This is a genomic window from Pseudofrankia sp. DC12, from assembly GCF_000966285.1.
GTDB lineage: Bacteria > Actinomycetota > Actinomycetes > Frankiales > Frankiaceae > Pseudofrankia.
The window spans coordinates 4261691-4492376 of record NZ_KQ031391.1 but is presented as its reverse complement, the minus strand read 5'-3'; the positions used below and the strand labels follow the sequence as shown (position 1 = coordinate 4492376).

The 230686-nt window shown below is 71.6% G+C and carries 190 protein-coding genes, 4 tRNA genes and 1 pseudogene (2 of these 195 cut by a window edge); 61 read left to right on the top strand and 134 right to left on the bottom strand.

Features of this window, described 5'->3' with window-relative positions:
* From FRADC12_RS18090 to ltrA, 3 genes are all read right to left on the bottom strand, one after another.
* Window positions 1-670, bottom strand: partial view of an NAD(P)-dependent oxidoreductase gene (locus FRADC12_RS18090; RefSeq protein ID WP_045877542.1) — the 5' portion only. 251 nt of this gene lie to the left of the window's left edge; 670 of the gene's 921 nt are visible here — the first part of the coding sequence; it begins with the start codon at window positions 668-670; its stop codon lies off the left edge, out of view.
* Window positions 671-856: 186 nt separating this feature from the next.
* Window positions 857-2587 carry a hypothetical protein gene (locus tag FRADC12_RS18085; RefSeq protein WP_232303872.1) on the bottom strand — a complete coding sequence of 577 codons (1731 nt, stop codon included), beginning with the start codon at window positions 2585-2587 and terminating at the stop codon, window positions 857-859.
* Window positions 2588-2882: 295 nt separating this feature from the next.
* Complete coding sequence (gene ltrA, locus FRADC12_RS18080) at window positions 2883-4151, bottom strand: group II intron reverse transcriptase/maturase (RefSeq protein WP_232303511.1); 1269 nt, start codon at window positions 4149-4151, stop codon at window positions 2883-2885.
* Window positions 4152-4943: 792 nt separating this feature from the next.
* On the opposite strand from ltrA, the gene FRADC12_RS18075 reads away from it, so the two are divergent.
* The 3 genes from FRADC12_RS18075 (at window position 4944) to FRADC12_RS18065 (ending at window position 9235) form a co-directional block, all read left to right on the top strand.
* Window positions 4944-6638 (top strand): MDR family MFS transporter, encoded by a 1695-nt coding sequence (locus tag FRADC12_RS18075; RefSeq protein WP_045877540.1) that lies wholly within the window; start codon window positions 4944-4946, stop codon window positions 6636-6638.
* A gap of 202 nt (window positions 6639-6840) precedes the next feature.
* Entirely contained in the window at window positions 6841-7494 is a 654-nt protein-coding gene (locus FRADC12_RS18070; protein ID WP_232303871.1) for a TetR/AcrR family transcriptional regulator, read from the top strand.
* A gap of 34 nt (window positions 7495-7528) precedes the next feature.
* Window positions 7529-9235: an MDR family MFS transporter gene (locus tag FRADC12_RS18065; RefSeq protein WP_045877538.1), complete on the top strand. Its 1707-nt coding sequence runs from the start codon at window positions 7529-7531 to the stop codon at window positions 9233-9235.
* An 810-nt stretch (window positions 9236-10045) separates the two neighbouring features.
* Here the strand turns inward: FRADC12_RS18065 and metG are convergent.
* Window positions 10046-11761, bottom strand: a complete 1716-nt coding sequence (gene metG, locus FRADC12_RS18060; protein ID WP_084011372.1) for a methionine--tRNA ligase — start codon at window positions 11759-11761, stop codon at window positions 10046-10048.
* Between the two features lie 78 nt (window positions 11762-11839).
* The gene (gene rfbD, locus FRADC12_RS18055) at window positions 11840-12718 is read right to left on the bottom strand and encodes a dTDP-4-dehydrorhamnose reductase (RefSeq protein WP_045879784.1); all 879 of its coding nucleotides are present in this window, start codon (window positions 12716-12718) and stop codon (window positions 11840-11842) included.
* Between the two features lie 184 nt (window positions 12719-12902).
* Here rfbD and FRADC12_RS18050 point away from each other — a divergent pair, with 184 nt between their 5' ends.
* Window positions 12903-15134 (top strand): DUF2142 domain-containing protein, encoded by a 2232-nt coding sequence (locus FRADC12_RS18050; RefSeq protein WP_232303870.1) that lies wholly within the window; start codon window positions 12903-12905, stop codon window positions 15132-15134.
* A gap of 412 nt (window positions 15135-15546) precedes the next feature.
* Entirely contained in the window at window positions 15547-16956 is a 1410-nt protein-coding gene (locus FRADC12_RS18045; protein WP_349305882.1) for an LCP family protein, read from the top strand.
* Between the two features lie 234 nt (window positions 16957-17190).
* On the opposite strand, the gene FRADC12_RS18040 is transcribed toward FRADC12_RS18045, so the two are convergent.
* Window positions 17191-18744, bottom strand: a complete 1554-nt coding sequence (locus FRADC12_RS18040; protein ID WP_045877536.1) for an LCP family protein — start codon at window positions 18742-18744, stop codon at window positions 17191-17193.
* Between the two features lie 669 nt (window positions 18745-19413).
* On the opposite strand from FRADC12_RS18040, the gene FRADC12_RS18035 reads away from it, so the two are divergent.
* The 7 genes from FRADC12_RS18035 (at window position 19414) to FRADC12_RS18005 (ending at window position 28159) form a co-directional block, all read left to right on the top strand.
* Window positions 19414-20934 (top strand): LCP family protein, encoded by a 1521-nt coding sequence (locus FRADC12_RS18035; protein ID WP_045877535.1) that lies wholly within the window; start codon window positions 19414-19416, stop codon window positions 20932-20934.
* Window positions 20931-21848 carry a TIGR03089 family protein gene (locus tag FRADC12_RS18030; RefSeq protein WP_045879782.1) on the top strand — a complete coding sequence of 306 codons (918 nt, stop codon included), beginning with the start codon at window positions 20931-20933 and terminating at the stop codon, window positions 21846-21848. The genes FRADC12_RS18035 and FRADC12_RS18030 overlap by 4 nt, the downstream gene beginning before the upstream one ends.
* Window positions 21849-22231: 383 nt before the next feature.
* A complete protein-coding gene (locus FRADC12_RS18025; RefSeq protein WP_045877534.1) occupies window positions 22232-23626 on the top strand; it encodes a UDP-glucose dehydrogenase family protein in 1395 nt (464 codons plus the stop codon).
* 433 nt (window positions 23627-24059) lie between these two features.
* Entirely contained in the window at window positions 24060-24560 is a 501-nt protein-coding gene (locus FRADC12_RS18020) for a GtrA family protein (RefSeq protein ID WP_045877533.1), read from the top strand.
* Between the two features lie 327 nt (window positions 24561-24887).
* On the top strand, window positions 24888-26039 hold the full coding sequence (locus FRADC12_RS18015; protein WP_052710987.1) for a hypothetical protein: 1152 nt from the start codon (window positions 24888-24890) through the stop codon (window positions 26037-26039).
* Window positions 26040-26716: 677 nt separating this feature from the next.
* Window positions 26717-27358, top strand: coding sequence for a hypothetical protein (locus FRADC12_RS18010; protein ID WP_157488913.1), 642 nt, complete (start codon window positions 26717-26719; stop codon window positions 27356-27358).
* A 150-nt stretch (window positions 27359-27508) separates the two neighbouring features.
* A complete protein-coding gene (locus FRADC12_RS18005) occupies window positions 27509-28159 on the top strand; it encodes a hypothetical protein (RefSeq protein ID WP_045877532.1) in 651 nt (216 codons plus the stop codon).
* A gap of 17 nt (window positions 28160-28176) precedes the next feature.
* Here FRADC12_RS18005 and FRADC12_RS18000 read toward each other — a convergent pair whose 3' ends face one another.
* Entirely contained in the window at window positions 28177-28680 is a 504-nt protein-coding gene (locus FRADC12_RS18000; RefSeq protein ID WP_045877531.1) for a PH domain-containing protein, read from the bottom strand.
* 78 nt (window positions 28681-28758) lie between these two features.
* Entirely contained in the window at window positions 28759-29625 is an 867-nt protein-coding gene (locus FRADC12_RS17995) for a biotin--[acetyl-CoA-carboxylase] ligase (RefSeq protein ID WP_232303869.1), read from the bottom strand.
* A gap of 350 nt (window positions 29626-29975) precedes the next feature.
* Between FRADC12_RS17995 and FRADC12_RS17990 the strand changes: the two genes are divergently transcribed.
* From FRADC12_RS17990 to FRADC12_RS17975, 4 genes are all read left to right on the top strand, one after another.
* Complete coding sequence (locus FRADC12_RS17990; protein ID WP_045877530.1) at window positions 29976-31571, top strand: acyl-CoA carboxylase subunit beta; 1596 nt, start codon at window positions 29976-29978, stop codon at window positions 31569-31571.
* 37 nt (window positions 31572-31608) lie between these two features.
* Window positions 31609-31857 carry an acyl-CoA carboxylase epsilon subunit gene (locus FRADC12_RS17985; protein ID WP_045879778.1) on the top strand — a complete coding sequence of 83 codons (249 nt, stop codon included), beginning with the start codon at window positions 31609-31611 and terminating at the stop codon, window positions 31855-31857.
* A 171-nt stretch (window positions 31858-32028) separates the two neighbouring features.
* A complete protein-coding gene (locus FRADC12_RS17980) occupies window positions 32029-33798 on the top strand; it encodes an acetyl/propionyl/methylcrotonyl-CoA carboxylase subunit alpha (RefSeq protein WP_045877529.1) in 1770 nt (589 codons plus the stop codon).
* 309 nt (window positions 33799-34107) lie between these two features.
* Complete coding sequence (locus FRADC12_RS17975; protein ID WP_052710984.1) at window positions 34108-34701, top strand: DUF5313 family protein; 594 nt, start codon at window positions 34108-34110, stop codon at window positions 34699-34701.
* Window positions 34702-34704: 3 nt separating this feature from the next.
* On the opposite strand, the gene FRADC12_RS17970 is transcribed toward FRADC12_RS17975, so the two are convergent.
* Window positions 34705-35145, bottom strand: coding sequence for a gamma-glutamylcyclotransferase family protein (locus FRADC12_RS17970; protein ID WP_045877528.1), 441 nt, complete (start codon window positions 35143-35145; stop codon window positions 34705-34707).
* Between the two features lie 647 nt (window positions 35146-35792).
* Here FRADC12_RS17970 and FRADC12_RS17965 point away from each other — a divergent pair.
* From FRADC12_RS17965 to FRADC12_RS17950, 4 genes are all read left to right on the top strand, one after another.
* Window positions 35793-37241: an NAD(P)H-quinone dehydrogenase gene (locus FRADC12_RS17965; RefSeq protein WP_045877527.1), complete on the top strand. Its 1449-nt coding sequence runs from the start codon at window positions 35793-35795 to the stop codon at window positions 37239-37241.
* A gap of 274 nt (window positions 37242-37515) precedes the next feature.
* A complete protein-coding gene (locus FRADC12_RS17960) occupies window positions 37516-38616 on the top strand; it encodes a DUF262 domain-containing protein (protein WP_045877526.1) in 1101 nt (366 codons plus the stop codon).
* 3 nt (window positions 38617-38619) lie between these two features.
* Complete coding sequence (locus FRADC12_RS17955; RefSeq protein WP_045877525.1) at window positions 38620-39291, top strand: MAE_28990/MAE_18760 family HEPN-like nuclease; 672 nt, start codon at window positions 38620-38622, stop codon at window positions 39289-39291.
* A gap of 127 nt (window positions 39292-39418) precedes the next feature.
* Entirely contained in the window at window positions 39419-39811 is a 393-nt protein-coding gene (locus FRADC12_RS17950) for a hypothetical protein (RefSeq protein ID WP_045877524.1), read from the top strand.
* A 6-nt stretch (window positions 39812-39817) separates the two neighbouring features.
* Here FRADC12_RS17950 and FRADC12_RS17945 read toward each other — a convergent pair whose 3' ends face one another.
* Window positions 39818-41182, bottom strand: a complete 1365-nt coding sequence (locus FRADC12_RS17945; protein WP_045879776.1) for an amidohydrolase — start codon at window positions 41180-41182, stop codon at window positions 39818-39820.
* Window positions 41183-41304: 122 nt separating this feature from the next.
* Complete coding sequence (locus FRADC12_RS17940) at window positions 41305-42453, bottom strand: glutamate--cysteine ligase (RefSeq protein WP_045877523.1); 1149 nt, start codon at window positions 42451-42453, stop codon at window positions 41305-41307.
* Between the two features lie 386 nt (window positions 42454-42839).
* Between FRADC12_RS17940 and FRADC12_RS31480 the strand changes: the two genes are divergently transcribed.
* Entirely contained in the window at window positions 42840-43058 is a 219-nt protein-coding gene (locus tag FRADC12_RS31480; protein WP_157488911.1) for a hypothetical protein, read from the top strand.
* Between the two features lie 130 nt (window positions 43059-43188).
* Here FRADC12_RS31480 and aspS read toward each other — a convergent pair whose 3' ends face one another.
* A complete protein-coding gene (gene aspS / locus FRADC12_RS17930) occupies window positions 43189-44982 on the bottom strand; it encodes an aspartate--tRNA ligase (RefSeq protein WP_045877522.1) in 1794 nt (597 codons plus the stop codon).
* Window positions 44983-45507: 525 nt separating this feature from the next.
* Window positions 45508-45912 (bottom strand): hypothetical protein, encoded by a 405-nt coding sequence (locus FRADC12_RS17925; RefSeq protein ID WP_045877521.1) that lies wholly within the window; start codon window positions 45910-45912, stop codon window positions 45508-45510.
* Window positions 45913-46116: 204 nt separating this feature from the next.
* On the opposite strand from FRADC12_RS17925, the gene FRADC12_RS17920 reads away from it, so the two are divergent.
* The 3 genes from FRADC12_RS17920 (at window position 46117) to FRADC12_RS17910 (ending at window position 49346) form a co-directional block, all read left to right on the top strand.
* Entirely contained in the window at window positions 46117-46926 is an 810-nt protein-coding gene (locus tag FRADC12_RS17920) for a purine-nucleoside phosphorylase (protein ID WP_045877520.1), read from the top strand.
* A gap of 73 nt (window positions 46927-46999) precedes the next feature.
* On the top strand, window positions 47000-47575 hold the full coding sequence (locus FRADC12_RS17915; protein WP_045877519.1) for an IS607 family transposase: 576 nt from the start codon (window positions 47000-47002) through the stop codon (window positions 47573-47575).
* Between the two features lie 31 nt (window positions 47576-47606).
* Window positions 47607-49346, top strand: a complete 1740-nt coding sequence (locus FRADC12_RS17910) for a phospho-sugar mutase (protein WP_045877518.1) — start codon at window positions 47607-47609, stop codon at window positions 49344-49346.
* Window positions 49347-49381: 35 nt separating this feature from the next.
* Here FRADC12_RS17910 and upp read toward each other — a convergent pair whose 3' ends face one another.
* Complete coding sequence (upp, locus tag FRADC12_RS17905; RefSeq protein ID WP_045879775.1) at window positions 49382-50005, bottom strand: uracil phosphoribosyltransferase; 624 nt, start codon at window positions 50003-50005, stop codon at window positions 49382-49384.
* 151 nt (window positions 50006-50156) lie between these two features.
* Here upp and deoC point away from each other — a divergent pair, with 151 nt between their 5' ends.
* Window positions 50157-51029, top strand: coding sequence for a deoxyribose-phosphate aldolase (deoC, locus tag FRADC12_RS17900; RefSeq protein ID WP_045877517.1), 873 nt, complete (start codon window positions 50157-50159; stop codon window positions 51027-51029).
* A gap of 25 nt (window positions 51030-51054) precedes the next feature.
* Here the strand turns inward: deoC and FRADC12_RS17895 are convergent, their stop codons facing one another.
* The gene (locus FRADC12_RS17895; protein ID WP_045877516.1) at window positions 51055-51684 is read right to left on the bottom strand and encodes a DNA-3-methyladenine glycosylase I; all 630 of its coding nucleotides are present in this window, start codon (window positions 51682-51684) and stop codon (window positions 51055-51057) included.
* A 287-nt stretch (window positions 51685-51971) separates the two neighbouring features.
* Window positions 51972-53096, bottom strand: coding sequence for an adenosine deaminase (locus FRADC12_RS17890; protein ID WP_045879774.1), 1125 nt, complete (start codon window positions 53094-53096; stop codon window positions 51972-51974).
* A gap of 306 nt (window positions 53097-53402) precedes the next feature.
* Here FRADC12_RS17890 and FRADC12_RS17885 point away from each other — a divergent pair, with 306 nt between their 5' ends.
* Window positions 53403-55733 carry a serine/threonine-protein kinase gene (locus FRADC12_RS17885; RefSeq protein WP_045877515.1) on the top strand — a complete coding sequence of 777 codons (2331 nt, stop codon included), beginning with the start codon at window positions 53403-53405 and terminating at the stop codon, window positions 55731-55733.
* Between the two features lie 144 nt (window positions 55734-55877).
* On the top strand, window positions 55878-57428 hold the full coding sequence (locus FRADC12_RS17880; RefSeq protein ID WP_045877514.1) for a serine/threonine-protein kinase: 1551 nt from the start codon (window positions 55878-55880) through the stop codon (window positions 57426-57428).
* Window positions 57429-57599: 171 nt separating this feature from the next.
* Here the strand turns inward: FRADC12_RS17880 and FRADC12_RS17875 are convergent, their stop codons facing one another.
* From FRADC12_RS17875 to FRADC12_RS17840, 8 genes are all read right to left on the bottom strand, one after another.
* A complete protein-coding gene (locus FRADC12_RS17875; protein WP_232303868.1) occupies window positions 57600-57881 on the bottom strand; it encodes a hypothetical protein in 282 nt (93 codons plus the stop codon).
* A gap of 579 nt (window positions 57882-58460) precedes the next feature.
* On the bottom strand, window positions 58461-58955 hold the full coding sequence (locus FRADC12_RS17870) for a GNAT family N-acetyltransferase (RefSeq protein WP_045877512.1): 495 nt from the start codon (window positions 58953-58955) through the stop codon (window positions 58461-58463).
* A gap of 123 nt (window positions 58956-59078) precedes the next feature.
* Complete coding sequence (locus FRADC12_RS17865) at window positions 59079-61490, bottom strand: RecQ family ATP-dependent DNA helicase (protein WP_045879773.1); 2412 nt, start codon at window positions 61488-61490, stop codon at window positions 59079-59081.
* 206 nt (window positions 61491-61696) lie between these two features.
* Window positions 61697-61981: an SCO4848 family membrane protein gene (locus FRADC12_RS17860; RefSeq protein ID WP_045877511.1), complete on the bottom strand. Its 285-nt coding sequence runs from the start codon at window positions 61979-61981 to the stop codon at window positions 61697-61699.
* 94 nt (window positions 61982-62075) lie between these two features.
* Window positions 62076-63341, bottom strand: coding sequence for a D-alanyl-D-alanine carboxypeptidase family protein (locus tag FRADC12_RS17855; RefSeq protein WP_232303867.1), 1266 nt, complete (start codon window positions 63339-63341; stop codon window positions 62076-62078).
* A gap of 189 nt (window positions 63342-63530) precedes the next feature.
* Window positions 63531-64352 (bottom strand): DUF1003 domain-containing protein, encoded by an 822-nt coding sequence (locus FRADC12_RS17850; RefSeq protein WP_045877509.1) that lies wholly within the window; start codon window positions 64350-64352, stop codon window positions 63531-63533.
* Window positions 64353-64853: 501 nt separating this feature from the next.
* Window positions 64854-65579: a GNAT family N-acetyltransferase gene (locus FRADC12_RS28535; protein ID WP_052710982.1), complete on the bottom strand. Its 726-nt coding sequence runs from the start codon at window positions 65577-65579 to the stop codon at window positions 64854-64856.
* A 271-nt stretch (window positions 65580-65850) separates the two neighbouring features.
* Window positions 65851-67125, bottom strand: coding sequence for an NAD(P)/FAD-dependent oxidoreductase (locus FRADC12_RS17840; protein ID WP_045877508.1), 1275 nt, complete (start codon window positions 67123-67125; stop codon window positions 65851-65853).
* A gap of 252 nt (window positions 67126-67377) precedes the next feature.
* On the opposite strand from FRADC12_RS17840, the gene FRADC12_RS17835 reads away from it, so the two are divergent.
* Both FRADC12_RS17835 and FRADC12_RS17830 read left to right on the top strand, forming a co-directional pair.
* Window positions 67378-68214: a serine hydrolase domain-containing protein gene (locus tag FRADC12_RS17835; protein ID WP_045877507.1), complete on the top strand. Its 837-nt coding sequence runs from the start codon at window positions 67378-67380 to the stop codon at window positions 68212-68214.
* A gap of 72 nt (window positions 68215-68286) precedes the next feature.
* Window positions 68287-69627: a YhjD/YihY/BrkB family envelope integrity protein gene (locus tag FRADC12_RS17830; protein WP_232303866.1), complete on the top strand. Its 1341-nt coding sequence runs from the start codon at window positions 68287-68289 to the stop codon at window positions 69625-69627.
* Window positions 69628-69831: 204 nt separating this feature from the next.
* Here the strand turns inward: FRADC12_RS17830 and FRADC12_RS17825 are convergent, their stop codons facing one another.
* The gene (locus tag FRADC12_RS17825) at window positions 69832-72057 is read right to left on the bottom strand and encodes an NADP-dependent isocitrate dehydrogenase (protein ID WP_045877506.1); all 2226 of its coding nucleotides are present in this window, start codon (window positions 72055-72057) and stop codon (window positions 69832-69834) included.
* Window positions 72058-72410: 353 nt separating this feature from the next.
* Window positions 72411-72932 carry a DUF3017 domain-containing protein gene (locus FRADC12_RS33265; RefSeq protein ID WP_232303865.1) on the bottom strand — a complete coding sequence of 174 codons (522 nt, stop codon included), beginning with the start codon at window positions 72930-72932 and terminating at the stop codon, window positions 72411-72413.
* Between the two features lie 366 nt (window positions 72933-73298).
* Here FRADC12_RS33265 and FRADC12_RS17815 point away from each other — a divergent pair, with 366 nt between their 5' ends.
* Window positions 73299-73646: a hypothetical protein gene (locus tag FRADC12_RS17815; RefSeq protein ID WP_045877505.1), complete on the top strand. Its 348-nt coding sequence runs from the start codon at window positions 73299-73301 to the stop codon at window positions 73644-73646.
* Between the two features lie 382 nt (window positions 73647-74028).
* Here the strand turns inward: FRADC12_RS17815 and purH are convergent, their stop codons facing one another.
* The 5 genes from purH to FRADC12_RS17785 all read right to left on the bottom strand — a co-directional run bounded on the left by purH (window position 74029) and on the right by FRADC12_RS17785 (window position 79769).
* Complete coding sequence (gene purH / locus FRADC12_RS17805) at window positions 74029-75690, bottom strand: bifunctional phosphoribosylaminoimidazolecarboxamide formyltransferase/IMP cyclohydrolase (protein ID WP_232303864.1); 1662 nt, start codon at window positions 75688-75690, stop codon at window positions 74029-74031.
* A 147-nt stretch (window positions 75691-75837) separates the two neighbouring features.
* Window positions 75838-76443, bottom strand: a complete 606-nt coding sequence (gene purN, locus FRADC12_RS17800) for a phosphoribosylglycinamide formyltransferase (protein WP_052710980.1) — start codon at window positions 76441-76443, stop codon at window positions 75838-75840.
* A gap of 159 nt (window positions 76444-76602) precedes the next feature.
* Window positions 76603-77337: a helix-turn-helix domain-containing protein gene (locus FRADC12_RS17795; RefSeq protein ID WP_084011370.1), complete on the bottom strand. Its 735-nt coding sequence runs from the start codon at window positions 77335-77337 to the stop codon at window positions 76603-76605.
* A gap of 151 nt (window positions 77338-77488) precedes the next feature.
* Window positions 77489-78835, bottom strand: coding sequence for a cell division protein PerM (locus FRADC12_RS17790; RefSeq protein ID WP_045877503.1), 1347 nt, complete (start codon window positions 78833-78835; stop codon window positions 77489-77491).
* 115 nt (window positions 78836-78950) lie between these two features.
* A complete protein-coding gene (locus tag FRADC12_RS17785) occupies window positions 78951-79769 on the bottom strand; it encodes a hypothetical protein (RefSeq protein ID WP_045877502.1) in 819 nt (272 codons plus the stop codon).
* On the opposite strand from FRADC12_RS17785, the gene FRADC12_RS34985 reads away from it, so the two are divergent.
* Window positions 79696-80022, top strand: coding sequence for a pentapeptide repeat-containing protein (locus tag FRADC12_RS34985; RefSeq protein WP_084010933.1), 327 nt, complete (start codon window positions 79696-79698; stop codon window positions 80020-80022). The genes FRADC12_RS17785 and FRADC12_RS34985 overlap by 74 nt on opposite strands.
* A 116-nt stretch (window positions 80023-80138) precedes the next feature.
* On the opposite strand, the gene sucD is transcribed toward FRADC12_RS34985, so the two are convergent.
* The 3 genes from sucD to FRADC12_RS17770 all read right to left on the bottom strand — a co-directional run bounded on the left by sucD (window position 80139) and on the right by FRADC12_RS17770 (window position 84690).
* The gene (gene sucD, locus FRADC12_RS17780; protein WP_045877501.1) at window positions 80139-81011 is read right to left on the bottom strand and encodes a succinate--CoA ligase subunit alpha; all 873 of its coding nucleotides are present in this window, start codon (window positions 81009-81011) and stop codon (window positions 80139-80141) included.
* A 23-nt stretch (window positions 81012-81034) separates the two neighbouring features.
* Window positions 81035-82201 carry an ADP-forming succinate--CoA ligase subunit beta gene (sucC, locus tag FRADC12_RS17775; protein WP_045877500.1) on the bottom strand — a complete coding sequence of 389 codons (1167 nt, stop codon included), beginning with the start codon at window positions 82199-82201 and terminating at the stop codon, window positions 81035-81037.
* Between the two features lie 413 nt (window positions 82202-82614).
* Window positions 82615-84690 (bottom strand): protein kinase domain-containing protein, encoded by a 2076-nt coding sequence (locus tag FRADC12_RS17770; protein WP_045877499.1) that lies wholly within the window; start codon window positions 84688-84690, stop codon window positions 82615-82617.
* A 413-nt stretch (window positions 84691-85103) separates the two neighbouring features.
* On the opposite strand from FRADC12_RS17770, the gene FRADC12_RS17765 reads away from it, so the two are divergent.
* From FRADC12_RS17765 to groL, 4 genes are all read left to right on the top strand, one after another.
* Complete coding sequence (locus FRADC12_RS17765; protein WP_084010931.1) at window positions 85104-86603, top strand: carboxyl transferase domain-containing protein; 1500 nt, start codon at window positions 85104-85106, stop codon at window positions 86601-86603.
* A 197-nt stretch (window positions 86604-86800) separates the two neighbouring features.
* The gene (locus FRADC12_RS17760) at window positions 86801-87724 is read left to right on the top strand and encodes a lipase family alpha/beta hydrolase (RefSeq protein WP_232303862.1); all 924 of its coding nucleotides are present in this window, start codon (window positions 86801-86803) and stop codon (window positions 87722-87724) included.
* Between the two features lie 310 nt (window positions 87725-88034).
* Complete coding sequence (groES, locus tag FRADC12_RS17755; protein WP_013427267.1) at window positions 88035-88340, top strand: co-chaperone GroES; 306 nt, start codon at window positions 88035-88037, stop codon at window positions 88338-88340.
* Between the two features lie 225 nt (window positions 88341-88565).
* Window positions 88566-90209 (top strand): chaperonin GroEL, encoded by a 1644-nt coding sequence (gene groL, locus FRADC12_RS17750; protein WP_045877498.1) that lies wholly within the window; start codon window positions 88566-88568, stop codon window positions 90207-90209.
* A 325-nt stretch (window positions 90210-90534) separates the two neighbouring features.
* Here groL and FRADC12_RS17745 read toward each other — a convergent pair whose 3' ends face one another.
* On the bottom strand, window positions 90535-90912 hold the full coding sequence (locus FRADC12_RS17745) for a WhiB family transcriptional regulator (RefSeq protein ID WP_045877497.1): 378 nt from the start codon (window positions 90910-90912) through the stop codon (window positions 90535-90537).
* A 430-nt stretch (window positions 90913-91342) separates the two neighbouring features.
* Here FRADC12_RS17745 and FRADC12_RS17740 point away from each other — a divergent pair, with 430 nt between their 5' ends.
* The 6 genes from FRADC12_RS17740 (at window position 91343) to FRADC12_RS17715 (ending at window position 101908) form a co-directional block, all read left to right on the top strand.
* Window positions 91343-91744: a DUF5319 family protein gene (locus FRADC12_RS17740; protein WP_157488910.1), complete on the top strand. Its 402-nt coding sequence runs from the start codon at window positions 91343-91345 to the stop codon at window positions 91742-91744.
* A gap of 250 nt (window positions 91745-91994) precedes the next feature.
* Window positions 91995-93629 carry an IMP dehydrogenase gene (gene guaB / locus FRADC12_RS17735; RefSeq protein ID WP_045877495.1) on the top strand — a complete coding sequence of 545 codons (1635 nt, stop codon included), beginning with the start codon at window positions 91995-91997 and terminating at the stop codon, window positions 93627-93629.
* A 244-nt stretch (window positions 93630-93873) separates the two neighbouring features.
* Window positions 93874-95007, top strand: coding sequence for a GuaB3 family IMP dehydrogenase-related protein (locus FRADC12_RS17730; RefSeq protein ID WP_045877494.1), 1134 nt, complete (start codon window positions 93874-93876; stop codon window positions 95005-95007).
* A gap of 224 nt (window positions 95008-95231) precedes the next feature.
* Window positions 95232-96857, top strand: a complete 1626-nt coding sequence (locus tag FRADC12_RS17725) for a YML083C domain-containing protein (protein ID WP_045877493.1) — start codon at window positions 95232-95234, stop codon at window positions 96855-96857.
* Window positions 96858-97067: 210 nt separating this feature from the next.
* Window positions 97068-100175 carry a hypothetical protein gene (locus FRADC12_RS17720; protein WP_045877492.1) on the top strand — a complete coding sequence of 1036 codons (3108 nt, stop codon included), beginning with the start codon at window positions 97068-97070 and terminating at the stop codon, window positions 100173-100175.
* A gap of 167 nt (window positions 100176-100342) precedes the next feature.
* Window positions 100343-101908 (top strand): ABC transporter substrate-binding protein, encoded by a 1566-nt coding sequence (locus tag FRADC12_RS17715; protein ID WP_045877491.1) that lies wholly within the window; start codon window positions 100343-100345, stop codon window positions 101906-101908.
* 286 nt (window positions 101909-102194) lie between these two features.
* On the opposite strand, the gene FRADC12_RS17710 is transcribed toward FRADC12_RS17715, so the two are convergent.
* The 4 genes from FRADC12_RS17710 to FRADC12_RS17695 all read right to left on the bottom strand — a co-directional run bounded on the left by FRADC12_RS17710 (window position 102195) and on the right by FRADC12_RS17695 (window position 107478).
* The gene (locus FRADC12_RS17710; RefSeq protein ID WP_045877490.1) at window positions 102195-102791 is read right to left on the bottom strand and encodes a GTP-binding protein; all 597 of its coding nucleotides are present in this window, start codon (window positions 102789-102791) and stop codon (window positions 102195-102197) included.
* Complete coding sequence (locus FRADC12_RS17705; RefSeq protein WP_052711287.1) at window positions 102772-103080, bottom strand: DUF742 domain-containing protein; 309 nt, start codon at window positions 103078-103080, stop codon at window positions 102772-102774. The genes FRADC12_RS17710 and FRADC12_RS17705 overlap by 20 nt, the downstream gene beginning before the upstream one ends.
* Window positions 103081-103180: 100 nt before the next feature.
* Window positions 103181-103606 carry a roadblock/LC7 domain-containing protein gene (locus FRADC12_RS17700; protein WP_255355203.1) on the bottom strand — a complete coding sequence of 142 codons (426 nt, stop codon included), beginning with the start codon at window positions 103604-103606 and terminating at the stop codon, window positions 103181-103183.
* Complete coding sequence (locus tag FRADC12_RS17695; protein ID WP_045877488.1) at window positions 103603-107478, bottom strand: sensor histidine kinase; 3876 nt, start codon at window positions 107476-107478, stop codon at window positions 103603-103605. The genes FRADC12_RS17700 and FRADC12_RS17695 overlap by 4 nt, the downstream gene beginning before the upstream one ends.
* Window positions 107479-108037: 559 nt before the next feature.
* Between FRADC12_RS17695 and guaA the strand changes: the two genes are divergently transcribed.
* On the top strand, window positions 108038-109720 hold the full coding sequence (gene guaA / locus FRADC12_RS17690) for a glutamine-hydrolyzing GMP synthase (protein ID WP_232304172.1): 1683 nt from the start codon (window positions 108038-108040) through the stop codon (window positions 109718-109720).
* Between the two features lie 294 nt (window positions 109721-110014).
* On the opposite strand, the gene FRADC12_RS34980 is transcribed toward guaA, so the two are convergent.
* Window positions 110015-110458 (bottom strand): group II intron maturase-specific domain-containing protein, encoded by a 444-nt coding sequence (locus FRADC12_RS34980; RefSeq protein ID WP_502685267.1) that lies wholly within the window; start codon window positions 110456-110458, stop codon window positions 110015-110017.
* 130 nt (window positions 110459-110588) lie between these two features.
* A complete protein-coding gene (locus FRADC12_RS17685; protein ID WP_157488909.1) occupies window positions 110589-112028 on the bottom strand; it encodes a hypothetical protein in 1440 nt (479 codons plus the stop codon).
* Window positions 112029-112731: 703 nt separating this feature from the next.
* Between FRADC12_RS17685 and pcrA the strand changes: the two genes are divergently transcribed.
* On the top strand, window positions 112732-115224 hold the full coding sequence (pcrA, locus tag FRADC12_RS17680) for a DNA helicase PcrA (protein ID WP_045877485.1): 2493 nt from the start codon (window positions 112732-112734) through the stop codon (window positions 115222-115224).
* 60 nt (window positions 115225-115284) lie between these two features.
* On the opposite strand, the gene FRADC12_RS17675 is transcribed toward pcrA, so the two are convergent.
* From FRADC12_RS17675 to FRADC12_RS17640, 8 genes are all read right to left on the bottom strand, one after another.
* A complete protein-coding gene (locus FRADC12_RS17675) occupies window positions 115285-116679 on the bottom strand; it encodes an alpha/beta fold hydrolase (protein ID WP_045877484.1) in 1395 nt (464 codons plus the stop codon).
* 144 nt (window positions 116680-116823) lie between these two features.
* Window positions 116824-118470 (bottom strand): NAD(P)H-hydrate dehydratase, encoded by a 1647-nt coding sequence (locus FRADC12_RS17670; protein WP_045877483.1) that lies wholly within the window; start codon window positions 118468-118470, stop codon window positions 116824-116826.
* A gap of 71 nt (window positions 118471-118541) precedes the next feature.
* Window positions 118542-119690 (bottom strand): threonine ammonia-lyase, encoded by a 1149-nt coding sequence (locus tag FRADC12_RS17665; protein ID WP_045877482.1) that lies wholly within the window; start codon window positions 119688-119690, stop codon window positions 118542-118544.
* Window positions 119691-119952: 262 nt separating this feature from the next.
* On the bottom strand, window positions 119953-120987 hold the full coding sequence (gene tsaD / locus FRADC12_RS17660; RefSeq protein ID WP_045877481.1) for a tRNA (adenosine(37)-N6)-threonylcarbamoyltransferase complex transferase subunit TsaD: 1035 nt from the start codon (window positions 120985-120987) through the stop codon (window positions 119953-119955).
* Window positions 120984-121682 carry a ribosomal protein S18-alanine N-acetyltransferase gene (gene rimI / locus FRADC12_RS17655; protein WP_052710978.1) on the bottom strand — a complete coding sequence of 233 codons (699 nt, stop codon included), beginning with the start codon at window positions 121680-121682 and terminating at the stop codon, window positions 120984-120986. Before rimI ends, tsaD begins: the two co-directional genes overlap by 4 nt.
* A complete protein-coding gene (tsaB, locus tag FRADC12_RS17650) occupies window positions 121679-122506 on the bottom strand; it encodes a tRNA (adenosine(37)-N6)-threonylcarbamoyltransferase complex dimerization subunit type 1 TsaB (protein WP_084011368.1) in 828 nt (275 codons plus the stop codon). The genes rimI and tsaB overlap by 4 nt, the downstream gene beginning before the upstream one ends.
* Window positions 122507-122649: 143 nt before the next feature.
* Complete coding sequence (gene tsaE, locus FRADC12_RS17645; protein ID WP_045879761.1) at window positions 122650-123102, bottom strand: tRNA (adenosine(37)-N6)-threonylcarbamoyltransferase complex ATPase subunit type 1 TsaE; 453 nt, start codon at window positions 123100-123102, stop codon at window positions 122650-122652.
* A 177-nt stretch (window positions 123103-123279) separates the two neighbouring features.
* The gene (locus FRADC12_RS17640) at window positions 123280-123582 is read right to left on the bottom strand and encodes a hypothetical protein (RefSeq protein ID WP_045877480.1); all 303 of its coding nucleotides are present in this window, start codon (window positions 123580-123582) and stop codon (window positions 123280-123282) included.
* A 260-nt stretch (window positions 123583-123842) separates the two neighbouring features.
* Here FRADC12_RS17640 and FRADC12_RS31475 point away from each other — a divergent pair, with 260 nt between their 5' ends.
* Window positions 123843-124364, top strand: a complete 522-nt coding sequence (locus FRADC12_RS31475; RefSeq protein ID WP_045877479.1) for a hypothetical protein — start codon at window positions 123843-123845, stop codon at window positions 124362-124364.
* On the opposite strand, the gene alr is transcribed toward FRADC12_RS31475, so the two are convergent.
* Complete coding sequence (gene alr, locus FRADC12_RS17630) at window positions 124307-125464, bottom strand: alanine racemase (protein ID WP_045877478.1); 1158 nt, start codon at window positions 125462-125464, stop codon at window positions 124307-124309. The two genes, FRADC12_RS31475 and alr, sit on opposite strands and share 58 nt — an antisense overlap.
* A gap of 183 nt (window positions 125465-125647) precedes the next feature.
* Between alr and FRADC12_RS17625 the strand changes: the two genes are divergently transcribed.
* Window positions 125648-126169, top strand: coding sequence for an SWIM zinc finger family protein (locus tag FRADC12_RS17625; protein ID WP_045877477.1), 522 nt, complete (start codon window positions 125648-125650; stop codon window positions 126167-126169).
* Window positions 126170-126435: 266 nt separating this feature from the next.
* On the opposite strand, the gene glmS is transcribed toward FRADC12_RS17625, so the two are convergent.
* From glmS to rplM, 4 genes are all read right to left on the bottom strand, one after another.
* The gene (gene glmS / locus FRADC12_RS17620; protein WP_045877476.1) at window positions 126436-128358 is read right to left on the bottom strand and encodes a glutamine--fructose-6-phosphate transaminase (isomerizing); all 1923 of its coding nucleotides are present in this window, start codon (window positions 128356-128358) and stop codon (window positions 126436-126438) included.
* 275 nt (window positions 128359-128633) lie between these two features.
* On the bottom strand, window positions 128634-130016 hold the full coding sequence (glmM, locus tag FRADC12_RS17615) for a phosphoglucosamine mutase (RefSeq protein ID WP_045877475.1): 1383 nt from the start codon (window positions 130014-130016) through the stop codon (window positions 128634-128636).
* Between the two features lie 408 nt (window positions 130017-130424).
* Window positions 130425-130832 carry a 30S ribosomal protein S9 gene (rpsI, locus tag FRADC12_RS17610; protein ID WP_045877474.1) on the bottom strand — a complete coding sequence of 136 codons (408 nt, stop codon included), beginning with the start codon at window positions 130830-130832 and terminating at the stop codon, window positions 130425-130427.
* A gap of 402 nt (window positions 130833-131234) precedes the next feature.
* Window positions 131235-131678, bottom strand: a complete 444-nt coding sequence (gene rplM / locus FRADC12_RS17605) for a 50S ribosomal protein L13 (RefSeq protein ID WP_045877473.1) — start codon at window positions 131676-131678, stop codon at window positions 131235-131237.
* 353 nt (window positions 131679-132031) lie between these two features.
* Between rplM and FRADC12_RS28530 the strand changes: the two genes are divergently transcribed.
* Window positions 132032-133444 carry a hypothetical protein gene (locus FRADC12_RS28530; protein ID WP_052710977.1) on the top strand — a complete coding sequence of 471 codons (1413 nt, stop codon included), beginning with the start codon at window positions 132032-132034 and terminating at the stop codon, window positions 133442-133444.
* A 93-nt stretch (window positions 133445-133537) separates the two neighbouring features.
* Here the strand turns inward: FRADC12_RS28530 and truA are convergent, their stop codons facing one another.
* The 36 genes from truA to rpsL all read right to left on the bottom strand — a co-directional run bounded on the left by truA (window position 133538) and on the right by rpsL (window position 157749).
* Entirely contained in the window at window positions 133538-134374 is an 837-nt protein-coding gene (truA, locus tag FRADC12_RS17595; protein WP_045877472.1) for a tRNA pseudouridine(38-40) synthase TruA, read from the bottom strand.
* Window positions 134375-134666: 292 nt separating this feature from the next.
* The gene (gene rplQ / locus FRADC12_RS17590) at window positions 134667-135248 is read right to left on the bottom strand and encodes a 50S ribosomal protein L17 (RefSeq protein WP_045877471.1); all 582 of its coding nucleotides are present in this window, start codon (window positions 135246-135248) and stop codon (window positions 134667-134669) included.
* A 483-nt stretch (window positions 135249-135731) separates the two neighbouring features.
* The gene (locus FRADC12_RS17585) at window positions 135732-136784 is read right to left on the bottom strand and encodes a DNA-directed RNA polymerase subunit alpha (protein ID WP_045877470.1); all 1053 of its coding nucleotides are present in this window, start codon (window positions 136782-136784) and stop codon (window positions 135732-135734) included.
* Window positions 136785-137200: 416 nt separating this feature from the next.
* Entirely contained in the window at window positions 137201-137827 is a 627-nt protein-coding gene (rpsD, locus tag FRADC12_RS17580) for a 30S ribosomal protein S4 (RefSeq protein WP_045877469.1), read from the bottom strand.
* Between the two features lie 31 nt (window positions 137828-137858).
* The gene (gene rpsK / locus FRADC12_RS17575; protein WP_045877468.1) at window positions 137859-138269 is read right to left on the bottom strand and encodes a 30S ribosomal protein S11; all 411 of its coding nucleotides are present in this window, start codon (window positions 138267-138269) and stop codon (window positions 137859-137861) included.
* Window positions 138270-138360: 91 nt separating this feature from the next.
* On the bottom strand, window positions 138361-138741 hold the full coding sequence (gene rpsM / locus FRADC12_RS17570) for a 30S ribosomal protein S13 (protein WP_045877467.1): 381 nt from the start codon (window positions 138739-138741) through the stop codon (window positions 138361-138363).
* Window positions 138742-139154: 413 nt separating this feature from the next.
* On the bottom strand, window positions 139155-139268 hold the full coding sequence (rpmJ, locus tag FRADC12_RS17565) for a 50S ribosomal protein L36 (RefSeq protein WP_003956441.1): 114 nt from the start codon (window positions 139266-139268) through the stop codon (window positions 139155-139157).
* Between the two features lie 279 nt (window positions 139269-139547).
* Window positions 139548-139769 (bottom strand): translation initiation factor IF-1, encoded by a 222-nt coding sequence (infA, locus tag FRADC12_RS17560; protein WP_006541558.1) that lies wholly within the window; start codon window positions 139767-139769, stop codon window positions 139548-139550.
* Window positions 139770-140151: 382 nt separating this feature from the next.
* Window positions 140152-140988: a type I methionyl aminopeptidase gene (gene map / locus FRADC12_RS17555; RefSeq protein ID WP_045877466.1), complete on the bottom strand. Its 837-nt coding sequence runs from the start codon at window positions 140986-140988 to the stop codon at window positions 140152-140154.
* 199 nt (window positions 140989-141187) lie between these two features.
* Window positions 141188-141841 (bottom strand): adenylate kinase, encoded by a 654-nt coding sequence (locus FRADC12_RS17550; protein WP_045877465.1) that lies wholly within the window; start codon window positions 141839-141841, stop codon window positions 141188-141190.
* On the bottom strand, window positions 141841-143133 hold the full coding sequence (secY, locus tag FRADC12_RS17545; protein WP_045877464.1) for a preprotein translocase subunit SecY: 1293 nt from the start codon (window positions 143131-143133) through the stop codon (window positions 141841-141843). Before secY ends, FRADC12_RS17550 begins: the two co-directional genes overlap by 1 nt.
* A 259-nt stretch (window positions 143134-143392) precedes the next feature.
* Window positions 143393-143896, bottom strand: coding sequence for a 50S ribosomal protein L15 (gene rplO / locus FRADC12_RS17540; RefSeq protein ID WP_045877463.1), 504 nt, complete (start codon window positions 143894-143896; stop codon window positions 143393-143395).
* A gap of 1 nt (window position 143897) precedes the next feature.
* Entirely contained in the window at window positions 143898-144080 is a 183-nt protein-coding gene (gene rpmD / locus FRADC12_RS17535) for a 50S ribosomal protein L30 (RefSeq protein ID WP_045877462.1), read from the bottom strand.
* Window positions 144080-144691: a 30S ribosomal protein S5 gene (gene rpsE / locus FRADC12_RS17530; RefSeq protein ID WP_045877461.1), complete on the bottom strand. Its 612-nt coding sequence runs from the start codon at window positions 144689-144691 to the stop codon at window positions 144080-144082. The genes rpmD and rpsE overlap by 1 nt, the downstream gene beginning before the upstream one ends.
* Before the next feature lie 26 nt (window positions 144692-144717).
* The gene (gene rplR / locus FRADC12_RS17525) at window positions 144718-145092 is read right to left on the bottom strand and encodes a 50S ribosomal protein L18 (protein WP_045877460.1); all 375 of its coding nucleotides are present in this window, start codon (window positions 145090-145092) and stop codon (window positions 144718-144720) included.
* A gap of 10 nt (window positions 145093-145102) precedes the next feature.
* Window positions 145103-145639, bottom strand: a complete 537-nt coding sequence (gene rplF, locus FRADC12_RS17520) for a 50S ribosomal protein L6 (RefSeq protein WP_045877459.1) — start codon at window positions 145637-145639, stop codon at window positions 145103-145105.
* An 11-nt stretch (window positions 145640-145650) separates the two neighbouring features.
* Window positions 145651-146055 (bottom strand): 30S ribosomal protein S8, encoded by a 405-nt coding sequence (gene rpsH / locus FRADC12_RS17515; RefSeq protein ID WP_045877458.1) that lies wholly within the window; start codon window positions 146053-146055, stop codon window positions 145651-145653.
* Between the two features lie 75 nt (window positions 146056-146130).
* Window positions 146131-146316 carry a type Z 30S ribosomal protein S14 gene (locus tag FRADC12_RS17510; protein ID WP_013427314.1) on the bottom strand — a complete coding sequence of 62 codons (186 nt, stop codon included), beginning with the start codon at window positions 146314-146316 and terminating at the stop codon, window positions 146131-146133.
* A 4-nt stretch (window positions 146317-146320) separates the two neighbouring features.
* Window positions 146321-146890 (bottom strand): 50S ribosomal protein L5, encoded by a 570-nt coding sequence (gene rplE, locus FRADC12_RS17505; protein ID WP_045877457.1) that lies wholly within the window; start codon window positions 146888-146890, stop codon window positions 146321-146323.
* A gap of 14 nt (window positions 146891-146904) precedes the next feature.
* Window positions 146905-147231: a 50S ribosomal protein L24 gene (gene rplX, locus FRADC12_RS17500; protein WP_157488907.1), complete on the bottom strand. Its 327-nt coding sequence runs from the start codon at window positions 147229-147231 to the stop codon at window positions 146905-146907.
* A 3-nt stretch (window positions 147232-147234) separates the two neighbouring features.
* Window positions 147235-147603, bottom strand: coding sequence for a 50S ribosomal protein L14 (rplN, locus tag FRADC12_RS17495; RefSeq protein ID WP_013427317.1), 369 nt, complete (start codon window positions 147601-147603; stop codon window positions 147235-147237).
* Between the two features lie 123 nt (window positions 147604-147726).
* Entirely contained in the window at window positions 147727-148014 is a 288-nt protein-coding gene (gene rpsQ, locus FRADC12_RS17490) for a 30S ribosomal protein S17 (RefSeq protein ID WP_045877456.1), read from the bottom strand.
* A 2-nt stretch (window positions 148015-148016) separates the two neighbouring features.
* Window positions 148017-148265: a 50S ribosomal protein L29 gene (rpmC, locus tag FRADC12_RS17485; RefSeq protein ID WP_045877455.1), complete on the bottom strand. Its 249-nt coding sequence runs from the start codon at window positions 148263-148265 to the stop codon at window positions 148017-148019.
* Window positions 148265-148681, bottom strand: coding sequence for a 50S ribosomal protein L16 (gene rplP, locus FRADC12_RS17480; RefSeq protein WP_013427320.1), 417 nt, complete (start codon window positions 148679-148681; stop codon window positions 148265-148267). Before rplP ends, rpmC begins: the two co-directional genes overlap by 1 nt.
* Window positions 148682-148685: 4 nt before the next feature.
* Window positions 148686-149636, bottom strand: coding sequence for a 30S ribosomal protein S3 (gene rpsC / locus FRADC12_RS17475; RefSeq protein ID WP_045877454.1), 951 nt, complete (start codon window positions 149634-149636; stop codon window positions 148686-148688).
* A complete protein-coding gene (gene rplV, locus FRADC12_RS17470; RefSeq protein WP_045877453.1) occupies window positions 149636-150052 on the bottom strand; it encodes a 50S ribosomal protein L22 in 417 nt (138 codons plus the stop codon). The genes rpsC and rplV overlap by 1 nt, the downstream gene beginning before the upstream one ends.
* Entirely contained in the window at window positions 150045-150326 is a 282-nt protein-coding gene (gene rpsS, locus FRADC12_RS17465) for a 30S ribosomal protein S19 (protein ID WP_013427323.1), read from the bottom strand. The genes rplV and rpsS overlap by 8 nt, the downstream gene beginning before the upstream one ends.
* 93 nt (window positions 150327-150419) lie before the next feature.
* A complete protein-coding gene (rplB, locus tag FRADC12_RS17460) occupies window positions 150420-151253 on the bottom strand; it encodes a 50S ribosomal protein L2 (protein WP_013427324.1) in 834 nt (277 codons plus the stop codon).
* Window positions 151254-151271: 18 nt separating this feature from the next.
* Complete coding sequence (rplW, locus tag FRADC12_RS17455) at window positions 151272-151568, bottom strand: 50S ribosomal protein L23 (RefSeq protein ID WP_045877452.1); 297 nt, start codon at window positions 151566-151568, stop codon at window positions 151272-151274.
* Entirely contained in the window at window positions 151565-152263 is a 699-nt protein-coding gene (rplD, locus tag FRADC12_RS17450) for a 50S ribosomal protein L4 (RefSeq protein WP_045879758.1), read from the bottom strand. The genes rplW and rplD overlap by 4 nt, the downstream gene beginning before the upstream one ends.
* Before the next feature lie 5 nt (window positions 152264-152268).
* Entirely contained in the window at window positions 152269-152967 is a 699-nt protein-coding gene (gene rplC, locus FRADC12_RS17445) for a 50S ribosomal protein L3 (RefSeq protein WP_045877451.1), read from the bottom strand.
* 18 nt (window positions 152968-152985) lie between these two features.
* Window positions 152986-153294 carry a 30S ribosomal protein S10 gene (rpsJ, locus tag FRADC12_RS17440; protein ID WP_007514815.1) on the bottom strand — a complete coding sequence of 103 codons (309 nt, stop codon included), beginning with the start codon at window positions 153292-153294 and terminating at the stop codon, window positions 152986-152988.
* Window positions 153295-153504: 210 nt separating this feature from the next.
* Window positions 153505-154698 carry an elongation factor Tu gene (tuf, locus tag FRADC12_RS17435; protein WP_045877450.1) on the bottom strand — a complete coding sequence of 398 codons (1194 nt, stop codon included), beginning with the start codon at window positions 154696-154698 and terminating at the stop codon, window positions 153505-153507.
* A gap of 106 nt (window positions 154699-154804) precedes the next feature.
* Window positions 154805-156898, bottom strand: coding sequence for an elongation factor G (gene fusA / locus FRADC12_RS17430; RefSeq protein ID WP_045877449.1), 2094 nt, complete (start codon window positions 156896-156898; stop codon window positions 154805-154807).
* Between the two features lie 6 nt (window positions 156899-156904).
* On the bottom strand, window positions 156905-157375 hold the full coding sequence (gene rpsG, locus FRADC12_RS17425; protein WP_007514811.1) for a 30S ribosomal protein S7: 471 nt from the start codon (window positions 157373-157375) through the stop codon (window positions 156905-156907).
* A complete protein-coding gene (gene rpsL / locus FRADC12_RS17420; RefSeq protein WP_007514810.1) occupies window positions 157375-157749 on the bottom strand; it encodes a 30S ribosomal protein S12 in 375 nt (124 codons plus the stop codon). The genes rpsG and rpsL overlap by 1 nt, the downstream gene beginning before the upstream one ends.
* Before the next feature lie 930 nt (window positions 157750-158679).
* Between rpsL and mug the strand changes: the two genes are divergently transcribed.
* Entirely contained in the window at window positions 158680-159312 is a 633-nt protein-coding gene (gene mug / locus FRADC12_RS17415) for a G/U mismatch-specific DNA glycosylase (protein ID WP_045877448.1), read from the top strand.
* Between the two features lie 430 nt (window positions 159313-159742).
* On the opposite strand, the gene FRADC12_RS17410 is transcribed toward mug, so the two are convergent.
* The 11 genes from FRADC12_RS17410 to FRADC12_RS17365 form a co-directional block, all read right to left on the bottom strand.
* Entirely contained in the window at window positions 159743-163636 is a 3894-nt protein-coding gene (locus FRADC12_RS17410) for a DNA-directed RNA polymerase subunit beta' (RefSeq protein ID WP_045877447.1), read from the bottom strand.
* 96 nt (window positions 163637-163732) lie between these two features.
* Window positions 163733-167155 (bottom strand): DNA-directed RNA polymerase subunit beta, encoded by a 3423-nt coding sequence (rpoB, locus tag FRADC12_RS17405; protein ID WP_045877446.1) that lies wholly within the window; start codon window positions 167153-167155, stop codon window positions 163733-163735.
* Window positions 167156-168760: 1605 nt separating this feature from the next.
* Window positions 168761-169231 (bottom strand): hypothetical protein, encoded by a 471-nt coding sequence (locus tag FRADC12_RS32390; RefSeq protein WP_198152952.1) that lies wholly within the window; start codon window positions 169229-169231, stop codon window positions 168761-168763.
* Complete coding sequence (locus FRADC12_RS32385; protein WP_232303860.1) at window positions 169192-169707, bottom strand: reverse transcriptase domain-containing protein; 516 nt, start codon at window positions 169705-169707, stop codon at window positions 169192-169194. Before FRADC12_RS32385 ends, FRADC12_RS32390 begins: the two co-directional genes overlap by 40 nt.
* A gap of 941 nt (window positions 169708-170648) precedes the next feature.
* Window positions 170649-171038 carry a 50S ribosomal protein L7/L12 gene (gene rplL, locus FRADC12_RS17395; RefSeq protein ID WP_045877445.1) on the bottom strand — a complete coding sequence of 130 codons (390 nt, stop codon included), beginning with the start codon at window positions 171036-171038 and terminating at the stop codon, window positions 170649-170651.
* A gap of 114 nt (window positions 171039-171152) precedes the next feature.
* Entirely contained in the window at window positions 171153-171719 is a 567-nt protein-coding gene (rplJ, locus tag FRADC12_RS17390) for a 50S ribosomal protein L10 (RefSeq protein WP_045877444.1), read from the bottom strand.
* A 663-nt stretch (window positions 171720-172382) separates the two neighbouring features.
* The gene (gene rplA, locus FRADC12_RS17385; protein WP_045877443.1) at window positions 172383-173096 is read right to left on the bottom strand and encodes a 50S ribosomal protein L1; all 714 of its coding nucleotides are present in this window, start codon (window positions 173094-173096) and stop codon (window positions 172383-172385) included.
* Window positions 173097-173246: 150 nt separating this feature from the next.
* Window positions 173247-173681, bottom strand: coding sequence for a 50S ribosomal protein L11 (rplK, locus tag FRADC12_RS17380; RefSeq protein ID WP_045877442.1), 435 nt, complete (start codon window positions 173679-173681; stop codon window positions 173247-173249).
* A gap of 139 nt (window positions 173682-173820) precedes the next feature.
* Window positions 173821-174594 carry a transcription termination/antitermination protein NusG gene (gene nusG, locus FRADC12_RS17375; protein ID WP_045877441.1) on the bottom strand — a complete coding sequence of 258 codons (774 nt, stop codon included), beginning with the start codon at window positions 174592-174594 and terminating at the stop codon, window positions 173821-173823.
* A gap of 289 nt (window positions 174595-174883) precedes the next feature.
* On the bottom strand, window positions 174884-175063 hold the full coding sequence (secE, locus tag FRADC12_RS17370) for a preprotein translocase subunit SecE (protein WP_198152950.1): 180 nt from the start codon (window positions 175061-175063) through the stop codon (window positions 174884-174886).
* A 100-nt stretch (window positions 175064-175163) separates the two neighbouring features.
* Window positions 175164-175236, bottom strand: a tRNA-Trp gene (locus tag FRADC12_RS17365).
* A 265-nt stretch (window positions 175237-175501) separates the two neighbouring features.
* Between FRADC12_RS17365 and FRADC12_RS17360 the strand changes: the two genes are divergently transcribed.
* On the top strand, window positions 175502-176701 hold the full coding sequence (locus tag FRADC12_RS17360) for a pyridoxal phosphate-dependent aminotransferase (RefSeq protein ID WP_045877439.1): 1200 nt from the start codon (window positions 175502-175504) through the stop codon (window positions 176699-176701).
* Window positions 176702-176869: 168 nt separating this feature from the next.
* Here the strand turns inward: FRADC12_RS17360 and FRADC12_RS33260 are convergent, their stop codons facing one another.
* The 5 genes and pseudogenes from FRADC12_RS33260 to FRADC12_RS17340 all read right to left on the bottom strand — a co-directional run bounded on the left by FRADC12_RS33260 (window position 176870) and on the right by FRADC12_RS17340 (window position 179044).
* Window positions 176870-177286 (bottom strand): MaoC family dehydratase, encoded by a 417-nt coding sequence (locus tag FRADC12_RS33260; RefSeq protein WP_283215140.1) that lies wholly within the window; start codon window positions 177284-177286, stop codon window positions 176870-176872.
* An 81-nt stretch (window positions 177287-177367) separates the two neighbouring features.
* Window positions 177368-177817, bottom strand: a pseudogene (locus tag FRADC12_RS33255) (FAS1-like dehydratase domain-containing protein); the annotation flags it as partial.
* Between the two features lie 383 nt (window positions 177818-178200).
* Window positions 178201-178365: a 50S ribosomal protein L33 gene (gene rpmG / locus FRADC12_RS17350; RefSeq protein WP_013427341.1), complete on the bottom strand. Its 165-nt coding sequence runs from the start codon at window positions 178363-178365 to the stop codon at window positions 178201-178203.
* 412 nt (window positions 178366-178777) lie between these two features.
* Window positions 178778-178851: transfer RNA gene (locus tag FRADC12_RS17345), tRNA-Met, on the bottom strand.
* 120 nt (window positions 178852-178971) lie between these two features.
* A tRNA-Thr gene (locus tag FRADC12_RS17340) sits at window positions 178972-179044 on the bottom strand.
* 1515 nt (window positions 179045-180559) lie between these two features.
* Between FRADC12_RS17340 and FRADC12_RS17335 the strand changes: the two genes are divergently transcribed.
* The 5 genes from FRADC12_RS17335 (at window position 180560) to FRADC12_RS31470 (ending at window position 185952) form a co-directional block, all read left to right on the top strand.
* Window positions 180560-181789 (top strand): GH25 family lysozyme, encoded by a 1230-nt coding sequence (locus FRADC12_RS17335; protein ID WP_045877437.1) that lies wholly within the window; start codon window positions 180560-180562, stop codon window positions 181787-181789.
* A gap of 198 nt (window positions 181790-181987) precedes the next feature.
* The gene (locus FRADC12_RS17330) at window positions 181988-182779 is read left to right on the top strand and encodes a TIGR01458 family HAD-type hydrolase (RefSeq protein WP_045877436.1); all 792 of its coding nucleotides are present in this window, start codon (window positions 181988-181990) and stop codon (window positions 182777-182779) included.
* On the top strand, window positions 182776-183240 hold the full coding sequence (locus FRADC12_RS17325) for a gamma-glutamylcyclotransferase family protein (protein ID WP_045877435.1): 465 nt from the start codon (window positions 182776-182778) through the stop codon (window positions 183238-183240). The genes FRADC12_RS17330 and FRADC12_RS17325 overlap by 4 nt, the downstream gene beginning before the upstream one ends.
* Window positions 183241-183339: 99 nt before the next feature.
* The gene (gene pyrE, locus FRADC12_RS17320; RefSeq protein ID WP_045877434.1) at window positions 183340-183876 is read left to right on the top strand and encodes an orotate phosphoribosyltransferase; all 537 of its coding nucleotides are present in this window, start codon (window positions 183340-183342) and stop codon (window positions 183874-183876) included.
* A gap of 1653 nt (window positions 183877-185529) precedes the next feature.
* A complete protein-coding gene (locus tag FRADC12_RS31470; protein ID WP_157488906.1) occupies window positions 185530-185952 on the top strand; it encodes a site-specific integrase in 423 nt (140 codons plus the stop codon).
* An 85-nt stretch (window positions 185953-186037) separates the two neighbouring features.
* Here the strand turns inward: FRADC12_RS31470 and FRADC12_RS17305 are convergent.
* Window positions 186038-186122, bottom strand: a tRNA-Tyr gene (locus FRADC12_RS17305).
* Window positions 186123-186249: 127 nt separating this feature from the next.
* On the opposite strand from FRADC12_RS17305, the gene FRADC12_RS17300 reads away from it, so the two are divergent.
* Entirely contained in the window at window positions 186250-186738 is a 489-nt protein-coding gene (locus FRADC12_RS17300) for a YajQ family cyclic di-GMP-binding protein (RefSeq protein WP_045877432.1), read from the top strand.
* Between the two features lie 314 nt (window positions 186739-187052).
* Here FRADC12_RS17300 and htpX read toward each other — a convergent pair whose 3' ends face one another.
* Both htpX and FRADC12_RS17290 read right to left on the bottom strand, forming a co-directional pair.
* Complete coding sequence (gene htpX / locus FRADC12_RS17295) at window positions 187053-187916, bottom strand: zinc metalloprotease HtpX (protein ID WP_045877431.1); 864 nt, start codon at window positions 187914-187916, stop codon at window positions 187053-187055.
* Between the two features lie 303 nt (window positions 187917-188219).
* Window positions 188220-189119, bottom strand: coding sequence for a Rossmann-like and DUF2520 domain-containing protein (locus FRADC12_RS17290; protein WP_232303859.1), 900 nt, complete (start codon window positions 189117-189119; stop codon window positions 188220-188222).
* A 567-nt stretch (window positions 189120-189686) separates the two neighbouring features.
* On the opposite strand from FRADC12_RS17290, the gene FRADC12_RS17285 reads away from it, so the two are divergent.
* From FRADC12_RS17285 to FRADC12_RS17270, 4 genes are all read left to right on the top strand, one after another.
* On the top strand, window positions 189687-191585 hold the full coding sequence (locus FRADC12_RS17285; RefSeq protein WP_045877430.1) for a 2-oxoacid:acceptor oxidoreductase subunit alpha: 1899 nt from the start codon (window positions 189687-189689) through the stop codon (window positions 191583-191585).
* Complete coding sequence (locus FRADC12_RS17280; protein ID WP_045877429.1) at window positions 191582-192652, top strand: 2-oxoacid:ferredoxin oxidoreductase subunit beta; 1071 nt, start codon at window positions 191582-191584, stop codon at window positions 192650-192652. The genes FRADC12_RS17285 and FRADC12_RS17280 overlap by 4 nt, the downstream gene beginning before the upstream one ends.
* Before the next feature lie 322 nt (window positions 192653-192974).
* Window positions 192975-194600 (top strand): hypothetical protein, encoded by a 1626-nt coding sequence (locus FRADC12_RS17275; protein WP_045877428.1) that lies wholly within the window; start codon window positions 192975-192977, stop codon window positions 194598-194600.
* A 263-nt stretch (window positions 194601-194863) separates the two neighbouring features.
* Entirely contained in the window at window positions 194864-196357 is a 1494-nt protein-coding gene (locus FRADC12_RS17270) for a hypothetical protein (RefSeq protein WP_157488905.1), read from the top strand.
* A gap of 147 nt (window positions 196358-196504) precedes the next feature.
* On the opposite strand, the gene FRADC12_RS17265 is transcribed toward FRADC12_RS17270, so the two are convergent.
* From FRADC12_RS17265 to FRADC12_RS17170, 20 genes are all read right to left on the bottom strand, one after another.
* Window positions 196505-197506 (bottom strand): polyprenyl synthetase family protein, encoded by a 1002-nt coding sequence (locus FRADC12_RS17265; protein ID WP_045877426.1) that lies wholly within the window; start codon window positions 197504-197506, stop codon window positions 196505-196507.
* A 7-nt stretch (window positions 197507-197513) separates the two neighbouring features.
* On the bottom strand, window positions 197514-199055 hold the full coding sequence (gene nuoN, locus FRADC12_RS17260) for an NADH-quinone oxidoreductase subunit NuoN (RefSeq protein ID WP_157489145.1): 1542 nt from the start codon (window positions 199053-199055) through the stop codon (window positions 197514-197516).
* Between the two features lie 38 nt (window positions 199056-199093).
* Window positions 199094-200653 carry an NADH-quinone oxidoreductase subunit M gene (locus FRADC12_RS17255; protein ID WP_045877424.1) on the bottom strand — a complete coding sequence of 520 codons (1560 nt, stop codon included), beginning with the start codon at window positions 200651-200653 and terminating at the stop codon, window positions 199094-199096.
* Between the two features lies 1 nt (window position 200654).
* On the bottom strand, window positions 200655-202616 hold the full coding sequence (gene nuoL / locus FRADC12_RS17250) for an NADH-quinone oxidoreductase subunit L (protein WP_045877423.1): 1962 nt from the start codon (window positions 202614-202616) through the stop codon (window positions 200655-200657).
* A gap of 221 nt (window positions 202617-202837) precedes the next feature.
* Complete coding sequence (nuoK, locus tag FRADC12_RS17245; protein ID WP_045877422.1) at window positions 202838-203137, bottom strand: NADH-quinone oxidoreductase subunit NuoK; 300 nt, start codon at window positions 203135-203137, stop codon at window positions 202838-202840.
* A complete protein-coding gene (locus FRADC12_RS17240) occupies window positions 203134-204009 on the bottom strand; it encodes an NADH-quinone oxidoreductase subunit J (protein WP_045877421.1) in 876 nt (291 codons plus the stop codon). Before FRADC12_RS17240 ends, nuoK begins: the two co-directional genes overlap by 4 nt.
* A complete protein-coding gene (gene nuoI, locus FRADC12_RS17235) occupies window positions 204009-204566 on the bottom strand; it encodes an NADH-quinone oxidoreductase subunit NuoI (RefSeq protein WP_045877420.1) in 558 nt (185 codons plus the stop codon). The genes FRADC12_RS17240 and nuoI overlap by 1 nt, the downstream gene beginning before the upstream one ends.
* Before the next feature lie 2 nt (window positions 204567-204568).
* Complete coding sequence (gene nuoH, locus FRADC12_RS17230) at window positions 204569-205897, bottom strand: NADH-quinone oxidoreductase subunit NuoH (protein WP_045877419.1); 1329 nt, start codon at window positions 205895-205897, stop codon at window positions 204569-204571.
* Window positions 205894-208434 carry an NADH-quinone oxidoreductase subunit G gene (locus FRADC12_RS17225; RefSeq protein ID WP_045877418.1) on the bottom strand — a complete coding sequence of 847 codons (2541 nt, stop codon included), beginning with the start codon at window positions 208432-208434 and terminating at the stop codon, window positions 205894-205896. Before FRADC12_RS17225 ends, nuoH begins: the two co-directional genes overlap by 4 nt.
* Before the next feature lie 49 nt (window positions 208435-208483).
* Complete coding sequence (gene nuoF / locus FRADC12_RS17220; protein ID WP_045879755.1) at window positions 208484-209794, bottom strand: NADH-quinone oxidoreductase subunit NuoF; 1311 nt, start codon at window positions 209792-209794, stop codon at window positions 208484-208486.
* Window positions 209795-209796: 2 nt separating this feature from the next.
* Complete coding sequence (gene nuoE, locus FRADC12_RS17215; protein ID WP_045877417.1) at window positions 209797-210528, bottom strand: NADH-quinone oxidoreductase subunit NuoE; 732 nt, start codon at window positions 210526-210528, stop codon at window positions 209797-209799.
* A gap of 125 nt (window positions 210529-210653) precedes the next feature.
* Window positions 210654-212012, bottom strand: coding sequence for an NADH-quinone oxidoreductase subunit D (locus FRADC12_RS17210; RefSeq protein WP_045877416.1), 1359 nt, complete (start codon window positions 212010-212012; stop codon window positions 210654-210656).
* Complete coding sequence (locus FRADC12_RS17205; RefSeq protein WP_045877415.1) at window positions 212009-212698, bottom strand: NADH-quinone oxidoreductase subunit C; 690 nt, start codon at window positions 212696-212698, stop codon at window positions 212009-212011. Before FRADC12_RS17205 ends, FRADC12_RS17210 begins: the two co-directional genes overlap by 4 nt.
* The gene (locus tag FRADC12_RS34420) at window positions 212698-213528 is read right to left on the bottom strand and encodes an NADH-quinone oxidoreductase subunit NuoB (protein ID WP_045877414.1); all 831 of its coding nucleotides are present in this window, start codon (window positions 213526-213528) and stop codon (window positions 212698-212700) included. Before FRADC12_RS34420 ends, FRADC12_RS17205 begins: the two co-directional genes overlap by 1 nt.
* Window positions 213519-213881: an NADH-quinone oxidoreductase subunit A gene (locus FRADC12_RS17195; RefSeq protein WP_045877413.1), complete on the bottom strand. Its 363-nt coding sequence runs from the start codon at window positions 213879-213881 to the stop codon at window positions 213519-213521. Before FRADC12_RS17195 ends, FRADC12_RS34420 begins: the two co-directional genes overlap by 10 nt.
* Before the next feature lie 306 nt (window positions 213882-214187).
* Window positions 214188-215531 carry a geranylgeranyl reductase family protein gene (locus FRADC12_RS17190; RefSeq protein WP_232303858.1) on the bottom strand — a complete coding sequence of 448 codons (1344 nt, stop codon included), beginning with the start codon at window positions 215529-215531 and terminating at the stop codon, window positions 214188-214190.
* 808 nt (window positions 215532-216339) lie between these two features.
* Window positions 216340-217104 carry a demethylmenaquinone methyltransferase gene (locus FRADC12_RS17185; protein WP_157489144.1) on the bottom strand — a complete coding sequence of 255 codons (765 nt, stop codon included), beginning with the start codon at window positions 217102-217104 and terminating at the stop codon, window positions 216340-216342.
* A gap of 47 nt (window positions 217105-217151) precedes the next feature.
* A complete protein-coding gene (gene mqnC / locus FRADC12_RS17180; protein WP_045877411.1) occupies window positions 217152-218306 on the bottom strand; it encodes a cyclic dehypoxanthinyl futalosine synthase in 1155 nt (384 codons plus the stop codon).
* Between the two features lie 332 nt (window positions 218307-218638).
* Window positions 218639-218842, bottom strand: coding sequence for a hypothetical protein (locus tag FRADC12_RS17175; RefSeq protein WP_045877410.1), 204 nt, complete (start codon window positions 218840-218842; stop codon window positions 218639-218641).
* An 84-nt stretch (window positions 218843-218926) separates the two neighbouring features.
* The gene (locus FRADC12_RS17170) at window positions 218927-220705 is read right to left on the bottom strand and encodes a serine/threonine-protein kinase (RefSeq protein WP_349305876.1); all 1779 of its coding nucleotides are present in this window, start codon (window positions 220703-220705) and stop codon (window positions 218927-218929) included.
* A gap of 508 nt (window positions 220706-221213) precedes the next feature.
* Here FRADC12_RS17170 and FRADC12_RS17160 point away from each other — a divergent pair.
* The 3 genes from FRADC12_RS17160 to FRADC12_RS17150 all read left to right on the top strand — a co-directional run bounded on the left by FRADC12_RS17160 (window position 221214) and on the right by FRADC12_RS17150 (window position 225054).
* Window positions 221214-222215: an NAD(P)/FAD-dependent oxidoreductase gene (locus FRADC12_RS17160; RefSeq protein WP_045877407.1), complete on the top strand. Its 1002-nt coding sequence runs from the start codon at window positions 221214-221216 to the stop codon at window positions 222213-222215.
* 150 nt (window positions 222216-222365) lie between these two features.
* Window positions 222366-222947, top strand: coding sequence for a sirohydrochlorin chelatase (locus tag FRADC12_RS33245; RefSeq protein ID WP_045877406.1), 582 nt, complete (start codon window positions 222366-222368; stop codon window positions 222945-222947).
* A 724-nt stretch (window positions 222948-223671) separates the two neighbouring features.
* Entirely contained in the window at window positions 223672-225054 is a 1383-nt protein-coding gene (locus FRADC12_RS17150; RefSeq protein ID WP_502685266.1) for an HNH endonuclease signature motif containing protein, read from the top strand.
* 114 nt (window positions 225055-225168) lie between these two features.
* On the opposite strand, the gene cobA is transcribed toward FRADC12_RS17150, so the two are convergent.
* From cobA to FRADC12_RS28515, 5 genes are all read right to left on the bottom strand, one after another.
* Entirely contained in the window at window positions 225169-226731 is a 1563-nt protein-coding gene (gene cobA / locus FRADC12_RS17145) for a uroporphyrinogen-III C-methyltransferase (protein WP_232303857.1), read from the bottom strand.
* 389 nt (window positions 226732-227120) lie between these two features.
* Entirely contained in the window at window positions 227121-227792 is a 672-nt protein-coding gene (locus FRADC12_RS17140; RefSeq protein WP_045877404.1) for a phosphoadenylyl-sulfate reductase, read from the bottom strand.
* 416 nt (window positions 227793-228208) lie between these two features.
* Window positions 228209-229915: a nitrite/sulfite reductase gene (locus FRADC12_RS17130; RefSeq protein WP_045877402.1), complete on the bottom strand. Its 1707-nt coding sequence runs from the start codon at window positions 229913-229915 to the stop codon at window positions 228209-228211.
* A 204-nt stretch (window positions 229916-230119) separates the two neighbouring features.
* A complete protein-coding gene (locus tag FRADC12_RS34415; protein ID WP_349305875.1) occupies window positions 230120-230251 on the bottom strand; it encodes a putative leader peptide in 132 nt (43 codons plus the stop codon).
* A gap of 181 nt (window positions 230252-230432) precedes the next feature.
* A protein-coding gene (locus tag FRADC12_RS28515) for a response regulator transcription factor (RefSeq protein WP_232303856.1) crosses the window boundary here: on the bottom strand, window positions 230433-230686 show its 3' end. The gene runs 265 nt beyond the window's last position; the window shows 254 of its 519 coding nt (coding positions 266-519); its start codon lies off the right edge, out of view; its stop codon occupies window positions 230433-230435.

Genomic DNA, 230686 nt, shown 5'->3' with positions numbered 1-230686 from the left:
CACCGGACTCGATCATCGCCCGCTTGTAGCCGAGGACCCCGCCCAGGAACCCACCGGCCAGCTCGTCGACGACCAGATCCCGGTCGAGGCCCAGGTCGGCGCCCATGGCCAGCGTCTCGGCGATGCTGGCCATGGCCTCGGCGAGGCTCAGGTTGACCACCAGCTTCAGCGCGCTGCCGGCGCCGACCTCGCCCACATGGACGATCTTGCCCGGGTCGCCGAACAGCTCGAGCACGGGCCGGGCCGCCACGAGATCGGCCGGGCTCGCGCCAACCAGAATCTTCAGCGTGCCGTCCCGGGCCGGGCCGAGCGTCCCGGCGACCGGGGCGTCGACGTAGCGCAGCCCCGCGGTGTTCGCGGCCCGGCCAAGCTCGCGGGCCGACTCCGGACCGACCGTCGTCGCGTTGATGACCAGCAGGCCGCTCGGGGCGGCCACGTGAACGGACTCCATCACCTCGCCGGCCGACTCCGGGCCGAACAGCATCAGCACCGCGACGTCGGCGTCGGCGACGGCGTCCGCCACCGAGCCGGCCTCGCGGGCGCCGGCCGCGACCAGCTCGGGTGCCCGCTCCGGGGTCCGGTTCCAGATCGTGAGCTCGTGCCCGCCGGTGAGCACGTGGGCCGCCATCAGCCGGCCCATCTTCCCCATTCCGAGAAACGCCACCCGCACGTCAGGCCTCCCATCGTCGTCAAGCCGAGCCGCAGCCCCCGCTACCGACCGCGCCGTGGTTCCCGCCGCCAACCGGGCGACGGCTCCTGTGGCAACGAACAACGCGGCTGCCCCGAACTATTGCCTACCCGGCGCCACCGGCCTCGTGCATCGACTGACCCAGCTCCACACCGGCCCGCGACCGGGTCACGGAGTGGCCACCGTCTCGGCGGACCATTCCGGCGACCCGGCCGGGGCGACCAGGGTCGACGTGGCGGCCGGGTCCGGGGACGGAAGCACGTCGGCACGGCCAACCCCGGTGCGCGCGACGTCGCGGCGCAGGGCGCGGGCGAGGCTGGCGGCGCCGAGGACCGCGCCGGCCCCGAGGATCCCGATCACCGAGGCCAGGTACCGGTAGTCGAACCCGGCGGTGGCCGCGCTGAGCACCAGGACGGACAGGCCACCGCCGCCGAGCAGCCAGAACGCCGGTGGCGGGCCGGGCCGGCGCCGCAGCCGCGCGATCGGCACGGCCACCAGCCCCGCGGCCAGCCCGGCTCCCACCAGCGGCATCGGGGCGTAGGCCAGCCGCGCGTAGGCGGCCAGCGGCCCGGCCAGTCCATGGTCGAGCCTGGTCGTGACAAAGTAGCCGTCGGCCGAGCGCGGGTCGCCGTCCTGCGCCGCGTTGGTCAGCCGGTCGGGCAGCTCCCAGGTGTCGGGTCGGGAGGTCGTCGACGTCTCGTGCCGGGTTGGCGCGAAGTAGCCCGCGAGGTAGCCGGCCGAGGTCCGCAGCAACATGCCGGGCTGGGCCCGGATGACCGCGCTCGCGAACTCGCCGGCCAGCTGCTCGCGGCCCTTCGGGATGCGGGTGTGGCCCTGGCGCAGCGGCGAGTTGGCCAGCCAGAGGTAGCTGTCGGGCTGGCCGCGGTCGGCGACGGGCCTCGGGTCACACAGTGTGCGCAGCTGCGGCCTGTCCACGGGCAACACCGAGCAGTCGGCGAACGGCGCGACCCGGCCGTAGAGGAAGTACCCGGAGTGCGCGGAGACCGAGAACCCAGTGCCGCCGGCCGCGCTCCATCCGCTGTAGGCGCAGATCGGCGCCGCCGCGGCCAGCCCGAACGACAGCAGCAACGCCGCGGCCCGGGACGTCGCGCGAAGCCGGCTCGCGCCGCCCGACCGCCGCAGCCGTATGGCCGCGGTGGCCGCGGTGACGGCCAGGACGGCGAAGCCGACCGCGAGCGGCCCGTATCCCACCGTCCGCACCGGCAGGCTGGCACCGAGCAGCAGCCCGGCCAGCGCGACGGCCCACGGCCGGCGCCGGCCCGGCAGCGCGAGCAACAGCAGGCCGAACCCGGTCAGCACGCTGAACAGCGTCTCCGCGAGCACGAACTGGCCGAGGTCGAGCACCCACGGCGACAGCAGCACCGGCGCCGCGCAGAGCGCGGCGAGCCACGGACGACGGGTCACCCGGACGGCGACGGCGTAGCCGACGACGCCGATGAGGAACGTCATCGACTGCTGGACCAGGACCAGCCGGGTGAGGTGCTCCTCCCCGCGCACGAGGCGCAGGAAGATCGGGTAGCCGCTGGGCCGCCAGTCCCCCGGCCAGAGGCCGTGCCAGGCCTGGTCCAGATAGGCGCCCGAGTCACCGAGGTACATCAGCGCCGGCTGGTAGGCCGCGGCCACGACCCCCCGCGCCGCCAGGGCGAGCGCCGCGACCAGCCCGAACAGCGCGTGGCGCCGCAGCAGCCGCCCGAGGCGCCGGCCACGGCGGGACCTGGCCGGAGCATCCGCGTCAGCCGGGATGATCGCCTCGTCGCCGGCTGGGGCGAAGCCCGTCTCCGCGGCCACGGCCTCGGGGGCGGGGGCGGGGGCGGATCTGGGCTCGAAGGGTCCCAGGCTGGCCGTGGGTGACTGGGCCACGACCGTCGGGGCGGTCATGGCCGGCTCGTCGGTCGGCGTCGCCATCCCCTCCAGTGTCCCAGCCGTCCCAACTGCACCGGCCCCTGGGGCGATCGGCCCGTTTCGTCCGGGTGGCGCGGCACCGGCCGGTGCCGCGCCACCCGGACGGCCGACCGGCGTCAGCGCTGGATCCGCCCCGCGAACCACCCAAGATCACCAACTTGGCCCTCTAGCGGTCGTGAACAAGCCCGAAAGACAACCACCCCAGGGCGCCGGGTAGCCGGCGGGAGTCTCACCCGCCGGCCCCCACAGATCCGGACGTGAGCCTCTCGACTCATCCGGCTCGTGCTGTCCTACCGACCGCCAGCGGTTGCTGCCAGTGCGCGAACAGTCCCGGGTCGCGGCGACGTACCTCCGCGAGGAACCGTAGCGACCGGCGCCACCGCCGTCGGAACCGCCTGTATTTGCGTTGCAGCCATCGCGCCAGGTAGGCGTCGATCAGGCGGAGGGTCGGAGCCAACCGAGACGGTGTAAACGCACCGTAGTAGTTGATCCAACCCCTGATCAGCGGATTGATTCTCGCTGCCAGGTCCTGGAGAGTCCCGGCCGTGCGCCGATGCAACCTCCACCGGCGTATCTGGCGGCGTAGCCGTTTGGCATTCCTGTCGCTGATCGCGGGAGTGAAACCGACGAACAGTGCCCCGTCCCGGCGGCGAACCGTCCGGGCATGGAACGTGTACCCAAGGAAGTCGAAGCCCGTCGGCCCGTCCCAGGGTTTCCTCCGTCCGTCGTCCGCGCAGTAAACGACCTGGGTCTTGGACTCGTTCAGTTCCAAGCCACATTCCGCCAGCCGGCCGCGTATATCCGCCAGCACCCTGCGAGCCTGCTGCTCGCTGGTGCAGTGCACGACCACATCGTCACTGAACCGCTCGAACAGGACACCCGGAAATTCCCGGATCATCCAGGTGTCGAACGCATAGTGAAGATAGATGTTAGCCAGCAATGGTGACACAGGCGACCCCTGCGGGCATCCCCGTGTCCGTTCTTCCCGGGTCCCGTCCGCTCGGACCAGGGGAGCCCTCAGCCAGCGCTCCACATACAGCCCGACCCATCGGGTATCCCAGTCGAGGTGCCGGTGCACCGCCGCCATCAGCTTATCCCACGGCACGCTGTCGAAGAACGCCCGAATATCCAGGTCGATGACCCAGTCGTTCTTCCAGCACCGCGTACGTGCGGCCGCGACCGCGTCCAGCGGCGAGCGCCCTGGCCGGTACCCGTAGGAGTCCCGATGGAACATCGGCTCCACTCGCGGGTCCAGGACCAGCACGGCCACCGTCTGCGCGACCCGATCCGCCACGGTCGGCACCGCCAACACGCGCGAGCCACCCTCCGGCTTCGGTATCACCACCTCACGCAACGGCGACGGGAAGTAGGTACCCGACGACATCCGATTCCACGTCTTGTACAGGTTGTCTTTAAGCCTGCTCTCGAACGTGGCGATCGACGTCCCGTCGACTCCCGCCGCACCCTTGTTGGCCCGGACTCTCCCAAAAGCCTCCACGAACAGCCGCTTGTCAATGTCAAACGGTTTCGGCTGTGACACGCCGACCGGCTCCTCCCGCATCCAACGGTTGACCGACACATTGTCACCGGACAGCCCGCCCCCTTCGCTCCACCCCCATTACAGGAGTCTCCGCGCTACTACGAGGCGGTCCGCCCCTTCCGTTTCCACCTTCGGTACTCTGTCCTCACGGATTCCGCCGCTTGGAGTTCTCCCTCACCCACGCCATACTCGACGCGAGACGTGGCATACGGAAAGTTCCCACGTTCCACACGGAAGCCCGGACCGGGCTCGCGCCACCTGCATGCCGGACGCCGTCTGGGCAGTAGACGGGTAACCCCCAGACTCATCCCGAAGCCGTTTCACTGCCCCGGTTCTGACGCCATCCACATCTTTTCGACACTTCAACGGTGGTTCGCTCGCGCTCGCCTTCCCGGCCCACACCTGACACGATCACCGCCGCGCCTTTTCCGTCACGCTCACGACCCCAGCTGTTCGGCTGACGCCGCTGACGGCGGTTTGTGACCACCACCCGCATGGCGATCACGGAGGGCCAACCTCCATCTCCCGTGCAGCACCCCTCCAAAAGATCACCGTCTACCTCAGATCGGCGTCTCCCTTCGAGTTCGTGGCGCAATGAAACGGCGATCACCCGACAGCCGGAGACAGGCCGCGACGATCGAGCCGCTGTCGGGACCGGCGGCGGCGCGGGCCTGCGCTCGCGCCCGGTGACCCAGATCTCTGCAGTCAGGGAATTTTTGCGTTGACTGCAAACTTGTAGGAGAGGCAAACTTGTAGTTGATGCACGATCGAGCACCGGAGGAGACAGCAAACATGTCCTCACCACGTGGCGCCGGCCGGACCGACGGCGCGCGAGCCGACGCCGGCGGAGGCGTTACGCGGCCGGCGGACAGTTCCGCGCACGCGGGCGGTCGCCGGATCTGGCTGATCGTCGCGGCGCTCGGCACCGGCCTCCTGCTCGCGTCGCTCGACCAGACGATCGTCGCCACCGCGCTGCCGACGATCGTCGGAGACCTGGGCGGCGCGACGCACCTGTCCTGGGTGGTCACCGCCTACCTGCTCGCCTCGACCGTGTCGACCCCGATCTGGGGCAAGCTCGGCGACCTCTACGGCCGCAAGCGGTTCTTCCAGGCCTCGATCATCATCTTCGTCGCGGCCTCCGCGCTCGCCGGCCTCAGCCAGTCGATGACGCAGGTCATCGCGTTCCGCGCCCTGCAGGGCCTGGGCGGCGGCGGACTCGTCGTCGGCGCGATGACGATTATCAGCGACGTGGTCTCGCCCCGGGAGCGAGGCCGCTACCAGGGCGTCTTCTCGGCCCTGTTCGCCACGTCCTCGGTGCTCGGCCCGCTGCTGGGCGGCCTGTTCGTCGACCACCTGTCGTGGCACTGGATCTTCTACGTCAACGTCCCGGTCGGCGCGGCCGCGCTGGCCGTCGCCACCTCGGTGCTGCCGTCGATCCGGTCCACCGCCAAGCGGTCGATCGACTACCTCGGCACCACGCTGCTCGCGGCCGGCGCCACCTGCCTGGTTCTGTTCACCAGCCTCGGCGGCTCGTCGCTCGCCTGGGGCTCGGCGCCCAGCGTGGGCCTCGCCGCCGGCGGTGTCGCGCTGCTGGTCGTGTTCGGCCTGGTCGAGCGCAGGGCCACCGAGGCCGTGCTGCCGCCGCGGCTGTTCAAGATCAAGCTCTTCCGGGTCTCCAGCCTGATGAGCTTCGTCGTCGGCTTCGCGATGTTCGGCGCGATCACCTTCCTGCCGCTGTTCCTGCAGATCGTCAAGGGCATCGACCCGACCGTGTCGGGGCTGCAGATGCTGCCGATGAGCCTCGGGCTGATGCTGGCTTCGATGACCACCGGCCGGCTGATCTCCAGCTGGGGCCGCTACAAGGCCTTCCCGATCGTCGGTACGGGTCTCATGACGGTCGGCCTGGCGCTGTTCTCTCTGCTCACCCCGGACGTGTCGACGCTGCGGCTCAGCCTGTCGATGTTCGTGTTCGGCGTCGGCATGGGCCTGGTGATGCCGGTACTGACCCTGTCGGTGCAGAACGCCGTCGACCCGCGCGACCTCGGGGCGGCCACTTCCGGCGCGACGTTCTTCCGCTCGATCGGCGGCTCGTTCGGCACGGCGGTGTTCGGCACGATCTTCGCGAACGTGCTGAGCGGCAAGCTGTCGCACCTGATGGGCGGTCAGGCTCTGCCGGCGGGCGTCTCCGGGTCGGACGTGAGCCCCAGGCTGATCGCGGCCCTGCCCGCCGCCCTGCGCACCGGGTTCATCCAGACCTACACCGACTCGCTGCAGGTCGTCTTCCTGGTGGCGGTGCCGATCGCATTCCTCGGCTTCCTGGCCGCCTGGCTGCTGCCGGAGCTGCGGATGCGCCGCACCAGCGGCCTCGACGCCCGCGAGCAGACCGCCGCGGACCAGGCCGCCGGGGACCTCGTCGAGGTGACGGTCCCCGACACGGTTCCGGCCGGCCTGGCCGTGGTGGGCCGGACGACGGCCACCGCGACCTGATCACGTCCCGCCGACACACCCGCCCGACGGCCGCGCGCAAACCGCCCGGCCGTCGGGCGCTTCCGCGGGTTCGGTCGTCCGGCCAGATTTATTCAGAGACTGCAAAGTTGTACGATCGGCAAAGTTGTAGCACGCGCACGATTCGGCGACCTGAAGCAACCGAGCCTGGAGCGACCGACGCGGCGCGGAGGAGGCCCTCATGATGAGTGATCTCGCGGACGCCGCGGTGGTAGCCGTGCCGATCGAGCTCGGCCTGCGGGAGCGCAAGAAGCGCCAGACCCGGCAGGCGATCCGGGACGCGGCTGTCCGCCTCGTCGCCGACCGCGGACTGGAGCGGGTGACGGTCGACGAGATCGCCGCCGCGGCCAACGTCTCTCCGCGCACGTTCTTCAACTACTTCCGGTCCAAGGAGGATGCCCTCGGCGGCATCGACAACGACGAGGTCGACGACGCCTGCGCGGCCTTGCGAGCCCGGCCGGCGGACGAACCGCCGCTGACCGCGATCGCGAACGTCCTCATCGCCCGGATGGAGCGCAAGGTTCAGGAGCCGTCGCTGCACCGGGCGCGGGCGCAGATGCACCACGCCAACCCGCAGTTGTTCGGCGCCCAGGCCGCGACCCTGCGGAACTTCGAGCGCAGGCTCGCCGAGGTGATCGGAGAGCGGGCCGGACTCGGCGTCGACGAGCATCCCTACCCGATGACGGTCGTGGTCATCGCGATGGCCCTCATCCGGGCGACGATCGGCCATTGGCAGCGAAGCGACGACCTGTCGGCACCGCAACTTTCCGACGCTCTACGGGCCGGCTTCGCCAACCTCGCCCAAGGCCTGCCCGTACCCCCCAGGTCCTCCTCGTGACCCTGTCCGCCGCCGAGACGCTCCGGGAGAGCCGATGACCTCCGCAAGCACAGCGAGCAGGGCCGCCGAGCCGCCGGCCGACGGCTCGGCGCCGGCCGACGGTCCCGCCACGTCCGGGGGCCGCCGGGTCGGCCTGATCCTGATCGCGCTCGGCATCGGCATGCTGCTGGCCGCGCTCGACCAGACGATCGTCGCGACCGCCCTGCCGACGATCGTCGGCGACCTCGGCGATGCCCAGCACCTTTCCTGGATCGTCACCGCCTACCTGCTGGCCTCGACCGTGTCGACGCCGCTGTGGGGCAAGCTCGGCGACCTTTACGGCCGCAAGATCTTCTTTCAGGCCGCGATCGTCATCTTCCTCGTCGCGTCGGCGGTCGCCGGGCTCAGCCAGTCGATGGGCGAGCTGATCGCGTTCCGCGCGCTGCAGGGCCTCGGTGGCGGCGGCCTCATCATCGGCGCCCAGACGATCATCGGTGACGTGCTGTCGCCCCGGGAGCGAGGCCGCTACCAGGGCGTCTTCAGCGGGCTGTTCGGCTTCGCCAGCGTCGTCGGGCCCCTGCTCGGCGGCCTGTTCGTCGACCACCTGAACTGGCGCTGGGTCTTCTACGTCAACCTGCCGCTCGGCGCGATCGCGCTGCTCATCGTCGCGTCCATCCTCCCGTCGACCCGCAGCCGGGTGAAGCGGACCATCGACTACGTCGGCACGGCCCTGCTCGCCGGCGCGACCACCTGCCTGGTGCTGTTCACCAGCTTCGGCGGCACGATGCTGGCCTGGGACTCGGCGGCGAGCATCGGCTTGGTCGTCGGCGGGCTCGTGCTGCTGGCGGCGTTCGCCTTCGTCGAGCGGCGCGTCCCGGAGCCTGTGCTGCCGCCGCGGCTGTTCGCGAACCGGGTCTTCAACATCTCCAACCTGATGGGCTTCGTCAGCGGCTTCGCCATGTTCGGCGCGATCACCTTCGTGCCACTGTTCCTGCAGGTCGTGAAGGGTGTCGAGCCGACCATGTCCGGCCTGCGGCTGGTGCCGGTGATGGGCGGCATGCTGGTCTCGGCGACCCTGACGGGCCGCCTGGTCAGCCGGACCGGCCGCTATCGGGTCTACCCGATCGTCGGTTCCGTGCTGGTGACGGTGGCACTGCTCATGCTCGCCTGGCGGCTCACCCCGGAGATCGGCACCGGCGAGATGATCGTCTACCTCGCCCTGCTGGGCTTCGGCCTGGGCGGCGTCATGCCGGTGCTGGTGGTGTCAGTGCAGAACGCCGTCGAGTTCCGCGATCTCGGGGCGGCGACCTCCGGCTCGGCCTTCTTCCGCTCCATCGGCGGCTCGTTCGGCACGGCCATCCTCGGTGCGATCTTCGCGAACCACCTGACCGCGAAGCTGCCCCAGGCTCTGGGCGGGATGTCGCTGCCGGCGGGATTCTCGCCGTCCTCGGTCAGCCCGAAGCTGGTGGCGGGCCTCGCGCCCGCGCTGCGGCACGGCTTCGAGAGCGCCTACACCGACTCGCTGCGGGTGGCCTTCTGGGTCGCCGGACCCGTCGCCGCGCTGTCCTTCGTCCTCAGCCTCTTCCTGCCACAGCTCAACATGCGCTCGACCGTCCACGTGGACGCCGACGGGAAGCTGCCGCAGGTGGAGAACCCGGACGAGCCGGTCGCGGTCGGCGCAGTAGCCGAACCAAGGCCACCGCAGGAGCCCGCAGTTCCCGCATCGACAGGGGCACAGGCCAGCGCGGAACGCTCGGGCTAGCGCCGGCCACGACAGCCGGCCCGCCGCGGCCTGATCGTCGGGCCGGGCCCGACCTCCGCACCGCGCGGAACGCAAAGATCCCCAGACCACCCAGCGTGATCGTCGGGCCGGACCAGACCTCCGCACCAGGCAGCCTGACCCCGTGGTCGGGCACCATGGCCTCCGGACCGAGCCTTCTCACCTCCGGACCGGGCAGCCTGACCCCGTGGTCGGGCACCATGGCCTCCGGACCGAGCCTTCTCACCTCCGGACCGGGCAGCCTGACCCCGTGGTCGCGCGGCCTGATCCCCCGGCCGAGCGGCCTGATATCTAGGCCGCCAGCTCTCTGCGCCCGCGCGGCCCGATACCTGGCCTTCCTCGGCGGCCGGTCGCGGCGCCGTGCCCCCCGAGTCGACGCGCTTGCGACCTGCGCCAACGCAGGTTTCCCTGCCCGACCGGTGATCACTGGCAGCCACTCCCGCACGCGGGCGGCCTTGATCGCGAGCTGAGCAGGCAAATCGTCGTTCCGCACCCCTGTTTGCGCCCTAATCCCTGCGCAACTAGTGATCACGGCCGGTCAGGCGCCCGAGATCGAGCGAAGATCGCCAGTTGGGTAGGAAATCCGGCAGATGTGCTCGGAATGAAGATCCACATCGGGTGGCCCGGCCTCGCCGGGAACGGGTCGCGCGCGCCGAGGGCGCGCAAGCGCCCGAGGAGCGTCCCGCGGAACAGTCGATCTCCACGTCCCGCGGAACAGTCGATCTCCACGTCCCGCGGAACAGTCGATCTCCACGTCCCGCGGAACAGTGCGGGGCACCGACCTGGATCGAGCTAGGCGCTGGTCTCCGCCCGGTCCAGCGCCTTGGGGTCGAGCTTGACGAACAGGCCGCCGGCGGACCAGTCGAGACGGCGGCCGGCGGGGACCTCCTGGCGGTGCCAGACGGTCAGGTCGACGCCGAGCACGTCCTGGAGCCGCTCGGTCGAGAACGGCAGGAACGGAGCGAGCGCGACGGCGATACCCGCGATGGCCTGGATGGAGGTGGCCAGGCTGCGGGCGGCGGCGTCGCGGTCGACCTTTACGGCCTTCCACGGCTCCTCGCGGTAGAGGTACTGGTTGACCTCGGCCGAGGCCTCCATCGCGGCCCGCAGCGCAGCCCGCAGCTCCACCTTCTCCAGCAGCTCAGCGGTCCTGGCGAGGCCCTCGTCGACCTTGGCCAGCAGGTCAGCGTGGGTGCCGCCCAGCTCCGCGGGCGACGGGACGTCGGGCAGGACACCGTCGAAGAACTTGTTGATCTGGGCCATCACCCGGTTGACGAGGTTGCCCCAGTTGGCGATCAGCTCGTCGTTGACCCGGCGGATGATGTCGGCGTCGGAGATCTCGGTGTCGTTCTGCTCGGGCAGCACCGTGGCCAGCGCGTAGCGCAGCGCGTCCGGTTGCAGCACCTCCAGGTACTCCGGAACCGAGCGCCCGATCCCGGCCGACTTGGAGGCCTTGGCGCCGCCGAACGTCACGTACTGGTTGGCCGGCACGTCGGTCGGCAGGTCGAGGCCGCCGTAGCCGAGCAGCATCGCCGGCCAGATCACGGTGTGGAACGGGATGTTGTCCTTGCCCACGAAGTAGTAGGCCGCGGCGTCGGGGTTCTCCCACCAGTCACGCCAGGCTTCCGGGGCGCCGGCGATCGTCGCCGCCCACTCCTTGCTGGCCGACAGGTAGCCGATCACGGCCTCGAACCACACGTAGATCCGCTTGCCGGGGCCGAGCTCGTCGGTGGGCAGCGGGACGCCCCAGTCGAGGTCCCGGGTGATCGCCCGGTCGTGCAGGCCGTCCTTGACGAACTGGAGCGACCAGTTGATCACATGCCGGCGCCAGCCCTTGCGGGTCTCCAGCCAGGCCAGCAGCGGTTCCTCGAGCTTGGAGAGGTCCAGGAAGAAGTGCGACGTCCGCCGCTGCTCGGGAACGGCGCCCGTCATCTTGCTGCGCGGCTCGATCAGCTGGTCGGGGTCGAGGGTGCGCCCGCAGTTCTCGCACTGGTCGCCGCGCGCGCTCGGGTACGCGCAGTGCGGGCAGGTCCCCACGACGTAGCGGTCCGGCAGGAACCGTCCGGCCTGCGGGTCGTAGAACTGCGTCGTCTCCTGGACGGAGATGTAGCCGGCCGCGCGCAGCCTGGTGAACACGTCCTGCGTGACGGCGGTGTGGTTGTCCGTCCGGGTCGACGTGAACAGGTCGAACGAGATCCCGAGCCGCTCCCAGATGTCCAGGAAGATCGGGTGATACCGGTCGACGACCTCCTGAGGGGTGATCCCCTCTTCTTCGGCGCGGACCGTGATGGGCGTGCCGTGGGCGTCCGAACCGGACACCATCAGCACACGGTTTCCGGCCATCCGCTGGTACCGCGCGAAGATGTCGGCCGGCAGGTAGGCGCCGGCGATGTGTCCGAGATGCGGGGCGCCATTGGCGTAGGGCCAGGCGACCGCCACCAGGGTCGGGCGTCCCCCGGGCACGTCGCCGGCCCCCGGCGAGCTGGACGAGTTGATCTGCGCGGTCACGTGCTTCACGTTACCCGGCAGGAGCAAACCGGTTTCCCACCGCGACGGCGGCTCAGCCGCGGGCCGATCGTCCTCGCCCTATCCCCGCAGTTCGGCCGGGTAGGCGGCGAAGGCGGCGCTCAGCGCGTCCCGCCATGGGCGCGGGGCGGTGAGGCCCGCGTCGAGCCAGCTGCGGTGCGACAGCACCGAGTAGGCGGGCCGGGGCGCGGGACGCGGGAAGGCGTCCGTCGTCGTCGGCAGCACCTTCGCCGGGTCGACGCGAATCTCCTCCATGATCGCCCGGGCGAAGTCGTACCAGGTCGTGTCGCCGGCGTTGGTGAAGTGGTAGGGGCCGAACGAGGGACCCGCGAGGAGCAGCTCGATCAGGCCCGCGGCGAGGTCCGCCGACCAGGTCGGTGAGCCGTGCTGGTCGTTGACGACGGTCAGAGTGTCGCGCTCACGCGCGAGCCGCGCCATCGTCTTGACGAAGTTCTTCCCGACCGCGCCGTACACCCAGGCGGTGCGCACGACGTACGACGCCGGGCACAGCGCGAGCACGGCCTGCTCGCCAGCCAGCTTCGTGTGCCCGTAGGCGGAGGTCGGGGCGGTCTGGTCGTCGACCTCGTACGGCTTGCCGGCCAGACCGTCGAAGACGTAGTCGGTCGAGAGATGGATCAGGGTCGCGCCGGCCTCCGCGCAGGCGGCGGCCAGATGCGCGGGACCGGTGGCGTTGACCGCGTAGGCGCCGGCCTCGTCCGTCTCGGCGCCGTCGACGTCGGTCCAGGCGGCCGTGTTGATGACGGTCAGCCCACCCTGGACCTTGGCCGGCCGGGCCTGGTCGCGGATCACTGCGCGAACCCTGGCCGGGTCGGTGATGTCGCATTCCGCCCTGGTCAGCCCAGCGGTCGCCGGCAGTCGCGGGTCGAGGGCCAGCAGCCGGCACAGGTCGGAGCCGACCTGACCAGCGGAACCGATCACGAGTACGCGCACAGCTCGCAGTCTGGCAGACTGTGAGGACCTGACACCTACGTCAGGTCCTCGGGCAGCGGGGCGGCCACCACCAGAGCCGGTGGAAATCCACAGGTCAGACACAGGTAAGTGTGGTTGCGTTGCGCCGGGCCCCGGCCATCGGGGCCAGGGCGACCGCCGACGAGGCCGGGCGTTGCACAGGCCCGGCACCGGGCGCGTCACGGTGCGCCCGCACGGAACTCCACGGACCACGGAGCCGACGATCAGCGAGCGCACGGACACAGCGACCCCGGCGGGCGACGTCACAGACGCGGCCCTCGCCACCACGAAGCCGCACGACGACGACGGGACCGCGGCGTTCGACGCCAGGGGCGACGCGGTCGCCGCCGCCACCCTGCCCGCCTACCCGGGCGACCGGCCACTCGCGGACCTCGCCGACGACGGGGCCGGACCGGCCGAGGACAGACCAGGCCAACGGCTTGCCCGCCCGCTGCGGGCGACCTGGCGGCGGGCCCGGCTCGTGCCGACGGTTGTGCTGGTGATCACCGCGCTGCACCTGGCCCTGCTCGCCACGTACTCGGTGGTGTACCCGACCTGGACCGGCTACGACGAGGCCCAGCACGTGGACATGGTCTACGGGCTGCTGCACGGTGACGGCTGGCCAGCCCCCGGCCAGAAAATGATCTCCCAGGGGGTCGCCGCCACGTCGGACGACTTCGACCGGGGCGCCTACGCCGACATGTTCCAGTCCGGAGGTAAGAAGCGCCGGTCGCCCTCGTTCGCCGAGATCACCCCGACGCCACGGGCCGACCGCGGCTCGTTCGACGCGCTCGGGGGGCCAGCCCCGGTGACCGACGGCCGGTTGTCCAACCAGATGGTGCAGCACCCGCCGATGGTCTACGCGGTCGGCGCGGCGGTGCTCGGGGCGCTGCCGGCGACGAACTGGGCCTATGACGAGCAGGTCTACGTCCTGCGGCTGCTGAACATCCTGCTGGTCGCGCCGCTGCCACTGCTGGCGTGGGCGACGGCCCGACGGCTGCGGCTGTCCGAGGCGGTGGCCCGGGGCGCGGCGGTGCTGCCACTCGCGGTCCCCGGGTTCGACCGGGTCGGGGCGACATTCAACAACGACGGTGTGCTGATCCTCACCACGGGTGTGCTGACGTTCGTGCTGGCCGGCGTGCTGCGCGGTGACCGGCGGATGCGCACCGCGGTCTGGGCCGGGGTGTGGCTCGCGCTCACCTTCCTGTCGAAGGGTTTGGCGCTGCTGCTTCCGCTGATGGTCGTCGCGGCGTACCTGGTGGGCTGGTGGAACACCAGGTCGGCGCAAGCGGCCGACGTCGAGGCCCGGCCGGGTCGGCGGGTGCGGGCGCTGGTCGGCTCGCTGCCGTGGTGGCCCGCGATCGCGGCAATCGCCATCGGCCTCGGGCTCGGCGGCTGGTGGTGGGTCCGCAACTACGTCCTCTACGGCGCGGTCCAGCCGAACGGCTGGGACGCCGATCCGCCACGCCGCGAGTCGCTGTTGTTGCCGGACTCGTTCTGGACCTGGCTGTGGTACTTCATCCGGACGATGATCAGCCGGTTCTGGGGCGGCCTTGGGATGTTCGAGCCGCCGCAGCTCACGCCGGTGGCGATCGTGACGGCGACGGTGGTCGTCGGGATCGTCGCGGTCACGTGCCTGGTCAGCGGTCTCGGCCAGGCGGCCCGACGGGCCGTCGCGATCCCGGCCCAGCCGGACGGCGGCCGCGCACAGGACCAGGACGAACAGGCCCAGGACGAACAGGACCAGGACGAACAGGCCCAGGACGGTGCGATTCGTAGCGGGACCGACCGCCCGACCGGACGGCGGCTGCTGGACCGGCGGGCGTGGCGGGACCGGCTGGCCCGAGCGGCCACCCCGGCCGTGCTGCTGCTGCCAGTCGCCCTCGCCTACGTGACGGTCGCCCAGCGCAGCTGGGCCGAGTACGAGCTGTACACCCGCGGCATCGCCGTCCAGGGGCGGTACCTCTATCTCGGCCTCGTCGGCGCCGGCGTGGTCATCGCTGCCGGGCTCGCCCGGTTGCTCGGCCGCCGGGACCGGTGGACGCCGGTCGTGATGCTCGTCGGAGCGCTGCTCATGCAGGCCTTCGCGCTGCTGGCGATCTGCAGCTACTACTGGCTGGGCCGTGGGGTGCGTTTCAGCCCGGCGCGGGTGCCCAGCGTGGCGGCCGCGATCGCGCGCTGGGCGCCGTTCCCGTCCGGGGTGACGTTCGCGATCCTCGCCCTGACGGCGGCGCTCGCCCTCGTCACGCTGGCCTGTGTCGCGCGCTCGGTGCTGCGGGACCGGCCGTCGTCGCCACCGCCGACCGCCGGCGGCGGCCGTCGTACGTCGCCCCCGTCCTCGGGCGCCACCGGGCCGCATCCAGACCGGGCACCGCTCGCCGCCTAGCCCCGTTTTCCGCACATGCCGCATCGCTGCTGGTCAGAGCGTTGCAGCTATCGCGACTGTCGATGATCGCCACAGGTCGGCGCGGGTGATGTGCGGAGGACAGGCCTAGCGGCTGTTGCGTCCCGCCGGCCCGCCACGGGCCTCACAGCAGGCTCACAGGGCAAGAACACCTGCGCACGGGTGTCGGGTACGCGCGGCTACGAGCGGGTACCTTGAGTGTCAACATGGGTTCGGAGGGCAACAATCCTGCCGGTCAATCATCCGTTCAGGAGCGGGAGGTGCTCAGACGGTGACAGAAGCACCGCCAAAGCCTCTGGTGTCCACCCTGGCGTTGCCCGCGGAGCTCGACCCCCACGGTCCACCGCCCGGTCGCGGTCGCGGCAGCACCAGGGGCACAGCGAGCCGCGCGTTGATGATTATCGCCGCGACGCTGTCCGCCCTCGTCTTCGTCGTCTCCATCGGCGGCTACACCGTGTACCGGTACTTCGACGGCCAGATCGCCCGGATCAAGCTGAACCTGGGTACTGACCGGCCGGCTCCCGGCGCTGGCGGGGCCGTCAACTTCCTCATCGTCGGCTCCGACAGCAGGGCCGGCACCGGCACGGAGTTCGAGAGCGGGGGCGCCGTCGACGGCGAGCGCTCGGACACGACGATCGTCGCCCACCTCGCGCCGGACGGGACGACGACGCTGGTCTCCTTCCCACGAGACACGCTGGTGGCGATCCCGGGCCACGGCAAGGGGAAGCTGAACTCGGCGATCACCACCGGCGGCCCGTCGCTGCTGATCAGGACCATCGAACGGCTGACCCAGCTCCGGATCGACCACTACGTCCAGGTCGATCTTGCCGGCTTCCGCCAGATCACCGACGCGATCGGCGGGGTGACGGTCTGCGTGCGCGCGCTGCCCGACGGCAGCACCTCGAACCTGCTCGACCCGTGGTCGCAGTGGAACGGGGTCGTCGGGGCCAACCACCTCGACGGCGAGCGGGCGCTGGCGTTCGTCCGTGAGCGCCATGGCCTGCCGGACGGCGACTTCGACCGGATCCGCCGTCAGCAGCAGTTCATCAGCGCGGTGTTCACGAAAGCGACCAGCACCGGCGTCCTGGCCAACCCGGTCAAGCTGGAGTCGCTGCTGCAGGCCGCGTTCCGCTCCCTGACGGTCGACGACTCGACGACGATCGACGACCTGCAGAAGCTGGCGACGCGGATGCACGGGCTGCGGCCCAACCAGCTGCGGTTCGAGACGATTCCGGTCCGGCCGCCGACGCCCGAGGAAGGGGCCAACGCGCTCGGCGAGCTCCCCGTCTACGGCTCGGTCCAGCTCTACGACCAGCGGACCCTGAACGCCTTCCTCGCTCCACTGCGCGGCATCCCCAGCCCGGCCAGCTCCCAGGCCGCGGCGCCGACCGGCCAGGGCATCAGCGCCGGCTCGGTCTCGCCGCGGTCGGACTTCAAGGTGGACGTCTACAACGCGACCGGCCTCGAAGGGACCGCGGGCAGGACGGCCAGCTCGCTGGCGACCGCCGGCTTCGTCGTCGGGACCGCGCAGACCTGGTCCGGCAAGGCGCCCGCGACGACCCAGGTCCGCTACCCGCCTGGTCAGGAGGACGACGCCCGGGCGCTGGCGACCGTGGTGCCCGGGGCGAGCTTCTCGGTGGACCCGACCCTCACGACCGGCACCGTGTCGCTGGTCCTGGGCGACGGTTTCACCGGCCTCACCACCTCGGCCGCGTCAACCAGCCAGCCCACGGCCCAGGCCACCCCGGCCCGCCCAGCCCCGGCCACCACCGCCGCCCAACTGACCGGCGGCTGCACCTACTAACCGACTGGGCCGAAACGCAACCCAGATCCCGACCCTGGACAAGCGCCCACCCACCGTAGTTCTCCCTGTCCCCGGCTCACGTTGGTAACGGGCGCTCAGCGCCCGGCCCAGGCAGAAGCCGGGGTCCCTGCCGGATCGGCGACAGGTTCCGGACGGATCGACGGAATCGATCTGGGGAGGTCGACGGTCTGGGAGGTCTGCAGAGGCGCGGAGCGGCGTCTCCGGCCGCTGGCCCTAGATGGTGCAGTTCGGCGGCGGCGGGGGGCCCTGGGGGGCCTGGGTCGTCGGCGCGGCGGCGGTGGCGGTGCTGCCGGCGGCGGCTGGGGTGACGACGCCGGTGTACTGCGCGCCGAGGATCAGGTGGATGCCGGTGATGGTCGGGTCCGCACGGGCGACCGAGCCGGGGACCGCCGCCTGCACCGTCCAGGCTGCCTGCTGCTGGCCGGGCCCGTAGATCACCCGCGAAGTTGTGTAGGTGAGCGCGTCGGCGTTACCGGCGGTCGTCGCCTTGAAGCCCTTGCCGGCGAGCGCGGTCGTCACCTTGGACGCCAGGCCCTTCGTCGTCGACCCGTTGTAGACCGCGACGCTGATCTGCGCGGGCGGGACAGTCACCGGGCCGGGCGTGGCGCCTGGGTCGGGCGTCGCCGGCGCGGCCGTGTCGTCGAGGGTGACGCCGTCCACGTGGCCGCCGAGGGGGGTGACGATCTTCGCGAGGTCGACCGGGCTGTAGATCTGCACCGCACCGTACGGGGCGAGCGTCCCGTCCTTCGGGTTCCCGCCCTCCGCGACCGTGGGCGGGTGGGTCGGCAGGGTCTCGACGTGCATGGAGCCCGACGCCATGCCCTTCATCGACAGCGCCAGGCCCTGCAGGTCGGTGACGCTGGTGTTGTCGTCGAGGGTCAACGCGGAGGTCGCCGCCGAGATCAGCCCCTCCAGCTTGATCGGGTTGGTCAGGATGTCGCTGCTGGTGGCCTTGCGGAACACCGCGCCGATGAACTGCTGCTGGCGGTGGATGCGGTCGATGTCCCCCTGCGTCGACAGGCCGTGGCGCTGCCGCACGAACGCCAGCGCCTGGTCGCCGTTGACGTGGACGGTCCCCGGGCCGCCGAGCCAGCCGCTCATCGGGTCGTTCGTGTTGGTGCTGTACTTGTGGTCCTCTTCGACGTACTCGCGGAAGGTCGACGGCAGGACGCACACCTCGACGCCGCCGATCGCGTTGGTGATCTGTTTGAAGCCCTCGAGGTCCATCGACACGTAGTGGTCGACCCGCATCCCGGTCAGGCTCTCGACCAGGCTCACGAGCAGCGTGGGCCCGCCGTCGGAGATCGCCGAGTTGAACTTGTCCTTGTGCGCCCCGTGGTGCCTGCCCTGCGCGTCGGTGTACGCGGGGATCGTCACGAGGGTGTCGCGTGGGAACGAGACCATCGTCGTGGACCCGTCCTTCGCCAGGTGGATCAGGATCGTCGTGTCCGACCGCTGGCCCAGCACCTCGGACCCGCCGTACGCGTCACCGGTGCCGGCGCGGCTGTCGGTGCCGACGAGCAGGTAGTTCTGCACCCCGAACGTCTTGTCCGGCCGGTTGCCGCCCAGGTTCAGCGAGATGTGGTGCACGTTGCCGTTGGCGTAGGTGTACTGGGCCCAGCCACCGACGCTGATCAGCAGGACGAGTACCGACACGACGCCCAGAGCGAGCCGTACCGCCCGCTGGCCGCCGCCGCGCCCGCGGCGACCTCGGTCGCCGTCCTCCCTGGGACTGAGATGGGGCGGAAGCGTTGTCTGGTACGACACGTCCCCGGTCTCCCCTCTCGGGCGCTACTGGGCAGAAAATGATGATAGGTGCCGGCATCCGGCCGATGTGCGACGGCGTGGTCCAGGGGGCCGGCAACCAGGGCCGTCGCGGCGGCAAGTCGACCGATCTTGCCATCCCGGCCGCTACCACCGCCTTGTATCTCTATACACACCGCAAACACATGATTGCGACTATCCGTCGGGCAGCTGACCAGACGGTAACAACAAGACATGTGGCCTGGACGGCGGGCTGGTGCCCGAAGCTCCTACCAGCGGCGGCACGGCCCCAGCCCGCCCAGCCGGCCGGCCGCGGGCGACACCCCCGCTCTCCCCCGTTGACCTGCGCACACGTGCCCCGGGACGGGGTGGAGCAGGGTGGATTCCACCGGGGCGTCAACGACGTAACGTTGGGTACCAACAACGGGACATGCGTCTGTTGTGAAGAGGCGTGCCGCGGCGGGCGACAACGTCCAACCAGCGCGGAGCGTCCTGGACGACGAGATCCAGACTGGGCGCGGCCTTCCGCGCATCCACCCGTAGGGAACGCGCCGGTGGCGCCAGGCAATCTCGATCAACGGAGATCGACGCGACGATCTCGGCGAGCCCGGTACCCGAGGGCCGCGCCGAGCGGACGACCCGCTGAGGAGGGCCGCACCGCCGGTGAGCAACATGACCGCACCACCTCGGCCAACCGAGCGTCTGCCGCCGGAGCTCAGCCCGCGGGGTCCCCTTCGGCGCCGTTCGCCGCTGCGCCGGCTCTCGCTGGTCGGTTGCGCGCTGCTGTCGGTCCTCGTGCTGGCCGTCAGTGCCGGCGGGTGGTTCCTCTACAACCAGTTCAGCAGCAAGGTCACCCACGACTCGAGCTGGCACCCGGCCGGGAACCGCCCGGCCGAGGTCGCCGGCGACGAGAACATCCTGCTGCTCGGGGACGACAGCCGGGACGGCACCGGCAACGAGTACGGCGGCAAGCAGGTCGAGGGCATCCGGTCGGACACGACGATCATCGCCCACTTCGACAAGGACGGCACCGCGACGCTGCTGTCGTTCCCGCGTGACGAGCTGATCCCGGTGGTCCCGCGGGTCAGGGGCACACCCGCGGACGGCAAGGACAAGCTGACGAACATCCTCACCTACGCTGGCGTGTCAGGGCTGACGTCGACGCTGGAGAGCCTGACCGGCCTGCACATCGACCACTACATCGTCATCGACCTCGCCGGCTTCAAGCAGGTCGTGGATGCCGTCCGCGGTGTTACGGTCTGTGTCACTACAATGCCGGATGGCAGCACGAGCAACCTGAACGACAACTATTCGCAGTGGCACGGTCACCTAGGGGAGAACACGCTGAACGGTGACCAGGCGCTGGCCTTCGTCCGGACCCGCCACGCGCTGGGTGACGAACGGCTCCGGATCCTGCGCCAGCAGCAGTTCCTGTCCAAGCTGCTCGCCAAGACCACCACCGCCGGCACGCTGACCAACCCGGTCACGGTCACGCAGCTGCTCGGCGCCGTCGGCGGCGCGCTGACCACCGACAGCGGCCTGAACCTGGTCGAGCTCGCCGACCGCGCCAGCAAGCTCGGCTCCGGCAAGGTCAGGTTCATCACCATCCCGACGCACGTGCCGCTGCCCAGCGAGGGCGCGCGCGACGACCAGGGCGCGATGGGCTACCACGGCGACGTGCTGCTGGTGAACGCCGCCGAGATGCAGCAGATCCTCGCGCCGCTGCGGCCGGCGCCGCCGCAGAGCGCGGCCCTCGCGTCGGCGCCGGCGGTCCTGCCCAGCCAGGTGACGGTCGCCCGGATCGTCAACGCGTCCGGCCGCAACGGCCTGGCCGGCGAGACGAAGACCAGCCTGACCGCGCTCGGCTTCGGCGGGCTGATGACCGCCAGCACCGCCGCCACGAGCCAGGCCTCGACCGAGGTCCGCTACCCGGCGGGCCAGGAGGGTGGCGCCAAGGCGCTCGTGGCGAAGATCCCCGGAGCGCAGGCCGTCGTCGACGCGACGCTGGCCACGACCGGGGTCACGGTCGTCCTCGGCTCGACGTTCACTGGCGTCACCGCCCCGTCGGCCGCCACGGGCACGGCCGGGGCGGCGGCTCCCGGTGCCACGGCGGGCGGACCGGTGACCGTCGCCCCGGCCACCCCTGCGCCGGGCACCGGGGGCGTTCCGGCCAACACCGCGTGCACGCCGTGACGGACGGCGCTCCCCGGCTGACGCCGGTCGTCACGGTGCTCGGCCTCGACGGCCCGGCCGGCGGGCGCCCCGCCTATCCCGGGGTCGCCGCGGCGTTGGCGGCCAGGCTGCGCGCCGACGGCACCAGCCCACTGGTGACGTTCTACGACGACGCCACCGGCGAACGGGTCGAGCTGTCCGGGATCACGCTGGACAACTGGGTGGCGAAGACGGCGAACCTGCTGGTCGACACGCTCGGCCTCGCGCCCGGCGACCGGGTCGGTGTGGACCTGCCGGCGCACTGGCTGACCGTCGTGATCCTGCTGGCCGCCTGGTCCGCCGGCTGCGATGTGCTCGTCAACCTCGGGCCGGAGCAGGACGGCGGCGAGCCGGAGGGCGCGGCGGAGGACGACCCGGACGACGAGGCGACCGGCGACGTCCAGGCGCTCTTCGTCGCGGAGAGCCGGGTGGACGCGGCGCTCGGGCTGGGCGCGGACGAGGTCGTCGCGCTGTCGCTGCGGCCGTTCGGCGCCCGGATGGCGCATCCGGTCGCCGGCGTGCTCGACTTCGCCGCCGAGGTGCCGGCTCATGGCGACCGGTTCGCCGCCCCCCCGCCACCGTCCGACCAGGCCACGCTGCTGGCCCGCGCAGGCGAGGTCGCGGCCGCCACCGGGCTCGGCGCGGGTGACCGGGTGCTCTCGACCGCCGGCCCGGCGAGCGCGGAGGGCCTGCTGGGCACCGTGCTCGCGCCGCTGGTGGCGGGGGCCTCGGTGGTGCTGTGCCGCCATCTGGACGCCAACCTGGACGACGCGGCGCTCGCCCGGCGGATCGCCCAGGAGAAGGTGACCATGGTCTGCGGCACCGTCCGGCCCGTGCCCGCGGGCGTCCGGCGGCTCCAGCTGCCCGACGCCGCCCGCCCCGCGCCGACCGCCTGACCCGCGTCCGCGAGCACCGACAAGAGGGTGCACGGCGACGTCCGCCGGGTACTTCACAGCGTGACAACTGGACAGCCATCACGCCCGAGTCCGCCCCGGTTCAGGCCAGCATCGAGCGATCCGACGAACGGTGTCGCAACGCGCGGTTGACGGCCGTGGACGGCTCGGGGGACGGCGGCGACCAGGCCGTCCCCCGCGGCCCCAGCCCGGTTACGGTCGATAAGGGGCGGTATCGGCCAGCGTCGGCGGCCGGCACGGAAGCGCCGACCGAGCGTGGCAGGCTACAGGGCGGCTGGCCCAGAACGGCAGCCGAGGCGGAGAGGCGGGGAACAAGCGTGACCAGGTCCAGCGCGAGCAGGTCGAGCTCGGGCGATCGGCCCGCCGTGCCGACTCCCGCCGCCGGGACGGGACCGCGGATCGCGGTGCTCGGCACCGGCTACCTGGGCGCCACCCACGCCGTCTGCATGGCGGAGCTGGGCTTCACCGTGGTCGGCTACGACGTCGACGCGACCAAGGTGGAGCGCCTCGCCGCCGGCGAGGTGCCGATCTTCGAGCCGGGCCTCGAGGAGCTGCTCCGCAAGAACCTCGAGTCCGGCCGGCTGTCCTTCACCACCGACATCGACGGCATCGCCGGCTGGGCCGACGTGCACTTCGTCTGCGTCGGCACGCCGCAGCGGGCCGGTGACGGCGGCGCGGACCTGCGCTACGTCGACGCCGCCGTGGACCAGCTGATCGCGGCCGGCCTGGCCCCGGGCGCGCTGATCGTCGGCAAGTCGACCGTCCCGGCGGGCACGGCCGCCGGCCTCGCGGCCCGGATCAGCACCGCGGCGCCCGATGTCGAGCTCGCCTGGAACCCGGAGTTCCTGCGCGAGGGCTTCGCCGTCGAGGACACCCTGCGGCCCGACCGGCTGGTGTTCGGCGTCAGGCCGGGCGGTGCCGCCGAGGTGCGGCTGCGCGCGGTGTACGCGGCGACGATCGAGGCGGGCACGCCGGTGGTCGTCACCGACTACGCCACCGCCGAACTGGTCAAGGTCGCCGCGAACGCGTTCCTCGCCACCAAGATCTCGTTCATCAACGCGATGGCGGAGATCTGCGACGTGGCCGGCGCCGACGTGCTGGAGCTGGCCACCGCGATCGGCTACGACGCCCGGATCGGCAACCGTTTCCTGCGCCCCGGCATCGGCTTCGGCGGCGGCTGCCTGCCCAAGGACATCCGCGCATTCCAGGCCAGGGCGACCGAGCTGGGCGCCGGGTCGTCACTGGCGTTCCTGGCCGAGATCGACGCGGTGAACCTGCGAGCCAGGCAGCGGGCGGTGACGCTGACCCGCGCGGCGCTGGGTGGCACGGTCGCCGGCCGGCGGCTCGGCGTGCTCGGCGCCGCGTTCAAGCCGAACTCCGATGACATCCGTGACTCGCCGGCGCTCGACATCGCCGCCGCGCTCGCCGCCGAGGGCGCGCGGGTCAGCGTCTACGACCCGGCGGCGGTCCCGAACGCGCGGCTGCGCTACCCGTCACTGGAGTACGCCGCGTCGGTACGGGAGGCGGTGACGGCCGCGGACGCGGTGCTGGTGCTCACCGAGTGGGCCGAGTTCCGTTCGCTGGACCCGGCGGCGCTGCTGCCCCACGTCGCCGGCGCCGTGGTCGTCGACGGCCGGCACGCCCTCGACGAGCAGCGCTGGCGCGACGCGGGCTGGGAGTACCACAGCCTGGGCCGGCCGAGTCAGCCCGCCAGCCCGGCGGGCGAGGGCGAGCTCCGCGACGACGAGGCCGCGGCCTGAGCCGCGGAAGCGGCCCTCTGAGCTGGCCCGAGGCCCACGTGTGTCTGGCACCGGCGTGGGAGCCCCGCGGATTCCACATGGGCAGCGCCCCGGTTGTGACCCGGAATGCTTATTGTCACGTTGGAGTGGATTCGGCCGATGAGGGCCGATGAGGGCCGATGAGGGCCGATGAGGTGCGTGGTCGAAGGTCCCGGGGCGCTCGACTGCGCCGCCGACGACCGGAGGACCGTGTCACGACGCGCGCCTGAGGGCACACCATCCGTCAATACAACCCGTCATCCTCCAAGGAGAACTGTTGCCTCCCGTCGTTGATCCGATCGTCTCCGTGTCGACCAGAGCGGGTGCGCCAGTAGGCCGCCGGGGGCAGTCGATGGACCGCCAGGAGACGTCGGTAGTCTCGGCAGGTGGCAGAAATCAACCGAGGTTGCCTGTCGTGAAGCATCGGGCACGGCCCTCCCGGGTCCAGCTGCTCATCCGTGAGGTCGGCAAGTTCGGCGTCGTAGGTGCCGTCGCATATGTCGTCGACTTCGTCGCGTCGAACGTGTGTCACGTCCAGTTCCACATGGACTGGCTGCTGGCGAAGACGATTTCCACGGTCATAGCGGCGACCGTCGCGTACATCGGGAACCGTAAGTGGTCCTTCGCCCACCGCGCGCGCAGCGGCGTTCGCCGTGAGTACACGCTCTTCTTCGTTCTCAATGTGATCGGCCTCGGCATCGCGCTCGGCTGCCTCGGCTTCGGCGAGTATGTGCTGCACCTGAAGGGCGCTCTCGCCTTCAACGTGTTTGGCAACGTGTTGGGAACCGGGCTGGGCACGGTGTTCCGTTTCTGGGCGTACAAGCGCTGGGTCTTCCTGCACCCGGACCACCCGCGCGCGGTCGCCGGCCCGGACACCACGCCCGCCGCCCGCGTCCCGGAGCCAGCCGGCCGCTGAGCCCTTCCCCCGCGCGCACGACCGCCGCGGGGAGGCGCGTCGGAGCCAGTCCCGCCGTCGGGCCCTGAGAGTCGACGGCACAGCACGGCATTCACCCATGCCCGCGGATAACGGCGCCGACCGGACCAGCCGGCCGGCGCCGCTGCTTGCCCAGGGCCGGAATGCGGCGCGGCGGAAACAACGGAAGCCTGTCGGACCTGCGACGTCCCATGTCCGACAAGCGACCGGAAGATGCCCCAGCCGGGGCGACCTCCTAACATCGGACACCGGTCCGGGGTTTGAGCAATCGGGGTCCCCGGGGACCGTTCCGGGAGGGGAACCACAACCATGCAGCCATCGGACTACGAGCCGGACAACTCGGACGCCGAGACCCAGCTCGTCGGCGGCGCCGCGACGCCGGCCCAGCCGCCCTATCCACCGGGCTCGGCTGGCGGAGGCGCAGGCCAGACGCCGCCACCTCCGGCCGGCCAGCAGCCCTATCCACCGACCACCGCGTACCCGCCCGGCTATCCGGCACCCCAGACCCCGGCGCCGGGCGCGTACGACCCGCAGCAGCAGTACCCGGCCCCGCCCGGCTACCCCGCCCAGGGCTATCCGCAGCAGCAGCCCGGTTACGGCACCCCCGCGCCGGGCTACGACTACGGCCAGCAGGCCCAGCAGCCCGGTTATGACTACGGCCAGGCCCAGCAGCCGGGGTACCCCGGGTACACGCCGCAGCAGCCCGGTTACGGCACCCCCGCGCCGGGCTACGACTACAGCCAGCAGCCTGGCTACAGCCAGCAGCCTGGCTACGGCCAGCCGCCCGGCTACGGGCCCGGCTACCCGGGTGCCCCGCGGCCGCCGCGCGACAACAACCGCCGCAACCTGATCATCGGCGGGGTCGCGGCCGGTGTCGTCGTGGTCATCCTGATCGTGGTCCTGGCGGTCACCCTGTCCGGCGGCGGCAACAAGCCGACGCCCCGCCCGACGTCCTCGCCGACCGTCACTGTCGCGCCGTCGACCGCCGTCCCCACGACGGCACCGACGACGCAGGCACCGACACCGACGCCGACCGGGCTGAGCTCGGACGAGCAGGCACTGGTCGACCAGCTCGACCCGTCCTCAATGACGAACTGCGACCCGGCGCCCGACCAGGAGAACGACGACATCCAGGCGGCCGTGCTGTGCTCATCCGGTGACGACGGGCGCGGCGTCTACGCGTTCAGCTACGTCAACGACTCCGGTCTTCAGCACGACACGAAGTTCTACAGCGACGCGATCACCGACACCGGCGACTGCAAGGATGGCAAGGACCAGGTCAGCACCTGGAACTATGAGAACCGGGAGACCGACGAGGGTGCGCTGCTGTGCGGCCACACCAGCGACGGCTCCGCCTACATTCGCTGGTACTACGACGACAAGCTGCTCGGATTCTTCGCCACGGACAAGGACGGAGCCGCCCTCTACACGTGGTGGCGTAACTTCGAAGCCGTTCAGTAATGAATGCTGCCTCACGGTGACCAACCGCCGCCCGGACCGACCGTCCGGGCGGCGGCACCCGCTGGAGGCGCTGATAGCCCGGACCGGCCCGCCGCCAGGCAGGTGGCCGGCTGAACCAGGCTGGTGGCCGCCCACGTCGGTGGTCCGTCGTCGGGCCCTGTCCCAGCTAACAACCTGTCCACGACCATGCGGCCGCGGGCGGACTCCCGGGAGGAACGGTGGCGAGCCCGCCCGACAACGTGCCGCCTCGACCTGACGGCACCGCGCGCGACGACGGTCCCTGGACGTCGCTCGCCAGCTGGGCGGACGTCACCCCGCTGCCGCTCCGGGAAGGTCCAGGCGCGCCGCCGGCCCAGGCGTCGCCACGACCGGCGCCGCCCGCGCCGCAGCCCGGCCGTCCGATGCCGCAGCCTGGCCGTCCGATGCCGCAGCCTGGCCGTCCCGTGCCGGTCCTACCGCCGCCGGGCCGGCCGGCGCCGCCGCCGGCCCCCTTCCCGCCGACCGCGTCCGCGCCGCAGGCGGGTGCACCGGGCCGGATACCGCCTCCGCCAGGCTGGGCCGGCCCGCCGGGCCCGCCTCAGGCCCCTCGCCCGCCGTGGCCGCCGGCACCGCCAGCCTCCTGGCCGGGAATGCCGCCCGGTCCGGGTGTCCGTGGTCCCGGCACGATGCCGGTGGCCATGACCCCGTTCCCCGGCGCCGGTCAGCACCGTCAGTCCCGACCGTTGGTGGTCGCGCTGGTCGTGACCGCAGGGGTGGTGATGCTCGCAGCCGTCGTCGGTGGCCTGTTCGCGGTCGCGACGAGGTCCGGCGGGGCCGCCGCGTCCCCAGCAGCCGCGCCGGCCGCGACACCGGAGCTGGCCTGGACCGAGGCGCAGCGGGCCCTCGCGGCCCGGCTGGACCCGGCCGCGGTCAGCGACTGCCGGCCGAACCCGGCCCCAGCCGGCGCCGGGGTGACGGCCGCGCTGTTCTGCTCGGCCACCGACACCCACCAGCAGATCGCCGTCTTCGGCTACCGCGACGACGCCAGCCTGACCGCCGACGTCGCGGCCCGGGCCGACGGCGTGGCCGGCGACGGCCGGTGTGAGGACGGCGGGAGCGAGATCTTCACCTGGGACACCGGCCCCCGCACCCAGACCGGCGGCACGGTCATCTGCGACACCCGCGCCGGCCAGCACTTCCTGTTCTGGACCGCGGACGCGGACCTGGTCTCGTTCCTCGGCTACGGAAGCGACCCTCGGGCACTGTTCGACTGGTGGGAGTCGTTCCAGCCCTTCCCGGACTCGACGGACCCATCCGCCTCGACGGCCCGCCCGGCCTGACCGACGGCCCCTCGGGCGGAGCAGGTGGCCGTGAGACCCGGCGCTCGCCAGGTCCGCCGGCGGCAACGAACCGCGGCCGGTGGGCGTCGCACCGACCGGGAACGTACCGGTACGCCCATCCTGGGCGGCGGCCGAACGGGAGGGGACCCGATGCGGCGTGGGACTGTCGCTGCGGTGGCGGCCGGCGGGGCGCTGGTGGTCGCCGCCGCAGTGACCATCACCGTGCTCCTCACCACCGGCGGCGGGTCGGCCGCCGGTGGCACCCGGCCGGCCGACTCCGCCACCCAGGCCGCCCCGCCCGTCGGCTTCACATCGCCGCCAGACGGCCTCACGCCGGCCCAGCGGGCGCTCGCCGGGACACTCGGGCCGCTGAAGGTGCACGACTGCGCGCCGGCACCCGCGGAGCGGGTCACCGAGCCGCCCGGCCCGGGGCTCGGCCTCGGCCAGGGCGTCGACGCGGCGGTCCGTTGCGCGACGAACGTGCTGGCCGGTGAGCCGGGGCCGGCCGAGCTCGTCGCCCGGCACTACCGGGACGCGGCCGCACTGAAGGCCGACGCCGACCGGCGGGCCGCCGCGATCGACGACGTCGGCAGCTGCTCGGCCGGCCAGCCGAGCACGGAGACCTGGGGCCGCTCGACCAGGCAGCTGGGCGTCTTCCTGTGCGACCACGTCCCGGCCGGGACGCCCGCCGGCACCTTCGCCATCTTCTGGACCGTGACCGCCGACCAGACCGCGCTGACGGCCAGCGGCACCGACGCGGCAGGCCTGATCGCGTGGTGGCGCGGCTTCACCGCGCCGTAGGGCGAATCCACCAGGAGTCAGGCACTCTCGCGCCCGCGCAGGTCCTCACCGAGCTCGTAGAGGCGCAGGTGCACCTGCTCGACGTTCGGGACGCTGGCCAGGCTCAGCTGGCCGCGCTCGCCGGCGCTCTCAATCGTCAGCGTGCCCGAGCTGAACATCCGCTCGAACAGGGTCTGGTTGAAGCCGATGTCGTTGATCCGGACCAGCGGGATGTCGTGGCCGGTCCTGGTCAGGATGCCGTGCCGCAGCAGCACCCGCTCTGTGGTGATCACATAGCGGGTGGTGACCCAGCGCAGCCACGGCCGGACGCTGAGGTAGGACAGCGCGGCCACGGCGACGATCAGAACCAGGTACTGGAGCGGCTTCTGCACCGAGCCGCTCGGCGCGAAGAACACCCCGAGCACCGCGAGCAGAAGTACCAGCGCCGCGCTGGCCAGCGGCCCCACCAGCCGGACCCAGTGCGGATGCAGGTCCAGCACGACGATCTCGTCGTCGGTCAGGATGTCCTCGGGAAAGCCCACGGACCGATGTTCGCACTTGCGGCGAAGCGACCGGGCATGGGCCGCCGCGCGTCATTCCGGGGGCCGTCGGCCGTTTGCCTACGGCTCGGTCCGGGCGGGTGCCGTCATCCCCGCGCCCGTCGCCGCCGGGCGCAGGTGCACGACGTCGGCGGCGCTGAACGCGCGGCCGTTCACGACCAGCCGGCCGGACCCGTCGACGTCGCCCGCCACGCCCACGACGCTCTCGCCGCCGGGCAGTTCGACCCGGACGTCGCGGCCGAGCGTCGCGCACACCGCTCGGTAGGCCGGGCGGGCGGCGCCCGGGTCCTGCTCGAAAGCCGTCAGCGCCCGCGCCAGGTCGGTCAGCAGCGAGGCCAGCAGCTCCGTGCGGCTCGCGACCAGGGCGCCGCCCGTGCCCCAGGACCCGATCCCGGCGCCGGCGAGGACGGCGAGGCTGGTGGCCCCCGGCGGGAGGTCGGCCGCGGCGGTGTGGACGTTCAGGCCGAAGCCGATGACCAGTCCCGGCGGCCCAGGCGGGCTCGGCACCAGCTCGACGAGGATGCCCGCCAGCTTCGCGCCGTCGGCCTGCACGTCGTTCGGCCACTTGAGCCACGCCGGCACCCCGTACCGGGAGCGCAACGTGCCGACGAGCGCCGTCCCCGCGACCATCGGCACCCAGCCCAGCATCGACGCCGGATTGGGCCAGGCACCGGTCGCCGGGCGCGCCAGCAGCGAGACGGTCAGCCCGCGGCCCGCCGGCGACTCCCACGTCCGGTCCAGCCGACCACGCCCGGCCCGCTGCCGCTCGGCGGCGACGACCAGCCCCGCGGCCTCCCCGGCCCGCGCCCGCACGGCCACGTCAGCGTTGGTGGACCCGGTCTCGGCGACGACCTCAACCCGCAGGCCGACGGCCGCACCGGCCACAGCCAGCCGCACACCATCCAGCAGATCCTCACCACCACTCACAACCCCAGCCTGCCACCACCGCCCCAAAGCACCGCCTCCCCACTCCCGTTCCCCGGCAGCCCGCTCCCCCGGACTCAGCGAGACCGGCGAGCCGAATCAAGAAACCGGCAACCAGCACCACCCAGCCTCACCCAAGAAACAACCCGCCCAGCCCAGCCAAGATCGCGACCCTGGACGAGCGCCCGCCTCCGCACTTCATCCCAAGCCCAGAATCACGGTGGCGAGGGCGCGAAGCGCCCGAAGCAGGCGGCGCGGCCCGCGGGCGCTCCGCGCCCGTCCGGGCCGCGCGCCGTGAGACGGAGTGCACTGTTGCTCGCACCCGTACCCGGCCTGGCCGTACGCTGCCGCGCATGGCACTTGCGGCGCCCTCGACTGATCCCACGCCCGACCCGCACACCACCGCGGGCAAGCTCGCGCAGCTTCATCGGGTGAACGACGATGCCGTCCACGCCGGCTCGCAGCGCGCGGTCGACGCGCAGCACGCCAAGGGCAAGATGACGGCCCGCGAGCGGATCGACGCCTTCCTGGACCCGGGCTCGTTCGTCGAGACCGACGCGTTCATGCGCCACCGCGCGCGCGACTTCGGGGTCGACAAGAACCGGCCCTACGGCGACGGCGTGGTCACCGGCTATGGGACCGTCGACGGGCGCCAGGTGTGCGTGTTCAGCCAGGACGCCACCGTCTTCGGCGGCAGCCTCGGCGAGGTCTTCGGCGAGAAGATCGTCAAGGTCATGGACCTGGCCGTGCGGACCGGCTGCCCGGTCATCGGCATCAACGACTCCGGCGGCGCCCGTATCCAGGAGGGCGTCGTCGCGCTCGGCCTGTACGGCGAGATCTTCTACCGGAACGTGCTGGCCAGCGGGGTCGTCCCGCAGCTTTCGCTGATCATGGGCCCGTGCGCCGGCGGTGCCGTGTACTCACCGGCGATCACCGACTTCACCCTCATGGTCGACAAGACCAGCCACATGTTCATCACCGGGCCGGACGTCATCAAGGAAGTCACCGGCGAGGACGTCGGCATGGAGGAGCTCGGCGGCGCGCACACGCACAACTCGAAGAGCGGTGTCGCGCACTTCCAGGCCACCGACGAGACCGAGTGCTTCGAGCTCGCGAAGGCGCTGCTGTCGTACCTGCCGCCGAACAACATGGACGAGGCGCCGGTCTACGACGAGGTCGCCGACCTCGACGCCGAGATCGACGCCGACCTCGACACGTTCATCCCGGACTCGGCCAACACCCCGTACGACATGCACAAGGTGATCGAGAAGATCCTCGACGACGGGGACTTCCTCGAGGTGCACGCCCAGTTCGCGATGAACATCATCGTCGGCTTCGGCCGGGTCGACGGGCGCTCGGTCGGCATCGTCGCGAACCAGCCGATGCAGTTCGCCGGCACGCTGGACATCGACGCCTCCGAGAAGGCCGCCCGGTTCGTGCGGACCTGTGACGCGTTCAACATCCCGGTGCTGACGTTCGTCGACGTCCCTGGCTTCCTGCCGGGCACGTCACAGGAGTGGACCGGCATCATCCGCCGCGGCGCGAAGCTGATCTACGCCTACGCCGAGGCCACCGTCCCGAAGGTCACGGTCATCACGCGCAAGGCCTACGGCGGCGCCTATGACGTCATGGGCTCCAAGCACCTCGGCGCGGACATCAACCTCGCTTGGCCGACGGCCGAGATCGCCGTCATGGGCGCCCGGGGCGCCGTCAACATCATCTACAGGCGTGAGCTGAGCGGGTCCGAGAACCCGGACTCCCGGCGCGCCGAGCTGATCGACGACTACAACGAGCACTTCGCGACGCCGTACATCGCGGCCGAGCGCGGCTACCTGGACGCGGTGATCCAGCCGTCGGTGACCCGGCGCGAGGTCATCCGCGCGCTGCGGCTGCTGCGCAACAAGCGCCAGACCCTGCCGCCGAAGAAGCACGGCAACATCCCGCTGTGACGAACCGGGGACAGCAGAGATCTTCAAGGAGGTGTTCGTGGCGCAGAGCGAACCGGTCGAGCAGCGCCGGCCGCTGCTGAAGCTGGTCCGCGGCGACGCGACCCCGGAGGAGATCGCGGCCATCGTCGCGGTGCTGGCGGCCCACGCCGCCGCGAGTGCCGTGCCGGCGCCGCGGCCACCCCGGTCGGTCTGGGCCGACCGGGGCTACGCGATGCGGGTCACCACCGGCCCAGGCACCGGTGGCTGGCACCGCGCAAGCCGGGTCGCCAGCATGCGGACCACGTGAGTTTCCTCACCCAATAGCAAGGCATCTCATTTTCCAAGCGTCACCAGCCGGTCTTTTCGACCGGGATAGAGCGCGGGGTCCCGCGGGTGCGGCGGCCGCCGAATCCGCGGGGAGGCACCCCGCGGTCTGGTCGCCCTAGACTCGGGCAGGCCGAACGAGGACGGGAGAAACGTGCGCAAGATCCTCATCGCCAACCGCGGCGAGATCGCCGTTCGGGTGGCGCGGGCCTGCAAGGACGCCGGCTACGCCAGCGTCGCGGTCTATGCGGAGCCTGACATCGACGCCCTGCACGTTCGCGTCGCCGATGAGGCGTACGCACTCGGCGGCTCGACCCCCGGCGACTCGTACCTGCGGATCGACAAGATCCTCGACGCGATCGTGAAGTCGGGCGCGGACGCGGTCCATCCCGGCTACGGCTTCCTCTCGGAGAACGCCGACTTCGCCGAGGCCGTCATCGCCGACGGGCTGACCTGGATCGGCCCGTCGCCGGACGCGATCCGCCGGCTCGGCGACAAGACCCAGGCCCGGCACATCGCGCTGGCCGTCGGCGCCCCGCTCGCGCCGGGTACGGCCGACCCGGTCGCCGGTGTCGACGAGGTCGTCGCCTTCGCCGACGAGTACGGCCTGCCCGTCGCCATCAAGGCGGCGTTCGGTGGCGGTGGCCGCGGTCTGAAGGTCGCGTGGACGCAGGACGAGCTGCCCGAGCTGTTCGAGAGCGCGGTCCGCGAGGCGGTCGCAGCGTTCGGCCGGGGCGAGTGCTTCGTCGAGCGCTACCTCGACCAGCCCCGCCACGTCGAGACCCAGATCCTCGCCGACACCCACGGCAACGTGGTCGTCGTCGGCACCCGGGACTGCTCCCTGCAGCGGCGCTACCAGAAGCTGGTCGAGGAGGCGCCCGCCCCGTTCCTCACCGACGCCCAGCGCGCGTCGCTGTACGAGGCGTCCAAGAAGATCGCCAAGGAGGCCGGCTACATCGGCGCCGGCACCTGCGAGTTCCTGGTCGCCAAGGACGGGCTGATCAGCTTCCTCGAGGTCAACACCCGGCTGCAGGTCGAGCACCCGGTGACCGAGGAGACGACCGGCATCGACCTGGTGCGCGAGCAGTTCCGCATCGCCGAGGGCGAGGTTCTCGGCTTCACCGACCCGCCGGCGCGCGGCCACTCGATCGAGTTCCGGATCAACGGCGAGGACCCGGGCCGCAAGTTCCTGCCCGCGCCGGGCACCGTGACCAAGCTCGTGCTGCCGACCGGACCCGGGGTGCGGGTCGACGCCGGCATCGAGAGCGGCAGCGTCATCGGCGGGGCGTTCGACTCCCTGCTGGCCAAGCTGATCGTCACCGGTGCGACTCGCCAGCAGGCGATCGAGCGGGCCCGCCGGGCGCTGGACGAGCTGGTCGTCGAGGGCATGGCGACGGCGCTGCCGTTCCACCGCGCGGTCGTCCGGGACGAGGCCTTCGCGCCGGTCGCGACCGACGAGCCGTTCACGATCCACAACCGCTGGATCGAGACCGAGTTCATCAACACCATCCCGGCCTTCGCCGGCGGCGCCGACGGCGAGGACGCCGAGGCCGGCGCCCGCGAGACGGTTGTCGTCGAGGTCGGTGGCAAGCGGCTGGAGGTCGTGCTCCCGGCGGGCCTCGGCGCGTCGGCGGGCGGCTCGGGTGGCGGCGGGCGTGGCCCGGCGCCGAAGCGCAAGGCCAGCGGCAAGAAGGCCGGCGCCGCCACCGGCAACTCGCTGACCAGCCCGATGCAGGGGACCATCGTCAAAGTGGGCGTGGCGGACGGCGACATCGTGGCAGAAGGCGACCTGATCGTCGTCCTCGAGGCGATGAAGATGGAGCAGCCGATTACCGCGCACCGGGCCGGAACTGTCACCGGCCTGACCGCCGCCGTCGGCGCCGTGGTCCCCAGCGGCACCGTCCTCTGCGAGATCAAGGACTGACACCGGTCAGGGCCCGGAGCACACCACGAAGCCCCGGCTCCGCCATCGCGGCGGGCCGGGGCTTCGCGTTGCCCGGGCGGAACGCTGCCGGCGCCTTCCCTGGATCGGGTCTGGCCGGCAGGCCGCCACCTTCGAGCCTTGATCGCCATAGGGGCCAAGACGGCGATCAACAGCGGGGGAGCCACGCCGCCGGACCGGGCGGGGGCGCGTCTCGTGCGGATGGCGCCGTCATTGGCGGTGGCTGACGCCGGGGCAGGGAGTGCTGGGGCGCACGGTTCCAGCGGCCACAAGGGTCCGTAGGCTCAGGGCATGGACGGTGGCAGGGACGCCGCGACGGCCGATGGCGCCGCGACGATGACGGCGGACGCGACGGCGGACGCGAGCACGACGGCGGCGGACACCAGCACGACGCCGCAGGCGGGCGGTGAGGCGGTGACGCGGCCGCCGTTCGCGGGACGCGTCTCGTACGTGTTCAGCGGGCGGATGCCGACGCAGTACTCCGGGTGGGTCTTCCAGGACCTGACCGCGCCGGGCTGGCGGTGGCGGCAGGCGCTGCGGTCGGTGCTGATGATGCTGCCGTTCGCGGTCATTCTCGCGGTGCTGCCGGGGCCGCCCGGTACCCGGGGCATGCTGGCCGGGTTCCTGCTGGTGGCCGCCGCGTCAATGGGCCTGATCCTGGCCGGCAGCTTCCGCAACCGGCGGCTCGTCCAGAACGGCTTCCCGCCGATCGTCCGGCCCGAGGAGGACGAGGACGAACCGGAGGCGACGCCGGCCCTGGAGGCGCCAGTGGCGACTCCCAAGGGCGCCGACGCGGGCACCGGGGCCGATGTCACGACGCCAGCCGGACCTCCTGCCGGCGGGGGCGGCTACGATCCGGCGGACCCCGAGGGCATCAACGCCTGAGGGTCAGGCGGTCGGGCGGGAGCGCAGTTCGGCGACGTAGTCGTCCGGGGCGCCGGCCTTCTCGGCGCCATCGGCGATCGCGGCCAGGTGCTCGGCGGATGGCAGTCCGCCCTCGTAGGCGTCGAGCACGTAGGTCCAGGCGAGCATGTCGCCGTCGAGGGTCTCCACGCGTACTCGGATGCGGGTGTAGAGCCCGGTGTCCGCGCCTTCCCAGACGTCTAGCCGGTCCAGGTCGTAGCGGTCAAGGTCAAAGAGCATCACGTAAACCCGGCCGGCCACATACGGGACGATGGTGGCGATCGCGCCATCGACGCCGAGCTGTTCCCCGCCAAACGTAAGCCGCCAGCCGCTGAGCCAGCCGGTCCCGGTCACCGGCGAATGCGGAGCGCGCTCCTTCATCTTCGCCGGGTCAAGGTTGCTGGCATACGCTGCGTACAGGTTCATGTCGGCTCTCTCATCCCATCACCCGGGCCAGTCTGGCCCGGCGGCCGGTGTCGGCCGGGTCGCGAGCGGCGTAAGCACGCATGGGGGCGTGACGGCGAGGCCCGTTCGCCTCGCCATTATGCGACCGGCGGCCCGCTTGATCACACCGGCCATTCCGTAGACGCTGGCCACATTGGCTAAGCGTGGCCATCACGGGGAATGGGCGGGTGGAGTCCCGCTGGCCGGCTGTTCGCCGCCCGTCCGCCGGAAGCACTCCCCCCGGGGCGCGGCGCCGCGCCGCTCGCCGGCGGGCCGCCCGGCCGGGTCGTCCGCGGGGACGCGGGCTGACGCCGGCACTGTGCGCTGGCCCACCGGAGGTGCCGCGCCGACGGACGGTGCGGCCCGTGCGGGCAGGATGGGGACCGAGCGGCACTAGCGAACAACGACGGCAACGACGGCAACGACATCGGCGTCGACCAGGGCGACACTGCGAACCGGCGGGACAGCGAACCCGGCGGGACAGCGAACCCGGTGCGACGGCGAACCGGCGCGACGGCGAGCAGCAATCGAGAAGAGCGGCGACCGAGCAGCCAGAACGCGCCCGGGGACCGCGCGGACAGGGCAGGGATGGCGGCGTGGCTGGCAGCAGGAATGGCAAGGAGGGGGCCGTGAGCCGGATCGTCATCCTCGGCGGGGGGCCAGGCGGCTATGAGGCGGCGCTGGTGGCCGCGTCGCTCGGGGCCGCTACCACGCTGGTCGACTCGGACGGCATCGGCGGCGCGTGCGTCCTGACAGACTGCGTGCCGTCCAAGACGCTCATCGCCACCTCGGAGACGATGACCTCGGTGGCCGCGGCCCCGGCGCTGGGCCTGGCCGGCCGGGGCGTCCCCGCGCGCCCAGCCGGCACCTGGGAGGGCAGCGAGCCGCACCTGACGCCGCCCGAGGTGCTCAGCATCGAGGCGAAGCGGGTCAACAACCGGGTCCGCGAACTCGCGCACGCGCAGTCCAACGACATCGAGACCCGGCTGCGGCGGGAGAAGGTCACCGTCGTCCACGGCAAGGGCCGCCTGGTCGGGCCGCAGGCGGTCGAGACCGACCAGGGCGACGTCTTCATCGGCGACGTGGTGCTCATCGCCACCGGCGCCGCGCCGCGGGTGCTGCCCACGGCCGAGCCGGACGGCGAGCGGATCCTGACCTGGCAGCAGCTCTACGAGCTGTCGGAGATACCCGAGCACCTGGTGGTGATCGGCTCCGGCGTCACCGGCGCCGAGTTCGCCGGCGCCTACCGGGCGCTGGGCGCCGCGGTGACGCTGGTGTCCTCGCGCGAGCGGGTGCTGCCGGGCGAGGACCCGGACGCCGCGATGGTGATCGAGGACGTGTTCCGCGGCCGCGGCATCGAGGTGCTCAACCGGTCCCGCGCGGCGTCGGTGCGCCGGATCGGCGACGGGGTGCTGGTCGAGCTGTCCGACGGGCGGACGGTCACCGGCTCGCACGCACTGATGGCCGTCGGGTCAGTGCCGCGGACGAAGGGCATCGGGCTCACCGAGGTCGGCATCCGGCTCGGCTCGGGCGGGCATGTCGTCGTGGACCGGATGTCACGCACGTCGGTCCCCGGGGTCTATGCCGCCGGTGACTGCACCGGCGTGCTGCCGCTGGCCTCCGTCGCGGCGATGCAGGGGCGGATCGCGATGCGGCACGCGCTCGGTGAGTCCGTGACGCCGCTGCGGCTGGGCACCGTGTCGTCGAACATCTTCACCGACCCGGAGATCGCCACGGTCGGCGTCACCCAGCGGATGAAGGACTCCGGCGCGATCGCCGCCGAGGTGGTCACGCTGCCGCTGGCGCGCAACCCGCGGGCGAAGATGCTCGGCATCTCGGACGGCTTCGTGAAGCTGTTCTGCCGGCCCGGCAGCGGCAGCGTGCTCGGCGGCGTGGTGGTCGCGCCGCGGGCCTCGGAGCTGATCCTCTCGATCTCCCTCGCGGTCGCCAACGGCCTGACCGCCGAGCAGCTGGCGAACACCTTCTCGATCTACCCGTCGCTGTCTGGCTCGATCACCGAGGTAGCCCGGATGATGCGCTCCGAAGACCTCTTCGCCGCCTTCGACGAAACCATCTAAGGCGATCCTGGACACGGCGCCGGGATGTTCGGGCGCCGGGATCCCTCCCGAACGCGGTTCGGGTAGGCCACTCTCGACGGTAGGGGTCCATCCAGTAGTCCCGCGGCTCGACCAGACAGATAGCGACCGATCGCGGAATTCCAGAGGGTTCGCGCCGCAGCATAGGCCATCGCAGTTGCCCGGAGGCCTCGCGCACGCAGGTACTCGTGGGGGTATATTTGACCCGCCCCGCGACACCGTGGACCGACATGCGAAAAGATAGGATGCGCGACTCGTGGCCCTAGAGGAGCAAATCGCCACGAAGGCGAAGGAGATTCACACCGATGGATACCCGATGTCTATTGGCGAGGTGCTATCCCTATACCGCGACGGCGACATCGAGATACACCCCGAGTTCCAGCGGATCTTTCGCTGGGACAACGAGCAGAAATCCGGGCTGATTGAGTCGATCCTCCTCGGCATCCCGGTCCCGCCAATCTTCGTGTCGCAGCGCGCAGACGGGGTGTGGGATGTCATTGATGGGGTCCAACGTCTCTCGACCGTTCTGCAGTTCGTCGGCGTGTACCGGGACGAATCCGGCGACCTGACTGAGCCGTTGACCCTTTCCAGCACGGAGTACCTTCCAGATCTCGCCGGTCACCGATGGGAGGTCAATGCACCTGGGGGCCACACTTTCTCCGACGCGATGCGTCGCGACTTCAAACGCGCCAAGCTCGAGTTCAGGATCATCCGCAAGGAGTCGGATGCCAACGCGAAGTATGACATGTTCCAACGACTCAACGCAGGGACCCGCCTCTCAGAGCAGGAGGCACGAAATTGCCTGCTCGTGATGCTTAACCGAGAAATGTATACGGAGACCACCCGACTTTCCGAGGCAACTGACTTCCGTTCTGTATGCCAGATCTCCGATCAAAAGGAAAGCCAGGCGTACTACCAGGAGTTGGTGCTGCGCTTCTTCTGTCAGGCAGACTACAGCGGAGGAGCGTCCGAGCTTCCCCGTGAGTTCGGCAAGTACGTGACCGAATGGATGCGAGAAGCGGCCAAGGAGTTTGGCAGCCCGGCATCGAAGATTGACTCGTCACTCTTCGACAGGACCTTCCGCCTCCTCGCGGCGAGCCTCGGCGACGACACGATGCGCCGATGGGACGGCAACCGACATCTCGGCCCTTTCTCGATTGCCTGTTTCGAGTTCGTCACGTCAGGCTTGTGCGCGAACATCGACCTGTGGGAGCAGCGCGCAGAGGCAGAACTCGCCGACCGCGTACGGGGGATCTGGACGGCGCCGCAGTTCCGCGACACCTCCGGAAGCGGAATAAGCGCGCGGCGACGCTTTCCTCGGCTAGTCGTCCGCGCGCGCGACTACTTCGGCCGCTGACCGATGGCGCCGAGAACTATTGGCGAGGTTGAGGACACGCTCGACAACGCGCTATCGTGGCGGAGGGTGGAGCTTCAGGCGCTTCGCGCAGCAATTGCCGACGCGGAGAGAACCGCCCCTGACGCACCGCTCGCAAGAGCTCTCGCGCGTAGCGGCGTGACGATGCTTTATGCTCATTGGGAGGGCTTTGTCAAGGAGGCCTGTCAGGCGTATGTCGACTTTGTGGCTAGACGCAGGCTCCGACTGGACGAGCTTAACGAAGAACTGGTCCGCACAGTGCTGCTATCACTGGGTAAACGCACGGTCGCCGGTGACGAAGGCAGCACGCTGGCCCTCATAGAGGCTGTGATGCGGCCGACTCAGGCGCGGGCCCGGATCCCGAAGAACACGATCGTCGATACGAAGTCGAATCTCCGGTATGCGGTACTCGCCGAGATCATGGGCGCCGTCGGTTTTCCAGCGACGAACTTCGCGACACGCGACAAGCTCATCGACCGCACGCTTTGCGACGGTCGGAACACAATTGCACACGGCCGCAACATGTATCCGGCCGCGGGGTCGTTCAACGACCTACATGCCGAGGTCATGGAGATGATCGAAGACGTCCGTGACCTTGTCCTCGCAGCCGTACGACAAGGAAGCTACCGCAGACCATTTGCACAGCAAGCCAACTGACCTCGGCGGTCTTAAATATTCGACGGGGCGCCCGGGGGACGAGCCTTGTATGGGCGATCGGCTTGTCGCCGACGGGCACATTCCGTCCTCGCTGCATCGTCCTGCGCCGGACTGTGATGATGCTGCCGTGACAGACAATGCCGAGACCATCGCGGTTGAGGCCGTCGTGGCGCTGGCGGCTGGTGGCGACGAGCGGGCGCCGGGCGGGGCCGTGACGCAGGCGCTGTGCGGCCATCTGGTGCCCGGCCAGGACCAGGCCTGGGAGCATGCGGGGCCCTGCCGATGGCCGCACCGGACCACGGCCAGCCGGGCTGACGACCGGCTGACCGTGCGCGTTGTCGCGGTCAGCCCGTCTACCGAACGGATTCACGTCTCGCGGCTCATAGCGGACGCACTGGCGTGCGGCGAATTGGTCGGTCCGGACGGGCTCAGCCAGTGGACCCTGCTCCGCTCCGGACCGGTCGAGCCACGTACGGACGAGCTCTCGCTCGCCAGGCGGCTCGCCGCACCGCCGGCCTGACCCTCGTCAGCCCAGGCGGCTGAAGGACTCCAGGGCGGCGCCGGCGAGGAGGCGGACGCCGATGCCGATGGCGCGTTCGTCAACGAGGTAGTCGCCCTGGTGCAGGTCGTACGTCTCGCCGCCCGGGGTGCGGGTGCCCAGGCGGGCGAGCGCGCCCGGGACGTGGGTGAGGTACCAGCCGAAGTCCTCGCCGCCGAGTGACTGGGCGACCGTGGCGGCCGCGCCGTGCCCGAAGGCGGCCGTCACGGCGGTGTCGAATGCGTCGACGAACTCGGCCGAGTTCACCACCGGCGGCACGCCCTGCCGGTAGTCCACGACGATGTCGGCACCGAACGGCGCCACGATCTGGTGGGCGAGCTGCTCGATCAGCTCGGGGGCCGTCTCCCAGGTGTCCCGGGACAGCGTGCGCACCGTCCCGCGTACCTGCGCGGCCCGCGGGATCGCGTTCGGCACCGTGCCGGCCTGCACCTGGCCCCAGACCAGGGCGAGCGCCGAACGCGGGTCGATCCGCCGGCTCAACGCCGCCGGCAGCTGGGTGATCAGCGCGCCGAGCGCGTAGACCAGGTCGACGGTGTTCTGCGGCCGGGAGGTGTGCCCGCCCGGGCCAGCCAGGGTGATCTCCACCAGGTCGGCGGCCGACGTGATCGGGCCGGGGCGCAGCCCGATGGTGCCCACATCCAGCGCCGGGTCGCAGTGCACCGTCAGCGCCGCGCGGACGGGTTTGAGGACCCCGGCGTCGATGACCTCCAGGGCGCCGCCGGGCATGGTCTCCTCTGCGGGCTGGAAGAGCAGCCGCACGGTCCCGGGCAGCGGGCTGTGCCGGGCGTACTCGGCGAGCGCGAGCCCGGCTCCGAGGACGACGGTCGTGTGCACGTCGTGGCCGCAGGCGTGGCAGACGCCCGGGACGGTGGACGCGTACGGCACATCCTTGGCGTCCTGTATCGGCAGTGCGTCCATGTCGGCCCGCAGCATGACGACCGGGCCTTCGAGGTCGGCGGCGTCAGCCGGGCCGCCGGTGGCGATGTCGCACCAGATGCCCGGGATGTCGGCCAGCCGCTGCGGCCGCAGCCCGGCGGCGGTGAGCCGGTCCACGATCCGCCCGGCCGTGCGGTGCTCCTGACGGCCGAGCTCGGGGTGCATGTGCAGGTCACGCCGGAACTCGACGAGCTCGCTCTCGTGCTGGGCGAACCAGTCCCGGACGAACGAGCTGGCCCGCGCGGCGCCCCAGCCGGCCGTGGCGCCACCACTGGGCCGTGCACTGGCCGGTGTCGAACTGGCGGGGAGCACGCCTCCTGACGCCCCGTCGGCATCCAGCGGGGGCCCCTCCCCGTCGGTCGCCACCGCAGCCTGCGCGCTCACGTTGTCCGACATCACGAAAACTTCGACCTTCCCCGGCGTACCCGAATCTGTTCGACACCGAACACCGGGATGGCCCACGAGGCCGAGCAGCGGGATCACCGCCGCGGTGGGGTCAACTAGTGAGCTCACTCAGCTCATGAGTCACTGGCCGGTCGACCGATGTTCATCTCTCTCAGCAGAGTATCGACGACGTGGCTGAGATCGCCGTCGGCCCGCCGCGCGGCGGCCCGCTGGCGGTCGTAGCTGGCGCCGACGGACAGGATGTCCTGGATCGAGGTCAGCTCCGTCGCGCAGCCGAGCCGCCTGGCCACGGGCAGCAGATCGTCGACCACGTCCGTCACCTCGTCGCGGACCGCGCGGGTGGTGCCCCGGTCGTCGACCAGGATCTCCGCGTCGAGGCCGTACCGGGCCGCCCGCCACTTGTTCTCCTGGACCACCCAGCGCCGCGGCACCGGCAGCGTGTAGCCACGGTCGAGCTGGGTGTTCATCCGGTCGACGAGGCACTGCGCCAGCGCCGCAACGGCGCCGACCTCGTGCAGCGTGGGAAGTCCGTCACAGATCCGCAGCTCGACGGTGCCGAAGTTGGGATGAGGACGAATGTCCCACCAGACCTCGCGGATGGTCTCGATTGTGCCCGATGTGATGAGCGTCTCCATAAAGCGCTCGAACTGGCGCCAGTCCGCGAGTTGCTGCGGAAGGCCGGCCGTCGGAAGGCTCTCGAAGACCTTCGACCGGCTCGAGGCGAGCCCGGTGTCCCGGCCGAGCCAGAACGGCGACGACGCGGACAACGCCAGAAAGTGTGGGATATACGCCGTCAGCGCGTTGACAATCGGGAAAGCCTTTTCTTGCGACCGGACGCCGACGTGCACATGAACGCCAAAGATCAGTAGCCGATGCGCGAGCCACTGCATCTGATCGACGAGCCGGAAGTAGCGGTCGTTGGTGCTGATCTCCTGAGTGTTGTACTCGCTGATCGGATGGGTGCCACTGCACATCAACCCGATTCCGCGTCTCTCCGCGAGGCCCCGCAGGACATCGACGGTCCCGTTGAGATCCGCGAGCGCCTCCGGGACGGTGCCGCAGACCCCGGTGATCACCTCGATCGTCGACTCGAACAGCTCATGCTTGGCCTTTTCGGCATCCTCGTCGCCGACCTTGGCGGCGAACTCCTCGAGGATCTCGGTCGAGGCACCGCGCAGCTGGCGGGTCTGGAGGTCGACCAGCTCCAGCTCCCACTCGATGCCAAGGCTGGTGCGTGGCGACGACGAGAAGGGAATGTGCACCCTGGCTCCTCCAGCGGTGTCGGCGGGCCGGCAGGTCCCGGCGGCGGAGGGGCGACGTTCCCCATCCGGGGCCCAATGCCCAATCCAGGTCCCGGCCGGACATCTGCCCACCCGCGGACCGGCCGACACGCGTCAACGGCAGGCGAGACCACTCCGCCCTGCCGGCGGACCACCCGCCCAACGTGAATACGCGTCACGACGGTCAGACGAACCCGAGGATCCAACGGTAGGTCGGTTCGGCCACCGTTCGTGGCGATTTCGCCGAACGCGCGCAATGTCCGGGGGCAGCCGGCTCCCGGCTAACCCGCCAGGCCTCTCGTGGGATCGCCGCCCGCGGCGGCTCCCTTCTCCAGAGCCGCTACCCGGGCCTCGAGCTCGTCAATCCGATGCTGGAGCAGCTCCACCTGCGCCTCCGCGCCGAGGCGGCGCTCCCAGCTCCGGCGCAGCCGCGGGGACTCCGCCGCCCGCGCCGCGACCATCGCCAGCGGCACCAGGCGCTGCGGGCCGTGCGGGCCGTCGACCAGGCGGGACGGGATGAGGTCCGCGCGCGGTACCAGGTCCGCAGCGCCGCGCGGGACACGCCCGTGTGGGAGGACGCCTCCTGAAGGGGGTCACCCAGTCGGAGTCCTCCAGTCGGGAAGCGAGTTCCCGCTCGACGTCCCACTGGTCCAGACGATCGTCCCAGCTCAAAGCCACCTCCCGGGGTCGACGACGAGCCTGCGGCGAAGCCGTCGGTCAGGCCGGAGGCGGTGCCGCGACGACGCGGACGCCCAGCTCCTTGAGCTGCCGCTCGTCGACGCGGGTCGGGGCTCCCGTCAGCGGGTCCAGGCCCGACTGGGTCTTCGGGAACGCGATGACCTCGCGAATGTTCTCCTCGCCGGCCAGGCTCGCGACGAGCCGGTCGATCCCGAACGCGAAACCACCGTGCGGCGGGGCGCCGTAGCCGAACGGCGTCAGGAAGAAGCCAAACCGGCGGTCCGCCTCCTCCCGGCTGATCCCGATCAGGTCGAAGATCCGCTGCTGCAGCTCGGGCTCGTGGATCCGGATCGAGCCGGAGCCAAGCTCCCAGCCGTTGAGCACCAGGTCGTACGCCCGGCTGCGGACAGCCAGCGGGTCGCTCTCCAGCTTGTCGAGGTCGTCCGGGTGCGGCCGGGTGAACGGGTGGTGGCCCGGCTTGGGACGGCCCGTCTCCTTGTCGACACCGACGAACTGCGGGAAGTCGACGACCCAGACGAAGCGGAAGCCACCATCGCCGGCCGGCGGGCGTCCGAACGAGTTGCGCAGCTGGCCGAGGACCTCGCAGGCGGTCGTCCACTCGTCGGCGACCAGCAGCAGCAGGTCGCCCTCGACCGCCTCGGTCTTCTCGACGATGCCGGCCAGCTCCGCGGCCGAGAGGAACTTGGCCACCGGCGACTCGAGCGCACCCGCCGGGCCGACCCGCATCCAGACCAGGCCCTTGGCGCCGAGCTTCTTCGCGGTGTCGGTCAGCGTGTCCAGCGCCTTGCGGTTGTGTGACGCCGAGCCGCCCGGCACCCGGATGCCCTTGACCGCCCCGGCGCCGGCGAAGGCCTTGAAGCCGCTGCCGGCGAACACCTCGGTCAGCTCGACGAGCTCCATGCCGAAGCGCAGGTCGGGCTTGTCGACGCCGTACCGGTCCATCGCGTGCTGCCAGGTCATCGTCTCGACCGGGGGCACCGGGCCGCCGGTGACCGCCTCGGCCGCGGCGAGCACCGCGGTGGTGATGACATCCAGCACGTCCTGCTGGTCGACGAAGCTCATCTCCAGGTCGAGCTGGGTGAACTCGTACTGCCGGTCGGCGCGCAGGTCCTCGTCGCGCAGGCAGCGGGCGAACTGGAAGTACCGGTCCGCGCCGCCGACCATCAGCAGCTGCTTGAACAGCTGGGGCGACTGCGGCAGCGCGTAGAAGCTGCCCGGGAACTGCCGGGACGGCACGATGAACTCGCGCGCGCCCTCCGGCGTCGACGGCATCAGCAGCGGCGTCTCCACCTCGACGAACCCCAGCGGGGCCAGCGCGGCGCGGATCTCGGCCAGCACGGCCGAACGGATGCGCAGGTTGCGCTGCATCCGCTCGCGGCGCAGGTCCAGGTAGCGGAAGGCCAGCCGGGTCGACTCGTCGACGTTGTCCGCGCGGTCGTCGAGCGGGAAGGGCGGCGGCTTGGCGACCGAGAGCACCTCGACCTTGCAGTCCCGCAGCTCGACCTGCCCGGTCGCGAGCGCCTCGTTGACGGTGCCTTCCGGCCGCTCCGTCACGATGCCAGTGATCTTCAGGACGTACTCCGAGCGGACGTCGACCGTCCCGTCGACCACGCACTGGACGACGCCGGAGTAGTCCCGCAGGTCGATGAACTGCAGCGACTGGCCGTGCTGGCGCCGGTGCGCCACCCAGCCGCACACCGTCACGGTCTCCCCGGCATCGGCGAGCCGCGGATCCCCGCACCGGTGCGACCGCATCGCGGTCTGCCGCACCTGAACCGACCCCGGCGCGCTGTGCCCGTCTGCCGTCACCATCGCCCTGCCGCCTCGTCGTCTTCGTCCCGAACGCGCACCCGCCCATCGAGCGGGCACGGAACGATCTAGTTTTTCGCATGGTGTGGCCAAGACACCATGCCAGGACGACCCTACCGGTGCCGGTACGCCTCCCCACCCGCACGCTCCGCACCACGGCGACCGGGCTGTTGGCTGCAACAGGGGGCGGCGGCGGGCCTTGGTGAGCGGCTTGTCTCGGGGCAGGGATGCGCGGAGACGCTCCTCCCCCGGGCTGTCCAGCCAGGTTCCGGCTGATCCGAGGCCTAGATCATCGCTCCTACGCCGATTCCCCTACGCAATCGGCGATCACGACCGGTTCTCCAGGCCGCCCTAAGCGATGATCGAGAACTGGACAGGGGGAACTGGCGTCCAGCGCCCCGATTCGCACCATTTATCCCAACCCAGTTGGCGATCATGGCTGGCCACCTTGCCGGGATCGGCCGAAGATCTCCGTTTGGGTAGGCAAGCTGGCGTCAGCGCGCCACCGAAGCGCTCCCAGAGCCCGGGCTAGCGGCGCAGGGCCTTGATGAAGCGGCTTACCTCGGGGCGGATGCGGGCCGGGACACGCAGGACCTGGGGGCCGCTCGGGGTGGCGAGCTGGACGCGGATGACGTCGCCGTGCTTGACGCCCTGGGAGGCCTTGACCTCGCGCCGGTCCCAGCTGACGTCGAACCAGTCGCCCTCGCGCGGAAACGGCGCCAGAACAAGCAGCCGGCGGCTGGTCAGCACGATCCAGCGAGACAGGCCGAGCCGGTGGCCGATGAACCGTTCGGCCTTGGCGGTGATCCGGCCGCCGCCGGCCGGGTCGGTGAGCCGGCCGCGCAGGACGACCTCGGTGAGCTCCCCGGGCTCCAGCGGCACCTCGGGCAGTCGAGTCCGGCGCGGGATGGCCACGCCGCCAGTCTGCTCCACCGGGGCCGCCGAACGCCGCTCAACCCCGGGGCGCCGACGCCGCGGCCCGCCGCGTCGTCCCGGGGCGCGGCCCGCAGCCCCGCCCGAAGCCGCGTAGGCCCCGCTGTTCCGGACGGGTACCCGCCCAGCCTCGCGCGCTGGGGCGGCCGTGACGCCGGCCGCGTCGCCTTCGTCACCGGTGGGCCTTCTCGCTACAGTCGGCCCGTGACCCAGCTCGGAGACAAACCGGACGCCACGGCGTCCGCCGCCCGTCTCGCCGCCGCGACCGGCGTCGACCGGCACGACGTGGCGGTGGTGCTCGGATCCGGCTGGAAACCGGCCGCCGAGACCCTGGCCACCCGCGGGAAGCTGCTCGCCGAGGTGTCCTTCGCCGAGCTGGGCGGGTTCCCGGCGACGACGGTGCCCGGGCACGTGCCCTCGGTCCGCTCGGTCGAGGTCGGCGGCCGGCGGCTGCTGCTCTTCCTGGGCCGGGTGCACGCCTACGAGGGCCACGACCTGGCCTACGTCGTGCACGGGGTGCGGACGGCCTGCGCGGCGGGCGTCAAGACGGTGGTGCTCACCAACGCGGCCGGCGGGCTGCGGGCGGACATGTCCGTCGGGCAGCCCGTGCTGGTCAGCGACCACCTGAACCTGACCGGCCGCTCACCGCTCGTCGGGCCGGCCTTCACCGACCTCACCGACGTCTACACGCCGAAGCTGCGCGCGCTGGCCCGCGAGGTCGACCCGTCCCTGGCCGAGGGCGTCTACGCCGCGCTGCCGGGCCCGCACTTCGAGACGCCGGCCGAGATCCGGATGCTGCGCACGCTCGGGGCGGACCTGGTCGGCATGTCGACCGTGCACGAGACCATCGCCGCCCGCAACGCCGGCGCCGAGGTGCTGGCGATCTCGCTGGTGACCAACCTCGCCGCCGGGATGACCGGTGAGCCGCTGAACCACCTGGAGGTCCTGGCCGCCGGAGAGGCCGCGGCGACCCGGATGGGCGCGCTTCTCGCCGAGGTCGTCTCCCGCCTGTAGGCCAGCCGACGGGGGTGAAATCTACTGCCGTGAGTGCGCCGGGTAGCGCCAGCTAGCGCTGTACGATGAGTTCGTGAACCTCAAGGACTGGGCTGCCGCGAACGGCGTGGGGTACTCGACTGCCCGGCAGTGGTTCCTTGAGGGCAAGCTGCCGGTTACTGCGCGCAAGGTTGGCGGGCTGATCCTCGTGGACGAGCCAGCCAGGCCGGTCCCGGTGGGGATGACGGCGGTGTATGCCCGGGTGTCGTCCGCCGGCCAGGAGGCTGACCTTGACCGGCAGGTCGCCCGGGTGACTGCCTGGGCGGCTGGGCAGGGTCTGGCTGTTGGCCGGGTCGTGACCGAGGTCGGTTCGGCGCTGAACGGCCACCGGCAGAAGTTTCTCGCGCTGCTGCGGGACCCGGTGGTGACCGTCATCGTCGTCGAGCACCGGGACAGGTTCGCCCGGTTCGGCGCCGAGTACGTCGAGGCCGCGCTGGCCGCGCAGGGCCGTCGCCTGCTGGTGGTGGACCCGGCAGAGGTCGATGACGATCTGGTCCGGGACATCACCGAGATCCTGACGTCGATGTGCGCCCGCCTGTACGGCCGCCGAGCCGCCGCGAACCGGGCCGCCCGCGCGGTCGCCGAGGCGACGAGGGACGGCCCGGCGTGAAGACCATGCTGGCGTACCGGGTGAGGCAGACGTGAGGGGAAGGGACACGGGCCAGGACCAGACGCGGGTTGACCAGGCGGCCCAGGCCTGGCTCGCCCACGACCCCGACGAGACGGACCGGGCCGAGATCGAGGGCCTGCTCGCCGCGGCCGGTGGCGGGCCAACCGGCGCGGCCGCACGGGCCGAGCTCGCGGACCGGTTCGCGGGGTCGTTGACCTTCGGCACCGCCGGGCTGCGCGGCCCGCTGCGAGCCGGGCCGAACGGCATGAACACGGCCGTCGTGCGCCGCGCCGCCGCCGGCCTCGCCGCCTGGCTGAACGCGGCGGGCAGCGGCCCGAAGACGGTGGTCGTCGGGTTCGACGCACGGCACCGCAGCGCGGCCTTCGCCCGCGACAGCGCCCAGGTGTTCGCGGGGGCCGGGCTGCGTGCCCTGGTGCTGCCCGGGCCGGTGCCGACGCCCGTGCTGGCGTTCGCCGTCCGGCAGCTCGCGGCGGACGCAGGCGTCATGGTGACGGCCAGCCACAATCCGGCGACCGACAACGGCTACAAGGTCTATCTCGGCGGGCCGGTCGGCGCTCCCGAGCGCGGCGCACAGCTCGTCGCCCCGGCGGACGAGCAGATCGAGGCCGCCATCGCCGCCGCCCCTCCCGCCACGGCGATCCCGCTGGCCGACACGTGGACTCAGCTCGGCGACGAGATCGTGGCCGCGTACGTCGCCGCCGCGGCCGACACGCCGGCCGGCGCGGGCCCGCCCCCGGGGCCGGCCCCGCTGATCGCCTACACGCCGCTGCACGGGGTCGGGCTGGATGTGCTGCGCCGGGTGTTCGCGGCGGCGGGGCTGCCGGAGCCGCTCGTCGCCGCCGCGCAGGCCCAGCCCGACCCGGACTTCCCGACGGCGCCGTTCCCGAACCCGGAGGAGCCGGGCGTCCTGGACCTCGTGCTCGCGCTGGGCCGGGAGACCAGCGCGGACCTGATGCTCGCGAACGACCCGGACGCCGACCGCCTCGCGGTCGCCGTCAGGCCCGTCCCCCCTCGGCCCGGCGACGCCGGGCCTGACTCCGCACGGGTCCTGACCGGCGACGAGCTCGGCCTGTTGCTCGCCGACGAGGTACTGCGGACCTCCTCCGGGCCGGTCGCGACGACGGTGGTCAGCGCGACGGCGCTGCGCGCGCTCGCCGCGCGTCGTGGTGTCCGCTACGCCGAGACCCTCACTGGGTTCAAGTGGATCGTGCGGGCAACTGGCGATCTGACCTTCGGCTACGAGGAAGCCCTCGGCTACGCGGTCCGTCCCGACCTGGTCCGCGACAAGGACGGCATCACCGCGGCCGTCGTGGTCGCCCGGATGGCCGCCGCCGAGGCGGCCCGGGGCCGCACCCTGCTCGACCGGCTGGACGACCTGTCCCGCGAGCTCGGTGTCACGGTGACGGCCCAGGTCTCGATCCGGGTCCCCGACCTGGCCGCGAGCACCGCTCTGACCGACCGGCTGCGGGCCGCGCCACCGGCGGCGATCGGCGGCCTGCGCGTCGAGGCGGTCCGGGACCTGCTGCACCCGGCCACCACCCTGCCACCGTCCGACGTCCTGATCATCACCCTCGCCGAGGGCGCCCGCGCCGTGGTCCGCCCAAGCGGCACCGAGCCCAAACTCAAGATCTACCTGGAAGCAGGCGCGCCCGTCGCCGCGGGCGCAGCGGACCTCACCACCGCGCGCGCGACCGCCACCTCCCAGCTCGCCCGACTGGTCAGCTGGGCCCGAACCCTCTCCGAGGCCTAGCGCCGCTCCTCCTGGGTCATCTCGATGCGATGACGTCAGACGGCGCCGAAGAGGCGGTCGCCGGCGTCGCCGAGGCCGGGGACGATGTAGGCGGTGTCGTTGAGGCCGGCGTCGACGACGCCGGTGACGAGGCGCAGCTCGAGGCCGCTGGCCTCCAGAGCGGCGATTCCCTCCGGAGCGGAGACGACCGAGACGACGATGATGCCGCGTGCCCCGTGGCCGGCGAGCAGGCGCAGCGCGTGCAACGCGGAGCCCCCGGTCGCGAGCATCGGGTCGAGCAGCAGCACCGGGCGGCCGGACAGGTCCGTGGGCACGGACTCCAGGTAGACGGTCGGCTGGAGGGTCTCCTCGTCGCGGGCGAGGCCGATGAAGGCGCTCACCGCGTCCGGGATGAAGGCGTGCGCGGCCGGCAGCATGCCGAGGCCCGCGCGCAGCACGGGCACCACGACCGGCTCGCCGGCGAGCCTCGCCCCGGTGGTCTCGGCCAGCGGGGTGCGCACGGCGACCGGCTCGGTCGGGAGGGTCCTGGCGGCCTCGTAGACGAGCATCATGGCGAGGTCGTGGAGAGCCGCGCGGAAGGCCGGCCGAGGCGTGCGCTCGTCGCGCAGGGTGGTGAGGGCGACCGCGGCGAGCGGGTGGTCGAGGACATCTACCTGCACGAGAAACCGCTCCTTGGAGAATGCGCCGCGCTGGCCGCGAGGCCGCGGGACCGCGCACACCGCGGGCCGCATTGCACGTGTACCACCGCGTCCGGGGACGTGGGTGCACAGGGGCCTCGTCCGGGGCCGAACCACGCGTAAAGATGGAGCCATGACGACGGCAGCCGACGGACCCGACCAGCCCGCCAGCGGCAGAGAACCACGTCAGCCCGGTGGCGAGGCGGACGCCTCCGGCAGGCGGGAGTACCCGCCCGCGCCGGTGAGCCCGCCGCTGCCGCCGGTGCCGGCCACCCGGGCCGAGCTGGCCGCGATGATCGACCACACCCTGTTGCGCCCGGAGGCGACGTCCGACGACGTGCTCAAGGCCTGCGCGGACGCGGCGAGGTTCGGTGTCGCCGCCGTGTGCGTTGCGCCGACGCACGTCTTCCTGGCCGCCGCCAGCGCGCGCCAGGGCGGGAACGGCCGGATCGCCGGGATCGGATCGACCGACCGCGACCGGGCCGCAGACCTGGTGCCCGCCTACGCGGTCGCCTCAGTGATCGGCTTCCCGCACGGCAACCACCTGACGGCGGTCAAGGTCGAGGAGACCAGGCGGGCGGTGGCCGACGGCGCCACCGAGATCGACATGGTGATCGACCTCGCGAACGCGATGGACGAGAACTGGGTCGCGATCGAGACCGAGATCCACGAGGTACGGCTCGCGATGCCGTCCGACGCGGTGCTCAAGGTCATCCTGGAGACGACGATCCTGCCGGACGCGACGATTCGCTCGGCCTGCCGAGCGGCGCTCGCCGGGGGCGCCGAGTTCGTCAAGACCTCGACGGGCTTTCATCCGGGCGGCGGCGCCAGCCTTCGCGCCATCCGGGCGATGCACGCCGCCGTCGGTGGGCGCCTCGGCATCAAGGCCTCGGGCGGTATCAGGACCGCGGCGCAGGCCCTGGCCTTCATCCAGGCCGGCGCCACCCGCCTCGGCCTGTCCGGCACCGCTGACGTCCTCGCCGAGATGCCGCGCGACGCGCCCTGACCTCCGGGGCGCCGGCTGCGGCCGGTCAGGGCACGGGATCGCGGGCGACGCAGTCGGCGAGGTGGTCGTTCACCAGGCCGCAGGCCTGCATCATCGCGTAGGCCGTGGTCGGGCCGACGAAGACGAAGCCCCGCTTGCGCAACGCCTTCGCCAGGGCGATGGACTCCGCGGTCGTAGGGGTGAGGTCAGCCATCGCGCGCGGGGCCGGCCTGGCGGCCGGGTCGGGCTGGAATGACCAGACCAGGTTCTCCAGCGGCTCATCAAGGGCCAGGATCGCGCGGGCGTTGGCGATGGTGGCCTCGATCTTGCGCCGGTTACGGACGATCGAGGCATCGCCGAGCAGCCGGACCTCGTCGTCCGGGCCGAACTCGGCGACCACGACCGGGTCGAAGCCCGCGAACGCCCGCCGGAAGCCGTCCCGTTTGCGCAAGATCGTCAGCCACGACAGGCCCGACTGGAACGCCTCCAGGCTGAGCCGCTCGAACAGCCCGACGGTGTCCCGGACCGGCCGGCCCCACTCGTCGTCGTGGTACGCGAGGTAGTCGGCCGTCGACACCCCCCAAGGGCACCGCATCAGCCCATCCGGCCCGGCAACCGGCCCGCCCGGCCCAGTCTCCTTCGCGGCCGTCGCCGGGGCGGGCAGCGTCTCCGTCATCGCGTCACCTCTTCGCCAGGCCCGTTGTGTTCACTAGGCCCGTTGTGCTGTCGTGTCCGTCGAACGGCCCAGGTGACGGCCAGCCCGACGAGAGACGCACCGCAGACCCCGAACCAGATGGCCGCCAGGTAGTACCGGTGTGTGACTAAACAGATAAACCGCTTGCCGCGAGGAAGATCGGCGCGTTCGCGAAGGCTCGAAGCGAGGCCCGCTGACGTCGCTCTCGGCGCAGCCGAGGATCTTGGGCTGGGGCGGGCGGGTCTCCGGGCCCGCGCCGATGACGGCGTTCAGGCACTGGACGGGCTCCCGGCCAGCGCGTCGAAGCCGGGCTTGATGACGTTGTCGATCAGGTCGAGGCGCTGGTCGAACGGGAGGAAGGCGGACTTCATCGCGTTGAGGGTGAACCAGCGGATGTCCGGCCAGCCGTAGCCGAACGTCTCCACCAGCGTCGCGAACTCGCTGGAGAGGGTGACGTCGCTCATCAACCGGTTGTCGGTGTTCACCGTGACCCGGAAGCGCAGGTCACGCAGCACGCCGATCGGGTGTGTCTCGATGCTGCGCGCCGCACCGGTGTGGACGTTCGACGACGGGCACATCTCCAGCGGGACGCGGGTGTCGCGGACGTAGTTCGCCAGCAGGCCCAATGACACCTGGCCCTCCAGATCGACGGAGATGTCATCGACGATGCGGACCCCGTGGCCGAGCCGGTCCGCGTTGCACCACTGCACGGCCTCCCAGATAGACGGCAGGCCGAACGCCTCGCCGGCGTGGATCGTGAAGTGGCCGTTGGCGCGCTGGATGTACTGGAACGCGTCCAGGTGGCGGGTGGGCGGGTTGCCCGCCTCGGCGCCGGCGATGTCAAAGCCGACGACGCCCTGGTCGCGCCAGCGGACCGCCAGTTCCGCGATCTCCAGCGAGCGGGCCTGGTGACGCATCGCGGTGCACAGCACCCGGGCGTGCAGGCCGGTGCCCTGGGAGCCCGCGCGCAGCCCGTCGAGCACCGCCTCGACGGTCGCGTCCAGCGACAGCCCGTTCTCGGTATGCAGCTCCGGGGCGAACCGGATCTCGGCGTAGACGATGCCGTCGGCGGCCAGGTCCTCGGCGCACTCGCGGGCGACGCGGGCCAGCGCCTCGGGTGTCTGCATGACCGCGACGGTGTGACTGAACGTCTCCAGGTAGCGCACCAGTGAACCGCCGGGGCTCCTGCCGGATCGGCGAAGCCGATCCGGCAGGTCGTGCGCGCCGCCACGGAACCAGCCGCCGAGCTTGGTGACGTCGGTGGTCGGCAGCGCGGTGTACCCGCACTCGTCGGCCAGCTCCACCACCGTCGACGGCCGCAGCCCGCCATCCAGATGATCGTGCAGAAGCACCTTCGGCGCGAGCCGGATCTGGTCCAACGTCGGCGATGCCATCGCCACCTCCCCATCCCCCTGCCAGTTCCCGACCTCGCCGGGGCGCCTGCCCCGGACCGGCTCCCTCGGGCCGGCTCTGGATCTCCCGTCGCCGTCGGTTCGAGGCTAGGGCACAGGACTGACAATCCGAGCGGCCGATCCGCCGACGCGCCCGGAACGCGACAGTCGGACAATCAGGACGGCGTACGGCGACGGCCGGGGAGCACGACTCCCCGGACGCCGGGTGATCAGGCCCGGTCGAGTGGGTGGGCAGGACCGGGCCGGCTCGGGCGGTAGCCGGGGGACGAGCGAGAGAGGTACCACGAGATGGCAGGCGAAGGCCGGTCAGCGATGGGATCCGGCCTGCCAGCGGGCTCCTCGGGGCATGCCCCGGGCACGATCGTCGGCCGGCGCTACCGGCTCGACGCGGTCATCGGCGTCGGCGGCATGGGCGTGGTACACCGCGCCACGGACCAGATCATGCGGCGGACCGTCGCCGTCAAGGAAGTGCGGATGCCGACCGGCAGTCCGGCCGCGAACGCGGACGCCCGGGAGCGGGTGCTGCGCGAGGCCCGTTCCGCCGGCCGAATCCACCATCCGGGCGCGGTCGGTGTGCTGGACGTCATTGACGACGGCGAGCTGCCGTGGATCGTGATGGAGCTCGTCGAGGGCGAGCCGCTGTCGGCCAGGATCGAGCGCGAGGGCGGCCTGCCGGTCGACCAGGTCGCCCAGATCGGGATCTCGCTGGCCTACGCGCTGGACGCCGCGCACCGCCTCGGCGTCGTGCATCGCGACGTCAAGCCCAGCAACGTCCTGCTCAACCGGGACGGACAGGCCAGGCTCACCGACTTCGGGATCGCGGTCAGCGACGGCGACCCGCGGCTGACCCGGACAGGCGAGGTCGTGGGATCGCCGGCCTACCTGGCCCCGGAGCGGGCGCACGGCGAGCCTGGCGGGCCGGAGTGCGACGTCTGGGGACTCGGCGCCACCCTGTACGCGGCCGCCGAGGGCGAGCCACCGTTCGGCGGCGCCACCCCGCTCGACATCCTGACCTCCGTCGTCGAAGGCCTGATCCGGCCGGCCCGGCACGCGGGCAGGCTCGGGCCCCTCCTGGAGGGGATGCTCTCCCAGCGGGAGCTGGAGCGCCCGACGCTCACCAACGTGCGGACCCGGCTGCGCGACCTGGCGGGCGAGACGCCAGGGCGGCCGTCGGCGACCGGCCAGACCCGGGCGGCCCCCCGGCCGACCAGCCCACCGCCCGCGCGGCCAGCGGCCTCGTCAGCCGGCCGTTCCTCCGCCTCCCCGCCGGTGCCGCCACGCGCGGCCACACCATCCACGCCACGGGCAGCCACGCCGCGGCCCGCCACGGCGCGACCGACGCCGGTCACACCCCGCCCGGTCACGCCGGCGACACCCCGCCCGGCCGGACCGGCCGCGCCCGATCCCGTCACGCCAGCCACGCCGCGCCCGGCCGAACCGGCCACGCCCAGGCAGGGCCCCGCGCCGGCCGCCGACGCCACGGCGGTGGCGGGACCGACCCGGGTCTTCGCCGAGGCGCCCGTCAGCCCGGCATCCCCGGATCCGCGAACCGAGGCCGAGGGTGCCGAGAAGGAAGCCGGCCCCGTCACCACCGGCCCCGTCGAGGCCCAGGTCCCGACCACAGTGATCATGAAGGGCGCGCTGGCCGACGACACGGTTGGGGACGGGCCTGGCCAAGGCGCGGACCTGCCCGCGTCAACAAGCACTTTGGTGGGTGACCCGGCGGTCAACCAGCCGACGCCGGGCGCGACCGAGGTCCCGCGCCCGCGCGGTGACGCGGCCGAGCTCGACGATCTCGCCGACTACTGGGACTCGGGGTCCGCCTGGGCGACCAGCCGGCCCACCGGCCCGGCCAGCGACGGCCCGGCCAGCGCGGACGAGGCCAGCCCGTCCGACGACCCGCCCCGGCCGCCACGCCCCAGGCGCCCCGGCGAGGACACCCCGCCCCGGTCCCAGGCGGAACGCCGCGCGATGATCGTGCTGGCCGTGCTCGTCGTGGTGCTCGCGGTCGCGCTGCTCGTGGTCCGCCTGTCCGCCGACGACGGCAAGGACGACCGGCAGGCGAGCACCCCCGCCGCGGCCACATCCGACCTTGCCTCGAGCGCTCCCCCGAGCGCCGTCCCGGACGGCCCGCTGGCCGCCGCCACCTCCCCCGTGCCCCCGCCACGCGGCTGGGTCTCCTACACCGACCCGGCCGGCTGGTCGCTCGCGTACCCGTCGAGCTGGAAGCGCGCGGCGGGCGCCGGGGGCGCCGGAACGGTCGACTTCACCAATCCGACCACTGGTACGGTTCTGCGCGTTGGAAGCGCGGGGCAGGCACCGGCGTCGGTCCTGCGGGACTGGCTGACGAACTTCGACACGGCCTCACACAGCGGGCCGATGGGGCTGGCGGACTACCAGCGCCTGCGGCTCGCCCCGGTCGGCACGGGCGACGGATCGACCGAGGCCGACTGGGAGTACACGTACAGCATGGACGGAGGCAAGGTGCATGTGCTCTCGCGCGGCGCCGACCGGGGCGGCCACGGCTACCTGCTCTCCTGGCGGACCGGGGAACAGCAGTGGGCCAGCGACCAGGCACTGAGGCGGCAGCTGTTCGCGACCTTCCGCCCAGCCCCGTGACGGCCGCCGCGCCCGGCGCGCACCGGCAGGGTCCCCACCCGTGGCTGGCTGATGGCCTCGTCGCCGCCAGCCGGGCCGGTGGCGCGGCGGGACCATCCGAGGGTGGCGCGCACGTTGGCCGCCCGATCTGTCAGACTTGACAGGATGGCCAGATCGGCAAGTGTGCCGCCGGAGACCTCCCGGAACGGGGAGACCTCCCGGAACGGCACCCCAAACATCGTCGCCGGACGATACCGCCTCGACGCACCAATCGGTCGAGGCGGCGCCGGCGTCGTCTGGAGCGGTGAGGACGAGGTCCTCCAACGTCGCGTTGCGATCAAGGAGATCCTCGTCCCGCTCGCGGGCGCCCAGAACGAGCGGGACGCGATCCGCGCGCGGGTGCTGCGCGAGGCGCGCGCTCTCGCGCGGCTGAACAGCCCCTCGATCGTCGCCGTCCACGACGTGGTCGAGGAGTCCGAGCGTCACTGGATCATCATGGAGCTCGTCGACGCGGAGAGCCTCGGCGATGTCATCCGCAACAACGGCCCGCTGCCGCCCGACCAGGTCGCGGCGATCGGGCTGGAGCTCATCCACGCGCTCGGCGCCGCGCATCAGAAGGGCGTGCTGCACCGGGACGTGAAGCCGGGCAACGTGCTGCTGGGGCGGGACGGCCGGGTCCGCCTGACCGACTTCGGCATCGCGGCGACCGAGGGCGACATGACCCTGACCGGCACCGGCGCTCTCGTCGGCTCGCCGGCCTACATCGCGCCGGAACGGATCCGCGGCTCGTCCGGGACGCCGTCCAGTGACCTGTGGGGCCTGGCCGCGACGCTGTACTCCGCCGTCGAGGGGACCCCACCTTATGAGGGCCCCGAGACGTACGCCGTGCTGTCCGCGGTCGTCGAGGGCCGACGGCGGGCGTTCCGCAACGCGGGCCCCCTCCGCAGCCTGCTCGGCGATCTTCTCGACAAGCCGGCCGAAGAGCGACCGGACGCCGACGAGGTCCGGCAGCGACTGACGCCGATCGCCCGCGGCAGCGAGCCGGTTCCGCTCTTTGTGATCAACGGCCCCGGCATCGACGCGGCGACCGCTATCGACGACGGGCTCGAGAAGGTCAGCGACGGTTCTGGCTTCCCCGCCCCGGACGCCGACGAGGACGCGGGCTCCCGGTTCGCGAAGGCCGCCGCGATGCGGGCGATCGAGGACGAGCTCTCCAGCACCAGCTCCGACGAGCTGTCCGGTTTGGAGTCGGTCTCCAGTGGGCCGTTCCCGCGACCGCGCCAGGACACCCTGCGTCGGCAGACCGACCGGCGGCCGTTGGTGTTCGCGGCGGTCGCCGCGCTGCTGGTGCTGGGAGCGGCCGTCGCGGTCAGCCTGCTGCTGACGCACCACGGCGGCGGGAACCCTCAGCAGTCGACCTCGGCGACCGGTGCGCCGAGCGCCCCGACTGGCTCGGCCTCGACGCCGGGCGGGCTGCAGCCGATCGACATCCCAACGTCGGTGGCGTCAGTGACCGAGCCGTCGCACCACCCGTCGCTGTCGCACACGTCGGCGCCGACGCAGGTCACGACGCCGCCAGTCATCACGTCCACACCGACCCCACCGCCGACGACGACCCCGCCACCGGCGACGACCCCGCCACCGGCGACGACCCCGCCCCGGTCGCCATCCGGCAGCGCGAGCCCCACCTGTTTCTTCACGCCCTGCCACACCTGACGCCTGGGCCGCGCCCGCCATGCTCCTTGGCGGCGCGCGGTGAGATCCGGCCGCCAGACAGACCTGAGCCCTCTAGGACAGGCCCCTTGCGTGGGCTGTCCTAGAGGGCTCAGGTCTGTGGTGCTCAGGTCTCGGGGTGTGTCGTTCGTCGCGCGTCTCCTGACCGGACGGTCAGCTCGCGCGCGGCATCAGATCCGTGGCTCGCAGCACGCGGAGCAGATCCTCGGGGTCGATGATCAGGCGGCCGGTCGGCGGGTGGGTCGAGTCGGCCTCGTCGTACTGGAGGTCGGCTGGCAGGCTGTAGAAGTCGGCGAGGTGGCGGCACAGCTCCCAGAGCCGGCGCTCGGCCGCCTTCTGGTCTCGCCACCGGCGCTCGGCGTCGACGTCGGTCTCCGCGCTGCCTTCCCGCTCAAGCCGATGCGCTCGGCATAGCCCGTCGGGGTCGCGAGGCAACGCCTTCTTGCTACACCGGTGTGCGACATACCCTCGACCTCCGCCCATGACCATCGCCGTGCAGCGGTCGTCCTCTTCCCACACCATCCCGGCCCGTCACCGCCTTCGCTGTCCGCCAGTCAGAAGAAGCCGTGTAACCAGGCTAGGGGCTTTCAGCCAGATGTCCATGGTTCCGGCATTGAGTTCACAACGCCGATACACAAGACGGCCGATGCGGCGATGCTGGTCATGAACTTGCTTCTGCACAAGGGAATTTCTAGCCGACTGCAGGCGCCCGGGTACGCTCGGCACCGAATCCCGGACCAGGAGGTGACAACGTCGGGACCATTCTCAGACACCGTTCCGATGATCGCGTCGATCGCGGATGATGAACGACACCCAAAGAATGTGACGCATACCACCCTGGGCGCATGCCGTCCAACAATAGGCGCGACCTTGTCTCCGAGAAAGACATATAGCCCCCACGGAAGGCCCGCTTCAAGCGGCATAGTTATAGCGCACACAAAAGCCGGGCCCGCGCGAAGCCGTTGGGAAGTGGCCCGGCGACCGCGAGCGCCGTGACCCAGCGTGACACCTGGGTCAGAGGAACCGGTGCATGATGTGCATGTCGACCTCGCCGTGGACGGCGTGCCGGAACCCGCGCGGCACCGTGCCGACGATGATGAAACCGAGCGACCGCCACAGGTTCAGCGAGGCGACGTTGGTGGTCACCACAGCGTTGAACTGCATCGCCCGGTAGCCGAGTTCCCGGGCGGACGCCAGGCAGTGCAGCCCCAGCTGGCGCCCGACGCCGCGGCCCCTGGTGTGCGGCGCGACCATGAAGCCGGCGTTCGCGACATGGTTGCCGAGAGTCAGCTGGTTCGGCTTGAGCTGGTAGGTGCCGACGATCCCGCCGGCCGAGTCCAGCGCGACCCAGGTCCAGGCCGGCGGCGGGGCGAGCCACATCGCCTTCCCGGCCTCGCTGGACATGGCCGGGTCGTACGGGTAGGTGTCGCCAGCCGCGATGACCGTGTGCCACAACGGCCAGAGCCCGGGCCAGTCGTCCTCCACCGCCGGTCGGATCAGCAGCTCCATGCCCACCACCCCATTGTCCCGCCTCGCCAGGAATGCGGGCCTGGCTCGGCCGCTCCTGCCCGGTCCCGCGCACCGCGACCAGGCGGGTTCAGACCGGTGTGAACGGCCGCGTGGACCGCCGGCTCAGCCGGTCTCGACGGCCAGCGCGAACGGGAGGACGGCCGGGGCACCGGCCTCCCGCAGCAGGCGCGCGGCGACCGTCATCGTCCAGCCCGTCAGGACCACGTCGTCCACCAGCAGCACCGGGCCGTCGGCCGCCGCGATCCCGGCGGACACCGCCGACGGGACGGCGAACGCGTCGGCCAGGCCGGCCAGCCGGTAGGCGCTGTTGTGCGAGGCGCCGGCGGACGGCCCGTCGGCGACCCGGTCGAGCGCGCCGAGCAGCGGCAGCCTGCCGATCGCGGCGATCCGGCCGGCAACGCTCGCGACCAACCGCGGCCGGGACCGCGACGGCAGCGCGACGACGGCCGCCGGGCGCTGCTTCCAGTCCCAGGCCTTCAGCGTCTCGACGATCGCGTCGACCAGGTCATCCGGCACCGGCTGGTCGGGGGCGCCCGGCGCGAGCATCGGGCGCAGCCGGTTTCCCCAGCCCACATCGTTGAGCCGTGCGAGCACGCGGCCCGGCTGGGCGCCCGCGCCGGCCGGGATCCGCCCCGACAGGCTCACCCCGAGGGTCTTCATCCCGGTCGGCCACAGCTTGCGCGGCTCGAGGACGACCCCGGGGCGGCGCAGCTCGGCCCTGGCCCGATCCCGAGCCGAGTCCGAGACGTCCGCGTCCCAGCTCTGACCGGTGCAACGGTCGCAGCGGCCGCAGGTGGCCGCGTACGGGTCGTCGAGCTGCCGGCGCAGGAACTCCATCCGGCAGCCCTCGGTGGCGAGGTAGTCGAGCATCGCCTGCTGCTCGGCGGCCCGCGCCGCAGCGAGCCGCGCATACCGCTCGGCCTCGTAGTGCCACGGCCGGCCGGTCGACTCCCAGCCGCCGCGAACCCGGCGGACCGCGCCATCGACGTCGAGCACCTTGAGCATCGACTCCAGCCGGCCGGAACCGATGTTGACCGCCGCCAGCAGGGCCTGGGTCGACATCGCCCGCCCGGTGCCGGCCAGCGCGCCGAGGACGTCCCGGACGACCGCCTCGGGCGGGAACGAGGTGTCCGCGAAGTACTTCCAGATGTCCCGGTCCTCCGCGGCCGGGAGCAGCACCACCTCGGCCCGTTCGACACCGCGGCCGGCCCGGCCGATCTGCTGGTAGTAGCTGATCGGCGAGCTGGGCGCACCTACGTGCACCACGAAGCCCAGGTCGGGCTTGTCGAAGCCCATACCGAGCGCCGATGTCGCGACCAGCGCCTTGACCCGGTTCGCGAGCAGGTCCTCCTCGGCGGCGATCCGCTCGGCGGGCTCGGTGCCGCCGTGGTACACGGCGACGGGGTGCCCCTGCGCCCGCAGGAATCCGGTCAGTTCCTCCGCCGCCGGTTTGGTCAGCGTGTAGACGATGCCCGACCCGGGCAGCCGGTCGAGATGCTCGGCGAGCCAGCCGAACCGCGCCTCGGCCGACGGCAGCGTGACGACGGCCAGGCGAAGGCTTTCCCGGTCCAGCGCGCCGCGCAGCACGAGCGTCCCGGCGGCCTCCCCCGTTGCGTCGGGGGTTCCGTTCCCGCCGGGGGCGCCGTCGCGGCTGCCGGCGCCGAGCTGCTCCGCGATGTCGTCGACGACCCGGCTGTTCGCGGTCGCGGTGGTGGCGAGCACCGGGACGTCCGGGCCAAGACCCACGACCAGCGTTCGCAGCCGCCGGTAGTCGGGCCGGAAGTCATGGCCCCAGTCGGAGATGCAGTGCGCCTCGTCGATCACGAGCAGGCCCGCGGAGGCCGCCAGCTCCGGCAGGTAGTCGTCCCGGAAGGCGGGGTTGTTCAGCCGCTCCGGCCCGACGAGCAGCACATCGAGGTCACCGGACCGCAGCGCCGCGTAGACCTCGTCCCACTCGGTGACGTTGCCCGAGTGGATCTCCCCAGCCCGGATGCCCAGCCGGGCCGCTGCCTGGGCCTGGTTGCGGATCAGGGCGAGCAGCGGCGAGACGATGACGGTCGGGCCGACCTTGTTACGCGCCGCGGCGTTCCAGGCGGGCCGGGTGGCCCGCGGCACGCCGGGCTCGGCCCAGCCCGCGAGCACGTCGTCGGGCGCCTGCGGCACTGACGCCTCGTCGTAGTCCGTCGGCTCGAACCGGTCGTCGTCGGGCCCGTGGCCGAAGTCCGCGTAGCCGTCTCCATCGTCCGGCGGCTCGACCGGCCAGGGCTCGTCGCGCCAGTCCGCCGTGGTCACGGCGGGCCCCGAGGTGCCGGTCGGCAGCGCCCCGCGCTCGCGCAGCAGCGCCGTCGCGAGGAAGTAGACGGCCGACTTGCCCCAGCCCGTCCGTTGGACAAGCAGCACCCGGCGACGGCCGTTCACCAGCGCGTCGATCGCCTGCCACTGGTCCTCACGCAGCCGGGCGTGCGGGCCAGCCAGCTGCCGCAGCAGCTGCTGCGCCCGCTCGCGGGTGTCCATCGCCGCCGCGCCTACGGAGCCCGTGGCGGCGGCCACCTCCGGCGCCAGCCTGCTCGCGTCCACCGCCATCACCCTGTCCGCACTTGTCCGAAGGAGCTGTGCGCGACGAAGGCCTGCCCGCTGCCTTCGACCGCCGCCGCCCTGTCTATCCCACCCCTGCGACAGTCCACGACCGAGCCCGGCGGGCGTGGGCCGACCGGGCCTGCTCAGCGGGCGGAGTCAACCAGGTCGCGATCCGGCTCACCGGTGGGCATCGGGCCGCGAGCCCCCCTACGGGCGCGCAGGAGCCCGCGCGCGCCGAGCCAGGCGACGGCTGTCCCGACAACCAGCGAGACGACCGTCAGTACCAGATGGACCAGGAAGAAGCCAGTCGGGCCGTCCTGCCACGAGCGCGGGTCCTTCCAGATGTTGCGCAGGAAGGTAGGCCAGATCACCCACGACCAGACGCCCACCAGAACCAGGAACCAGGCAGCCCGCTTTGACAGAGTCACTCCCCCACCATCGCAGCCGGTCCGCCCGGACGGCCAAGGTGTCCGCGTCACACCGGGCGACTGGCGTCGCGGCCCGCACGGGCCGCGGCCGACGTCATCGCCCGCCGCGGCCGGAACCGGACAGGTCACGCTGCCGCCGGCGGCCGCGTGGGCCGGTCCCCGGACGGGGCGCCGGCAGCGGCCGTACGGCCGCGAGGTGCCGGGCCCGGTGCGCGCGGCGGCGCGCCTGCACCCGCCGCCGACGGTGTCCGGCCGCGGCCAGCAGGCCGGCGAGGACCGTGGCACCGAGCGCGAGCCAGGTGATCCAGCCGGGACCGGCGCCCTGGTGGCGCCGGTCGGCGCTGGCCGGCTGGGCCGCACCGGCGGCGAGACCGGCGTGGCCGGCGCCGACGGGCCCCGTCCCGTCCCCGACCGTGGGCACGGGCGGCAGCGCGGGCAGGACACCCACCGGCTTGACCACCCCGTCGTTCGCAAAGCCCCAGTCGAGCAGGGCACGGGCATCCGCGGCGTAGTTGGGCGGCGCCCGCAGCAGGGCGACGAGCAGCGTCCGCCCGCCTCGGCGCGCGGCGCCGACATAGGTGGCGTCGGCCGCGAGGGTGTAGCCGTTCTTCACACCAAGCGTGCCTGGATACCTGCCCAGCAGCAGGTTGTGGTTCTGGATCTCGAAGGAACCACCGTTGGGGGTGGGCAGGACGGCCCGCGGAATGGTCAGGTACCGGCTCACCATCGGCTGCGCGATCGCGGCCCGGCCGAGGATCGCCAGATCGCGCACGGAGGTGAGCTGGCCGGGGGCGTCCAGGCCGGTCGGGTCGACGGCGTGGGTGTCGGTGGCCCCGAGCGAGGCGGCCAGCGCGTTCATCCGCGCGACCACGGCGTCCCGGCCGCCGACGGCGTCGACGAGTGCGACGGTGGCGTCGTTCCCGCTGGCGATCAGCATCGCCGTCGCGAGGTCGCGGACCAGGTAGCTCTGGCCGGGGACCAGCCCGGCCTTCGTTCCGTCGACGGTGCCGGCGTCCCGGCCCACCGCGACCCGCAGGTCCGGCGCGAGTCCAGGAAGGACGACGAGCGCGGTCAGGATCTTCATGGTGCTCGCCGGCAGGTCACGGTTGTCGGCGCCCTGGGCCGCCAGGATCTGGCCGGTGTCCGCGTCGGCGACCAGCCAGCCCGCGGACGTCAGCCGCCCGGGCAGGCTGGTGCCGCCCTGGCCGACCGCAGGGGCGGGCGGCGGCGCCGGCCCGGCGGATGGCGAGCCGGCGTCGGAGGATCCACCGGCCGCGGGCGCGGCGGCGGCCGTTCCCGTCAGCGAGACGTCCACCATCGGGAGAACAACCCGGGCGAGCATCGCCAGGATGGCGGTCACGAGGACTCTGACGAGCCAAGCGCGCCCGGCCGCTCCGGTGGCGGCGGTCAACGGCCTCACCAAACGCGGGAGGTCGAGCCAGCAGCGTTCACAGTGTCACCGTACGTGGTAACACCAACACGGTGCGACACGGGTGGCGGGAGATCCCAGCCTCCGGGACCTCCGACCCAGGCGGTGCCGGTGCCTCGGTTAGCCGGACTGGTCACCCAGCAGGTCTGGGCTGCGTCGACAGTCGGGCGAAAGAAGCGCCGACGCGGTGCTGGCCGCCGGGCCGGACGCCGCGCGGCGGCGCTCGCCGCTGGTCCGGTGCCCTCCGGTCGCCCGGGTCGCCGCCGAGCGGCTCGCGCGCCGGCCGCTGACGCCGTTCGGGGCCGGGTCGAGGTCGGAGGCGGGCTCACCACCGGCGACGGCCCGTATGCCGACTCCCGCGGCCACCGGTGCCACCCCTGAGCCGACGCCCGGCGACGCGGTGAGGGTGTCGCGCACGGCGTCCAGCACCAGCAGCCGCAGGTCGTCGCGCAGTGCGTCCAGCTGGTGGGCGAGCTCGCCGCGCAGGTACTGCCGGGTCGCCGCGTCACTCTGCGCCAGGCGCAGGGCGGCGACCTCGCGGGCGAGGAACTCGGCGTCGTCCCTGATCCGCAGCGCCGCGGCGCGGTCCTCCGCGAGCGTCGCCCGGTCGCGGTCGTCCTGCCGGTTCTGTGCCAGCAGGATCAACGGCGCCGCGTACGCGGCCTGGGTCGAGAAGGCGAGGTTGAGCAGGATGAACGGGTAGGGGTCCCAACGCATCAGCGGGATGGCCACGTTCAGGCCGATCCACACCACGACGAGCACCGACTGGATCGCGAGGTAACGACCGGTGCCGAGGAAGCGGGCGACGCGCTCGGCGCCGCGGCTGAAGGCCTCGCGGTTCACGCCGCGCGGCAGGAGCATGGTGCGGCTGGCCGCCGGGATGTCAAGGCGCTCGGCGGCACGCCGAGACACGACGCGGCTGGCGGTGGTCGTGATGCTCATGGAGGTTCCCCGTTCCGCGCGCCTCGCCGCCGGAGCAGCGCCGTCGGGTCGAGGCGCACACGTAAGAGCAGGCCGCGCTACGGCGGCCCGGGCCGAACTTGTCTCAAGATCGGCCAACCCCACCCAGGGAAGGACACAGGACGGCTGCCGGGCACCAGAGGTGCCGGGCAGCGCGGCGCGGGCGCCTGAACGCGCCCAGGGAACTCAATCCCGCCGAGCCAGGTCGCGGACCGCGATCTGGCTCCAGGCTAGTTACGCCGCGTTACCTTCCGTCGAGCGTCAGGTGGAGGTGGCCGTAACTAGAGCACCCGCCAGGACTCACAGCGGCCACCTCCTCGCGGTCGTCCTCGCTAGAGGATCCGATAGGTTCTTGTCAAGGATAACGGCCGACTCCGCTGCACCCCACTTGGGGCTGCCGTGATATTGCTCCTTTGCCCGTCGCCGCAGCGGATGCCGGCCTGTTGACCGGGTCGGCGCGTTGTCCCAGGTAGGCCGGGCGAGCTACCAGCGTTCGCGAGAGCCGGCGCCGTGGGCGCTGTCCAGAGCGGCGCCGCCGCCCACAGGCTCGATGCCCGCCAGTGTCTGCGTCATCCGCAGCCAGCGACGGCCGTCGCCCGGCTCGCCACCCGGGTCGCCGTCGATGGCGAACCCGTGCCGCTCGTAGAGCCGCCGCGCGGCGGCGTTGTCCAGGTTGACCCAGAGCGTGACCTCGCGCGCGCCGACCTGACGGGACCAGGCGACCACAGCCTCGACGAGCGCGTCGCCGGCACCGATGCCCCGCGCCCACGGCGCGATCCACATCGCGGCCAGCTCCCGCCGGTGAGCCGCCGTCGCGGGCGTGTAGGCCCTGGCCAGGCCACACGGCGTGCCGTACCGGGTCACGATCGCCACATAGTCGTCCAGGCGGGTCGCGCCGTCGAGCGCCCTGCGGTCCCAGTCGCCCGCCGCAACCGTCAGCTCGTCGCCGACGCAACCGGAAAAGGCTCGCGGCGCGTCCGTGAGCGCGAGCAGCCGCAGCGACCGCAGCAGCAACGCCTCGTCCGCTCGGATCCGGCGGATCTCGACCTCGACTGGTCCCTGCTCGACTGTCGCCAGGTCGACCGGCGTGTGCTCGCTCGCGGCGTGGGCGGCGGGCGCCCCATCCAGCGACGCCACGTATCCGCCAGGCGCGGCGATGGCCGCGGGCGCCGACGCTACCGCGCCGACGTTCGTCCCCGTCGCGTTCATCGGCTCCTCTCAGGACGGTGGCACGCGCGGTGCGGCAATGCCGCGAGGTGTCGCGCGGGCGCGCTGTGCCACGGGCAAAAGGCTAGGACCATGTGCTCGGCCGCGAGCGATCAGGTTCGCACATTCCGGGCCCTCACGTCCGGGGCTGCCACGAAGGCCACCCGACGCCGCTCCAGCGGCGCCGGTCCGAAACCGGCCGTGACCTGCACCGACCCGGGCCACCACGGGAAGCGCGCCCCCAGCTGGCGGAGGCCAGCCGGGCGCCCGGCGCTCAGCGGCCCAGCCGAAGCGCTCGGCGGGCCACGATCCGGGCCAGCGAGGCCGCCGGGATCGTGCCCCGGCCGAGGCCGATCTCGACGAGCGTGTCGTACAGCTCGGTGCGCCTGCTGGCCGCGTGGACGGCGGCGTCCATCAGCGCGCGGTGCCGGCCGGCGAGGCCGGCCAGCAGGGTCGTGTGCCGCAGATGACGGCCCAGCTCACCGGCGAGCGCCCGCCGGTAGGCACCGCCAGCGCCGTCCGGCCGGCCTGCCACGACGGCGGCCATCGCCGCGTCACCGGCGAGGGAACCGGACAGCAGCGCGTAGTAGATCCCCTCGCCGGTCAGCGGGTTGATCAGCGACGCGGCGTCACCGGCCAGCAGCACCCGGCCGTCCGGCTGCCGCGGCCGCGCGGTGGACATCGGCAGGTGGTGGGCCCGCAAGGTCCCCGGGTAGGCCGGCTGCTCGGGAAGGATCGCCGCAAGGGTGCCATGCAGCACCGCGCGGCCGGACCGCTCGTCGGCGCCCGCCGCGCCACGGGCGGCGGCCGTGGCGTTCAGCTGGGAGCGCAGCATCCCGAAGCCGATGTTGGCCCGGCCGTCGCCGATCGGGAACGACCAGGCGTAAGCCGGCCAGCCCTCGTCCGTCATCTCGATGTACTGCTCCGGCGGGACGTCCGCCTTGGGCGCGTCCGCGTAGGCACGCACGGCGATCGCGAGCGACTCCGGCGGGTTCACCGGAATGCCCAGCGCCCGGCGCACGGCCGAGTTGGCGCCGTCGGCGCCGACGACGACCCGGGCGGCCAGCGCGCCGCCGTCCATGACGACCGCAGGGGCGCCGCCGACCTCCGTGACGCCGACGTCGCGAACCCGGTGGCGCACAACCCGGGCGCCGCGCGCCTGCGCCGCAGCGAGCAGACGCGCGTCGAACACCATCCGCGGGATGACGTGGGTGGCCCGGGCCGACGGCGTGGCGACCTCGGCGCCGCCCGGGGTGCGCAGCCGCATCCGGTCGACCGGCCGGTAGCCGGCTGCGGCGTCCGGTACGCCCAGCTCCCGCAGAACGTCGAGGCCGTGCGGAGCGATGCCGTCGCCACAGGTCTTGTCCCGCGGGAAGAAGGCCAGGTCGGCGATCACCACTGTGGCATCCGGCCGGTGGCGCAGCGCCGCGAGGGCCGCGGCGGCACCGGCCGGCCCGCCGCCGACGACCAGCACGTCGGCGACCCGGTCACGCAGCTCGGCCACGTCCGTGACCGGCACCGCGGGCGGTGCGGAGTCCAGGGGGCGCATCGCCCCATTTTCGCAGCCGCCGCCCGACCCGCATGCCCCCGGCCCCCACCCGGTTCCAGCGCAGCCCCGCAGCCGGCCTGGGCGCGGCGCCGCGCCCAGGCCCGCCACACGGCCCCACCCCCGGCGGGGCGCGGCCGTTCAAGTCCTACGGCGCGGTCGCCGAACCGGGTCGGACGCCGCCTAGGCGTATGCGTGATCACATGTCTCGGGCGGTCTGGGGGATGGGGTGGGGATGTTCGTAGAGTGCGACGGGTGGAGGCGCTCAAGCAGGTGGCCGAGTGGCCGGTCTCGAATGTCGCGGCGGTGGTGCTCGTGCGTGCGGCGGACGGGGCGGTGTGCCGGGCCGGTGCGGTCGGCGAGCTCGGGGTGCCGTTCCAGCTCGCAAGCGTCTCGAAGACGATGTCGGCCTATGCCGCGCTGATCGCCGTCGAGGAGGGCGCGTTCGGCCTCGACGACCCGGCCGGACCGCCCGGATCGACCGTCGCGCACCTGCTGGCACACGCGTCGGGGCTGGCCTTCTCCGGGCCGCGTGTGCTGGCCCGACCGGGGACCCGGCGGATCTACTCGAACACCGGGATCGAGGAGCTCGGCCGGGCGCTGGAGGCGGCCACCGGGATCGCGTTCGGCGAGTACCTGGCCGAGGCGCTGTTCGCCCCGCTTGGCATGACGGCCAGCCGGCTCGAGTCGTCGCCGGCGTACGGCGTCACGTCGACGGCCGCCGACGTGGCCGCGTTCGCCGCCGAGCTGCTGCGGCCCACGCTGCTCGCCGCCGAGACGTTCACCACCGCGGCCTCGGTGGCGTTCCCCGGGCTCGACGGGGTGCTGCCGGGCTTCGGGATGCAGAGGCCGAACGACTGGGGGCTGGGCCTGGAGCTGCGGGGCACCAAGGCACCCCACTGGACGGGGGCGACCAACTCCCCGGCCACTTTCGGGCACTTCGGCCGGCTCGGGACGTTCCTGTGGGTGGACCCGGTCGCCGGGGTGGCCTGCGTCTGCCTGACCGACCGCGAGTTCGGCCCCTGGGCCGCCGACGCCTGGCCCGCCTTCTCCGACGCCGTCCTGGCCGAGGCCACCACCCTCGACGTCTGACGCACGGCGGGCGACATGCGGGTGTCGCGGACGAAACACCGCTGCCGCGGCGGTGCTGGTGATTCCGCAAGCGTGCCAGGGGGTATTCCGCCTGTCGTGGACGGCATCCGCGGCACCATCGACACGGCCCGCCGGGGCGTCACCGGCGGCGTCTCGACGACCCGGCGATCGCTCCCACCGCTCGACCACGCCATCCGCGCCTACGCCCGCTATGGAGCGAACGGCGGCGACCGGCTGGCGGCCTCGACCACGTACTACATGTTCCTGTCGTTCTTCCCGCTAGTCGCGTTGCTGTTCGCGGCGACCGGCTTCGTCGTCGACTCGTACCCAAACCTCAAGGACGAGATCATCCGACAGATCAACGGCTACCTGCCTGGGCTGGCCGACAAGCTGAACATCGGCAGCTTGGGCACGCTCAAGGTCGGAATCGGCGTACTCGGCCTCGTGGGTCTGTTGTTGGCCGGGTTGGCGTTCGTGTCGGCCCTGCGGGACGCGATCCGCCTGATGTGGCACCAGAGCACCGACGCCGGCAACCTGATCACCCGACGGTTGCGAGACATCCGGGTACTCGCGGGGCTCGGCCTGCTGGTGGCGGTCTCGTTGGCGCTGACGAGCCTCGCGACGTCCGCGAACGGCGTACTCCTGCGGGCGACCGGGATGGCGGGCAGCTCCTGGGCCTCCTGGTCGGCCAGAGGACTGGGCGTGCTGCTGGCCCTGATCGCCGACCTGATGGTGTTCCTGTACCTGTTCTGGCGGCTGCCCCGGCGGACGAGCCGTCGCGCGGTTGCCCGGGCCGCCCTGCTCGGGGCGGTCGGCATCGAGGTCTTCAAGCTGGTCGGAACGTGGCTGGTCGGCAAGACGACCGACAACCCGATGTACGGCACCTTCGCGGTGCTCGTCGGGCTGCTCATCTGGATCAACATCGTGATGCGCTGGACGCTGTTCGCAGCGGCCTGGGCCGTCACCGCACCAGGAGACTCCGACGTCTTCCCGTCCGGCACCGCCGAGCAGGACGCGACGGAGCCTGGCTCCTCCTCGGAGCAGGACGACTCGGCCTCGGCTGCCCGGGACGGCCAGCCAGACGAGACCCCCGACGAGGCGGCAACAGCCAGGACCGACGAGGCCACCAGGACGGCGGCGGCACCGGACGACACGGCGGACTCGCCCGCCGACCGGCACTCGCCCGCCGACCGGCACTCGCCCGCCGACCGGCACTGGCTCGCCGACCGGTTCCGCGGAGTCGTCCTGCGGCGCCATCCCGCCACGGCCCGGCACCCCGCCAGGCTGCCAGGCGCGGCGGCGGGAGCCCCTCGGCCGGCGGACCCGCCGTCAGCCAGGACGGCGCCCCACGACGAGGCGACGCCGGCCGCCCCCGCCTCCACTCGAGGCGAGGACGGCCAGGGCAGCCGCTAGACCCGTTCTCCGCACGTGCACCCTATGGTCAGGACGAGTGATCTCTTGTCGGCCCACCAACCGGCTGTCGGGCGTCCGGAGGGTGAAATCTGACATGATTCAACTCGTTCGATCACAGCGGGTGCGGGTTGTCAATGCGACCCCACTTCATGATTAAAAATGGCATCGGTTGGGGCAACGAAACCCCATGTGCGGAAGACAGCGCTAGACCGCGTTCAACGAGGCGATCGCCTCGTTGAAGGTCGCCGACGGGCGCATGACGGCGCTCGCCTTGACCGGGTCGGGCTGGTAGTAGCCGCCGATGTCGGTCGGCGAGCCCTGCACGGCCAGCAGCTCGCCGGTGATCGTCGCCTCCTGGTCGGTCAGCGCCTTGGCGAGCTCGGCGAACGCGGCGGCCAGCTGCTCGTCGGCGGTCTGCGCGGCGAGCTCCTGGGCCCAGTAGAGGGCCAGGAAGAAGTGGCTGCCGCGGTTGTCGATCCCGCCGACGCGCCGGGCCGGCGACTTGTTCTCGTTGAGGAACGTGCCGGTCGCCCGGTCGAGCGTCTCGCCGAGGATCTTGGCGCTGGCGTTTCCGGTGACCTGCGCGAACTGCTCGAAGCTGACCGCCAGCGCCAGGAACTCGCCAAGGCTGTCCCACCGCAGGTAGTTCTCCTTGACCAGCTGCTGGACGTGCTTCGGCGCCGAGCCGCCGGCACCGGTCTCGAACAGGCCACCACCGGCCATCAGCGGCACGACCGACAGCATCTTGGCGCTGGTGCCCAGCTCCAGGATCGGGAACAGGTCGGTCAGGTAGTCGCGCAGCACGTTGCCGGTAACGGAGATGGTGTTCAGGCCCTTGCGGATCCGCTCCAGCGAGTACGCCGTCGCCTCGACCGGCGAGAGGATCTCGATGGTCAGGCCCATGGTGTCGTACTCGGCCAGGTAGGCCTTCACCTTGGCGATCAGCTGGGCGTCGTGAGCGCGGTTCTCGTCGAGCCAGAACACCGCCGGGTCGCCGGTCGCCCGGGCGCGGGTGACGGCGAGCTTCACCCAGTCGCGGATCGGCGCGTCCTTGGCCTGGCACATCCGGAAGATGTCGCCCGCCGCGACCGGCTGCTCGAGAACCACCGCGCCGGAGGCGTCGACGACGCGCACGACGCCGTCGGCCGCGATCTCGAAGGTCTTGTCGTGGGAGCCGTATTCCTCGGCCTGCTGGGCCATCAGGCCGACGTTCGGCACCGAGCCCATGGTTGCCGGGTCGTACGCACCGTGGGCCCGGCAGTCGTCGAGAACGACCTGGTAGACGCCCGCGTAGCTGCTGTCTGGCAGGACGGCCAGGGTGTCGGCCTCCTTGCCGTCCGGGCCCCACATGTGGCCCGAGGTGCGGATCATCGCCGGCATCGAGGCGTCGACGATGATGTCGCTCGGCACGTGCAGGTTGGTGATGCCACGGTCGGAGTCCACCATCGCCAGCGCCGGGCCGGCGGCGAGCTCGGCCTCGAAGGAGGCCTTGATCGCGTCGCCCTCGGGCAGCGCGGCCAGGCCCGCGAGGATCGCGCCCAGGCCGTCGTTCGGGGTGAGGCCGGCGGCCGAGAGCGTGGGGCCGTAGGCGGCGAACGTCGTCGGGAAGAACGCGCGGACCATGTGGCCGAAGATGATCGGGTCGGAGACCTTCATCATCGTGGCCTTCAGGTGCACCGAGAACAGCACGTCCTCGGCCTTGGCCCGGGCGATCTGGGCGGTGAGGAACGCGCGCAGCGGGCCGACCCGCAGCACGGCGGCGTCGACGACCTCGCCGGCGAGGACCTTGACCGACTGCTTGAGCACCGTGGTGGTGCCGCTCGCCGCGGCCAGCTCGATGCGCAGCGAGCCGTCGGAGTCGACCACCGCTGACTTCTCGGTGCTGGCGAAGTCGTCCTGGCCCATCGTCGCGACGTTCGTCTTCGAGTCGGCGCTCCAGGCGCCCATCCTGTGCGGGTGGTTGCGGGCGTAGTTCTTCACCGAGGCCGGCGCGCGCCGGTCCGAGTTGCCCTCGCGCAGCACCGGGTTCACCGCGCTGCCCTTGACCGAGTCGTACCTGGAGCGGACCGTGCGCTCCTCGTCGGTCTTCGGCTCGTCCGGGTAGTCCGGCAGCGCGTAGCCCTTGGCCTGCAGCTCGGCGACCGCGGCCTTCAGCTGCGGGATCGAGGCCGAGATGTTCGGCAGCTTGATGATGTTCGCCTCGGGCCGCAGGGCCAGCTCGCCGAGCTCGGCGAGCGCGTCACCGATCCGCTGCGCCTCGTCAAGGTATTCCGGGAAGGTCGCGATGATGCGGCCGGCGAGCGAGATGTCGCGGCTGTCGACGGGTACGCCCGCGGCCGCCGCGTACGCCTGGATCACCGGCAGGAACGAGTACGTGGCCAGGGCCGGCGCCTCGTCGGTGAACGTATAGATGATCGTCGAATCAGTCACCGCTACTCCGCTTCGCGTTCGCTGCATCTCGCGAGCAGGACGTGGGTCCCACTCAGTCGAACCTATGTCCCGCTCATCCCGTTTCCGCCGGCCGGCGGGAGCCGATGACGGGCCACGGCACCGGAGAGGGCGTCGGACGAGCCGGCGAGCGTCACGCGCGGCGGCCTGGCGGCGGGTCAGCGAGGTGACCACGTCTCCAGGCGGCATGGGCGGCGCACGCGAGGCTACCCCGCGCGCGCGGGGACTGGTGGCGCTGTGTGCCCGAGATTGCAGCCGGCACCCACCGATCGGGCGACGCCGGGTCCACCCTGTCGTCCGCGGCCGCGCCTAGGGCGCTTCCCGCGGGAAGCGCCCTAGGAGGGCGGGATTGGCACCGTGAGGGTCAGGCCGATCACGGCGGCGCCGAACGCGGTCAGCAGGACGGCGTCGAACAGCCGGCCGCGCACGGCGAGCATGCCCAGCCGGCGCGCCGGGAGCACCAGCCGCGCCGCCGCCAGGACGAGGAGCAGGGTTCCGATGCCGAACAGCCCGACCCGCCACCGGTTCTGCGCCACCACCAGGATCATCCCGACGGCGACCCCCGCCAGCGCCACCGTCAGCGCGAGCTCGCGCACGAACCAGGGCCCGCCGCGGCGCTGCTCGGCGGCCCGCCGCGCTTTCGCCTGGGCGCGCGAGCCGACCCGAGCACCAGCCGCCGGTGCCGGCCGGCCGGCCTCGCCCTCCCGTCCCGGCCCGCTGGACGCCCTGGGCCGCCGGGCGGACGGCTCCGGCCAGCCGCGCGACGACGACAACGCGGTGGGCACGGCGTCGCGGGGCGGCTCGTCGTAACCGGAGCGCGGATTGCCAGGTGTCGTGCCCGGACGCGGCACGCCCACAGGCCCCGGTCGCCGTCGCGGCTGCGGGTTCACTGCGTCACGCACCGGCCCTGTCTGCTGCCGCGCTCATGGTGCTACGCCCAGTCCGGCCCACGCCCGCAGTGTAAGGAGCCAGCCGGCTCCCCGGCACACCCACCCACTCGGGGCAATCCCGATCTACCCGGCAAACACGGGCCTGCCGGCCGTCCCGATCGCCGCTCAGGACGTCTGGCGGCCAGGGCGGCGCGGCGGTCGTCCGGCTGCCCGTGGCGGCGGCGACCCGCCGCGACGAAACCGGAAGGAATCCGGCAAGTACCCCCGACGCACAGCAGTCACCCGGCCTAGGGCAGACTGCCCCGTCAGGTCCCACAGCAGGAGGAGCGTGACGTGGCAGACGAGTCGCCACACAGCAAGAAGCTTCAGGAGCTGATGTTCCGGGCGTGGGAGACCTTCGGGGACGCCCGCCATCTCGACAGCGACGACCGCGTGTTCGTCCAGGCCCTGGCGCGCCAGACCGCGGACCGTATCTCGGTCCTCTACGGCGCGTCCTGGCGTGAGGCGCTCGACTGGGTCTCGCAGCGTTACGTGCCGAACAGCGACGCGCCCGGTGGCCCAGCCACCGCCAGCACGACGACGGGCGCCACGGCGACCGGCACCGGCTCGGCCACGACGACGACCAGCACCACCGGTGCGGCTCGCCGGGGCACCACCGCCGCGGAGTCGACGAGCGTCTGAAGCGCTGGCGCCGGCCAGCAGCCGCCCCCGGCCGCCTCGCAGCGGCCCGTGGGACAAGGCGGGCCGCCGGCCGGCGCCATCGACCAGCGCCGAACATCCGCTCCGTCGCCGCGCCCGGATACCAGCCGGGACGGTGACGAGCGTGGCCTGCCCGTCGACCCGCGCACCCGCCGGGAACGCCGGGCCGGCCGCCGCGACCCCAACCGACGCCACGACCCAGGCCGTGGCGGTTCGGGCGGTGCCGGCCGCCGCGGCTGAGCCGCACCGGCAGGCGCCGCCCGAGGTCTCGGGGCGCCACCAGACCGTAACGTCGCCCCGGCGGCACCGCTGACCGGGCCAGGACGACGGTCAGCAGCCCCCTCAGACGCCTGCCGCGTGCGTCCTAGTGAGCGAAATGGCGCACACCGGTGAAGTAGAGGGTCACGCCGGCCTCGCGCGCCGCTGTGACCACCTCCTCGTCGCGGACCGAGCCGCCCGGCTCGACGACGGCGCGCACGCCGGCGTCGGCGAGCACCTGGAATCCGTCCACGAACGGGAAGAACGCGTCGCTGGCGGCGACGGCGCCCTTCGTCCGGTCACCGGCACGGCTGACCGCGAGTTTGGCCGCGTCGACCCGGTTCACCTGGCCCATGCCGACCCCGACCGTCGCACCGGCCGAGGCGATCAGGATCGCGTTCGACTTCACCGCCCGGATCGCGCGCCAGGCGAACCGCAGGTCCTCCAACGTCTCCTCGTCCGCGGGGGTGCCAGCCTCCAACGTCCACGTCGACGGCTCGTCGCCGGCCGCGTCCAGGGCGTCCCTCGACTGCAGAAGCAGGCCGCCGGAGACCTGGCGTAGCTCGACGCCGCGCGGATGCGGCGGCGGGGCGCACTGCAGCAGCCGGATCGATGGCTTGCGGGCCAGCACCTCCACCGCGCCTGGCTCGTAGCCCGGCGCGGCGACCACCTCGGTGAAGATCTCGGCGATCTGCTCGGCCAGCTCGACGGTGACCGGCCGGTTGGTCGCGATCACACCCCCGAACGCGGACACAGGGTCGCAGGCGTGCGCCTTGCGATGCGCGGTCGCGATGTCCGCCGCGACGGCGATCCCGCACGGATTGGCGTGCTTGATGATCGCCACCGCCGGCTCGGCGAAGTCGTAGACGGCGCGCCGGGCCGCGTCGGTGTCGGTGTAGTTGTTGTAGGACATCTGCTTGCCGTGCAGCTGCCTGGCGGTTGCGAGGCCCGGCGTCGGATCGTCGGCGGCGACGTAGAGCGCGGCCCGCTGGTGTGGGTTCTCCCCGTAGCGCAGCACGTCCGAGCGGTGCCACTGGGCGGTGAGCACGTCCGGCCAGCCGGTCTCGGTCGCCGTCTCGTCGGGCGCGACGACACTGGCGAACCAGGACGCGACCGCGGCGTCGTAGCCGGCGGTGTGCGCGAACGCCCGCGCCGCGAGCCGCCGGCGGGCGGGCAGGTCGAAGCCGGAGCCGCGCACGGCCTCGATCAGCGCCGGGTAGCCGTCCGGCTCGACCACGACGGCGACCGACGCGTGGTTCTTCGCGGCGGCCCGGATCATCGCCGGCCCGCCGATGTCGATCTGTTCGACGGCCTCGTCCTCACTCGCGCCCGAGGCGACGGTCTCCCGGAACGGGTAGAGGTTCACGACGACGAGGTCGAACGGCTCGATGTCCAGCTCAGCCAGCGTCTCGGCATGCTCCGTGAGGCGCAGGTCGGCCAGCAGGCCGGCGTGCACCCGCGGGTGCAGCGTCTTGACCCGGCCGTCGAGCACCTCGGGAAAGCCGGTGAGGGTGCTGACCGGAGTGACAGCCAGACCGTGGCGGGCCAGCACCTCCGCGGTGGAGCCGGTGGAGACGACCTCCACTCCGGCCGCGAGGAACGCCTCGGCCAGCTCGCCCAGCCCGGACTTGTCGTAGACGCTCACCAGCGCCCGGCGCAGCGGGCGGTGCCCGGTGGCCACCACCTCGGTGCTGGCGGTGGTGGCGGTGGACCGGGCCGCCGGGCCGTCGCCGGACGGGACCGCCGTCGCGTCCTGCGGCTTCGTCATGCTTCCTCCTTGTCGGCTCGCCGGCGCTGTCCGCCGGCGGGGCGTCGATGCCCAGGCGTCTCACCGGCCCGGAGCGGTTCGCCCCGAAGCCCGGTCACGTGCGTACGCCGCCATCACCGACGCATGGCGGTCTCCCGCCGGACGCCGTCAGGCGCCGCCACGCACGATCTTGCCGATCGTTGCGACGTACAGCCCACGCTCGACCGCCTGGATTCGGTCACGCAGGTCGTCCTCGGTGTCGCCCGGGCGGACGTCGACCGCCGCCTGGGCGATGATCGGCCCGGTGTCGACGCCCTCGTCCACCCAGTGGACGGTGACCCCGCTGACCCTCACGCCATGCTCCAGCGCCTCCCGGATCGCGTGCGCGCCCGGGAACGACGGCAGCAGCGACGGATGGGTGTTGACCGTCCGGAACCGCCCGATGACCTGCTTGTCCAGGATCTTCATATACCCGGCGAGCACCAGCAGGTCGGGGCGCGCGGCGGCGATCTGCTGCGCGGTCGCGGCGTTGAACGCGTCCCGGTCGGCATGATCGCCCATCTGGACGGTGAAGACCGGCACGCCGTGGCCCGCGGCCCGCCGCTGGGCGCCGGTGTCCGGCCGGTCGGTCCCCACCGCTACGACCCGCGCGCCGAAGGCCGGGTCCTGGCAGGCGTCCAGGATCGCCTGCAGCGTGGTACCCGCACCGGACGCGAGCACGACCAGGCGCGCGGGGTCACGGCCCGCGGGGGTCTGCGAAGGCAGCAGGGTCATCTCCCAGGTCTTTCCCAGGCTCGGCGGCGCGAGTCGGGAGGTCCTTCCCCGAGCCGGGCGGACGTGGGACGGACGGGGACGGACGGGAACGGACGGGAACGGCCGCCGGATGGGCCCGGCACCAGAATCGCGGCCAGCTCAGCCGGCGGCAACGGCGGCCTACAACGACCTTCGACTGTACTGACTGACGAGCCGTGACGCCCCGGAGCAGGCGAGCCGCCCAGCGTCCTCGTCCGGATGCCAGAACTCCTGCCCGAAGCCGAGGCCCAGGTCGAGCTCGAAGTCCGGATCGGGCGGGCAGCCACGCACCCGGCCCGGAGCCGTCCCGACGGTCCCAGCCGTCCGGCCAGCCCTCGGAGCACCCGCGACGGCTCGGCTGCGGCCGAGCGGCTCGGCCGGCCCGTGGGCGACCGGGTCGAAGGCCGCGTAGTCGACACCGTCGAGCAGGTCACCGGGGCGGCACAGGTACAGCTCGGCGAGCCGCCCCAACGTGTCCGGGGAGGGTGCCCGGCCGCCGCGGGCCGGCCAGCTCTCCCAGTAGCTGAACGCCTTGCCGCTTTTCGGGTCATCCGGCCAGCGCGCGTTCCACTGGCGGGCGGCCTCGTCCTGCGTCCAGCCGTGGGCGAGCCGGAAGGCCAGCCTGGCGTTCAGCCGGTAGGCGCGCTGCCAGTGCGCGGCGATTCGCCGGTAGGTCCAGCCCAGCACCCGCAGCGCGGCCGCCTGGGCCCGCAGCTGGGCCGCCGTCGGGCGCGGTGCGGCCAGGGCGGCGGACCCGCCCTGGCGGCTGCCCGGCCCGTTGGACCGAGCCGGGCTGGTGCGCGTCACGAGGGGCAGTGGCAAACCAGACAGGGGCGATACAGGCGGGGACGCGGCGGACAGCGGTCGTGCACGCATGGTCACGGCGGGCTCCTTCCGGCGCGCGGCCACCCGGACGCGCCCACCGTAGCCATCAGCTCCGACACGTGGCGCGCCAGCCTGGGGGCCACGGGAACGCGGCGAGCACCGCCAACCCACGACGCGGGATCTCGGCGCCGGCGGTCGGCAATCAGTTCCGACGGAGCAGCTCGGCGACGCTGGTAACCAGTGCCCCGGCCATCCCCACCTCGACGAACGTGGCGAGGACCGCCCACCCGGGGGCCGGCCCGAGCCGTGACGCGGGACCCGTGCCGATCCCGCCACCGGAGACGGCGGCGAGCAGACCAACCAGCAGCGCGCAGACCACCGTGCCCGCGCACACCATGCTCAGCCTGCCGCCGAGCGCGCCCCCTGGGGTCGCGCGCCGAACCGTGAGCGCCAGGGCCACCCCGGCGGCCAACGGCGCCACCGCCAGCACGAGCCAGGCCCAGCCCGGCACCGGGGCGGTCGGCAGCAGCCGCAGCACCGGCAGGTCGGGCAGGCTGCTCGGGGCGGCGGCGGTGGGAGTCAACGTCAGCTCGGGCCCGGCCGCGAACCCGATCCCCAGGGCGTAGCAGACCGCCCAGACGACCAGGTTGGGCAGCACCGCGAGCTGCCCGGCGAACAGTCCGAAACCGCCGACCACACCGGGTCCCAGGCCGTTCGCCGCGGCGGTCACGCTGCCAGCCCGCACGATCAGCAGGACGCACAGGCCGAGCGCGCCAGCGGAAGCCAGCGCCGCCGTCCCGGCGCAGCCGGCGGCGAGCGGCACCCGGAGCACCGCCGGCACCAGCCGCCACGCCGACCGGACCCTACGATGGCCCGCCAGTACGCCGGCCGTCGCTCCGAGACCGCTCAGCATCACGGCGCCAGCCACCGCCGGGACCACCGCGGGCCGCGCGGCCGGACCAGACGCAACCAGGCAGACCACGAGCACCAGGGCCGTCTGCGCGACGACCACGGCGACGACGTCAAGGGCCACGGCGCGGCGTGAGACCCGGCTGGGGGCGCGCGCGGCGGCCCGCGCCCCGGCTGGCCTCCCGGCGGCGGAGTCTGATCTGCCGGTGGCGGAGCCGACGTTCGCCCCAGGCCGGATCGGGAGCCTCAGCCGGCCGGCCATCGCCCGTTGCAGGAGCGAGTGCTGCTCGGCTCGCACCGCCGCCAGCCGGTAGCCCGCGGAGCCGGCGACCAGCAGGGGCATCACGACGAGCCCTAGCGGATGGAAGTGGACGGCGCCAGCGGGCAGTCGCAACGAGGTGCCATACGCGAGCAGCCAAAGATCGGCGCCGACCCGCAGCGCCGACCCGGCACCGGCCTGGGCCCTGGTGTCCGCGCCCCAGGCCATCAGGACGAGCAGCTCGACCGCGACCAGCCCGGCCGCGCCGGCCGCGACCGGGCCGGGCAGGGACGTCCCGAACGCGTAGCCGACCCGGACGGCCCGGACGGCCCGGCTGCGCCGGACCACCGCGCTGCCACGGGATGCGACGGGATGGGCCACGAGAACGACGCTCGCATGTCCCCGCCGGCTGGTCGTTCCAACACGCCGGGTCATCGCCGGGAAATCGGCCCGATCCAGCAGAAATCGCCGGCGATGCCGAACCGGCGCCGGTGGGTCAGCCGGGCTGCTGTCCGTACGGCTGGCCGCTCGGCGGCGGCTGGGCCGACGGGTCGTGGCCCGGCGGCGGGGTCCCGTGGCCGGGCGCCTGCGGCTGGCTGTAGCCGAGTTGCGGCGGCTGCTGGTCGTAGGGCGCCGACTGGCCATAGGGCGCATAGGGGGCCGCCGGCGGCTGCTGGCCGTAGCCGGTCGGCTGGGCTGGCTGGCCGTAGCCGGGGGTCGGCTGGCCATAGCCGGGAGCCGGCGTCGGCTGACCGCCGTAAGGAGCACCCGGCTGCTGCCCGTACGGGGTGCCGGGGGGCTGCTGGTAGGCATACGGCTGGCCGTACGGCGGCTGTGCGTACGGGGGTGGCGGGCCGAAGGGGGCCGCCGGGGGCCGGGGGCCGCGGCCGGGGATCGACTCGCCGCTGGCCAGCAGCCCCAGGACGGCGAAGGCGGTGAGGACGGCCGCGCCGATGAGGCCGAAATAGAGCCCGACGCCCGGGTCATACGGGCTGACGCTGACGAGGCGGATGAGGACGAACAACGTCGCCACGCCACCGAGGATCACATTGAGCAGCGCTGGGCCCACCGGGCCGAGCTGCGGGACTCGCGCGCCGGCGAAGCTACGCGCGGCGACAAGCCCGGCCACGCCGACCGAGAGCAGAATCGCGACAACCGAAAAGAATCCGCAGGCCCAGCCCGCATGGCTGGCACCGCGGTAGTAATAGTAATCGACCCGCATCCAGGGCAGGAAGCCGGCAATGAACACGACCGCGCCGGCCGCGAGCATTCCGACGTCACTGGTAGCGACATCGCGACCAGCGATCTTGACCATTGGGACCAACCCCGCTCTGTCCAGCGTCACGGCATCCGGCGTCGTCGCGGCGCGGCCCCCGCTTCAGCAGGCGTCGCTTCAGCAGGCGTCGCTTCAGCAGGCGTCGCTTCAGCAGGCGTCGCTTCAGCAGGCATCGCTTCAGCAGGCATCGCCACGAAGGCCCTACCGTAGTATCCCGGATTCGTGCCGTGCCCAGTCAGGACCGCGACAGCCATCCTGCCGGCCACGCTCGCCAGCCGCCCGCCGAATCTGATACCAGGGCGCCGCACCTGACGAAGCGTGCCACCTGGCGGTCTCGGGCGCTCGGCGCGCCAGTGCCCGACGACCAGGCCCGGTGTGGCCGGCTCGCGGCCACACCGGGATCGTCGGTCAGAGCGAGCGCATGATGTCGGCCATCAGACGTGCGGTCTCGGACGGCGTCTTGCCGACCCGCACCCCGGCCTTCTCGAGCGCTTCCTTCTTGGCCTGCGCCGTGCCGGACGAGCCGGACACGATGGCGCCGGCGTGGCCCATCGTCTTGCCCTCGGGAGCGGTGAAGCCCGCGACGTAGCCGACGACCGGCTTGGTGATGTGCGCCTCGATGTGCGCGGCGGCACGCTCCTCGGCGTCCCCACCGATCTCACCGATCATCACGATCGCGTCGGTCTCCGGGTCCGCCTCGAAGGCGTCCAGGGCGTCGATGTGGATCGTGCCGATGACCGGGTCGCCACCGATGCCGACGCCGGTCGAGAAACCGAACTCGCGCAGCTCGTACATCATCTGGTAGGTCAGCGTGCCGCTCTTGCTGACCAGGCCGATCCGCCCGGGCGGGGTGATGGTGGCCGGGATGATGCCGGCGTTCGACTTGCCGGGGCTGATGATGCCGGGGCAGTTCGGGCCGATGATGCGGGTCTTGCCCTTCGCCTGTGCCGTCGCGAAGAACTCGGTGGTGTCGTGCACCGGGACACCCTCGGTGATGACGACCGCGAGCGGGATCTCCGCGTCGACCGCCTCGAGCGCCGCGTCCTTGGTGAACTTCGGCGGGACGAAGATGACCGAGACGTCGGCGCCGGTCTGCTCCATCGCCTCGGCGACGGACGCGAACACCGGTACGCCGTCCTGGGACTGGCCGGCCTTGCGGGCGTTGACACCGGCGACGATCTTCGCACCGGACGCCGCCATGCGCTTCGCGTGCTTGCTGCCTTCCGAACCTGTGATGCCCTGCACCACGATCCGGCTGTTCTCGTCGAGCCAGATGGCCATTGTGAGCGGTTTCCTTTTCCGACTCAGGCCGCGGCGGCGGCGAGCTCGGCGGCGAGTTTCGCCGCGCCGTCCATGGTGTCCACTCGCTTCACGACGGCCAGGTTCGCCTCGTCGAGGATGCGGTGCCCCTCCTCGGCGTTGTTGCCGTCGAGGCGGACGACCAGCGGGGTGGTGACATCGCCCACCAGCTCGAGCGCCTTGACGATGCCGTTGGCGACCGCGTCGCAGGCGGTGATTCCACCGAAGATGTTGACGAAGACACTCTTCACCGACGGGTCAGAAAGAATGATGGAAAGGCCGTTCGCCATGACTTCGGCCGAGGCACCGCCGCCGATGTCGAGGAAGTTCGCGGGGCGTTTCCCGCCGAACTCCTCACCGGCGTAGGTGACGACGTCCAGGGTCGACATGACCAGGCCGGCGCCGTTGCCGATGATGCCGACCTCGCCCGTCAGCTTGACGTAGTTGAGGCCCTTCTCCTTGGCCTTCTGCTCCAGCGGGTCAACCGCGGAGTGGTCGACGAGCGCCTCGTTCTCCGGGTGCCGGAAGTCGGCGTTCTCGTCCAGCGAGACCTTGCCGTCGAGGGCGACGACCGCGCCCTCGCCGGTCAGGATCAACGGGTTGACCTCGACCAGGGTGGCGTCCGCCTGGACGAACACCTCCCAGAGCTTGGTGAGCAGCTCGGCGGCGCCGTCGAGGGCCGCCTCGGGGAGCTTGGCGGCGACGGCGATCTCACGCGCCTTCGCCAGGTCGACACCGGCCAGGGGGTCGATGTGGATACGGGCGAGCGCCTCGGGCTTGGTGGCGGCGACCTCCTCGATCTCCATGCCACCTTCGCGGGACGCCATCGCAAGGAAGGTGCGGTTCGCGCGGTCCAGCAGGAACGACGCGTAGTACTCCTCCGCGATGTTGCTGGCCTGCTCGACGAGCACCGAGTGCACGGTGTGGCCCTTGATATCCATCCCGAGGATGGCGCTGGCCTTCTCGAAGGCGTCGTCCGGCCCGTCGGCGACCTTCACGCCGCCGGCCTTGCCGCGGCCACCGGCCTTCACCTGGGCCTTGACGACGACCTTGCCGCCTAGCTCCGCGGCGATCGCGCGGGCTTCTTCCGGGGTGGCGGCGGTCTTGCCGGTGGGCACCGGGACGCCATGTTCGGCGAAGAGGGCCTTCGCCTGGTATTCGAAGAGATCCACGGTCCGTCCAGTGGGGTGCGGTCGGTCAGGGGATGCACGGAACGGATGCGAGCCTATCGACGCACCCGCCGTGACGCGCGCCTGCGCGGTCCAGGCCACGGACGGCACCGCCGCTTCACAGGGGTGCCGATTGTGACCCACACCGCGCTGCCCGGGCGGCCAGCGGCCGGCGTCGGCGTAACCGCCTGACGCACCAGCACAGCCGCGCCACCCATGCACGCGCGGCAGAACCGTACAAAATGCCTGGCCGCACCCGGATGTCGGTGGTAGTGAACCCGCCCGTCGCGTTACCCGGCGGCGAACGCCAACTGGCTCAACTGGAACAGAACCGAGGCCGACTTATGTCCGATCTCACATCAGGCGCCTCTCCGAAATCGCCGAGCGGTGCCCGGCCATTCGGCGCCGAATACCGCTCAGCCGCGGCCGGCGGCGACTCCAAGGACGATCACCGCCGCGATGATCCCGGGCCAGCCGAGCACGATGCCGACGGCCGCCAACCGATCGCCACGCCGGGCCACGGACCGTGCCGCGGCCCGGCCGCGGTAGCCCAGATAGACGCCGGCCACGCTGCCGAGCCCGAAAAGCCAGCACAGGGAGAGCACGGCCGAAAGCACCGCCGGCAGGTTCCACGACGCCCCGGCAGCGTCGCCGCCGACAACGGCCGGGGTCGAGGTCACGACGCCGGCCAGCTCGGCAGCGGCTCCGGGAGCTCTCCCGGCGGCCGCCCGCGCCCGCCCTGGGTCGGAAGGCGCACCCACCGGAGGCCGGTTCGGTGGCGGGCACGGCGTTCCCGGCGCCGTGCCCGGGGAACCGGCGGGCGGCGGCGATCCTGGGTACCCGCCGCCCGCCGGTAACGCGGGGCGTGACCCATCACCCGTGCGGAATGCCGGCGGGTACCCGTCGTGCGCCGCCGGCTTGGGCCGGTATCCGTCCGCCTGTCCCGGCACCGGGCGATACCCGTCCGGCGCCGGCAGGGCGGGGCGGGGCTGCTCGGCCGACGGCGGCGCGGCCCGGTACGGGTCAGGAGGCGGCGTCGTCGGCCGGTTCGGGGCAGCCGGCGGCACCGGGCGATACCCGTCACCTGCCGGTTCTGGTCGATGGGACTCGGGCCGCGGCAGCGCCGGCCGGTAAGCGTCGGCCGGCGGCGGCACGCCCAGCGAGCCGGCCCGCGCGGACCGCCAGTCCGCGTCCTGAGCCGGACGCTGGTACCGCTCGGCCTCCACCGCGGGCCGCGGCGGCCAGGACTGGGGCGCCTCGGCCGGGGCCGGACCGGCGGCGGGGTACCCGTCCGACCGCCGCCGCGCTGGTGGTCGGGGGCCGGGCTGGTCGGACTGGTCGGGCTGGTCGGGCGGGTACCCGTCGGGCTCCCGATGGCCGAGCGGATACGCGCCGGTCTGGCGCGGGGCGTCGAGAGGCCGGCCGGCGGGCGGTCCGTCGCCCGGGCGCGGCGCTCCCAGCGCCGCGGCCGCCGGCCAGGCGCCCGGCGGGGGGGCCGGAGCCGGCTGCCAGGTCGCCGGCGCGGGCCCGGATACCGGCCCGGCCGGCGCCGGTAACGCCCCGCCGTGGCGAGCGGCGGGCCGTGGGTCAGGCTGCGGGCGCCGAGAGGGCCGGCCAGGCAGCTGGCTGGTCCAGTCACGCCCCAGCACGGTCTCGGTCGCCCGGTGTGCCTCGCTCATGGTGCGCACCGGGTGGCCGCTCAGGTTCGCGAGCAGCGCCGCGGCCGACGGGCGCAGACCGGGCTCCTTGTCCAGCGCCGGGACGGCCGTCCCCAACAGGTAGGCGGGCAGATGGTCGAGGTCAGGCGCCTCGCGCTGGATGCGGAAGGCCAGCACCTCGGCGCGGTCGGCGTGGAACGGGTGCCGGCCGGTCGCGGCGTACGCGACGCAGCAGCCCCAGGAGAAGACGTCAGCCGGCGGACCGGCCTGCTCGCCCCGCATCTGCTCGGGCGCCATCCACGCGAGCGTGCCGACGACGTGGCCGGTGCGGGTGAGCGTGGCGTTCCCGTCCAGCTGGGCGATCCCGAAATCGATCACTCGGGGGCCGTCCCATGCCAGCAGGATGTTCGACGGCTTCAAGTCGCGATGCACCACGCCGGCCTCGTGGATCGCCACCAGCGCGTCGGCGAGGCCGACCGCGAGACCGCGCACCAGCCGCTCGGCCAGCGGCCCGCGCTGGCGCACCGCGTCGGCCAGGCTGATGCCCTCGACGTACTCCGTGACCATCCAGGGCCGGTCGGACTCGGTGTCCGCGTCGAGCACGGCAGCGACCGCGCCACCGCGGACCCGCTGCGCGGCCCGCACCTCACGCTGGAACCGGCGGCGGAACTCCACGTCCTCGGCGAGCTCCGCCGAGGCGACCTTCACCGCGACAGGCTCGCGACGCTCGGTGAACGCCAGATACACGGTCCCCATCCCGCCTTCGCCGATCCGGTTCTGCAGGCGGTACGGGCCGATGGCGGTGGGATCGTCGTCGGTGAGCGGTGTGAGCATGGCCCCCTCCGCGCTGGCCGCGCGCCGCGGGGGCGGCGCCTGGGTGCGCCGCCGCCTGACCAGTTCGCCGACCGCGGGGCGCCGGCCGGCGCCGGGCCGCGGGACCCGCGGACAGCACGCGCGGGCCGCGCCGACCCGCCGCTCTGCGGGCCGATAAGCCCACCGAGTTGGCGCTCCGTCACAAGCCGCGCATTCCGCCGCTACCGGCATGATGGCGACTTTGCACAGTATGCCAACGGCGAGGCGGCCACCGCACACGCCGGGTTGTCACTTCCAAACCCATGGTGGTTCCCGCCCGCCGCCGGACCGGCCGGCGGCCGCAGATCGAGGCTCTGGCCAGCGGGTCCACAGCGCGGAGTGACATTCCGCGCCGGACGGCGACAGGGGCGCCCGCCGGGCCTGACGATGCGGACATGACCGATCGCCATCCGCCGTCGGCCGACCGCCGCCCCGAGCGGGGCCAGCAGCCGCGCCCCGAGCCGGCCCAGGACCGTGCGCCCGCCCCGGCGGACTGGCGTACCAGCCTGCTCGCCGCGGTGACTCCCCGGCCGCCCGCGCCGCCCGCGCCCAACCGGCTCGACTGGCCGGACTACACAGGCCGTCCGGCCGTCTGGTGGGGCGACGGGCCAGTCGCCGGCGTTCACTGCGTTGTCGCGGTCTGGGAGTTCTCCGTGTACGGCGGGAGCTTCGGCGAGGTCGACGCCGGCACCTTCGCGACCGCGGCCGAGCACGCGGCGTCGACGGGCCGCCCGCTGCTGTCCTTCCTTCGCAGCGGCGGCACCCGTCTGCAGGAGGGCGTGGCCGGCCTGGTCGGCCTGTCGCGGGCGACACTCGCGGCGACCCGGCTGGCCGAGGCCGGCGTGCCGCACTTTGCCGTGGTCGACCAGCCGACGACCGGCGGGGTGTGGGTGACGGTCGCGTCCCGGGCCGACCTGCGCTGTGCGGTCGCCGGGGCGACGGTCGGGTTCGCCGGCCCGCGGGTCGTCACGGCGGCCACCGGCATCGCCCCGGACGCCTCGAGCCACACCGCGGAGGCGGCCCTCGCGGCCGGACATGTCGACGTCGTCGCCCAGCCGGACCAGGTCGAGGCATGGCTGGCGACAGCGCTCGCCGCCGTCACCGCGAAACCGTCCCACGCGCGCACCGTCGTTCCACCCGATGCCGCCACTCCCGGCGTCGAGACCAGTTCCCGGCGGGGCTGGGAGCAGGTCCAGGCGGCTCGGGCACCCGGGCGGCCCGCAGCCGGCCCCGCGCTCGACGCGCTGGCGCCGCGCGGCGTCGAGCTCGCGGGCGGCGACCCAGCGGTGCGGGCCCGGTTGGGCCTGCTCGCCGACGCCCCGGACACCGGGGTGGTCGCCGTGGCGCTGGCCGCGGCACCGGGCGCGGCACCGGGGCCGGCCGGCTTCCGGCTGCTGGAGCGGGCCGCGCGCCTGGCCGGCCGGCTCGGGCTGCCGCTGGTGACCTTCGTCGACACGCCCGGCGCCGATCCAAGCCCGGCGGCCGAGGCGGGCGGCGTCGCCGCGGCGATCGGTGCCGCGATGGGGGCGGTGCTGGCCTGCCCGAGCCCGACCGTCTGTGTCGTCGTCGGCGAGGGCGGTTCGGGCGGCGCGCTGGCCGCGGCCTGTGTCGACGTCCTGCTGATGGCTCCGGACAGCTACCTGACCGCGCTCGCTCCCGAGGGGGCCGCCACGACGCTGCGCATCCCGGCCGAACGGGCGGCCGACCTCGGTGGCCTGCGGCCGGCCGACCTGCGCCGGCTCGGCTTCGCCGAAGGCGTGCTCGGGTCCGGTGAGGCGGCGGGGCTCGCCGCGGCCGCCTCCGCCGCACTCGACACCCTCCATGGCTCTGACCTGGGCGTTCGACTCTCGGCCAGGCGGCGGAAATGGTCGACGGGGCTGCCTGGACGTCTGTAACCTGACGTCCCCAACCAGCCCACCGGCTCCAGGCGAGGAGCGCGCTGGCTTCGGAACCCGGCCACGGCCGCGTCGGCCGGAGCGTCCACGACGGCGCGTGCCTCACCCCGGCCAGAAAGTGATCATCGGTCATAGCTACGCGACTGCGCAACCAGCTGGGGCACCTGGGCAACGCCGCCGGGCGGGCCACCCGGGAGGTGGCGAGTGCGCCCTTCGACGTCGGCCGCGCGCTGACCCGGCGGGTCGCCGCGGCCCCGGCGACCGTGCTCGGCCTCGTCACCGAGGCGGCCAGCCTCGCCACCCATGTGGCGTTCTACCCGGCGGGAGTCCGGGCGGGCCACGCACGCGCCGCCGACCGTTACAGCCTGGCCGGGCTCGGGCCGCTGCAACGCGGCCTGCTGATCGGCCATCCGGCCGCGGCGGGGATGCCGATCCTGCTGGTCCACGGCCTGGTCGACAACCGCTCGATCTTCGCCCGACTGCAGCGAACCCTGCGCCACCGGGGGTTCAGCCACGTCGAGACGGTCAACCTGCCGCTGTACGCCATCGACGTCCCCACCGCGGCGCGGATGCTCGCGGTCACCGTCACCGAGGTCTGCGGCCGGACCGGCTACCAGCAGATCCACATCGTCGCCCACTCGCTCGGCGGTCTGGTGGCCCGGTACTACGTCCAACGCCTGGCCGGCGACGACCGGGTGCACACGCTGGTCACCCTCGGCACCCCGCACGGCGGCACCCGGCTGGCTCATCTGGTCCCTCGGGTGGTCCCGTACCGCCTGGTCGCGTCGCTGCGGCCCGGGTCGCCGCTGCTGACGGAGCTGGCCGAGCCGGCGTCCGGCTGCGGCACCCGGTTCCTCGCGATCGGCGGCGGGCTGGACTCGGTCGTACGGCCCGAGTCGGCGGCGCTGCGCCATCCCGACCTCGTCGGGCGCAACGTCACGGTGCCGGGGCTCGGCCACCACGCGCTGCCGTTCAACGGCGACGTGGCGCACGGCATCGCGGCGGCCCTCGCCGAGCTCGACGGGCCGATCTCCTGGCCGGCCCAGCCAACCGGCCAGCCGCTGACGGCCCGGGAGAGCATCCCGGCGGACCGGGCCGAACCCCCGGCGCAGCGCCGCTAGCCCATCGGGCGCCCAGGCACGGGCAACCCGGGAAACGGCCGAGCCGGCGCTCGATGGCCCCGGCATCGGCCCCCTGCCTGCGCCGATGTCCGGGTAAGCCCGTGCGGCCGGGGCGAGGCGGGGCAGCTATGGGCACCCATGACGAAGCGCCGCCCTTGACAAATCCGACGGGGTCAGTTGACGAGTGCGACACTGGTGCTAAGTTGGCACTCGGCACGTGAGAGTGCCAGCGACATACGGCGCCTGTTCACCCGCGACGGCAGGCCGCCAGGGTCGCTCTCTCATCCAGCGTAGGAAGGGGAGGTCGATCGTGACGACCGCCACCAAGGTTGCCATCAAGCCTCTCGAGGACCGGATCGTCGTCCAGCCGTCGGACGCTGAGACCACGACCGCCTCGGGCATCGTGATCCCGGACACCGCCAAGGAGAAGCCCCAGGAGGGCAAGGTCCTCGCGGTTGGCCCGGGCCGGTTCGAGGACGGCAAGCGCGTCCCGCTCGACGTCAAGGTCGGCGACGTCGTGCTGTACAGCAAGTACGGCGGCACCGAGGTCAAGTACGCCGGCGAGGAGTACCTGGTCCTCTCGGCCCGCGACGTCCTCGCGATCATCGAGAAGTAAGTCGGTTGAGGGGCGCGCCGGCCCACCCCGCTCGGTGGCCTCCGGCCACCTTCGCCGGGCCCGTGATGTCTGCCCGGGGGGGACGACCCCCCGGGCCCCCCGATGTCGAGCTTCGCTCGACCGAGGTCCGGGGGGCCGTCCCATAAGACGACATTCATCAGACGGCAGGCCGGTGCGCCCCTTCGGCGTTCTGCCGGAGACCGGCAGCGGGAGGAACCGCACCATATGAGCAAGATCCTCACATTTCGCGAGGACGCGCGGCATGCGCTCGAGCACGGGGTGAACACCCTGGCCGACGCGGTCAAGGTGACCATCGGCCCGCGTGGGCGCAACGTCGTCCTCGACAAGTCCTACGGCGCTCCGACCATCACCAACGACGGGGTCACCATCGCCCGCGAGGTGGAGCTGACCGACCCGCACCAGAACCTTGGCGCCCAGCTCGTCAAGGAGGTAGCGACCAAGACCAACGACGTCGCCGGCGACGGCACGACGACGGCGACGGTGCTGGCCCAGGCGATGGTCCGTCAGGGTCTCAAGGCGGTCACCGCCGGCGCTGCCCCGGTGTCGCTCAAGAACGGCATCGAAGCGGCCGTCGAGGCGGTCTCGAAGGCGCTGCTCGACGCGGCCATCGAGGTCAGCTCGAAGGAGACGATCGCCCAGGTCGCCGCGATCTCCGCGCAGGACACGCAGGTCGGCGAGCTGATCGCCGAGGCGATCGACAAGATCGGCAAGGATGGTGTCATCACCATCGAGGAGAGCCAGACCATGGGTCTGGAGCTCGAGCTGACCGAGGGGATGCAGTTCGACAAGGGCTACATCTCCCCGTACTTCGTGACCGACCAGGAGCGGATGGAGGCCGTCCTCGAGGACGCCTACGTCCTGCTGCACCCCGGCAAGATCGGCGCTCTGAACGACCTGCTGCCGGTGCTCGAGCTCGTGGTACAGGAGCGCAAGCCGCTGCTGATCATCGCTGAGGACGTCGACGGCGAGGCGCTCTCCACCCTGGTCGTCAACTCGATGCGCAAGACCTTCCAGGTCGTCGCGGTCAAGGCGCCGGGCTTCGGCGACCGCCGCAAGGCGATGCTGCAGGACCTCGCCGTGCTCACCGGCGGTCAGGTCATCGCCGAGGAGGTCGGCCTCAAGCTCGAGTCGGCCACCCTCGACGACCTCGGCCGGGCCCGCCGGATCGTCGTCGACAAGGACACCACCACGGTGGTCGACGGCGCCGGTGACAGCGAGTCGGTCTCCGCCAGGGTCAAGCAGATCCGGGCCGAGATCGAGGCTTCCGACTCCGACTGGGACAAGGAGAAGCTGCAGGAGCGGCTGGCGAAGCTTGCCGGCGGCGTCGCGGTCATCCGGGTCGGCGCGGCCACCGAGGTCGAGCTCAAGGAGAAGAAGCACCGTCTGGAGGACGCGGTCTCCGCTACCAAGGCGGCGATCGACGAGGGCGTTGTCGCCGGTGGCGGCTCCGCGCTCGTGCACGTCGCCAGCGCGCTGGACGGCGACCTCGGCAAGACCGGTGACGAGCGGTCCGGGGTTCGGCTGGTGCGGTCGGCACTGACCGCACCGCTGTACTGGATCGCGCGCAACGCAGGTCTCGACGGCCCGGTCGTCGTGTCCAAGGTCTCCGAGCAGCCGGTCAACCACGGCTTCAACGCGGCCACCCTGGCCTATGGCGACCTGATCGCCGACGGGGTCATCGACCCGGTCAAGGTCACCCGGTCGGCCGTCGCGAACGCCGCTTCGATCACGGCGCTGCTGCTGACCACCGAGGCCCTCGTCGTGGAGAAGCCGGCCGAGGCGGCCCCCGCCGCGGCTGGCCACGGCCACGGCCACGGGCACGGGCACAGCCACGGGCCCGGCTTCTAGGCGCGGGTTCCCGCGGGACGAGAAGAGCCCGGCCGGTGCACCAGCACCGACCGGGCTCTTTCGTTGCCTGGGCAGCCGGCCACCCTAGCCACGATTACTCGGCGTTACCAGCCTCTCGTCATGCGCGGTGTCCCGCGTACCCATCGCGGGTGAGCCGGCGGCCGGCCCCGCGATGTCGGCATCTGGCCACCTGCCGGTCCTCGGCACATGGCCCCCTGCCGGTCCCCGGCACATGGCCCCCCGCCGGTCCCGGGCAGATGGCGACCCGTCGATCCCCGGCATCAAGCCATCACCGGCTCCGCCGGCTAGCCACAGCCGCGCCCGCTCAGGCGACGACGGGCGCCTGGCGGTAGGCCTCGTCGGTGTCCGCCGCGTGGTTCGCGACGTGCCCCACCGGCACGTTGTTCTGGCGCGTGCCGCCACGCCGGGTCCGGCCGGTCAGGATCGCCTCCCGCTCGGACTCGCTCATCCCGCCCCAGACCCCGTAGGGCTCGCGGGCGGACAACGCGTGCTCAGCACACTCCTTGATCACCGAACAGCGCGCGCAGATGGCCTTCGCGGCCGCCTCGCGAGCCGCCCGGGCCGGGCCACGCTCGCCCTCCGGGTGGAAGAAGAGCTCGGTGCTCTCCCCCCGGCAGGCGCCGTGCAACTGCCACTCCCATTTCTCCGCGCCGGGTCCAGGCAGACGTCGGACGTCGGTCATCGGCTGAGCCCCCCTCGTTCGCCCCTCAGCGTTCGCCCCTCGGCCGTCGAGCCGCGGCGGCGACCTGCGTTGCCCGCACACCGTAGGCCGGACCACCCCTGTCTCGATCTTGAAAAATTCACCCGGCCCGAGCCGGCCGCGCTGGCCGGAACGACCCTCCGCGAGCGCGGTCGCGGAGCCGAAGACGTGCCGTCTCCCGACCGACGCGGAAGAGTCAGATGATTGGGCGCTACCCGCCGCCGGACCAGGCAACCGGGGCCGCGGGCCGCAGTTCGTGCTGGTCGGGCCGATTTCCCGGGACCGGTGGGAGGAGCTACCGTGCGCCGGCCCGCCCCCCGGGAAACGGGGCGACATCTCCGGACAGTCACCCGAGGTTCCGGCATCCCCGGATCCACGGCCACTCCGTGGGACGACCTGCGCTGGGCGTAGCGTGGAGCGAGTGAGCGACGAGCCCATCGACCCGTTCGCGGACGACCCGGAGGACCCGGCGTCCGAGCTCGCCCAGCTTGACCTGGGTGAGGACCTGCTCGAGCCGCTCTCGCTACACGAACGCGAGGAAGTCCTCGCGGAGCTCGGTGACCTGGACGTGTTCCGGACCCTGCTGGAGCCGCGCGGCTACCGCGGGCTGGTGGTCGACTGCGAGGGCTGCGCCGAGCCGCACTACTTCGACTGGGACCTGCTGACCGGCAACCTGCGCCACCTGCTCAACGAGGGCCGGACCCGGGTACACGAGCCCGCGTTCGCCCCTGACCCGAGCTGCTACGTCTCGTGGGACTACGCCCGCGGCTATGCGGACGGCGTCTGCGAGAACTCGGAGGCCTCCGAGGCCTGAGCGGCTCCGCTCATTCGTGACAACGCCCACATGGCGGGGTGGCTGACCCTTTCGACCGGCAGCCTCGCCGGCACACTGTTGTTTCCAACAGATGTCGGCCCGGACGGTACCGGCCAGGCGCGCCGTCACCACGGGACTGTGTGGGCTTGACAGCTCCACAGGCGTGGGCAGGCCTGTCAGGGGTCATGATGTCTGCACGGGGTCTCCCAGGACCCCGCAGCCGGCCGGCGCAACCCGAACGGAAGGTGCAATGGACGCTCCCGTCGCCACCCCGACCCCGATCGCGGCCGCGCCGTCGGCCCGGCCCGCGGCGGCCGGAGACCCCGTCGCCGAACTGGCCGGAGCTCCCGACCTCGCCGACCAGGCCGCGACCGCGGCGCTGCCGACGACGAAGCTCGCGATGCTCGGCCTGACCTACGACGACGTCCTGCTGCTGCCCGCGGCCTCGGACGTCGTCCCGGCCGAGGTCGACACCTCGACCCGGCTCTCGCGCAACATCCGGCTGGCCATCCCGCTGGTCTCCTCCGCGATGGACACCGTCACCGAGCACCGGATGGCGATCGCGATGGCCCGCCAGGGCGGCGTCGGGGTACTGCACCGCAACCTGTCCGTCGAGGACCAGGCGCAGCAGGTCGACATGGTGAAGCGGTCCGAGTCCGGCATGATCAGCGCCCCGATCACCTGCGGCCCCGCGGCCTCCATCGACGAGGCGAACGCGATGATGGCCCGTTACCGGATCTCGGGCGTGCCGGTCACCGGCGAGGACGGCACGCTGCTGGGCATCGTCACCAACCGCGACATCCGCTTCGAGCGCGACTTCGCCCGCCCGGTCCGCGAGGTGATGACGCCGATGCCGCTGATCACCGCGCCGGTCGGGGTCAGCAGCGACGAGGCGCTGCGGCTGCTGCGCCAGCACAAGATCGAGAAACTCCCGATCGTGGACGACCGCGGCCGGCTGTGCGGGCTGATCACCGTCAAGGACTTCACCAAGCGGGAGCGCTACCCGCTCGCCACCAAGGACGTGGACGGCCGCCTCATGGTCGGCGCCGCGATCGGTGTCGGCGAGGACGCGTTCAAGCGGGCCCAGGTTCTGGTCTCCGCCGGCGTCGACTTCCTCGTTGTCGACACCGCGCACGGCCACCAGCGGGCGGTGCCCGAGATGGTGCGCCGGATCAAGGCGGAGTGGCCGCGGGGCATCGCCGGCCGGCCGCTGGACGTCATCGGCGGCAACGTGGCCACCGCCGCCGGTGCCGCGACGCTGGTCGCCGCGGGCGCGGACGCCGTCAAGGTCGGAGTGGGCCCCGGCTCGATCTGCACCACCCGGGTCGTCGCCGGCGTCGGCGTCCCCCAGGTCACCGCCATCTACGAGGCGGCTCGCGCGGCCCGCCCGCACGGCGTCCCGGTCATCGGCGACGGCGGCCTGCAGCACTCCGGCGACATCGCCAAGGCGCTCACGGTCGGCGCGGACACCGTGATGCTCGGCAGCCTGCTGGCCGGCGTCGACGAGAGCCCGGGCGAGCTGATCTTCATCAACGGTAAGCAGTACAAGGCCTACCGCGGGATGGGATCGCTCGGCGCGATGCGCAGCCGAGGCGGTGCGAGGTCGTACTCCAAGGACAGGTACTTCCAGGACGATGTGCTCTCGGACGACAAGCTCGTCCCCGAGGGCATCGAGGGGCAGGTGCCCTACCGCGGCTCGCTGGCCGCCGTCGCCCACCAGCTCGTCGGCGGCCTGCGCGCCGGCATGGGCTACGCCGGCGCCCCCACCGTCCGCCACCTGCAGGAACACGGCCAGCTCGTCCGGATCACCACCGCCGGGCTGATCGAGAGCCACCCCCACGACATCCAGATGACGGTCGAGGCACCCAATTACACCGGCCGCTAAGCCGATCGGCCGGAGACGGCGCTTCGCGCCTCCGCCGACCTCCCAGATCGGCTTCGCCAATCAGGCAGGGACCCTGTCTCCGCCTGTCGCGCGCCTAGGGCGCCCTCCTGGCCCTTGATCGTGCTTGTGCCGAAAATCTGAGGTGCCGGCGGTCACGCGCCGGTTTCCTGGTTGGGTTGCGATGGCGAGTCGCGTGTAGGGCCAGGTACCGCCGTTTGGGCGATCTTCGAAGGAAAGGCCAGCGTTGGCTGAGGTTGAGATCGGTATCGGTAAGAGCGCGCGGGTCGGGTACGACCTGGCGGCGGTCGGGATCGTCCCGTCCCGGCGGACGCGCGACCCAGCGGACGTCTCGCTGGCCTGGCAGGTGGACGCGTACCACTTCGACCTGCCGATCGTCGCGGCGGCCGCCGACGCCGTCACCTCGCCCGACTCCGCCATCACCGTCGGGAAGCTCGGCGGGCTCGGGGTGCTGCACGTCGAGGGGCTCTGGACCCGGCACGAGGACCCGCTGCCGCTGGTCGCCGAGCTGGCCGGCCTGCCCCAGGCGGTCGCGACCGGCCGGCTGCGCGAGCTCTACCGGGCACCGATCCGCCCCGAGCTGATCGCGGAGCGGGTCGGCCAGGTCCGGGACGCGGGCCTGGTCACCGCGGCGGCGCTGCGGCCACAGAAGGTCAGGGCGCTGAGCGCCGACCTGCTCGCCGCCCAGGCCGACCTGCTCGTCATCCACGGCCCGGCGGTCTCCGCCGAGCACCAGTCGACCCGAACCGAACCGCTGAACCTCAAGCGCTTCATCGGCGACCTGGACATGCCGGTCCTGGTGGGTGGATGTGCTTCGTTCTCGACCGCGCTGCACCTGATGCGCACCGGCGCCGCCGGCGTGATCGTCGGGGTCGGCACCGGTGGCGGCGACGCGAACCGCGCCGAGCTCGGGATCGGCGTGCCGCTGGCGACCGCGATCGCCGACGCCGCCGGCGCCCGGATGCGCTACCTGGACGAGTCGGGCGGCCGGTACGTCCACGTCATCGCGCACGGCGACCTGCGAACCGGCGGGGACATCGCCAAGGCCGTCGCCTGCGGCGCCGACGCCGTGATGGTCGATCGGGTTCTCGCCGGCGCCACGGACGCGCCAGGGCAGGGCGGCATGTGGTCGATGGACGTGCTGCACTCGGACCTGCCGCGCGGCGGCTGGCAGCCGGTCGAGCAGGCCGGCACGCTCGAGCAGCTTCTTGTCGGGCCGGACCAGGGCGGCGCGGCGAGCACGGTCAGCCTCGCCGGCGCGCTGCGGGCCGCGATGGCCACCACCGGCTACGCCAGTCTGAAGGAGTTCCAGAAGGCCGAGATCATGCTTTCGGCCGCGGCGGTCCAGCCGTCGCGCTGAACCTCGACGCCGACGACCCGGGGCGGCACCAGACGTCGCCGACTGGTCACGCCTCGTGGATGGTGAGGTTCGGATTTCCACCTGACGTCCTGACCCAGGCCCCTGTGGGTCGCCTGTGGGCGGCGTTGGGCTGGCCCTGAGATGGCCGGCGCGCACCCCCGGCGTTGCCGCCGCGCCCTACGTGGCACCCTTGGAGCGTCCGTCTCCATCCCGAAGGATCACAAATGCGCCTCGACGAGCACGGCCGCTGGGTCAGCGACGACGGCGCCTACGTGTGGGACGAGAGCGCCCAGACCTGGCAGCCGACGACATCACGCCCCGGCGGTCCCACGGCCCCCGGCCCGACCGGTCCCGCCGCCGCCCGCGGTGGTGGCGCGGCCGGCGCGTACGGCGCCAGCGCGGGCGACGCCGGTCATCGGCCCGCGCAGCCGGACACCGGCTGGTACGGGCGCCCAGGCACCGGCCAGCAGCGTTATGAGGAGCCGCGGACCGGCAGCTTCCCGCTGTTCGGCGCGGACCCGCGCGAAGGGCGCGATCGCGAGGCCTCCTGGGCTCCGGCGACCGGCCCGTACCCTCAGCCGTCCACCAGCGGCCGGCCCGGACCCGGCTACGGCACGGACCCGGCCACCGGGGCGAACCCGCTGGACACCGGCGCCAACTGGCGCACCGGGGCGGCCCCGACGCGCGGCGGCGGCGACCGAGGCCAGGCCGGTCCGGGCGCGCCCGGGGTGCCGGGCACCGGCCAGTCCCGGTCCTGGTCAGCCCGGGACCCGTTGGGCACTGGCCCCTACAGCCGTCCTGACGCCCAGAGGACCGGTTCCTACGACCGTGCCGCCCCGCTCGGGACAGGTCCTTTCGACCGCGCCGACCCGTTGGGCACCGGAGGTCCGGCCCGCGGCGGCTACGACCGGGCCGACCCGCTCTCCGGGCCGTTCAACCGGGCCGACCCACTGGGCACCGGCCCCAGCACGGGCAGCTGGCCTCGCGGCGGCACCGGGCCCAGCCAGAGCCGAGGCCCCGCTACCGGGCCGGCGCAGAGCCGGGCCGGATCAGGCGGCACCGGCCCGAGCAGTGCCCGCGGGCTCGACGGCGGTCTGGGCACGGGCATGAACCGGCCGGCGACGCCCGTCATCGGCGACTCCACCGGTCCACCGCCGACGGACACCGGCACCCGCGGTGGCAGCGGGCGGTTCAGCACGTCCTCGTTCACCAAGGCCGGCTCGGGAACCGGGCCACGGGCGGCCCGGCCCAGCGACGACCTCGGCCGGGACCTCGACGACCTGCTCGTCGATGACGACGAGGACGACGACGAGGATGACAACGAGGACTTTGGCCGTCTCGCTCGCGCCCGCGGCCGGCTGGGTGGTCTGGCCCGGACGGGCGGCGCCGAGCCCGGACGCCTCGGTGGCCCAGAGCGCGACGAGGACGACGACGAGCTGGACGACGACGAGCCCGGCGGCCGGGGCCGGTCCGCCAGCGCACTCGTCGGCAAGGTGCGGGCATCCCGAGGCCGGATGCTCGCCGTCGGCGCGGCGGTCATCGTCATCGTGATCGTCGCGGTCGTGCTCGTGCTGAAGGCCACCGGCGGCAGCGGGTCGTCCGGCGCGAACATCACCGCTGGCGGAACCGTCGCCGCCGCGCGCCAGTACGACGCGAGTATCCGCAAGGTCTACCTCGACCAGTGCGTCCAGCAGAGCAACGGCGCACAGGCCTACTGCAACTGCACCTTGCAGAAGCTCGAGGCCGGCTACAGCCAGGAGGACTTCCTGCGCATCAACGCCGACCCCACCTCGGCGACCGGCCAGCGCGTCGTCAAGGAGATCAAGGACGCCTGCAAGTCGATGAGATAGAGCCGTCCGGGGCGGAGACGCGGCGCCTGCCCCGGGCGGGTCCGCCGGACGCCGGATGGGGACGGTCTCGCCGCCTCGACGGGCAGGTCATACTGGTTGGCAACCTTTGGTCGGTTTCGTCGGGCCTGTGCCGTCCCCGCCGCCGACCGCTCCAACCTTCACTCCACCCGCGCGGGACGCGGCGTGGCACCGGACCAGGGGTGCACAGGCTTGCCCACCGATGACCGCGGTCGCCTGCTGAGCGACGACGGCGCCTGGGTGTGGGACGCAGGGTCCCACCAATGGCTGCCGCATGCGCTCGCGCCGGTCAGCCCTGGGCCGTCGGCGGCGGCGAGTCGTGACGACTTCTTCGCGGTCGAGCGGGTCGACGAGGCCGCGGCATCCTCCCGCTCGAACGGGACCAGGGCCGACACGGACTGGGTCATCGGGGGCTCGGCGGGTCGCCCGCGCACGGACGGTGTGGTCGACCCGTTCGCCGTCAGCGCCAGCCGCTGGGACCGCGACGGCTCGGACAGCGGGCTGTCGGTCACGGGGATCGACGTCGGCCCGGCCGCGCCGGTCGCGGGCCCCGCGCAGGTCACGCCGCCCGGCTACGGCACCGGCGGTCGAGACGGCCTGGACTCCTACGGCGCCGGTGGCCAGGCCGCCGGCGGCTACACGCCGGTCCCGGCGCCGCTGCCCGGCCCCGCGACCGGCGCCCCATCGCCCTACGGCGCGCCGGCCCAGCCGGTGAACCGGGCCGCCAACGGTCACATCAACGGCCAGGTCTACGGGTCGCCGTCCGCTGTCCAGACGGGACCACCTCCGGTAGCGCGGTCATGGCCCGCGCGGCCGAGCGGGGGGACGGCCGCCGATCCCACGCCTGCGAGCCCCGCGCCGCAGCGCCCTGGCCCGGTAAGCGGCCCGGTCCGGTTGGGACCGACCACCGGCTCGGTCCGGGTCGGTGGGGACCCGCTGACGACGGGCCGAACCCACCCCGCGGCCAGCGGCCCGACGTCCTGGAACGCCGGACTGCCCGGCCAGCCGCCCGGCGCCGCGGCCGGGCCGGCAGCCTCCCCCGTGAGCGCCCCGGCGCCGGCCCCGCTCCCGGCGCCTCCGGTCAGCCCAGCGCCGAACATCTTCTTCACTCCGGCCCGCGGGCTGCCCGTCAACCGGCCGGCAGCCGAGCCGTCGTCCGGCCAGACCGCCGCGGCGGCCTCCGAGGCAGCCGCCCGCGTCGCGAACCCATGGCGGCCACTTCCCGGGCAGGATGCTCGGGCCGGACAGCCGGACGCCACGGCGTCGCCCTGGCGGACGCCGACGGTGGACGGGCTCGCTGGGCGGGCTGGCGGTCTGGATCCCTACGCCGCCGCCAGGACGGCGCCGCCGCCGGTCGCTGCCCCGTCGACCGACGCCCTGTCCTCCGGTGTCGAGCCGCCCGGCATCCCGACGCCCGGCATCCCGTCGCCACACAACCCGTCGCCACACAACCCGTCGCCGGGCAGCCTGACGCGCGGCACCCTGTCGCCTGGGGCCCCGGCGTCCCGGGGGACGCTCTCGGGTGACCCGGCACGGGTGGCCCCGGGCTTCGACGGGGCGCTGGGAGACCCGGTGGCGGGCAACTGGCGGACGCCGGCGCGTCCCGGCACGCCCCAGGCCGGTGGGCAGGCCGCGGCGAACGGCCAGTGGCGGCGCCGCACGGGCGGCCCCGTCATCGACCCCCGTGACCCGCTCGGCACCGGCGGCCTGCCGTCGTCACGGCCGGTCACGTCGGCACGGACCGGCCCACCTCCCCAGCGTCCCAGCGTCCCGGGCTCGCCGAGCCTCCCTGTCACGCAGTTCCCGCTCCCGGCGACCGGCAGCGGCCGGCAGCCGGCGGCGCCGGTCAGCGGGCCCGCGGCACCCTCCAGCCAGCCGGCCGGCGCGCGAGAGCCACGCGGCCAGGGCGCTGGCCGCCGCGGCCGCCGCTCCGGCCAGAACGACCCGACCGTGCGCGGTGCCCAGAACGCCGCCGGTGACGCCGTTCAGGACGACGGCCGGCTGCCTGGCGCCCAGGCGTACGGCGTTCCGGGGTACCGGGGCGCTCCGTTCGACGCGTCTCCCGTCGGCCCCGACGGGAACGGCCGGCCCGGCGGCGCGGAGCGGCCCGGGCCGCCGCCCGTTCCGGTCGAGATGACCTCGGTGCTCTCCAGGGCGGTCAGTGGCGGGCGGGCAGGCCGGGACCTCCCAGGCGACCTGGGCCGGCCGCACGCGCCCGCCGAGCAGCCGGGCGAGCCTCGCCCGCGCCGCGGGGACGCGCCCGCCACGGACCTGCTCGATCCCGTCCGGCCTGGCGCCGCGGCTCCAGCCCCGAACGGTCAGCCTGGACGGGCCGGCCAGCGCCGGCACACCGCCAGCCGGTCCGGCACCGGCCCGGCTCCCGGCCAGGGCCGCGACGAGGGGCAGGACCGGGGCGAGAGGCAGGGCCGGGACGAGGGCCGCCGCAACAGCGGCCTGCCAGCCGACCGCGGCGGGGCCGCCGGCCAGACCGGCGGCTACCGGGGCGGCGAGGGCGAGCGTCCCGACGAGGCGCGGCCGGCCCGTGACGACCTCGCCGACCTGCTGGAGCCGGCCGTCCCGCAAGGCGGTCAGGAACCGCCGGCGGGGAACGGCGGCCAGACCGGCACCAGGCGCAGATTCGCCACCGAGGACCTGTCGGACCTCCAGGACGAGGTGGCCTCGAGGCGGTCGTCGGCGGGTCGCGGTGCCCATGGTGGCACGAACGACCGACTCACCTGGTTCCGGCACGGCTGGCTCGGGCCGCTCGCGGTGGCTGTCACCCTGGCGCTGGTCGCTCTTGGTCTCTATGTGCTCGTCAGCGGCCGCGGCGGGGGCGCGCGAGGTGGCGGCAGCGTCGTGGCCACCACGCCGCCGGGGCCCGCCGGCACGAACCCGGACGCGAAGGTCGGCAAGGCACTCGTGGACGGCACCTACACCTGCCAGGCGGGTCCGGCGGCCAGCGCCCCGGCCACCACGGGCACCGCCGGTGCCACCGTGGGCGCTGCCGATGCCACCGTGGGCGCTGCCGATGCCACCGCGATCACGGCCGGGACGTCGAGCATTCTGATCGTCCCGGCGACGACTGGCACCTACACCTGGAACGGCCAGTCCGGTGCCTACGCGATCGCGACGCCGAACTACGACGACGCGTCGAACATCATCGCGTCCGTCTCGTTCTCCACCGGCCCCCTGCAGGGCGACATCGCGACCAGCATCGCCGACTGGCCGAAGGGCGGGGGCCGAGTGACCGCGACCGTGACGCTCACCAAGGGCAACACGATGTTCTGCAAGCTCAACTAAGTTTGACGGCACGTTGCCGTATTGTCACCGAAAGGTTTCAGTTACGACCATCCGTGACCGATTTACCTTGTCTGGGCGACCTCAGTACCAGCACTGTTTGCCGCTTCGATTCGTCGCGAAGGACCCAGTCGCCGGGTTTCGACAGGGGTGCGGCAGGATCAGGGGCCATGCGCAGGTCTGACCGCCTTACGGGTAAGAAGCGACCGAACGGCACTTCTGCTGCCGGGGTCGCCGCCGCGGGCCAGCCGAGGCTGGCCGTCGCCACCACGCCCAGTGCGACGAGCCAGGCCAGCGCAGACTCCACCCCGACCGCCGCCAGCGCCGCCGCCCCGAGCGACGCCTCCGCCGCGGCCGGCCCAGGGTCCGACAGAGGCTTCCGGTTCGTCGACAGACGGGCGCTGCTGCGGCTTGCCGGCACCGCCGCGGTCGTCGCGCCGGCGACGAGCCTGCTGGCCGCCTGCACCGGCTCCAAGGGGTCGAGCGGCGTGCGGCCGGTCCGGATCGGCATGGTCACGCCTCAGTCGGGCGCGCTCAGCTCGTTCGCCTCCGCGGACCTGTTCGTGACCGACCATATGACCACCTGGTTCAAGGACCACGGTGGCATCGCCGTCGGCAACTCCACGCATCCGGTTCAGATCTTCGTCCGCGACAGCCAGTCGACCTTCGCTCGTGCCGCCAAGGCCACGACGCAGCTCATCTACGAGGACAAGGTCGACATCGTCCTGGTCGACGCGACCTCCGACACGGTGAACCCGGTCGCGGACCAGTGCGAGGTAGCTGGCGTGCCGTGCATCTCGACGATGTCGCCCTGGGAGTCGTGGTACTTCTCGCGCGGCGGCGACGTGACCCTGAAGAACCCCTTCAACTGGACCTTCCACTTCTTCGCCGGCCTCAATGACTACTACCAGGCCTATGCGTCGATGTGGGGCGACCGGGTCTCGACGGACCGGACCGTCGGGGCGCTGTGGCCGAACAGCGTCGACGGGCAGTGGTTCTCCCACCCCAAGCTGCCGTTCCGCCAGGGCCTCGACAACAACTGGAAGCTGGTGAACCCGAAGCTGCTGGACGGCAAGGGTAGCCAGCAGGATTACCTCTACCAGCCGGGCACCAAGGACTTCACCCAGGTGATCGCGGCGTTCCAGGCCGGGAAGGTCGAGATCGTCACCGGCATCCTCGACGAGGCGGACTTCGCGCAGTTCGAGCGTAACGCGAACTCGATGAGCTTCCAGCCGAAGATCATCACGATCTCCAAGGCCGCGATGTTCGACAACGACCTGCGCACCATCGGCGCCCAGGTCAGTAACAACCTCACGACCGAGCTGTTCTGGTCGGACAGCAGCCCGAACCGCAGCTTCGTGACGAACCAGCCGTCGAAGGACCTCGGCGACCAGTACCGCGCGTCGAACGGCCGGCAGACCACGCCCCAGCAGCTCGGCGCGTCGATGGCACTGTTCGACGTCGCCGCGCAGGCTCTCAGCGCCGTCAACTCGATCGACGACCGGAAGTCGATCGCCACCGCACTGAAGAGCCTTACCGCGCGGACGATCCTGGGCGACGTCAAGTTCGGCGCCCGCGAGGGCCTGCCGCAGAACGTGGCCACCATCCCGCTGAACGGCGCGCAGTGGCGCTGGCACCAGGACAGCTACAGCTTCGATCTGGTGCAGGTGAACAGCAGCGGCAACAACGCGCTGCCGAACCAGGGCCAGCTCGGCGCGATCACCTACGACACCTAGAACAACGGTGGCGCGCGCCGACGGCACACAGCCGTCGGCGCGGCCCTGTCGTCGTCTTGACCGCCCGCCCGACCCCCAGTTCCAGCTAACCCGGCAATACGGCCGCAGAAAGCCTCTCAGGGCCTTTCCGGGCGGCTCTAGCGCGCCTCTCCCTCGCCATGCAACGGCCTACCGCAAGCCGCGGGAAATGGATGAGGGGGAAGGCAGGCTGCCTTCCCCCTCATCCATGGGCGGGCCGGCCGGTGGGCCCGCCCTACGCGCCCCCGGAGCCGGGCGCCCCCCGGGACTACGCGCGCAGCGCGGCGCGGGACATCGTGTGCTCGACCACCGCGATCAGCGCGGTCTTCGTCGAGTCACGGTTGCGGGCGTCGCAGGTGATGATCGGCACCGCCGGGCTGATCTGCAGCGCCTCGCGAACGTCCTCGATCGAGTGCCGCAGCACCCCGTCGAAGCAGTTCAGACCGATGACGAACGGCAGCTGACGCTGCTCGAAGTAGTCGACGGCGGCGAAACAGTCGGCGAGACGGCGCGTGTCCGTAAGCACGATCGCGCCGATCGCGCCCCGGACAATGTCGTCCCACATGAACCAGAACCGGTACTGCCCCGGCGTGCCGAACAGGTAGAGGATCAGGTCCTCGTCGAGTGACACCCGGCCGAAGTCCATCGCCACCGTGGTCGTGGTCTTGTCGACCAGGTGAGTCAGGTCATCGACGTGCGCGCCGGCCTCGGTCATGACGGCCTCGGTGCGCAGCGGGACGATCTCCGAGACGGAGCCCACGAAGGTGGTCTTCCCCGCGCCGAAACCGCCGGCAACAACGATCTTGACCGAGGTGGTCGCGACCGATGAGTTGACGCGTCTGTGGTCAGAGCTTTCGTAGGCCACTGAGAACCCTTTCGAGCAACGCGAGATCCGGCGCCTCGTCGCGGTCCGGCTGCTGGTGTACGCGGACGAAGCCCTCGTCCGCCATGTCGCCGACGAGCACCCTCGCGACTCCGAGCGGCACTCGCAGGCCGGCGGCGATCTCGGCCACTGAACGGACCTGGCGGCACATCGCAGCGATGGACTGCTGCTCAAGGCTGAGCCCGATCACGCGTTCCTCGCCGTACTGGGTGGTGATGACGAGCGCCTCGATGGCGAGCTCGTAGCGCGACCGGGTCCGGCCCCCGGTCATGGCGTAGGGCCGGACCACTGGTCCCGGTGGACCCCCCAGCTCGCTCACGCCGGCATCTCCCTCGCCTCGGATGAAGCCGCCGCGTCAGCGATGCGCCCACTCATCGTGGGAGCGTCCCTTGCAGCTCCTGGCGCAGCGCGGGCGTCAGGACCGCCTTGGCCCGGCTGACCAGCAGTGCCATCTCGTAGCCGACCAGGCCGATGTCGCACGACGGTGCGGCCAGCACCGCCATGCTCGCCCCGTCACTGATCGCCATAATAAAGAGGAAGCCATGCTCCATCTCGACGACCGTCTGGGTGACCAGGCCGGCCTCGAAGACGCGCGCAGCCCCCTGGGTCAGGCTGACCAGACCGGACGAGACCGCGGCCAACTGGTCGGCACGGTCCCTCGGGAAGCCGTCCGAAACGGCCAACAGGAGACCGTCCGCGGAGACCACGACGGTGTGCGCCACACCTGGAACCCGGTCGACGAAATTGTTGATCAGCCAGTTCAGGTTCTGCGCCTCGGCGCTCACCACCGGTCTCACCGTTCCTCCTGCCCGTCGCGGCGGGCGCTTCTCGTTTCGGCACCCATGTCCCGTCCCTGCCGGACACCCTGGTAGAAGCTGGCGAGACGTCCGCCAACCGCTTCGGGAGACCTGGTCGCGGCGTCGGCTGGCCGCGGCGGGGGCTTACGATTACTGGCTGGTTCTGCGCTGCCGGGGATGAGGTGCGTCATCGGCACCCGCAGCGGCAGGCCCGACTTGGTCGTGGACGCCTGCGACCCGTCAGCCGGCTGCCGCAGCGCCTCCGCGGCCTGCCAACCAGCGTCGCCGGCCGACTCCCACGAGCGAGGCTCGCCGCCACCGCGAACCGGCAGCGGCGCATCAGCGCCACGCACGGGCAGCGATGGCTCGACGCCGCGGACCGGCAGCGGCGGCTCGGCCGCGCGCGGCCCGGTCTGCTGCTCCGCGTAGGCGGCCGGCTGACGATAGCCGCCTCCGTTGAGACCACCGGTGCTCGGGCCGGTACCGCCACCCGTCCCGTTGTCCGTGCGCAGGCTCGCGGCCGGGCGCATCGGCATCTGGGCCGGGGCCGGCGCCGGTTCCGGCCGGTGTAGCTGGCCGTCACCCAGCCCGCCGTTGCCCATCACCCGCATGCCCGCGGACGCGCGAGGAGCGGTGAACGCTGCCGGCGGGGTCGACTCGACCACTGGGTCCGGCGCCCGCCGAGGCTCGTCGTCCGGCGAACGGCGCTGGAACCAGGCCGAGACCGAGTCGAAGATCGGCGTGGTGTCGACGTCCTCGCCCTCGCCGACGTAGAGCTCGCCGGTGTCCTCAGGCCGCGGCCGGGCGTAGCCGCCAGTCGCCGGCTCCTCCCAGCGCGGTCGGGGCACGTCCACGGGCTCCGGCTCCGGGCGGTGCGCCGGGCGAGCGAACACGTTCTCCTGCGGGTCGGCCTGCGCCGGCCCGCGGTAGCCCGCGCCGTTCTGATAGCCGGCATCGCGCTGGTAGCCGTCGTCCTGATAGCCGCTGCTGTCCCGGTAACCGCTGTCGCCCTGGTAGCCGTTGTCGGCCTGGCGGGCGCGGTCCGGCATCGGAATGGGGCTGGTGCCCGGGCGCTGCATCGGGCCGGTGTGGTCGAGCGAGTCCGGGCTGACCGGACGCTGCACCGGGAACTCGCCGCTCCACGACTCGCGCGGGTCGACCGGGCCCGTCCGCGGGCCACGCCGGTCGTCGTGCCCGGGCTCGTCGAACCGGGGCTCCTCGAACTGAGGCACCTCGTACCGGGGCTCGTCGAACCTCGGCTCTTCGCGCTCGGGCTGGTAGCCGCGCTGCTGATGCGGGTCCGTCGGCGGCTGGGTGCCCGGGAAGGCGCCGAACCGCTGAGTGTCCTCCTCGGTGTACCGAGGCTGCTGGTCACGAGCCGGCAGCGGCACTGGGCCGGTACGCGGGCCGCCAGGTCCCTGCTGGCCGCCAGGTCCCTGCTGGCTACCGGGGCCGATCGCCAGCGGTGGAGGCCCGAACCGACCGGAGTCGATGGCGGGCAGCGCGCCGCTCGGCGGGCCGAAGCGCTCGTCCGGCTCGTCGTACCCGTCTGGCTGCGGCCGCCCGCGGCCGTTCTCCTGGCCGAGGCCGAACTGCTGCGGGCCGCCGCCGAAGGCCTGATGACGGACCGGGCCGGTCCCGGGGCCACCGGGGCCGGCGTCCAGCTCCGGGCGCCCCGAGCCGGGACCGGAGATCCCGGCGAAGCCCGGGCGGGACCCGGTATCCGGACCCGGCCGGCTGATGGCGGCCGGCGCGCCCGGACGCTGTGCGCCTGGACCCGTCCCGGCACCCACGGTGTCGCCGGTGACCAGCTTGGCTGGCAGCCGGATCACGGCGGTGATGCCGCGGGACGGCGACTCACGCAGCTGGACTCGGATGCCGTGCCGGCTGGCCAGCCGGCCGACCGCGAACAGACCCATCGTCCGGGACACGGAGACGTCCACGACCGGCGGGTTCGCGAGCCGCTCGTTGACCCGTTCCAGGTCCTTCGCCGGCATGCCGATACCCATGTCGACGATCTCGATCATGGCGCCGGCGCCGGGGCCGAGGGAGTGGCTGGTGACGACAACGTCGGTCGCCGGCGGGGAGTACGAGGTCGCGTTCTCCAGCAGTTCCGCGATCAGGTGGACGACGTCGCTGACACCGTTGCCGGCGATCGACACCGGAGCGGCGGTCGTCTGCTTGACGCGGGTGTACTGCTCGACCTCGGAGATGGCGGCGAGGACGACCTCGTTGAGCGGGACCGGGTGGGTCCAGCGCCGGGCGGTGTCGGTACCGGCGAGAACCAGGAGGCTCTCGTTGTTCCGCCGCATTCGGGTGGCGAGGTGGTCCAGCTTGAACAGGTTGGCGAGCTGGTCCGGGTCCTGCTCGCGGTTCTCCAGATCGTCGATGAGGCGCAGCTGGCGCTCGACGAGGCCCTGGGAGCGCCGCGACAGGTTCACGAACATCGCGTTGGCGTTGTTCCGCAGCACGGCCTGCTCGGACGCCAGCCGGACCGCCTCGTGGTGGACCTGGTCGAACGCCCGGGCGACCTCGCCGATTTCCTCGTCGGTATCGATACCGACCGTCTCGACCTCGTCGTCGATCACCTGGTCGGACGAGTCTCGCAGTCTTCGGACGGCGTCGGGCAGTCTTCGCTCGGCGATGTCGAGGGCCGCGGTTCGCAGCGCGAACAGCGGGCGGATCAGCGACTGCGCGACCACCAGGGTGATGGTCAGAGCGGCTGCCAGGATCAGGACGGTGAACAGGGCGGAGAGGATCGCCTGCCGCTGGATGCCGCTCCGCAGGACGCCTACCCGCGAGTTGATCTGGTCCAGCATTCCGTCGGCGACGCTGTAGCTGACCGTAATCATGGCGCGGGTGTTCTGCAGCCACTTGGTCGACTCGATCTGGTCGATCTGCCCGTCGTTGAGCGGCTGGCCGACCGTCGAGTTGAGCACTCGGTCGGTGTTCTTCAGGGTGTTGAAAACGTCGCCGTTGGTGCGTGGGTCGAGTGCCTGCTCATACAGCGTCTTCTGGGACTGCGAGGCGGCCTTGTCAAACTGGTCGAGCTCGTTGCTGCGTTCGGCGTCTGTGCTCAGCACCGACCGGAACTCGTCGCTGGTGAATGGCAGTTCCGACACCAGGAAGGTGTTGACCTGCGCCTGCTGCTGGGCAAGCAGGTCGGTCGCCCGGACCAGGTGCAGGGCCGCCTCGACGGAGCTGTCCAGCTGCCGGTCGTCGTTGCCCTGCGGGATCAGGCCGACGAGGTCGATCAGCGGCTCGATCATGGAGTCGTACGAGGTCGTGACCGAGACCGGGTCGGTCAGCCTGCCGATGGCCGCGCGCTTGGCCGGCAGGCCGTCCAGGCCGGTGGCGGCCGCGTCGAGCGCCTCGTTGACCTGGGGGCTGAACGAGCCACGCTGGCTGTCGGCCACGGTCAGGTATGCCTTGTACGAGGTGTCGACCTCGCGCTGGCGGGCCAGGACCGGGTCGGAGGCGGGATTCTGGTTGGTCGCCCGCAGGGCCACATATTCGGCGGTGAAGGTGCGTTCACGTTCGAGCTCGGACGCGAGGTCGAGTGCGGCGCGGTCGATGGTGATCAGGTGCGAGACCCGGTTGATGTCCCGGGTACTGGTGAGCACCGAACTCGCGTCGATCAGGGCGTTGACGATGATCGCAACGACCGGGATCGCGAGGATCGCGATCAGCTTGGTACGAACCCGCCAGCTCGACGGACTGGACAGGACGCCGCGGCCACCGCGACTCCCGCCGCCCCCGTCGGGGGGTCGAGCCGCAGCGGGGCGCTCACCGCGGCCCCCGTCTTCCAGGACGGGAGCGCCCGGCGCCGGCATCGGCATCGGGTCTGCGGCGAGGCCCGTGCTGCTGGCCATCGGTTGTCTGCGCACGTACTTCGCAACCTCTCCGCCGGCCCCCCGGAACAGGGCGTTCTGGGGATGGCCCGGTATCGGACCCGGATGTCCCTCGGTCGGCACCATAGCGGTACCGCGTTCGCGCTCGAAAGGTGGCTACCTTACGTCATGTACTACGAAGCTACGAGTTGTGTGCCTGATGCGCACTTCATGAGGCCCGGGCGCGCCGAGTGGGTGGCCCGCAGCCGTCGGAACATGACTCGTGCGACGTACGGTCGCCACGGAGGAAGACCGAAGGGATGCCGTCAGCGTCACCACTGTGGCGGATCTCGATAACCGTACGGAGCGCTTTGGAAGCCCCGCGATCGGTACACCCGATCTTCATCGAAAGATGTTTCCGAGAGTTTCAAGGCGGATACGTATCGTTAACATGCGGTCGGTCGGGCTATCTGGCCCGCGTCGCCGTGTGCCCGTCGCGGGTCCGGTGTTCCGGCCGGTGACGCGCCATCGCCGGCCGACCGGCGGCGCTGCTCCGTAGACTTGGCAGGTGAGCGCACCCAACCGCCCGCCCAACCGCCCGATGGCCTCGCGACCAGGCGAGCCCGGTCCTTCTGGTCAGAACGCACAATCCGACCAGAACGCTCCGTCTGGGGAGAACACATCCGCGGGCCAGGGCCCCGTGAGCCAGGCACAGCCGACGCACCCTGGTTACGACACGGCCCTCGTCATCGACTTCGGTGCGCAGTACGCCCAGCTGATCGCCCGCCGGGTGCGCGAGTGCCATGTGTACTCGGAGATCGTGCCATGGAATACGCCGGTCGCCGAACTGCTGGCCCGCCGGCCGAGCGCGGTGATCCTCTCCGGCGGCCCGAAGTCGGTGTACTCCCCCGGCGCGCCCCAGGTGGACCCGGCCCTGTTCGACGCGGGCATCCCCGTTCTCGGCATCTGCTACGGCCACCAGGTCATGGCACAGGCGCTCGGCGGCACGGTCGACCGCACCAACACCGCGGAGTACGGCGCGACCACGCTCTCGGTCACGCGGCCGGGTCTGCTGTTCGACGGTCTACCGGTCGAGCAGCAGGTCTGGATGTCACATGGCGACGCGGTGAGCGCCGCCCCGCCCGGATTCGCGGTCACCGCGAACACCCGGTCCACGCCGGTCGCGGCGTTCGAGGACCTCGGGCGGCGGTTGTTCGGCGTCCAGTTCCATCCGGAGGTGCTGCACACCGAGCAGGGCATGGAGGTGCTGCGCCGGTTCCTGCTGCACGGCGCGGGGGCTCGGCCAGCCTGGACCATGGTCAACATTGTCGACGAGGCGGTCGCCGCGGTCCGCGCCCAGGTCGGCGGGGCGAGGCTGATCTGCGCGCTGTCCGGCGGCGTCGACTCGGCGGTCGCCGGCGCGCTCGTGCAACGCGCTGTCGGCGAGGCGCTGACCTGTGTGTTCGTGGACCACGGCCTGCTGCGGGCCGGCGAGGCCGAGCAGGTCGAGCGGGACTTCGTCGCCTCGACCGGCGTCGAACTGGTGCATATCAAGGCGGCGGACCGGTTCGCGGCGGCGCTCGCGGGCGTCACCGACCCGGAGCAGAAGCGCAAGATCATTGGCCGCGAGTTCATCCGGGTGTTCGAGGAGGCCGCCCGCGACCTGGAAGCCCGCGCCGAGGCCGCCGGCAGCCGGATCGAGTACCTGGTCCAGGGCACCCTGTATCCGGACGTCATCGAGTCCGGCTCGCCCGACGCCGCGAAGATCAAGTCGCACCACAATGTCGGCGGGCTGCCGGAGGACCTGCAGTTCGGCCTGGTCGAGCCGCTGCGGATGCTGTTCAAGGACGAGGTACGCCGGCTCGGCGAGGAGCTCGGGCTGCCCGAGGAGATCGTCTGGCGGCAGCCGTTCCCCGGGCCCGGGCTCGCGGTGCGGATCATCGGCGAGGTCACGCCCGAACGCCTCGAGATCGTCCGCGCGGCCGACCAGATCGTGCGTGACGAGATCCGCCGGTCCGGGCTGGAGCGCGAGATCTGGCAGGTGTTCGCCGTCCTGCTGGCCGACGTCCGCTCGGTCGGGGTCCAGGGCGACGAGCGCACCTACGGCCACCCGATCGTCCTGCGTGCCGTGACCAGCGAGGACGCGATGACCGCGGACTGGGCCCGGCTGCCGGCCAACCTGCTGGAACGCATCAGCAACCGGGTCGTCAACGAGGTCCCCCAGATCAACCGCGTCGTCTACGACATCACCTCGAAGCCCCCGGGCACCATCGAATGGGAATAGGGCGTGACGGGCGGAACGGGCGCGGAGCGCCCGCCGCCCGTCACGCCGGCTCGGGCGTTTGGCGCCCTCGCCAACGCTGGATCGAGGTGGGCGTGGACGACGGTGGTTCAGGCCCGTCCAGGGTCGGGATCTTGGGTGCGTTCCGCTCCCTGGGCCTGGCTGCCGTTCGTTGATCGCCGTTTCAGCCCTGCGGTGGTTGTGGTCGGGGCGGATTTACGACCAGCGGAGGGCGCCGGGTAGCCGGCGGGAGTCTCACCCGCCGGCCCCCACAGATCCGGACGTGAGCCTCTCGACTCATCCGGCTCGTGCTGTCCTACCGACCGCCAGCGGTTGCTGCCAGTGCGCGAACAGTCCCGGGTCGCGGCGACGTACCTCCGCGAGGAACCGTAGCGACCGGCGCCACCGCCGTCGGAACCGCCTGTATTTGCGTTGCAGCCATCGCGCCAGGTAGGCGTCGATCAGGCGGAGGGTCGGAGCCAACCGAGACGGTGTAAACGCACCGTAGTAGTTGATCCAACCCCTGATCAGCGGATTGATTCTCGCTGCCAGGTCCTGGAGAGTCCCGGCCGTGCGCCGATGCAACCTCCACCGGCGTATCTGGCGGCGTAGCCGTTTGGCATTCCTGTCGCTGATCGCGGGAGTGAAACCGACGAACAGTGCCCCGTCCCGGCGGCGAACCGTCCGGGCATGATCACCGTCTACCTCAGATCGGCGTCTCCCTTCGAGTTCGTGGCGCAACGAAACGGCGATCTTGCGGGCGTCCCGGTCCTGGTGACGCTTCGGTCGCTCCGCCGGCTCGGTGCCGGTTGCTGTTCAGGGTCGGTGGTTGGGCGCGTTCGGGCTTGAGGGCAGTCGCTGGCGCGCGGGTTTACCAATTGGTCGCGAGGGCGGTCCGGGCCAGGGCTGTCAGGACGGTGGGGTCGGCGGGTGGGCGCGGCGCGTCGAGCGGGGCGCCTACTGGGGCCGGTAGGCAGGCGATGACCGAGACGGCCCGGTTCCCGGCGCGTGCGAACAGGGCGCCGGGAACCGCCGCCGCGTCGTCACCCACGCCCGCCACAGGAGTCATTCGAAGCGCCTTTCCAGGTGCCGTGGTATCCCACAGCACCGGAAGGCAGGCGGTGGACGAGGGGGCAGTGCTCGACGTGAGCCACCCGGCCAGCTCAGCTCGGGCATCGGACACGCTTTGCAGGACGTATGCCTGGACGGAGACGTAGCCGGGCCCCGCCTGCGCGCGCGCCTCGACACGCCACCGGCAGAAGGTGGCCAGCGACCGCAACCCGGCTACGTCGTCGGCGATCTCGATGGCCGGCGTGCTTTCGACCAGCGTCGAGGTCAGAGGTTCCGGCGCGGACCCGCCGAACATCGCCGGCAGGGTCGCGCTCGCCAGCGGCGCGCAGGTCGGCGTACCCCCGCCGCCCTGCTCGAACGCGTTCGGCAGCCCTGACCCGATCATGGCCCCGTCGGCGGCCGTGTCCAGGCGCCACTTTCCCTCGACGAATCGGTACGGGCTGCCAGGCGGGCTGGCCGCCGTCTCGAACGACGGCTGGCCGGGATTGTCGGCGGCGGTGCCGGCGCGAGCCCCGTCCGGGCCGACCGTGACCGTCCGCCGCTCCCTGCCGACCAGAAGGGCGATCTCGAGCCGCCAGCGGCAGTGGCAGAGCGTCGTGCTTGCCGTGACGGGAAAGGACCTGGTCGCGCCGGCTTCGACGATCGCAGGGCCACCCGCGAACGAGGGATCGGGCTGCTCCCCGAGCGCCACCGGGTCCAGGTCGAGGTGCACCGACTGGGCGCTCCCCCGTGCCGCGCCGCCAGGATGGGCACACGTGAGCAGCGGTCCCGCTGCGCCCGTCTGGGAGATCAGCCCAGCGAGCGGCGGGTCCAGGTGCACGCTGAAGCCGAGCACCTGGACCGGCGCGTAGGGACCGGCGGCGACCTTGATGCCCACCGGGGTCGCGTTCGCCGCCGCGCCGCCGAGGGAGGCGGCCCAGCTCGCTCGGCCGCGGCAGTCATCGCGGCCGCCGGGAGGCGCCGGCAGCGCCTTCAGAGCACGGTTGACCACGTAGACCACGCCTGTCGACTCGGTGTCCGCGGTGACCCGGAACGGAACCGGACAGGCCAGGCCCGCGCGTTCGCAGGCCCAGCGCGCGCCGACGGCCGTCGACCTGAGGAAGACCGTCGTCGCGGCCACCAGGACGACGGCCAGGCCGGCGCCGATCAGCATCCGCGCGCGCCGCCGGGCGGGACTGGCCGGCCCCGTGGTGGACTGCCGGCCTGACCCGACCTCGTCTCGCGCCAGCGGGTCAGCCAAGGAGCTCTGGTCGTCGGGCCGTCGCCCCCGCCGCAAGGTCCCCATAGCCGCGTCGTCCCCGCCCGTAGGAAAAGTCCCGCCCGTCGACGATTGTGCCCCTTCGTGACCGTGACGTCGCGGCCCGCTGCCGTGCGCGGGGACGCTGGACGTCCGCTCCTGCGCGGTGGTCGCCGATCGAGGCGAAGCCGGACCATGCCGTCGGCGTGGGTAGACGTTTCCGCGTTGCCAGGGGTCAGGCACCGGCGTGAACGCATTGTCTACAGCTTTGACTGAGCCGCGTTGTCTCGCCCGCGATCGTGCGTCGTGCGGTTCATGTCCAATGTCAAAGCGTTGCCAAAGCTTGATGCCGGTTCGCCCTGCATCCCGGTGCACGCCCGCCCTCGCATCCCCAAGAAGGCCAACCTTGTCCGAGAAACAGGACTGGCGCCCGTGCCTAAATCGACGGACACAGGCGTCGAGATACGTCGACGTCAGGCCTGATGCCCGCATTTCACCGCCAGTGGGGCACGTTCCGCGGGCAGCCGCCCGCCTCACGCCCAGATTTCGACGGCCTGGCGGATTCGATGGTCCGTACCGCGCGCGACAGCATTGGGTCCGGCGCTGTGGGTGATGTCGGACCAGGCAGGCATAGTGGCGGTGAGCCGGAAACGCCGACCGCACCCCACTCCGGCAACCGGCATCTCGAACGTATGATCGAGGACTGATGAGCACACTTTTCGACGACGAGACCGTTCCCAGCGCCGGCGGGGCATCGTCCGAGCCGCGTGACTCGTACGACCTGTTCGCCCCGGCGGTGCTGGCCGGCGCCCCCCGGTCCGGGCAGTCGGCCGCGGCGCACCAGCCCGAGCGCCGGCCGTCGCCCCGGCTCGACCCGGACGAGCTGCTGGCCGGGCTGAACCCGCAGCAGCGAGCCGCCGTGGTCCACGAGGGGTCGCCGCTGCTGATCGTCGCCGGCGCCGGGTCCGGCAAGACCAGGGTGCTCGCCCACCGGATCGCCTACCTGCTCGCCGCCCGCCAGGTGCACCCCGGCGAGATCCTCGCGATCACGTTCACCAACAAGGCCGCGAACGAGATGCGGGAGCGGGTCGGCGCGCTCGTCGGCGGCCGGGTGCGGGCCATGTGGGTCAGCACCTTCCACTCGGCCTGCGTGCGGATCCTGCGCAACGAGTCGAAGCGGCTCGGGTTCGGCAGCTCGTTCTCGATCTACGACGCCGCCGACGCCCAGCGGCTGATCACCCTGGTGTGCCGCGACCTCGACCTCGACTCGAAACGCCACCCGGCCCGCGGCCTCGCCGCCCAGATCAGCACGCTGAAGAACGAGCTGGTCGACCACGAGACCGCGCAGGCCAAGGCCTCCAGCCACCCCGAGCGGACCGTCGCCGAGGTGTACGCGCTGTACCAGCGCCGGCTGCGCGAGGCGAACGCGCTGGACTTCGACGACCTGATCATGACGACGGTGAACCTGCTGCAGGCGTTCCCGGACGTCGCCGAGCACTACCACCGCCGGTTCCGCCACGTCCTCGTCGACGAGTACCAGGACACCAACCACGCCCAGTACGTGCTCATCCGGGAGCTGGTCGGCGGTGGCGGGTCGACGGCTGGGCGCGCGGACGACCCTGGGCTGCCCGGCCCGGCGGAGCTGTGCGTGGTCGGTGACGCCGACCAGTCGATCTACGCGTTCCGCGGCGCGGACATCCGCAACATCGTCGAGTTCGAAGAGGACTTCCCGAGCGCGAAGACGGTGCTGCTGGAGCAGAACTACCGCTCCACCCAGACCATCCTGTCCGCGGCGAACGCCGTCATCGCCCGCAACACCCAGCGCAAGCCGAAGCGGCTCTGGTCGGACGCCGGCGACGGCGAGAAGATCGTCGGCTTCGTCGCCGACAACGAGCACGACGAGGCCGCGTTCGTCGCCGAGGAGGTGGACCGGCTCTCCGACGAGAACCTGGCCCGGCCCGCCGACGTCGCCGTCTTCTACCGCACGAACGCGCAGAGCCGGGTCTTCGAGGAGATCTTCATCCGGGTCGGCCTGCCCTACAAGGTCGTCGGCGGCGTGCGCTTCTACGAGCGCAAGGAGATCCGCGACCTGCTCGCCTACCTGCGCGTGCTCGCGAACCCGTCAGACACGGTCAACCTGCGCCGGATCCTCAACACCCCGCGGCGCGGCATCGGCGACCGGGCCGAGGCGATGCTCGCCGCGTTCGCCGAGCGGGAGCGGATCGGCTTCGCGGACTCGCTTGCCCGGGTCGACGACGTGCCGGGCCTGGCCACCCGGTCGGCCAAGGCGGTCCGTGAGTTCGCGACGCTGCTCGCCGAGCTGCGCGAGACCGCCGCGGGCGACCCCGTCGAGACGATCGAAGCCGTGCTCGAACGCACCGGCTACCTCGCCGAGCTCGTCGCCGAGGACACGATCGAGTCGCAGGGCCGGGTGGAGAACCTCCAGGAACTGGTGGAGGTCGTCCGGGAGTACACCGAGCGGTTCCCCGAAGGCACGCTCGCGGGTTTCCTGGAGCAGGTCTCGCTGGTCGCCGACGCCGACCAGATCCCGTCCGACGACGGCTCAGACGGCGTCGTCACCCTGATGACGCTGCACAGCGCGAAGGGTCTCGAGTTCCCGGTGGTGTTCCTCACCGGGCTGGAGGACGGCATCTTCCCCCACATGCGCACCCTCGGTGACCCGACCCAGATGGAAGAGGAGCGCCGGCTGGCCTACGTCGGCGTCACGCGGGCCCGCCAGCGCCTCTACCTGACCCGTTCGGTCGTGCGCAGCGCCTGGGGTCAGCCCGCCTACAACCCGCCGTCGAGGTTCCTCACCGAGATTCCCGAGCAGCTGCTCGACTGGCGCCGGCTCGCCCCGGCCGGCCTCGGCCCATCCGGGTCCGGCGGCTTCGGCAGCGGTGGTTTCGGGTCCGGCGGGTTCGGGCCAAGCCTGGGGCGTGGCTCGGGCGGGGGCGCCGGCACGAGCGCGGCACCGAGCGGTTCCCCCTTCGGCCAGGGCCGGGCGTCGTCCCGCCCCGCCAGCCGGCCGATCCCCGCGCTGTCCGTCGGCGACCGGGTGACCCACGACGTCTTCGGCCTCGGGGTGGTCGTCGCGACGAGTGGCATCGCCGGCTCCTCCCAGGCGAAGGTCGACTTCGGCGAGGGCACGGGCACCAAGGACCTGCTCCTGCGCTACGCCCCGGTCACCAAGCTCTGATCGGGACATGGCGCCGCACGGTCAGGTGTCCGGGCGGCCCACGCGGCCACGTCGGGTGGGTCAGCCCAGGTCGGCGTCCGCGGCCGGGAGGTCGGGCGCCGGCTCGCCGGACTCGCCGGCCGACCGCTGCCACCGCCAGGGGAGCAGCGAACGGCGGCCCTGATCGGCCGGATGGGCCCGCCCGACGAGGGCACGGACGCACTCGTTCACCGCTTCCGGGCGTTCCAGCGGAAGGGCATGACCGGCACCCTCCTCGACGACGAGCTCGGCCTCCGGCAGCGCGTCGGCCAGGGTGCGGCTGTGCGGCAGCGGGGTCATCAGGTCGTGGTCGCCGACCATCAGCAGCGTCGGGACGTGCCGCAGCACAGCCGCGGCGGCGAGCTTGTCGTGCGCCAGCAGGGTCGGCAGGAACGACACGATCACCGGGATCGGGGTGCTCGCGATCTCGCCTTCCAGGAACGTCACCACCGAGGGTGGTATGTCGGTGGTGCCGAAGCCGACCCTCCTGGTGATCGAGTAGGCCAGGTCGCTGCCGTGCCGCCGGGCCCGTTCCAACAGTGGTGGGGCGTGCCGGATCCCGACGGCGAGGCCCGGCAGCACCCGCCGGACCACGCTGGACACCCCGGCCGGCAGGCCGAAGGTCACCCGGGCCAGGTCGCCCGCGCTCGTCGACATCAGCGCCACCGCGACGACCCGCTCGGCGAACAGCTCCGGGTGCCGCTCGGCCAGGCCGAGGATCGTCATCCCGCCCATCGAGTGGCCGATCAGCACGATCGGCCCGGCCGGAACGCGGGCCGCCAGGACGGCGTGCAGGTCATCGGCCAGCTGGTCGATGGTGCACCGCGCGACCTCGGACCGCCCGGACCGGCCGTGCGCCCGCTGGTCGTAGAACACCATGGGACCGAGGTCGGCCAGCGCCCGCTGTTGGAAGCACCACGAGTCGGCGGTGTTGCAGAACCCGTGCACGAACACCAGGGTCGGCCGCTCGGGCAGGTCGGATGAGCTCCACCTCCAACGCAGCCGGGCCAGACCGGTGCGCGGGTCCGATCGGTCGACGTCGCCGGCGACCGCTGCCGGGTCGCTCGCGGCGGAGCCGGGGCCCGCGATGCCCACTGCCGACGCCGGTACGCCGGCGGCGGCGAGGTCGTCCGGGTCGCTCTCGACGACGTGCAGCGGCACGCCGTCGGAGGCGATCACCGTGGTGGCCCGGCCGACGATCGGCCCGGCGCGCAGCTCCGCCGGGACGTCCGGGCGGGCGCGGGCCTTCCTGACGGCCCGGCGCTCGGCGATCAGGCCGGCGGCGATGACAGCCCCGGCGATGCCGAGGCTGCCGCCGGTCGCCCGGACCGCCCTCGACCCCGCCACCGTTCCGACCAGGTCGACCGCGCCGGCCGCCGACCTCCCCAGACTGCCGCCCTTCGTGACGCCGCCCATGCCCGTGGCCGTGCCCGCCACGCCACCACCTCGCCAACCGCCCGCCGATCCTGGCGGTCTCGTCCCGTTACCCGCCAGTTAGGATGCCCTACTCCCGGATGATGCACCGATGAACGGCACCGCAACCGCCCACCGGGGCGTCAACCACACCCGAGCCGGCGGCCGCTAGCCGAGGGAGTCGGGGCTCAGGCCGGCCCTGGCGGCCGGCAGCAGCCCGGGGAGGTCGGCGGCACCCAACGGGCGCGGGGCCAGCTCACCGGCCCGGCCATGCAGGTATGCGGCCACGCTGGCCGCGTCGAGCGCCCCGAGCCCGGCGGCCAGCAGGGAGCCGGCGAGGCCGGTCAGCACGTCGCCCGTCCCTGCGCTGCCGAGCCACGGGGTTCCGGTGGTGTTCACCCGGGCCGCGCCGCCCGGTTCGACGACCAGCGTCCGGGCGCCCTTGAGCAGCACGGTAACGCCCAGCTCACCGGTCGCGCGCCGGACCGTGGCCAGCCGGTCGGCGGCCAGCGCTCGTCCCGTCTCCCGCGGGTCCCAGCCGAGCGCGGTCGCCGTGAGCCGGGTGAACTCGCCCTCATGAGGGGTCAGCAGCACCGGCGCCCCCCGGCGAGCCAGCGTCTCCCGGTTCGCCGGGGCCTCCACGCGGCCTGATCCGCCGACGCCGGGCCGGCTGAATCCCGCGGTGAACCCGACCCCGACGCCCGCACCGCCACCCGTCCGGAAGCCGGCGGCGAAGGCGTCGGCGAACGGGTCAAGCCCGCCGGCGTCGAGCAGCAGCGGCACGTCGGTACCCACCAGGGCGTCGACCAGCCGGCGTGCCTCCGCCCCGGGCACGATCCCGGGGCCGAGCGCCCAGGCCTGGACCCGGCCGGCGGCCAGCATCGCGGTGGCGTCTCCCGGTTCGATCACGGTCACCACCGCCTCCGGGTGGGCCCGGCGGACATGCTCGGCCGCGCGCGCCTCGGCGACCACCCGCAGGTAGCCGGCCCCGCCGCGCAGCGCCCCGCCGGTCGCGAGCACGACCGCGCCCGGGTAGCGGTCGCTGCCTCCCACCAGGCCCAGCACGCCCCGGGTGTACTTCGAGTCGGTCGGCCCTGGCACCGGGAGTAGGTCGGCGACGTCGTCGTCGTCGAGCGCCGTGAGGTCCGGTTCGGGCAGGTCGAGCCCGATCTCGACGAGTGCGAGCTGACCGACGTGGGTGGCGCCCGCGCCGAGCAGCAGCCCGCGCTTGTAGGTCCCGAACGTCACCGTCCGCGCGGCTCGCACCGCAGGGCCCACGACGGAGCCGGTGTCCGCGTCCACCCCGCTCGGCACGTCGACGGCGATCGTCCGCGCCGCCGGGGCCAGCTCGGCGAGCCGCGCGTGCGCCGCTCGCAGCCCACCACGCCCGCCGATCCCGAGCAGCCCGTCGAGCACCAGGTCGGCCCGCGCCAGCAGCGCCGCGACCCGGTCGTCCGCCAGCGCCGCCGGCTCCCCGGAGCCGGGGGTGCTGTCCGGGGCGACGACGCGGTGCAGCCGGCCGCCGGCGGCGAGCAGCACCGCGGTGCCCTCGGGATGGGTCGTGCCAGGCGCCAGGGCGTCCACGCGGGCGCCGCGGGCGGCCAGTTTGGCCCCGGCCCACAGCGCGTCGCCGCCGTTGTCGCCGCCACCGGCCAGTACGACGACCCGACGCCCGTACACCCGCCGGTCCAGGAAGGCGACCGCGTGGCTGAGCAGCCCGTGCACGGCCCGTTGCATCAGCGCCCCCGGCGGCAACGACGCGAGCAGCGGCGCCTCGGCGTCCCGGACGTCGGCCACGGTATGTGCAGCACGCATGCCCTCATCGTCCCGCGCCGCCGGGCGCTGGGCGCCGCGGCCCGGCCGTCGGCGATCCGTCGCCCGGCGGGTCAGGCGGTGCGGGTGACGGGAATGGTGGCGGCGGCCGTCAGGGCCGCGACGCGCTCGGCGGTGGCCAGGTCGATGTTGCCGCCGGAGAGGACGACGGCCGTCGGCCCCTGTGCCAGCCCCGGATGGCGCAGCAGCGCGGCCACCCCGGCGGCACCGGCCGGCTCGACGAGGTGGTCTCCGGTCGCCCGCAGCAGCGCCATCGCCTCCCAGAACGCGCCGTCGTCGACGGTGACCACGTCGTCGAGCAGGGACGCGGCGAGCGCCAGCGTGAGGCGGCCGGGGGTGCGCACCGCCATCCCGTCGGCGACGGTGTGGGCGGGCGAGCTGAGGCGCCGGCCGGCGTGGAAGGAGTCGGCGAAGGCCGAGGCGTTCTCGGCCTGCACGCCGATGACCCGTACCTGGGCGCCGCGGGCGTGGCTGGCCAGCGCGACCGCGATCCCGGCGGCCAGCCCGCCGCCGCCGACCCCGACGACCACGCTGCGCAGGCCCGGCACCTGCTCGATCAGCTCAAGCCCGACCGTCCCCTGACCGGCGATCACCGCCGCGTCGTCGAACGGGTGGACCATCAGCCGGTCGCCCTGGGCGGCGAACGCCTCGGCGGCGGCGAGCGCGGCGTCGACCCCACCGTCGACATGCTCGACCCGGGCCCCCCACCGTCGCGTGCGGGCCACCTTCACCGAGTTCGCACCGGCCGGTACGAAGATCGTCGAGTCGACGCCGAACCGGGCCGCGGCATACGCGACGCCCTGGGCGTGGTTACCGGCGCTGGCCGCGACCAGTCCGCGAGCCCGGCGGGCCGGGTCGGCCTGGGCGACCCGGTTGTACGCGCCGCGCAGCTTGAACGACCGGGTGTGCTGCTCGTTCTCGCACTTCAGCCAGATCGGCGCGCCGGTCCGGCGACCAAGCCCGGGGTGCGCTACGACCCGGGTGCGCAGCGCGACTCCCGCGAGGGTGGCCGCGGCCGCGTCGACGTCGACCGCGCGGATCAGGGCCGCGACCTCGGACGGGGAGAGGTCGTCCAGCCGGGCCGTGGCCCGGGTGGTAGTCCCGTCGCCGGCGTCGTCCGTCGGCCCGTCCGGGGATCCGACGGTGGCGCCCGGTTTGCCGGGCGTTCGCGGCGACGGCGTTGTCGCGGCTGGCTGGGTCATCCAAGGCTCCCTGGTGGCTTGGCGGCCACTGGAGTGGGCCGTGGCCGCGGCAAAACAAAAAGCCCTCCGCGAAGGCGGAAGGCTTGGCGCGCGGCCGACTGAACGCTCGGTCGCGCGCCTAGGTAATGCCCATGAACCGGACGCCCGGGGGCACGATGCCCACGGACGGACGAAGCACGAGCTGCTGCGGCACATTCCCAGCCTGCTCCGTCGGAGTCGCCCGCGTCAAACCGACACCCAGCGGCGCGGCGCGCGACCCCGGTCAGACACCCAGCGGGAGCGTCGAGGAGGCCGGTAGATCCAGCGGTGACGGGGTGACACCGGCCGCGGCCTGAAGGGCACCGAGCGCCGCCACCATGGCGCCGTTGTCGGTGCACAGGCCAGGGCGCGGGACGCGCAGCGTGATGCCGGCGGCCGAGCACCGTTCGGCCGCCAGCGCGCGCAGCCGGCTGTTCGCGGCAACGCCACCGCCGATGACGATCGTGTCGACGCCGTGGGCCGTCGCCGCGCCGACCGCCTTCGCGGTGAGCACGTCGACGACGGCCTCCTGGAAGGAGGCGGCGACGTCGGCGATGGGCACCGGCTCACCGGCCCGGCCCCGCGCCTCCACCCAGCGAGCGACGGCCGTCTTCAGGCCACTGAAGGAGAAGTCGAAGGTGCCGTCGCCCGCCTTGCCACGTGGGAACGGGATCGTCGGCGAGCCGTCGCGGGCCGCCCGGTCGATCGGCGGGCCACCGGGGAACGGCATCCCGAGCAGCCGGGCGACCTTGTCGTAGGCCTCGCCGGCGGCGTCGTCGACGGTGGCGCCCAGGGACTTCACCGGGACGGCGGCCAGGTCCTCGACCAGCAGCAGCGAGGAGTGGCCGCCGGAGACCAGCAGGGCGATCGACGGTGACGGCAGCGGGCCGTGTTCGAGGGTGTCGACGGCGACGTGGGCGGCCAGGTGGTGCACGCCGTAGAGCGGCACCCCGAGCGCCAGCGCGTACGCCTTCGCCGCCGCGACGCCGACCAGCAGGGCGCCGGCGAGGCCCGGCCCAGCCGTCACGGCGACCGCGTCGAGGTCCGCCGGCCGAGCGCCGGCCGCGGCCAGCGCACGCTCGATCGTCGGGACCATCGCCTCCAGGTGTGCCCGGGCGGCGATCTCCGGGACGACGCCCCCGTAGCGGGCGTGCTCGTCCACCGACGAGGCCAGCGCGTCGGCGAGCAGCGCTCCGTCGCGCACCAGTCCGACGCCGGTCTCGTCGCACGACGTCTCGATACCGAGGACCAGCGGCCCCCGCCCGTGCGGCCGGCTCATCCGGCTCCCTCCGTAAAGGTCGAAGCCGGCACCCCTGCCGCGCCGCCGGCCCCTGCTGTGCCGTCCGAGGCCGCTGTGCTGTCCGGGGCTGGTGCACTGTCCGAGGATGGTGCGTTGGCGGGGGGATGCGCCTGGCCGGGGCCGGCGGCGGCCGCGTCCCGTTCGTCGAGCGCCGCCCAGGCGGCGTCGAGCTGGACGCCGTAGCCGGCCGAGTCAATGGGGCGGGCCCGCATCACGTACGCGTCGCCGCCGGACGGCTGGTAGTACCCGCGGCGCATGCCGATGTCGACGAAGCCGAGCCGGGCGTAGAGCGCCCGGGCCGCATGGTTGTCGGTCCGCACCTCCAGGCCGCAGCTACGCGCGCCGCGCCGCCGCGCCTCCCGCAACAGAGCGATCATCAGCCGTGCGCCCAGCCCGCGCCCGCGAAGGTCGGGGTGCACGCCGACGGTCTGGATGTACGCCTCGTCGTCGGTCACGGCGAGGCCGGCGTATCCGACGATCCGGCCGGCGACCAGCGCGGCCAGGTAGTACCGGCTCGGGCCGGCCGCCAGCTCCGACCAGAACATCTCCGGCGTCCACGGATCGACGTCGAAGACGTCCGGCTCCAGGTCGGCGGCCTCGGCCAGCTGCCACCACCGCAGCGGCACCAGGGTGACCGCCGGCAGCCGCTGGTCCGGCCCGCCGCCGGAGGTCATACCGTGACCGGCTTCGCCTGGTGCGGCTCGGCGACATCCGGCCGGCGTAGGTAGATCGGCGTCAGCGGCGCGGGGACTCGCCCGCCCCCCACGTCCGCCGCCGCGAGTCCCGCGAGCACCGCGGGATTCGGGTACTCGGGCCCGGACGGCCCGGCGAGCGGAAGACCGGACCCTGCCACGGCGGCGGAGAACGCCGTGAACGCGTCGGGGTAGAGCGCCTGGCCAGGCCCGGCCAACGTGTCCATTCCGGCCGCCAGCAGCAACTCGGCGGCGCGCGCCGGGTAGTTGACCGCGGGGCCCGCGATCCGGCGGCCGTCAGCGTAGCCAGCCCAGAACACCTCGCGCCGGCGCGCGTCGGTGACCACGCCGGCCTGGCCCGTCGTGGCGGCACCGATCCCGTCCAGCGAGCAGACCCCGTGACAGGGCACGCCGAGCGCCGCCGCGAACGTGTGCGCGGTGACGATCCCGACCCGCAGGCTGGTGAACGGCCCGGGGCCGAGCCCGACAACCAGGGCCGCCAGGTCGGCGGGCCGGGTGGCGGCCTCGGCGAGCACGGCCTCGACGAGCGGGGCGAGGAGCTCACCATGGCGCCGGGCGTCGACGACCCGCCGGTGGGCAAGCAGGTGAACGGGGGCGAGCGCGGGCGCGGGCGCGGCCGCGACGGCCGGGCCGCCGGAGGGGTCGGCGACGAGGCCCGCGGGCCCAGGCTCGGGCACCAGCCCTGCCAGGCCTGGGTCACCGGGCCGAGGCCCGGTCGACGACGCGGGACCGATCTCGACGAGCGCAACCGAGCAGGCCGGCGTCGAGGTGTCAACAGCGAGCACCAACACCCGTCCAGCCTACGGACCGCGACCGGGTCAGCCCCGGACCGCTCCGCCCGCCGCCGCGGGCAGACGCCGCGCTTACCCGGAGGAAGCGGCGGCGGTGGGGAGAATCGGCCCGAAACCGCCGCCGGCCGCCTGCGTGGTCAGCCGGTGGGCACCTCGGCGTTACCCAGGGAACGCAGCCGCTCGGCCCAGTCAGGACCGCCGGGCAGCAGCTGTACCCGCCGGGCCTCGCCGACCTCGTCGCCTTCCGGACGATCGATGTCGACCCGAAGATGCTCGGTCGCGAGCTGCTCCACCCGGCCTGCGCCCCACTCGACGACCGTCAGCGCGACCTCGGTGTCCGCGTCCAGGTCGAGGTCGTCGACCTCGGCCACGCCCGCGAGCCGATAGGCGTCGACGTGTACCAGCGGCAGGCGGCCGCCGGTGTGCACCCGGGCCAGTACGAACGTCGGCGACGTCACCGGCCCTGGCACCCCGAGCCCGGCGGCGATCCCCTGCACCAGCACGGTCTTGCCCGCGCCGAGCGGACCGGCGAGCACGATCAGGTCGCCAGGCCGGGCCAGCCGAGCGATCCGCGCGCCCAGCCCGCGCATGCCGTCCGGGGTCTCGACCACCAGCTCGCCCTGGGCACCGCCGACCCGGTCGCGCGAGGAGACCGGGGGCTCCGCCGTATCCAGGCCCGGAACCGGGCCGGACCCGCCTGAGGTCGTCACCGGTCCATCATCCGCCCGTACCGCGGGTGCCGGGCCGGTAGCGAGGCCCGGGCCGGGTCATCGGTTCGGATTGGCGCAGCCGCCACTGCTGGCCAGGCCGCCGAACGCGCCGCGGCCGGGCCGCACCCGGATCATCTTCGGCGCCGCCTCGGCCGCCGCGGCCTGCTCGACCTGCTCGCGCGTCGTGAGGGTGAGCAGCACGGGCCCACCCGTCGGGCGCGCCTCGCCGCCCGAACCAGCGAGGTCGGGGAGGTCCTCAAGACCGTCGTCGTCGGGGCCGTCGAACTCGTCGTGCACCGTGCCGCCGCGGGGGGCGGATGCCGTGGCCGTGCGCCGACCGCCGCGCCACCTGAGCTTCACGTCGTCTCCCTCATGTCTCGCACTGCCCGTCCCGGACGCACTACCCGCTGAAGCCCGCGCCGACCGTGTCACCGTCCGGCACCGGCCGCGGGCGCCGAGCGCCTCCCTCGACCGTAGGTCCTCCCAGCCCAACCGTCTCGGCGCCCGGGCAACTCCCGGCCCACCCTGCGGCCACCGACCGGGGCCGATGCGGCGAAAACGCCCGTCATCGACGCCGACGCGCGACGATGATCTCCGACTCCGAGCGGAGGAGGAGTTCGATGGGCGGCGAGCGCGATTCCTGGCGTCCCGGCCGCGCGAACGGTGCCGGACCGTCCGGGGACGAGATCGGGTCCGCGCGGAACGCCGACGCGCCGCCCGGCCCGCTCGCTCGGGCCGGCGGCGCGCTGGCCGCCGCCGGGGGCCGGCTGCTCGACCGGGCCGGCGCGGGTCGGCTCGCCGCCGCCGTGGGCACCCTCGTCGTGGTGGCGATGGCGGGCGGCACCGTCTGGCTCGCCCAGGCCACCAGGAACCCGGGGCTGCCCTGCACCGCGCACGCAGGCGCGGTGTGCGAGCCAGCCTACGGGATCTGGGCCGACGCGGACCCTGACCGCGCGGTGACCAGTCCGGCCGGCTGGTCGGCCAGGACGGCCCGTTACCTGGGCGAGAGCTACGTGACCACCGCACCCGCGAGCCGGGTCCCGGCGCCACCGGGCGGGCGGGACGACTGCGCGGCGCGCGGCGGTCAGGCGTTGAGGTGGACCCGGGGGACGCGGGCGCCGACACGCGTCACGATCTCGTAGTTGATGGTGCCGAGCGCGGCGGCCCAGTCGTCGGCGGTCGGCTCCCCGTTCTCACCGGGGCCGAACAGGACCGCCTCGTCACCCTCGACGACCTGGTCGTCACCGACGTCGAGGACGAACTGGTCCATGCAGACCGTGCCGGCGATCCGTCGGCGCCGGCCGGCGAGCAGGACCTCGCCCACGTTCGTCGCCGCGCGCGGGACGCCGTCCGCGTAGCCGAGCGGGACGAGCGCGAGCGTCGTCTCGGCGTCCGTGACGTAACGGTGGGCGTAGGAGACCCCGGTGCCGCGCGGCACACGCTTGGCCAGTGCCACCCTGGCCGCGAGGCGCATCGCCGGGCGCAGGCCCAGCTCCGCCGACCGGCCGACCTCGGGGCCGGGCGACAGCCCGTAGACCGAGACCCCCGGCCGGACCAGGTCGAAATGAGCCTCCGGGCTGACCAGCGTCGCGGCCGAGTTCGCGAGGTGGCGTACCTCCGGGCGCAGGCCGGCCTTCTCCGCGATCGCCACCGCGTCGGTGAACCGGCTGATCTGGCCCTGGACGGTCGGATGCCCCGGCGCGTCGGCGAAGGCGAAGTGGCTCCACACCCCGACGACGTCGAGCACGCCCTCGGCACGCAGGGCGGCGGCCGCGTCGCACAGGGCCGGCCAGTCCGTGTCCGTGGCGCCGGCCCGGCCGAGCCCGGTGTCCGCCTTCAGGTGGACCCGGGCCGGGCGGCCGGTGGCCCGGGCGGCCGCGGCGATCTCCGCCAGTGCCCAGGGCGCGGAGGCCGACAGGTCGATCTGTGCGCCGATGGCCGCGCCGAGCGGCTCCCCCGGCGACATCAGCCAGGACATCACCGGCACCGTGATGCCGGCCGCTCGCAGCTCCAGCGCCTCCTCGACCACGGCGACCCCGAGCCAGCTGGCACCGGCGTCGAGCGCGGCGCGGGCGCACGGCAGCATGCCGTGGCCGTAGCCGTCGGCCTTGACGACGGCCATCGTCGCGGCGGAACCGGCCCGGGCGACCAGTTCCGCGGTCGACGCCCGCACGGCGTCCAGGTCGACCTCGGCGTAGGCACGCAGCGGCGTAGCCGGGTCGGCGGTGGTCGGCTGCATCATCGGGCCCTCCGGAATCCACGCGCGGATCCCCGCCCCGCGCGGCCGGCACGACCGGGTCGAGCCGGCGTCCAGTGGTCGGGACGACGTCTGCCGGAACCCTACTTGGCACCGCCCGGACCGGCCGACGGCCGGCAACGGGGACAGCCCCGGCACTGCTAGCCCGGGCCACCATAGGATTGCGGGGTGATCATCAGGGTATCCGGGGACGGACCGCACGACGAGGTCATCCTCACGCCGCTCGAGGCCGCCTTCACCGAGACCACCTGCGCCACGCTCGCGGGCACCGAGGCGTTCGCCCGCGGCGTCGGCCTGGCGCTGCTCGGCCGGGTCGCCGACCTCCGGATCCGGCCGAGCGACGCCTCCGGCACCGTGGACGACGACGGCCAGTACGCCGTCAAGCTGTCGGTCGACGAGGACGGCCCGCGCCAGGAGTGCGGCTGCCCGGAGGCGGCCGCGGCCGCGCTGTGCCCGCACGGGGTCGCCGTCGCGCTGGCGGCGACTGGCTCGGTCAACGCGGACGAGGACGACGAGGACGACGACGACTATGTCCGGGCCGCGGTCGGGGTGTTCCTGTCCGGCCTGCCGCGGGCCGAGCTGGTCGGCCTCGTCCTGGACCTGGCCGACGAGAACGACGACCTGGCCGACGCCCTCTGGGAGGCCACCGTCCGCTGGCACCGCGACCGCGCCGCCGACCCCACGGATTAGGCCCGGCGCCGCCGTAGCGCAACCCGGACCGCCCGACTCGATAGCCGGCAACCCGACGCGCAAGCGCCCACCGACCCGGCGACAGGCGACAGGCGACAGGCGACAGGCGACAGGCGACCCAAGATCCTGACCCTGGACAGGCGCCCGCCTCGTAGATCCGCGTCCTGCGACATCAAAGCTTGGGGAGGGCGCTAAGCGCCCGACCCGGCGCTGGCGAGCGGGCGCGCAAGCGCCCTTCGAGCCAGCGCCCCCTTCGAGCCAGCGCCCTATTCGACCGTGACGGACTTCGCGAGGTTGCGAGGCTGGTCGACGTCGAGGCCGCGGGCGAGGGCCAGCTCGCAGGCGAACACCTGCAGCGGGATGGTCGTCACCAGCGGGGAGAACAGCGACGAGGTCGCCGGCACCCGGATGAGGTGGTCGGCGAAGGGCTCGACGAGGTGGTCGCCCTCCTCGGCGATGACGATGGTGCGGGCGCCGCGGGCCCGGACCTCCTGGATGTTGGACACGACCTTGTCGTGCAGCACGGCCCGGCCGCGCGGCGAGGGCACCACGACGACCACCGGCACGCCCTGCTCGACGAGCGCGATCGGCCCGTGCTTGAGCTCTCCGGCCGGGAAGCCCTCGGCGTGCATGTAGGCGAGCTCCTTGAGCTTGAGCGCGCCCTCCAGGGCCACCGGGTACCCGACGTGCCGGCCCAGGAACAGCACCGTCCTGGCGCCGGACAGGCTGCGGGCCAGCTCCCGCACCGGGCCGACCGTGCCCAGCGTGCGGGCGACCAGGTCGGGCATCTTCTGCAGCTTCTCGACGTAGGCGCCGACCTCGTCCCCGTAGAGCACGCCACGGGCCTGCGCCAGGAAGAGGCCGACCAGCAGGCACGCGGCGACCTGGCCGAGGAACGTCTTCGTCGCGGCGACGCCGACCTCGGGACCGCAACGGGTGTAGAGCACGGCGTCGGACTCGCGGGGGATCGTGGAGCCGTTGGTGTTGCAGATCGCCAGCACCCGGGCCTTCTGCTCACGGGCGTGCTTGACGGCCATCAGCGTGTCCAGCGTCTCGCCGGACTGGCTGATGGCGATGACCAGCGTCGAGCGGTCGAGCACCGGGTCGCGGTAGCGGAACTCGGAGGCCATCTCGACCTCGCAGGGCAGCCTGGTCCAGTGCTCGATCGCGTACTTGGCGATCAGGCCGGCGTGGTAGGCGGTGCCACAGGCGACGATGAAGACCTTGTCGATGTCGCGGAAGTCCTCGCCGGACAGCCGCTCCTCGTCGAGGACGATCGCCCCGTCGGCCGACAGCCGGCCGCGCAGGGTGTCGGCGAGCACCGCGGGCTGCTCGCTGATCTCCTTCAGCATGAAGTACGGGAAGCCGCCCTTCTCGGCGGCGGAGGCATCCCAGTCGACGTGGTACGGCCGGCCCTCGACCGCCTCGCCGTTGAAGTCGATGACGGTCACACCGCCCCGGCGGGCCTCGACGATCTGGTCCTGCCCGATCTCAAGTGCGTCGCGGGTATGCGCGATGAACGCCGAGACGTCGCTGGCGAGGAACGTCTCGCCCTGGCCGAGCCCGACCACCAGCGGGCTGTTGCGGCGGGCGCCGACGACGACCTCCGGGAAGTCGCGGTGCAGCACGACGAGGGTGAAGGCGCCGGAGAGCCGATGGCAGACCCGACGGACGGCCTCGGTGAGCGGGTGGCGCCCGCCGTCGGTGCCTTCGCTGGCGGCGACGAAGGCCGCCTCCGCCGAGCCAGGGCGGCCCAGCTCGGCCTCGAGCAGGTGGGCGACCACCTCGGTGTCGGTCTCGCCCTCCAGCTCGTGGCCGGCGGCGAACAGCTCCGCCCGCAGCGCGGTGAAGTTCTCGATGATGCCGTTGTGGATGACGCCGATCGTCCCGGTGCAGTCCGTGTGGGGGTGGGCGTTGACGTCGGTCGGCCCGCCGTGGGTGGCCCAGCGGGTGTGGCCCATGCCGGTCGTGCCGGCCATGCCCTCACCGACGGCCTGGCCCTCGTCGTTCTCGGCGAGCGCCTTCTCCAGGTTCGCCAGCTTTCCGGCGCGCCGGACGACCTTGAGCGCGCCCGCGCCGACGACGGCGATCCCGGCCGAGTCATACCCGCGGTACTCCAGCCGGCGCAGCCCGCCGAGGGCGACCTCGAGGGCGGACTGCTCTCCCACGTAGCCGATGATCCCGCACATGGGCTCAGCGTACGCAGCGGCGACGGCCGCGCGCGCACGGACCCGGAAACCGTCGACAGGTTTCGCGAACGGTCCAGCGCGGATGCGGCGAAAGCCCCGAGCCGAGCTGCGACCTGCCGTACGAACAGGCCATTGGCGCAGGTCAGGACGTTACCGGCCGCACTATCGATATCCACCAGGTCGCCCTGAGTGCGCGGATTGCCGCTTACTTCCCGATGGTTGTCTCCGCGTTCTCAGGCCGGCCCACGGCCGTCCCCGGCGCCGCGCGCCGGGCGTCAGCCGGCGATGGTCAGCTCGCGCCTGACGACGTCGGCCAGCTCGGTCGCGACGGCGCGGGCCCGCGCGTCCGTCGGCGCCTCGACCATCACCCGCACCAGCGGCTCGGTCCCCGACGGCCGCAGCAGCACGCGGCCCTCGGTACCCAGCTCCGCCTCGGCCGCGGCCACGGCGGCGGCGAGCGGGGCCGAGCCCGCGACGCCACCCCGGTCCACACCGCGCACGTTGACCAGCACCTGTGGCAGCCGGGTCATCGCTTTCGCGAGCTCACCGAGCGGCTGGCCGGTCTCGCGCACCCGCCCCAGCAGGGTGAGTGCCGTCAGCAGGCCGTCTCCGGTCGTGGCATGCCGCAGGAAGACGATGTGGCCGCTCTGCTCGCCGCCGAACGGCACGCCCAGCCGGCGCATCTCGGCGAGCACGTACCGGTCGCCGACCGGGGTCGCCAGCGCCTCGATCCCGGCCTCCCGCATCGCGTGGTGGAAGCCGAGGTTCGACATCACGGTGACGACGACGCGCCGGTCGGCCAGCTCGCCGCGCTCGGCCAACGCCAGCGCGCAGACGGCCATGATCTGGTCGCCGTCGACGATCTCGCCGTCGGCGTCGACCGCGAGGCAACGGTCCGCGTCGCCGTCATGCGCGATGCCCACGTCCGCTCCGTGGGCCAGGACGGCCGCGCGCAGGCTGTCCAGGTGAGTGGCCCCGCAGCCGTCGTTGATGTGCTCTCCGTCGCCGTCAGCGTGCAACGCGACGACCTCGGCGCCGGCCGCGCGCAGCACTCTCGGCGCGAGGCGCGACGCCGCGCCCTCGGCACAGTCGACGACGACCCGCAGGCCGTCGAGCCGGACCGGCAGGGTGGCGAGCAGATGCTCGACGTAACCATCGATGACACCGGCGATGTAGCTGGGCTCGTCGCGGATGCGCCCGACCGCGGCGCCGAGGGGACGCGCGGTCGGCTCGGCCAGCAGGCGGGCCTCGATCGCGTCCTCGACCTCGTCCGGCAGCTTGTGCCCGCCGGCGGCGAAGAGCTTGATCCCGTTGTCGGGCATCGGGTTGTGGCTGGCGGAGAGCATCACGCCGAGGTCGGCGCCGGTCGCGGCGACAATGTGCGCCACGGCGGGGGTCGGCACGACCCCGACCCGGACGACGTCGGCGCCTCTGGAGGCCAGCCCCGCGAGCACCGCCGCCTCGAGGAACTCACCCGAGGGCCGGGTGTCGCGCCCGACGACCACGACGGGCCTGTCCCCGGCGGCCCGGGGCGCCAGGTCCGTTCTGTTGTCGGTCAGCACCTCGACCGCGGCCTCCGCGAGGCGCAGGGCCAGCTCCGCCGTCAGGTCGACGTTCGCGACGCCGCGCACGCCATCGGTACCGAACAGCCGCCCCATCGCGGTCCCCCCCCATCGGAGTTCGCCGAGCTCCACGCCCTGCCGCACCCACGGCGGCCCGGTGCGGCGCCCGATCCCGGAACGCCGGCGCACGTGCGGCCGTCGGCACTGCCCAGCCCGGCCGTCCCCCACAGGACCGTGCTTCCCGTCCCGCCTGGTCGGGCCGGACAGGCAACCCATCTTCGCTGACGTGACCACGACTCTCGTAGAGGCCCCGCCGCCACGCCGTCCCCGGGCTGGCCCAGGGAGGCCCGGTGGCCTCCGACCTGCGCCGAAGACGGCGAAACCCGCCCGTCCAGAATGGCCGACAGGCGGGTGTCACCGCGATCAGGAAGTCACCGCACGCTCAGCCTCGGCCGCGCGAAACGCGAAGCCGAGACTTCCCGGGGCTCCCCGGATCTGGCGTGCTTACCGCTTGGAGTACTGAGGCGCCTTGCGGGCCTTCTTGAGACCGTACTTCTTGCGCTCCTTGGCCCGCGAGTCACGCGAGAGGAATCCGGCCTTCTTCAGGGTCGGGCGGGAGTCCTCCTCGACGATGATCAGTGCGCGGGAGATCGCGAGACGCAGCGCGCCGGCCTGGCCGGAGATGCCGCCGCCGTGCAGCAGCGCCACGATGTCGTAGCTCTCGGCCTTGTCGAGGGCCTTCAGCGGCTCGTTGACGAGCTGCTGGTGCACCTTGTTCGGGAAGTAGTTCTCCAGGGAGCGCCCGTTCAGGGACCAGTTCCCGGAGCCGGGAAGCAGGCGGACCCGAACGACCGCCTCCTTGCGGCGGCCGGTAGCCCGCGGGTTGCCCTGGACGTCGGTCACGACAGCCACGTCGCGTTCCTTCCTTGCGGTTCGTGGTCGCGCCAGGCGCGACATCGGGGGTCCGGGGACGAGACCCCCGGTCAGATCTTTCGGCGACCTGCCTCGACACTGACCAAGGCCATGAAGAGGGTGAGCTCGGCTTCTCTAGTAGTTCAAGATCTCGCAAGCGAGACCCTGCTCCAACGGGTCGAGATCTCGCGGAGCAAGACCCCGTTCCCCGGGCGGGAAGAGATCCCTCGAAGCGACCCTCTTCCCTGACATCCCAAGTTCTCTGGACGAGTTCCCGGACCCCCCGACGTCTCGCGAAGCGAGACACCGGGGGTCCGGGGGGGGTCGCCCCCGGGCAGACATGCAGTGGCGGCCCACCTGGGAAGCCGCCCGAAGGGCAGCGAACAGGCGGGCCCCCAGCCGCTACTGCGCGACCTGGACGAGGTCGAACGGCTGCGGCTGCTGGGCCTGGTGCGGGTGGATCGGACCCGCGTAGACCTTGAGCTTGCGCGCCTGGGCCCGGCCGAGTTTGTTCTTGGGAAGCATCCCCTTGATGGCCTTCTCGACGAGCAGCTGCGGCCGCGTGTCGAGCAGCTCGCCGTAGCTGGTGCTGCGCAGACCGCCCGGGTAGCCCGAGTGGCGGTGGTATTGCGACTGCTCCCGCTTCGCACCCGACAGCGACACCCTGCCTGCGTTCACGATGATGACGAAGTCACCGGTGTCGATGTGCGGGGCGAAGTACGCCTTGTGCTTGCCACGAAGTAGCTGGGCAGCCTGGCTCGCCAGCTTGCCGAGGACGACGTCGCTGGCGTCGATGACATGCCACGCACGCTGGATATCCGCGGGCTTGGGCTGGTACGTGCGCACAGGTCTGCCTTCTTCGTCGGGACGACGCTCCGTTCGGTCGCCCTCGCCTGAGGAGGTCCGACCGCAGCAAGCGCGTCAAAATGTGAGAACGCGCGCGTTCGACAGTCGTGTCACGCGCCGCAGTCTTTGAGGCTACCAGGCTCTGGACGGCTGCCGCCGTCGGCGTCCCGCTGCCTCGCTCCCGCCCCGTTGGCCGGTCGCCATGAGCCCGGGTCCGTGGGCTGGCATGACGGGACCGCGCAGAGACCGGAAGCGCCAACCGGTGAAGTCACCCGACTGGACTCGCCCTGCTGGAGCCGCCCGATTGGGGAGGGATGTCCGAGAGATCATAACAATCGGCTACCGTCGGTCGAATGAGCGGCACCGATCCTTGGCGGGACGCCGGCTCGGAGCCCACGGACTCCGATTGGCGCGGCGACGGCGCCTGGGGCTCGACCCCCGGCGCCCAGGCGGCGGGTGCCACGCCCTCCCACGGCGCTTCGCCCCTGCGGGACAGCTGGACCCCCAGCGACGAATGGCCCCGCACCGGCCCGAACCCGGCCGACCTGGGGTCGCTGGTCGGCCCCTTCGCCCCCGCGACCGGCGGCATCCTGCGGCCTCGCTACGTGCCTCGCCCCGTCGACCCAAGCCATCCGGTGGCCGAGCCCCCGCTCGACCAGAGCTACCCCGGCTGGCCCGACGACGACCTGGAAGACGAGGACCTGGAAGACGAGGACGCGGACGACGGCCAGGACGCCGCTGACTACGACGACGAGGACGACGTCGACGACAGTTGCAGCGATGACGACTATGACGACGGCGCTTACGACCAGGACGACGCGGGCGCGGGCGAGGCTGCCGCCGCGGCGGCACGCGCCAGCCGCTTCGGCGAGGGCAGGCGAGCCGCCGCCCGCCGCTGGCCACAGGACCCGGCTCCGGCCGGCGAACGGGGCCCGAAGCCACGCCTCGGCCGTGGCCCGCGTGCCCTGATCATCGCGCTCGTCGTCCTCGTCATCGGCGGCGTCACCTACTGGACCATGACCGGCGGCTCAGCCGGCTCCAGCGCGGCGCCGCCGGCGCCGCTTCCGACCGCGCAGCCGGTGCCGGCCGACTTTCTCGACTCCGCGTACACGGACACCGACCCGGTGAGCGCGAACGAGTTCTTCCGCGACGGCTCCGTCGTCGCCGGCGCGCACACCTACACCCGGGTCGCCAGCAAGCTCGACCAGGGCTGCCCGGACCTGACCGGTGTCGTCGCGCTCGCGCTCGCGGGCCAGGCGCCGATGCCGACGGCTGCGGCCACCCCGGCCGCCGGCCCGTCAGCCGGGGGCACGCCCGCTCCCGGCGGCTCGGCCGCGGCGACGCCGGCCGCGCCGGTGACGCCAGGGCCGTTGTGCCGCCAACTCGTCCGGGCGCTCTACGTCGGCGAGCCGGACAAGACCGGGCGGCGGCTGCTCGCGGGTCTCAGCGTCCTCGTCGTCGACAGCGCCACGACCGCCAAGAACGCCGTGCAGGCGCTCGGCGCCGGAGCCGGCGGCGTGACCCCGCTGCCGCTGCCGGCCGGATCACTGCCCGGCGCGAAGATCACCGGCCCGAACGGCGACAACGACTGGCGCACGGCCTTCTCCGACGGCCACTACGCCGTCCTCCTCCAGCTCGCCTACTCGGACGACACGAAGGGCAAGGCGACCGATCCGGCCCTCACAGACGGCGCGACCGACCTCAAGAAGATCACTACGTCGCCGCTCGACGACCGCGCGGTTCTCGGACGCGGCTATCGAGGCTGATACGCCAGCCGAGCCCGGAGGCCCCTTCGCCTGGGCCGCCTCGGGTCGTCGAGGCGGCCGCGGCAACTGGTCGTCCAGTCGTCTGGTGGCAGGTCACCCGGACAGCGTCGGAGAGACACGGACGGCCCGGGTGACCTCGGCTCGGGCGGCGAGATCCGCGTCGGGTGGGTAGCGCACCTCGACCAGCGTGAGCCCATGGGCCGGCAGCACGGTCACGCCCGGGTCCCGCACCGCCCGGGCCAGCACCTTGGGGACCCAGCCCGGCTGCTGGCGTCCCTCACCGACGGCGACGAGGGCGCCCACGAGAGCACGGACCATCGAGTGGCAGAACGCGTCCGCCTCGACGTCGGCGACGAGCACGCCGTCCGGGCCGCGGCGCACGTCCAGGCGCAGCAGCGTGCGGATCGTCGTCGCGCCTTCCCGGCGCCGGCAGAACGCGGCGAAGTCATGCTCGCCGAGAAGCGCGAGCGCCGCCAGCCGCATGGCGCCCGCGTCCAGCGGTCGCGGCCAGGCAAGCGTGTCATGACGGCGCAGCGGATCGGCGCCGTAGGGCGCATCGCTGATCCGGTAGTTGTACCGGCGGGAGAGCGCGGAGAAGCGGGCGTCGAACCCGACCGGGGCCGGCCCGATCCCGAGCACCCGTACCGCGCGGTCGAGGACGCCGTTGAGCCGGCGGGCGAGACCGCCCAGCGGGACCTCGTCGGGGATGTCCACGTGCGCGACCTGCCTGGCGGCGTGCACCCCCGCATCCGTCCGGCCGGCCACGGTGAGCCGAACGGCGGGCAGCCTCGCCACCCGCATCAGGGCGTCCTCCACGTCGCCCTGCACGGTCCGCTGACCCGGCTGACGGGCCCAGCCCGCGAACGGCGTCCCGTCGTAGGCGAGGTCGATCCGGAGCCGTTGGAGCCCGTCGGCGCCGAAGTTGGTCAAGGCGCTTGTTATCTCCTTTGTTATCTCCTTGCTTCCCGCGCTGCTCGCGCCGATCAACTGATCTGCCCGTTCAGGTGGTTCGGGTGCTGGAAGAGCCGTGGCAGACCGGCGCGGGCCGCTGGCGACGCACTCACGATCGCACCTTCGCCACCCCATGTCAGCCCCGAGGTCGTCGGGCCGCGGGAGCGGTGGGGTGGCCGGGCGGCGGGGCGGCCAGACGGCGAGGAGCCCGCCTCCCTGCACGGGTGGCGGGCTCCGATTCCAGGCGGCCCGTTGGGCCGGGCCAGGAACGTCAGGCTTCGGTGTCGCCGTCGGCCGGCTCTGCCGCGGTGGCCTCCGCCGCGGTGGCCTCCGCCGCGGTGGCCTCCTCGGCCTCGAGGGCGACGGCCGCCGCGGTCGGCGACTCCTTCGCCAGGTCCTCAGCGGCCTCGGCGGTCGCGCCGGTCGGCGCCTTGCGCTCGGCGAAGCGGGTACCACGGGCACGCTCGGCCTCGGCGACGGCCGACTGGCCGACCGTCAGGGCCTCGACGAGCTCGATCCGCGCGAGCTGGGCGTTGTCGCCCTTGCGGAACCCGACCTTGGTGATCCGGGTGTAGCCGCCGTTGCGGTTCTCGTAGCGCGGGCCGATCTCGGTGAACAGCTCGTGGACGACCGACTTGTCGCGGATGACGCGCATCACCTGGCGACGCGCGTGGAGGTCACCGCGCTTGGCGAAGGTGACCAGCCGCTCGGCGTACGGGCGCAGCGCCTTCGCCTTGGTCTCGGTCGTGGTGATCGCACCGTGCTCGAACAGCGAGGTCGCCAGGTTCGCGAGAATCAGCCGCTGGTGAGCCGGGCTGCCACCGAGCCGGGCGCCCTTCCGTGGAGTAGGCATTTGAGTTCCCTCGTTCCTTTCGCGGTGCGAAGCACCCTGAAGGCCGCCGAACACGCGCTATCGCGTACCCGCCGACCACCGACCGGGACGGACATCTCCACGGCCGCGAGCCAAGCCCGCGACACGGCCCCGACCAGGCCTTACCGGCCAGGTCAGGACCAGGCCAGGCGGCGCACCGGTCCCCGGTCGGAACCGAAACCCCACCCAACGTGGATCCCTGCGAACAGGTCTTACGAACAAATCCGTGCAGTTGAAACCTGTGCTGAACCGGTACCGATTGAACCTGTCTCGACGAAGCCAGGCCCAGTGTCTTCGCGGAATCGGCTACGCCAGGAGGCCGCGGGCGAAGCGAGTGGCCTCACTGGCGTAGCCGATGGAGCGAAGACCCGTTCGTGGCGGAGGGCGCGACCCGGAGGTCCCGACCGGAGCGCTAGCGGAGGTCGGGGCCGAAGGGCCGCGCCCGGACGCCACGAACAAAGAAACTCAGTACTGCTCAGTCTCGACGTACTCCGTGCCGTCGTCGTCGTGACCGGCGGAGAACGGCGGGCTGTACGTGTCGGTCCCGTAGGTGTCGACGGCCTGCCGCGGGTCGAACCCGGGCGGGCTGTCCTTGAGCTGCAGGCCCATGGCCCCCAGCTTGGTCTTCACCTCGTCGATCGACTTCTGGCCGAAGTTGCGGATGTCGAGCAGGTCCGCCTCGCTGCGCGAGACCAGCTCGCCGATCGTGTGGATGCCCTCGCGCTTGAGGCAGTTGTAGGAGCGGACGGTCAGGTCCATCTCCTCGATCGGCAGGGCCAGGTCCGCGGCCAGCTGCGCGTCCTGCGCGGACGGGCCGATGTCGACGCCCTCCGCCTCGGCGTTGAGCTCCTGAGCCAGCCCGAACAGGCCGACCAGGGTCTTGCCGGCGCTCGCCATCGCGTCCCGCGGCGAGATCGACGGCTTGGTCTCGACGTCGACGATCAGCTTGTCGAAGTCGGTCCGCTGCTCGACTCGGGTCGCCTCGACCTTGTACGTGACCTTCAGCACAGGCGAGTAGATCGAGTCGATCGGGATACGGCCGATCTCCTGGCCAGGCTGCTTGTTCTGCGCCGCGCTGACGTAGCCACGGCCACGCTCGACGGTCAGCTCGATCTCGAGCTTGCCCTTGTCGTTGATAGTGGCCAGGTGCAGCTCGGGGTTGTGCACCTCGACACCGGCCGGCGGAGCGATGTCCGCCGCGGTGACCTCGCCGGGGCCCTGCTTGCGCAGGTACATCACCGTCGGCTCGTCGTTGTCCGAGCTGACGACGAGCTCCTTGAGGTTCAGGATCAGGTCGGTGACGTCTTCCTTGACGCCGGGGACCGTGGAGAACTCGTGCAGCACGCCGTCGATCCGGATGCTCGTCACCGAGGCACCGGGGATGGACGACAGCAGGGTGCGGCGCAGCGAGTTGCCCAGGGTGTAGCCGAAACCAGGCTCCAGCGGCTCGATCACGAACCGCGACCGGAACTCGGCGATCGGCTCCTCGGCCAGCGTAGGACGCTGAGCAATAAGCATGAGCTACTTCCTTCCAACCACGACGCCCGCCATATGACGCCGTGCAGTGCCCCCCTCAGGGGGAGGCGACGGCGAGCGGCTTCGGTCCACCACTCGCCGTAGTCCATTCTGCGCCCCGCTTGCAAACGCGGCGGAACAGGGTTGAGACGACCATCGGCCACCAGGACAAACCCGGCGGCCGAAGGACGACGAAACCACACGTTCGGGAGCTTCGGCTGGAGCCCGACCAAGGTACCGACCCTGGACTGCGGCCCACCCCAGACATCCACGCCCGCCCTGATACAGGGTTGGCGGGCGCCCAGCGCCCGAGTCAGGTAGAGGCGGCGAGGGGCGCGCAAGCGCCCTTCGAGCCGACGCCGCGCCCGAGCCGGTTTTCGGCTGGGCCGGGCGCTCCGCGCCCGGCCCAGCCGAAAACCTTACTTGGAGTAGAGCTCGACGATCAGCTGCTCCTGGACCTGGGTGTCGATGGCACCGCGGGCCGGGAGCGAGTGGACCAGGATCCGCATCTGGCTGGAGATGACCTCGAGCCAGGCCGGAACGGTGCGCTGGCCGGCGGTCTCGCGCGCCACGATGAACGGGGTGAGCTCCCGCGACTTCGGCGCGATCTCGACGATGTCGTTCTCGCTGACCCGGTAGCTCGGGATGTCCACCTTGCCGCCGTTGACCTGCACGTGACCGTGCCGGACGGCCTGACGGGCGGCGTCGCGGGACGGCGCGAAGCCGGCCCGGTAGACGACGTTGTCGAGCCGCGACTCGAGGATCTTCAGCAGCTCGTCACCGGTCTTGCCGGAACGGCGGTTCGCCTCGTCGTAGTAGCCGCGGAACTGCTTCTCGAGCACGCCGTAGATCCGGGCGCACTTCTGCTTCTCGCGCTTCTGCAGGAGGTACTCGGAGTCCTTGGTACGACCCCGGCCGTGCTCGCCCGGCGGGTAGGGCCGAATCTCGATCGGGCACTTCGGCGACTCGCACTTGCTGCCCTTGAGGAACAGCTTGGTCTTCTCGCGGCGGCAACGCTTGCAGTCCGGGCCGACGTAACGGGCCATCTCGTCCTTCTTCCTTCTCCGATTGACCCGGTCAGACCCGGCGCCGCTTGGGAGGCCGGCAGCCGTTGTGCGGGGTGGGCGTGACGTCCTGGATGGTGCCGACCTCGAGGCCAGCCGCCTGCAGCGACCGGATCGCGGTCTCCCGGCCGGAGCCTGGGCCCTTCACGAACACGTCCACCTTGCGCATGCCGTGCTCCTGCGCCTTGCGGGCGGCGTTCTCAGCGGCCATCTGCGCGGCGTACGGCGTCGACTTACGGGAGCCCTTGAAGCCCACGTGGCCGGCGGACGCCCACGAGATCACGTTCCCGGTCGGGTCCGTGATCGAGACGATCGTGTTGTTGAAGGTGCTCTTGATGTGCGCGTGGCCATGGGCGACGTTCTTCTTTTCCTTGCGCCGCACCTTCTTGACGGCGGCGGCGCCCGTACGAGTCTTGGGAGGCATGTGCTTTCGTGATCTCCGTCTACGAGGTCGTCGGTCAACGGCCGGTGGTGCCACCCCGAGACCTGGTCATCAGGGGCGGCGTGACCGGTGACTACTTCTTGCCGGCCTTCTTCTTGCCGGCGATGGCGCGACGCGGGCCCTTGCGGGTGCGGGCGTTGGTGTGCGTCCGCTGACCGTGCACGGGGAGGTTGCGCCGGTGACGGAGACCCTGGTAGCAGCCGATCTCCATCTTGCGGCGGATGTCCTGCTTGATCTCCCGCTGGAGGTCGCCCTCGACGCGGTAGTGTCCGTCGATCCACTCACGCAGCTTGATGACCTCGTCCTCGCTGAGGTCACGGACCCGGGTGTCCGGGTTGACCCCGGTCGCGGCCAGGGTCTCCTTCGCGCGGGTGCGGCCGATCCCGAAGATGTAGGTCAGGCCGATCTCGACCCGCTTCTCACGGGGAAGGTCAACGCCCGAAAGGCGTGCCATGAAGGTGGTTCCTTCCTGCTTCGGAGGTATCGGGCGTCGCCGTCCCCATCGGTCAACCAAACCGACGAGGCCCCGGCCTCCGACCGGGGGTTGTGACACGGGCTGCCGCACCCAACGCGTACGGCCCCACCGCGCCCTGACGACGCTTGATGTACTGCTGCGTCCCGCCAGCCGCGGAACCTCATGAGTTGCCTAACCTCACGGATTGCCGCGCCCTTGTGAGCTGCCAGGCCGGAGCGAACTCCGCCGACGAGCTTCGGGCACACCATGCGGGAATCAGAATACTCCCCTGTCCGTCGGCCCCAGCTCACCGGCTGAGACCGCTGTCCCAGCCGGCCCGACACGACGAACATTTCCAGGGTGACCCGGCGGGAGGCTGACCGCGGGCGGCGAGCAACCTCCGGTGCCCGGACTCAGCCCTGGCGCTGCTTGTGACGAAGGTTGTCGCAGATGACCATGACACGCCCGTGCCGACGGATCACCTTGCACTTGTCACAGATCTTCTTGACGCTCGGCTTGACCTTCACGGCTGCCGTTACCTCCTGCGCGCAGCCGCGGGCCGCGCTTTGGGTCAGTTAACAAGGGAACCTGGAACGCCCCGGACGAGCTAGGCCCGACCGCGGGACTCCTGGCTTTCGGGCTCCCGAGATCCATTTCAGCAGATCTGGTTCGGGAAGCACCTGAACAGCTGACCCCCCGGTCGAGCGTAGCTCGACAGCAGGGGTTCCAGGGGATCGCTCCCCTGGGCAGACATCGAGTAGGTCGAGGTGGGGAGCGCGTTTCGCGACCACACCTCGCTCATCGACCTACTTGTAGCGGTAGACGATGCGTCCCCGGGACAGGTCGTAGGGCGACAGTTCGACCACCACCCGGTCCTCCGGAAGAATCCGGATGTAGTGCTGGCGCATCTTGCCGCTGATGTGGGCGAGAACGCGGTGACCGTTCTGCAGCTCCACCCGAAACATCGCGTTCGGGAGTGGCTCGACGACCCGGCCCTCGATCTCGATTGCCCCGTCCTTCTTCGGCATGTCCTCCACTGTCCTGACGTGTGCGACTCTTGAGGCGGTTGCCTCAGAAGCGACATCCGGGCCGTCGGGAAGCCGGCGGCCACGGTGGCCTACCCCGGTGGCCCAGACAGCCGCGCCCCTCAGGAACGCCCAGCACAGCCAGTCGCCGATGACTGAACGATCGAGATCTGTCCGCTATCCACCACGGACCGGCAAAACCGGTCCAGAGCTGGAACCCGATGGGCCAGAGGGTCGCCCCCCTGTCTGCCCCCGGTGCACAGATACGGCGGACGCGAGAGACCACCGCCTGTGGAGTCTACGCGCCCACTTCGTCAAGGGCGAATCCGTGGCGCGACCCTCGGGCGCCGTGGTGACACCGTGGTCCCCTGACCGGACCGGTGGATCAGGTCTTCGCCTCGACGGGCGCGCCGCAGGCGACGCCCAGCGCGGCGAACCTGGCGGCACCACCGTCGTGCGCCGTCAGAACCCACGGGCCGCGCGGCGTGACTGCCACGGTGTGCTCCGTGTGTGCGGCCCATGAGCCGTCGACGGTCGACACGGTCCAGTCGTCCTCCAGCACCCGGGTGTCGGGTGAGCCCATGGTGATCATGGGCTCGATCGCGAGGGCGAGGCCGGCGACCAGTTTGATGCCCCGGCCGGCACGGCCGTGGTTGAGGATGTGCGGCGGCTGGTGCATCTCGGTGCCGATGCCGTGGCCACCGTAGTTGTCGACGATCCCGAAGCCGCGCGGCTTCACGTGCTCCTCGACGGCGTGCGAGATGTCGGTGAGCCGGCCGCCGAGCTGGGCGGCGGCGAGACCGGCCCACAGCGAGTCCTCACAGACCCGGATCATCTCCAGGATCGCGGGGTCGACCGTACCGATCGGCACCGTGATGGCCGCGTCGCCGTGCCAGCCGTCGACGATGGCGCCGCAGTCGATCGAAATGATGTCGCCGTCGCGCAGCGCCCGCTTCCGGTTCGGGATCGCATGCACGACCTCGTCGTTCACCGAACTGCAGATCGACGCCGGATACGGCGGATGTGCGTAGCCCTTGAACGACGGGATGCCGCCACCGGCGCGGATGGTCTTCTCCGCCACCGCATCCAGGTCGGCGGTGGTGGCGCCGGGGACGGCGGCCTCCCGCAGCCGATCGAGTGCCTGCGCGACCAGCAGCCCGGCGACGCGCATCTTGGCGATCTCCGCCGCTGTCTTGATCTGGACGTGCTCTCGTCGCGCCATACCCCTGTCCCGGTCTTCGCTCTCGTTCGCGGTGCCCCGCCGCCGGCCCAGGCGGTCCGCCCGGGGGCTGACCGGCCCGCGAGGTCACCCGACGGAGCTTCTCGAACGACGATAGTCCTCCGCCGCCAGGCAGGACGCAGGTAGATCTTGTCTACCGCACCGCACCGCACGGCCCGACCGAGCTATGAGCGAAGCGCTCTCAGGCGCCGTGGTGACGCAGGGCGTCCAGGGCGCGCTCGGTGACGTTGTCGACCGGGCCGGTGGCGTCGATACCGATCAGCACGCCGCGCTCGGCGTACCAGGACACGAGCGGCGCGGTCTGCTCGGCGTAGACCTCCAGGCGGTGCCGGATCGTCTCGGCCCGGTCGTCGTCGCGCTGGAACAGCGCCCCGTTGCACCGGTCACAGACGTCCTCGACGCTCGGCGGGTCGAAGTCGACGTGCCAGATATGCCCGCACGAACGACACGTCCGCCGGCCCGACAGCCGCCGCACCACCTCGTCGTCGTCGACGACGAGCTCCAGCACCACGTCGAGCTGGGTGCCCATCGCGTCGAGCATCCCGCCCAGCACCTCCGCCTGCGGGACGTTGCGAGGGAACCCGTCCAGCAGGAAACCCTTCACCGCGTCGTCCTCGGCCAGGCGGTTACGCACCATACCGATCGTGATCTCGTCAGGCACGAGGTCACCCGCGTCCATGTACTGCTTGGCCTGGATACCGAGCTCCGTGCCTTCTCGGACATTCGCACGGAAGATGTCACCGGTGGAGATCTTGGGGATCGACCGCGCCGAGGCGATGAACGCGGCCTGTGTGCCCTTGCCTGCTCCCGGTGGTCCGACCAGTACGAGGCGCACTACCGGAGGAAGCCTTCGTAGTTGCGGAGCATGAGCTGGCTCTCGATCTGCTTCACGGTTTCCAGTCCCACCCCAACCATGATCAGCACCGACGTCCCCGCGAACGGGAAGGGCTGGTCCTTCGTCAGGTTCAGCAACGCGAGCGGAAGAACTGTGATCACCCCCAGGAACAGCGAGCCCGGCAGGGTGATCCGGGAGAGGACGTGATCGAGGTACTCGGCCGTGGGGCGACCGGGCCTGATGCCCGGGATGAACCCTCCGTACTTCTTCATATTGTCAGCGACCTCGGTCGGATTGAACGTGATCGCGACATAGAAGTACGTGAAGAAGATGATGAGCAGCCCGTAGGTCGCTAGGTAGAGCGGATGGTCACCTTTCGACAGGTAACGAGTCTCGAAGTCCTGGAAGCCCTTGTTGTTCCACACCTGGCCGATCAGCTGTGGCAGCTGCAGCAGCGACGACGCGAAGATCACGGGGATGACGCCGGCCTGGTTCACCTTGATCGGCAGGTAGGTCGACGTCCCGCCGTACATGCGCCGGCCGATCAGGCGTTTGGCGTACTGCACCGGGATGCGGCGCTGGGATTGTTCGACGAGGATGACGAAGACGACGATCGCCAGGCCGAGCAGGCAGACCAGGGTGAAGACGACGCCGCCGGCGACCTGCAGGATCGCGGTGCCCTGGGACGGCAGCCGCGACGCGATCGAGGTGAAGATCAGCAGCGACATGCCGTTACCGATGCCGCGCGCGGTGATCAGCTCGCCGAGCCACATGATCACACCGACGCCCGCGGTCATCGTGATGACGATCGTCGCGATCCGGAAGAGGCTGGTGTCCGGGATGATCGCGGCCTGGCAGTCCGGGAAGAGCCGGCCGCTGCGGGCCAGCGCCACAATGCCGGTCGCCTGGAGGATGCCGAGCGCGATGGTCAGGTAGCGGGTGTACTGCGTGATCTTCTGCTCACCCGCGCTGCCTTCCTTCTTGAGCTGCTCAAGCCGCGGAATGACCACGACGAGCAGCTGAAGGATGATGCTGGAGGTGATGTAGGGCATGATGCCCAGTGCGAAGATCGACAACTGCAGCAGCGCGCCGCCGCTGAACAGGTTGATCAGCGAGTAAACGTTGCTCGCGCCCGTGCTCGCGGTACTCAGGCAGGTGTGCACCGCGCCATACGAGACGCCAGGCGCGGGCAGGACGCTGCCGATCCGGAACAGGATCACGATCCCGAACGTGAAAAGCAGCTTCTTGCGCAGGTCGGGCGTGCGGAAGGCCCGCGTGAAGGCGGTGAGCACGGCTCCTCCTGCAGGGGGGAAGTACACGAACGAGAGACGGCGACGGTCCGCCGGACAGGCTGTCCGATGGATGGTCCGGACGCCGTGAGGCGACTGTAACAGCACCGGAGGCTCACGAGTCCCGACATCACCTCCGCGGAGGTCAGTCAGAAACCCGTGCCCCTCACGGGCTCACCGGGCCTGCGGCAGCCGAGACGCCCGGTGCCTGAGCCCAGTGTTCACCGAAAGGGGACGGACGCGCGCGCGCCCGTCCCCGATCTCACACTTCGGTGACACTGCCGCCAGCGGCGGCGATCTTGTCGCGAGCGGACCCCGAGAACGCGTGCGCGCTCACCTGCAGCGCGACACCAAGGTCGCCGTCGCCAAGCACCTTCACGAGCGCGTTCTTGCGGACGGCGCCGGCCTTGACGAGGTCGTCGACGCCCACCTGGCCGCCCTGCGGGAACAGCTCGGCGAGGGTGGCGACGTTGACCACCTGGTACTCGGTGCGCCAGCGGTTCTTGAAGCCCTTGAGCTTCGGGATCCGCATGTGCAGCGGCATCTGGCCACCTTCGAAGGTGGCCGGAACCTGCTTGCGCGCCTTCGAGCCCTTGGTGCCACGACCCGCGGTCTTGCCCTTGGAGCCTTCACCACGACCGACCCGCATCTTGGGCCGGTTCGCGCCCGGCGCGGGCCGCAGGTGGTGCAGCTTCAGCGCCCGGCCACGCTCGGCCGAGCTCGCCTCGGGGGCATCCTTGGGGGCATCCTTGGTCAGTTCGGGCATCTCAGTTCACTTCCTCGACCGTCACCAGGTGCGCCACGGTCCGGATCATGCCCCGGATCTGCTGGTTGTCCTCGCGCACGGTAGACGCGTTGATCTTCCGCAGGCCCAGCGTCTTCAGCGTCGCCCGCTGGTTGTGGGTGCCGCCGATCGGGGACCTGACCTGGGTGATGCGCAGCGAGGCCATCACACACCAGCCCCGGCGGCGGCCCGCGCCCGCAGCATCGCGGGCGGGGCGACGTCCTCCAGCGGCAGGCCGCGGCGCGCCGCGATCTCCTCGGGACGAGTCAGCCCGCGCAGCGCGGCCACGGTCGCGTGCACGATGTTGATCGGGTTGGACGAGCCGAGCGACTTCGACAGCACGTCGTGAACGCCCGCGCACTCCAGCACGGCGCGCACCGGGCCGCCGGCGATGACACCGGTACCCGGGGAAGCCGGCTTCAGCAGCACGACGCCGGCCGCGGCCTCGCCCTGGATCGGGTGCGGGATCGTCGAGCCGATCCGCGGCACCTTGAAGAAGTGCTTCTTGGCCTCCTCGACGCCCTTGGCGATCGCCGCGGGCACCTCCTTGGCCTTGCCGTAGCCGACGCCGACGGTGCCGTCCGCATCGCCGACCACGACGAGCGCGGTGAAGCTGAACCGACGGCCACCCTTGACGACCTTGGCCACGCGGTTGATGGCGACGACGCGCTCGACGTAGGCGTTCTTCTCCTGCGCCGGGCCGCCACCTGAGCGGTCCCGGCGCTCACGGCGGTCGGAGCCGCCGGCGCCGCCGCCACGGCGCTGCTGGCCTGGCATCTAGAACATCTCCTTAGTCATGGTCATCAGAACTCCAGCCCCGCCTCGCGGGCCGCGTCGGCCAGCGCCGCGATCCGGCCGTGGTAGGTACGCCCACCCCGGTCGAAGACGACGGTGGACAGCCCGGCGGCCTTCGCGCGCTCGGCGACCAGCTTGCCGACCTCACGGGCCAGCGCGGTCTTGTCGCCGTCTGCCGTACGCAGCGAGGCGTCCAGCGTCGAGGCGGCGGCGAGGGTGTGACCGGCGACGTCGTCGATGACCTGCGCGTAGATGTGCCGCGAGGAGCGGGTGACGACGAGCCGCGGACGGATCGGGGTGCCGGTGACCCGCTTGCGGACCCGGGCGTGGCGGCGGAGCCGGGAGATCCGGCGCCGGGAACTGGCGGTGAGGCTCACAGCCATGATCTATCTCCTACTTCCCGGTCTTCCCGACCTTGCGGCGGACGACCTCGCCCTGGTACCGCACGCCCTTGCCCTTGTACGGGTCGGGCTTGCGCAGGCCACGGATCTTGGCTGAGACCTCGCCGACCAGCTGCTTGTCGATGCCGTGGACGACGAAACGGGTCGGGGCCTGCACCTCGAACCGAATGCCCTCCGGTGCCTTCACGGGCACCGGGTGGCTGAAACCGAGCGCGAACTCCAGGTCGGAGCCCTTGGCCTGCACGCGGTAACCGACGCCGACGATCTCCAGCGTCTTCGAGTAGCCGGTGGTGACGCCGATGACCATGTTGGAGACCAGCGTCCGGGTCAGGCCGTGCAGCGCACGCGAGTTGCGCTCGTCGTCGGGGCGGGCGACCACGATCTGGCCCTCTTCCTGGGCGATCGTGATCGGCGCGGCGACGGTGTGCGAGAGGGTGCCCTTCGGGCCCTTGACGGTCACCTGCTGGCCGTCGAGAGAGACCTCGACGCCGCTCGGCACCGGAATCGGCAGACGGCCGATGCGAGACATATCGGGACCCCCTACCAGACGTAGGCGAGGACTTCCCCGCCCACCTTCCGCTTGCCGGCCTGCCGGTCGGTCAGCAGGCCCGACGACGTGGAGATGATCGCCACGCCCAGGCCGCCGAGCACCTTCGGCAGGTTGGTCGACTTCGCGTAGACCCGCAGACCGGGCTTGCTGATGCGCTTCACGCCGGCGATCGAGCGCTCCCGGTTGGGGCCGTACTTGAGGTCGACGATCAGGTTCTTGCCGGGCCCGGTCTCGGGCTCCTCAACGTGCCAGCCAAGGATGTAGCCCTCCTGCTGGAGGATCTCGGCGACGTGAACCTTGATCTTGCTGTGCGGCATCACCACCCGGTCGTGGTACGCCCGGTTGGCGTTGCGGATACGCGTGAGCATGTCCGCAATCGGATCGGTCATCGTCATTGGTTGACGCCTTCCTCACGGGGGTTCCCGCGCCCAAGGGCCGGGCCTACCGCGACTGGGTGGTGAAAGGTCCTACTACCAGCTGCTCTTGGTGATGCCGGGCAGCTCGCCGCGGTGCGCCATCTGCCGCAGGCAGATCCGGCACAGCCCGAACACTCGGTACACCGAGCGCGGGCGACCGCACCGCTGACAGCGGGTGTAGCCGCGGACCGCGTACTTCGGCTTGCTGGCGGCCTTCTCGATCAGAGCCTTCTTCGCCATGCTTCTAGTTCTCCCGGAACGGGAAGCCCAGCGCACGCAGCAGCGCCCGGCCCTCGTCGTCAGTCGTCGCGGTGGTGACGACAGTGATGTCCATGCCGCGCACCCGGTCGATCCTGTCGATGTCGATCTCGTGGAAGATCGACTGCTCGGTCACGCCGAACGTGTAGTTGCCGCGACCGTCGAACTGCTTGGGCGACAGGCCACGGAAGTCCCGGATGCGGGGCAGCGCGATCGAGACGAGCCGGTCGAGGAACTCCCACATCCGGTCGCCGCGCAGGGTCACCTTCGCGCCGATCGGCATGCCCTCGCGGAGCTTGAACTGCGCGATGGACTTCGTCGCCCGCCGGACGGCCGGCTTCTGGCCGGTGATGGCGGCCAGGTCCTTCAGCGCACCGTCGATGAGCTTGGCGTCGCGGGCCGCGTCGCCGACACCCATGTTCACGACGACCTTCACGACGCCCGGGATCTGCATGACGTTCGCGTAGCCGAACTGCTCACGCAGGCCTGCCGCGATCTCCTCGCGGTAGCGCTGCTTGAGCCGCGGCACCGCCGGGGCCTCAGTAGTCACAGTCATTTGGATTCCGATCCCTACAACTCGGCGCCGGTACGGCGCGAGATCCGCACCTTGGTACCGTCCTCGTTGATCTTGTATCCGACGCGGGTCGGCTTCCCGTCGCTCGGGTCCACGATCGCCACGTTGCTGACGTGGATCGGAGCCTCCTGGGTGACGATGCCACCCGACTGCGAACCACGGGTCGTGGTCTGGACGCGGGTGTGCCGGGTGACCCGGTTCGCGCCCTCGACGACGACCTTCCGCTCGTCGGGGATGGCACGGATGACCTTCCCCTTGAGACCGCGGTCCTTGCCCGAGATGACCTGGACCGTGTCGCCCTTCTTGATCTTCATACCGGCCACGGTCTAAAGCACCTCCGGCGCCAGCGAAATAATCTTCATGAACTTCTTGTCCCGCAGCTCCCGGCCGACCGGCCCGAAGATACGGGTGCCCCGGGGGTCGCCACCGTCACGGATGAGCACGGCCGCGTTCTCGTCGAACCGGATGTAGGAGCCGTCCGGCCGCCGGCGCTCCTTGGTGGTGCGCACCACGACCGCCTTCACCACGTCGCCGCGCTTCACGCCGGCGCCGGGCAGGGCGTCCTTCACCGTGCCGACGATGATGTCGCCGATCCCCGCGTACCGACGACCCGAGCCGCCGAGAACCCGGATGCACAGGATCTCCCGCGCGCCCGTGTTGTCGGCGACCCTAAGGCGCGTCTCCTGCTGAATCACTTCTAGCTCCTGACCCGCTTGCGGCGAATTTCCCAATCTCACCGTTGAAGCCGCCGCATCGGGAGGCTTCGCCCATCAACCCCGGCCGGCCTGCCGCTTGCACGGCAGGCCCCGGGACACTTGCTACTTCGCCTTCTCCAGGACGCGGACGACGCGCCAGCGCTTGGTGGCCGACAGCGGGCGGGTCTCCATCAGGAGGACCCGGTCGCCGACGCCGCAAGCGCTTTCCTCGTCGTGCGCCTTGATCTTCTTCGTCCGGCGGATCGTCTTGCCGTAGAGCGGGTGCTGGACCCGGTCCTCCACCGCGACGACGACCGTCTTCTGCATCTTGTCGCTGACGACCAGGCCCTCGCGGACCTTGCGGAAGCCGCGCTCGGCGGCACCCGTCTCGGTCGTGGTCTCGTCTGCCATGGTCACTCGCTCCCCAGTTCAGCCGGGCCGGCCGCCGGGTCGACGGTGAGGCCGAGCTCGCGCTCCCGCATCACCGTGTAGATCCGGGCGATCTCGTGCTTGACGGCCCGCAGCCGCCGATTGTTGGAGAGCTGGCCGGTCGCGTTCTGGAACCGGAGGTTGAACAGCTCCTCCTTGGCCTCGCGGAGCTTGTCCACCAGGTCAGCGCCGGACAGCGCGCGCAGCTCGTCCGCGGAGGTCGCGGTAGCCATCACGCACCACCTTCACGGGTCACGAACCGGCACTTCATCGGGAGCTTGTGGATCGCGCGGCGCATGGCCTCGCGAGCCACCGGCTCGGCCACGCCCGACAGCTCGAACATGATCCGGCCTGGCTTGACGTTCGCCACCCACCACTCGGGCGAGCCCTTACCGGAACCCATCCGGGTCTCGGCCGGCTTCTTGGTCAGCGGACGGTCCGGGTAGATGTTGATCCAGACCTTGCCACCGCGTCGGATGTGCCGGGTCATGGCGATACGAGCCGACTCGATCTGCCGGTTCGTGACGTAGGCCGGCTCAAGCGCCTGAATCGCGAACTCGCCGAAGGCGATCCTCGTCCCGCCCTTGGCGGCACCGGTCCGCTTGGGGTGGTGCTGCTTGCGGTGCGCGACCTTACGAGGGATAAGCATTGTCCTACTCCTCCGCCTTCTCCCGCGCGGCCGTCTCGACGGCGGCCGGCGTCGGCGACACGTCCGGGGTCACGACCGCCGCGGCGGTCGTCTCCGGCGCGGCGGTCGTCTCCGGCGCGGCGGTGGCCTCGACCTCGGCGGGCGCCTCGACAGCCGCCGCCTGGGACTTCCCGCCCCGACGCTCGCCACGCTCGCGCGCGGCCGCGGCGCGGCCGGCCTCGGTGCCACCCGTCGTCGTCCCGGACGAGCCAGAGCGCGGCCCACGGCGCGCGGGGCGCTCCCGGCGGTGCTGACGGGTCAGCGCCTCCTGGGCCTCGCGCTCGGCACGGCTCTGCACCACGTCGCCCTTGTAGATCCAGACCTTCACGCCGATCCGGCCGAAGGTCGTGCGGGCCTCGTAGAAGCCGTAGTCGATGTCCGCCCGCAGGGTGTGCAGCGGCACCCGGCCCTCGCGGTAGAACTCCGACCGGCTCATCTCGGCGCCGCCCAGACGTCCGGAACACTGCACCCGGATGCCCTTCGCGCCGCCCTTCATCGCGGTCTGCATGGCCTTGCGCATCGCGCGACGGAAGCTGACCCGGCTGGAGAGCTGCTCGGCCACGCCCTGCGCGACGAGCTGCGCGTCCACCTCGGGGTTCTTGACCTCGAGGATGTTCAGCTGGACCTGCTTGCCGGTCAGCTTCTCGAGGTCGCCGCGGATGCGGTCGGCCTCCGCGCCGCGGCGGCCGATGACAATGCCCGGCCGGGCGGTGTGGATGTCGACCCGCAGGCGGCCCTGGGTGCGCTCGATGTCGACCCGGCTGATCCCGGCCCGCTCCATGCCCTTGGACATCATCTTGCGGATCTTGACGTCCTCGCCGACATACGCCTTGTACTGCTTGTCGGCGTACCAGCGAGACGTGAACTCCGACGTGATGCCCAGTCGGAACCCGTGCGGGTTTACCTTCTGCCCCACTACCGGGCCCTCCTGTTGCTCTTGGCGCCATCCGCGGCCGGAGCCACGCTCTCCACCACGATCGTGATGTGGCTGGTCCGCTTGCGGATGCGGTAGGCGCGGCCCTGCGCGCGCGGACGAATCCGCTTCAGCGTCGGGCCCTCGTCCACGTAGGCCTCGCCGATGAACAGCGTGTCCGGGTCGAGGCCGTGGTTGTTCTCGGCGTTCGCGATGGCGCTGTGCACGACCTTGTAGACGTCGGTGCTGGCGGACTGCGGCGCGAACGTGAGGATGTCGAGCGCCTCCTTGGCGTTACGGCCGCGGACGAGGTCCACGACACGACGCGCCTTGGTCGGCGAGATCCGGACGTAGCGGGCCGTGGCCTTCGCGCCGGGCAGGCCGGTCCTGGTCAGGCCGTCGACGAGATCGTCAGCCACGGCGTGACCTCCGGTCTTCCTTCACGTGGCCCCGGAAGGTCCGAGTCGGGGCGAACTCCCCGAGCTTGTGACCGACCATGCCCTCCGTGATGAACACCGGCACATGCTTGCGGCCGTCATGCACCGCGATGGTGTGGCCCAGCATGTCCGGAATGATCGTCGAGCGCCGCGACCACGTCTTGATGACGTGCTTGGTGCCCTTCTCGTTCTGCACGTCCACCTTCTTGAGCAGGTGGTCGTCGACGAACGGGCCCTTCTTCAGGCTGCGTGGCATTGTGTCTCCTCCTCCCTGCTCAGTGGTTTCCGGCAGCCGCGCGAGAGCGGCTCTCAGCTACGACATCGGCGGCAAGAGCGGCCGCAGTCGCGCTCACCGGCGCTTCGCCTTCTTGCGGTTGCTCACGATGAGCTTGTCGCTGGCCTTGCGGGTGGCCCTGGTCCGGCCCTCGGGACGGCCCTTCGGGTTCACCGGGTGGCGACCACCGGAGGTCTTGCCCTCACCACCGCCGTGCGGGTGGTCGACCGGGTTCATGGCGACACCACGAACGGTCGGGCGACGGCCCTTCCAGCGCATCCGGCCGGCCTTGCCCCAGTTGATGTTGCTCTGCTCCGCGTTGCCGACCTCGCCGACCGTCGCACGGCAGCGGACGTCGACCTTGCGCATCTCACCGGACGGCATCCGCAGCTGGGCGTACGGGCCGTCCTTCGCGACGAGCTGGACGCTCACGCCGGCGCTACGGGCGATCTTGGCACCGCCGCCGGGCCGCAGCTCGACGTTGTGGATCACGGTACCGGTCGGGATGTTGCGCAGCGGCAGCGCGTTGCCCGGCTTGATGTCCGCGCCCACACCCGAGCTGACCGTGTCACCCTGCTTGAGCTTCACCGGGGCGACGATGTACCGCTTCTCGCCGTCCGCGTAGTGCAGCAGCGCGATCCGGGCGGTGCGGTTCGGGTCGTACTCGATGTGCGCGACCTTGGCCGGCACGCCGTCCTTGTCCCGACGGAAGTCGATGACGCGGTAGGCACGCTTGTGGCCGCCACCCTGGTGGCGGGTGGTGATCCGGCCGTGCGCGTTGCGACCGCCCTTGGAATGCAGCGGACGGACAAGCGACTTCTCCGGGTGGTCTCGCGTGATCTCGGCGAAGTCGGCCACGCTCGAGCCGCGGCGCCCCGGAGTGGTGGGCTTGTAACGACGAATTCCCATGACTAATCCAGCTCTCCGTTACGCGCCCGGGCCACCGAAGATCTCGATGGAGTCGCCGGGGGCCAGGCTGACCATGGCGCGCTTGGTGGCCTTGCGCTGGCCCCAGCCGTACTTGGTCCGCTTCCGCTTGCCGGCCCGGTTGATGGTGTTGACGCTCAGCACCCGGACATTGAAGATCTGCTGGATAGCGATCTTGATCTGGGTCTTGTTCGCGTCCGGGCGGACGACGAACGTGTAGACGTTCTCGTCCAGCAGGCCGTAGCTCTTCTCCGAGACGACCGGCTTCAGGATGATGTCCCGCGGGTCGGGGATCACTGCTCCGCCTCCTGGGCCTTGCCGCGGCCGACGAACGAGGCGAGGGCGCCCTGGGTGAAGACGACGTCGTCGCTGATCATTACGTCGTAGGTGTTCAGCTGGCCCGGGTCGAGCAGGTGCACCGTCGAGACGTTGCGCAGGCTCTTCCAGGTCAGCTCGTCGGTGCGCTCGACGACGACCAGCACGCGCCGGCTGTTCGCGATCTCCAGCAGCGCGCTGAGCGCGGCCTTCGTCGACGGCGTGTCGCCGTCCACGAACGAGGAGACGACGTGCACCCGGTTGTTGCGGGCCCGGTCCGACAGGGCACCGCGCAGGGCGGCGGCCTTCATCTTCTTCGGGGTCCGCTGGTCGTAGTTGCGCGGCGTCGGGCCGTGCACCGTGCCACCGCCGGCGAACTGCGGGGCCCGCAGGGAGCCCTGCCGCGCGCGGCCGGTGCCCTTCTGCCGGTACGGCTTCTTGCCACCGCCGCGAACCTCGCCGCGAGTCTTGGTGTCGTGGGTGCCCTGGCGGGCCGCGGCCTGCTGGGCCACGACGACCTGGTGGATCAGCGGGACGTTCACCTGAACGTCGAAGATCTCGCCAGGGAGCTCCGCGGTGCCACCCTCACCACCCGCCGGGGCGTGGACCGTGACGGTCCGCGCCTCGCCGACGGGGGCCTTACGAAACCGGGCCCGCTCGTGGCCATCCTTGGTAATGGTGCTCACGCCGACACCTCAGCCTTCTGGGCGTCCGACGGAGCGAAGTCGGCCGGCGCCGGGCGCTTGGCGGCGCTGCGCACGAAGACCAGCCCGCCGTCCACACCGGGAACCGCGCCCTTGATCAGCAGCAGGCCCCGCTCGGCGTCGACCGCGTGCACGGTCAGGCCAGGCACGGTGACCCGCACGTTGCCCATGCGGCCCGCCATCCGCAGGCCCTTGAAGACCCGGCCCGGAGTGGCGCAACCGCCGACCGAGCCCGGCGAGCGGTGCTTGCGCTCGACGCCGTGACCGGCGCCCAGGCCCTTGAAGCCGTGCCGCTTCATCACACCCGCGAAGCCCTTGCCCTTCGAGGTGCCCGTCACGTCGACAACGGTTCCGGCCTCGAAGACCGAGCCGTCGAGCTGCAGGCCCGCGGAGTAGTTGCCCGCGTCGGCGGTCCGCAGCTCGGCCAGGTGGCGGCGCGGGGTCACGCCGGCGGTCGCGAAGTGGCCCCGGGTCGGCTTGTTGGTCTTCCGCGGGTCGATCTCTCCGTAGCCCAGCTGCACGGCCGAGTATCCGTCGTTGTCCGGGGTCTTCACCTGGGTCACGACGTTCGGGCCGGCCTGGATAACGGTGATCGGTACGACGCGGTTGTTCGCGTCCCAGACCTGGGTCATCCCGAGCTTCGTGCCCAGGAGTCCCCTGTAGTTTCGGTTGAGCATGGCTGCGCCCGGCCCCTCTTACAGCTTGATCTCGATGTCGACGCCGGCGGGGAGGTCGAGACGCATAAGCGAGTCGACCGTCTTCGGCGTCGGGTCAAGGATGTCAATGAGCCGCTTGTGCGTGCGCATCTCGAAATGCTCGCGGCTGTCCTTGTACTTGTGCGGCGACCGGATAACGCAGTAGATGTTCTTCTCCGTCGGCAGCGGCACCGGACCCGCGACCTGCGCCCCGGTCCGCGTCACGGTCTCGACGATCTTACGCGCCGAGCTGTCGATGACCTCGTGGTCATAGGCCTTGAGCCGGATGCGGATCTTCTGTGCCGCCATGGTGGGCTTCGCCTGTCCTGTCTGTCTCGTCACCCGGGGTACCGCGACCGGGCTCCGGGGTTCCACCGGTAACCGGGCGTACCGCTTCTTCTTCGCTCTTCGCCCGGACGTTCCGGTTTCGGAGCTCAAACACCTCAGCCAGCAGTTGCCATCGGGCGGCGGGCGCGGCGCCCATTCGCAGGACGCCGCGACCCGCCGCCCGAATCCGTACTACTTGAGAACCTTGACGACCTGGCCGGCGCCGACGGTACGGCCACCCTCACGGATGGCGAACCGCAGGCCCTCCTCCATGGCGATCGGCTGGATCAGCTCGACCGTCATCTCGGTGTTGTCGCCCGGCATGACCATCTCGGTGCCCTCGGGGAGGGTCACGACGCCGGTCACGTCGGTCGTCCGGAAGTAGAACTGCGGACGGTAGTTGTTGAAGAACGGCGTGTGGCGGCCGCCTTCGTCCTTGTTCAGGATGTAGACGCGGGCCTCGAAGTTGGTGTGCGGCGTGATGCTCTTCGGCTTCACGACGACCTGGCCGCGCTCGACGTCCTCACGCTTGATGCCGCGCAGGAGCAGACCGACGTTGTCACCGGCCTGGCCCTGGTCGAGCAGCTTGCGGAACATCTCGACACCCGTGACCGTGGTGGTCTGGGTCTCGTTCTTGATGCCGACGATCTCGACGGTCTCCGACACCTTGACGATGCCGCGCTCGATTCGACCGGTGACGACGGTGCCACGACCGGTGATCGTGAAGACGTCCTCGATCGGCATCAGGAACGGCCGCTCGATGTCACGCACCGGCTCCGGGATCGACGCGTCGACCGCGGCCATCAGCTCGAGGAGCTTCGCGCCCCACTCCTTGTCGCCCTCAAGGGCCTTCAGAGCGGAGACACGGATGACCGGAACGTCGTCACCCGGGAACTCGTACTGGCTGAGCAGCTCGCGAACCTCGAGCTCGACGAGCTCCAGGATCTCCTCGTCGTCGACCATGTCGGCCTTGTTCAGAGCGACGACGATGTACGGCACGCCGACCTGACGAGCGAGCAGCACGTGCTCCTTCGTCTGGGGCATCGGGCCGTCGGTCGCCGACACGACCAGGATCGCGCCGTCCATCTGCGCGGCACCGGTGATCATGTTCTTGATGTAGTCGGCGTGACCCGGGCAGTCGACGTGCGCGTAGTGCCGGGCGTCCGTCTGGTATTCGACGTGCGCGATGGAGATGGTGATACCGCGGGCCTTCTCCTCGGGCGCCTTGTCGATCTGGTCGAACGGGGTGAACGGGTTCAGGTCCGGGTGGGCGTCGTGCAGGACCTTCGTGATCGCCGCCGTCAGCGTGGTCTTGCCATGGTCGATGTGACCGATGGTGCCAATGTTGACGTGCGGTTTGGTCCGCTCGAACTTCTGCTTCGCCACGGGTGTCCCTCCAAGGACGGGTGGTGTCGTGCTGTGCTTCGTCTTGTTCCGGGGGTCCGGGGGCCGTTCCCCCGGGAAGGCATTGCGTTTGGCGGGACGGACCCGTCTATTCGCCCCGAGCCTTCGCGATGATTTCCTTCGCGACGTTGTTCGGGACCTCGGCGTAGGAGTCGAACTGCATGGAGTAGTTCGCCCGGCCCGAGGTCTTCGACCGCAGGTCGCCGACGTAGCCGAACATCTCCGACAGCGGCACCAGCGCCCGGACGATCCGGGAGCCGCCGCGCTCGTCCATCGCCTGGATCTGACCGCGCCGCGAGTTCAGGTCACCGATGACGTCACCCATGTAGTCCTCGGGCGTCGTCACCTCGACCGACATCATCGGCTCGAGCAGCACCGGGTCGGCCTTGCGGGCCGCTTCCTTGAACGCCATCGAACCGGCGATCTTGAAAGCGAGCTCGGACGAGTCGACGTCGTGGTACTGGCCGTCCTGCAGGGTGACCTTGACGTCGACCAGCGGGTAGCCGGCGAGCACGCCGAACTCCATGGCCTCCTGGCAGCCCGCGTCCACCGAGGGGATGTACTCCTTGGGGATGCGGCCGCCGGTGACCTTGTTCGAGAACTCGTAGCCGCCGCCGTCGCCGCCGGAAGGCTCCAGGTCGATGATCACCCGCGCGTACTGACCAGAACCGCCGGTCTGCTTCTTGTGGGTGTAGTCGATCTTCTCCACCTTGCGACGGATGGTCTCTCGGTAGGCGACCTGCGGCCGACCGACGTTGGCGTCGACCGAGAACTCGCGCTTCATCCGGTCGACGAGGATCTCCAGGTGAAGCTCACCCATTCCGGAGATGACGGTCTGGCCGGTCTCCTCGTCGGTGCGGACCTGGAAGGTCGGGTCCTCCTCGGCGAGCCGCTGGATCGCGGTGCCCAGCTTCTGCTGGTCGGCCTTCGTCTTCGGCTCGATCGCGACGTGGATGACGGGGGCAGGGAACGTCATCGACTCGAGCACGACCGGAGCGTTCGGGTCGCAGAGCGTGTCACCGGTGGTGGTGTTCTTCAGCCCCTGCACCGCGACGATCTGACCGGCGCCGACGCCTTCCCGGTCCTCCCGGTGGTTGGCGTGCATCTGGAGGATGCGGCCGATCCGCTCCTTGCGGTCCTTGGTGGAGTTGAGCGCCGCGGACCCAGCGGTGATCTTGCCCGAGTACACCCGGATGTAGGTCAGCTTGCCCATGAACGGGTCGGACATGATCTTGAAGGCCAGCGCGGAGAACGGCTCGTCCTCGCTCGGGGCCCGCCTGACCTCGACCTCTTCGTTGCCCGGCTTGTGGCCGACAGTCACACCGATGTCGATCGGGCTCGGCAGGAAGTCGACGACGGCGTCGAGCATGGGCTGGACACCCTTGTTCTTGAACGCCGTGCCGCACATCACCGGGTTGATCGCGCTGGCGAGCGTGGCCCGCCGGATGGCCGCGATCAGTTCCTCGACGGTCGGCTCCTCGCCCTCGAGGTACTTCTCCATGAGCGCGTCGTCGTTCTCGGCGACGGTCTCAAGGAGCTTGTCGCGCCATTCCTGCGCGGCCTCCTCGTGGTCGCGCGGGATGTCGACGACGTCGTAGGAGGCGCCCTTGTCCTCGGAGTGCCAGACCAGGCCCTTCATCCGGATCAGGTCGATGACACCCTTGAAGTCGGACTCGACTCCCCAGGGCAGCTGGATGACGGCCGGCGTCGCGTCGAGCCGGTCGATCATCATCTCGACGCAGCGGTGGAACTCCGCGCCAACCCGGTCCATCTTGTTGACGAAGGCGATCCGCGGCACGTTGTACCGGTCGGCCTGGCGCCACACGGTCTCGCTCTGCGGCTCGACGCCGGCCACCGCGTCGAACACGGCCACGGCGCCGTCGAGGACCCGCAGCGACCGCTCCACCTCGACGGTGAAGTCGACGTGGCCCGGCGTGTCGATGATGTTGATGGTGTGGTCGCGCCACACGCAGGTCGTGGCAGCGGAGGTGATGGTGATCCCCCGCTCCTGCTCCTGCTCCATCCAGTCCATCGTGGCGCCACCCTCGTGGACTTCACCGATCTTGTAGTTCACACCGGTGTAGTAGAGGATGCGCTCGGTCGTCGTGGTCTTGCCCGCGTCGATGTGGGCCATGATCCCGATGTTTCGGGTACTGGCCAGGGCGGCACGTACATCAGCCATGACAGATCACCAGCGGTAGTGGGCGAAGGCCTTGTTGGACTCGGCCATCTTGTGGGTGTCCTCCCGGCGCTTCACGCTCGCGCCGAGACCGTTGCTCGCGTCGATCAGCTCGTTCATGAGCCGCTCGGTCATCGTCTTCTCCCGGCGGCCACGCGAGTAGGCGACCAGCCAGCGCAGCGCCAGCGTGGTGCTGCGGCCGGCGCGGACCTCGATCGGCACCTGGTACGTGGCGCCACCTACCCGGCGGCTGCGCACCTCCAGCGTCGGCTTGACGTTGTCCAGCGCCCGCTTGAGCGTGACCACGGGGTCGTTGCCGGTCTTCTCGCGGGCGCCCTCGAGCGCGCCGTAGACGATCCGCTCGGCGATCGACTTCTTGCCGCTCATCAGCACCTTGTTGACCAGAGAGGTCACCAGCGGCGACCCGTACACCGGGTCGACGACGACAGCGTGCTTGGGAGCGGGCCCCTTGCGTGGCATTAGCCCTTCTCCTTCTTCGCTCCGTAGCGGCTACGAGCCTGCTTGCGGTTGCGGACACCCTGCGTGTCCAGCGCCCCGCGAACGATCTTGTAGCGAACGCCCGGAAGGTCCTTCACTCGCCCGCCGCGCACCAGGACCATCGAGTGCTCCTGGAGGTTGTGACCCACACCCGGGATGTACGCGGTGACCTCGATCCCGCTGGAAAGCCGGACACGCGCGACCTTGCGCAGCGCCGAGTTCGGCTTCTTGGGCGTGGTCGTGTAGACGCGAGTGCACACGCCACGGCGCTGCGGGCTCCCCTTGAGAGCCGGGGTCTTGGTCTTCTCGACCTTGTCCTGCCGGCCCTTCCGGACCAGCTGCTGGATCGTGGGCAACGCCGCTCCCGTTCTTCGTCCTTCTCGTGGTGCCGTTGTCCCCCGTGGTCCGGGGGTCCGAGGGTCGCCCCCCGGGGAAGATCTCTAGCCCCGGAGCTGGCCGAAGTCAGCTACCGGGTGGCCCGCATCGTGTTCCGCCGACCCACGCGGTCGGGCGTGTCGCGCCCGCCAGCACCTACCGGCCTTGGCCGATCAGTCCCAGGGGGAGCGCGCCCGCCCGCTCATCGACCGCCCCACCCACCGCCAGGCCCCGCCTGAAGGCGGGTCTCGGGATGAGACGGGCAAAGACAGTCGCCGACGGCGGTCAGACTTGACACATGCTCACCGCTGGTACACCCGGGGATACCCAGAGGGTCACCCGCGTTCCGGCGGCTTGCCTGATCCAACCCGAGCAGACTCGCCCGACCTAGATCATCGTCACAAGTGTACCCCGACGCTGCTCTGCAACAGCGTCCAGGCTTACCCGACTCGCCACAGCGCCAGCAGACCGAATCGCGTCTAGGCGCAGGACACACGCCGGAGCCATGCGGACTCCGGCCACAGGACGCAACATTACTCCACGCCCACGTCAAGTGTCGAACCGGGTCTCCTTTGCGCCCACGGCCTGTCGGCCGCCCGCCGAGCGCTACCGGAGTTCTGGCGTCCCGCCTCCCGCGCGGACCCGTCCCGGTCGTTCGTCGTCGTTGACGTGTCGTGTGCTGGCTATGGGGCCAGCTGTCCCGTTGCGTTGGAACCGTTGTACCGGCTCCACATCTCGCCCATGTTGCGCCGGCTTCTCAAGTCGTCGGGTTACCGCGTGACTGACATACCCGGCCTGCGCGGCCCATTGTGCTGCTCTGCCAGGCTGAGCGCAGGCAAAACGCCAAGTTGGCGCGAACCGAGAACCTGGGGTGACTCGACGCCTTCCGGTTCACGACCATGGGAGCACGCATGGTGACCACAGGTCCCACCAGGACCTCCCAAATCGGCGTCGCCAATGCCGGCGGAAGCCCGGCCCCTGGCTCGGCCGCCGACCCGAGGCGGAAGCCGTCCCGCGCGGATCTGCAGGCCGCCTACGGCCGCGCCGTCCCCGATCTGATCGCGCCCGGACTGAAGGTCCTGATCTGTGGGATCAACCCGTCGCTGGCGGCCGGCGCGACCGGGTTCCACTTCGGCGGCACCGCGAACCGGCTATGGGCGACGCTGCACCAGGCCGGGTTCACCGACCGCCAGCTACACCCGTCCGAGACCGGCGAGCTGCTCGCCCGCGACATCGGAATCACCAACATCGTGAACCGCGCCACCGCCCGGGCGGACGAGATCAGCGACGACGAGATCCGCGCCGGTGTGGGCCGCCTGACCGCGCTCGTGGACCAGTATCAGCCCGGTTGGCTGGCCTTCCTCGGCCTGGGCGCCTACCGGATCGCGTTCGGCCAGAAGAAGGCGACAGTCGGCCGCCAGCCCGACCACCTCGGGCCCGTCGGCGTCTGGCTGCTGCCGAACCCCAGCGGCCTCAACGCCCACTACTCACTCCCGGCCCTCGTCGAGGCCTACCGCGAGCTTCACGACGCCGCCTACGCCTAGGCCCAGCGCCCCGGCCACGAGCCCCTGCCCACCGAGTCATCCCTTGTGGTCGTGGATTCCGGCCATCACCCGGCCACCAGGTATGAGTCCGCCACCAGCTCCAACGCCAGCCAGTGTCGCGCGGGACCGAGGCAGGCTCCACGCCCACCCACAACCAGTCCTACGTCGTGGCCGTGGATCACGGACGAATCCCAGCCACGACGTAGGACCAAGCCGGGCCAAGCCGCCCAGTCGAGCCAGGTCCCAATGCAAACGGCGGGCCCCCATTACGGGACACCCGCCGTTCACCTACGAGCGCGAGGTACCGACCCTGGACACGGCCGGCCCCCGACCTACACCCACACCCCGATCCAGCGCTGGCAAGGGCGCCCAGCGCCCGAGCCGGCGCAGCGGCCGGCGGGCGCTCCGCGCCCGTTCCGGCCGCTACGCCTTACCGGTAGTCGCGGCTGCCGAAGTCGTACTCGTCGAGCGGGACGGCCTGGCCGCTGCCGGTGCCGAAGGCGCCGAACTCGACCGTGCCGCCGTCCTCGAAGCCGCCGACCGTGTACATCTGGGCCCGCGCCTCCTCGGTCGGCTCGACCCGGATGTTGCGGTACCGGGTGATGCCGGTACCAGCCGGGATGAGCTTGCCGATGATGACGTTCTCCTTCAGGCCGACCAACGAGTCCGACCGGGCGTTGATCGCCGCGTCGGTGAGCACCCGGGTGGTCTCCTGGAAGGAAGCCGCCGACAGCCACGACTCGGTGGCCAGCGACGCCTTGGTGATGCCCATCAGCACGGGCCGGGCGGACGCCGGCTGGCCGCTGGCCTCGACGACGCGCCGGTTCTCACCCTCGAACCTCGCCCGCTCGACCAGCTCACCGGGCAGCAGCGTCGTCTCACCCGACTCCAGCACGTTCACCCGCTTGAGCATCTGACGGATGATGATCTCGATGTGCTTGTCGTGGATCGACACACCCTGCGACCGGTACACCTCCTGCACCTGGTCGACGAGGTGCAGCTGCACCTGGCGCGGGCCGAGGATGCGCAGCACCTCGTGCGGGTCGACGGCACCGTCGATGAGCTGGGTGCCCACCTCGATGTGCTCGCCCTCCGTGACCCGCAGGCGGGACCGCCGCGGCACCGGGTAGGGCATCTCCTCCGAGCCGTCGTCGGGGACGACGACGACCTTGAGGGTCTTGTCCGTCTCCTCGATCTTGACTCGGCCGACGACCTCGCTGATCGGCGCCTTGCCCTTGGGGCTGCGGGCCTCGAAGAGCTCGACGACACGCGGCAGACCCTGGGTGATGTCGTCACCGGCGACACCACCCGCGTGGAAGGTACGCATGGTCAGCTGGGTGCCCGGCTCACCGATCGACTGGGCGGCCACGATGCCGACCGCCTCGCCGACGTCGACCAGCTTGCCGGTCGCGAGCGACCGGCCGTAGCACTGGGCGCACACGCCGCGGCGGGATTCGCAGGTCAGCGCCGAGCGGACCCGGACCGTCTCGATCCCGGCCTCGAGCAGCTGGCCGATCACGACGTCGCCGAGGTCGGCGCCGGCCGGGACGATGACCTCGCCCGTCCCGTCGACCGCGTCCTGGGCCAGCGTCCGCGCGTACGCGGAGGTCTCCGCGTACCGGTCGCGGACGAGCACGCCGGTCCGGGCGTCCTTGGTGGCGATCCGGGTGGAGACGCCGCGCTCGGTGCCGCAGTCGTCGTCCCGGACGATGACGTCCTGGCTGACGTCGACGAGCCGGCGGGTCAGGTAGCCGGAGTCGGCGGTCCGCAGCGCGGTGTCGGCCAGGCCCTTACGGGCACCGTGCGTGGAGATGAAGTACTCCAGCACGGACAGGCCCTCGCGGAAGTTCGCCTTGATCGGCCGCGGGATGATCTCGCCCTTCGGGTTCGAGACCAGGCCACGCATGCCGGCGAGCTGCCGGATCTGCATCATGTTCCCGGCGGCGCCCGAGTTGACCAGCGTCGCGACCGGGTTCGTCAGCGGGAAGTTCTCCTCCATCGCCTTCGCGACCTCGCTGGTCGCGTTGGTCCAGATCTGGACCAGCTCGCTGCGGCGCTCGTCGTCCGACAGGAAGCCGCGCTCGAACTGCTTCTGGACCTTTTCCGCCAGGTCCTCGAACTTGGCGAGGATCTGGCCCTTGTTCGGCGGCGCGATGACGTCCTCGATCGCGACGGTGACACCGGACCGGGTGGCCCAGTAGAAACCGGCGCTCTTGAGGGCGTCCAGGGTCGCGGCGACCTGGGCCTTCGGGTACCGCTCGGCCAGGTCGTTGACGATCGCGGCCTGGTCGCGCTTGTGCAGCATCTCGTTGATGAACGGGTAGCCCTCGGGCAGCGCCTCGTTCAGCAGGCAGCGGCCGAACGTCGTCTCCAGGGTGAACGGGTCGCCCGGGATCCAGTCCGCCGGCGCCTCCCAGCCGGTCGGCGGCGTGTGGTCACGCAGCCGGACCTTGATCAGCGACTGCAGCCCGACCTCCCGAGCGTCGTACGCCATCTGCACCTCGGCGACGCTGGAGAACGACCGGCCCTCACCGAGCCCGCTGCCCTCGGCCAGCCGGGACAGGTGGTACACCCCGGTGACCATGTCGAGGCTCGGCATGGCCAGCGGCCGGCCGGACGCGGGCGAGAGGATGTTGTTGCTGGACAGCATCAGGATCCGGGCCTCGGCCTGCGCCTCGGCGGACAGCGGCAGGTGGACCGCCATCTGGTCGCCGTCGAAGTCCGCGTTGAACGCGGTGCAGACCAGCGGGTGGATCTGGATCGCCTTGCCCTCGACCAGCTGCGGCTCGAACGCCTGGATGCCGAGCCGGTGCAGGGTCGGCGCCCGGTTCAGCAGCACGGGGTGCTCGGTGATGACCTCTTCGAGCACGTCCCAGACGACCGGCCGCGCGCGCTCCACCATCCGCTTGGCGGACTTGATGTTCTGCGCGTGGTTGAGGTCGACCAGCCGCTTCATGACGAACGGCTTGAACAGCTCCAGCGCCATCTGCTTGGGCAGGCCGCACTGGTGCAGCTTGAGCTGCGGGCCGACGACGATGACCGAACGGCCCGAGTAGTCGACGCGCTTGCCGAGCAGGTTCTGGCGGAACCGGCCCTGCTTGCCCTTGAGCATGTCCGACAGCGACTTCAGCGGGCGGTTACCGGGACCGGTGACCGGGCGGCCGCGGCGGCCGTTGTCGAACAGCGCGTCGACGGCCTCCTGCAGCATCCGCTTCTCGTTGTTGACGATGATCTCGGGCGCGCCGAGGTCCAGCAGCCTCTTCAGCCGGTTGTTCCGGTTGATGACGCGCCGGTACAGGTCGTTCAGGTCGGACGTGGCGAACCGGCCGCCGTCGAGCTGCACCATCGGGCGCAGGTCCGGCGGGATGACCGGGACGCAGTCCAGCACCATCCCCATCGGGGAGTTGCGAGTGTTCAGGAAAGCCGAGACGACCTTGAGCCGCTTGAGCGCGCGGGCCTTCTTCTGGCCCTTGCCGGTGCGGATGGTCTCCCGCAGCGACTCGGCCTCGGCGCTCAGGTCGAAGTCGGCCAGGCGGCGCTGCAGCGCCTCGGCGCCCATGCCGCCGTCGAAGTACTGGCCGAACCGGTCGCGCAGCTCGCGGTAGAGCAGCTCGTCCGGCTCCAGGTCCTGGACCTTCATGCTCTTGAACCGGTCGAAGACACGGTCCAGATCGTCGATCTTGCGCTGGGCGCGGTCGCGGATCTGGCGCATCTCGCGCTCGGCCGACTCACGCACCTTGCGGCGCGCGTCGCCCTTGGCACCCTCGGCCTCGAGCTGGGCGATGTCCGTCTCCAGCTTGCGCTGGCGAGCCTCGACGTCGGCGTTCTTACGGTCCTCCATGCCCTGCTTCTCGACGCCGATACGGGCCTCGAGGGTCGGCAGGTCACGGTGACGCCCGTCGACGTCGACCTTTGTGATCATGTAGGCGGCGAAGTAGATGACCTTCTCAAGGTCCTTCGGCGCCAGGTCCAGCAGGTAGCCGAGCCGGCTCGGCACACCCTTGAAGTACCAGATGTGCGTGACGGGCGCGGCCAGCTCGATGTGGCCCATCCGCTCGCGGCGCACCTTCGCGCGGGTCACCTCGACGCCGCAGCGCTCACAGATGATGCCCTTGAACCGGACCCGCTTGTACTTACCGCAGTAGCACTCCCAGTCCCGGGTCGGACCGAAGATCTTCTCGCAGAAGAGCCCGTCCTTCTCCGGCTTCAGGGTGCGGTAGTTGATGGTCTCCGGCTTCTTGACCTCGCCGTGCGACCACTGGCGGATGTCGTCCGCGGTGGCCAGGCCGATGCGCAGCTCGTCGAAGAAGTTGACGTCCAGCAAGACTGTCGCCTGCTCTCTCTTTCTCGTGTCGGACGCTCAGTCGGTGTGTGGGCCGGACCGGCCCGCCCGCGGGTTACGGGCGGGCCGGTCGGCCGCTCACACCTCTTCGACGCTGCTCGGCTCCCGCCGGGACAGGTCGATCCCAAGCTCCTCCGCCGCCCGGAACACGTCCTCGTCGGTGTCGCGCATCTCGATCTGGACGCCGTCGCTGGAGAGCACCTCGACGTTCAGGCACAGCGACTGCATTTCCTTGATGAGCACCTTGAAGGACTCGGGGATACCGGGCTCCGGGATGTTCTCGCCCTTGACGATCGCCTCGTAGACCTTGACGCGACCGTGCACGTCGTCGGACTTGATCGTCAGTAGCTCCTGCAGGGCGTAGGCGGCGCCATACGCCTCCAGCGCCCACACCTCCATCTCGCCGAACCGCTGGCCACCGAACTGCGCCTTACCACCCAGCGGCTGCTGAGTGATCATCGAGTAGGGGCCGGTCGAGCGAGCGTGGATCTTGTCGTCGACCAGGTGCAGCAGCTTGAGGATGTAGATGTAACCGACCGCGACCGGGTACGGGTACTGCTCGCCCGTCCGGCCGTCGAACAGCTTGGCCTTGCCGGACGACCCGATCAGCTGGACGCCGTCCCGGTTCGGAAGCGTCGAGTCGAGCAGGCCGGTGATCTCCTCCTCGCGGGCACCGTCGAACACGGGCGTGGCGACGTTGGTGCCGGGCGCGGCCGAGTCGACCCCGATCGAGCGGAGCCGCTCCTTCCACTCCTCGTCACCCGAGTCCACCTGCCAGCCGGTCTTGGCGACCCACCCGAGGTGGGTCTCCAGGATCTGGCCGATGTTCATACGCCGCGGCACACCGTGCGGGTTGAGCACGACGTCGACGGGGGTGCCGTCCTCGAGGAACGGCATGTCCTCCTGCGGCATGATCTTCGCGATGACGCCCTTGTTGCCGTGACGACCGGCGAGCTTGTCACCGTCGGTGATCTTCCGCTTCTGGGCGACGTAGACCCGGACCAGCTCGTTCACGCCGGGCGGGAGCTCGTCGCCGTCCTCACGGGAGAACACCCGGACACCGATGACCTTGCCGGACTCGCCGTGCGGCACCTTCAGCGAGGTGTCCCGGACCTCCCGGGCCTTCTCGCCGAAGATCGCGCGCAGCAGCCGCTCCTCCGGGGTCAGCTCCGTCTCGCCCTTGGGCGTGACCTTGCCGACCAGGACGTCGCCGGGGTTCACCTCGGCGCCGATCCGGATGATGCCGCGCTCGTCGAGGTCCGCGAGGACCTCCTCGGCGACGTTCGGGATGTCGCGGGTGATCTCCTCCGGGCCCAGCTTGGTGTCCCGGGCGTCGACCTCGTGCTCCTCGATGTGGATCGAGGAGAGGACATCGTCCTGGACCAGCCGCTGGGAGAGGATGATCGCGTCCTCGTAGTTGTGCCCCTCCCACGGCATGAAGGCGACCAGCAGGTTCTTGCCGAGCGCCATCTCGCCGTTGTCGGTGCACGGGCCGTCCGCGATCACCTGGCCGGCCTCGACGCGAGCACCCTCGTCGACGATCGGCTTCTGGTTGATGCAGGTGCCCTGGTTGGAGCGGCGGAACTTGGCCAGCCGGTAGGTGCGCCGGGTGCCGTCGTCGTGCATGACGGTGATGTAGTCGGCGGACAGGTCCTCGACCACACCGGCCTGCTGGCAGACGACCACGTCGCCGGCGTCCTTGGCCGCGCGGGCCTCCATGCCGGTGCCGACCAGCGGCGACTCCGAGCGCAGCAGCGGCACGGACTGGCGCTGCATGTTGGAGCCCATGAGCGCGCGGTTCGCGTCGTCGTGCTCCAGGAACGGGATCATGGCGGTCGCGACCGACACCATCTGGCGCGGCGAGACGTCCATGTAGTCGACCTCGTCCGGCGGGATGAACTCGACCTCGCCGCCCTTGCGTCGCACCAGCACCCGGTCCTCGGCGAAGGAGCCGTCCCCGGTCAGCGGGGCGTTCGCCTGGGCGACGACGTGCCGGTCCTCCTCGTCCGCGGTCAGGTAGTCGATCTGGTCGGTGACCCGGCCGGCGACGACCTTGCGGTACGGGGTCTCGACGAAGCCGAACGGGTTGACCCGCGCGAACGTCGACAGCGAGCCGATGAGGCCGATGTTCGGGCCTTCCGGCGTCTCGATCGGGCACATCCGGCCGTAGTGGCTCGGGTGGACGTCCCGGACCTCCATACCGGCCCGCTCACGGGACAGACCACCCGGGCCGAGCGCCGACAGGCGGCGCTTGTGGGTCAGACCGGCCAGCGGGTTGGTCTGGTCCATGAACTGGGACAGCTGGCTGGTGCCGAAGAACTCCTTGATGGAGGCGACGACCGGCCGGATGTTGATCAGGGTCTGCGGCGTGATCGCCTCGACGTCCTGGGTGGTCATCCGCTCACGGACGACCCGCTCCATCCGGGCGAGGCCGAGCCGGACCTGGTTCTGGATCAGCTCGCCGACCGTGCGCAGCCGCCGGTTGCCGAAGTGGTCGATGTCGTCCACTTCGTAGGCCTGGTCGGTGCCCTCGTGCAGCTTCACGACGTACTCGATCGTGCGGACGATGTCGTCCTCGGTGAGCACGCCGGTGGCGCCCTCGACGTGCAGTTCCAGCTTCTTGTTCACCTTGTAGCGGCCGACCTTGGCCAGGTCGTAGCGCTTCGGGTTGAAGAAGAGGTTCTCCAGCAGCGTCTGAGCGGACTCGCGCGTCGGCGGCTCACCCGGCCGCAGCTTGCGGTAGATGTCCAGCAGCGCGTCGTCCTGGCCGGAGGTGTGGTCCTTCTCCAGGGTGACCCGCATCGACGGGTAGTCGCCGAAGCGCTCCAGGATGCGGGCCTCGTCCCAGCCAAGCGCCTTGAGCAGCACGGTGACGGACTGGCGGCGCTTGCGGTCGATGCGGACGCCGACGGTGTCACGCTTGTCGATCTCGAACTCCAGCCAGGCGCCCCGGGACGGGATCACCTTGCAGGAGAACAGGTCCTTGTCAGAGGTCTTGTCGAGAGACTTCTCGAAGTACACCCCGGGCGAGCGGACGAGCTGGCTGACGACCACTCGCTCGGTGCCGTTGATGACGAAGGTGCCCTTCGGGGTCATGAGCGGGAAGTCGCCCATGAACACGGTCTGGCTCTTGATCTCACCGGTGGTGTTGTTGGTGAACTCTGCGGTGACGAACATCGGCGCCGAGAACGTCATGTCCTTGTCCTTGCACTCCTCGACGGAGTACTTGGGCGGCTCGAACCGGTGATCCCGGAACGAAAGGGACATGGAGCCCGAGAAGTCCTCGATCGGAGAGATCTCCTCGAAGACCTCCTCGAGACCAGAAGTCAGCGGAACATCGTCGCGGCCGGCGTCGACGGAGTCCTGGACCCTCTCCTGCCAGGCATCGCTGCCGATCAGCCAGTCGAAGGACTGCGTCTGCAGGGCGAGTAGATCCGGGACCTCAAGGGGCTCGACAATCTTGGCGAACGAGATGCGGGAGGCGGAGCGCGAGGCGGCCAAGGTGGTCCTTCCGGTGGCCTGGCATCGGGCGGGAGATGCCGACGAGCCGTCGGGGTGGTCAGGTGATCAGTGTCTCGCCGCGTTTGGGGGCGGCGTCAGCGGGGTAGTCGGCCGGTGGTCTCGGTGTGAGCACCTCCACTCCCCCTCACGCCAGACATCCGGAGCCCGGGACGTCGGACCCCCGTGACGCGCGACACGCGCGGAGCGGGAGATCCGGGACGTTCCCCGGCATCGGGTCTTGGCGACGCTGGCTGAAGGCCAGCGAGCAGGCAGGCGGTGCTCAGTTGGGCGGGCAGGCGGTCGTGCGGTCCGGATGACCGGCTCGGCCGGACGTGAGACCTCAGAAGCCGCCCCTGACCCGCTCGGGTCGCGCGCAGCGCGACACCGGGTCTGAGAACCGCACCCTGGCAGACGTCACGGCCTCCGGCGAAGCTGTCCCTACGGGAAGCAAGCCGGCGAACCGGGTGCGCTGTTCCCGGTCATCGCACGGGACGCATCAGACGCCGGTCCCGGCGGAGATGGCGGGGCGCCGACGGCCCAGCGGGAGGGATGCCGGCGAGACCACCACGGGTGGCGGGAACGGATCTGACAGGCCCAGTGCAACGAAAAGGACAGCGCAAACTAGCAGTGTAGCCTCAGGCCGCACTGCCGACAAGCCCCGTCGTCATGTTCGTGGTGCACACTCTCGCGCTGTATTTCGGCGATCTTGCTGCCTGCATCCGACCTGCCGTGTTCCCGCCCTGTCCCGCCTTCCTGTCAGCTGCCAGCCCAGGCGCCCGAGGGCACCGCGCGGCCTTCCTGGCCACCGCTTCGCGTCTTCGCCGCCGCTGCCGATCCGAGCCGGCCTCGTCGAGACCCGGCGCGACCGGCCGCGTGCCGCCTGGTTGACGCCGGGCCGGATACCCGCGCGGCGCGCCCTCTACGGGGCGCTCCTCACAGGGCGTTAGCCTGCCCGACTTCGCCAGATCGCGGCGGTGGTCCGCCAAATGATGGAACTCCGTTGTGGGCGATGCAGTCAACCCCTCAGACGGACCCCATGAGCGGTTAGTTACCGATCTGCCGCTCGTGCCGCCCCTGGCCCACTCGCCCGGAAGGCCCGTCGCCGTCGCGCGCCCCGCATCCCGCCAGCCCCGAGTAGTACGCCGGACGGTCCTACCAGCATCGGACAACTCCGCCTGGCCGGCCACCGCACGCGATGTCGATTCGTCGGCGGCCGTCCAGACGCCCCGCCAGGCGCGGCCGCGATCACGCTCGGCCATCCCAGCGCCGGCGGCCGGCACGCGCCCGCCGCGGCCGGCTCCCGCACGCGGTTCCGCGAGCGCCGGTGATGGACCGTAACCCATCTCACCTGGACCGGGCCAGCGCCGGACTCGGCGCGTACCGGCCCCGGGGCATGCCTCGGGGCCCGCCTGGCGCGGCGCGGTGGGCGCGGGTCCGGGCCGGCCCCGGCCAGCGGGGCGAGGAGGCCCTCAGCGGCGCTGCGGCGTTCCGGGGGTGGCCCCGGGGTCCCCGCGGGCCGTGTTCGGCCGCCAGCGGCCAACTCCGCCGCACTGGGCTGACTACCAGCGGCAACCGGCGGACGGAGCGAGACTCAGGCGCGGCGGCCTATGACGACGCCCGGCGCCAGGGCCGCACCCCGCCGACCTCCCACCCGGTCCCGGCGTTCTCCTGATCGCCGTTTCGGCCCTCGGCTGGTCGTAACCGAGGGCTGTTCCGCAGCCACCAGAGGGGCAGAACAGCGATCACAGCGACATTGAGTTTGGCGGGCGCGGAACTGGTGAGCCGGTTGAGCCGGTTGAGCCGGTTGAGCCGGTTGAGCCGGTTGAGCCGGTTGAGCCGGTTGAGCCGGTTGAGCCGGTTGAGCCGGTCAGCCATCGACACCCGCCACCGGCGACTGGTCAACTCCCGCAGCCGTCGCTTGAGCCGCGCGATCGCCTCCGGGGCGACCCGCACCCTCACTCCGTCCCGCGTGAAGTAGAACCCGAAGCCGAGCAGCGTCGCCTTCTGGGCAGGCCGGACCCACGACTTGTCCCGGTTCACCCGCAACCGCTGCCGGTCCTCCACGAACCTGGCCACCGAGTCCAACACCCGCTGGCCAGCCCGCTTCGACCCACGAACACCCGGACATCGTCCGCATAGCGGACGAACCGGTGCCCCCGCTCCCACAACAGCCGGTCCAGGTCGTCCAACATGACGTTCGACAACAACAGCGACAGCGGAGACCCCTGCGGGGTTCCCGCCTCCGTCGGCTGCCTCACACCCTCGACCATGATCCCGGCTTCCAGGTAACGGCGCACAAGCCGCAGCACCCGGCGATCCTCCACCCGGCGCGCGACCCGGGCCATCAACACGTCATGCCCGACCCGGTCGAAGAACCGGTCGAGATCAACGGCAACGACCCATTTCCTCCCCTCGGCCACCGCCCGCCGGGCCACCCGCACCGCCCGATGAGCGGACCGCCCCGGCCGGAACCCGAAACTCGACCCCGAGGAATGCGGATCGAACAGCGGACCCAGCACCTGGGCGAGCACCTGTTGAAGGAACCTGTCCAAAACGGTGGGAACCCCCAGCATCCGCTGCCCGCCCCCAGGCTTCGGGATCACCACCTGGCGGACCGGCGCAGGCCGGTAACTCCCGTATCGAGCGCCTCCCGGACCGCCGGCCAGTGTTCGACCAGCCACGGCCGCAACTCGGCCGTGGTCATCCCGTCCACCCCCGGCGCGCCACGGTTGGCCTCGACACGCCGCAACGCCACCGACAAGGTTCGCCCGCGACCACACCTGGTCCCACAGGCCAGCCATCGGCTCGGAAACAGACTCGGCAGTGCGCGCCGACCAGCCACTACGCCCCACCGTGGTCTCCGACGGATGCACCGTCTCCTCCCACAGCAGCCCCTGACCCGGGGTGACAGCGATCCCCGCGACCGGCACGAGCAACACCCCTCGTCCGCTCATCCTGACGTTCGGCCCTTCCTGCCATCTGACAGATCCCGGCTGGTACTACGACCTCTGCTGACTTCTGCCACAGTCCACGCAGGCCCCATGTGTGCTACGCGCGGACGCACGGATCACGGTGCGGACAGACCTCCCCGGGTAAGAACAGCCGCTGTCCCCCTACGCCCGCCGTGTCCACGTACCAGCCTTCTGGCGATGACGGGCTTCACCTTCCATTGCAGGCTCACCCGACCGGCACGCCTCCTACACGGTTCGTGTCCCTCGGTGCAGGGGTCTCGCCTCGGGCTTCCTCCCAGCCCCACCTCACGGTGACGCCGTCGCCTCCGGCTCGGGGTTGGCACCGCCGCCTCCCCCAGAGGACTTCCACCTCCAAACGACTGCCCATGCCGGGCGCACAACGGGACGGGCCGGCGGCGCGGATGGCGCCGCCGGCCCGGCGGGTGCGCGGCCAGGGTTCCGGCCAGCTCGACGGCAACTCGGATCGGCTACGCCGATCTCGGAGCTACCTCGCCGATCCGGCCGGAACCGCCGCGCGGGGACTACTTGACGGTGACGGTGGCGCCGGCGCCCTCGAGGGCGGCCTTCGCCTTGTCCGCGGCGTCCTTGGCGACCTTCTCCAGGACCGGCTTCGGCGCGCCGTCCACGAGGTCCTTGGCCTCCTTGAGGCCGAGGCTCGTCAGGGCGCGGACCTCCTTGATGACCTGGATCTTCTTGTCACCAGCGGCCTCGAGGATGACGTCGAACTCGTCCTTCTCCTCCTCGGCCGGAGCGGCCTCGGCGCCGCCACCACCGGCGACCGCGGCAACCGCGACCGGCGCGGCGGCGGTGACGCCGAAGGTGTCCTCGAACTGCTTCACGAACTCGGACAGCTCAAGCAGCGTCATTTCCTTGAACGCGTCGAGCAGCTCGACGGTCGAGAGCTTCGCCATGATGGCGGTTCCTTCCTCTACTGATCTTCAGTCGTCTGATGCGGACGGGTCTCGTGCGACGCGACCTGGGTCCGCGGATGGTGCGTGGCGGTCGGCTGGACCGAACGCCCTCGGCTACTCGGCCGCGACAGCCGGCTCAGGCTGGGCGGACGCCTCGGCGGCGCCCTCCGCCTCGCGCTTGGCGCGCAGCGCCTCGGCGAGCCGGGCGGCCTGCGACAGCGGGGCGGCGAACAGACCGACGGCCTTGGCCAGCGAACCGTTCATGGCTCCGGCCAGCTTGGCCAGCAGGACCTCGCGGGACTCCAGGTCGGCGAGCTTGCGGATGTCGTCAGCCGACATCGCCTTGCCCTCGACGAAGCCACCCTTGACGACCAGGGCCTGGTTCGCGCGCGAGAACTCGCGCAGAACCTTCGCCGCCTCGACCGGGTCGCCGCCGACGAACGCGACGCCGGTCGGGCCGACGAGGAGGCCGTCGAGGCCGGTCACGCCGGCACGCTCAGCAGCGATCTTGGTGAGGGTGTTCTTGACGACCGTGTACTTGGTCTTCTCGCCCAGCGACCGACGCAGCTCGGTGAGCTGCGCGACGGTCAGGCCGCGGTACTCGGTCAGGACAGCCGCGGCGGAGTCACGGAACTCCGCGGTGATCTCCGCCACGGCGGCGCTCTTCTCAGGGTTCGCCATGGGGCTCCTTTTGGGAAAGGTGCCGGCCGTCTCCCCAAGGACCCATGAAACAACGAACGCCCCGGCGCAGGCGCTCGGGGCGTGAGACCGCACAAGCCGAACACCCATCAGGCGCCCGTTGCGGCGGTTCGCGTCCGTCACCTGCGCGGGCCGCCCGCATTCTTCCGGGGCCTTCGGCCGTCTCCTGACAGGCAGGCGGACGGCGACCAGCGGTCTTCGGTGTGGAACTGAGCCGAGTCTAGCAACTCTCGAGCCCCACACACTGAGCCGGCCGCCAGAAGGCCATCGTCAGGGCCCGCGCCGGGCGCGGGCTCTACCCTGCCGGCGCAGGTCCCGGGCCTACCACACAGATACCGACCACCGCGGTTCTGCCGAGGTTCTCTCGATCGCGCGGTGCCACCTGTTGGCGTTGATCGCCATTTGTGCCCCTGGTGGTCCCCAGCGGAGCCAGATCACGAGCACCGGAGGACCGAAACAGCGATCAGGCCGGCCGTGGCGGCCATGCCCGGCAGCCTCCGGCCACGAGCGCGCGGCGTCCGGTTACGGGCAACGCGGCGCCGGGCCTCGGGAAAGGCGGCCGGCTTCAGGAATGGCGCGAGCCGTGCCGGTCAGGGACCGGCACGGCTCGCGGAGGGCTGGCTCGCCCGAGGGGACGAACGTACGTCAGTTCGTGGCGTTCTCGAGGAGGTTGCGCAGGCGGTTCGGGTCGACCTGGATGCCGGGGCCCATGGTCGTCGTGACCGTGATCTTCTTCAGGTAGCGGCCCTTGGCGGCGGACGGCTTGACCCGGACGATCTCGTCCAGCGCGGTGCCGTAGTTCTCGACCAGCTGCTCCGGGGTGAAGTTCGTCTTCCCGATGACAATGTGCAGGTTGTTCTGCTTGTCAATCTTAAAGTTGATCTTACCGCCCTTGATCTCCCTGACGACCTTCGTGACGTCGAGGGTCACGGTGCCCGTCTTGGGGTTGGGCATGAGGCCGCGGGGGCCGAGAATTCGAGCGATCCGGCCGACCTTGGCCATCTGGTCGGGGGTCGCGACGGCGGCGTCGAAGTCCAGGAAGCCTTCCTGGATGCGCGCGACGAGGTCGTCACTGCCGACGATGTCGGCGCCGGCGGCCTGCGCCTCGGCGGCCTTCTCACCAGCGGCGAAGACGGCGACCCGCGGCGACTTGCCGGTGCCGTGCGGCAGGTTCACGGTGCCACGGACCATCTGGTCGGCCTTGCGGGCGTCGACGCCGAGCCGGAAGGCGACCTCAACGGTGGCGTCGAACTTGGTGGCCGACGTCTCCCTCGCGAGGCCCACGGCCTCCAGCGGGCTGTACAGCTTGTTCGGGTCGATCTTCTCAGCGGCGGCCTGGTAGGCCTTGCTGCGCTTCATGTGTGCTCCTTGTGGTTCAGGCGGGCTCCCCAGACGCTGTCCGAGGGCCCTCCCACCTGCGTGGCGTCCCACCGTCGGCCGAAGCGCGAGGCGGGGTGTCCGGGACCGGAGCCCCTCGCGATCCGCGTCAGCGGACCGGCGGACGAAGACCTACTTCTCTACCGTGACGCCCATCGACCGGGCGGTGCCGGCGATGATGTTCTCGGCGGCCTCGATCGAGACGGCGTTGAGGTCGGGCATCTTCATGGTGGCGATCTCACGCAGCTGCTTGGCCGACAGCTTCGCGACCTTGTCGCGATGCGGTGCGGCGCTGCCCTTGTCGACACCGGCGGCCTTGAGGATCAGGCGCGCGGCCGGCGGGGTCTTCGTGATGAAGGTGAAGGAACGGTCGTCATAAACCGTGATCTCCACCGGCACGACGTTGCCGACCTGCGACTCGGTGGCCGCGTTGTACTGCTTGACGAACTCCATGATGTTGACGCCGTGTTGGCCGAGCGCCGGGCCAACCGGGGGCGCCGGGGTCGCCTTGCCGGCGTTGATCTGGAGTTTGATCACCGCAGTGATCTTCTTCTTCTTGGGAGGCATCTCGTTCTTCCTTCGGGTGGGCCGGCCCCTGGGTGGACAGCTGAGGCGGGCCCTCGGGGTAGCTACTTATGAAGGATAGCTAGCGGCCAGGCCAGGCCCGCCTCACCCGGACGGTTCAGATCTTGGAAGGACCTGCCGGTCAGATCTTCGCGACCTGGTTGAACTGCAGCTCGACCGGAGTCTCGCGGCCGAAGATGGAGACCAGCACCTTCAGACGCTGGGCGTCCATGTTGATCTCGCTGATGGTAGCCGGCAGGGTGGCGAACGGCCCATCCATCACGGTGACGGACTCGCCGACGTCGAACTCCTGGACCTTGACGGTCTCGACCTTCTTCTCCTTCTTCGCCGGCGGGACGAGGATGGAGAAGACCTCCTCACGGCGTAGCGGGGAGGGCTTGTTGGTCAGGCCGACGAAGCCGGTCACACCGGGGGTGTTGCGGACCGCGGACCAGGACTGGTCGGTCAGGTCCATCCGGACGTAGATATAGCCCGGGTACTTCTTCTGGGTGACCATCTGGCGCTTGCCGTTCTTGACGACCGGCACCTCCTCGAGCGGCACCTCGATCTGGAAGATGTAGTCCTCCATGTTGAGGCTGGAGATCCGGGTCTCGAGGTTCGTCTTGACCTTGTTCTCGTAGCCGGCGTACGAGTGGATCACATACCAGTCGCCCGGCGCCGCTTCGAGGGCGCGGCGCAGCTCGTCCTCGTCCTCCTCGTCGTCGGCCACGGCGGGGCTGGGGGCAGGCGAGCCAGCGGTCAGGTCGTCGGCCGACGCGGCGGACGAGCCATCGCCGTCCAGCTCCGCGCCGGCGTCCGTGCTCGCCACCTCGTCGTTCTCGAACGCCGCGAGCGGGTCAAGGCGTTCGACAGCCTCCCCCTGCTCGGAGGCGGGCTGCTCGGGAGACTGGGACACGGGGACGATCCTTACTCCTATGGTCGCCGCGTGGCGCACAGACGTTCGTGTGCGTCCCTTGGCGGCTGCGCTGGTTCGTGGGGGACTCGGGCTCGCTGGTCGTGGGCTTCCTCTGGTAGACCTTGCTGGCTGGCGCCGTGGGCCGGGCACCTGTTGGCTCGTGCCCGGCGCCGCCCGACTCGCACCGGGCGTCGCCCCGGCCGGCCACCGCCGCGCCGCGGCCGGCTCGGTAGGGCCGGTCGGCGAACCAGCCCGCCGGCCCCCCATTGCTTCCGGTGAGCGGGCGCGGTCAGCCGAAGATCTGGAGCACCAGCTTCGTGAGGCCGAAGTCGAGAGAGGCCACGATCGCGGTCATCACCGACACGAAGACGAGCACGACCACCACGTAGGTGATCAGCTCCGTCCGGCCCGGGTAGATGACCTTCCGCAGCTCCGCCACGACCTCGCGGTAGAACCGAAGCGGTGTCATACGACGCCGCGCGCCGGCCCGCGAGGGCTGCTTGGCCCGCGGAGCCGCGTCACGGGTGTCGGTCGCCACAGCTCCACCACTCTCGATCGTCTGACCTACGCAGGGGCGACAGGACTCGAACCTGCAACCGCCGGTTTTGGAGACCGGTGCTCTACCAATTGAGCCACGCCCCTAGGAGCAACCCGGCCCTGTTCCGGCGGCCGCCCGCGTCCCGTCGGGCTGCCGTCCTCGAGAAACCCTCTGGAGGACGGGGACCACCGACTGCGTTACCGAGCCGGCGAGTCGCCTGGGCGCCTAGTGCTACAGGAACCAGACCCTGACGGGCGCGCGGGTATCCCGTCGATGACGGCCCGAGCGGATCGAGCATACCCCCTCGACGCGGGCGCGCCGCGTCTGGCTCACACGGAGGACCCAACATTTCTGGCAGCATGGTCCTCCATGAGCAGGATCTCGCGCCGCATCGGCGGCATCGCCCCCTCTGCCACCCTCGCCGTCGACGCCACCGCCAAGGCCCTGAAGGCCGCCGGTCGCGACGTCATCGGGTTCGGCGCGGGCGAGCCGGACTTCCCGACCCCCGACCACATCGTGGCGGCGGCCGAGAAGGCCTGCCGAGACCCCCGCATGCACCGTTACACCCCGGCCGGCGGGCTTCCCGAGCTCAAGGAGGCGGTAGCCGAGAAGACCCGGCGGGACTCCGGCCTGGTCGTCGACCCGAGCCAGGTGCTGATCACCAACGGCGGCAAGCAGGCCGTGTACGAGTCGTTCGCCACGCTGCTGGACCCGGGCGACGAGGTGCTGATGCCCGCGCCCTACTGGACGACCTACCCGGAGGCGATCCGGCTGGCCGGCGGCGTGCCGGTCGACGTCGTCACGGGTCCCGAGCAGGGCTACCGGGTGACGGTCGAGCAGCTGGAGGCGGCCCGCACGCCGCGGACGAAGGTGCTGCTGTTCTGCTCGCCGTCGAACCCGACTGGCGCGGTGCACAGCCCCGAGGAGGTCCGCGCGATCGGCCAGTGGGCCGCCGGCGCCGGCCTCTGGGTCATCACCGACGAGATCTACGAGCACCTGGTGTACGGCGACGCGCGCTTCACCTCAATGCCGGTCGCGGTCCCGGAGATCGCCGACCGGTGCGTCGTCCTCAACGGCGTCGCCAAGACGTACGCGATGACCGGCTGGCGGGTGGGCTGGCTGATCGGTCCGGCGGACGTGGTGAAGGCCGCGTCGAACCTGCAGTCGCATCTGTCGTCGAACGTCGCGAACGTCTCCCAGGCCGCCGCGCTGGCCGCCGTCTCCGGCCCGCTGGACGCGGTCGCGCAGATGCGCGAGGCGTTCGACCGGCGGCGGCGCACCATGCACCAGATGCTCAGCGACATCCCCGGCGTGGACTGCCCGCTGCCTGAGGGGGCCTTCTACGCGTACCCGTCGCTGCGCGACGTGGTGGGCCGGACGATTCGCGGCAAGACACCGACGAACTCGAGTGAGCTGTGCCAGGTGATCCTGGAGGAGGTCGGGGTCGCGATCGTGCCTGGTGAGGCGTTCGGGACACCGGGCTATGCCCGCCTGTCCTACGCGCTCGGCGACGGCGAGCTGGCCGAGGGCGTGCGCCGCATCGGCGCGCTGTTGGCGGAGGCGTCCTGATCGAGCGGTGAGAATGCCGGCGGCCACTGTCCCACGGGACGGCGGCCGCCGGCGGATCGCTTGCCGGGAACGCGAAGGCCGGCCGGGTGCCGCGCTTGGCCGGACCGGCCTGACGGCCACGCGCACCGTCAGGCGAGGCGGACGGCCGTCAGGCGAGGCGGACGGCCGTCAGGCGAGGCGGACGGTGGCGCGGGCGGCCATCAGGACCTTGTTGCCGTCCCATCGGACGGTCAGGTTTACGACGGCACGGTTGCCGTCGAGCTTCCTCTCGACGCTGCCACGTACTTCGACGAGCGCGCCGGCATCGTCGTTCGGCACGACGACCGGGGACGAGAACTTGACGCCGTACTCGCAGATGGCGCCCGGATCACCCGCCCAGTCGGTGACGGCCCGGCCGGCGGTCGCCATCGTCAGCATTCCGTGCGCGATGACGCCGGGCAGGCCGACCTCGGCGGCGACCTTCTCGTTCCAGTGGATCGGGTTGAAGTCACCAGAGGCGCCGGCGTAGCGGACGAGGTCCGCGCGGCGAATCCGGAAGGAGGCCGCCGGGAGCTCGGCGCCGACCTCGACGTCGTCGTAACGCACCGTCGAGGCCCGCGCGGAGCTCTCGGGCGAGGTGGGCGGCGCGGGCGGCACGGGCGCCGCGACGCGCACCGGGCCGGCGTTCGGGTCGGCGGTGCCGCGGGAGACCAGGCCGCACAGGCCCATTGCGACCGGCTCGCCAGACGTGGTGCGAAAGTCATAGCCGGCGGTGAGTACCTCGTTCGTCGCGACCGTGCGCAGGCCGGTCAGAGCCGTCACCGCCGTCAGCTCGTCACCGGCCACCACCGGTCGCGACAGGCTGAAGCGCTGCTCACCGTGGACGATCAGCGAGAAGTCCAGGCCAAAGGCCGGGTCGTCGACCGGCAGGCCCAGCGCGCCGGGGATCGCGGCGACGAGGAACGTCGGAGGCGCGACCAGGTCCGGGTAGCCGGCCGTCCTGGCGGCCTCAAGATCGTGGTAGAGCGGGTTCGGGTCCCCGATCGCACGGGCGAACTGTCGGATGTGCTCACGGCCGACCAGGAACGGCGTGCTCGCGGCGAACTCCCGCCCGATGAAGGCCTGGTTCAGCGGCATGAAGGACTCCGATCTGTCTGATGACCCGGCCGGGTCCGGCTAACCCCCTACCAGTACCACGCACCACCCGCACCCATCGGAAGCCGCGCACCCGGCAGAGCAGGCCCCCTCGCGACCATTACGGGCTCGATGCAAGGGGCAACCTCTGGCGGATTCGCTCGCGGCCAGTTTCGGGTTGGACGCGACAAGGCCGGCGACCTCTGGTCGCCGGCCTCTCGCCTAGCGGGCCCGACATCCGTCAGGGCTCAAACGTGTTAATCCCGGACCGGACCGGGCCGATCCAGGACCAGCCCTGGTGAGCCAGGTAAGCCGCCCGAGGTGGGCAGGCCGCCTGGCGCGAGCATCCCGCGACCTGCCCGGAGACTCGCGGTCGCGCCGCGGACCTACCGGGTCTCGCGGTGGTCCGTGTGCTGCCGGCAGTTCGGGCAGAACTTCTTCAGCTCAAGACGGTCTGGGTCATTGCGGCGGTTCTTGCGCGTGATGTAGTTACGGTGCTTGCACACCTGACACGCCAGAGTGATCTTCGGACGAACGTCGGTGGCGGCCACGGCGTGAGCCTCTTCCTGTAGCGGTTTACCAAACGGTCAGACGCCGCGAAGCGGACACCTCTCGTGGGAGGCCCGCCGCTCCACGGCCAGCCGCGCCCGAAGCGCGGCCCAGGTCCGGGGTCACCCCGGACCAGAGTCCAGAAAGAGTCTAGCCGACACCAAAGGGCTCGCCCGAGCAAGCCCCTGACCAGCCCCTAGGCACAGCCAGCCAGCCGCGCTACACGCAAACCCAAGCCGACAAGAACCCCGAGCCCCAGGTACCCAGCCCCCGGGAGCCACCCAACGACCTACGCAACCCAAGCCAACGGGGGGGCGAAGCCCCCCCCCCGACGCGGGGGTTCCAGGGGGTCGCCCCCTGGGAGGACATCCATCAACCGGGAAGTAGCCCGAAGGGCGACGAACAGGTTGACCGTAGCGGTGGCCGGATTTGAACCGGCGACACAGCGATTATGAGCCGCTTGCTCTGCCAGGCTGAGCTACACCGCCTCGAACGCCACATACGGCGGGCGTCCCGACCGGCAGCGTACTGGCTGTAGGCCACACACAACAACGGATTTAGAAGTGGCCATCGATCTTGACCACGACCCGATGCCGGTCGGACCGTCGAGCCCCTTTACGGAATCGAACCGTAGACCTTCTCCTTACCATGGAGACGCTCTGCCGACTGAGCTAAAGGGGCGCTGCTCTCGCCGGACACACGTTACACGATGGCGAGCCGGGTGTGGGAAGCAGGTTGACGCCCTCGGCCGGCCGCCACAGCGTGGGGCTCACCACCATCTCGCGCCGCTCGTTCGCCCCTTGCCGACCCCCTTGCCCGGCCGGCCACGGACGCCGTCAACGCCTCCGCCCCCAGCCCAGCTCTCGCCGCCACGGACGCATCCGAGTCATGCACTGTGGTCCCGAATCCGAGCCACCCACCTCCGCCAGGCATGACGCGACTCGCCAGGTGAGACTCGACCGGGCTCGTCCCAGCTTGAGGCCTCCCGGCCGCCCTGCGGGCTGGGGCCTCGCGGCTCGGCAGCTCCCTGAGCTGGTCCCAGCGCGGCGAACGGTGAGACAAGCCCTGAGCATCGGGCGTCTGGCCCGATTCGAGTCGAGCGGGGTCTTCGGTTCGGTTCCCGTTACGTAGCAGCGCTTTTCACGATGAGGCAGAAACCGGGTACTGGGGTGCGCCACGCCGGGTGCGGGGCCGGACTGGAGGTGGCGGCACTTCGGGGCGTGCGCGGGCACCCGCTGGTTCGGGAAACGTCGCGACATTCTGACTGATCGCAATTGGGGGCATCGACAAACTCCTTGCGAACCGCAGAGTGGTAGCACCGAGTAGCCGAGTTGGCGCTTAGCGTGGTTGACGGCCGTTGACACCCGCTGAGCGGGACGCCCGGCCGCGCTCTGACGAGCGGACCCGAGCAGAACCCGCGACCAGCGAGGGTTGCCCATGCGCCCCATGCCCCACCCCGCCCGGCACCACCAGGACAGCCAGCCGGCGGCCCTCGCCGCCGACGGCGCGGCCAGCGACCGGCCGCCCGGTAACAGCCCGGCGAGGCCCAGGGGCACCGGACCGCACGGCGACCCGGTGGCCGGGCAACCGGGAATCCAGGTGCCGGCCGGCACCCCGCTGCCTCCGGGCACACCGCTGTCCCCCGGAACACCGCTGTCCCCCGGAACACCGCTGTCCCCCGGAACGCAGCTGTCCCCCGGAACGCAGCTGTCCGCCGGCACGCGACCGCAGGCCGGTAGGCCGATGCACGCCGGAGCAACGCTGCCCTCTGAACCGACCCTGCCCCCTGAACTGATGCTGCCCCCGGCAAAGACGCCACCCCGTCAAGCGACACCGCCCGCCGCAAGTGAGTTGCCCCCGGCGCGAACGTCCGCCGACGGCTACCACGTTGCCGTACCGTCGCCCCGCCCGCCAGCCGATCAGCTCTCGGCAGGCCAGCTCTCGGCAGGCCAGCGATCCTCTGGAAAGCTGTCCGCGGACCGGCCAGCCGCCGGACGGCTGTCGGCCAGCGAGCGGCTGCCGGTCCGGACGGCCCAGCAACCTGCGGTGACCGCCACGTTGCAGCCGCAGGTCGCACAGCCCCCCGCAGCCAGTCCGCGGACGGCCCGGCCCTCGACAGTCACGCCCACGGTGACGAGAAGCCCCGTCCCGGCCGACCAGGCCCGCCGCCGTCGGCGCCTGCCGCGAGTAGCCCTGATGGCCATCACCGCGCTCGCGCTCTCGACGACCGCGACCGCGGCGGCGTCGCCGAATCCCGCCTGGCCGAAGGGCGTCGACGTCTCGTCGTGGCAGCACCAGAACGGTGCTGCGATCGACTGGAACGCCGTCAAGGCCGCGGGCAACCAGTTCGCCGTGATCAAGGCGACCGAGGGGACGAACTACACCAACCCGCAGTTCGCGTCGGACAAGGCCGGCGCCCAGGCAGCGGGGCTGACCATCGGCGCCTACCACTACGCCCGGCCGGCCCTGCCGATCTCGACCGCCGTCGACCAGGCGAACTACTTCCTGGCCGCCGTCGGCAACACCAACACGATCGGGCAGTTGGCTCCGGTACTGGACCTGGAGACCACCGGCGGCCTCAGCCCCACCGACCTGACGAAGTGGACGCAGACGTTCCTGCGCACGGTCGAGGGCGCGACCGGGCGGACGCCGATTCTGTATACCTTCCGGTCTTTCTGGACCGACAAGATCGCCAACACGCAGGCGTTCGCGAAGTACCCGCTCTGGTTCGCGATCTACAACAACAACGCCAACCCCGGCCCGCTGCCCGGCGGGTGGCCGAACTGGCTGATCTGGCAGTACGACTCCGGCGGCGCGGTAAGCGGCATCAACGGCCGGGTCGACGTCAACGCGTTCTGCTGCAGCGCGGCCGACCTGAGTGCCAGCGCGAACGGAACCATCGACCAGATCGCCGCCCGGTACGCGGCCGAGCCGCTGCTGCACATCTCGCTGGGCGCCCCGACCCGGGGTGAGGGCCCTGCGGGCGGCGGGCGCTGGCAGCCGTACGCCAACGGGCTGATGTTCTGGTCGGCCGAGACCGGGACCCGGGCCCTGTTCGGACCGATCGCGCAGAAGTACCTGGCGTGGGGTGGCAGCAACGGCTCGCTGGGCCGGCCGCTCGAGGACATCTCGTGGACAACGGCGCCGGATGGGCTGTCGGCCGTGTTCGAGGGCGGCCGGATCTACTGGCACCCGGCCCTGGGCGCGTTCATCGTGCACGGCGAGATCCTGAAGAAGTACCTGGCAGACGGCGGCTCCGGCTCCTGGCTGGGACTGCCGGTCAGCGACGAGTACGACGTCCCCGGCGGCCGCGAGAGCGCCTTCCAGCACGGCAAGCTCACCTGGAACTCCACCACCAACCAGGTCGCGGAGTCACATGACACCGCTCCCGCGTCCGGCGCCGTGGCCGCGGTCGTGGCTCCCTGACCCACGGCCAGGGCGAACCGGCCTCCCCCGCGAGCGATCACGGGGGAGGCCGAGAGCGACCCGGCCGACCGAGCTGGACGGATCGGCGGAGCCGAGCGCCCACCGTGAGCGCGGGGAGCCCGATCCGGGCGTGTTACAGCTGAGTTCCGGGTTGGATGAGCGGGTGGCGCGTGGCCCCAGGGCCGTTACGGTGCCGGCATGGGTTGCCGGGCGGTGTTCCTCGACATCGACGGAGTACTCACCGTCTCCTGGCGACCGCTGCCAGGAGCGGCGCGGGCCGTGCGCCAGATCCGGGACGCCGGCCTCGCCGTGGCGTTCCTGACCAACACGACGTCGCGGACCAGAGCGGCGATCGGCCTGGCACTTCGAGCCGCAGCCATCGACGCACGGGACGACGAGATCATCACCGCGGCCACGACCGGCGCCGCCTACCTGCGCCGACACCATCCAGGCGCCTCGGTTCGCCTGCTCAACAGCGGCGACATCAGCGCCGACCTCGGCGACATCCGGTGGGCCGGTCCGAACGAGCACCCGGACGTGGTCGTCCTGGGCGGGGCGGGGCCCGAGTACAGCCACGCGGCGCTTACCCAGGTACTCCGCGACGTGCTCGCGGGCGCCACGCTCGTCGCGCTGGCCCGCAACCTCTACTGGGCGACCAGCGACGGCATGGCGCTGGACACCGGGGCCTACCTCGCTGGCCTCGAACAGGCGACGAGTACCAAGGCAGAGGTCGTCGGGAAGCCGGCGGCCACGTTCTTCTCGGCCGCCCTCGACCTTGTCGGCGTCACCCCCGGCGAAGCGGTGATGGTCGGCGATGACCTGGTAGGCGACGTGCTTGGCGCGCAGGCCATCGGTCTGACCGGCGTCCTGGTCCGGACCGGAAAGTTCCGCGCGGACGCCCTCGCTACCGCCGACGCCACCCCGGACCACGTCGTCGACTCGATCGCCGACGTCCCCGACCTGCTCGCCGCCGGGCGGCCCGGGACATGAGTGCTCCAGCCGGCCGTAGCCAGCACGAGGCCCCGGCCGACCAGCGCGACGGGCTGGCGCTGTTCGCCTACGGGACCTTGACGTTCGCGCCCGTCGTCGGGGCGCTACTCGGCCGCACGCCGCCGGTCGCCGAGGCCGTCGCGCCCGGCTGGCGGGCGGCCCGGCTTCCCGGCCGGCCTTACCCCGGCCTGGTGCCCGCCCCAGGTGGTCAGGCTCACGGCCTGCTGCTGTCCGGTCTGACGCCGGCCGAATGGGATCTTCTCGACTCCTGGGAGGGCGCCCCCTACCAGGTCCGCCGGGTCCGAACGGCAGCCGCGGAACCGTCGACCGCCGCGACCGGACCGCTCGCCTTCACCTATACCTGGCGCGCCGTCCACGACACCGAGCCCGATGACTGGGACCCGGCCTGGTTCGCCGCCGAATGGCTGGACCGCTACGTCGCCCGTCTCCGCCGCTCCTGAGCCCCGCCGACCGGCGCTCCCGACCTGGTGCTGCCGGCTGGTCACAGCGTTCACAGGTCGGTCCTGACCTGGGGCCGCCGCTCGCTAGAGTCGGCAGGCGTGGGCGACGAAACCGAGATCTCCTTGCTGGCCACCCGGGTCCGGGCCGCGGCACTGTTGACCGGCAGCTTTGTGCTGCGTTCCGGGAAGACGAGCACCGAGTACTTCGACAAGTACCGGTTCGAGGCCGAGCCGGCGCTGCTCGCCGACATCGTCGCCGCCATGGTCCCGCTGGTGCCCGCGCGGGCCGAGCTGCTGGCCGGCCTGGAGCTCGGCGGCGTCCCGCTGGCAACCCTGCTCTCGGCCCGCACCGGCCTGCCGGCCCGTTTCGTCCGCAAGAAGGCCAAGGAGTACGGCACCCGCCAGATCGCCGAGGGCGGCGATTTCGCCGGGAAGCACGTGGTCCTCATCGAGGACGTGGTCACCAGCGGCGGCGCCGTCCTCGACGCGACCAAGGTGCTGCGCGAGCAGGGCGCGACCGTCCAACACGTCGTCTGCGTCATCGACCGTCAGGAGGGCGGCGCGCAGCGGCTGGCCGACCTCGGCCTCACGCTGCACCCCGCTCTCACCAGGGCCCAGCTCGACGCCGTCGCCTGACCGAGCCCACAGCCAGGGCACCTTCCGAGTCGCAGCCACATGCGACGGCCTGATCGACCCGCAGGCAAGTGGCAACCCGACGTTGTCGCCAAGGTCGGGCCCTTCACTTCGATCGCCGCCTCGACCCTCGGATCGCTGCGAAACAGGCCCGGCTGCAACCACCAGAAGGCCGAGACGGCGATCATTGGGACATCTGGACCGGCGGACCTCGTCGGAGGGGGCACTCGCGCGGTGATCGCGTCCACGCATTGTCACGGGAAGCCAGCACCGACCATGATCGGCTGATGTGGACGGCGACGACCTCGCCGGTCGCCGACGGATCGACACCCGCTGGAGACGGGGCCATGATCGCGTCCACGCATTGTCCACGGCCAGCCGGCAACTGCCGCGATCGACCGCGGGTACGGAAAAGGCCCCGATGATCGCTCCCGGGGCCTTTGACCTGCGGTGGTGCAGATACTGCGGGGTAGTGGCAGGTGTTGGGTTCGAACCAACGTAGGCCGAGCCGACAGTTTTACAGAATGTGACCAATTGCCACGGACGGTTACGCCTACCTGTGTCGATGCAGTCTTGCTACGCCCGGGCCAGTGCGACGTGCACGTAGGTACGCCCAAGCGGCACCATGGCGATGTGCACTTCCACGTCACGTCCACGACCAACCGCGACTCGGTGTTGAAGCACGGGCTCGACTGGTCCCAGATGGGCGAAGCCCGCGGTATCGCTGGCAGTCGCAGGCCTGAGGTCTCCGGGGTGTTCCTGTGCCGGGACGAGTCGGAGGCCGACTGGTTCGTCTACCTCAACAACACCGGCGGGCCGGTCGACGTGTGGCAGGTTGACGGCGTACCCGATAGCGATCTAGCGCCTTCGCCGAACGGGTATGCCTACCTTCCCCGTGCCATACCGACGGGCCAACTAACGCTCGTGCACCGCGGCCTTCCGCCCGGCCACCGCCTCGCACGACCATGACCCGACTCGGCTTGCAGGCTTCGAGGGCTCGGCCCTCATGGCTGTGGCGAGCGTGATCCCTTCGGAGTGCCGGCGGGCTTGTCCCTACCTCCGGGTTCTCGGCCGTGCAAGATCCGCCGACACTCCTTGATCCGCTATGAGCTGTGCGGATCTTGCGCGGCCGGGGTTCCGGTGGTAGCCCTCGGGCGCTGGCATACCGAAGTGATCACGCGGACGTGTTCGTTCCCCCTCTCCTTTGGGAGCTGGCCGGGGGTTCGGGGGCGGAGCCCCTGAGGTCTTCCCGGCCGGAGGCGCTGGACTACGCGGTGGAACGGCGGGACCTGGCGGTCAACCCGCTGACCTCGCTCAAGTGGAAGCCACCGAAGACGGTCGACCGCCGGGTGGTGTGCAACCACAGTCAGGCGCGGTCGATGCTCGACGCTGCCGGCGAGCTGGGCGAGGCAGGACGGCGCCTGGCCGCGTTCTTCGCGGTGGCCTACTACGCCGGGTGCCGCCCGGGCGAGATCGCGGGACTCGACCGCGACACGGTGGAGCTCCCCGCCGAGGACGCGACCGATCAGTGGGGCGTGCTGCGCCTGGCGCTTTCCCGGCCGGCGACCGCGAGCGGCTGGCTGGACGAGCGCGCGGCCGATGACCTGGCCCCCGCGCGGCAGCTGAAGCACCGGGGCCGTTGGGGACACCCGACCCGTGCCGGCCTGCCCGCCGCTGGTCGTGATCCTGCGCAGGCACATCGCCGACTTCGGGTACGCGCCGGACGGCCGGCTGTTTCCCGGGATGCGCGGCGGGGACCTGTCCGACTCGGTCGTGGGCCGGACCTGGGCGGCGGCCCGGACAGCGGCGCTGACTCCCACCCAGGCGACCGGGCCGCTCGCGCGACGGGTCTACGACCTACGGCATGCCTGCCTGTCGGGCTGGCTGAACGCCGGGGTTCCACCTCAGCAGGTCGCCGAGTGGGCGGGGCACAGCGTGGCCGTCCTGCATCGGGTCTACGCGAAGTGCGTGGACGGCGATGACGTCACGGCCCGCCGACGGATCGAGGCATGTTGGCGCTGGAGCCGGGGTCATGATCGCGTGCACGTATGTTGCACGGCCAACCGGGAACGGCCGTGATCGGCCGGGACCGTCCGGGCGCACGAAAAAGGCCCCGGAGGGCGATCCGGGGCCTGTGACCTGCTGCGTTGCAGAAGATCGGGGGTGGTGGCAGGTGTTGGGTTCGAACCAACGTAGGCTGAGCCGACGGTTTTACAGACCGTTCCCTTTGGCCACTCGGGCAACCTGCCGTGTCCTCGGAGAGCATACCGGTCCCGGCGGGGGCGCGGCCGGGGTGTGGCGCACCGCCCGCGGCTCTGACCTTGCGGGCGGCGGCCCGCGCTCTCTCGACTCGACCTTGACAGGAGGCTCCTCGCCGTGGCGGACCCCTCGTTCGACATCGTGAGCAAGGTGGACACCCAAGAGATCGACAACGCGGTCAACCAGACCGCCAAGGAGATCAAGAATCGCTTCGACTTCCGGGACACCGGGGCGTCCGCGACGCACTCCGGCGACTCGATTTCGCTGACCGCGAACAGCGAGGAGCGAGTCAAGGCCGTGCTGGACGTGCTTCAGGAGAAGTTCGTCAAGCGCGGCATCTCACTGAAGACGCTGCAGTACGACGAGCCCAAGCAGGCCGGCAAGGAGTTCAGGCTGTCGGTCACGGTGACCCAGGGCATCGCCGACGAGAAGGCCAAGGCGATCGCCAAGAAGATCCGGGCCGAGGGCCCGAAGGGCGTCCAGGCGCAGATCCAGGGCGACCAGCTGCGCGTCTCCGGCAAGAAGCGCGATGACCTGCAGGCCGTGATCCAGCTCCTGAAGACCGAGGACTTCGAGGTCGCACTGCAGTTCGTCAACTACCGCTGAGCACACCCCGCCACCCTGTGCTCCGCGTCCGTCAGGAAGCCCTGAGCTGGGGACACGGACCGTCGCCCTTCAGCGCCCAGATCGGTCATACATACCGTGATTGTTGGCTCGAAATTGGGGTAAGTCCGTTGCGAGGCTGATCCTTCGAGGCCAACAGACCCGGCGGAGCACCCCCCGAGCTCCGTCGAAAGCACCCCGCCCGCATCCCCCCACGGGCGGGGTGCCCTCATCTCCAGCCTTATCCAGACAGCCCGGACCGACGCACCCCTCGCCGGTTGTCGGCCGACGTTCGCCGCTGGTGGCTCGTGTCCCGGTCAGCGGTACGGGTTCAGCCGGGCGAGTTCCTCCAGCCGTGTGATCCGCTGGTCCATCGGCGGGTGGGTCGAGAAGAGCTGGGTCACGCCACCGGCCCGGAACGGGTTCGCGATCATCAGCGCCGAGACCGGGGCGAGCCGCGAGCTCTGCGCGAGCGGCCGGGCCGCCGTACCCGACTCGAGCTTGCGCAGCGCGTTCGCGAGGCCGATCGGGTCGCCGGTCAACGTCGCCCCGGACTCGTCGGCCTGGTACTCACGAGCCCTGCTGATGGCCAGCTGGATGATCGTCGCCGCGATCGGGCCCAGGATGATCAGCAGGAGCAGCTCGAACATGCCGGGGCCGTCCTCATCCCGGCCGCCGAAGAAGGCCGCGAACTGGGCCAGGTTGGCCAGGTAGACGATGACGCTGGCAAGCGCCCCGGCGACCGACGCGATCAGGATGTCGCGGTTGTGCACATGGCTTAGCTCGTGGCCGAGGACGCCGCGGAGCTCACGGTCATCCATCAGCTCCAGGATTCCCTCGGTGCAGCACACCGCGGCGTTTTTCGGGTTGCGGCCGGTCGCGAACGCGTTCGGTGCGCTGGTGGGGCTCACGTAAAGCCGTGGCATCGGCATGCGGGCGCGGGTCGCGAGATCGCGGACGATCGCATAGAGACGCGGCTGTTCGACCTGGCTGACCGGGTAGGCCCGCATTGCTCGCAACGCGAGCTTGTCGGAGAAGAAGTAGGAGAATCCGTTCATCAGGACGGCGATGCAGAGAGCGATGATCAGCCCGCCTCGGCCGAAAATAGCCCCCACCGCGAGGATCGCGGCCGACAGCGCGCCGAGCAGCAAGGCGGTCTTGAGACCGTTGAGGTGAGACATGGCGTCCCGTTGTCCTGTCGTGTCAGATGGTTGCAACCGCTTCAACGCCGACGGTGCCGGCCGGCGTTCCCGTCCGTGCACAAGGGTCCGTGATGCCCCGATCGCCCGGAGACAACCAGGCCTGCCCCAGATGTCGGCTGCCGTACCGGCAGGGCGCCCGCCGACCCGCCTGGCCAGGACCGGACCCCCGGCACACCCGGCACCCGGCTAGCGACGGGCTCCCGGTCCGCAGGCCGCCGGGGTCGGCCCTGGGCCGGCTCCCGTCGTGCATCCTGCGCAGGTCCACCTCCTGTTCGCATCTCGTCAGGCGCCCTGCGCGCTGTCCAGGACCGCGCGCAAGGCGGCCGCGGCCGGGGCAGCCAGGAGATCAGCCGCCTCCAGCCGCGTGGCCGCCAACCGGGCGAGGGTGACGTAGGCCGGGACGACGGTCGGGTCGGCGGCGAGCAGCGCCGCCAGGTGGGCGTCGACCGTGCCGGCGTCTCCCCGGCGGACCGGGCCGGTGGTCGCCGCGTCGCCGTCCCGCAGCGCGTTGTCGAGCGAGACCCGCAGCAGCGGCGCCAGGGCCGCCCGGGCGTCGTCGAGGCCGACGGCGGTCAACAGGTCGGCCGCGGCGCCGGCGAGGGCGGCCAGATAGTTTGCGCCCAGGACGATCGCCGCGTGGTAGGTGGTGCGCGCCTCCTCCGCGATCTCGACCGTCCGCCCGCCGACGCTGTCGACCAGCTGGCGGGCGACCGGCCAGGCGGCCGGGTCGGCCGTGACCCCGAACGTCGTGCCCCTCAGCCGGCCCGCATCGGCGGCCGGGTCGAGCCCGGCGAGGCTCATGATCGGGTGGACGGCGGCCCGGGACGCGCCGCGCGCGACGACCGGGGTCAACGGCCCGAGCCCGTGCCGACCGCTGAGGTGGACGACGACCGTCCCAGGCCGTGGGCCGCCTGGCCCACCGGGCTGGGCGACGGCGGCGGCGGCCGGGCCGAGGGCATCGTCCGAGACCGCGAGGACCAGCACGTCGACCCGGGCGGCGAGCTCGGCGGCCGACAGCAGCTCGGCGGCGGGTAGCCAGCGGCTGGCCCGTTCGGCCGCCGCTGTGGAGCGCACCGACACTCCGGCGAGCCGATGTCCCGCGTCCGCGAGAGCCACGGCGACGGCGGCTCCGGCCCGCCCGAACCCGACGACACCTACGTCCAGACCCACGTCCAGCTGCACCCGCCGATTGTCCCGCCCCGGCTGCCGCGCCCCGGCCGCACGGCCGTTCGACGACGCCAACCGGGCATCCGGGCGCGGCCACAGCCGAGTCGCCGTGACCCGGGCCCACAGTCCACAGTCCACAGTCCGACTGAAGCGACAGAGACGGCACCGGAACCGGCATGGTGGCCAATCCCACACAGTGTGGGCGACGTCATCGGGATGAAGTCGCCACCGCCGGACAGCCGAATGCGGTCCTCAGCGACACTGGGAAGAGGCAGGCCCCCACCCCGTCGGCGACAAATACCCGACATCGCAGGCAATCCGCCGGCCGGAGCGCGGAAATTCGATCGTCGAGATGCCAGGTTGACCGGCACATGAAGCGCGCCGGGCCCCATCAGATCGAAGGATGTCCGGGCCGCACGACCGCTAGAGATGGCCCGGACACGTAGCGTGATATGACTACCGACAAGTAGGTGCCACCAGGCGTGCCGGACGGCTCACCACTCGGCGGCGCAGGCGCCGCTGTGCGCGCGCCCAAATGGGCCGACAGGTAGGCTGGCCCGGTACCTGAGGAGGTTACTGAAGGTGTCTGAGCAGGTCCGCGAGCAGGTCCGGGCGCAGGGAGCAGGCAGGGAGACTCGCCAGCTCGACCGGGTCGTCGTGCGGTTCGCCGGCGACTCCGGCGACGGTATGCAGCTCACCGGCGAGCAGTTCACGAGCGAGACGGCCGTTTTCGGTAACGACCTGTCGACGCTCCCGGACTTTCCCGCCGAAATCCGTGCACCAGCCGGTTCACCGGCCGGTGTGTCCGGTTTCCAGCTGCATTTTTCCGACCACGACATTCTGACGCCGGGTGACGCGCCCGACGTCCTCGTGGCGATGAACCCGGCCGCTTTGAAGGCGTACCTGAAGGACCTGCCGCCGGGCGGTGACCTCATCGTCAATACCGACGCCTTCACCGGTGGAAACCTGAAGAAGGCCGGCTATGCGACGGACCCGCTGACCGACGGCACGCTGGACAAGTACCGCGTCCACCGGGTCCCGCTGACCTCAATGACCATCAACGCGGTCAACGCCACCGAAGGCGTCGCCGGCTCGGTCAACAAGAAGGAGGCCGAGCGGGCGAAGAACATGTTCGCCCTCGGCCTCATGAGCTGGCTGTACAACCGGTCGACCGTGGGCACGGAGGAGTTCCTCCAGACCAAGTTCGGCAAGCGGCCGGAGATTGCCGCGGCGAACATCGCCGCCCTGCGCGCCGGCTTCAACTACGGCGAGACGACCGAGTCGTTCTCGGTGACCTACGAGGTCGCGCCGGCCCGGATGCGGTCCGGTCTGTACCGGCGGGTCTCCGGCAACCTGGCCCTGTCGTACGGCCTGATCGCCGCCGGCGAGCTCACCGGCCTGGACCTGTTCCTGGGCAGCTACCCGATCACCCCGGCGTCGGACATCCTGCACGAGCTGAGCAAGCACAAGCAGTTCGGCGTCCGCACGTTCCAGGCCGAGGACGAGATCGCCGGCATCGGCGCGGCGCTGGGCGCGTCGTTCGGTGGCTCGCTCGGCATCACCACCACGTCCGGCCCCGGCGTGGCGCTGAAGTCGGAGACGATCGGCCTCGCGGTCAGCCTCGAGCTGCCGCTGGTGATCGTCGACATCCAGCGCGGCGGCCCGTCGACCGGCCTGCCGACCAAGACCGAGCAGGCCGACCTGCTGCAGGCCATGTTCGGCCGCAACGGCGAGGCGCCGGTGCCGATCATCGCGCCGCGGTCCCCGTCGGACTGCTTCCACGCCGCGATCGAGGCGGCCCGGATCGCGACCAAGTACCGCACGCCGGTCTTCCTGCTCTCGGACGGCTACCTCGCCAACGGCTCCGAGCCGTGGCTGCTGCCGACCCGCGAGGAGCTGCCCGACCTGACGGTCGAGTTCACCACCGAGCCGAACCACGACGGCGAGTTCTGGCCGTACCTGCGCGACCCGCAGACGCTGGCCCGTCCGTGGGCGGTTCCGGGCACGGCGGGTCTGGAGCACCGGATCGGCGGTCTGGAGAAGGCCGACGGCTCGGGCACGATCTCCTACGACTCGGCCAACCACGACAAGATGATCCGGCTGCGCCAGGCGAAGGTCGACGGCATCGCCGCCGACATCGAGCCGCTGGAGGTCGACGACCCGTCCGGCTCGGCCCGCGTGCTGGTGCTCGGCTGGGGCTCGACGTACGGCCCGATCGCCGCGGCGGTCCGCCGGGTGCGCGCGAAGGGCCTGCAGGTCGCCCAGGCGCACCTGCGTCACCTCAACCCGTTCCCGGCCAACACCGGCGAGGTACTGCGGTCCTACGACCGGGTGCTGGTGCCGGAGATGAACCTCGGCCAGCTGCGGATGCTGGTACGGGCGGAGTTTCTGGTCGACGCGATCGGCTACAACCAGGTCCGGGGCATGCCGTTCAAGGCGGCTGAGCTGGCCGGCGTTCTCGAGGATGTGATCAACCAGTGACCGTCACCACCACCGGCAAGGTTGGCGACGGCCGGGTGACCAACCGGCTGCTCGACCTCGTCCCGGCGACGACCATCCCGCTGAGCCGCAAGGACTTCGCCTCGGACCAGGAGGTCCGCTGGTGCCCCGGCTGCGGTGACTACGCCATCCTCTCGACCGTGCAGGGCTTCCTGCCCGAGCTCGGGATTGCCCGCGAGAACGTCGTCTTCATCTCCGGCATCGGCTGCTCGTCGCGCTTCCCGTACTACCTGAACACCTACGGGATGCACTCGATCCACGGCCGCGCGCCGGCGATCGCGACCGGCCTGGCGACCTCGCGTCCCGACCTGTCGGTGTGGGTCATCACCGGCGACGGCGACTCACTGTCGATCGGTGGTAACCACCTGTTGCACGCGCTGCGCAGGAACGTGAACATCAAGATCCTGATGTTCAACAACCGGATCTACGGCCTGACCAAGGGCCAGTACTCGCCGACCTCCGAAGTCGGCAAGATCACCAAGTCGACGCCGCACGGCTCACTCGACCGGCCGTACAACCCGACGTCGCTGACGATCGGCGCGGAGGCGACCTTCGTGGCCCGCTCCGTCGACTCGGACCGCCAGCACCTCACCTCGGTGCTGCGGGCCGCGGCCGAGCACCCCGGCGCCGCGTTCGTGGAGATCTTCCAGAACTGCAACATCTTCAACGACGGCGCCTTCGACACCATGAAGGACCGGGACACCAGGGACGACGTGACGCTGCGGCTGCGCCAGGGTGAGCGGCTCACCTTCGGCGCCGACGGTGGCAAGGCGGTCCGTCGGGCCGCCGACGGCTCGCTGGAGGTCTGCGCCGCCGGCGACCCGGGCGTCCTGCTGCACGACGCGCACGCTGCCGACCCGAGCCAGCAGTTCGCGCTGTCCCGGCTGACCGGCGACAGCCACGGTGTCACCCCGATCGGGGTCTTCCGTGACGTCGACGTGCCCAGCTACGACGAGGAGCTCAACGCTCAGATCGGCCGGGCCAAGGAGCGCCAGGGTGCGGGCGACCTGATGAAGATGATCGCCGGCAAGGAGACCTGGACCATCTAGCAGGCCCGACAGCAGTCAGACCACAGGGCGCACACCGAGGGGTGTGCGCTCTGTGGTCTTTCGGAGCAGGCCCGACCACCAGGCCCCGACGCGACGCAGGTGGGGTGGTCTCCCCCACGCCCGTCCCGCACAACTCTTCCGCCCCGTCCGGTTCCGGCCCGACGGCGGGCAGTAAGGTCAGAGCTACGCCCGTTCCAGACGCAACGGGTGAGGTGGGAAAAACGTCGGGGCGCAGCTGGAGCACCCGGACCGAGTCCCCCGCCCAAGATCCCCGGCGTTGACGACATGTTCGACGTCCTGGAACGCGGAGGCTCCTGCGGCGATGGATGGCAACCGGGCCGAGCCCGCTGGCCCGGTCGACGCCGGCCACGAGCCCGACCCGCGCTGGCCAGGCCAGGCCCAGCAGACCGGTGGCTACGGGTTCCCGTACTCGCCGGCGGAGGTTGACGGCGGTTTCACGCCCAGCGACACCAGCCCGATCCCGCTCGGCCCGCTGTATCTGCAGACGCCGTACCGTGACCCGACGGACGACCCGTCGGCAGCGGGCGGCCCCGGCGGCCCGCTGGATCCGTACCAGTCGGCCGGGCCGCGCGGATATCTGCCCGCCGGTGCGCAACCGCCCTACCCGCCCGGCGTCGAGCCGGCTCCCGGCGGGCCGACCGGGCCGCCAGCGGGCGAGAACTGGGCGAACTGGTTCGAGCAGCCGGATCCCGGCTACGGACCGCCGGCGGCCTCGCCCTGGCGACAGCCAGCTCAGCCGACCCCCTGGGACCAGCCACTCGCGCCCCCCGCTTACCCCGCCGGCTACCCACAGCCGCCGGCCTACCCGCCGCCGACAGACGCGGGCGCCGGTTTCATGCCGACCGACGCCACCAGCGCCATCCCGATCACGGCCTTCCGCGAGTCGCTGCCACCCGAGCCGGGCCGGTTCCCGGCAGCGCAGTACCCAGCAGGCCAGTACCCGACGACCCAGTACCCGACGACCGGCTTCCCGGTGGAGCAGGCCCCGGAGGCCCGGTACCCGGCGACCGAGCAGTACGCGCAGCCCGCGTACCCGCCGGCCCAGTACCCCGTCGACCAGCCCGCTTCGACAGCCCAGTACCCCACGGGCCAGTACCCGGCACCGGCCTACCAGGCCGGGACGTTCCCCGCGGCGCCCTATCAGGACCCGCTGACACTCGGCGCCTACGGCCAGGAGGTGCTTCGCCCCGGCGACCTGGGCCAGCCGCGTCCTACAGGCGACCCATGGCAGCCGGCTGCCGACGCCCAGCAGGCGCGCTACGCGCAGCCGCCGGCGGCGACCGGTCCGTACCCCGGCCCGGCCCAGCCCGCCGCGCCTGATTTCTCGGCCTACTACCAGCCGCCGCCGACGGATGTCGCCAGCGGTGGCTTCGCGCCCTCCGACACCAGCGCCATCCCGATCACAGCCTTCCGCGAGTCGCTGGCGGCGCGGCCGGCCGCGCGCCCGGTCGGCACCCCTCGTGACCCGGTGGCCCAGCACCGGGTCACGAAGCCGGCTTCGGCGACCGGCACCAAGCCCGCCGTCGACGGCGGGAAGGCCGCCCCGAGCGCTCCGCCGGTCAAGCACGGCGTCCGCCGGGCCCGGCTACGGCGTCGGCGCCAGCTCGCGGCGGTCGCGGCCCTCGGCGTCGTGATCGTCGCGATCGCCACCGCCGTGGTGCTGCACCTCGTGGACGGCGGAAGCTCGACCAGCCCGGACGCGACCCCCACGTTCGCCGTTGGCGGGCAGGGGTCGGCGAAGTCGTACCCGTTCCCGGTGTTCGCGCTGACCCGCAGCGGCGCCCCCGCCACGCACTCGATGTCGCCGGGTGGCGCGCTCGGGGCCGCCTTGGGCACGGCGGGCAGCGGCTCGGGCGGGGCGGCCCAGCTGGTCCTCACACCGGTGGCCCCGACACCGGCCACCCCGCCCGTCGCGGCGCACACCTGATCCTGCCGTCGGGCCGGTCTTCGGTCGTTGGGCCCGCCGTTATGCGGATGGTCGGCGGCCCCTGACCGGGGTGGGTGTGGATTCGTGATCGATGTCCGGTATGGTCATGAGTGCGCGTGGGGGTACGTGCGGTGTTGCCCGGGGGGGTCACACACCGAACCAAGCCGGAGGCTCCGTGCACAGTCACAACTTCCGACACCACGAGGCGGCCGCCGGGCGTAGCAACCCGTCGGCTCGTGGCCTGGCATCCGCCGGGAGTCGACGTGGGTAGCAGCCCTTACTTCACCGACTGCCGAGCCAGCGAGGCGTACGCGGCAGAAGACGGCTGGCCGCCTGTTCGCGGTCACGTCGCCGTGGTCGCACAGGCCTCTCGGCCGGCCGCGCCGCCGAGACGGACTCCGGCCCCGCCGGTCCCGCCGCCTGGCGAGTTCGACCCGAGGTCGGGCCCGCCGTCGACACCGGGCGCGATCCGGCGCATCGAGGCGGTTGCCGCCCAGGAGCAGCAGTACCGCGCTCCGTCGGGCCAGGGCCACGGCCAGCCCGGCCACGGCTATGACGACTACCAGGACCGTTGCCGGACCACCGGGGGATACCCCGGATCCGGGGCGACGGCCGGCGGGTACTCGGACTACGACAGCTACTCGCACGACCGCTACGCCGGTCACGAGGACCAGCTCGTGTCGCGGTCGTGGGCCGCGACGCTGGCGGCGCGCGGCACCGGCCTGCCCAGCCGGGCAGGCGCCGACCACGCCAACGGGACCGTCGTCGAGTCCCGCGCTGGTGGCTCCCATGCCGGTGGAGGCCGCACGACACGTGGTCACACCGCGCCTGGTGACGGGCGACCCCGGACCGAGCGCGCGGAGCGGCCCGACGGCGGGCAGCGGACGCCGGGCGCGCACCGGGCGCCGGCCGGTCGTCCGGGCAGCGCCCGGGCCCGGCTCGCGATCGCCAGCACCGCCTCGCTCGCCGGGCTCTCGGCGCTCGTCGGCACCGCCGTCATGGCGACTGACACCGGCTCCCTGACGATCAAGCCCGGCTCTGGCGGCACGGCGACGGGCCAGTGGCCGACGAGTGACTCCACCGACGTCGCCTCCGCGGGTGGCGGGACGATGGGCGAGGGGCCGCACCTGACCCCGACCGCGCCCGGCGGCAGGGCCAGCAGCCGCCAGACGACCGCCGCGGCGCCCGCCGAGACCGACGCCGCATCCACCTACAGCGACCTCACCGACGGCGTGGTCTACGGCGACGGTGGCTACGTCAACGCCGCCGGGCCGCTCAACCCGACGGTCACCTCGCCGGACCCGGCGACGGCCGCCGCGCCGGACGCGACGGCCAGCGCCGACGCGTCGTCGCTCGACGGCACGGGAACCGGCCCCAGCGCCAGCACCGGCGGGAGCACGGCGGGCACCCTGGGCGGCTGGCTCGGGATCGGCGGCCTCGACCTGGGCGACATCATGGGCACCGGCACGCCGAGCCCGTCGACCTCGCCGGACCCGTCCACGTCGCCCGACTCGTCCGGCACGCCGAGCCCGTCGGGCTCGACAAGCCCCAGCGGGTCCGCCACGACGCCGTCGGGGTCGGACTCGCCGAGCGCCTCGTCGACCAGTTCCGACTCCACCCCGCACGCGTCGGCGGCCCCGAGCCCGAGTTCGTCGGTGACGGCCACCAGCACCACCTACCGGTCGACCGACCCGTTCGTGGTGACCAGTGCCGACCATCCGGCGAACGACCACGCGGTCATCGGCAGGTTCGTCTAGGCCAGTCCAGACCGCCCGGCGCGGGCTCTGACCCCCCACGGGTCATCGCGCCGGGCGGCGAGCAACGCCGGCAATCGGGTAGGGGCCCGGCTCCGAGTGACTCGGAGCCGGGCACTTCCGCTGTTCTGAGGTTGGTGGCTGAGGGCCTCAGCCGGTCCGGGCGATGACGAAGTCCGTGAGGCTCTCCAGGGCGGTCCGCGCCGAGCCCTCAGAGAGCGGACCGAGGCAGTCGCGGGCGCGGGCGGCCCAGGCACGCAGCTCGGCCCGGGCCTCGTCCATCCCCGGGTGCCCGCGCAGGATCTCAAGCGCCTCGTCGACGGACGCGTCGGAGGAGAAGCCGGCCGCCACCAGCTCGCGCAGCCGGTCGGAAGCCTTGTCCCGGGTGCGCAGTGTGTAGAGCACCGGCAGCGTCAGGACGCCGGCCCGCAGGTCGGTCCCCGGGGTCTTGCCGGAGTCCGCGGTGGCCGACGAGACGTCGATGAGGTCGTCGGAGAGCTGGAAGCAGACCCCGATGCGCTCGCCGAAGGTGGCGAGGATGTCGGCCGTGACGGGGTCCGCGCCGCTCATCATCGCCCCGAGCCGGCCGGAGGCGGCGATCAGCGACGCGGTCTTGCCCGTGACGACCCGCAGGTAGTGCTCGACCGGGTCGTCGTCCGGCATCGGCCCCACGGTCTCGCGGATCTGGCCCTCGCAGAGGGTCGCGATCGTCTGCGCGAGGATCCTGGTCGCCTCCGGGCCGAGATCGGCGGTGATCTCCGAGGCCCTGGCGAACAGGTAGTCGCCGACGAGGATCGCCACCGTGTTCGTCCATCGGGCGTTCGCGGACGCGGCCCCGCGGCGCAGCGGGGCCTCGTCCATCACGTCGTCGTGGTACAGGGTCGACAGGTGGGTCAGCTCGATGGCGGCCGCGGCCTGGATCACCTCCGGCGCGGCCGGGTCGGCGAAGTGCGCCGCGAGCAGCACCACCATGGGGCGGAATCGTTTTCCGCCCGCATCGGTGAGATGTCGCGACGCCTCCGTGACGAACGCGAACTCGCTGCGGATCGCGTCGCGCAGCACGCGCTCCACGCCCGTGAGACCCGCTCGCACGGCGATTTCGAGATCAGGGTCGGCCCTGATCCCCATGGTGTCCAGCCCGGTTACGCTCATACCGCCATCAGCGTACGAAGCCTGAGGCCGCCGCGTGACTAGCGAGGTCCAACAAAGGCTGCGGCGCGACGCCGAGGAGCAGTGTCAGCAGGGTTCCGACACCGACCGTCGCGTAGGTTAGCGTGGGCCGCGTCACCACGACCGGGCCGTCGGCCGGCGGGTTCGAGAAGAACATCAGCACGATCACCCGGACGTAGAAGAACGCGGCGATGGCGCTGCAGACCAGGGCAATGACCACGAGCCCGGCCGCGTTGCCCGCGATCGCCGCCTGGAAGACGGCGAACTTGCCGGTGAAGCCGCTCGTCAGCGGGATGCCCGCGAGCGCGAGCAGCAGGAAGGCGAAGATGCCCGCCAGCAGCGGCGATGTCCGGCCCAGCCCCTGCCACTGGGACAGGTCGCTTGCCTCACCGTCGCTGGTGCGTACCAGCGAGACGACGCCGAACGCGGCGATCGTTGTGAAGCCGTAGGTGACGAGGTAGAACATCGAGCCGGACAGGCCGTCGGTGTTCGTGCCGGCCAGGCCGACGAGCAGGAAGCCGGCGTGGGCGATCGCCGAGTAGGCGAGCATCCGCTTGATGTCACGCTGGGTCAGCGCGAGAACGGCGCCGACGACCATTGTGAGAATAGCCACGGCCCAGACGATCGGCCGCCAGTCCCAGCGCAGGCCGCCGAAGGCGACGTAGAACACGCGCAGCAGGCCGCCGAAGGCCGCGACCTTCGTGCCGGCCGCCATGAACGCGGTGATCGGCGTCGGCGAGCCCTGGTACACGTCCGGCGTCCACGAGTGGAACGGCGCCGCGCCGATCTTGAAGAAGAACCCGACGGCGAGCAGGCCGATCCCGAAGTACAGGTACGTGTCGTTCTTACCGACGGCGCTCGCCGCCGTCGCGATGCCGCCGAGGTTCACGGTGCTGGCGTAGCCGTAGATCATCGCCAGGCCGTAGAGGAAGAAGGCCGACGAGAACGCGCCGAGCAGGAAGTACTTCAGCGCCGCCTCCTGCGAGAGCAGCCGGCGGCGGCGGGCGAGGCCCGCGAGCAGGTAGAGCGGCAGCGAGAGGATCTCCAGCGCGACGAACATCACCAACAGGTTGTTCGACTGGACGAACATCAGCATGCCGGAGACCGAGAAGGCCATCAGCGGGTAGACCTCGGTCTGGACGTCCTGGGAGGTCTGCAGCGCGTTGGAGCCGGCCGCGCCGGGAGTCACCGAGGCCTGGGCGACGATGGCGCCGCCGGTGGAGTCCAGCCGCCGCTCGGCGACGAGCAGCACGGCCAGGAGGGCGAACAGCAGGATCGTGCCCTCCAGGAACAGCGTCGGCCCGTCGATGGCCAGCGCGCCGGCCACCAGGGTCGCGCGGCGCGCGTGCAGCAGGACGACGGCGATGAACGCCACCAGGAAGCCGAGGAAGGCCAGTACCGGCTGCAGCGTCCGACGGGTGGACGCCGCGGTGAACGCCTCGACCAGGATGCCGACGAACGCGAGCCCGAGCACGACCAGGACCGGGCTGATCGAGGAGTACTCGACCGACGGGACCTGGAGCGGCGGGATTGTTACCGGCGCGGCGGCCGTGACGACAGAGAGGGCGCTCACGAGTGGCCTCCGGTGGTGCTCGCGCCGGCGACCGGAGTGGTCGGTGCCGGGTCGTGATGGCCGACGTCGGTGAACGTGGCGGTCACCGACGGGCGGATGATGTCGATCAACGGCTTGGGGTAGACCCCGAGGGCGATGATCAGCGCGATGATCGGCGCGACCACGAGCTTCTCGCGCACCGACAGGTCGGTGAGCAGCGAGTTCTCCTGCGTCACCGGGCCGGTCATCGTGCGCTTGTAGAGGTTCAGGACGTAGATCGCGGCCAGCACGATGCCGCACGTCGCGACGATCGCCAGCGCCCGGTAGCGGGTGAAGGTGCCGACCAGGACGAGGAACTCGGAGACGAAGCTGTTCAGGCCGGGCAGCGCGAGCGACGAAAGGCCGCCGATGAGGAACACCCCGGCCAGCACCGGCGTCACCTTGGCCATGCCGCCGTAGGCGTCGACGTCACGGCTGCCCCGGCGGGCCACCAGGAAGCCGACCACCAGGAACAGCAGGCCGGTGGAGAGACCGTGGTTGACCATGTAGAGGACCGCGCCGACGCCGGCCTGCGAGGTGAAGGCGAAGCAGCCCAGCGCGATGAAGCCGAAGTGAGCCAGCGAGGTGTAGGAGACCAGGCGCTTCATGTCCCGCTGCCCGATCGCGAGCAGCGCGCCGTAGAAGATTCCGATCACCGCTAGGGCCAGCACCAGGGGGGCGAAGTAGTCCGCCGCGTCCGGGAACAGCGGGATGCAGTACCGGATCAGGCCGAAGGTGCCGACCTTGTCGAGCACGCCGACGAGCAGCACCGCGCCCCCGGTCGGCGACTGGGCGCCGGCGTCCGGCAGCCAGGTGTGGAACGGGAACAGCGGCGCCTTGATCGCGAACGCGAGGAAGAAGCCGAGGAACAGCCACTTCTGCGTGGTCGGGTCGATCTTCAGCTGGCGCAGCGTGGCGAAGTCGAACGTCCCGTGGCCGAGCTGGTGCACGGAGACGACGTAGAGCCCGATGACCGCGGCGAGCATCAGCAGGCCGCCGAACAGGCTGTACAGCAGGAACTTCACGGCCGCGTACGCACGCTGCGTCTGCTCCTTCGGCGCCCCGTAGCTCCCGATGAGGAAGTACATCGGGATGAGCATCGCCTCGAAGAAGACATAGAACAGGAAGACGTCGGTCGCGGCGAAGACGCCGACCATGCCGGCCTCCAGGGCCAGCAGCAGGGCGAAGAACGCCGGGACCGAGCGCTTGCCCTCCTCGGACTCGTGCCAGCTGGCCAGCACGACGACGGGCACCAGCACCGCGGCGAGCAGGATCAGCACGATCGAGATGCCGTCGGCACCGACCGAGTACGACACTCCGAACTGCTTGATCCAGTCGTACTGCTGCGTGAACTGGAAGCCGGGGACGTTCGGCCGGTAGGCGGCCGTCGCGATCACCGCGATGACCAGCTCGACCAGCGTCAGCGCCAGCGTGAGCTGCTTGGCGAGCGTGCCGGCGGTCTTCGGGATCAGGGCGACGACGATCGCGCCGACGAGCGGGATGGCAAGCAGAATTGTCAGCCAGGGAGCGGTGTGCATGTCAGCCCGCCCTCACCAGCAGCAGGGCCCCGATCACGAGGATCGCGCCTCCCAACATCGAAAGTGCGTAGGTCCGGACGTAGCCGGTCTGGGTGCGCCTCAACCGGCCGGACAGCCCACCGATGCCGGCGGCGGTCCCGCCCACCGCGCCATCGATGATGATCTTGTCGAACCAGACCAGGAACCGGACCAGGAAGTTGCCCGGGATCATGAACGCGGCCTCGTTGAAGGTGTTCGCGTAGAGGTCGTGGCGGGCCGCCACGGTCAGCGGGCTGACCTGCGCGTCGGGCTTGGCGACCGCGTCCACCGGGCGCAGCTGGTAGCGCAGCAGCCCGCCCGCGACACCGCCGAGCATCACGACCAGCGTCAGCAGGGTCAGCACGACCGGGTTCAGCGTGTGGTCGGCCTCGCCGTGCTCGCCGACGACCGGGGCGAGCCAGTTCTGCATCGAGCTGCCCAGGACGAACAGGCCACCGGCGAAGACCGACCCGACGGCCAGCAGCATCATCGGCCCGGTCATCGTGAACGGCGACTCATGCGGGTGCTTGGCGTTCTTGCCTTCGTGCTCCCAGCGCGCCTTGCCGTGGAAGGTCATCAGGAACAGCCGGGTCATGTAGAACGCGGTGATCCCGGCGCCGAGCAGGGCGATGATCCCGAGCACGTAGCCGGACGTCCCGCCCTTGTCGAACGCCGTCTCGATGATCTTGTCCTTGGTGAAGAACCCGGAGAACGGCGGGAAGCCGATGATGGCCAGGTAGCCGAGGCCGAACGTCACCCAGGTGACCTTCATGTACTTCCACAGGCCGCCGTACCTGCGCATGTCCTGCTCGTCGTCCATCGCGTGGATGACGGAGCCGGAGCCGAGGAACAGGCCGGCCTTGAAGAAGCCGTGCGCGAGCAGGTGCATGATGCCCAGCGCGTAGCCGGCCGGGCCCAGGCCGACCGCCAGGAACATGTAGCCGATCTGGCTGACCGTCGAGTACGCGAGCACCTTCTTGATGTCGTCGTACGCGCAGCCGATGATGCAGCCGATCATGATCGTGACCGCGCCGATGATGAGGACGACGGTCCGGGCGGCGTGGGTCTCGTTGAAGATCGGGGCCGACCGGGCGATCAGGTAGACGCCGGCGGTGACCATCGTCGCCGCGTGGATGAGCGCGGAGATCGGGGTCGGGCCCTCCATCGCGTCCGGGAGCCAGGCCTGCAGCGGGAACTGGCCGGACTTGCCACAGGCACCGAGCAGGAGCAGCAGGGCGATCGCGGTGATCGTGCCGTAGCTGATCAGATGCCCGGCGGCCGCGGTGAAGACCGTGTCGTAGTTCGTCGAGCCGAGCGTGGCGAACAGGAACATGATCGCCAGCGCCAGGCCGACGTCGCCGACCCGGTTCATGTAGAAGGCCTTGTTCGCCGCGGTGGCCGCGGCCGGCTTGTACTCCCAGAACTTGATGAGCAGGAACGACGAGAGCCCGACCAGCTCCCAGCCGCCGTAGAGCGCCAGGAAGTTGTTCCCGAGCACCAGCAGCAGCATGGAGGCCAGGAACAGGTTCATGTAGGCGAAGAACTTCCGCCGGGCCGGGTCGTGCGCCATGTAGCCGACCGAGTAGATGTGAATCAGCGTGCCCACACCGGTGATCAGCAGCACGAAGACGACGGAGAGCTGGTCGACGAGAAGGCCGACGTCGACCTGGAAGCCATTGACCGGAATCCAGGAGAACAGGTGCTGGGATACGGCCCGCTGGTCGCCGGCCCGGCTGTGCAGCGAGAAGAACAGCACCAGACCGACGACGAAGCTCGCGGCCGCCGCCAGCGTGCCCAGCAGGTGGCCCCACTGGTCGGTGCGCCTGCCACCGAGCAGCAGGATCGCCGCGCCGGCCAGCGGCAGGGCGATGAGCAGCCAGGTCAGCGAGAACGCACCGCTCGCGGCGGCGTAGTGCACAGCGTGGGCCGGGGCAGCCGGGCTCATCGCGCGTCGGCCAGGGGACGCGCCGACGCGTCGGCGGACGGCGGGTTTTCGGCTAGCAGCGTCACTGAAGTGGGTCCGTTCTTCGCTAGCGGCTCAGGACGGCGTTGTTCCGTACTGCGTCGGTTCTTCAGGGCAGGAGGGGCCCGAGACCGGGGGCCTGGCCCGCTGGGTGGCCGGCCGCCCGGTACCGCCGAGCCCGGAAGCTCGGCGTGCAACGGGCCTCAGTACTTCAGCAGGTTCACGTCGTCGACGGACGCGGACTTGCGCGTTCGGAAGATCGCCAGAATGATCGCCAGGCCGATCACGACCTCGGCCGCGGCCACCACCATCACGAAGAAGGCGATGACCTGGCCCTCGAGGTTGCCGTTGATCCGGGAGAAGGTCACCAGCGTCAGGTTCACCGCGTTGAGCATCAGCTCGATGCACATGAACACGACGATGGCGTTGCGCCGGACCAGCACGCCGACCGCACCGATCGCGAACAGCAGCCCGGCCAGGATCAGGTAGTTCCCCGGGTTCACAGCCCGCTCCCCTTTCCGGCGCCAACCGGCGCCGACCCGTCCGCGACACCGGGTCCGGTCGCGCCCTCGGGCCCGCCGCCCCCGGTCGCGCCGTTGCCAGGCCCGGTACCGCCAGGTGGTTCCTCACCCGGCGGCAGGCGCGTCGGCGCGGCCGGCGGGCCGCCGACCAGGCCTCGGTCCGTGCCGGGCAGCGCCGGGGCCTGGTCCGCGGAGTCCGCGCGGGCGTACACGCCCGGGCCCGGCACCGGCGTGAGCACACGGCCTTCGGCGATCCGCCGACGCAGCGTCTCCTTCTGCGACGGCTTCGGACCGGTCCGCTCGCGATGGCCGAGGATCATCGCGCCGACCGCGGCGATGACCAGCAGCGCCGAGACGGCCTCGAAGGCGAACACGTACTGCGTGAACAGCAGCCGAGCGATCGCGTGGATGTTGCCGCCACCGGCCTGGTTGACCGAGGCGAGCCCGGCGGCCGGCTGGTTCTTGATCGCCTTCCCGAGCGGGAAGACCAGCAGGCCGGCGAAGCCGAGGCCGAGCACGACGGCCGCGACCCGCTGCCCGCGCAGCGTCTCGACCAGCGACTCGCTGGACTCGACGCCGATCAGCATCAGCACGAACAGGAACAGCACCATGATCGCGCCGGTGTAGACCACGATCTGCACGAAGCCGAGGAACGGTGCGTCCTGCAGCAGGTAGCAGACCGCCACGCAGAACAGGTTGGCGACCAGCATGAGCGCGCCGTGCACGGCCTTCTTGGCGAAGACCATGCCCAGCGCCCCGAGTACCGCGATCGGGGCAATGATCCAGAAGGTCAGCGTCTCGCCGATCCCCACATGGGTGATCGGGGCCGCCGCGGCTAGCAACTGCGGGCCCATCAGTGCTCCGAACCGGACCCGCCGTCGCGCGCCAGTTCCTGGAAGGCGGGCAACGGTGTGTTCGGGTCCCAGCGGTAGTAGTCGGTCTCGCTGTCACCGAGGTACATCGGGTGGGGCGGCGCCGCCATCCCCTCCCGCAGCGGCGCGAGCAGCTGCTCCTTGGTGAAGATCAGGTCGTTGCGGCTGTCGTCGGCGAGCTCGTACTCGTTCCCCATCGTCAGCGCCCTGGTCGGGCAGGCCTCGATACACAGTCCGCACAGAATGCAGCGCAGATAGTTGATCTGGTAGACCTTGCCGTACCGCTCGCCGGGCGAGAATCGCTCCTCGTCGGTGTTGTCGGCGCCCTCGACGTAGATGGCGTCGGCCGGGCAGGCCCAGGCGCACAGCTCACAGCCGACGCACTTCTCCAGCCCGTCCGGGTGCCGGTTGAGCTGGTGACGGCCGTGGAACCGGGGCGCGGTCGGCTTCTTCTGCTCCGGGTAGGACTCCGTCACCGGCTTGCGGAACATGTTGCCGAAGGTGAGACCGAAGCCCTTGAAGAAATCGAAGTAGCCCATGGCTAGCTCTCCTCACGCTGGCGCGGGCCAGCAGGGATGACGGCCGGGTTTCTCGCCGCTCCCGTCTCGATGTCCACGGCGTCGCGCCGCGAGCCGGGCGACGGGGGCCACGGGATGTTCTCCAGGCCCGGCGGGCCTTCCTCGTCGAGGTCGTCGTCATTGGACGAACTCCGCCCGCCGAAGAGGAACTCGGCGACGACGAACAGCCCCAGAATCACGGCCAGACCGATCAGCCAAGGCCGGGCGTCAGAGGTGTTGCTCTCCCGGATGGTGCGCAGCGCGGCGATGAGCAGCACCCAGATCAACCCGGCGGGGATAAGGATCTTCCAGCCGAAGCTCATGAACTGGTCGTAACGCAGCCGGGGCAGCGTGCCGCGCAGCCACACGAAGAAGAACATCACCAACAGAAGTTTGATCATGAACCAGATCAGCGGGACCCAGCCGTGGTCCAGGGACGACAGCCCCGGGATCGGCGGCGGCTGCCAGCCACCGAGGAACAGCGTCGTCATGACCGCGGAGACCGTTACCAGGTTTACGTACTCGGCCAGGTAGAAGAATGCGAACTTGATCGAGCTGTACTCGGTGAGGAAGCCACCGACCAGCTCGCCCTCGGCCTCGGGGAGGTCGAACGGCGTCCGGTTCGTCTCGCCGACCATCGAGATCATGTAGATCACGAAGGACGGGAACAGCGCGATATACCACATGTGCCGCTGGTGCTCGACGATCCCCGAGGTCGACAGCGTCCCGGAGTACATGAACACCGCGACGAAGGCCAGGCCCATCGCGATCTCGTAGGAGATGATCTGCGCGGCGGAGCGCAGCGAGCCGAGCAGCGGGTAGGTCGAGCCGCTCGACCAGCCGGACAGGATCAGCCCGTACACCCCGATGGAGGCAGCGGAGAGCAGGTAGAGCACGCCGACGGGCAGGTCGGCCAGCTGCAGCACCGTGTGGTGGCCGAAGATCGAGACCTCGGGCCCGAACGGGATCACCGCGAACGCGATCAGCGCCGGGATGACGGACACCAGCGGGGCCAGCAGGAACACCGGCTTGTCGGCCAGCGCCGGGATGATGTCCTCCTTCAGCATCAGCTTGATGCCGTCGAGGAGGCTCTGTCCCCAGCCCTTCGGCCCGTGCCGGTTCGGCCCGAGCCGGACCTGCATCCGGGCGACGACCTTGCGCTCGAACACGATCCCGAACAGCGTCATGATCATGAGGAACGCGAAGACCGCGACCCCCTTGATCAGGACCAGCCAGAACGGGTCGGTGCCGAACCGGGTCAGGTCCGGGTCGGCCCCGGTCGAGCCGGCGGCGACCAGGAGGGCGGAGTTCATGCCGCACCTCCCGCCGCGACGGTCTCGCGGGTGGTCGACAACGTGGCCGGCGCGGCCTCGGCGGCGGCGATGGCGACGACGGCGCCCGCCGACACAGCCAGCGACCGGTGCAGGTGCGAGCCCGGCGAGTGGGCCGGCACCCAGACGACCCGGTCGGGCATGTCGATGACCTCCAGCGGGAGCGTGATCGCGCCGCGGTCGGTGCTGACCGTGACGGACCCGCCTTCGGTCGCGCCGATCTCGGCGGCGGTCACCGCGGACAGCAGCGCCCGCGCCGGCCGGGCGGTCCCGGCCAGGTACGGCTCGCCAGCCTGCAGCGCACCGTCGTCGATCAGCTGGTGCCAGCTGGCCAGCAGCGCCGAACCAGCCGGCGGGACAACGGGCGCCGCCGCCGAGACGGCCGGCGCCGGTACCCGGCCGGCCCGCTTCTGGCCATTGCTGGTCTGAGCGTTGGCCCGGCCGAGCGCGGCGAGCTCGCGGGCCGCGGCACCGACATCCGGCACACCCAGATCGACGCCCATGTGCTGCGCGAGCAGGTGCAGCACCCGTAGGTCGGGCAGGGCCGGGGTCTCCAGCGCCCGCTGGAACGGCCGCAGCCGGCCCTCCCAGTCCACGAACGAGCCGGCCTTCTCGGCCACCGGCGCGACGGGCAGCACCACGTCGGCCACCTCGGAGATCGCCGAGCGGCGGATCTCAAGGGAGACCAGGAAGGGCACGGTCGCGAGCGCCTCCAGCGCCGCCGCCGGGTCGGGCAGGTCCTCGACGTCCACCCCGGCGACGACCAGGCCGTCGAGACCAGCGTTCTCCAGGCCGGCGTCGGCCAGGATCTCGGCGGTGCTCCGGCCGGGCCCGCCGGGCAGCTTCGCGCCCCAGGCGGCCTCGACCTCGGCCCGGGCGGCCGCGTCAGCGACCGGACGGCCGCCGGGCAGCAACGAGGGGAACGCACCGGCCGCGAGGGCCCCGCGCTCGCCGGCCCGGCGCGGCACCCAGCCGAGGCCGGCGCCGGTGGCCTCGGCCAGGCGCAGCGCCGCGGTCAGGGTGCCGGGCGACTCGGCGGCCCGCTCGCCGACCAGGATCACCGAGCCGGGCTTGCGCAGCGCCTCGGCGAGGGCGCCGGCCAGTTCCCCGGCCGGGCCCGGCCGCCCGCCGGCGAGGCCGGTGAGCAGGTCGGCCTCGCCGCCCGGCGCGGCCGGCAGCAGCGTGCCGGCGAGCTTGCCGAGCGCCCGGGTCGGCACCGGGCCGACGGCGTAGACAGCCGTGCCATTCTTGCGGACCGCCTTGCGCAGCCGCAGGAAGACGATCGGCGACTCCTCCTCCGGTTCGAAGGCGACCAGCACGACGGTCGGCGCGGCCTCCAGGTCGGCGTAGGTGACGCCGATGCCGGTGCCGGCGACCGCGTTCCCGAGGAACGCCTCCTCCTCGGCCGAGTGCGGCCGGGACCGGAAGTCGATGTCGTTGGTCCGCAGGGCGAGCCGCGCGAACTTCGCGTAGGCGTAGGCATCCTCGCGGGTGAGCCGGCCACCGGCGAGGACCCCGACGCCGTAGCGGTCCCGGGTCTCGGCGAGGCCGCGGGCCGCGTAGGCGAGGGCCTCGCTCCAGCTCGCCTCGACGAGCTGGCCGGTCGCGTCATCCCGGATGAGCGGGCTGGTCAGCCGGTCGGCCTGCCGCGCGTAGGCGAACGCGAACCGGCCCTTGTCACAGCTCCACTCCTCGTTCACCGCGCCGTCGTCGCCGGCGAGCCGGCGCATCACGGTGCCGCGCCGGTGGTCGGTGCGCAGCGAGCAGCCGGAGGCGCAGTGCTCACAGGACGTCGGCGTGGAGACCAGGTCGAACGGGCGGGACCGGAACCGGTAGGCGCTGGAGGTGAGCGCGCCGACCGGGCAGATCTGCACGGTGTTGCCGGAGAAGTAGGACGAGAACGGCTCGTCGGCCGCGACGCCGACCTGCTCGGCCGCGCCCCGCTCGAACAGCTCGATGAACGGGTCGCCGGCGATCTGCTCGGAGAACCGGGTGCAGCGCGCGCACAGCACGCAGCGCTCCCGGTCGAGCAGGATCTCCGAGGAGATGGCCAGCGGCTTCGGGTAGGTCCGCTTCTGCTCCTGGAACCGTGACTCGGATCCCCCGTTGGCCATCGCCTGGTTCTGCAGGGGGCACTCGCCGCCCTTGTCGCAGACCGGGCAGTCCAGCGGGTGGTTGAGGAGCAGGAACTCCATCGTCCCGGCCTGCGCCTTGCTGGCGACCGGCGACGTGAGCTGCGTCTTGACGACCATGTCCGCTGCCACCGTCGTCGTGCAGGAGGCGACCGGCTTGCGCTGGCCCTCCACCTCGACGATGCACTGCCGGCAGGCGCCGACCGGGTCGAGCAGCGGGTGGTCGCAGAACCGCGGGACCTCGATGCCCAGCAGCTCGGCTGCCCGGATGATCAGCGTGCCCTTGGGGACGCTGACGGGCAGGCCGTCGATGGTCAGCGTGACGTGGTCGGGCGGGGGCGCGGGCGCTCCGCCCGGCCCCGCCGGCGCGTCAGTAGCGACAGTCATGTTCAGGCCGCTCCCATGCGTGTTGACGCTCCCAGCTCGGCGGTTGCCATCAGTGCGCTCCCGCCAGCGTGCTCCTCGAGCCCGGCGCGACGCCGTTGCTCGACGAGGCCTGCTCCCGCGGCGTCGCGGCCGCGGCGAACTCGTCCGGGAAGTGCTTGATGCCCGACACGATCGGCGAGACGGCACCGTCGGCGAGCGCGCAGAACGCCCGGCCGAAGATGTTGTCGCACGCGTCGGTCAGGGTGTTGATGTCTCGCGGGTCGCCCTGGCCGCGTTCCATCCGCGACAGGATCTGCACCAGCCAGGTGGTGCCCTCCCGGCACGGGGTGCACTTCCCGCAGGACTCGTGGGCGTAGAACTGGGTGAGCCGCCGGACGACCGGGACCATGTCGACGGTGTCATCCATGATCATGAGGGCCGCCGTGCCGAGCAGCGAGCCGGCCGCCGCCACCCCGTCGAAGTCCAGCGGGACGTCGAGGTGCTCGGCGGTCAGCATCGGCGTCGACGAGCCGCCCGGGGTCCAGGCCTTCAGCGCCCGGCCGCCGCGCACCCCGCCGGCCAGCTCCAGCAGCTCGCGCAGCGTGGTGCCCATCGGGGCCTCGTACTGGCCCGGCCGGGTGACGTGGCCGGACAGGCTGTAGATCTTCGGCCCCGGTGACTTCTCGGTGCCCATCGAGCGGAACCATTCGACGCCGCTTTTGACGATGAACGGCACCGAGGCGATCGTCTCGACGTTGTTGATGACCGTCGGCGAGTTGTAGAGGCCGTGCGTCGCCGGGAACGGCGGGCGCAGCCGAGGCTGGCCGCGCCGGCCCTCCAGCGAGTCGAGCAGCGCCGTCTCCTCGCCGCAGATGTACGCGCCGGCGCCGGAGTGGATCACCAGGTCGAGGTCGAAGCCGCTGCCCAGGATGTCCGTCCCGAGGTAGCCAGCCCGGTAGGCCTCGGCCACGGCGTTGCGCAGCCGGCGGGCGGCGTGCACGAGCTCGCCACGGACGTAGACGAACGCCCGGTTCGCGCGGACGGCGAACGAGGCGACGATGATCCCCTCGATCAGCGAGTGCGGGTCCGTCATCATCAGCGGGGCGTCCTTGCAGGTGCCCGGCTCGCCCTCGTCGGCGTTCACGACCAGGTAGTGCGGCTTGCCGTCGCCCTGCGGGATGAAGCTCCACTTCATGCCGGTCGGGAAGCCGGCGCCGCCCCGGCCGCGCAGGCCGGAGTCCTTGACCATCTTGATGACCGCGTCGGGTCCGAGGTCGAACGCCGCCTGGACCGAGCTGTAGCCGCCGTGCTCCACGTAGGTCTCCAGGGTCCAGATCCCGGGGACCTTCCAGTGCGCGGTGAGAACCGGGGTGACGGGCATCGTCACGCCCCCTTTGTCGTTATGTCGGCAGGAGCGGCCGGAGTCGTCATGTCGGCAGGAGCGGCCGGAGTCGTCGTGTCGGCACCGTCGACCGGCACCGTCCCGGCGATCTCGCCCTGCCAGCCGGTCTGCTCGGCGACCGTCAGCCCGACGACCGACGGCTCCAGGAACCCGGTTCCGGCGACGCCGTCGGGCCGCGGGTCCTCGAACCCGGCGAGCTGGTAGGAGACCTCTTTGAAGGTGCACAGCGGGCCACCCCGGGTGGGCACGGGCCGCTCACCGCGGGTCAGCGCCTCGACGATGCCCTCGGCCGCCTCCGTGTCGACGCCGTCATAGAACTCGTAGTTGACGGTCATGACCGGGGCGTAGTCGCAGGCCGCCAGACACTCGGCGTGCTCCAGCGTGATCGTGCCGTCGGCGGTGGTCTGGTCATGGCCGACGCCGAGCTTCTTCGACAGCCGGTCGTACACGTCCTGGCCGCCCACCAGCGAGCAGGACAGGTTCGTGCAGACGGAGACCAGCCAGTCGCCGACCGGGCGGCGCTTGTACATCGTGTAGAAGCTCGCGACGGCCTGGACCTCGGCCGCCGTGATGCCGAGCTGCTTGGCGCAGAAGTCGATGCCCTCCGCGGTGACGCAGCCCTCCTCGGCCTGGACCAGGTGCAGCAGCGGCAGCAGGGCCGAGCGCTGCCGCCCGAGCGGGTAGCGGGCGATGACCTCCGCGGCAGCGGCCACCGTCGCGGCGCTGAACGGTCCAACTCCGCCCCCCGGACCAGCCGGGGTGGGACTGTTCACGGCATCAGGAACCGTCGGTGCCTCAGACGGCGTCAGCCCGGAACTGGCCTGTGGTGTGACAGCCATCAACGATCAACTCCCCCGAGCACCGGGTCGACCGAGGCGACCGCGACGATCACGTCGCCGACCTGCCCGCCCTCGGTCATCGCGGGAACCGCCTGCAGGTTGACGAAGCTTGGGTCACGCACGTGGACGCGGTAGGGCCTGGTCCCGCCGTCGCTGACGACGTGGACGCCCAACTCGCCGCGCGGGCCCTCGATCGCCGTGTACACCTGGCCGGGCGGCACCCGGAAGCCCTCGGTGACCAGCTTGAAGTGGTGGATCAGGGCCTCCATCGAGGTGCCCATGATCTCCCGGATGTGAGCGAGCGAGTTGCCCATGCCGTCGGAGCCGATGGACAGCTGCGCCGGCCAGGCGATCTTCTTGTCCGCGACCATCACCGGGCCGGGGCCGAGTGCCGACAGCTTGTCCAGGCACTGTTCGACGATCTTCAGGGACTCGGACATCTCCTCCAGCCGCACCAGGTAGCGGGCGAAGGAGTCGGCCTCGGTGGCCGTCGGCACGTCGAACTCGTAGTTCTCGTAGCCGCAGTAGGGCATGGTCTTGCGCAGGTCCCAGGGCAGCCCGGCGGCCCGCAGCAGCGGCCCGGTGACGCCGAGGGCGAGGCAGGAGCCGGCGTCCAGGTAGTTGACGTCGATCATCCGGTTGCGCCAGATCGGCTGGCCCGTCAGCAGCCGGTGGTACTCCTTGATCCGGCCGGGCATGTCCGCCAGGAACCCGCGGATCGCCTTCTCGGCACCGTCCGGCAGGTCCTGGGCGAGGCCACCGGGGCGGACGTAGGCGTGGTTCATCCGCAGGCCGGTGATCATCTCCAGCAGGTCGAGGATCTTCTCGCGCTCACGGAAGCCGACGATCATCGCCGTGGTGGCGCCGAGCTCCATGCCGGAGGTGGCGAGGCCGACCAGGTGCGAGGAGATCCGCTGCAGCTCCATCACCAGCACCCGGATCACGGTCGCCCGCTCGGGGATCTGCTCGGTGATACCAAGCAGCTTCTCCACCGACAGGCAGTAGGCCGTCTCGGTGAACAGCGGCGAGAGGTAGTCCGCCCGGGTCAGGAAGGTGACCGCCTGGGTCCAGGTGCGGTACTCGCAGCTCTTCTCGATGCCGGTGTGCAGGTAGCCGATGACCAGCCGGGTCTGCCGGACCGTCTCACCCTCGATGTCGAGGACGAGGCGCAGCACACCGTGCGTCGACGGGTGCTGCGGCCCCATGTTGACGACGATCGTCTCGGCGGCCTCTTCGCCCGCGCCGAGAACCTGCTCCCAGTCCCCACCGGTGACGGTGTAGACGCGGTTCGCGCCCGACTCGGTGAAGCCGGCCTCGTACGGGCCCGCTCCCGGCGGGATGTGCGTGTCGGCGGTCATGAGTAGCTCCGGCGCTTCTCGGGTGGCGGCACCTGGGCGCCCTTGTAGTCGACCGGGATGCCACCGAGTGGGTAGTCCTTGCGCTGCGGATAGCCGACCCAGTCGTCCGGCATCATGATCCGGGTCAGCCCGTGGTGGCCGTCGTAGACGATGCCGAAGAAGTCGTAGGTCTCCCGCTCGTGCCAGTCGGCGGTCGGCCAGACCGGCGTGAGGCTCGGCATCGCCGGGTCCTCGACCGACACCGACACCTCGACGCGGATCCGGCGCCGGTGGGTCAGCGACAGCAGGTGGGCGACGGAGTGCAGCCGTCGGCCACTCGGGTCGTCCGGGTAGTCGGCACCGGACAGCGACGAGAGCAGCTCGAACCGCAGCGCCGGGTCGTCGCGCAGGGCGCGGGCGACGTCGAGCAGCCGCTCGCGACGGACGTGCAGCGTCAGCTCGCCGCGGTCGACGACCACCAGCTCGATGGCCTCGTCCAACCCGGCGAAGGCCCGCTCCAGCGCGTCGTAGATCGCGTCGGCGTTCTCGTCGCCGAACGGGCGCTCACTGGAGGAGAGCACCCGCGCCGGGGCGACCAGCCCGCCGAAGCCGGAGGTGTCTCCGGTCCCCTTCGCGCCGAAGGCGTCGTGTCGGGACGCCGCGCGGCCGCCCCGGCCAGCTCCGCCGCCCTGTTCCAGGTCACTCATCAGCCCAGGTCCTTGGTCGTCGGTCCGGTGCCGCGGCCGTGGATGTTGTCCGTCGGCTCGGCGTCGAACAGCTCCGGGTCGAACGCCTCCTCGTTGGGCTGGCCGACGACCGGGAGCATCTTGCGGCGACCGAACACCGAGGGCGGCGCTACGGCGGCGGGCCTGCGGTCGTTCAGCACAGCCTCGACGGCGCCGCGGCCAGCGGGCAGCGGGGCATTGGCCGGCATCCGGAACCGCTTGCGGTCGTTGACCGACAGCGTCCGGGTGTCGAGGCTGCCCTCGGGCAGCGCGGACTGGGCGGTGGCGACCTCGATCGGCTTCGGGTACGGCGAGTTGCCGATCTCGGTGCGGTCCAGCTTGCCGTTGACCGGCCCGGTCTGGATCTTCCGGTGGAGTTTCATGATCGCGTCCATCAGCATCTCGGGCCGCGGCGGGCAGCCGGGGAGATACATGTCGACCGGGACGATGTGGTCGACACCCTGGACGATCGCGTAGTTGTTGAACATGCCGCCGGAGCTGGCGCAGACACCCATCGAGAGCACCCACTTGGGCTCGGGCATCTGGTCGTAGATCTGGCGCAGCACCGGGGCCATCTTCTGGCTGACCCGGCCGGCCACGATCATCAGGTCGGCCTGACGGGGGCTCGCCCGGAAGACCTCCATGCCGAACCGGGCGAGGTCATAGCGCGCGGCACCGGTGCCCATCATCTCGATGGCGCAGCACGCCAGGCCGAACGTCACCGGCCACAGCGACGACTTGCGGCCCATTCCGGCGAGCTTCTCGACACTGGCGAGAAGCACCCCGCTGGGCAGCTTCTCCTCTAGTCCCATTCCAGGCCTCCCCGCCGCCAGACGTAGGCATAGGCGACGAACACCGTAGCCACGAACAGCACCATCTCGACGAGGCCGAACACGCCCAGCCCGCCGAAGGCGACCGCCCACGGGTACAGAAAGATGATCTCGATGTCGAAGACGATGAAGAGCATCGCGATGAGATAGAACTTCACCGGGAAACGGCGGGGCCCGGCGGGCTCCGGCTCCGGCTCGATGCCGCACTCATAGGCGTCGAGCTTTGCCCGGTTGAACCGCTTCGGCCCGACCAGCATGCTGATCACGATCGACCCGCCCGCGAACGCTGTGGCGATCGCGATCAGGACGAGGATCGGCACGTAGTTGGAGAGCATGCCGAGCTCCTCTCTCCAGAGAAATTTTGGCCGGCGCTGCGCCGGTTCGGTTCTGTTCCCTTATACGCCGCCCAGGCCGGGCGGTCCTACTCGGTCCAGGTTCTCGCTCGCCTGGGCGCGCATGGCCGCACAATTGCGCACCGGCACTTTCCCGTGGCCTTCGGCGCGCAATAGGGGTAGTACGGACGGACCTTTTGACCCACGTTGTTCGGGTGTCCACTGTGGTTTCCCTGCGCGACAGCCCCCGTACCGCTGGCGCGGCTCGCGGTATCGCTGGCCCGGTCGCGGCGCATTCCACGTCTGGAGTTACGCGCTCGGCGCGAGCCGGCACAGTGCGTTGATCACCCGGTCGTGCGCATCACCTCCCCGCGGGTCAGTGAGGTTCGCCATGATCTTCAACATGAACCTCATGAGCACCGGGTGCGGCAGGCCGTACTTCGTGGCCATCCGCATCACGGTCGGGTTGCCGATGAGGTTCACGAAGACGCGGCCAAGCGTGTAGTAGCCGCCGTAGCGGGCCCGCACCGCCTCCGGGTACTGAAGCAGCGCCTTCTCCCGCCCCGCGCCCGCCGGCCGGGCCAGCGCCTGCGCGACCACCTCGGCCGCGAGCTCGCCGGACTCCATCGCGTAGGCGATGCCCTCACCGTTGAACGGGTTGACCATGCCGGCCGCGTCGCCGACGAGCAGCACGCCGTCGGCGTAGTGCGGGGTGCGGTTGAAGCCCATCGGCAGCGCACTGCCGCGCACCGGCCCGGTGGCGTTGTCCTCGGTGTACCCCCACTCGGGCGGCAGCGCGGACAGCCAGCGGCGCAGCAGATCCCGGTAGTCGGTGTTACCGAAGGCCGGGGTGGTGTTCAGGATCCCGAGGCCGACGTTGCTGGTGCCGTCGCCCATCCCGAAGATCCAGCCGTAGCCGGGCAGCAGCCGGCTGGCGTTCGGCTTGCCCTCCCAGAGCTCCAGGTGGGACTCGAGGTAGTCATCATGGGTGCGCGGACTGCGGTAGTAGCGGCGGACCGCCACTCCGAGCGGCCGGTCGTCACGCCGCCGGATGTCCATCGAGAGAGCGAGACGGGCGCTGTTCCCATCCGCGGCGACGACGACCGGCGCCCGGTAGGTCACCGGCTCACGGTCGTCCCCGGACCGGGCGGTCACCCCGACGACGCGGCCGGTCCGCTCGTCGCGCACGGGGCCGGACACCGTCGTGTCCTCCCGCAGCCGGGCGCCGGCCTTCTCGGCCGCCCGGGCGAGCAGCTCGTCGAAGTCCGCGCGAGGGCGGACCAGGCCGTAGTCCGGGAAGCTCGCCAGCTCCGGCCAGGGCAGCTCCAGGCGCAGGCCACCGCCCACGATCCGCAGGCCCTTGTTGCGGGCCCAGCCGGCGTCCTGGCCGGTCTCGATCCCCATCTTGACCAGGCAGGCGACCGCTCGTGGCGTCAGGCCGTCACCGCAGACCTTGTCGCGCGGGAAGGTCGCCTTCTCCAGCAACAGCACGTCCAGGCCCGCGTTGGCCAGGTGGTACGCGGCGGCGGAGCCAGCCGGGCCGGCACCGACGACGATCACGTCGGCATCGGCGCCTGTCGCGCCGCCCGACGTCGCCGTGGTCCCAGTCACCCGATACTCCCCACCGACAGCCGACTCGTCACCAGGTGCCACACCGATCCGCCTCCTGAGGTTCCGCATCTTCCTTCGCGGATCCTCCGGGGCAGACCGGCGGGAACCCCGGCCGTTCGCCGGTCGTTGCCCGCGTGTTCCTCGCCACGCTCGTGAATTTCTTCACGAGCGTCCCGCCACGGCCGAGTGTAGGCGCTCACACCGCCATTGGCATCAACCAGGATGGTTCCGCTCCCAGACTGGCCGACGTCGCTCTTCGGGCGACCACGAAGGGTCGTTGCGCTGCCACCTACGTCGCATGACGAGGCGCGATCGGGCCCGAACTGCCTCGCCGGGCAGCCGTTCGACCACTGGGGCGATGCGGCGCCGAGAGGAGCTCGACCCGCCGCCGGCGCCCGGCCGATTTGTCGGCGCTCTGACAAGTGACCCACCATCGAGTGACCCAGCTCATCTGCTAAGGCCCGGTCACGCTCGCGATCGGCGCCTGTCAGGCCCTGCTACCACGGCGATCTCCGAGCCGCGACAAAGTAGAGCGATCAGGAGGGCCTGGGCGGGCGCGGCCTGGGTTGGACTCCGTCAAGGACGACAGGCGAGACGTCAGCCACCCGGCCGGCGACCGGGCCGATTTCACCGCCCAGGTAGGCACCCGGTCGCGGGGACCGGCGCGGACCGGCACCGCCCGACCGACGGGCAGTTATGACAAACGGACAAGAACCGCGGTGCGGTCGGCCGAGGGCGGGCGGTCGTGCCGCCCGGCCCGCTCGCCGATCTCAGCGCCGTTGCCCATCCCGTGGACCATCCCCGCTGCCGATCTCCGTACCCACGCTGGCGACGCGTCCGCGGAATTACCTCAGCGGTCGCCGTGGTGCAGGGCAACGATGCCGCCGGAGAGGTTCCGCCAGCCGACGTTGGTCCAGCCGGACGCCGTGAGCAGGGCGGCGAGGTCGGGCTGCGCGGGCCAGGCCCTGATCGACTCGGCCAGGTAGACGTAGGAGTCGGCGCTGCTGGAGACCGCGCGGGCCACCGCGGGCAGCGCGCGCATCAGGTACTCCAGGTACAGCCGGCGCATCGGCCCCCAGGTCGGCTGGCTGAACTCGCAGACGACCAGCCGCCCGCCCGGCCGGGTCACCCGGCGCAGCTCGGCCAGGCAGGCCGGCACGTCCGCGACGTTACGCAGCCCGAAGGAGATCGTCACCCGGTCGAAGGCCTCGTCCGGAAACGGCAGCTGCAGCCCGTCTCCGGCCACCAGCCGCACGGAGCCGGCGGCCGGCGGCCGGCGAGCCAGCCGCGTCTGGCCCGCGCGCAGCATCCCGACGGAGAAGTCGCAGGCGAGCACGTCGGTACCGGCCGCGGCGAACGCCCGCGAGGACGTGGCGGTGCCGGCGGCCAGGTCGAGCACCCGCTGGCCCGCGGCAAGCCGCAGCTCGCGCGCGGTCGCCGTCCGCCAGCCACGGTCCATCCCGGCCGACAGGACCGCGTTGGTGATGTCGTAGCGGCGCGCCACCTGGTCGAACATCGCGGCGACCTGGTCTGGACGCTTGTCCAGACCAGCCCGTCTTCCCCGGCCAACCGGGGCGGCGGCCTCGGGCGCGCTGGTCTGGTCGGGCTTGCCCAAGGCGGTCACCGGCGCGGCTCCCGAGCCGCGGCACGAATCGCCCGCATTCAGCTCGCCTGGACGAGCGGGAGCGCGGTGGACGAGTAGTGCGAGGCAACCCGCTCGTCGACCGGGTCGTCGGCCGGGTCGCGGTGGACGACGAGGTGGTTGTACAGGGTGTCGCGCTGGGCCGGGATCCGGTCGGCCGAGCGGATCAGGTGGATCAGCTCGGTCCGGTTGGTGCGGTGCCGGGCGCCAGCCGAGGAGACGACATTCTCCTCCAGCATCACCGAGCCGAGGTCGTCGGCACCCAGGTGCAGGGTGAGCTGGCCGACCTCCTTGCCAGTCGTCAGCCACGAGCCCTGTAGGTGGGCGACGTTGTCGAAGAACAGCCGGGCGACCGCGACCAGGCGCAGGTACTCGAAGAGAGTCGCCTGGGTGCGGCCCTTCAGGTGGTTGTTCTCCGGCTGGTAGGTCCACGGGATGAAGGACCGGAACCCGCCGGTACGGTCCTGCACATCACGGATCATCCGCATGTGCTCGATCCGCTCGGCGTTCGTCTCGCCGGTGCCCATCATGAACGTCGCTGTTGACTCGAGGCCCAGGCCGTGCGCGGTCTCCATCACCGAGAGCCAGACGTGGCCCGGCTCCTTGAGCGGCGCGATCGCGGCCCGCGGCCGCTCGGTGAGGATCTCGGCGCCGGCCCCGGCGAAGCTGTCGAGCCCGGCGGCGCGCAACCGGACGATGACCTGCTCGTGGGTCAGCCCAGAGGTGCGCCCGATGTGCACGACCTCGCTCGCGCCCAGCGAGTGCAGCGCCAGCTGGGGGTAGGCCGCCTTGATCGAGGAGAAGGCGGTCTCGTACCACTCGATGCCGAACTCGGGGTGGTGGCCGCCCTGCAGCATGATCTGCGTGGCACCGAGCTCGACCGCCTCGCCGCACTTGGCGACGATGTCGTCGACGTCGCGGACCCAGCCCTCTTCGTGCTTCGGTGCCCGGTAGAACGCGCAGAACTTGCACGCCGTCACGCAGACGTTGGTGTAGTTGATGTTCCGGTCGATGATGTAGGTCGCGATGCCGTCCGGGAAGCGACGCCGGCGCACGGCGTCCGCAGCCTGCCCGAGCGCGTGCAGCGGCGCCTGCGTGTACAGCAGCAACGCCTCATCGGGGGTGATCCGGCCACCATCGGCGGCCCGGGCCAGCAGGGATCGGATCTCGCTCACGACCCTGACGTTACCGGCGATCGGCCAGAGACGGCGCTTGGCGCCTCTGGCCGCTCCGCCTGGGTCGGGCGCTGAGCGCCCTCCCCAACGTGATTCGGGGACAGGGCGAGGTGCGGAGGCGGGCGCTTGTCCAGGGTCAGGACCTTGGCCGAGTCACGTTCCGAGGGTTCCTCACGTCTTGCCGCTCCGCGCTCCGCGCTTCGCGGCTCTGGACGCCGGGCCTTGGGATTGGAGCTTGGCCGAGGTTCACGCGAAGGTCGCGCGGGGTCTGGTCGGACGAGTCGTCCCCGGGCGTAGGGCGCTCGGGGACGACGGGGTCTGGGGCTGGTGGGTCAGTAGCTGGGGCCGCCGCCGTGGGTCGAGGAGCCGCCGCCGTGGGTCGAGGAGCCGCCTCCCCGGTTGCGGAACTTGTCGGTGAAGCTCGTGATCTTCGCCTTGTTCTCGGGCTTGGTGGCCTGAGACTTGACTTTGTTGATCATCTCCTGGGTCTTCGGGCTGTGCAGCATCTCCGAGACCCGCTGCGTGAAGTTCGCCATGAGGGGGTTGTACCTGCCAGAGGCCTTCATCATGCGCGTCGAACACGGTCTGTCTTTCATTCGATCACCCGTAGTGGGTGACCGTCACCGACCTGGCGAGGCCAACGGGGCCGTGATGCCGGACTTGTCCTGCAGCCGCTTGCTGATCTGATCGCCGAGCTGGCCGCCGACGTTGCTCGTCTGGTGCCGCCACTGCTGCTCGATCCGATGTATCAGGCGATGCTGCAACGTCTGGCGCTGCTTGTCGACCGCGCTCGCGATCCGGTCGGCCGACCCGAGCAGCACGATGACCAGGATGACGAAGATGATCGTCTTCTTGAACGGGATGCGCAGCCGCATCCGTCGGCGGCGCCGTGGCATCTGCTCGCGCCGGGCGACCGGTTCCGGCGCGGGCGGCGTCGGGCGGGCCTGCGCCGGCGGCTGGTAGGGCGGCCGGTGCGGAGCCTGCGGCGCTGCGGGCGGTGGCGCGGGGCGCGCCGGCGGTGGCGCGGGGCGCGCCGGCGGTGGCGCGGGGCGCGCCGGCGGTGGCGCGGGGCGCGCCGGCGGTGGCGCGGCCGGCTTCTCATAGCGGATGTAGCCGTCGCGCTGGCTGCGGCCCGCCGCCCGGTTCGCGGCACCGCCAGCCTGGTAGCCGCGGCCGTTCGGGTAGCCGCCGACGCCGGGTGCGCGCCCGGCGTCTCCCGCGCCGGCGGGGTAGCCGGCGCCTGCCTGGCGGGCCCGCGGCTCGCGGTGCTGCCGGTACCGGTCGTCGAGGTCGGCGGGCTGGCGCGGCGCGAGGGCCTGGCCACCTCGGTACGCCGGGTCGCCGCCCGCGCCACGACCATTCGGACGGTCCAGTCCCGACCCGACGGCGTAGCCGGCGGCAGCGCCCGCGGCGGCACCGTAGCCGGCGGCCTTCGCGGCCGACGAGCGAGCCGGCGCCTCGGTCGGCCCGCCGATCCGGGTGGGGTCGAAGCCACCGACGCCCGGCCACGTGCCGTCGAGCACCCGGGTCGCGGCGGCGCGCACGTTGCCGCGGCCAGGCTCGCCGAGCAGCGTCAGCAGGATCTGCTCGCCGGACGGGCGCAGCCGCGGGTCGCGCCCGAGAGTCCGCGCCACCACGGCGCGCAGGTCCTCCGGGATACCGGACAGGTCCGGGGTGCCGGTGAGGACCCGCTCCGAGATCTCGTAGAAGGTGCCCTGGCCGTAGGGGTGCACGCCGGTCGCGGCGTAGCCGATCAGCAGGCCCCACGCGAAGATGTCGGTCGCCGGGCCGACCGGGCTGCCCTCCATCTGCTCCGGCGCCATCCAGCCGAGCGAGCCGAGCACGATGCCCGAACGGGTGCGGCCGGCGACGGCGTCGAGCGCCCGGGCGATCCCGAAGTCGATCACACGGGGGCCGGAGTACGACAGCATGACGTTGCTGGGCTTGAGGTCGCGGTGCACGATGCCGGCGCCGTGGATCGCGGTCAACGCGCTGGCGACGCCGACCGCGACGCCCTGCAGGGTCGACATACCGAGCGGGCCGGACTCCTCGACGACCTCGTCGAGCCGCTTCCCGTCGATGAACTCGGTGACCAGGTAGGGGTGGCGGGCATGCGGGTCGGCATCGAGCACCTCGGCGGTGCAGAACGGCGCGACCCGCCGGGCCGCCGTCACCTCGTCGCCGAACCGGGCCCGGAACTCGTCGTCGTTCGCCAGCTCGCCGCGGATGACCTTGACCGCCACCCGCCGGCCACGCGGGTCGCGGCCCAGGTAGACGGCGCCCATGCCGCCGGCGCCGAGCCGGCTGAGGATCTCATAGCGGCCGATCTGGCTCGGGTCGGAGGAGCGCAGCGGTTCGCCCGGGAGCGGCGGTCCAGCCGAGGGCCGCTCCGGTCGCACCGATCGTTCCGTCACTGCCACCCCGCTCGTCGACCTCACTTCATTGTCCATCCACGCCTGGCGTGACCCGGGACACGCCGGCCGCGACCGCGAGCCGGGTAATCCCAACAGTCGCAGGGCGCCATCGCCGAGGCTTCAAGCTGTGTTCTTGCCGACGGTAACCCGCTGACCGGCTGGCCCCGAGGACTTGTCGAAGTTCTGACCTTTCCGGGCCGCCAGCCGACGGAGCAGCGCATCCGACGTCACACCGGGTTCCACCACGGGTGTGACATTGGACGGCCGACTCTCCGACAACCTGGATCAGGGCGCGTCAGCCGAGCCTCGGGCAGTATGAAGGTCCTGGAGTACTCCAGTGGCGCCGAACTGGCCGCCGGGACCTGGTTGTCCGGCGAACGGCGAATCGGCCGGGTTCGGGCGTTCAGAACGCGCTATCGGCAGTCCAGGGCCCAGCCGGGCCAGAGCGAGCTTCGGGCCCGGGTCCGCGGGCACCAGCGGATGGAGAGACGCCATGGGTGACACGTCCGTCGACCAGTCCATCGACATGCTCATCGTCGGCGCCGGCCCGGCCGGGCTGTTCGCCGCCTACTACGCGGGCTTCCGCGGTATGTCGGTCGCACTGATGGACTCACTGCCCGAGGCCGGCGGCCAGGTGACCGCGATGTACCCGGAGAAGGTCATCTACGACGTCGCCGGGTTCCCGGCGGTCCGCGGCCGCGAGCTCGTCAACGACCTCGTCGCGCAGGCCGCGCCCTTCAGCCCCCTCTACCTGCTCGGCCAGCAGGCCGCCGAGATCACGCACGAGCCGGACGCCATCGTCGTCACCAGCGCGGAGGGCCTGCGGGTCCGGGCCAAGGTGGTCCTGATCACGGGCGGCCTCGGCACCTTCACGCCCCGCCCACTGCCTACGGGGACCGAGCACCTGGGCCGCGGCCTCGTCTACTTCGTCCCCCGCCTCGACGACCTCCGCGACCTTGACGTCGTGGTCGTCGGCGGCGGCGACAGCGCTTTCGACTGGGCGCTGGCGCTCGAGCCGCTGGCCCGCTCCGTCACCGTGGTGCACCGACGGGACAAGTTCCGCGCCCACCAGCACACCATCGACCGGGTGCTCGCCTCGTCCTGCGAGGTGCTCACGTTCACCGAGGTCGCCTCGATCACCGGCGAGGAGCGGATCGAGAAGGTCGAGCTGGTGCACAGCAAGTCCGGCGACCGGCACGTCCGGCCGGCGCAGGCCGTCGTCGCGGCGCTTGGCTTCACCGCCGACCTCGGCCCGCTGACCCGCTGGGGCCTGAACATCGACAAGCGGCACATCGTGGTCGACTCGACCATGTACACCGGCGTCGAGCGCATCTTCGCGGCCGGCGACATCACCGAGTACCCCGGCAAGGTCCGCCTGATCGCCACCGGCTTCGGCGAGGCCGCCACGGCCGTCAACAACGCGGCGCCGGTCATCGACCCGTCCGCGAAGGTCTTCCCCGGCCACAGCTCCGACGACGGCACCCCCGCCGTCTGACGCTGCGCCGCCTGACCCCACTTACTCCTGGTTACTCCTGGCCCACTACTCCTGGCTCCGGCGCCGCCTGACCCCTGTGACGGCCGGGTTGGGCTGAGCAATCCGGCAGGTCGAGTTCGGGACCGGCCCTGGACCGAGCAGACTGGGCCGATGCGGGGTCTGCTGGTCATCGGGCACGGTTCACGCCGCGACGAGGCCAACGCGACCGTGTTCGCGTTGGCCTCAGCACTGGCAGCCGAGCCCGCGGCACTCCCGGCCGAGCCCGCGGCACTGGCAGCCGAGCCCGCGGCACTCCCGGCCGAGCCCGCGGCACTGGCAGCCGAGCCCGCGGCACTCCCGGCCGAGCCCGCGGCACTGGCAGCCGAGCCCGCGGCACTCCCGGCCGAGCCCGCGGCGCCGGATGGACAGGCCGCGCCGCCCGGCGGCCAGCCCGCGTGGGATGTCGTCGAGGTCGCGTTCCTGGACGTGCTGCGGCCCGACATCGCCGACGGCTACGCGGCGCTGGTCGACGCGGGCTGCACACGGATCGTCGCGCACCCGTTCTTCCTGTTCGCCGGGCGGCACACGGCGCACGACATCCCGGCGGCGCTGGCCGCGGCGCAGGCCAGCCACCCCCACACCAGTTGGACCGTCACCGAGCCCCTCGGCCTGCACCCCGGCGTGGTCACCGCCGTCCGAGCCCGCGTCGCCGAACGGACAGGGGACGGCGATCCCGGCCCCACTGGAGAATAGCCGGTGACGGCACCGGCGACATCCCCGCTGAACGGCGCGTAACCCCCGGCGAACACGGCGGCACCCCCGACATCGCCGGAGGCCCCGGCATCACCGGAGGCGCCGGCATCACCGAATACCGGGGAAGCCAAAACAGCACAGAATCACCCGGGGCCGCGGCAAGATAACAGTCCAGATTGATCAAACTACGCTTCCCGTCTGGTCGGGCCTGGAGAAGCGCTTAGAGTTGATCAGGAAACCCAGTAACCACAAGCGGTTCACGTCGCTGCCAGCCTATTCGTGCCGACCGAATCCGACTACCTTGAGTAGTCACGTGCTACCAAGAGCGATCTCGCCGCAGCCCTGGAATCACCCGGGGTCCCAGCATCATCGAAGGCCTCGGGCGCCGCCATGCCAACAAACAAGGCCGATGAAGAGATCAGCCACGCTTAGCCCGGATGCACCCAGATTATGCGCACCGCACAGCCGACCAAGTTTCGACAGTCAAAGCCTTCGCTCCGGGTGTCAGAGCGGATTTCTCTGCCTTCCCGATCTCACCGGCCGACCCGTAAAGCGCATTTACACGTCCCCGCCACGGCGATATTGTGAACCCATGTTCGACTCCCGGGCCGGCCATGCGCCGTCGGCACCGAACCGCACCGCCGATGCCACCTGGCCTGACGCACTCTCGACCCCCACTCAACGTGTCGGCCAGTCGACCGACGGCCAGTCGACCGAAACATTGTTGCCCGAAAACCCCCGCGAGCGGGATCGCGGGCTTGTCGAGGAACTATTCGGGCGCCTCGGCACGGTCGACGCGGTGTTCGACGCCGTGCTAAACAACCTGGCCGTGTGCGACGCAGCGGCGACGCTATCGCTGGCGGCCAGGTTGGCCCGGCTGACGGCCAGGCTGGAGGGGCTGACGATCCACACCCAGGTGCATCTCACCCGCCAGCGCCCGGCCAACCCGGGCCAGGGAGACGGCGAGCCGGGCGATCCGTACTCGCCGTTCGCCGCCGATGAGCTCGCCGCCGAGCTGGGACAGTCCCCACGCACGATGTCCAGCCGGCTCGCCACCGCCTGGGAGATCGCCGACCAGCTCCCCGCCGCGCTCGCCGACCTGACCGCCGGGATGCTCGACCACACCCGCCTCACCGCGCTGCACCAACTCACCCGCTGCCTCACCACCGCGCAGCGCGCCACCATCGAGGCCGCCATGCTCGCCGGCAGCCGGCTGGCCTCCCCACCCCAATGGCGCCGCAAGATCCACCGACTCGTCGCCCGGCTCGACCCACAGGCCGCCGCGAAACGCCGCCGCCACGCCCACACCCAACGCAGCATCAGCCTTCAACCTCTCGAAGACGGCATGGCCCTGCTCACAGCGGTCCTGCCCGCCGAGGACGCCCAGGCGATCTACGACCGCATCAACAAGATCGCCCGGACCGACGCCCGGACCGACGGCGACACCCGCCCGATCGACGCCCGCCGCGCCGACGTCCTGGCCGCACTGCTCCTCGGCAACCGCCGCGAACACGTCAGCGTCGAACTCCAGGTCATCGCCCCTGTCGGAACCCTGGCCGGACTCGACGACAACCCGGCCGAACTCGCCGGCTACGGCCCCATCCCCGCCCACGTCGGCCGCGCACTCGCCGCCGACGCCCACTGGCGCCGCGTCCTCACCGACCCCACCACCGGCACCGTCCTCGACCTCGGCCACCGCCGAGTCCCCACCCCAGCACTCGCCCGCCTCATCCGCCACCAACAAACCCGCTGCCTCTTCCCCGGCTGCGGCATGCCCGCCACCCACACCGACATCGACCACACCATCGACCACGCCCACGGCGGCCACACCGCCCTCGACAACCTCGGCCTCCTCTGTAGGCACCACCACCGCGCCAAACATCGAGGCCAGTGGCACCTGGACCAGCCCCGACCCGGCATCTTCACCTGGACCAGCCCCACCGGCCGGACCTACACGGTCAACACCCGCACGAACGACGACGAAGCCCTGCCTCCGGCCGAAGGCAATCGCACCAAGACTGCCGGCCCCGCCAGGGCCAGCGCACGGCACGGCCGCCAGCTCCTGCCCCAGCAACGGACCCCGGCCGACGAGCCGTGCCACTTCTAGGCAGTCACGCCGATACAGCGCTACCGCTGATTTACGCAGACACCACAATAGGTTCGCGACATGGTACACAAACTGTTCCTAGCCGAGGTAGCGCGGCGCTTTCCCCTGGCGAGATTAGGCATGTGGCGCCATCAGGCGGCAGACCGCGGTGACGAGGCCGGCGATTCCTGGCTCGTCGGCGACGGCGTCGACCCGGATACCCGCCTCGTCGCAGGCGAGGACCGTGCGCCGGCCCATGGCGACCACCAGCAGGCCAGGCGGGAGCGGGCCATAGAGCTCGGCGGTACGACGGGCGGCTGTCGACGACGCGAAGGCCACCGCGTGTAGCCGGCCGTCGCGCAGGTCGGCGGCGACGGCGGGGTCGGCGGCGGCTGGGACGTCCGTCCGCAGCGTGACGCGCCGGACCGTCCGGACTCCCATCGGCGGCGCGGCCGACGCGCAGACGGCAACCCGCAGGCCGGTCACCGGGATCTCGGTGACGACCACGTGCGCGACCCGCACCTCAGCGGACGACCGGACGGTCGCGAGCCCGAGCGCCTCCAGCGCGTCCGCCGCGGAGCCGGACGCCGACACCAGGGTCAGGCCGGCCAGCGCGCGGACATCCTGCCCGGCGCCGCGCAGCAGGGCGACCACCGTCGCCACCTCGTCCGCGTCGGCGAGCACCAGCGCGTCGGCCCCGGGCAGCGCGGCGAGCAACCCGGAGGCGTCCGGCACCGGCGCGAGCATCGAGACCACCGTCTCGACGGCCTCGGCGCCCTGCCTGCGCAGGTCACGGGCCAACAGCCCAGGACGCTGCCGGGTGCGCGGCACGAGCACTCGTGCCCCGCTCAGCGGCCCCTGATCGGCGCCGACCGGCGCCGGGCGCGCCATCGGGTTCACCCGTCCGCTCCCGTCGTCGGTGAGGTCATGATCCGCCCCGCCGGCGCGGTCCTCCTGGCTGGTTCGCCGATCCGCCCTTCCCACGGGTGCCGCCGGCCGACCGGGCACCGGGCGGTGCGGGGAGGCGGCGCCGCGGGCGTCGATGCGGGCGGCGACGTCCCCGACGACGATGACGGCCGGCGAGCGCACCCCGGTCTCGACCGCGTCGGCGCCGAGCGACTCCAGGGTGGTCCGCAGGACCCGCTGGGTCTGGGTGGTGGCCCGCTCGACCACGGCCACCGGAGTTCCCGGTTCCCGCCCAGCGGCCAGTAACGCCTCGGCGATCGCGACGAGGTGAGCGACGCCCATCATGATCACGACAGTGAGCGCGGGCGAGGTCAGCGTGGACCAGTCGACGGTCGAGTCCGGGTGCCCGGGCGGCAGATGGCCGGAGACGATCGCGACGTCCTGGGCGAGGCCCCGGTGGGTCACCGGAATGCCCGCGAAGGCCGGGCCGGCGAGCGCCGACGACACTCCGGGGACCACCGTCACCCAGACACCGGCGGCGGCACAGGCCTCGGACTCCTCGCCGCCGCGGCCGAGCAGGTAGGGATCGCCGCCCTTGAGCCGGACGACCCGGGCACCGGCCAGTGCTCGCTCGACGAGCAGGGCGTTCACCTCGTCCTGGGCCCGCAGGTCGCCGTCCGGGCCGACCCGGACGATCTCGGCGCCCGGCCGGGTGTGCGCGTGCAGGGGGGCGTCCACGGCCAGGTCGGTGACCACGACGTCCGCTCCCGCCAGCAATTCGGCGCCACGCACAGTGATCAGACCCGGATCGCCTGGGCCGGCCCCAACCAGCCAGACGTGACCACGGCGCGCTGTCGCCCCGTTGCCGCCGCGCGGGCCGCCCGCGCCACGCGGGCGCGAAGGCGGGCCGGCGCCGTCCCCCCAGCCGCTCGACACACACGGAACGTTACCGGCTTCGCCGCCCACGCCCCTACTTGGACGACCAAGGCACCACCATCGGCCGAAACCGGCTCAAACGCGACCTAACCACCCGGCACTCGGCGGCCTGATCCGGCCGCCGGTCCGTTCAAGCGGCCTTGATCAGCGTTTGCGCCCTCCGGCGGTCGCACCGGCCTTCGGTTCACGACCACCTGGAGGCCCAGGCCGCGATCAAGCAGCCGGCGGACCGGGTGTGGTGTCCGCTAGTGGATGCCGCACTCGGTCTTCGTGCTGCCGGCCCAGCGACCGGCCCGGCCGGTGCCGCGCTGGGTGCAGGGCCAGCAGCCGACCGACTGGTACCCGTCGGTCAGCAGCGGGTTGACGAGGACGTTGTTCTCCTCGACGTAGCGATCGACGTCCTCGTCGGTCCAGGTCGCCAGCGGGTGGATCTTCACCTTCCCGCGCCGCTCGTCCCAGCCGACGACCGGCAGGGCCTTGCGGCCGTCCGACTCGGCCCGGCGCGACCCGGCCGCCCAGGCCCGGTAGGGCGCGAGCGCCCGGTCCAGCGGGACGACCTTGCGCATCCGGCAGCACAGGTCGGGGTCGCTGGCGTACAGGTCCTTGCCATGGACGGCGTCCTGCCCCGCGACGGTCAGCTGGGGCCGGACGCTGATCAGCGGCAGGTTGTAGGTCGCCGCGACGGCGTCCCTGGTGCCGACCGTCTCGGCGAAGTGGTAGCCGGTGTCGATGAAGACGACTGGAACATCCGACCGGATCTTCGCGAGCATGTCGACGAGGACGGCCTCGGCCATCGACGCGGCGACGACGAGCTTCGTCCCGAACTCCTCGACGGCCCAGCGCAGGATCTCCTCGGCAGGCGCGTCGGCCAGCTCCCTGCCCACGCGCTCGGCGCGGGCCTTCAACGCGGCGTCCATCAGCCGTTCTCCTCCGGTGTGGTCATCGCTCCCCGGCCGGCGCAGCCGCGCCGGCCGAGGACCCCTGCTTGGGCCGAGTAGTCGAGGTCGAGGCGCTGGCCAGCGCGGTCAGGCTCAGCCGGAAGGAACGCCGGCAGGAGCGACAGGCCCAGTGGCCGTGCCCCTCGCCGGAAACCCCTTCCGGGATGTCCGGGACGGCCTGGCCGGAGGAGGCGCGAGAATGCCTTTCCCGCGCGCCTCCGGAGGCCACCTCGGGGACCAGGGTCTCCTCGCCGCAGTACGGACAGAAGAACGGGACCGCGCGGGCACTCATCGGTAGGCCCGGCCTTCGCGGTCGTTCCTGTGCGGACGATGAGCATCGGCCTGGCCGGATCCGAAAGACACGAGGCGGCCGGCCCGCGCGGCGGAAGGTCGGCTCATGCGCGGGCCACCACCGCGTCGTGCGTGATCTTGGATTCGTCGACCTTCTCGACCCAGTCGGCGAAGACCTCGCCGTCGGACCGGTCGGCCTGGTAGGTCTTCAGCAGCCCGACGACGTAGTCGACGAGCTCCTCCGATGTGATCTTCAGGCCCCGCGACTTGCGGCCGAGCCGGGACCGGCTGCCCAGGTGACCGCCGAGGTGCAGCTGGAAGCCCTCGACCATCTCGCCGTCCGTCCCGGGCACCAGGGAGCCCTTCAGGCCGATATCGGCGACCTGGAAGCGGGCGCAGGCGTTCGGGCAGCCGTTGACGTTGATGCCGATCGGCTCGTCGAAGTCCGGCAGCCGCCGCTCCAGCTCCTCAATGAGGCGGCCCGCGTTGGCCTTGGTCTCGACGATCGCGAGCTTGCAGAACTCGATGCCGGTGCAGGCCATCGTGCCGCGGCGGAACACGCTCGGGCGCACGATCAGGTCGAGCTCCGCCAGCGCCGCCTCCAGGGCGGGCACCTCGGCCTCGGGGACGTCGAGGACGACCAGCTTCTGCGCGGTGGTCGCGCGGATCCGGCCCTGGCCGTGCCGGTCGGCGAGGTTCGCGACCGCGGTGAGCGTGGTCCCGGTGAGCCGGCCGGCGCGCGGCGCGAAGCCGACGGCGAAGTTCCCGTCCTGCTGCCGGTAAACGCCGACGTGGTCGCGCCCCTCCGTGCGCGGCGCGGCCGGCGCCGGGCCGTCTGGCAGCGGCGCCTGGAGGTACTCCTTCTCCAGGGTCGCCCGCACCCACTCCACGCCCATGTCGGCGACCAGGAACTTCAGCCGGGCCCGGGTGCGCAGCCGCCGGTAGCCGTAGTCGCGGAACAGGCAGGCGACGCCGTGCCAGACCTCGGCCACCCGGTCCGGCTGGACGAAGGTGCCCAGGCGGACGCCCAGGTGCGGGTTGGTCGAGAGGCCACCGCCGACCCACAGGTCGTAGCCCGCGCCGAGCTCGGGGTGCACGACGCCGACGAAGGCGATGTCGTTGATCTCGTGCAGGGTGCAGTGGTCGGCACAGCCGGACATCGCCGACTTGAACTTGCGCGGCAGGTTCGACAGCGACGGGTCGCCGACGAACTTCGCGACGACCTCGTCGATGACCGAGGTGGCGTCGATGATCTCGTCCCCGTCGACGCCGGCGAGCGGGCAGCCGAGCATGACCCGCGGGGTGTCACCGCATGACTCCTGGGTGGTCATGCCGTTCGCCTCGAGGGCGCCCCAGATCGCCGGCACGTCCTCGATCCGGATCCAGTGCAGCTGGATGTTCTGCCGGTCGGTGACGTCGGCGACATCCCGCCCGTAGCGGGTCGAGATGTCGCCGATCACCCGAAGCTGGTCGGACGTCATCCGGCCACCGTCGAGCCGGACCCGCTGCATGAAGTAGGAGTCCTCGATCTCCTCCGGCTCCAGGATCGCGGTACGGCCGCCGTCGATGCCGGGCTTGCGCTGGGTGTAGAGCCCCCACCAGCGGAACCGGCCGCGCAGGTCCTGCGGGTCGATGCTGTCGAAGCCGGTGTACGGGTACCGGTTGAGGATCCGGTCCCGGACCGCGAGGCCGTCCTGGTCCTTCTTCATCCGCTCGTTGGCGTTGAGCGGTTCGCTGTAGCCGAGCGCCCACTGGCCCTGTCCCTTGGGACGGGTCGGGCGGGCTGGGCGGGGCCGAGCAGGAGAAGTCATCTGATCTCTCGCGACGTTGGGAGGAGCGGAGCACCGCCAGCTGGACGGCGCCGGGTCCGGGTCAGCTTCTGTCACCTCTGGCCAGCCGCCGGCCGGTCGCCTCTGGTCATCCAGGGGGCCTAGTCACAGCGGGGGTCATCTCGCCCGGGCCCGTAGGCCGCCTGGGGCGTCTGACGGGGAGCGAGGGGGGTCGGGCTCAGCCGGTCAGCGAGTGCGACAACAGCCCGCGCTGGCAACCCGGAGCAGGTCCACGTGCAGCCGTGAGACCAGGAGGAGCTCCGGAACGCGCTGCGCCACGACGGCAAACGGCCGCGAATGGTGGCGAGGCGCAGTCATAGCCCCCATGGTTTCACAGATGTGAAGCGGACGCCGAGTTTGTGGCGTAGGCAATGCTCCGCGAACGGATTCATCATTTTTCCCACCGAAATGGTTAGGATTCCGAGGGACCGACCACGTCGAAGCGAAAGCTCCCGGTGCCCCGCGAGTGACCGGCGGGCCGCGCGAGGCCGACAGATGATCATCCAGCCGGGGAGGAGCGCGCGCAGACGGCGCGCAGGCGATCGATGAGCGGGCCGGCGCCGAGCCCCTTCTCCATGACGTCGTCGGCGCCGAGCGCCACCGCCTCCTCGCGCACGGTATGTGCCGAGAATCCCGTGAAGACGACCACCCGGGCGCCCGGCACCAGGCGGCGAATCCGCGGCAGCGCGGCGATCCCGTCCAGCACGGGCATCGCGACGTCGAGAAGCACCAGATCAGGCCCGGTCTCGGCGA

Bases quoted from the DNA above. Each gene is read 5' to 3' on its own strand.
- FRADC12_RS18085 (WP_232303872.1), bottom strand. From the start codon at position 2,587: ATGACCGCCCCGACGGTCGTGGCCCAGTCACCCACGGCCAGCCTGGGA.
- FRADC12_RS18075 (WP_045877540.1), top strand. From the start codon at position 4,944: ATGTCCTCACCACGTGGCGCCGGCCGGACCGACGGCGCGCGAGCCGAC.
- FRADC12_RS18070 (WP_232303871.1), top strand. From the start codon at position 6,841: ATGAGTGATCTCGCGGACGCCGCGGTGGTAGCCGTGCCGATCGAGCTC.
- FRADC12_RS18065 (WP_045877538.1), top strand. From the start codon at position 7,529: ATGACCTCCGCAAGCACAGCGAGCAGGGCCGCCGAGCCGCCGGCCGAC.
- FRADC12_RS18045 (WP_349305882.1), top strand. From the start codon at position 15,547: ATGATTATCGCCGCGACGCTGTCCGCCCTCGTCTTCGTCGTCTCCATC.
- FRADC12_RS18035 (WP_045877535.1), top strand. From the start codon at position 19,414: ATGACCGCACCACCTCGGCCAACCGAGCGTCTGCCGCCGGAGCTCAGC.
- FRADC12_RS18015 (WP_052710987.1), top strand. From the start codon at position 24,888: ATGCAGCCATCGGACTACGAGCCGGACAACTCGGACGCCGAGACCCAG.
- FRADC12_RS18010 (WP_157488913.1), top strand. From the start codon at position 26,717: ATGACCCCGTTCCCCGGCGCCGGTCAGCACCGTCAGTCCCGACCGTTG.
- FRADC12_RS18005 (WP_045877532.1), top strand. From the start codon at position 27,509: ATGCGGCGTGGGACTGTCGCTGCGGTGGCGGCCGGCGGGGCGCTGGTG.
- FRADC12_RS17990 (WP_045877530.1), top strand. From the start codon at position 29,976: ATGGCACTTGCGGCGCCCTCGACTGATCCCACGCCCGACCCGCACACC.
- FRADC12_RS17975 (WP_052710984.1), top strand. From the start codon at position 34,108: ATGGACGGTGGCAGGGACGCCGCGACGGCCGATGGCGCCGCGACGATG.
- FRADC12_RS17970 (WP_045877528.1), bottom strand. From the start codon at position 35,145: ATGAACCTGTACGCAGCGTATGCCAGCAACCTTGACCCGGCGAAGATG.
- FRADC12_RS17955 (WP_045877525.1), top strand. From the start codon at position 38,620: ATGGCGCCGAGAACTATTGGCGAGGTTGAGGACACGCTCGACAACGCG.
- FRADC12_RS17945 (WP_045879776.1), bottom strand. From the start codon at position 41,182: ATGTCGGACAACGTGAGCGCGCAGGCTGCGGTGGCGACCGACGGGGAG.
- FRADC12_RS31480 (WP_157488911.1), top strand. From the start codon at position 42,840: ATGCTGGAGCAGCTCCACCTGCGCCTCCGCGCCGAGGCGGCGCTCCCA.
- aspS (WP_045877522.1), bottom strand. From the start codon at position 44,982: ATGGTGACGGCAGACGGGCACAGCGCGCCGGGGTCGGTTCAGGTGCGG.
- deoC (WP_045877517.1), top strand. From the start codon at position 50,157: ATGACGACGGCAGCCGACGGACCCGACCAGCCCGCCAGCGGCAGAGAA.
- FRADC12_RS17895 (WP_045877516.1), bottom strand. From the start codon at position 51,684: ATGACGGAGACGCTGCCCGCCCCGGCGACGGCCGCGAAGGAGACTGGG.
- FRADC12_RS17890 (WP_045879774.1), bottom strand. From the start codon at position 53,096: ATGGCATCGCCGACGTTGGACCAGATCCGGCTCGCGCCGAAGGTGCTT.
- FRADC12_RS17885 (WP_045877515.1), top strand. From the start codon at position 53,403: ATGGCAGGCGAAGGCCGGTCAGCGATGGGATCCGGCCTGCCAGCGGGC.
- FRADC12_RS17880 (WP_045877514.1), top strand. From the start codon at position 55,878: ATGGCCAGATCGGCAAGTGTGCCGCCGGAGACCTCCCGGAACGGGGAG.
- FRADC12_RS17870 (WP_045877512.1), bottom strand. From the start codon at position 58,955: ATGGAGCTGCTGATCCGACCGGCGGTGGAGGACGACTGGCCCGGGCTC.
- FRADC12_RS17865 (WP_045879773.1), bottom strand. From the start codon at position 61,490: ATGGACACCCGCGAGCGGGCGCAGCAGCTGCTGCGGCAGCTGGCTGGC.
- FRADC12_RS17850 (WP_045877509.1), bottom strand. From the start codon at position 64,352: ATGAGCATCACGACCACCGCCAGCCGCGTCGTGTCTCGGCGTGCCGCC.
- FRADC12_RS28535 (WP_052710982.1), bottom strand. From the start codon at position 65,579: ATGAACGCGACGGGGACGAACGTCGGCGCGGTAGCGTCGGCGCCCGCG.
- FRADC12_RS17840 (WP_045877508.1), bottom strand. From the start codon at position 67,125: ATGCGCCCCCTGGACTCCGCACCGCCCGCGGTGCCGGTCACGGACGTG.
- purH (WP_232303864.1), bottom strand. From the start codon at position 75,690: ATGACGAAGCCGCAGGACGCGACGGCGGTCCCGTCCGGCGACGGCCCG.
- purN (WP_052710980.1), bottom strand. From the start codon at position 76,443: ATGACCCTGCTGCCTTCGCAGACCCCCGCGGGCCGTGACCCCGCGCGC.
- FRADC12_RS17795 (WP_084011370.1), bottom strand. From the start codon at position 77,337: ATGCGTGCACGACCGCTGTCCGCCGCGTCCCCGCCTGTATCGCCCCTG.
- FRADC12_RS34985 (WP_084010933.1), top strand. From the start codon at position 79,696: ATGAACACGACCGCGCCGGCCGCGAGCATTCCGACGTCACTGGTAGCG.
- FRADC12_RS17785 (WP_045877502.1), bottom strand. From the start codon at position 79,769: ATGGTCAAGATCGCTGGTCGCGATGTCGCTACCAGTGACGTCGGAATG.
- sucD (WP_045877501.1), bottom strand. From the start codon at position 81,011: ATGGCCATCTGGCTCGACGAGAACAGCCGGATCGTGGTGCAGGGCATC.
- FRADC12_RS17770 (WP_045877499.1), bottom strand. From the start codon at position 84,690: ATGCTCACACCGCTCACCGACGACGATCCCACCGCCATCGGCCCGTAC.
- FRADC12_RS17765 (WP_084010931.1), top strand. From the start codon at position 85,104: ATGACCGATCGCCATCCGCCGTCGGCCGACCGCCGCCCCGAGCGGGGC.
- groL (WP_045877498.1), top strand. From the start codon at position 88,566: ATGAGCAAGATCCTCACATTTCGCGAGGACGCGCGGCATGCGCTCGAG.
- FRADC12_RS17745 (WP_045877497.1), bottom strand. From the start codon at position 90,912: ATGACCGACGTCCGACGTCTGCCTGGACCCGGCGCGGAGAAATGGGAG.
- guaB (WP_045877495.1), top strand. From the start codon at position 91,995: ATGGACGCTCCCGTCGCCACCCCGACCCCGATCGCGGCCGCGCCGTCG.
- FRADC12_RS17725 (WP_045877493.1), top strand. From the start codon at position 95,232: ATGCGCCTCGACGAGCACGGCCGCTGGGTCAGCGACGACGGCGCCTAC.
- FRADC12_RS17715 (WP_045877491.1), top strand. From the start codon at position 100,343: ATGCGCAGGTCTGACCGCCTTACGGGTAAGAAGCGACCGAACGGCACT.
- FRADC12_RS17705 (WP_052711287.1), bottom strand. From the start codon at position 103,080: ATGACCGGGGGCCGGACCCGGTCGCGCTACGAGCTCGCCATCGAGGCG.
- FRADC12_RS17695 (WP_045877488.1), bottom strand. From the start codon at position 107,478: ATGGCCAGCAGCACGGGCCTCGCCGCAGACCCGATGCCGATGCCGGCG.
- guaA (WP_232304172.1), top strand. From the start codon at position 108,038: ATGGCCTCGCGACCAGGCGAGCCCGGTCCTTCTGGTCAGAACGCACAA.
- pcrA (WP_045877485.1), top strand. From the start codon at position 112,732: ATGAGCACACTTTTCGACGACGAGACCGTTCCCAGCGCCGGCGGGGCA.
- FRADC12_RS17670 (WP_045877483.1), bottom strand. From the start codon at position 118,470: ATGCGTGCTGCACATACCGTGGCCGACGTCCGGGACGCCGAGGCGCCG.
- FRADC12_RS17665 (WP_045877482.1), bottom strand. From the start codon at position 119,690: ATGACCCAGCCAGCCGCGACAACGCCGTCGCCGCGAACGCCCGGCAAA.
- tsaD (WP_045877481.1), bottom strand. From the start codon at position 120,987: ATGAGCCGGCCGCACGGGCGGGGGCCGCTGGTCCTCGGTATCGAGACG.
- rimI (WP_052710978.1), bottom strand. From the start codon at position 121,682: ATGACCTCCGGCGGCGGGCCGGACCAGCGGCTGCCGGCGGTCACCCTG.
- tsaE (WP_045879761.1), bottom strand. From the start codon at position 123,102: ATGCGCGGGCTGGGCGCGCGGATCGCTCGGCTGGCCCGGCCTGGCGAC.
- FRADC12_RS31475 (WP_045877479.1), top strand. From the start codon at position 123,843: ATGGGCGGCGAGCGCGATTCCTGGCGTCCCGGCCGCGCGAACGGTGCC.
- alr (WP_045877478.1), bottom strand. From the start codon at position 125,464: ATGATGCAGCCGACCACCGCCGACCCGGCTACGCCGCTGCGTGCCTAC.
- glmS (WP_045877476.1), bottom strand. From the start codon at position 128,358: ATGTGCGGGATCATCGGCTACGTGGGAGAGCAGTCCGCCCTCGAGGTC.
- glmM (WP_045877475.1), bottom strand. From the start codon at position 130,016: ATGGGGCGGCTGTTCGGTACCGATGGCGTGCGCGGCGTCGCGAACGTC.
- FRADC12_RS28530 (WP_052710977.1), top strand. From the start codon at position 132,032: ATGAGCGGCACCGATCCTTGGCGGGACGCCGGCTCGGAGCCCACGGAC.
- rplQ (WP_045877471.1), bottom strand. From the start codon at position 135,248: ATGCCTACTCCACGGAAGGGCGCCCGGCTCGGTGGCAGCCCGGCTCAC.
- FRADC12_RS17585 (WP_045877470.1), bottom strand. From the start codon at position 136,784: ATGCTTATTGCTCAGCGTCCTACGCTGGCCGAGGAGCCGATCGCCGAG.
- rpsD (WP_045877469.1), bottom strand. From the start codon at position 137,827: ATGGCCCGTTACGTCGGCCCGGACTGCAAGCGTTGCCGCCGCGAGAAG.
- rpsK (WP_045877468.1), bottom strand. From the start codon at position 138,269: ATGCCTCCCAAGACTCGTACGGGCGCCGCCGCCGTCAAGAAGGTGCGG.
- rpsM (WP_045877467.1), bottom strand. From the start codon at position 138,741: ATGGCACGCCTTTCGGGCGTTGACCTTCCCCGTGAGAAGCGGGTCGAG.
- infA (WP_006541558.1), bottom strand. From the start codon at position 139,769: ATGCCGAAGAAGGACGGGGCAATCGAGATCGAGGGCCGGGTCGTCGAG.
- map (WP_045877466.1), bottom strand. From the start codon at position 140,988: ATGGCGCGACGAGAGCACGTCCAGATCAAGACAGCGGCGGAGATCGCC.
- rplO (WP_045877463.1), bottom strand. From the start codon at position 143,896: ATGCCCGAACTGACCAAGGATGCCCCCAAGGATGCCCCCGAGGCGAGC.
- rpmD (WP_045877462.1), bottom strand. From the start codon at position 144,080: ATGGCCTCGCTGCGCATCACCCAGGTCAGGTCCCCGATCGGCGGCACC.
- rpsE (WP_045877461.1), bottom strand. From the start codon at position 144,691: ATGCCAGGCCAGCAGCGCCGTGGCGGCGGCGCCGGCGGCTCCGACCGC.
- rplR (WP_045877460.1), bottom strand. From the start codon at position 145,092: ATGGCTGTGAGCCTCACCGCCAGTTCCCGGCGCCGGATCTCCCGGCTC.
- rplF (WP_045877459.1), bottom strand. From the start codon at position 145,639: ATGTCTCGCATCGGCCGTCTGCCGATTCCGGTGCCGAGCGGCGTCGAG.
- rpsH (WP_045877458.1), bottom strand. From the start codon at position 146,055: ATGACGATGACCGATCCGATTGCGGACATGCTCACGCGTATCCGCAAC.
- FRADC12_RS17510 (WP_013427314.1), bottom strand. From the start codon at position 146,316: ATGGCGAAGAAGGCTCTGATCGAGAAGGCCGCCAGCAAGCCGAAGTAC.
- rplE (WP_045877457.1), bottom strand. From the start codon at position 146,890: ATGACTGTGACTACTGAGGCCCCGGCGGTGCCGCGGCTCAAGCAGCGC.
- rpsQ (WP_045877456.1), bottom strand. From the start codon at position 148,014: ATGGCAGACGAGACCACGACCGAGACGGGTGCCGCCGAGCGCGGCTTC.
- rpmC (WP_045877455.1), bottom strand. From the start codon at position 148,265: ATGGCTACCGCGACCTCCGCGGACGAGCTGCGCGCGCTGTCCGGCGCT.
- rplP (WP_013427320.1), bottom strand. From the start codon at position 148,681: ATGCTTATCCCTCGTAAGGTCGCGCACCGCAAGCAGCACCACCCCAAG.
- rpsS (WP_013427323.1), bottom strand. From the start codon at position 150,326: ATGCCACGCAGCCTGAAGAAGGGCCCGTTCGTCGACGACCACCTGCTC.
- rplB (WP_013427324.1), bottom strand. From the start codon at position 151,253: ATGGGAATTCGTCGTTACAAGCCCACCACTCCGGGGCGCCGCGGCTCG.
- rplC (WP_045877451.1), bottom strand. From the start codon at position 152,967: ATGCTCAACCGAAACTACAGGGGACTCCTGGGCACGAAGCTCGGGATG.
- rpsJ (WP_007514815.1), bottom strand. From the start codon at position 153,294: ATGGCGGCACAGAAGATCCGCATCCGGCTCAAGGCCTATGACCACGAG.
- fusA (WP_045877449.1), bottom strand. From the start codon at position 156,898: ATGGCTGATGTACGTGCCGCCCTGGCCAGTACCCGAAACATCGGGATC.
- rpsG (WP_007514811.1), bottom strand. From the start codon at position 157,375: ATGCCACGCAAGGGGCCCGCTCCCAAGCACGCTGTCGTCGTCGACCCG.
- mug (WP_045877448.1), top strand. From the start codon at position 158,680: ATGGTGACCACAGGTCCCACCAGGACCTCCCAAATCGGCGTCGCCAAT.
- rplL (WP_045877445.1), bottom strand. From the start codon at position 171,038: ATGGCGAAGCTCTCGACCGTCGAGCTGCTCGACGCGTTCAAGGAAATG.
- rplJ (WP_045877444.1), bottom strand. From the start codon at position 171,719: ATGGCGAACCCTGAGAAGAGCGCCGCCGTGGCGGAGATCACCGCGGAG.
- rplA (WP_045877443.1), bottom strand. From the start codon at position 173,096: ATGAAGCGCAGCAAGGCCTACCAGGCCGCCGCTGAGAAGATCGACCCG.
- rplK (WP_045877442.1), bottom strand. From the start codon at position 173,681: ATGCCTCCCAAGAAGAAGAAGATCACTGCGGTGATCAAACTCCAGATC.
- secE (WP_198152950.1), bottom strand. From the start codon at position 175,063: ATGACACCGCTTCGGTTCTACCGCGAGGTCGTGGCGGAGCTGCGGAAG.
- FRADC12_RS17360 (WP_045877439.1), top strand. From the start codon at position 175,502: ATGAGCAGGATCTCGCGCCGCATCGGCGGCATCGCCCCCTCTGCCACC.
- FRADC12_RS17335 (WP_045877437.1), top strand. From the start codon at position 180,560: ATGGCCATCACCGCGCTCGCGCTCTCGACGACCGCGACCGCGGCGGCG.
- FRADC12_RS17330 (WP_045877436.1), top strand. From the start codon at position 181,988: ATGGGTTGCCGGGCGGTGTTCCTCGACATCGACGGAGTACTCACCGTC.
- FRADC12_RS17325 (WP_045877435.1), top strand. From the start codon at position 182,776: ATGAGTGCTCCAGCCGGCCGTAGCCAGCACGAGGCCCCGGCCGACCAG.
- htpX (WP_045877431.1), bottom strand. From the start codon at position 187,916: ATGTCTCACCTCAACGGTCTCAAGACCGCCTTGCTGCTCGGCGCGCTG.
- FRADC12_RS17275 (WP_045877428.1), top strand. From the start codon at position 192,975: ATGGATGGCAACCGGGCCGAGCCCGCTGGCCCGGTCGACGCCGGCCAC.
- FRADC12_RS17265 (WP_045877426.1), bottom strand. From the start codon at position 197,506: ATGAGCGTAACCGGGCTGGACACCATGGGGATCAGGGCCGACCCTGAT.
- FRADC12_RS17255 (WP_045877424.1), bottom strand. From the start codon at position 200,653: ATGCACACCGCTCCCTGGCTGACAATTCTGCTTGCCATCCCGCTCGTC.
- nuoL (WP_045877423.1), bottom strand. From the start codon at position 202,616: ATGAGCCCGGCTGCCCCGGCCCACGCTGTGCACTACGCCGCCGCGAGC.
- FRADC12_RS17240 (WP_045877421.1), bottom strand. From the start codon at position 204,009: ATGGGCCCGCAGTTGCTAGCCGCGGCGGCCCCGATCACCCATGTGGGG.
- nuoI (WP_045877420.1), bottom strand. From the start codon at position 204,566: ATGGGCTACTTCGATTTCTTCAAGGGCTTCGGTCTCACCTTCGGCAAC.
- nuoH (WP_045877419.1), bottom strand. From the start codon at position 205,897: ATGAACTCCGCCCTCCTGGTCGCCGCCGGCTCGACCGGGGCCGACCCG.
- FRADC12_RS17225 (WP_045877418.1), bottom strand. From the start codon at position 208,434: ATGACTGTCGCTACTGACGCGCCGGCGGGGCCGGGCGGAGCGCCCGCG.
- nuoF (WP_045879755.1), bottom strand. From the start codon at position 209,794: ATGCCCGTCACCCCGGTTCTCACCGCGCACTGGAAGGTCCCCGGGATC.
- FRADC12_RS17210 (WP_045877416.1), bottom strand. From the start codon at position 212,012: ATGACCGCCGACACGCACATCCCGCCGGGAGCGGGCCCGTACGAGGCC.
- FRADC12_RS17205 (WP_045877415.1), bottom strand. From the start codon at position 212,698: ATGAGTGACCTGGAACAGGGCGGCGGAGCTGGCCGGGGCGGCCGCGCG.
- FRADC12_RS34420 (WP_045877414.1), bottom strand. From the start codon at position 213,528: ATGGGACTAGAGGAGAAGCTGCCCAGCGGGGTGCTTCTCGCCAGTGTC.
- FRADC12_RS17195 (WP_045877413.1), bottom strand. From the start codon at position 213,881: ATGCTCTCCAACTACGTGCCGATCCTCGTCCTGATCGCGATCGCCACA.
- FRADC12_RS17175 (WP_045877410.1), bottom strand. From the start codon at position 218,842: ATGGCGAACTTCACGCAGCGGGTCTCGGAGATGCTGCACAGCCCGAAG.
- FRADC12_RS17160 (WP_045877407.1), top strand. From the start codon at position 221,214: ATGGGTGACACGTCCGTCGACCAGTCCATCGACATGCTCATCGTCGGC.
- FRADC12_RS33245 (WP_045877406.1), top strand. From the start codon at position 222,366: ATGCGGGGTCTGCTGGTCATCGGGCACGGTTCACGCCGCGACGAGGCC.
- FRADC12_RS17140 (WP_045877404.1), bottom strand. From the start codon at position 227,792: ATGGACGCCGCGTTGAAGGCCCGCGCCGAGCGCGTGGGCAGGGAGCTG.
- FRADC12_RS17130 (WP_045877402.1), bottom strand. From the start codon at position 229,915: ATGACTTCTCCTGCTCGGCCCCGCCCAGCCCGCCCGACCCGTCCCAAG.
- FRADC12_RS34415 (WP_349305875.1), bottom strand. From the start codon at position 230,251: ATGACTGCGCCTCGCCACCATTCGCGGCCGTTTGCCGTCGTGGCGCAG.